General features: G+C 64.9%; 218 protein-coding genes, 3 tRNA genes and 2 riboswitches (2 of these 223 cut by a window edge). Of the genes, 135 read left to right on the top strand and 86 right to left on the bottom strand.

What is annotated here, in order from left to right; translation table 11 throughout:
- Positions 1 to 205: the 3' portion of a nuclear transport factor 2 family protein gene (locus DT603_RS06370; RefSeq protein WP_162349020.1), read on the top strand. 191 nt of this gene lie to the left of the window's left edge; the window shows 205 of its 396 coding nt (coding positions 192-396); its start codon lies off the left edge, out of view; the stop codon is at positions 203 to 205.
- A gap of 256 nt (positions 206 to 461) precedes the next feature.
- Here DT603_RS06370 and DT603_RS06365 read toward each other — a convergent pair whose 3' ends face one another.
- The 15 genes from DT603_RS06365 to DT603_RS06300 all read right to left on the bottom strand — a co-directional run bounded on the left by DT603_RS06365 (position 462) and on the right by DT603_RS06300 (position 7,838).
- On the bottom strand, positions 462 to 776 hold the full coding sequence (locus DT603_RS06365) for a hypothetical protein (protein ID WP_162349019.1): 315 nt from the start codon (positions 774 to 776) through the stop codon (positions 462 to 464).
- A 142-nt stretch (positions 777 to 918) separates the two neighbouring features.
- Positions 919 to 1,299 (bottom strand): YkvA family protein, encoded by a 381-nt coding sequence (locus DT603_RS06360; protein ID WP_162349018.1) that lies wholly within the window; start codon positions 1,297 to 1,299, stop codon positions 919 to 921.
- A 73-nt stretch (positions 1,300 to 1,372) separates the two neighbouring features.
- The gene (locus tag DT603_RS06355) at positions 1,373 to 1,774 is read right to left on the bottom strand and encodes a VOC family protein (RefSeq protein ID WP_162349017.1); all 402 of its coding nucleotides are present in this window, start codon (positions 1,772 to 1,774) and stop codon (positions 1,373 to 1,375) included.
- Between the two features lie 218 nt (positions 1,775 to 1,992).
- The gene (locus DT603_RS15965) at positions 1,993 to 2,145 is read right to left on the bottom strand and encodes a hypothetical protein (RefSeq protein WP_211368308.1); all 153 of its coding nucleotides are present in this window, start codon (positions 2,143 to 2,145) and stop codon (positions 1,993 to 1,995) included.
- Positions 2,123 to 2,320 carry a hypothetical protein gene (locus DT603_RS15960; protein ID WP_211368307.1) on the bottom strand — a complete coding sequence of 66 codons (198 nt, stop codon included), beginning with the start codon at positions 2,318 to 2,320 and terminating at the stop codon, positions 2,123 to 2,125. The genes DT603_RS15965 and DT603_RS15960 overlap by 23 nt, the downstream gene beginning before the upstream one ends.
- Positions 2,321 to 2,384: 64 nt before the next feature.
- Positions 2,385 to 2,750 (bottom strand): hypothetical protein, encoded by a 366-nt coding sequence (locus DT603_RS06345; RefSeq protein WP_162349016.1) that lies wholly within the window; start codon positions 2,748 to 2,750, stop codon positions 2,385 to 2,387.
- Between the two features lie 783 nt (positions 2,751 to 3,533).
- Complete coding sequence (locus DT603_RS06340) at positions 3,534 to 3,905, bottom strand: cupin domain-containing protein (protein ID WP_162349015.1); 372 nt, start codon at positions 3,903 to 3,905, stop codon at positions 3,534 to 3,536.
- A 135-nt stretch (positions 3,906 to 4,040) separates the two neighbouring features.
- Positions 4,041 to 4,418 carry a nuclear transport factor 2 family protein gene (locus DT603_RS06335; RefSeq protein WP_162349014.1) on the bottom strand — a complete coding sequence of 126 codons (378 nt, stop codon included), beginning with the start codon at positions 4,416 to 4,418 and terminating at the stop codon, positions 4,041 to 4,043.
- Positions 4,419 to 4,603: 185 nt separating this feature from the next.
- Entirely contained in the window at positions 4,604 to 4,936 is a 333-nt protein-coding gene (locus DT603_RS06330; RefSeq protein WP_162349013.1) for a YegP family protein, read from the bottom strand.
- 92 nt (positions 4,937 to 5,028) lie between these two features.
- Entirely contained in the window at positions 5,029 to 5,418 is a 390-nt protein-coding gene (locus DT603_RS06325; RefSeq protein WP_162349012.1) for a ribonuclease E inhibitor RraB, read from the bottom strand.
- A 68-nt stretch (positions 5,419 to 5,486) separates the two neighbouring features.
- Positions 5,487 to 5,915, bottom strand: a complete 429-nt coding sequence (locus DT603_RS06320; protein WP_162349011.1) for a GFA family protein — start codon at positions 5,913 to 5,915, stop codon at positions 5,487 to 5,489.
- A 48-nt stretch (positions 5,916 to 5,963) separates the two neighbouring features.
- Positions 5,964 to 6,293: a hypothetical protein gene (locus DT603_RS06315; RefSeq protein ID WP_211368306.1), complete on the bottom strand. Its 330-nt coding sequence runs from the start codon at positions 6,291 to 6,293 to the stop codon at positions 5,964 to 5,966.
- Positions 6,294 to 6,328: 35 nt separating this feature from the next.
- Positions 6,329 to 6,586, bottom strand: a complete 258-nt coding sequence (locus tag DT603_RS06310) for a hypothetical protein (protein ID WP_162349009.1) — start codon at positions 6,584 to 6,586, stop codon at positions 6,329 to 6,331.
- An 89-nt stretch (positions 6,587 to 6,675) separates the two neighbouring features.
- Positions 6,676 to 6,897, bottom strand: a complete 222-nt coding sequence (locus tag DT603_RS06305) for a hypothetical protein (protein ID WP_162349008.1) — start codon at positions 6,895 to 6,897, stop codon at positions 6,676 to 6,678.
- Positions 6,898 to 7,124: 227 nt separating this feature from the next.
- Positions 7,125 to 7,838, bottom strand: coding sequence for a hypothetical protein (locus tag DT603_RS06300; protein WP_162349007.1), 714 nt, complete (start codon positions 7,836 to 7,838; stop codon positions 7,125 to 7,127).
- 1,034 nt (positions 7,839 to 8,872) lie between these two features.
- On the opposite strand from DT603_RS06300, the gene DT603_RS06295 reads away from it, so the two are divergent.
- The 21 genes from DT603_RS06295 to DT603_RS06195 all read left to right on the top strand — a co-directional run bounded on the left by DT603_RS06295 (position 8,873) and on the right by DT603_RS06195 (position 30,396).
- The gene (locus DT603_RS06295) at positions 8,873 to 9,118 is read left to right on the top strand and encodes a hypothetical protein (protein ID WP_162349006.1); all 246 of its coding nucleotides are present in this window, start codon (positions 8,873 to 8,875) and stop codon (positions 9,116 to 9,118) included.
- Positions 9,119 to 9,159: 41 nt separating this feature from the next.
- On the top strand, positions 9,160 to 10,836 hold the full coding sequence (locus DT603_RS06290) for a type IV secretory system conjugative DNA transfer family protein (RefSeq protein ID WP_162349005.1): 1,677 nt from the start codon (positions 9,160 to 9,162) through the stop codon (positions 10,834 to 10,836).
- A 452-nt stretch (positions 10,837 to 11,288) separates the two neighbouring features.
- Entirely contained in the window at positions 11,289 to 11,711 is a 423-nt protein-coding gene (locus DT603_RS06285) for a TcpQ domain-containing protein (RefSeq protein ID WP_343037726.1), read from the top strand.
- 40 nt (positions 11,712 to 11,751) lie between these two features.
- A complete protein-coding gene (locus tag DT603_RS06280; RefSeq protein WP_162349004.1) occupies positions 11,752 to 12,678 on the top strand; it encodes a VirB8 family type IV secretion system protein in 927 nt (308 codons plus the stop codon).
- Entirely contained in the window at positions 12,675 to 13,439 is a 765-nt protein-coding gene (locus tag DT603_RS06275; protein ID WP_162349003.1) for a TrbG/VirB9 family P-type conjugative transfer protein, read from the top strand. Before DT603_RS06280 ends, DT603_RS06275 begins: the two co-directional genes overlap by 4 nt.
- A complete protein-coding gene (virB10, locus tag DT603_RS06270) occupies positions 13,436 to 14,692 on the top strand; it encodes a type IV secretion system protein VirB10 (protein WP_162349002.1) in 1,257 nt (418 codons plus the stop codon). The genes DT603_RS06275 and virB10 overlap by 4 nt, the downstream gene beginning before the upstream one ends.
- Positions 14,693 to 14,705: 13 nt before the next feature.
- Positions 14,706 to 15,743: a P-type DNA transfer ATPase VirB11 gene (gene virB11 / locus DT603_RS06265; protein WP_162349001.1), complete on the top strand. Its 1,038-nt coding sequence runs from the start codon at positions 14,706 to 14,708 to the stop codon at positions 15,741 to 15,743.
- Positions 15,744 to 16,030: 287 nt separating this feature from the next.
- Entirely contained in the window at positions 16,031 to 16,810 is a 780-nt protein-coding gene (locus DT603_RS16245; protein WP_211368328.1) for a lytic transglycosylase domain-containing protein, read from the top strand.
- A 71-nt stretch (positions 16,811 to 16,881) separates the two neighbouring features.
- Positions 16,882 to 17,265, top strand: coding sequence for a TrbC/VirB2 family protein (locus tag DT603_RS06255; RefSeq protein ID WP_162349126.1), 384 nt, complete (start codon positions 16,882 to 16,884; stop codon positions 17,263 to 17,265).
- Positions 17,265 to 17,573, top strand: coding sequence for a VirB3 family type IV secretion system protein (locus DT603_RS06250; protein WP_162348999.1), 309 nt, complete (start codon positions 17,265 to 17,267; stop codon positions 17,571 to 17,573). The genes DT603_RS06255 and DT603_RS06250 overlap by 1 nt, the downstream gene beginning before the upstream one ends.
- Before the next feature lie 56 nt (positions 17,574 to 17,629).
- Positions 17,630 to 20,101: a VirB4 family type IV secretion/conjugal transfer ATPase gene (locus DT603_RS06245; RefSeq protein ID WP_162348998.1), complete on the top strand. Its 2,472-nt coding sequence runs from the start codon at positions 17,630 to 17,632 to the stop codon at positions 20,099 to 20,101.
- A gap of 72 nt (positions 20,102 to 20,173) precedes the next feature.
- A complete protein-coding gene (locus DT603_RS06240; protein WP_162348997.1) occupies positions 20,174 to 20,923 on the top strand; it encodes a hypothetical protein in 750 nt (249 codons plus the stop codon).
- A 128-nt stretch (positions 20,924 to 21,051) separates the two neighbouring features.
- Entirely contained in the window at positions 21,052 to 22,233 is a 1,182-nt protein-coding gene (locus DT603_RS06235; protein ID WP_246191610.1) for a TrbL/VirB6 family protein, read from the top strand.
- A gap of 179 nt (positions 22,234 to 22,412) precedes the next feature.
- On the top strand, positions 22,413 to 22,736 hold the full coding sequence (locus tag DT603_RS06230; protein ID WP_162348996.1) for a DUF4189 domain-containing protein: 324 nt from the start codon (positions 22,413 to 22,415) through the stop codon (positions 22,734 to 22,736).
- Between the two features lie 296 nt (positions 22,737 to 23,032).
- Positions 23,033 to 23,419, top strand: coding sequence for a DUF4189 domain-containing protein (locus DT603_RS06225; RefSeq protein ID WP_162348995.1), 387 nt, complete (start codon positions 23,033 to 23,035; stop codon positions 23,417 to 23,419).
- 127 nt (positions 23,420 to 23,546) lie between these two features.
- Positions 23,547 to 24,548, top strand: coding sequence for a hypothetical protein (locus tag DT603_RS06220; protein WP_162348994.1), 1,002 nt, complete (start codon positions 23,547 to 23,549; stop codon positions 24,546 to 24,548).
- 101 nt (positions 24,549 to 24,649) lie between these two features.
- Entirely contained in the window at positions 24,650 to 26,548 is a 1,899-nt protein-coding gene (locus DT603_RS06215) for a peptidoglycan-binding protein (RefSeq protein ID WP_162348993.1), read from the top strand.
- A gap of 125 nt (positions 26,549 to 26,673) precedes the next feature.
- On the top strand, positions 26,674 to 27,582 hold the full coding sequence (locus DT603_RS06210) for an arginine deiminase-related protein (protein ID WP_162348992.1): 909 nt from the start codon (positions 26,674 to 26,676) through the stop codon (positions 27,580 to 27,582).
- Between the two features lie 144 nt (positions 27,583 to 27,726).
- Positions 27,727 to 28,119 (top strand): hypothetical protein, encoded by a 393-nt coding sequence (locus tag DT603_RS06205; protein WP_162348991.1) that lies wholly within the window; start codon positions 27,727 to 27,729, stop codon positions 28,117 to 28,119.
- A gap of 145 nt (positions 28,120 to 28,264) precedes the next feature.
- Positions 28,265 to 28,951 carry a response regulator transcription factor gene (locus tag DT603_RS06200; protein WP_093286361.1) on the top strand — a complete coding sequence of 229 codons (687 nt, stop codon included), beginning with the start codon at positions 28,265 to 28,267 and terminating at the stop codon, positions 28,949 to 28,951.
- Complete coding sequence (locus tag DT603_RS06195) at positions 28,951 to 30,396, top strand: ATP-binding protein (RefSeq protein WP_162348990.1); 1,446 nt, start codon at positions 28,951 to 28,953, stop codon at positions 30,394 to 30,396. The genes DT603_RS06200 and DT603_RS06195 overlap by 1 nt, the downstream gene beginning before the upstream one ends.
- 103 nt (positions 30,397 to 30,499) lie before the next feature.
- Here the strand turns inward: DT603_RS06195 and DT603_RS06190 are convergent, their stop codons facing one another.
- Positions 30,500 to 31,291: a zinc-dependent peptidase gene (locus tag DT603_RS06190; protein ID WP_162348989.1), complete on the bottom strand. Its 792-nt coding sequence runs from the start codon at positions 31,289 to 31,291 to the stop codon at positions 30,500 to 30,502.
- Positions 31,258 to 31,545: a hypothetical protein gene (locus DT603_RS06185; RefSeq protein WP_162348779.1), complete on the bottom strand. Its 288-nt coding sequence runs from the start codon at positions 31,543 to 31,545 to the stop codon at positions 31,258 to 31,260. The genes DT603_RS06190 and DT603_RS06185 overlap by 34 nt, the downstream gene beginning before the upstream one ends.
- Positions 31,546 to 31,686: 141 nt before the next feature.
- Between DT603_RS06185 and DT603_RS06180 the strand changes: the two genes are divergently transcribed.
- The 9 genes from DT603_RS06180 to DT603_RS06140 all read left to right on the top strand — a co-directional run bounded on the left by DT603_RS06180 (position 31,687) and on the right by DT603_RS06140 (position 41,997).
- Positions 31,687 to 33,504, top strand: a complete 1,818-nt coding sequence (locus DT603_RS06180) for a DegV family protein (RefSeq protein ID WP_162348988.1) — start codon at positions 31,687 to 31,689, stop codon at positions 33,502 to 33,504.
- Positions 33,505 to 33,535: 31 nt separating this feature from the next.
- The gene (gene plsY / locus DT603_RS06175; protein WP_162348987.1) at positions 33,536 to 34,174 is read left to right on the top strand and encodes a glycerol-3-phosphate 1-O-acyltransferase PlsY; all 639 of its coding nucleotides are present in this window, start codon (positions 33,536 to 33,538) and stop codon (positions 34,172 to 34,174) included.
- Positions 34,171 to 35,139, top strand: coding sequence for a bifunctional biotin--[acetyl-CoA-carboxylase] ligase/biotin operon repressor BirA (birA, locus tag DT603_RS06170; protein WP_162348986.1), 969 nt, complete (start codon positions 34,171 to 34,173; stop codon positions 35,137 to 35,139). The genes plsY and birA overlap by 4 nt, the downstream gene beginning before the upstream one ends.
- Entirely contained in the window at positions 35,136 to 35,882 is a 747-nt protein-coding gene (locus tag DT603_RS06165) for a type III pantothenate kinase (RefSeq protein WP_162348985.1), read from the top strand. The genes birA and DT603_RS06165 overlap by 4 nt, the downstream gene beginning before the upstream one ends.
- Before the next feature lie 37 nt (positions 35,883 to 35,919).
- Positions 35,920 to 36,633 (top strand): SPOR domain-containing protein, encoded by a 714-nt coding sequence (locus DT603_RS06160; protein ID WP_162348984.1) that lies wholly within the window; start codon positions 35,920 to 35,922, stop codon positions 36,631 to 36,633.
- Between the two features lie 67 nt (positions 36,634 to 36,700).
- Positions 36,701 to 36,776: transfer RNA gene (locus DT603_RS06155), tRNA-Thr, on the top strand.
- A 165-nt stretch (positions 36,777 to 36,941) separates the two neighbouring features.
- The gene (locus tag DT603_RS06150; RefSeq protein WP_162348983.1) at positions 36,942 to 39,722 is read left to right on the top strand and encodes a M16 family metallopeptidase; all 2,781 of its coding nucleotides are present in this window, start codon (positions 36,942 to 36,944) and stop codon (positions 39,720 to 39,722) included.
- Positions 39,723 to 39,908: 186 nt separating this feature from the next.
- The gene (locus DT603_RS06145) at positions 39,909 to 40,247 is read left to right on the top strand and encodes a hypothetical protein (protein ID WP_162348982.1); all 339 of its coding nucleotides are present in this window, start codon (positions 39,909 to 39,911) and stop codon (positions 40,245 to 40,247) included.
- 82 nt (positions 40,248 to 40,329) lie between these two features.
- On the top strand, positions 40,330 to 41,997 hold the full coding sequence (locus tag DT603_RS06140; RefSeq protein ID WP_343037725.1) for an ABC1 kinase family protein: 1,668 nt from the start codon (positions 40,330 to 40,332) through the stop codon (positions 41,995 to 41,997).
- Between the two features lie 156 nt (positions 41,998 to 42,153).
- Here DT603_RS06140 and DT603_RS06135 read toward each other — a convergent pair whose 3' ends face one another.
- Positions 42,154 to 42,828, bottom strand: a complete 675-nt coding sequence (locus tag DT603_RS06135; RefSeq protein WP_162348980.1) for a DUF6766 family protein — start codon at positions 42,826 to 42,828, stop codon at positions 42,154 to 42,156.
- Between the two features lie 128 nt (positions 42,829 to 42,956).
- Between DT603_RS06135 and DT603_RS06130 the strand changes: the two genes are divergently transcribed.
- Together DT603_RS06130 and DT603_RS06125 are read left to right on the top strand one after the other, a co-directional pair.
- Positions 42,957 to 43,565 carry a spore coat protein gene (locus DT603_RS06130; protein ID WP_162348979.1) on the top strand — a complete coding sequence of 203 codons (609 nt, stop codon included), beginning with the start codon at positions 42,957 to 42,959 and terminating at the stop codon, positions 43,563 to 43,565.
- Positions 43,566 to 43,616: 51 nt separating this feature from the next.
- The gene (locus DT603_RS06125) at positions 43,617 to 43,865 is read left to right on the top strand and encodes a hypothetical protein (RefSeq protein ID WP_162348978.1); all 249 of its coding nucleotides are present in this window, start codon (positions 43,617 to 43,619) and stop codon (positions 43,863 to 43,865) included.
- A 26-nt stretch (positions 43,866 to 43,891) separates the two neighbouring features.
- Here DT603_RS06125 and DT603_RS06120 read toward each other — a convergent pair whose 3' ends face one another.
- Both DT603_RS06120 and DT603_RS06115 read right to left on the bottom strand, forming a co-directional pair.
- On the bottom strand, positions 43,892 to 44,620 hold the full coding sequence (locus DT603_RS06120; RefSeq protein ID WP_162348977.1) for a DNA-formamidopyrimidine glycosylase family protein: 729 nt from the start codon (positions 44,618 to 44,620) through the stop codon (positions 43,892 to 43,894).
- Positions 44,613 to 45,386 carry a DUF72 domain-containing protein gene (locus tag DT603_RS06115; RefSeq protein WP_162348976.1) on the bottom strand — a complete coding sequence of 258 codons (774 nt, stop codon included), beginning with the start codon at positions 45,384 to 45,386 and terminating at the stop codon, positions 44,613 to 44,615. Before DT603_RS06115 ends, DT603_RS06120 begins: the two co-directional genes overlap by 8 nt.
- A gap of 322 nt (positions 45,387 to 45,708) precedes the next feature.
- Between DT603_RS06115 and DT603_RS06110 the strand changes: the two genes are divergently transcribed.
- On the top strand, positions 45,709 to 47,943 hold the full coding sequence (locus DT603_RS06110) for a catalase (protein ID WP_211368325.1): 2,235 nt from the start codon (positions 45,709 to 45,711) through the stop codon (positions 47,941 to 47,943).
- A 206-nt stretch (positions 47,944 to 48,149) separates the two neighbouring features.
- On the opposite strand, the gene DT603_RS06105 is transcribed toward DT603_RS06110, so the two are convergent.
- Positions 48,150 to 49,313: a zinc-dependent alcohol dehydrogenase gene (locus tag DT603_RS06105; RefSeq protein WP_162348974.1), complete on the bottom strand. Its 1,164-nt coding sequence runs from the start codon at positions 49,311 to 49,313 to the stop codon at positions 48,150 to 48,152.
- Positions 49,314 to 49,642: 329 nt separating this feature from the next.
- On the opposite strand from DT603_RS06105, the gene ligD reads away from it, so the two are divergent.
- From ligD to DT603_RS16200, 3 genes are all read left to right on the top strand, one after another.
- Positions 49,643 to 52,342, top strand: a complete 2,700-nt coding sequence (gene ligD / locus DT603_RS06100) for a DNA ligase D (RefSeq protein WP_162348973.1) — start codon at positions 49,643 to 49,645, stop codon at positions 52,340 to 52,342.
- A gap of 81 nt (positions 52,343 to 52,423) precedes the next feature.
- A complete protein-coding gene (gene ku, locus DT603_RS06095) occupies positions 52,424 to 53,308 on the top strand; it encodes a non-homologous end joining protein Ku (RefSeq protein WP_162348972.1) in 885 nt (294 codons plus the stop codon).
- Between the two features lie 83 nt (positions 53,309 to 53,391).
- Positions 53,392 to 53,520 (top strand): hypothetical protein, encoded by a 129-nt coding sequence (locus DT603_RS16200; RefSeq protein ID WP_281350901.1) that lies wholly within the window; start codon positions 53,392 to 53,394, stop codon positions 53,518 to 53,520.
- Between the two features lie 47 nt (positions 53,521 to 53,567).
- On the opposite strand, the gene DT603_RS06090 is transcribed toward DT603_RS16200, so the two are convergent.
- A complete protein-coding gene (locus DT603_RS06090; protein ID WP_162349124.1) occupies positions 53,568 to 54,161 on the bottom strand; it encodes a DNA-3-methyladenine glycosylase in 594 nt (197 codons plus the stop codon).
- Positions 54,162 to 54,424: 263 nt separating this feature from the next.
- Between DT603_RS06090 and DT603_RS06085 the strand changes: the two genes are divergently transcribed.
- Complete coding sequence (locus DT603_RS06085; protein WP_162348971.1) at positions 54,425 to 55,510, top strand: CorA family divalent cation transporter; 1,086 nt, start codon at positions 54,425 to 54,427, stop codon at positions 55,508 to 55,510.
- A gap of 93 nt (positions 55,511 to 55,603) precedes the next feature.
- Here the strand turns inward: DT603_RS06085 and DT603_RS06080 are convergent, their stop codons facing one another.
- Entirely contained in the window at positions 55,604 to 55,972 is a 369-nt protein-coding gene (locus tag DT603_RS06080; RefSeq protein ID WP_162348970.1) for a hypothetical protein, read from the bottom strand.
- A gap of 211 nt (positions 55,973 to 56,183) precedes the next feature.
- Here DT603_RS06080 and rocF point away from each other — a divergent pair, with 211 nt between their 5' ends.
- Both rocF and DT603_RS06070 read left to right on the top strand, forming a co-directional pair.
- Positions 56,184 to 57,107 (top strand): arginase, encoded by a 924-nt coding sequence (gene rocF / locus DT603_RS06075; RefSeq protein WP_162348969.1) that lies wholly within the window; start codon positions 56,184 to 56,186, stop codon positions 57,105 to 57,107.
- Positions 57,108 to 57,245: 138 nt separating this feature from the next.
- A complete protein-coding gene (locus DT603_RS06070; protein ID WP_162348968.1) occupies positions 57,246 to 57,398 on the top strand; it encodes an entericidin A/B family lipoprotein in 153 nt (50 codons plus the stop codon).
- A 100-nt stretch (positions 57,399 to 57,498) separates the two neighbouring features.
- Here DT603_RS06070 and DT603_RS06065 read toward each other — a convergent pair whose 3' ends face one another.
- A complete protein-coding gene (locus DT603_RS06065) occupies positions 57,499 to 58,335 on the bottom strand; it encodes a hypothetical protein (protein ID WP_162348967.1) in 837 nt (278 codons plus the stop codon).
- 106 nt (positions 58,336 to 58,441) lie between these two features.
- Between DT603_RS06065 and DT603_RS06060 the strand changes: the two genes are divergently transcribed.
- The 4 genes from DT603_RS06060 to DT603_RS06045 all read left to right on the top strand — a co-directional run bounded on the left by DT603_RS06060 (position 58,442) and on the right by DT603_RS06045 (position 62,779).
- The gene (locus DT603_RS06060) at positions 58,442 to 59,731 is read left to right on the top strand and encodes a tryptophan--tRNA ligase (protein WP_162348966.1); all 1,290 of its coding nucleotides are present in this window, start codon (positions 58,442 to 58,444) and stop codon (positions 59,729 to 59,731) included.
- Positions 59,731 to 60,045 carry a hypothetical protein gene (locus DT603_RS06055; protein WP_162348965.1) on the top strand — a complete coding sequence of 105 codons (315 nt, stop codon included), beginning with the start codon at positions 59,731 to 59,733 and terminating at the stop codon, positions 60,043 to 60,045. The genes DT603_RS06060 and DT603_RS06055 overlap by 1 nt, the downstream gene beginning before the upstream one ends.
- A gap of 73 nt (positions 60,046 to 60,118) precedes the next feature.
- Positions 60,119 to 61,048, top strand: coding sequence for an MBL fold metallo-hydrolase (locus tag DT603_RS06050; RefSeq protein ID WP_162348964.1), 930 nt, complete (start codon positions 60,119 to 60,121; stop codon positions 61,046 to 61,048).
- A gap of 69 nt (positions 61,049 to 61,117) precedes the next feature.
- The gene (locus DT603_RS06045) at positions 61,118 to 62,779 is read left to right on the top strand and encodes a M28 family metallopeptidase (RefSeq protein ID WP_246191608.1); all 1,662 of its coding nucleotides are present in this window, start codon (positions 61,118 to 61,120) and stop codon (positions 62,777 to 62,779) included.
- A 10-nt stretch (positions 62,780 to 62,789) separates the two neighbouring features.
- On the opposite strand, the gene DT603_RS06040 is transcribed toward DT603_RS06045, so the two are convergent.
- The 6 genes from DT603_RS06040 to DT603_RS06015 all read right to left on the bottom strand — a co-directional run bounded on the left by DT603_RS06040 (position 62,790) and on the right by DT603_RS06015 (position 71,089).
- Positions 62,790 to 63,176, bottom strand: coding sequence for a VOC family protein (locus DT603_RS06040; RefSeq protein ID WP_162348963.1), 387 nt, complete (start codon positions 63,174 to 63,176; stop codon positions 62,790 to 62,792).
- A gap of 79 nt (positions 63,177 to 63,255) precedes the next feature.
- The gene (locus tag DT603_RS06035) at positions 63,256 to 64,722 is read right to left on the bottom strand and encodes a dihydrolipoamide acetyltransferase family protein (protein WP_162348962.1); all 1,467 of its coding nucleotides are present in this window, start codon (positions 64,720 to 64,722) and stop codon (positions 63,256 to 63,258) included.
- A 115-nt stretch (positions 64,723 to 64,837) separates the two neighbouring features.
- Positions 64,838 to 65,197, bottom strand: coding sequence for an SH3 domain-containing protein (locus DT603_RS06030; protein WP_162348961.1), 360 nt, complete (start codon positions 65,195 to 65,197; stop codon positions 64,838 to 64,840).
- On the bottom strand, positions 65,197 to 66,180 hold the full coding sequence (locus DT603_RS06025) for a transketolase C-terminal domain-containing protein (RefSeq protein ID WP_162349122.1): 984 nt from the start codon (positions 66,178 to 66,180) through the stop codon (positions 65,197 to 65,199). The genes DT603_RS06030 and DT603_RS06025 overlap by 1 nt, the downstream gene beginning before the upstream one ends.
- Positions 66,181 to 66,263: 83 nt before the next feature.
- On the bottom strand, positions 66,264 to 67,355 hold the full coding sequence (pdhA, locus tag DT603_RS06020; RefSeq protein WP_162348960.1) for a pyruvate dehydrogenase (acetyl-transferring) E1 component subunit alpha: 1,092 nt from the start codon (positions 67,353 to 67,355) through the stop codon (positions 66,264 to 66,266).
- A 164-nt stretch (positions 67,356 to 67,519) separates the two neighbouring features.
- On the bottom strand, positions 67,520 to 71,089 hold the full coding sequence (locus DT603_RS06015; RefSeq protein WP_162348959.1) for a Calx-beta domain-containing protein: 3,570 nt from the start codon (positions 71,087 to 71,089) through the stop codon (positions 67,520 to 67,522).
- A gap of 131 nt (positions 71,090 to 71,220) precedes the next feature.
- Here DT603_RS06015 and DT603_RS06010 point away from each other — a divergent pair, with 131 nt between their 5' ends.
- Both DT603_RS06010 and DT603_RS06005 read left to right on the top strand, forming a co-directional pair.
- On the top strand, positions 71,221 to 72,102 hold the full coding sequence (locus DT603_RS06010) for a tryptophan 2,3-dioxygenase (RefSeq protein ID WP_162348958.1): 882 nt from the start codon (positions 71,221 to 71,223) through the stop codon (positions 72,100 to 72,102).
- 122 nt (positions 72,103 to 72,224) lie between these two features.
- Positions 72,225 to 73,769, top strand: coding sequence for a peptide MFS transporter (locus DT603_RS06005; RefSeq protein ID WP_162348957.1), 1,545 nt, complete (start codon positions 72,225 to 72,227; stop codon positions 73,767 to 73,769).
- A gap of 91 nt (positions 73,770 to 73,860) precedes the next feature.
- Here the strand turns inward: DT603_RS06005 and DT603_RS06000 are convergent, their stop codons facing one another.
- Both DT603_RS06000 and DT603_RS05995 read right to left on the bottom strand, forming a co-directional pair.
- Positions 73,861 to 74,019: a hypothetical protein gene (locus DT603_RS06000; RefSeq protein ID WP_162348956.1), complete on the bottom strand. Its 159-nt coding sequence runs from the start codon at positions 74,017 to 74,019 to the stop codon at positions 73,861 to 73,863.
- A gap of 24 nt (positions 74,020 to 74,043) precedes the next feature.
- Positions 74,044 to 74,541 carry a MarR family winged helix-turn-helix transcriptional regulator gene (locus DT603_RS05995; RefSeq protein WP_162348955.1) on the bottom strand — a complete coding sequence of 166 codons (498 nt, stop codon included), beginning with the start codon at positions 74,539 to 74,541 and terminating at the stop codon, positions 74,044 to 74,046.
- A 97-nt stretch (positions 74,542 to 74,638) separates the two neighbouring features.
- Here DT603_RS05995 and hppD point away from each other — a divergent pair, with 97 nt between their 5' ends.
- The 7 genes from hppD (at position 74,639) to DT603_RS05960 (ending at position 81,361) form a co-directional block, all read left to right on the top strand.
- Positions 74,639 to 75,730, top strand: a complete 1,092-nt coding sequence (gene hppD / locus DT603_RS05990) for a 4-hydroxyphenylpyruvate dioxygenase (RefSeq protein WP_162348954.1) — start codon at positions 74,639 to 74,641, stop codon at positions 75,728 to 75,730.
- A 58-nt stretch (positions 75,731 to 75,788) separates the two neighbouring features.
- On the top strand, positions 75,789 to 76,211 hold the full coding sequence (locus DT603_RS05985) for an endonuclease domain-containing protein (protein WP_162348953.1): 423 nt from the start codon (positions 75,789 to 75,791) through the stop codon (positions 76,209 to 76,211).
- Positions 76,201 to 77,496 carry a homogentisate 1,2-dioxygenase gene (gene hmgA / locus DT603_RS05980; RefSeq protein ID WP_246191605.1) on the top strand — a complete coding sequence of 432 codons (1,296 nt, stop codon included), beginning with the start codon at positions 76,201 to 76,203 and terminating at the stop codon, positions 77,494 to 77,496. Before DT603_RS05985 ends, hmgA begins: the two co-directional genes overlap by 11 nt.
- A 67-nt stretch (positions 77,497 to 77,563) precedes the next feature.
- Complete coding sequence (locus DT603_RS05975; RefSeq protein WP_162348951.1) at positions 77,564 to 78,220, top strand: lectin; 657 nt, start codon at positions 77,564 to 77,566, stop codon at positions 78,218 to 78,220.
- Positions 78,221 to 78,312: 92 nt separating this feature from the next.
- Positions 78,313 to 79,266 carry a calcium/sodium antiporter gene (locus DT603_RS05970; protein WP_162348950.1) on the top strand — a complete coding sequence of 318 codons (954 nt, stop codon included), beginning with the start codon at positions 78,313 to 78,315 and terminating at the stop codon, positions 79,264 to 79,266.
- Between the two features lie 37 nt (positions 79,267 to 79,303).
- Positions 79,304 to 80,506 carry a Na+/H+ antiporter NhaA gene (gene nhaA / locus DT603_RS05965; RefSeq protein ID WP_162348949.1) on the top strand — a complete coding sequence of 401 codons (1,203 nt, stop codon included), beginning with the start codon at positions 79,304 to 79,306 and terminating at the stop codon, positions 80,504 to 80,506.
- Positions 80,507 to 81,361, top strand: coding sequence for an SDR family oxidoreductase (locus tag DT603_RS05960; RefSeq protein WP_162348948.1), 855 nt, complete (start codon positions 80,507 to 80,509; stop codon positions 81,359 to 81,361).
- Positions 81,362 to 81,400: 39 nt separating this feature from the next.
- On the opposite strand, the gene DT603_RS05955 is transcribed toward DT603_RS05960, so the two are convergent.
- The 3 genes from DT603_RS05955 to DT603_RS05945 form a co-directional block, all read right to left on the bottom strand.
- A complete protein-coding gene (locus tag DT603_RS05955; RefSeq protein WP_162348947.1) occupies positions 81,401 to 81,880 on the bottom strand; it encodes an Mpo1 family 2-hydroxy fatty acid dioxygenase in 480 nt (159 codons plus the stop codon).
- A 76-nt stretch (positions 81,881 to 81,956) separates the two neighbouring features.
- Entirely contained in the window at positions 81,957 to 82,292 is a 336-nt protein-coding gene (locus DT603_RS05950) for a DMT family transporter (RefSeq protein WP_162348946.1), read from the bottom strand.
- A gap of 129 nt (positions 82,293 to 82,421) precedes the next feature.
- Positions 82,422 to 83,378, bottom strand: coding sequence for a phosphoribosylaminoimidazolesuccinocarboxamide synthase (locus DT603_RS05945; RefSeq protein WP_162348945.1), 957 nt, complete (start codon positions 83,376 to 83,378; stop codon positions 82,422 to 82,424).
- Positions 83,379 to 83,477: 99 nt separating this feature from the next.
- Between DT603_RS05945 and DT603_RS05940 the strand changes: the two genes are divergently transcribed.
- The 3 genes from DT603_RS05940 to yegS all read left to right on the top strand — a co-directional run bounded on the left by DT603_RS05940 (position 83,478) and on the right by yegS (position 85,757).
- The gene (locus tag DT603_RS05940; protein ID WP_162348944.1) at positions 83,478 to 83,810 is read left to right on the top strand and encodes a J domain-containing protein; all 333 of its coding nucleotides are present in this window, start codon (positions 83,478 to 83,480) and stop codon (positions 83,808 to 83,810) included.
- Positions 83,811 to 83,878: 68 nt separating this feature from the next.
- Complete coding sequence (gene rpe, locus DT603_RS05935) at positions 83,879 to 84,553, top strand: ribulose-phosphate 3-epimerase (protein ID WP_162348943.1); 675 nt, start codon at positions 83,879 to 83,881, stop codon at positions 84,551 to 84,553.
- Between the two features lie 274 nt (positions 84,554 to 84,827).
- Entirely contained in the window at positions 84,828 to 85,757 is a 930-nt protein-coding gene (gene yegS, locus DT603_RS05930; RefSeq protein ID WP_162348942.1) for a lipid kinase YegS, read from the top strand.
- Here yegS and DT603_RS05925 read toward each other — a convergent pair.
- Positions 85,754 to 87,460 (bottom strand): hypothetical protein, encoded by a 1,707-nt coding sequence (locus DT603_RS05925; protein ID WP_162348941.1) that lies wholly within the window; start codon positions 87,458 to 87,460, stop codon positions 85,754 to 85,756. The two genes, yegS and DT603_RS05925, sit on opposite strands and share 4 nt — an antisense overlap.
- A gap of 213 nt (positions 87,461 to 87,673) precedes the next feature.
- Between DT603_RS05925 and trpE the strand changes: the two genes are divergently transcribed.
- The 7 genes from trpE (at position 87,674) to DT603_RS05890 (ending at position 93,974) form a co-directional block, all read left to right on the top strand.
- Entirely contained in the window at positions 87,674 to 89,146 is a 1,473-nt protein-coding gene (gene trpE / locus DT603_RS05920) for an anthranilate synthase component I (protein WP_162348940.1), read from the top strand.
- The gene (locus DT603_RS05915) at positions 89,146 to 90,183 is read left to right on the top strand and encodes an SIMPL domain-containing protein (protein ID WP_162348939.1); all 1,038 of its coding nucleotides are present in this window, start codon (positions 89,146 to 89,148) and stop codon (positions 90,181 to 90,183) included. The genes trpE and DT603_RS05915 overlap by 1 nt, the downstream gene beginning before the upstream one ends.
- Positions 90,184 to 90,186: 3 nt before the next feature.
- Positions 90,187 to 90,765 carry an anthranilate synthase component II gene (locus tag DT603_RS05910; RefSeq protein WP_162348938.1) on the top strand — a complete coding sequence of 193 codons (579 nt, stop codon included), beginning with the start codon at positions 90,187 to 90,189 and terminating at the stop codon, positions 90,763 to 90,765.
- Positions 90,766 to 90,909: 144 nt separating this feature from the next.
- Entirely contained in the window at positions 90,910 to 91,962 is a 1,053-nt protein-coding gene (gene trpD / locus DT603_RS05905) for an anthranilate phosphoribosyltransferase (protein ID WP_162348937.1), read from the top strand.
- Between the two features lie 64 nt (positions 91,963 to 92,026).
- On the top strand, positions 92,027 to 92,371 hold the full coding sequence (locus DT603_RS05900) for an antibiotic biosynthesis monooxygenase family protein (RefSeq protein WP_162348936.1): 345 nt from the start codon (positions 92,027 to 92,029) through the stop codon (positions 92,369 to 92,371).
- Between the two features lie 78 nt (positions 92,372 to 92,449).
- Complete coding sequence (gene trpC, locus DT603_RS05895; protein WP_162348935.1) at positions 92,450 to 93,247, top strand: indole-3-glycerol phosphate synthase TrpC; 798 nt, start codon at positions 92,450 to 92,452, stop codon at positions 93,245 to 93,247.
- Between the two features lie 4 nt (positions 93,248 to 93,251).
- On the top strand, positions 93,252 to 93,974 hold the full coding sequence (locus DT603_RS05890) for a haloacid dehalogenase-like hydrolase (RefSeq protein ID WP_162348934.1): 723 nt from the start codon (positions 93,252 to 93,254) through the stop codon (positions 93,972 to 93,974).
- 129 nt (positions 93,975 to 94,103) lie between these two features.
- On the opposite strand, the gene crp is transcribed toward DT603_RS05890, so the two are convergent.
- Complete coding sequence (gene crp / locus DT603_RS05885; RefSeq protein ID WP_162348933.1) at positions 94,104 to 94,790, bottom strand: cAMP-activated global transcriptional regulator CRP; 687 nt, start codon at positions 94,788 to 94,790, stop codon at positions 94,104 to 94,106.
- 161 nt (positions 94,791 to 94,951) lie between these two features.
- Between crp and speD the strand changes: the two genes are divergently transcribed.
- Both speD and sugE read left to right on the top strand, forming a co-directional pair.
- On the top strand, positions 94,952 to 95,746 hold the full coding sequence (gene speD, locus DT603_RS05880) for an adenosylmethionine decarboxylase (protein WP_162348932.1): 795 nt from the start codon (positions 94,952 to 94,954) through the stop codon (positions 95,744 to 95,746).
- Positions 95,747 to 95,924: 178 nt separating this feature from the next.
- A complete protein-coding gene (sugE, locus tag DT603_RS05875) occupies positions 95,925 to 96,242 on the top strand; it encodes a quaternary ammonium compound efflux SMR transporter SugE (RefSeq protein ID WP_162348931.1) in 318 nt (105 codons plus the stop codon).
- 41 nt (positions 96,243 to 96,283) lie between these two features.
- On the opposite strand, the gene coq7 is transcribed toward sugE, so the two are convergent.
- Positions 96,284 to 96,925 (bottom strand): 2-polyprenyl-3-methyl-6-methoxy-1,4-benzoquinone monooxygenase, encoded by a 642-nt coding sequence (gene coq7 / locus DT603_RS05870; RefSeq protein WP_162348930.1) that lies wholly within the window; start codon positions 96,923 to 96,925, stop codon positions 96,284 to 96,286.
- A gap of 201 nt (positions 96,926 to 97,126) precedes the next feature.
- On the opposite strand from coq7, the gene rplM reads away from it, so the two are divergent.
- From rplM to maiA, 6 genes are all read left to right on the top strand, one after another.
- A complete protein-coding gene (gene rplM, locus DT603_RS05865) occupies positions 97,127 to 97,555 on the top strand; it encodes a 50S ribosomal protein L13 (protein WP_162348929.1) in 429 nt (142 codons plus the stop codon).
- A gap of 2 nt (positions 97,556 to 97,557) precedes the next feature.
- Positions 97,558 to 97,950, top strand: coding sequence for a 30S ribosomal protein S9 (gene rpsI, locus DT603_RS05860; RefSeq protein WP_162348928.1), 393 nt, complete (start codon positions 97,558 to 97,560; stop codon positions 97,948 to 97,950).
- A gap of 112 nt (positions 97,951 to 98,062) precedes the next feature.
- Positions 98,063 to 98,137, top strand: a tRNA-Gln gene (locus DT603_RS05855).
- A gap of 287 nt (positions 98,138 to 98,424) precedes the next feature.
- Positions 98,425 to 99,162, top strand: a complete 738-nt coding sequence (locus DT603_RS05850; protein WP_162348927.1) for a 2OG-Fe dioxygenase family protein — start codon at positions 98,425 to 98,427, stop codon at positions 99,160 to 99,162.
- A gap of 146 nt (positions 99,163 to 99,308) precedes the next feature.
- Positions 99,309 to 100,298, top strand: coding sequence for a fumarylacetoacetate hydrolase family protein (locus DT603_RS05845; RefSeq protein WP_162348926.1), 990 nt, complete (start codon positions 99,309 to 99,311; stop codon positions 100,296 to 100,298).
- Positions 100,299 to 100,395: 97 nt separating this feature from the next.
- Positions 100,396 to 101,061: a maleylacetoacetate isomerase gene (maiA, locus tag DT603_RS05840; RefSeq protein ID WP_162348925.1), complete on the top strand. Its 666-nt coding sequence runs from the start codon at positions 100,396 to 100,398 to the stop codon at positions 101,059 to 101,061.
- A gap of 109 nt (positions 101,062 to 101,170) precedes the next feature.
- Here the strand turns inward: maiA and DT603_RS05835 are convergent, their stop codons facing one another.
- Positions 101,171 to 102,313, bottom strand: a complete 1,143-nt coding sequence (locus tag DT603_RS05835) for a PilT/PilU family type 4a pilus ATPase (RefSeq protein WP_162348924.1) — start codon at positions 102,311 to 102,313, stop codon at positions 101,171 to 101,173.
- 95 nt (positions 102,314 to 102,408) lie between these two features.
- On the opposite strand from DT603_RS05835, the gene DT603_RS05830 reads away from it, so the two are divergent.
- The 17 genes from DT603_RS05830 to DT603_RS05750 all read left to right on the top strand — a co-directional run bounded on the left by DT603_RS05830 (position 102,409) and on the right by DT603_RS05750 (position 124,282).
- Entirely contained in the window at positions 102,409 to 102,807 is a 399-nt protein-coding gene (locus DT603_RS05830; RefSeq protein ID WP_162348923.1) for a DUF4398 domain-containing protein, read from the top strand.
- The gene (locus tag DT603_RS05825) at positions 102,804 to 103,679 is read left to right on the top strand and encodes an OmpA family protein (protein WP_162348922.1); all 876 of its coding nucleotides are present in this window, start codon (positions 102,804 to 102,806) and stop codon (positions 103,677 to 103,679) included. The genes DT603_RS05830 and DT603_RS05825 overlap by 4 nt, the downstream gene beginning before the upstream one ends.
- Before the next feature lie 353 nt (positions 103,680 to 104,032).
- Positions 104,033 to 104,251 carry an HP1242/YdcH family protein gene (locus DT603_RS05820; protein WP_093286560.1) on the top strand — a complete coding sequence of 73 codons (219 nt, stop codon included), beginning with the start codon at positions 104,033 to 104,035 and terminating at the stop codon, positions 104,249 to 104,251.
- Between the two features lie 183 nt (positions 104,252 to 104,434).
- On the top strand, positions 104,435 to 105,805 hold the full coding sequence (locus tag DT603_RS05815; RefSeq protein ID WP_162348921.1) for a pyridoxal-phosphate dependent enzyme: 1,371 nt from the start codon (positions 104,435 to 104,437) through the stop codon (positions 105,803 to 105,805).
- 31 nt (positions 105,806 to 105,836) lie between these two features.
- The gene (locus DT603_RS05810; RefSeq protein ID WP_162348920.1) at positions 105,837 to 106,739 is read left to right on the top strand and encodes a class I SAM-dependent methyltransferase; all 903 of its coding nucleotides are present in this window, start codon (positions 105,837 to 105,839) and stop codon (positions 106,737 to 106,739) included.
- An 89-nt stretch (positions 106,740 to 106,828) separates the two neighbouring features.
- On the top strand, positions 106,829 to 108,016 hold the full coding sequence (locus DT603_RS05805) for a cystathionine gamma-synthase (protein WP_162348919.1): 1,188 nt from the start codon (positions 106,829 to 106,831) through the stop codon (positions 108,014 to 108,016).
- 24 nt (positions 108,017 to 108,040) lie between these two features.
- On the top strand, positions 108,041 to 109,543 hold the full coding sequence (locus DT603_RS05800; RefSeq protein ID WP_162348918.1) for a glycosyltransferase family 4 protein: 1,503 nt from the start codon (positions 108,041 to 108,043) through the stop codon (positions 109,541 to 109,543).
- A gap of 2 nt (positions 109,544 to 109,545) precedes the next feature.
- A complete protein-coding gene (locus tag DT603_RS05795; protein ID WP_162348917.1) occupies positions 109,546 to 110,583 on the top strand; it encodes a DUF4214 domain-containing protein in 1,038 nt (345 codons plus the stop codon).
- Positions 110,580 to 111,515, top strand: coding sequence for a GDP-mannose 4,6-dehydratase (locus DT603_RS05790; RefSeq protein WP_343037724.1), 936 nt, complete (start codon positions 110,580 to 110,582; stop codon positions 111,513 to 111,515). The genes DT603_RS05795 and DT603_RS05790 overlap by 4 nt, the downstream gene beginning before the upstream one ends.
- Entirely contained in the window at positions 111,512 to 112,486 is a 975-nt protein-coding gene (locus DT603_RS05785; protein WP_162348916.1) for a GDP-mannose 4,6-dehydratase, read from the top strand. The genes DT603_RS05790 and DT603_RS05785 overlap by 4 nt, the downstream gene beginning before the upstream one ends.
- A 36-nt stretch (positions 112,487 to 112,522) precedes the next feature.
- Positions 112,523 to 115,012, top strand: a complete 2,490-nt coding sequence (locus DT603_RS05780; protein ID WP_246191603.1) for a glycosyltransferase family 4 protein — start codon at positions 112,523 to 112,525, stop codon at positions 115,010 to 115,012.
- A gap of 26 nt (positions 115,013 to 115,038) precedes the next feature.
- Positions 115,039 to 117,477: a glycosyltransferase gene (locus DT603_RS05775; protein WP_162348915.1), complete on the top strand. Its 2,439-nt coding sequence runs from the start codon at positions 115,039 to 115,041 to the stop codon at positions 117,475 to 117,477.
- A gap of 273 nt (positions 117,478 to 117,750) precedes the next feature.
- The gene (locus tag DT603_RS05770; protein ID WP_162348914.1) at positions 117,751 to 120,498 is read left to right on the top strand and encodes a YfhO family protein; all 2,748 of its coding nucleotides are present in this window, start codon (positions 117,751 to 117,753) and stop codon (positions 120,496 to 120,498) included.
- Positions 120,495 to 121,205: a sugar phosphate nucleotidyltransferase gene (locus DT603_RS05765; protein ID WP_162348913.1), complete on the top strand. Its 711-nt coding sequence runs from the start codon at positions 120,495 to 120,497 to the stop codon at positions 121,203 to 121,205. Before DT603_RS05770 ends, DT603_RS05765 begins: the two co-directional genes overlap by 4 nt.
- Positions 121,202 to 122,074: an NAD-dependent epimerase/dehydratase family protein gene (locus DT603_RS05760; RefSeq protein ID WP_162348912.1), complete on the top strand. Its 873-nt coding sequence runs from the start codon at positions 121,202 to 121,204 to the stop codon at positions 122,072 to 122,074. Before DT603_RS05765 ends, DT603_RS05760 begins: the two co-directional genes overlap by 4 nt.
- The gene (locus tag DT603_RS05755) at positions 122,071 to 123,060 is read left to right on the top strand and encodes a glycosyltransferase family 2 protein (protein WP_162348911.1); all 990 of its coding nucleotides are present in this window, start codon (positions 122,071 to 122,073) and stop codon (positions 123,058 to 123,060) included. Before DT603_RS05760 ends, DT603_RS05755 begins: the two co-directional genes overlap by 4 nt.
- Positions 123,053 to 124,282, top strand: a complete 1,230-nt coding sequence (locus tag DT603_RS05750; RefSeq protein ID WP_162348910.1) for a polysaccharide biosynthesis protein — start codon at positions 123,053 to 123,055, stop codon at positions 124,280 to 124,282. Before DT603_RS05755 ends, DT603_RS05750 begins: the two co-directional genes overlap by 8 nt.
- Before the next feature lie 39 nt (positions 124,283 to 124,321).
- On the opposite strand, the gene DT603_RS05745 is transcribed toward DT603_RS05750, so the two are convergent.
- The 8 genes from DT603_RS05745 to DT603_RS05710 form a co-directional block, all read right to left on the bottom strand.
- On the bottom strand, positions 124,322 to 124,696 hold the full coding sequence (locus DT603_RS05745; protein ID WP_162348909.1) for a GtrA family protein: 375 nt from the start codon (positions 124,694 to 124,696) through the stop codon (positions 124,322 to 124,324).
- Positions 124,696 to 125,376, bottom strand: coding sequence for a class I SAM-dependent methyltransferase (locus DT603_RS05740; protein WP_162348908.1), 681 nt, complete (start codon positions 125,374 to 125,376; stop codon positions 124,696 to 124,698). The genes DT603_RS05745 and DT603_RS05740 overlap by 1 nt, the downstream gene beginning before the upstream one ends.
- Positions 125,373 to 125,942, bottom strand: coding sequence for an NUDIX domain-containing protein (locus tag DT603_RS05735; RefSeq protein WP_162348907.1), 570 nt, complete (start codon positions 125,940 to 125,942; stop codon positions 125,373 to 125,375). Before DT603_RS05735 ends, DT603_RS05740 begins: the two co-directional genes overlap by 4 nt.
- A complete protein-coding gene (locus DT603_RS05730; protein WP_162348906.1) occupies positions 125,939 to 127,348 on the bottom strand; it encodes a mannose-1-phosphate guanylyltransferase/mannose-6-phosphate isomerase in 1,410 nt (469 codons plus the stop codon). The genes DT603_RS05735 and DT603_RS05730 overlap by 4 nt, the downstream gene beginning before the upstream one ends.
- A 382-nt stretch (positions 127,349 to 127,730) precedes the next feature.
- The gene (locus tag DT603_RS05725) at positions 127,731 to 128,318 is read right to left on the bottom strand and encodes a hypothetical protein (RefSeq protein WP_162348905.1); all 588 of its coding nucleotides are present in this window, start codon (positions 128,316 to 128,318) and stop codon (positions 127,731 to 127,733) included.
- Between the two features lie 45 nt (positions 128,319 to 128,363).
- Positions 128,364 to 129,305 (bottom strand): electron transfer flavoprotein subunit alpha/FixB family protein, encoded by a 942-nt coding sequence (locus tag DT603_RS05720; protein ID WP_162348904.1) that lies wholly within the window; start codon positions 129,303 to 129,305, stop codon positions 128,364 to 128,366.
- A complete protein-coding gene (locus DT603_RS05715; protein WP_162348903.1) occupies positions 129,305 to 130,051 on the bottom strand; it encodes an electron transfer flavoprotein subunit beta/FixA family protein in 747 nt (248 codons plus the stop codon). The genes DT603_RS05720 and DT603_RS05715 overlap by 1 nt, the downstream gene beginning before the upstream one ends.
- Positions 130,052 to 130,160: 109 nt before the next feature.
- Positions 130,161 to 131,063, bottom strand: coding sequence for an ATP-grasp domain-containing protein (locus DT603_RS05710; protein ID WP_162348902.1), 903 nt, complete (start codon positions 131,061 to 131,063; stop codon positions 130,161 to 130,163).
- Positions 131,064 to 131,176: 113 nt separating this feature from the next.
- On the opposite strand from DT603_RS05710, the gene DT603_RS05705 reads away from it, so the two are divergent.
- From DT603_RS05705 to DT603_RS05695, 3 genes are all read left to right on the top strand, one after another.
- Positions 131,177 to 131,923, top strand: coding sequence for a CoA transferase subunit A (locus DT603_RS05705; RefSeq protein WP_162348901.1), 747 nt, complete (start codon positions 131,177 to 131,179; stop codon positions 131,921 to 131,923).
- Positions 131,923 to 132,558 (top strand): CoA transferase subunit B, encoded by a 636-nt coding sequence (locus DT603_RS05700; RefSeq protein ID WP_162348900.1) that lies wholly within the window; start codon positions 131,923 to 131,925, stop codon positions 132,556 to 132,558. Before DT603_RS05705 ends, DT603_RS05700 begins: the two co-directional genes overlap by 1 nt.
- A 124-nt stretch (positions 132,559 to 132,682) precedes the next feature.
- On the top strand, positions 132,683 to 135,034 hold the full coding sequence (locus tag DT603_RS05695) for a reprolysin-like metallopeptidase (RefSeq protein WP_162348899.1): 2,352 nt from the start codon (positions 132,683 to 132,685) through the stop codon (positions 135,032 to 135,034).
- Positions 135,035 to 135,213: 179 nt separating this feature from the next.
- Here the strand turns inward: DT603_RS05695 and DT603_RS05690 are convergent, their stop codons facing one another.
- The gene (locus DT603_RS05690) at positions 135,214 to 136,851 is read right to left on the bottom strand and encodes an electron transfer flavoprotein-ubiquinone oxidoreductase (protein WP_162348898.1); all 1,638 of its coding nucleotides are present in this window, start codon (positions 136,849 to 136,851) and stop codon (positions 135,214 to 135,216) included.
- An 80-nt stretch (positions 136,852 to 136,931) separates the two neighbouring features.
- On the opposite strand from DT603_RS05690, the gene DT603_RS05685 reads away from it, so the two are divergent.
- The gene (locus DT603_RS05685; RefSeq protein WP_162348897.1) at positions 136,932 to 137,543 is read left to right on the top strand and encodes an alpha-ketoglutarate-dependent dioxygenase AlkB family protein; all 612 of its coding nucleotides are present in this window, start codon (positions 136,932 to 136,934) and stop codon (positions 137,541 to 137,543) included.
- An 18-nt stretch (positions 137,544 to 137,561) separates the two neighbouring features.
- Here DT603_RS05685 and DT603_RS05680 read toward each other — a convergent pair whose 3' ends face one another.
- From DT603_RS05680 to DT603_RS05665, 4 genes are all read right to left on the bottom strand, one after another.
- On the bottom strand, positions 137,562 to 138,203 hold the full coding sequence (locus DT603_RS05680; RefSeq protein ID WP_162348896.1) for an ABC-type transport auxiliary lipoprotein family protein: 642 nt from the start codon (positions 138,201 to 138,203) through the stop codon (positions 137,562 to 137,564).
- Positions 138,200 to 139,126 carry an MlaD family protein gene (locus DT603_RS05675; RefSeq protein ID WP_162348895.1) on the bottom strand — a complete coding sequence of 309 codons (927 nt, stop codon included), beginning with the start codon at positions 139,124 to 139,126 and terminating at the stop codon, positions 138,200 to 138,202. The genes DT603_RS05680 and DT603_RS05675 overlap by 4 nt, the downstream gene beginning before the upstream one ends.
- A 5-nt stretch (positions 139,127 to 139,131) precedes the next feature.
- Positions 139,132 to 139,950, bottom strand: coding sequence for an ABC transporter ATP-binding protein (locus DT603_RS05670; RefSeq protein ID WP_162348894.1), 819 nt, complete (start codon positions 139,948 to 139,950; stop codon positions 139,132 to 139,134).
- Between the two features lie 138 nt (positions 139,951 to 140,088).
- Positions 140,089 to 141,297: an ABC transporter permease gene (locus DT603_RS05665; protein WP_425500938.1), complete on the bottom strand. Its 1,209-nt coding sequence runs from the start codon at positions 141,295 to 141,297 to the stop codon at positions 140,089 to 140,091.
- A 16-nt stretch (positions 141,298 to 141,313) separates the two neighbouring features.
- Here DT603_RS05665 and DT603_RS05660 point away from each other — a divergent pair, with 16 nt between their 5' ends.
- Positions 141,314 to 142,561: a threonine/serine exporter family protein gene (locus DT603_RS05660; protein ID WP_162348892.1), complete on the top strand. Its 1,248-nt coding sequence runs from the start codon at positions 141,314 to 141,316 to the stop codon at positions 142,559 to 142,561.
- Between the two features lie 487 nt (positions 142,562 to 143,048).
- Here DT603_RS05660 and DT603_RS05655 read toward each other — a convergent pair whose 3' ends face one another.
- The 3 genes from DT603_RS05655 to DT603_RS05645 all read right to left on the bottom strand — a co-directional run bounded on the left by DT603_RS05655 (position 143,049) and on the right by DT603_RS05645 (position 145,502).
- The gene (locus DT603_RS05655) at positions 143,049 to 144,743 is read right to left on the bottom strand and encodes a proline--tRNA ligase (RefSeq protein WP_162348891.1); all 1,695 of its coding nucleotides are present in this window, start codon (positions 144,741 to 144,743) and stop codon (positions 143,049 to 143,051) included.
- Between the two features lie 66 nt (positions 144,744 to 144,809).
- Positions 144,810 to 145,088, bottom strand: coding sequence for a DUF4124 domain-containing protein (locus DT603_RS16195; protein ID WP_162348890.1), 279 nt, complete (start codon positions 145,086 to 145,088; stop codon positions 144,810 to 144,812).
- Positions 145,089 to 145,502 carry a DUF4124 domain-containing protein gene (locus tag DT603_RS05645; protein WP_162348889.1) on the bottom strand — a complete coding sequence of 138 codons (414 nt, stop codon included), beginning with the start codon at positions 145,500 to 145,502 and terminating at the stop codon, positions 145,089 to 145,091.
- 94 nt (positions 145,503 to 145,596) lie between these two features.
- On the opposite strand from DT603_RS05645, the gene pssA reads away from it, so the two are divergent.
- The 11 genes from pssA to DT603_RS16040 all read left to right on the top strand — a co-directional run bounded on the left by pssA (position 145,597) and on the right by DT603_RS16040 (position 157,408).
- Positions 145,597 to 146,376 carry a CDP-diacylglycerol--serine O-phosphatidyltransferase gene (pssA, locus tag DT603_RS05640; RefSeq protein WP_162348888.1) on the top strand — a complete coding sequence of 260 codons (780 nt, stop codon included), beginning with the start codon at positions 145,597 to 145,599 and terminating at the stop codon, positions 146,374 to 146,376.
- On the top strand, positions 146,373 to 146,795 hold the full coding sequence (locus DT603_RS05635; RefSeq protein ID WP_162348887.1) for an alanine acetyltransferase: 423 nt from the start codon (positions 146,373 to 146,375) through the stop codon (positions 146,793 to 146,795). Before pssA ends, DT603_RS05635 begins: the two co-directional genes overlap by 4 nt.
- Positions 146,792 to 147,298: a ribosomal protein S18-alanine N-acetyltransferase gene (rimI, locus tag DT603_RS05630; protein WP_162348886.1), complete on the top strand. Its 507-nt coding sequence runs from the start codon at positions 146,792 to 146,794 to the stop codon at positions 147,296 to 147,298. Before DT603_RS05635 ends, rimI begins: the two co-directional genes overlap by 4 nt.
- An 89-nt stretch (positions 147,299 to 147,387) precedes the next feature.
- Positions 147,388 to 148,578, top strand: a complete 1,191-nt coding sequence (locus tag DT603_RS05625; protein WP_162348885.1) for a phosphoglycerate kinase — start codon at positions 147,388 to 147,390, stop codon at positions 148,576 to 148,578.
- A gap of 83 nt (positions 148,579 to 148,661) precedes the next feature.
- Positions 148,662 to 150,692: a DUF3857 domain-containing transglutaminase family protein gene (locus tag DT603_RS05620; RefSeq protein ID WP_162348884.1), complete on the top strand. Its 2,031-nt coding sequence runs from the start codon at positions 148,662 to 148,664 to the stop codon at positions 150,690 to 150,692.
- Complete coding sequence (locus tag DT603_RS05615; RefSeq protein WP_162348883.1) at positions 150,689 to 152,950, top strand: tetratricopeptide repeat protein; 2,262 nt, start codon at positions 150,689 to 150,691, stop codon at positions 152,948 to 152,950. Before DT603_RS05620 ends, DT603_RS05615 begins: the two co-directional genes overlap by 4 nt.
- A gap of 182 nt (positions 152,951 to 153,132) precedes the next feature.
- A complete protein-coding gene (gene pyk / locus DT603_RS05610) occupies positions 153,133 to 154,599 on the top strand; it encodes a pyruvate kinase (protein WP_162348882.1) in 1,467 nt (488 codons plus the stop codon).
- Between the two features lie 32 nt (positions 154,600 to 154,631).
- Positions 154,632 to 155,132, top strand: a complete 501-nt coding sequence (locus tag DT603_RS05605) for an energy transducer TonB (RefSeq protein ID WP_162348881.1) — start codon at positions 154,632 to 154,634, stop codon at positions 155,130 to 155,132.
- A gap of 110 nt (positions 155,133 to 155,242) precedes the next feature.
- Positions 155,243 to 156,247 (top strand): class I fructose-bisphosphate aldolase, encoded by a 1,005-nt coding sequence (locus tag DT603_RS05600; protein ID WP_162348880.1) that lies wholly within the window; start codon positions 155,243 to 155,245, stop codon positions 156,245 to 156,247.
- Positions 156,248 to 156,344: 97 nt separating this feature from the next.
- Positions 156,345 to 156,731 carry an SMU1112c/YaeR family gloxylase I-like metalloprotein gene (gloA2, locus tag DT603_RS05595; RefSeq protein WP_162348879.1) on the top strand — a complete coding sequence of 129 codons (387 nt, stop codon included), beginning with the start codon at positions 156,345 to 156,347 and terminating at the stop codon, positions 156,729 to 156,731.
- Positions 156,732 to 156,781: 50 nt separating this feature from the next.
- Positions 156,782 to 157,408, top strand: coding sequence for a ribosomal protein L7/L12 (locus DT603_RS16040; RefSeq protein WP_211368304.1), 627 nt, complete (start codon positions 156,782 to 156,784; stop codon positions 157,406 to 157,408).
- Positions 157,409 to 157,490: 82 nt separating this feature from the next.
- Here DT603_RS16040 and cysK read toward each other — a convergent pair whose 3' ends face one another.
- Entirely contained in the window at positions 157,491 to 158,465 is a 975-nt protein-coding gene (gene cysK / locus DT603_RS05585; protein WP_162348878.1) for a cysteine synthase A, read from the bottom strand.
- Positions 158,414 to 159,952: a siroheme synthase CysG gene (gene cysG / locus DT603_RS05580; RefSeq protein WP_162348877.1), complete on the bottom strand. Its 1,539-nt coding sequence runs from the start codon at positions 159,950 to 159,952 to the stop codon at positions 158,414 to 158,416. Before cysG ends, cysK begins: the two co-directional genes overlap by 52 nt.
- Positions 159,953 to 160,181: 229 nt before the next feature.
- On the opposite strand from cysG, the gene DT603_RS05575 reads away from it, so the two are divergent.
- The 4 genes from DT603_RS05575 to DT603_RS05560 all read left to right on the top strand — a co-directional run bounded on the left by DT603_RS05575 (position 160,182) and on the right by DT603_RS05560 (position 163,106).
- Positions 160,182 to 161,165 (top strand): LysR family transcriptional regulator, encoded by a 984-nt coding sequence (locus DT603_RS05575; RefSeq protein WP_162348876.1) that lies wholly within the window; start codon positions 160,182 to 160,184, stop codon positions 161,163 to 161,165.
- 3 nt (positions 161,166 to 161,168) lie between these two features.
- Positions 161,169 to 161,618: a type II toxin-antitoxin system VapC family toxin gene (locus DT603_RS16285; RefSeq protein WP_162348875.1), complete on the top strand. Its 450-nt coding sequence runs from the start codon at positions 161,169 to 161,171 to the stop codon at positions 161,616 to 161,618.
- Between the two features lie 88 nt (positions 161,619 to 161,706).
- Positions 161,707 to 162,561 carry a hypothetical protein gene (locus tag DT603_RS05565; RefSeq protein WP_162348874.1) on the top strand — a complete coding sequence of 285 codons (855 nt, stop codon included), beginning with the start codon at positions 161,707 to 161,709 and terminating at the stop codon, positions 162,559 to 162,561.
- Positions 162,562 to 162,707: 146 nt separating this feature from the next.
- Entirely contained in the window at positions 162,708 to 163,106 is a 399-nt protein-coding gene (locus DT603_RS05560) for a nuclear transport factor 2 family protein (RefSeq protein WP_162348873.1), read from the top strand.
- 190 nt (positions 163,107 to 163,296) lie between these two features.
- On the opposite strand, the gene DT603_RS05555 is transcribed toward DT603_RS05560, so the two are convergent.
- Positions 163,297 to 164,727, bottom strand: a complete 1,431-nt coding sequence (locus tag DT603_RS05555) for an MFS transporter (RefSeq protein WP_162348872.1) — start codon at positions 164,725 to 164,727, stop codon at positions 163,297 to 163,299.
- A gap of 529 nt (positions 164,728 to 165,256) precedes the next feature.
- Here DT603_RS05555 and DT603_RS05550 point away from each other — a divergent pair.
- Together DT603_RS05550 and DT603_RS05545 are read left to right on the top strand one after the other, a co-directional pair.
- The gene (locus DT603_RS05550) at positions 165,257 to 165,715 is read left to right on the top strand and encodes a hypothetical protein (protein ID WP_162348871.1); all 459 of its coding nucleotides are present in this window, start codon (positions 165,257 to 165,259) and stop codon (positions 165,713 to 165,715) included.
- 90 nt (positions 165,716 to 165,805) lie between these two features.
- On the top strand, positions 165,806 to 167,488 hold the full coding sequence (locus tag DT603_RS05545) for an ABC1 kinase family protein (protein WP_162349118.1): 1,683 nt from the start codon (positions 165,806 to 165,808) through the stop codon (positions 167,486 to 167,488).
- A 60-nt stretch (positions 167,489 to 167,548) separates the two neighbouring features.
- Here the strand turns inward: DT603_RS05545 and DT603_RS05540 are convergent, their stop codons facing one another.
- The 3 genes from DT603_RS05540 to DT603_RS05530 are packed head-to-tail and all read right to left on the bottom strand — an operon-like array spanning position 167,549 to position 171,874.
- Complete coding sequence (locus DT603_RS05540) at positions 167,549 to 168,283, bottom strand: phosphoadenylyl-sulfate reductase (protein WP_162348870.1); 735 nt, start codon at positions 168,281 to 168,283, stop codon at positions 167,549 to 167,551.
- Positions 168,280 to 170,037 carry an assimilatory sulfite reductase (NADPH) hemoprotein subunit gene (gene cysI, locus DT603_RS05535; RefSeq protein WP_343037728.1) on the bottom strand — a complete coding sequence of 586 codons (1,758 nt, stop codon included), beginning with the start codon at positions 170,035 to 170,037 and terminating at the stop codon, positions 168,280 to 168,282. Before cysI ends, DT603_RS05540 begins: the two co-directional genes overlap by 4 nt.
- Entirely contained in the window at positions 170,033 to 171,874 is a 1,842-nt protein-coding gene (locus DT603_RS05530) for an assimilatory sulfite reductase (NADPH) flavoprotein subunit (protein ID WP_162348868.1), read from the bottom strand. Before DT603_RS05530 ends, cysI begins: the two co-directional genes overlap by 5 nt.
- Positions 171,875 to 172,071: 197 nt before the next feature.
- Here DT603_RS05530 and cysD point away from each other — a divergent pair, with 197 nt between their 5' ends.
- The 6 genes from cysD to DT603_RS05500 all read left to right on the top strand — a co-directional run bounded on the left by cysD (position 172,072) and on the right by DT603_RS05500 (position 180,928).
- Positions 172,072 to 172,983: a sulfate adenylyltransferase subunit CysD gene (gene cysD / locus DT603_RS05525; protein ID WP_162348867.1), complete on the top strand. Its 912-nt coding sequence runs from the start codon at positions 172,072 to 172,074 to the stop codon at positions 172,981 to 172,983.
- Between the two features lie 150 nt (positions 172,984 to 173,133).
- Complete coding sequence (gene cysN / locus DT603_RS05520; protein WP_162348866.1) at positions 173,134 to 174,999, top strand: sulfate adenylyltransferase subunit CysN; 1,866 nt, start codon at positions 173,134 to 173,136, stop codon at positions 174,997 to 174,999.
- A gap of 311 nt (positions 175,000 to 175,310) precedes the next feature.
- The gene (locus tag DT603_RS05515) at positions 175,311 to 176,393 is read left to right on the top strand and encodes an efflux RND transporter periplasmic adaptor subunit (RefSeq protein WP_162348865.1); all 1,083 of its coding nucleotides are present in this window, start codon (positions 175,311 to 175,313) and stop codon (positions 176,391 to 176,393) included.
- Positions 176,394 to 176,399: 6 nt separating this feature from the next.
- Positions 176,400 to 179,540, top strand: a complete 3,141-nt coding sequence (locus DT603_RS05510; RefSeq protein WP_162348864.1) for an efflux RND transporter permease subunit — start codon at positions 176,400 to 176,402, stop codon at positions 179,538 to 179,540.
- Entirely contained in the window at positions 179,533 to 180,075 is a 543-nt protein-coding gene (locus tag DT603_RS05505; RefSeq protein ID WP_162348863.1) for a GNAT family N-acetyltransferase, read from the top strand. Before DT603_RS05510 ends, DT603_RS05505 begins: the two co-directional genes overlap by 8 nt.
- Positions 180,065 to 180,928 carry a TrmH family RNA methyltransferase gene (locus DT603_RS05500; protein WP_162348862.1) on the top strand — a complete coding sequence of 288 codons (864 nt, stop codon included), beginning with the start codon at positions 180,065 to 180,067 and terminating at the stop codon, positions 180,926 to 180,928. Before DT603_RS05505 ends, DT603_RS05500 begins: the two co-directional genes overlap by 11 nt.
- 81 nt (positions 180,929 to 181,009) lie before the next feature.
- Here DT603_RS05500 and DT603_RS05495 read toward each other — a convergent pair whose 3' ends face one another.
- The 4 genes from DT603_RS05495 to DT603_RS05480 form a co-directional block, all read right to left on the bottom strand.
- The gene (locus DT603_RS05495) at positions 181,010 to 182,425 is read right to left on the bottom strand and encodes a M28 family peptidase (protein WP_162348861.1); all 1,416 of its coding nucleotides are present in this window, start codon (positions 182,423 to 182,425) and stop codon (positions 181,010 to 181,012) included.
- A 74-nt stretch (positions 182,426 to 182,499) separates the two neighbouring features.
- Positions 182,500 to 182,904 (bottom strand): large-conductance mechanosensitive channel protein MscL, encoded by a 405-nt coding sequence (gene mscL / locus DT603_RS05490; protein ID WP_162348860.1) that lies wholly within the window; start codon positions 182,902 to 182,904, stop codon positions 182,500 to 182,502.
- A gap of 61 nt (positions 182,905 to 182,965) precedes the next feature.
- Positions 182,966 to 183,673 (bottom strand): fumarylacetoacetate hydrolase family protein, encoded by a 708-nt coding sequence (locus DT603_RS05485; RefSeq protein WP_162348859.1) that lies wholly within the window; start codon positions 183,671 to 183,673, stop codon positions 182,966 to 182,968.
- A gap of 124 nt (positions 183,674 to 183,797) precedes the next feature.
- On the bottom strand, positions 183,798 to 184,076 hold the full coding sequence (locus tag DT603_RS05480) for a hypothetical protein (RefSeq protein ID WP_162348858.1): 279 nt from the start codon (positions 184,074 to 184,076) through the stop codon (positions 183,798 to 183,800).
- 88 nt (positions 184,077 to 184,164) lie between these two features.
- Here DT603_RS05480 and DT603_RS05475 point away from each other — a divergent pair, with 88 nt between their 5' ends.
- Positions 184,165 to 184,491 carry a Rieske (2Fe-2S) protein gene (locus DT603_RS05475; RefSeq protein WP_162348857.1) on the top strand — a complete coding sequence of 109 codons (327 nt, stop codon included), beginning with the start codon at positions 184,165 to 184,167 and terminating at the stop codon, positions 184,489 to 184,491.
- Between the two features lie 40 nt (positions 184,492 to 184,531).
- On the opposite strand, the gene DT603_RS05470 is transcribed toward DT603_RS05475, so the two are convergent.
- The 5 genes from DT603_RS05470 to thiS all read right to left on the bottom strand — a co-directional run bounded on the left by DT603_RS05470 (position 184,532) and on the right by thiS (position 188,754).
- Positions 184,532 to 184,927, bottom strand: coding sequence for an ACT domain-containing protein (locus DT603_RS05470; protein ID WP_343037723.1), 396 nt, complete (start codon positions 184,925 to 184,927; stop codon positions 184,532 to 184,534).
- On the bottom strand, positions 184,920 to 186,776 hold the full coding sequence (locus DT603_RS05465; protein WP_162348856.1) for an SLC13 family permease: 1,857 nt from the start codon (positions 186,774 to 186,776) through the stop codon (positions 184,920 to 184,922). The genes DT603_RS05470 and DT603_RS05465 overlap by 8 nt, the downstream gene beginning before the upstream one ends.
- Before the next feature lie 147 nt (positions 186,777 to 186,923).
- Entirely contained in the window at positions 186,924 to 187,688 is a 765-nt protein-coding gene (gene trmB, locus DT603_RS05460; RefSeq protein ID WP_162348855.1) for a tRNA (guanosine(46)-N7)-methyltransferase TrmB, read from the bottom strand.
- Position 187,689: 1 nt separating this feature from the next.
- Entirely contained in the window at positions 187,690 to 188,496 is an 807-nt protein-coding gene (locus DT603_RS05455; protein WP_211368302.1) for a thiazole synthase, read from the bottom strand.
- Positions 188,497 to 188,553: 57 nt separating this feature from the next.
- The gene (gene thiS, locus DT603_RS05450; protein WP_162348853.1) at positions 188,554 to 188,754 is read right to left on the bottom strand and encodes a sulfur carrier protein ThiS; all 201 of its coding nucleotides are present in this window, start codon (positions 188,752 to 188,754) and stop codon (positions 188,554 to 188,556) included.
- Between the two features lie 144 nt (positions 188,755 to 188,898).
- Between thiS and DT603_RS05445 the strand changes: the two genes are divergently transcribed.
- From DT603_RS05445 to DT603_RS05425, 5 genes are all read left to right on the top strand, one after another.
- Positions 188,899 to 190,665, top strand: a complete 1,767-nt coding sequence (locus DT603_RS05445; protein WP_162348852.1) for an autotransporter outer membrane beta-barrel domain-containing protein — start codon at positions 188,899 to 188,901, stop codon at positions 190,663 to 190,665.
- Between the two features lie 133 nt (positions 190,666 to 190,798).
- Positions 190,799 to 190,872: transfer RNA gene (locus DT603_RS05440), tRNA-Gly, on the top strand.
- 40 nt (positions 190,873 to 190,912) lie between these two features.
- Positions 190,913 to 191,809, top strand: coding sequence for a 30S ribosomal protein S6--L-glutamate ligase (gene rimK, locus DT603_RS05435; protein WP_162348851.1), 897 nt, complete (start codon positions 190,913 to 190,915; stop codon positions 191,807 to 191,809).
- Between the two features lie 333 nt (positions 191,810 to 192,142).
- A complete protein-coding gene (locus DT603_RS05430) occupies positions 192,143 to 192,820 on the top strand; it encodes a response regulator transcription factor (RefSeq protein ID WP_162348850.1) in 678 nt (225 codons plus the stop codon).
- On the top strand, positions 192,813 to 194,159 hold the full coding sequence (locus DT603_RS05425; protein ID WP_162348849.1) for a sensor histidine kinase: 1,347 nt from the start codon (positions 192,813 to 192,815) through the stop codon (positions 194,157 to 194,159). The genes DT603_RS05430 and DT603_RS05425 overlap by 8 nt, the downstream gene beginning before the upstream one ends.
- 114 nt (positions 194,160 to 194,273) lie before the next feature.
- Here DT603_RS05425 and DT603_RS05420 read toward each other — a convergent pair whose 3' ends face one another.
- The 5 genes from DT603_RS05420 to ahcY form a co-directional block, all read right to left on the bottom strand.
- Entirely contained in the window at positions 194,274 to 195,185 is a 912-nt protein-coding gene (locus tag DT603_RS05420; protein ID WP_162348848.1) for a branched-chain amino acid transaminase, read from the bottom strand.
- 63 nt (positions 195,186 to 195,248) lie between these two features.
- Positions 195,249 to 195,737 (bottom strand): hypothetical protein, encoded by a 489-nt coding sequence (locus tag DT603_RS05415; RefSeq protein ID WP_246191594.1) that lies wholly within the window; start codon positions 195,735 to 195,737, stop codon positions 195,249 to 195,251.
- A 195-nt stretch (positions 195,738 to 195,932) separates the two neighbouring features.
- Positions 195,933 to 196,601, bottom strand: a complete 669-nt coding sequence (locus DT603_RS05410; protein ID WP_162348847.1) for a hypothetical protein — start codon at positions 196,599 to 196,601, stop codon at positions 195,933 to 195,935.
- A gap of 124 nt (positions 196,602 to 196,725) precedes the next feature.
- Positions 196,726 to 197,556, bottom strand: a complete 831-nt coding sequence (gene metF / locus DT603_RS05405) for a methylenetetrahydrofolate reductase [NAD(P)H] (RefSeq protein ID WP_162348846.1) — start codon at positions 197,554 to 197,556, stop codon at positions 196,726 to 196,728.
- 59 nt (positions 197,557 to 197,615) lie between these two features.
- A complete protein-coding gene (gene ahcY, locus DT603_RS05400) occupies positions 197,616 to 199,046 on the bottom strand; it encodes an adenosylhomocysteinase (protein ID WP_162348845.1) in 1,431 nt (476 codons plus the stop codon).
- Positions 199,047 to 199,083: 37 nt separating this feature from the next.
- A riboswitch (S-adenosyl-L-homocysteine riboswitch) is annotated at positions 199,084 to 199,208 on the bottom strand.
- A gap of 110 nt (positions 199,209 to 199,318) precedes the next feature.
- On the opposite strand from ahcY, the gene ppc reads away from it, so the two are divergent.
- Positions 199,319 to 202,027, top strand: a complete 2,709-nt coding sequence (gene ppc, locus DT603_RS05395; RefSeq protein ID WP_162348844.1) for a phosphoenolpyruvate carboxylase — start codon at positions 199,319 to 199,321, stop codon at positions 202,025 to 202,027.
- Positions 202,028 to 202,125: 98 nt separating this feature from the next.
- On the opposite strand, the gene DT603_RS05390 is transcribed toward ppc, so the two are convergent.
- The 4 genes from DT603_RS05390 to metK form a co-directional block, all read right to left on the bottom strand.
- Positions 202,126 to 202,956, bottom strand: a complete 831-nt coding sequence (locus DT603_RS05390; protein WP_162348843.1) for an alpha/beta hydrolase — start codon at positions 202,954 to 202,956, stop codon at positions 202,126 to 202,128.
- A gap of 102 nt (positions 202,957 to 203,058) precedes the next feature.
- A complete protein-coding gene (locus DT603_RS05385) occupies positions 203,059 to 204,933 on the bottom strand; it encodes an ATP-binding cassette domain-containing protein (RefSeq protein ID WP_162348842.1) in 1,875 nt (624 codons plus the stop codon).
- A gap of 73 nt (positions 204,934 to 205,006) precedes the next feature.
- Complete coding sequence (locus DT603_RS05380) at positions 205,007 to 206,548, bottom strand: SDR family NAD(P)-dependent oxidoreductase (RefSeq protein WP_162349115.1); 1,542 nt, start codon at positions 206,546 to 206,548, stop codon at positions 205,007 to 205,009.
- Positions 206,549 to 206,694: 146 nt separating this feature from the next.
- Positions 206,695 to 207,906, bottom strand: a complete 1,212-nt coding sequence (gene metK / locus DT603_RS05375; protein ID WP_162348841.1) for a methionine adenosyltransferase — start codon at positions 207,904 to 207,906, stop codon at positions 206,695 to 206,697.
- A 200-nt stretch (positions 207,907 to 208,106) separates the two neighbouring features.
- Between metK and DT603_RS05370 the strand changes: the two genes are divergently transcribed.
- On the top strand, positions 208,107 to 209,174 hold the full coding sequence (locus DT603_RS05370) for a metal-dependent hydrolase (RefSeq protein WP_162348840.1): 1,068 nt from the start codon (positions 208,107 to 208,109) through the stop codon (positions 209,172 to 209,174).
- A gap of 40 nt (positions 209,175 to 209,214) precedes the next feature.
- On the opposite strand, the gene DT603_RS05365 is transcribed toward DT603_RS05370, so the two are convergent.
- The 6 genes from DT603_RS05365 to DT603_RS05340 form a co-directional block, all read right to left on the bottom strand.
- Positions 209,215 to 209,517: a hypothetical protein gene (locus DT603_RS05365; RefSeq protein WP_162348839.1), complete on the bottom strand. Its 303-nt coding sequence runs from the start codon at positions 209,515 to 209,517 to the stop codon at positions 209,215 to 209,217.
- Positions 209,518 to 209,733: 216 nt separating this feature from the next.
- Entirely contained in the window at positions 209,734 to 210,747 is a 1,014-nt protein-coding gene (gene dusB, locus DT603_RS05360) for a tRNA dihydrouridine synthase DusB (protein ID WP_162349114.1), read from the bottom strand.
- 1 nt (position 210,748) lies between these two features.
- Complete coding sequence (locus DT603_RS05355; protein WP_162348838.1) at positions 210,749 to 211,297, bottom strand: DUF1569 domain-containing protein; 549 nt, start codon at positions 211,295 to 211,297, stop codon at positions 210,749 to 210,751.
- A gap of 186 nt (positions 211,298 to 211,483) precedes the next feature.
- Complete coding sequence (locus DT603_RS05350) at positions 211,484 to 212,458, bottom strand: PfkB family carbohydrate kinase (protein ID WP_162348837.1); 975 nt, start codon at positions 212,456 to 212,458, stop codon at positions 211,484 to 211,486.
- On the bottom strand, positions 212,455 to 213,780 hold the full coding sequence (locus DT603_RS05345; RefSeq protein WP_162348836.1) for a NupC/NupG family nucleoside CNT transporter: 1,326 nt from the start codon (positions 213,778 to 213,780) through the stop codon (positions 212,455 to 212,457). Before DT603_RS05345 ends, DT603_RS05350 begins: the two co-directional genes overlap by 4 nt.
- 83 nt (positions 213,781 to 213,863) lie before the next feature.
- On the bottom strand, positions 213,864 to 214,433 hold the full coding sequence (locus DT603_RS05340) for a TMEM165/GDT1 family protein (RefSeq protein WP_211368301.1): 570 nt from the start codon (positions 214,431 to 214,433) through the stop codon (positions 213,864 to 213,866).
- Positions 214,434 to 214,459: 26 nt separating this feature from the next.
- A riboswitch (yybP-ykoY riboswitch) is annotated at positions 214,460 to 214,634 on the bottom strand.
- Positions 214,635 to 214,708: 74 nt separating this feature from the next.
- Here DT603_RS05340 and DT603_RS05335 point away from each other — a divergent pair.
- The 9 genes from DT603_RS05335 (at position 214,709) to DT603_RS05295 (ending at position 222,003) form a co-directional block, all read left to right on the top strand.
- Positions 214,709 to 215,683 carry an aldo/keto reductase gene (locus DT603_RS05335; protein WP_162348835.1) on the top strand — a complete coding sequence of 325 codons (975 nt, stop codon included), beginning with the start codon at positions 214,709 to 214,711 and terminating at the stop codon, positions 215,681 to 215,683.
- A 67-nt stretch (positions 215,684 to 215,750) separates the two neighbouring features.
- Positions 215,751 to 215,951: a hemin uptake protein HemP gene (hemP, locus tag DT603_RS05330; RefSeq protein WP_162348834.1), complete on the top strand. Its 201-nt coding sequence runs from the start codon at positions 215,751 to 215,753 to the stop codon at positions 215,949 to 215,951.
- Between the two features lie 142 nt (positions 215,952 to 216,093).
- Positions 216,094 to 216,753 (top strand): Hemin transport protein, encoded by a 660-nt coding sequence (locus DT603_RS05325; RefSeq protein WP_162348833.1) that lies wholly within the window; start codon positions 216,094 to 216,096, stop codon positions 216,751 to 216,753.
- Positions 216,754 to 216,939: 186 nt separating this feature from the next.
- Positions 216,940 to 217,893 (top strand): SPFH domain-containing protein, encoded by a 954-nt coding sequence (locus tag DT603_RS05320; RefSeq protein ID WP_162348832.1) that lies wholly within the window; start codon positions 216,940 to 216,942, stop codon positions 217,891 to 217,893.
- A 20-nt stretch (positions 217,894 to 217,913) separates the two neighbouring features.
- Positions 217,914 to 218,345, top strand: coding sequence for an NfeD family protein (locus DT603_RS05315; protein ID WP_162348831.1), 432 nt, complete (start codon positions 217,914 to 217,916; stop codon positions 218,343 to 218,345).
- Positions 218,346 to 218,348: 3 nt separating this feature from the next.
- Entirely contained in the window at positions 218,349 to 218,858 is a 510-nt protein-coding gene (locus DT603_RS05310) for a hypothetical protein (RefSeq protein ID WP_162348830.1), read from the top strand.
- Positions 218,859 to 218,947: 89 nt separating this feature from the next.
- Positions 218,948 to 220,054, top strand: coding sequence for a glycine cleavage system aminomethyltransferase GcvT (gcvT, locus tag DT603_RS05305; RefSeq protein ID WP_162348829.1), 1,107 nt, complete (start codon positions 218,948 to 218,950; stop codon positions 220,052 to 220,054).
- A 91-nt stretch (positions 220,055 to 220,145) separates the two neighbouring features.
- Complete coding sequence (gene gcvH, locus DT603_RS05300; RefSeq protein ID WP_162348828.1) at positions 220,146 to 220,541, top strand: glycine cleavage system protein GcvH; 396 nt, start codon at positions 220,146 to 220,148, stop codon at positions 220,539 to 220,541.
- Positions 220,542 to 221,547: 1,006 nt separating this feature from the next.
- Positions 221,548 to 222,003, top strand: a complete 456-nt coding sequence (locus tag DT603_RS05295; RefSeq protein WP_162348827.1) for a hypothetical protein — start codon at positions 221,548 to 221,550, stop codon at positions 222,001 to 222,003.
- 584 nt (positions 222,004 to 222,587) lie between these two features.
- On the opposite strand, the gene DT603_RS05290 is transcribed toward DT603_RS05295, so the two are convergent.
- Positions 222,588 to 223,973 (bottom strand): serine hydrolase domain-containing protein, encoded by a 1,386-nt coding sequence (locus DT603_RS05290; RefSeq protein ID WP_162348826.1) that lies wholly within the window; start codon positions 223,971 to 223,973, stop codon positions 222,588 to 222,590.
- A gap of 81 nt (positions 223,974 to 224,054) precedes the next feature.
- Between DT603_RS05290 and DT603_RS05285 the strand changes: the two genes are divergently transcribed.
- A complete protein-coding gene (locus DT603_RS05285; RefSeq protein WP_162348825.1) occupies positions 224,055 to 224,660 on the top strand; it encodes a LemA family protein in 606 nt (201 codons plus the stop codon).
- A gap of 396 nt (positions 224,661 to 225,056) precedes the next feature.
- On the top strand, positions 225,057 to 225,527 hold the 5' end (the start) of the coding sequence (locus tag DT603_RS05280) for a M48 family metallopeptidase (RefSeq protein ID WP_162348824.1). Its footprint extends 1,440 nt past the window's final position; only the first 471 of its 1,911 coding nucleotides appear in the window; it begins with the start codon at positions 225,057 to 225,059; its stop codon lies beyond the right edge, outside the window.

Genomic DNA, 225,527 nt, shown 5'->3' with positions numbered 1-225,527 from the left:
GACCAACTACAAGATCTCCGACCTGGACGTGATCTTCCCCAGGGAAGACGTGGCCGTGGCCACCTATTACGTGGACCAGCAGATGGAGATGCAGGGCAAGCCCACCAAGCAGAACGTGTATGACACCTCCACCTGGGTCAAGGTGGACGGCAACTGGCTGTGCGTGCTGCACACGGAAAGCCCTGCGGAACAGAAGAGGCACTAGTTTCGAAGAGGCACCAGCACCGTAGAGGCACCAGCTCCGTAAAGACCGGTTCCGCTGCCGCCAGCCATTGATCCGAAGCACCTGAGCCGAAGCACGCCCACGCTGGCGGCCATGCGCCACCACGCGGAATCCCCACCCCTTGCGGCATGAGCACGGCGCCAATGCTCATGCCGCCCGCGTTTTGCAACCTCGACCGCGACGTTCGCGCCCCTGGGCATGCGGTTCGCTTGCGCCCCGCCGGCGCGACGCCGCTTCGCTACGGACGTGCGTCCAGGGGAGCCTTGGGGGCATCGGGCCGCGGCTGCCGCGGAATCCTGGTGCGTGCCGCCGCCTTGCAATAGTCATAGGACTCCGATCCCTTGCTGTAGACCGTCTTGTCCTTGCACACCGTGGCGCACTGGCCGGTCACGTCGGTCGCGGCCCCGGTGGTCGGGTTCTTGCCGCAGCCCTTGCAGGTGCATTTGGTGCTGGGGAAGTCCTGGCCCTTCTGTTCGGCATAGGCATGCGACCAGCAGAGCGAGAGGCAGGCGATCATTGCTGCCTTGATGACAAGGGGGGGTGTTGATTTCATTGCAGTCTCCTACTGGACAGGGGCCAGGAGCAGCCTTGAGGCAGGCCGGAAAAGTGGTTCCCGGTTGCCCTCTACAACGAAGCGGGCGGACGTCGCCGGACAGCGGCGCAGGACGCACGAGCCCGCTGGCCCGGATGAATGCTCAGCTGCGCACTGCGGCCAGCGCCCATCGGCCCAGCCACCACATGACCAGCAGCCACGCGGCGATGACCGCGGCCGCCGCCGGATAGCTGACCGGCCGGGCCGCTGCCTGTTCGGCCTGCAGGCGCGCCGAACGGATGACCTCGGGCGGGGTCAGCCGCACCACCAGCGCCAGGCCCAGCGGAACCAGGACCAGGTCGTCCAGGTAACCCAGCACGGGAATGAAATCGGGGATCAGGTCGATGGGGCTGAGCGCATAGGCGGCCACCAGCGCGGCCAGCACCCGCACCCACATCGGCGTGCGCGGGTCACGCGCCGCGAAATAAACGGTGAGCGTGTGCTGCCTGAGTTGGCGGGCGCGTGTCTTGAGTGAGTCGAACATGGGGTGTGCGCGCTACGTCGGCATCAGGCCGAACGGTTCCGGCCTGCATGCCGCGTTGGCCGCGCCAGCAAGGTCAGGCCTTGTTCTTCGCGTCCCACGGCATCGGTTCCCACAGTTCCACCTTGTTGCCATCGGGATCCATGATCCAGGCGAACTTGCCGTTCTCGTGCGACTCCGGCCCGCTCACCGCGGCCACGCCCGCTTCGCCCAGCTGCGCCAGCATTTCATCCAGGTTGTCGACGCGGTAATTGATCATGAAGGCGGACTCGCTGGGACTGAACCACTCGCTGTCCCTGTCGGCCAGGTTCCACACGGTCAGGCCCAGGTCTTCGGCCTTGTCATCGGGCCAGCGCAACACGGCGCCGCCCCACGGCTCCAGCTGCATGCCCAGGTGCTTCTGGTACCACGCCGCCAGCGCCTTGCTGTCGCCCTTGCACTTGAGGAACACGCCGCCGATTCCGGTGATCTTTGCCATCGCAGTCTCCAATGAAGTGAGCCGCCTGCCGCCCGCATCAGGCCGACCGGGCAGGGCGCCAACCGGTGGGAATATAGCCGAAGCACGCCAACTTCCTTGTAGCGCCGAACTTGCCCGGCTGCCCTTCGCCGGAGTACCGAATCATCAGCGGGGCAACAAGGGCAGCCGGGCGAGCTCGGCGCTACAAGGAGTGGGCGACTGCATGAAGTGCGCGCGCCTCAGTCCCCGGCCACCTTCTCCAGCCACGGCCCGTCCTGCCCGTCCCGGTACCAGTGTCGCCAGCCATGACGATAGGCGGCCTGCAGATAGGGGCCGCGCAGCAGTCGGGCGGAGGTTTCGGTGCCCGCGTCATTGCCCCAGGTAGACGGCATGCGTCCACGGCACGACGTACCTGTGCGTGATGGCCGCCAGGTCGCGGTCTGCCAGCAGTGCCGCTTCTTCGACCGAAGCGGCGCGGACCAGGAAGCAGGTGTCCGACCCATCGGGACCACCGGTCACTGGATCTTCCGAGTCATTGCCCCAGCGGATTACCTCGAACAACGGCATGTCGATCCCTGGAAATGGAGGCCTGGATCAAGCCGCCCGGAGGCACGTCTGCCGGAATGGATCGTCAGGGCGCAGCCGTCGCACACGATGCAACCGGAAGCGGCCCGAACACCGTTTGCGTGCCGGCGATGCCGCCTTGCTGCACGACATAGGCAGAGCGGGTGTCCAGGTTGACGTGCAGGCGATGCGTATAGCCGTCCATGACCTGCCCGGCATCGGACAGCAATACGCCCAGGTCGGGGAGTGACAGGCCCTGCAGACCCGGCAGCTGCGGGGCCACCGGCCAGGCCTGCCTGACCCCATAGGGCCCCACGAACGGAGCGAGCCTTTTCGCCGTGCAGGACACCGTCGAGTCCGGCGCCGTGGCCGCCAGCGACGAAGCCAACGGACACAACAGCAGGAGAACCGATGCAGCCACGAGAATCTTCACTGGTGCCCCTTGGCGCCGAGCGCCTGTTCGATCGATCCGCAGCGGGTCGACAACGATTGCGAATATAGCCGACGGTAGCGCTGGCCGCAGGCATCACCCGCATCCAGGCACACATTGCCTTGCAGGAGCGACGCAAGTCGCGAAGCCCTCAGCGTTTCACCACTACGAGTTTCGCGACTCGCGTCGCTCCTACAAAAAGCCGACAACCGCCGCAGCCGACCCTGCCCTGCAGGAGCGACGCAAGTCGCGGAGCCCTCAACCTTTCAGCACTACGAGTTTCGCGACTCGCGTCGCTCCTACAAAAAGCCGACAACCGCCGCAGCCGACCCTGCCCCGTAGGAGCGACGCAAGTCGCGAAGCCCTCAACCTTTCAGCACTACGAGTTTCGCGACTCGCGTCGCTTCTACAAAAAGCCGACAGCCGCCGCAGCCGAGCCTGCCCTGTAGGAGCGACGCAAGTCGCGAAGCCCTCAACCTTTCAGCGCCAAAAGTTTCGCGACTCGCGTCGCTCCTACAAAAAAAATCGACAGCCGCCGCAGCCGATCCCGCCCCTGTAGGAGCGACTCAAGTCGCGAAGCCCTCAACCATTCAGCGCTAAGAGTTTCGCGACTCGCGTCGCTCCTACAAGAAACCGACCGCCGCCGCATCCGGGCCCCGTGCTTCGACAGAAGCAGCAGCAACGACCTGCATCACTTCCCCCAGCGCCACCGCGGCGGCTCGCCCTTGATCCAGCACAACGCTTATTGGCAAGGTGGCCTCCTCGGCAATGACTGGTTCGCGCGGATCAATGGCATTCGCCGCCCGGCTTCAGCTCGACCACCAGGTTGTGGATGGGTGTGTCGCCGATGTTCTCGACCACATGCCGGGAGGCCTCGTTCCAGAACGCATCGCCCGCCTTGTGTTCGCTGATGCGTTGCGAGCCGTCGGCCAGGGTGATCCGCGCCCGGTAGGTGTTGAAGACATACACCGCGTACTTGGGATGCGAATGCAGGGGCGTGCGCGCGCCGACCGCCACGTCGTGGAACTGCATGCGCACGCAGGGGTTGTCGAGCAGCACCTTCATGTCCGGATCGACCAGGGCGCGGTCCTGGGCCAGGCCCGCCAATGGCATGGCAAGGAAGGCGGCAAGCACGGTGCGGGAAAGGGGATTGGACATGCTCGGACTCCTGGCAGCAACAGGGACGGCGGTGCATGGACTGGTGCCGCAGCATACAACCGGACTGGCACCGATCCATCCTGATGCGGGTGCCGGCGTGAAGGGTCTATCCAGTGGCGAGCGAAAGCCCTGCCATCACCGGGCCGGCGTCAGGTGCGTGAGCATGCACAGCCAGGTGTCGCCTACGCGGCGGTAGACGTCGGTAATGTATTCATCGGCCTGGATCGGGGCGCCATCGAAGGTGCCGGTGTTCTGTCCGCGTCCGGTGACCCATGCCATGTCACCCACCACGGCGGCATGGGTGGCCAGCTTGGTCATGGTGGCATGGGTCAGGCGGCCCGAGCCCACGACTTCGAGTATGCGGCTGCGCGGCACCGGCCCGGCCTCGGGCGTGACCAGCAGCCAGTCCTCGGTGGTGCATGCGGCAATGCGCGCCACGTCATTGGAGATCATCGCTTCGTTGAAGCGGGCCTCCAGATCCGCCAGAAACGCGGGGATCTGTGTGGTGATCATCGCCTTGCCTCACTGGTCTGCGTTGATGCCGATCCTGCTATCCATGTAGGAGCGACGCGAGTCGCGAAGCCCTCGAGGTTTCAGCCTTCAGTGCTTCGCGACTCGCGTCGCTCCTACAAGAGCCAACGCATCAGCGCTCATTTATGGCCCTATTCCGCCGCCAAGCATTTCAGCCTGAAAAATGCTCAGGTGCCGTCCTTGACCACGGTGCTGGGACCATTGGCTTGCACGGACGCGATGCCCGCGTCCCGCGCGCTGGCCGGTGAGTACAGCTCACTGGTGCCAATGACCTGGTGATTGGCGGCTTTCAGCGTGAAGTAGGGCTTGCCGCTTGAGGAATCCTTCTTCTCGTAGCGTGAAGCATCCGGCGAGTTCGCCTGGACGGAGGCGATGCCGTTCCTTGCCGAGTCAAGCGACTTGTACAGCTCGCTGGACAGGATTGTCTCTGCATTGCCCGCCTTGAGCACGAAACGGAACTGGCCGTCCGCGCTTTTCTTGAGTTCATACCAGCCTGCCATACGACTCTCCTTTGCTGTTGGGGGAAAGCGTGGATGTTCCAGGCGTCCGTCGCCTGGCTGAAGCCGTGTCGTGACTCCGGCTCGGCGTGAAACTACTTGACCACGCCCGTGCCCCATCCATCGTAGTCGCCGCCATATTTGAGCGCCAGCGCTTCCAGCGTGCGTGTAGTCGAAGTCATTGCCTCGAGCTGCGGGGCCATGCGGCGGGTCGCGTGTAGCTGCCATTGTGATTGATTGGCTGGTGGCTCATCTATGGAAGCCACCACATACCCGAGTTGCTCGATATCGGCGGCGGCCAGTCTGGCCTGGGAGCGACTGGGGAAGAATATGAAGAAATCGATGTCGTGCGGTTTTGAGGTGTCCGAGCCCGCAGCCACGAGATTTGCAATGACCCGGGCATCCGCTTGCTCGGCTGCCGACTGAGCCGCGCAGACGCTGGACAACAGCAGCAGTAGAACCCCCAGACAAGCTTTTGTTCCCATGGCGGCGTAGCCCCTTGATTAGGCCGACCCTGAGGCGGGTCCGGCTTGAATGAATTGTCTGGTTCGCCTCACGGCTCGTCGGGCTCCCCAGGAAACGCCGCGACCCCCTGCGGCAGCAGGATGCCCGGAAGCATGCGGGACGTCCAAATGTGGGCGGCGTTGCCAAGATCGACGGGCTGGTCCAGCGAACCGCCCTTGATGCTCAAGGTGTCGGTCGCGCCGCGACGCTGGTGCCAGAGCCTGGAGCCGCAATCGGGGCAAAACGCGCAGTCAAGGGTGCTGCCGGTATCGGTGGGGCGCGACCAGAACTTCGGCACTCCCCGGGTGAGGTGCAGTGCGGCCTGGCGGACGATGAAGGAGATGCCGAAAGCCGACGCCGACTGCTTGCGGCACTCGGTGCAATGGCACACGTACAGCTGCAGTGGGCCGTCCGAGAGTTCATAGCGGATTGCGCCGCACTGGCAGCCGCCGGAAAGAGCATCACCTGGGCTGGACATGGTTCGCGCGCCTCCTGGGCGGCGGCCCGCACGGCGGGCCGCCGGGGTTCACTCTGTCACGAAGAATTCGACCTTGCCACAGCCGGTGCAGGCGTAGGTGTCGAAGGCCTGCCGGTTTACGAGCAGTTCGCCCAGCTCGCCCAGCAGGAAGGGCCAGGCACGCGTGCCTTCGTGGAAGCGCATCCTGCTGACCGCCTGCATGAGGGTCTGGCAGCGCAGGCAGGCCAGCTCGCGCGGCTTGACCAGGTCGGCCGGCGGGGCAGGCAGGTCGTCCGGCACGAAGTCCTTGTCGGGCGGCGCGCCATCCAGGTGCGTGCCGCACCGCCAGCAGACCGCATAGTCGGTCTCCATCGTTTCGCCGCAGCTTTTGCATTTCATGCTTGCCATGTCACTTCCTGTAGAGGCTTGGGATTTCAACGGTCACGTTTGAACCGACTGAAGAAGGCCTTGTGCGCAAGCCAGCCGATCAGCGGCGCGCAGAAAAGCAGCACGGCCGTAGCGTAGTTTCCAGCATTGGCGGTGCAGGCAAACACAGAATGCCTGTCGTTGCCGCAGCGTATGGCGCCAGGGTTGGACAGGCTTGCCTGCCAAAGCCACCAGAGCAACGAGGCGGCAAGGATCGTCACCACGACCAGGGCGACCAGCGAAGGCAAATGGACGCTACGCTTCATGCAGGCCACCGTCCGGATCGGGCCGGCCACGGCGCAAGCCGGGCCTAGGCGAATGGGCAGGATCCCGCATTGCCGAGCCGTGCATGGATTCACGGGCTCCAGAGCGCATGCTTCAACTCCGCCCACAACTGGCACAGCCGCTTGGGCCGCTTGCCAAGTACTGCAACGTGCACCGCCTCGAGCAGCACTGCTGCCACACACACCAGCAGGACCAGGCCGTACAGGTCGTGATTGAACAGGTACGCGCCAGTACCCAACACCAGCGCCGCGGCCAGCAGCGCCGCCACATACCTCGGTTCACCCTCCATCATGGACATGTCCTTGCGCCGGGCGCTTGAGAGTCAATCGGTGTGGAGCTGGTCAAGCCTGGGAACAAACCCAGTGGGACTTGCTCGGCGGCGCAACTGAAGGGTTTTGCGCTGCGCTGCTTCATTGGTGCCAACAGCTCCAAGGGAGACCGCAACGCAGATGAATGATTGCCGGTATTGACTCGTTTGTCCGTGGCGCAAGGCCCCTGGGTTGCGGCCCACGTGCTGAATCAAGCCGGCCCGGCCACGCCAACTCTCGGATTGATGTCGTAGCGATTCGGTCTCGGCGTGAATGAATTGCCAGGCCTGCCACCTTGTGCCCGCGAGATCCAGTGGCCACACTGCTTGTCACTCTCGACCCAGCCGGCTGGTGTGAGCTTATAGATGACCGTGCGGCCACTACCGCACAGCCTGCCGCATACAAATGAAAATGTGAATGCGGCTGTTGTGTGCGATGCGTCGAACACGATCGCAGAAAACGTGGCCAGGCCATTGTCAAAGCCACTATCAACTGCCGATTCAATTGTTGCGCCCTTCGCAATCAGCTCTGCGGGATCTCGTGAACGCCACGTGCCTGGGTCTACAAGGCGTACATAGGCCAGCTTTCCGATCAGTCCGGTAAGGTCATCAATCGGTTCAACTGGCATCCAGTGAGGCTTGTCGGCGCAATCAGAGAACTCGTTGAGTGCTTCTGCATTGGGCGCATCCGCAACGATCGCGACATTGATCGGGTTCTTCTCTTCGCCCGTCCAGCCGTCAAGAAACGCAGCATAGATCTTGGCCGCATCACCAGCGCCTGTCGTCTCGCTTGGGCCCGCGGCAGCTTGATCCGCGAACAAGGTCAGTGCTGCGATGGCAATAAACGCGAGAGGACGAAACATTTCAGCTCCGGTGATCTGTCGTGCAAGGCCTGAATCAGTATGGACCTCGGTGTTGAGGCGCATTGGAGCTGCAGCTTAACCAGTTGCGCCCAACTGCCTACCAAGAACTATTCTTGGGTCACGCCCCTGCCTGGGGCAGACAAGAAATGACCCTGGGGCGCAATCCCGCAAGGGGACGTGCGTGGCGGCGTAGCCGGACGACACTGCGCCGCGCTGGTTTATTGGTGCGAAGAGCTCCGGGGACAACCGACACCGCAAACGAATGCTTGCCGGTGCCGCCTCGTTCGTCCGTTGCGCAATGCCCTTCGGTTATCGTGCCGTGCGTGCCTGTCGGCACGCGTTGATGCCGATCCTGCTGGCGTTGTAGGAGCGACGCGAGTCGCGAAGCCCTCAACCTTTCAGCACTACGGGTTTCACGACTCGCGTCGCTCTACAACAGCCAACGCGACCTATCGCCATATTCCTGGATTCCGTCGGGAAAATTTCCGCTCGGATAAATGGTCAGGTCATTCAAATCGAATCACTCCTGCCGGGAAGGAGGCGCTCGAATCGGTCAAGCGAACCTGATATTCGAGTAAGGGAACGCAGTTGCTTGCGGGGGACGGGGGCATTCAAGGCCATCGAGGTGCCGCTTGCTGCCGGCCCCCGGGGTTGTGGCGGCAGGGCGCAAGGCCCCGAATTCCACGCGCGACCCCTTTTGCCTTGCGGCCGGGGTTGCAGAGCCTTTCGCACAAGCCTTTCAGCCTTGTGCGTGGCTCTCTGAGCCTTGCGGGTGAGCTTCGGAAGGTTGCGAACTGCCAGGCATAGGCGGTCGTGCGGGGATCGGTGGGGGAGGGAGGGACGCGTGGTTCCGGTGCTGAGCGCTTCGCGACTTGCGTCGCTCCTGCGGGGAGCGTGCGGGGTGGCTGCTGGCGCGTTAGACGGGTTGACGCATGCCTGCTACCGCGCAAGCCGCGCAAACTGGGGGAGTGGCAGGTGACCTGCGGGGTCGGCTACCGGCGCATCACCGGATTGCGGAAGCGCCGCGGTCGGCGCCCGGCTTCTAATCATCGAGGCGGCCGTACTATCATCGGTCCTTGCCATGGAGGCTTAGCGCAATGACGGAGTATTGCCATCCGGTGCAGTTCAGGGACCGATACCAGATTGTCGCCCTGTCGCCCGAGCCCGACTTCGACCCCGCCGACATCACCGGCTACGCCGTGCTGTCACCCAGCGGTGCCAGGCTTCGCCATGAACTGACCCTGGAGCAGGCGCGCCTTTGGGTGGACGGGCTGCTGCAGGAAGAAAACCAGCGGCCTGCCGAACCCCTGCCACCAGGAAGAGCGGCCCGGCGGCGGCCCTGACGCAGCCGACAGGTACACCAGGACATGACACGGAGGTCGGAATGAAAAGCAGCAAGCTGGTCTTCGCAGTGGGCACCACGCTGGCCCTTCTGGTCGCAGGCCTGTATCTGTCCGGCTACATCGCCCTGCTACTACTCAAGCTGGACCCCGGCCTGCTGAGTTGGCACACCTATCCCGATTACCTGAAAGCCCTCGACCTGGCGCAAGTCCGCCCGTATGTGGGCAAGATCAAGGCGGCCGGTTGCATCGGCTTCGGCATTCCGGCGGTGCTGTGGCTGGGGCTGCTGTTCCTGATGTTCAAGCCGGCGCGGCAATCCATGCATGGCGATGCTCGCTTCGCCCATGGAGGCGACCTGGCCAGGCACGGCATGTTCAAGCAGACCGACAACGGCATTATCGTCGGCAAGTACAACGGCAAGCTGGTGCGCTTGAGCGGCCAGCAGTTCGTGATCCTGGCCGCGCCCACCCGCTCGGGCAAGGGCGTGGGCATCGTCATTCCCAATCTGCTGGACTACCAGGAATCGATGGTGGTGCTGGACATCAAACAGGAGAACTTCGAACTGACCAGCGGCTGGCGTGCCAGCCAAGGCCAGGAAATCTTCCTCTTCAATCCGTTTGCCGAAGACCGCCGCACCCACCGCTGGAACCCGTTGAGCTACGTATCCGAGGATCCGGATTTCCGCATCTCCGACCTGCAGAGCATCGCCGCCATGCTGTATCCCGATGGCGCAGACGACCAGAAATTCTGGGTCAGCCAGGCGCGCAATGCCTTCACCGCATTCGCGCTCTACCTGTTCGAGAATTTCGACGAACAGTACCGCCAGGGGTATCCGAAGGAATTCCTGGCGTTCCCCACGCTGGGCGCCATCTACCGCCTGTCCTCGGGGGATGGCAGCGAGCTCAAGGCCTACCTGAAGGCGCTGGCCGGCAAGGCTTTCCTCAGCAACCACGCCAGGACCGCATTCGCCAACCTGCTGTCGCAGGCCGAGGAGACCTTTGCCTCGATCATGGGCACTTTCAAGGAGCCGCTGAACGCCTTCATCAATCCGGTGCTGGATGCCGCCACCAGCGCCAACGACTTCCTGCTCACCGACGTGCGCAGGAAGAAGATGACCATCTACATCGGCATCCAGCCCAACAAGCTTGCCGAGAGCCGGCTGATCGTCAACCTGTTCTTCAACCAGGTCATCAACCTCAACACCAAGGAACTGCCGTCCAGCAACCCGGCGCTGAAGCACCAGTGCCTGCTGCTGATGGACGAGTTCACCGCCATCGGCAAGGTCGAGATCATCGCCTCGGCGGTGTCGTACATGGCCGGCTACAACTTGCGCCTGCTTCCCATCATCCAGAGCATGTCGCAGCTCGATGCCACCTATGGCAAGGACGTCTCGCGCACCATCATCACCAACCACGCCCTGCAGATCATCTTCGCCCCGCGCGAGCAGCAGGACGCCAACGACTATTCGGACATGCTGGGCTACACCACCGTGCGCAAGCAGAACATCACGCGCGGCCGCGAGGTTTCGAGCAGCGAGTCGGAGGAAAAGCGCGCGCTTATGCTGCCGCAGGAGCTGAAGGCGATGGGGTTCGACAAGGAAGTATTCCTGTACGAAGGCATTCCGCACCCGGTGAAATGCGACAAGATCAAGTATTACCAGGACCGATACTTCACTTCGCGGCTGCTCCCGAAGGTCGACGTGCCAACGCTGAAGCTTTGATGCAGGTCGACCGGCGCAACGCATTCGTGACGTGATGCACGTATCGATGAATTGACTAGGGTGAGTATTGGTAACGTAATCTGTCTGTGTGAAGGTTGCTTGACTCGCTTCAACGTATCAGGCTAGTTTCGAATCACATCAAGGCAGCACTTTGATGCAACAGGACATTGACCATCCTGTAATCCACGCCACGACGGACGAGGCGTGCAAAGGGATTTCATTCACTGCAAGGAGGCAGTTCAAGGCATGGCGCATTCCCCTAGTTTTTCCCCGCTGAAGCGGCACTTGCTGGCGCCTTGCACGAGCTTGGCCCACCGCCGTCGCAGTGCCGGCCGCATGTGCAGATCATTCGCGAACCCCTGTCGCAGTAGTCCTGCAGACACCGACGCATCGGTCGCGCCCCGCGCACTTTCCAACTCCTCCCCCGACCCGAACTCCGTCACCGGTGACGCGTGAAATACAGTCCTGCGGCCCTCTTCTTCTGCCTGTTGATCCCCTTGCTGAGCGCTTGCGCCACGCGCCCGGCACCCGATATCAAGGGCCGATGGAAGCCAGTCAATCGCTATGCGGCCACCGCCGAGGAAATCCCGCTGTACCAGTCCTACGTCTTCCATGCCTCACCCATGGACGGCACGCTCAAGACCATGCTCACCCGCTGGGCCAGGGACTCGAAGATGACGCTGTCCTACCTGCACCCTTCGGATTTCACCCTGTATGGGCCGGTGGCGCAGATCCAGACCAACGACTTGCAGCGCGCCGTGTCCGAATTGTCTATGGCGTATGCCGGACAGCATGTCTCGGTGACCGCGGCCGGCAACCAGATCGTGGTGCGCGTCGCGCAGCTCGAAGAGCACGCGCCGGCCACGACCCCATGAGCCGCTACGAGACTCTCACGCACCGCAATGGACGGCACTGATGTTCGCCAGCAAATCCCCATCGCCGCAGATCGACAAGGCCGTGTCCAGGTCGGTCAATTTCGAGATCAGCCTGGCCGACATGGCAAAGCGCAGCGAACGCCGCGCCTGGCTTGTGGCTTCCGGCGCCATGGTGTTGTCTTTGGTGCTGGCAGCCGGCTATTTCTACATGCTGCCGCTTAAGGAAAAAGTGCCCTACCTGGTGATGGCCGATGCCTATACCGGCACCAGCAGCGTGGCGCGGCTCAGGGAAGATGCCGAGAACCAGAACATCACCACCATGGAGGCGGTCAACCGCAGCAACGTCGCCCACTTCCTGCTGGCGCGCGAGTCCTACGACATCGCGCTGATGAACCTGCGTGATTGGACCACCGTCTACACCATGTCCTCGCCCGACGTGGCCGCCGCCTACACCAGCCTGCACAACGCCAAGAGTCCGGCCAGCCCGTTCAACGTCTACGGCAAGGGCAAGGCGATACGGGTCAGGATCCTGAGCATTTCCTTCATTGGCGGCGTGCCCGGCAAGACCAGGCCGAAGGGCGCCACGGTGCGCTTCCAGCGCAGCCTCTACGACAAGGCCACGGGCGCGACCAAGCCGTTGGACAGCAACATCGCCACCATCGAGTTCACCTACAAGCCGAACCTGAAGATGGACGAGAAGTACCGCATAGAGAATCCGCTGGGTTTCCAGGTCACCAACTACCGGGTCGACCGTGACTACGACGATGGCGGCTTCATGGCCTCGCCACCACCGGATGCCGAGGTGCCCGCCATGCAACGCGCGCCAGAGCCGGCACCCGCGTACGCGGAGCCGGGCATCCAGCAGATGGAAGGGGGAGACATGGCCGACCCGTCGAGCTTGAGCGGCGTCCCCGCGCCAGCAAGCACCCCTCCGAACAGCAACGCCAACGGGACGACTCCCCAATGAACTATGTGAGCACCCGCGGCCTCGCCATCCTGCTGCATGCCCTGGCGGCCGGCGCCATTGGGCCGGCCGGCGCACAGGTCGTGCAGCAGTACGAATACCAGACCGACCGCATCTATGAAGTGCGTACCGGCCTGGGCATCACCACCCAGATCGAGCTGAGTCCCAACGAGAAGATCCTGGATTTCAGCACCGGCTTCAGTGCGGGCTGGGACCTGACGCGGCGCGAGAACGTCTTCTACCTGAAACCGAAGAACGTGGACGTGGACACCAACATGGTGATCCGCACGGCCACCCACTCCTACATCTTCGAGTTGAAAGTGGTGGCCACCAACTGGACCGCCCTCAGCCAGGCCAAGCAGGCGGGGGTCCAGTACAAGATCACCTTCGCCTACCCCAACGACAGCGAGTTCTCGGCCGAGACTGAAAAGGTGGAAGCCGTTCCGCAGTTGAGCACCCAGCTCGACAAAGACAGGCGCTACAACTTCAGCTACGACTATTCGACGCGCACCAGGCAGGCCTGGCTGATTCCGACCAACGTGTATGACGACGGCCAGTTCACCTACGTAAGGATGAGCGACCTGAAGTCGTTTCCGACCGGGAATTTTCCCGCTGTGTTCGGCCGCGAGCGCGAAGGCGGCGACGACTTCGTGGTCAACACGACGGTCGAGAACAACACGCTGGTGGTACACGGCACCTATCCCTACTTGGTGATACGCCACGGCAAGAACGTCGTCGGCCTGCGCAGGAACAAATCACTATGAGCCAGAACCTGCCGCCAGATCCGCCCGCCCGTTCCCAAGCCGGCGACGACCCCAGGTCCGCCACTTACGCCAGCGACCCGCACGCCGATGCAGCCAATCCCTACTACGCCAACCAGCAACGCGAACAGGCCCCCGACCTGGACGCCAACGCCCCGCAGCTGAAGTCCAGCGAGCTGCAGCGGCTCAATCGCAAGGCGTTGTTCTTCCTCTGCGGCATCGTGCTGCTGCTGATCATTGCGGCGGTATGGATGTTCAACAGCGCCACCGCGGGCAACAAGGACGCGGTCAGGACCAAGGAAGAGAAGGTCGTCATCCCCGACCTTCCTGCCAGTGCCGGGCCGCTGTTGCCCATGCCCCCGCCGGTCGAACCGATCGAAGTAGAGAGCTACGCCGCCGAAACGCGCATGCCGCCCTTGCCACCTGAAACCGCACCTGCCTATGCGTCCACCAGTTACGAGCCTGCCGCGCAGGCCACGCGTGAGCCCACGCTGATGGAGCGCCGGATGATGAACTCCGCTGCAGGTGGCAACGGGGAGGGCAGCGGGCCTGGCAGCCAGCAGGACCCGTATGTGCAGGCCATGCTGGCCACGTTGCCCGGCACCCAGCCACCGGCACCGGTGCAGGCACCGGAGTCCGACGCCAGCAGCGCGCAGTACCTCAGCCGACCCGATGCCCTGCTGGTCCGCGGCACCTACATCCGCTGCGTGCTGGAGACGCGGATCGTCACCGACATTCCCGGCTTTTCGTCCTGCGTGGTCACCGAACCCATCTACTCGATCAACGGTCGCAGCCTGTTGCTGCCGAAAGGCTCGAAGATCTCCGGCAAGTACAACAATGCCGGTGCGACCGGCGAGCGCGTCGCCGTGATCTGGGATCGCATCACCACGCCCAATGGCATCGACGTCAACATGGCCAGTCCTGGCGTGGACAACCTGGGCAGCTCCGGGCACCCCGGCAAATACAACGCCCACTGGGGCAGCCGCATAGCCTCGGCTCTGATGATCAGCCTGATCAGCGATGCCTTCAGCTATGCGGCCGCCGAGAACGGCCCGCGCACCACGACCATTGCCAATGGCAATGTCATCGAGACCCCCTTCGAGAGCAGCACCGCGCGCACCATGGAACGGCTGGCCAACCAGGCGCTCGACAAGAGCATCAACCGACCGCCAACGGTAACGATCAACCAGGGCACGGTGGTCAACGTCTATGTCGCCAGGGACGTCGACTTCTCCGGAGTGCTGGCCCGCAACTGAGGCCGCCAACGCAATGGACATCGACAATTCCCCAGTCGCGCGCGTCTCCAGCGAGTTCCTGGATTACCAGTACCAGGTGCTGGGCATCCTGGATTACATGGGTTCGCCTGACGTCACCGAGATCTGCATCAACAAGCCCGGCGAGATCTACCTGGAGACCCGGCAGGGATGGAACCGCATAGAGGTGCCGGGCCTCAATTTCGAACGGGCCCGCCAGTTCTGCACGGCCGTGGTCAACGAGAGCAACACCGGCCAGCGCATCACCGACTCGGATCCCGTGGTGTCGCTGACCTTTCCCACCGGGCAGCGCGCGCAGTTCGTGATCCCGCCCGCCTGCGATGCCGGCAAGGTCTCCATCACCATCCGCCTGCCATCCAAGCACAACAAATCACTTCAGCAATACCAGGAAGACGGCTTCTTCGACCAGATCGTCGAACAGGGCCATGCGTTGGGCGAGCACGACCGCGAACTGCTCGAGCTGAAATATTCGCGCAACTATGCCGAATTCTTCAAGAAGGCGGTGCTGTACAAGAAGAACATCGTGGTCTCAGGCGCGACCGGCAGCGGCAAGACCACCTTCATGAAGTCACTAGTCAACCATATCCCCGATGACGAACGCCTGGTCACCATCGAGGATGCACGCGAGCTGTTCATCAGCCAGCCCAATACGGTGCATCTGCTCTATTCGAAGGGTGGCCAGAGCACCAGCAATGTCACTGCCAAGAGCTGCATGGAGGCTTGCCTTCGCATGAAACCGGATCGCATCATCCTGGCCGAGCTGCGTGGGGACGAATCCTTCTACTTCATCCGCAACTGCGCCTCGGGCCATCCAGGTTCCATCACCAGCTGTCATGCGGGCAGCACGACGCAGACCTGGGACCAGCTCGCGTTGATGGTCAAGGCCTCGGCGGAGGGCGCCGGACTGGAGTTCGCGATCATCAAGCGGCTGCTGATGATGACCATCGACGTGCTGGTGCACATCAAGGCGCATGCGGGACAGCGGCACATCACCGGGATAGATTTCAATCCGGAGCGCAGCTTTGCCGAATAGGGACGCGGTCGAGCAGCCAGGTCAGAGCAAAAGGTTACTTACGGTGGCATCTATCAGGCTGGAAAAGTGACAAGACGCACAAACAGGTAGCGCTGGCGCAAGACGTTTCAATTGTGACAATTCAAATACCGGAAGTCCGCGCTGCATGCTCGTTGACATCCGCAGGATGCTCATGAAGTATGCAGGCAAGGATGAAAGTGACGGATGGTATTTCCGTTGAAGAAGGCCTGCCCGGCTTAGCCGGGTAGTGCAGCGTGAACAAGGAGAGGTGCGCGGTGTTATCTGGCATGGAGCTGATGAGTTGCCCCGACCTGGCGGTTCCGCTGGCGGTGATGCAGCACGTCGTGCGGGTGGAGTCCTCGCACAATCCCTTCGCCATCGGCGTAGTCGGCGGCCATCTGGTCCGACAGCCGAAGAATCTGCCCGAAGCCCTTTCCACGGTTCGCATGCTGGAGAGTCGCGGCTTCAACTTCTCGCTGGGCATCGCCCAGGTGAACCGTTACAACCTCGGCAAGTTCGGCCTGGACTCCTACGAGAAGGCCTTCCAGCTGTGTCCCAACCTGCAGGCCGGTTCGCGGATCCTTGCCGAGTGCTATGGCCGTTCGGGACGCGACTGGGGCAAATCCTTCAGCTGCTACTACTCGGGGAATTTCGTAACCGGGTATCGCCATGGTTATGTGCAGAAGATCTATGCCTCCATGCGCCAAGTCGCGCCCGGAGCCGCCAGCGCGCCGCAGGGCGATGCGATTGCAGTGGTCAGCCGGCCATCGCGTCGCACGGTCGGCATCAGCCGCTATCCCGTGTATGCGCCGCCACGACAGGACGCCACCCAGGTTTCCACGCAGCCAGCCCCACCTTCCGGGCTCCAACTCGCCGCGCCGCAATCGTTGGGCAACGCGCCGGGCTCAGCTCCTGATTCCATGTCAGCGGGTCCGACGCCTGCGCTGTTGCAGCCCACAGTACTGACGCAACAGTACCCGCCGGGTACCGCCTCCGTTGCGGGGCAAAGTCCTACGCCGGCGCCGGCATTGCCTGAAACATCAATCGATTCAGCCTTTGTATTCTAGGAACGCACCCCAGCTGCAACAACGCAAGACCATGCTTGTCGAGTTATCAAATCAACCAAGGAGCAACAAGAATGAAACCAGCCCTCAACGCTTCCAGCGAAGCCAGCACGCTGTTGTCCTCACTGTTCATGGCCGTCGTTTTCGTCGGTGCCATCGCCGCCCCGGAGCTTGCAATGGCTGAGGACAGCTTCGGTGACGCAGAAAACAAGGTAACCGGATTCTTCAGCAGCCTCAATTCGCTGCTCAATGTCGCCTCCATCGCGGTGGTGACCATTGCAGTGATCTTTGCGGGCTATCAGATCGCCTTTGCGCACAAGCGCATTTCAGACGTTGCGCCGGTATTGATTGGCGGCTTCCTGATCGGCGCAGCGGCCCAGATCGCAAAGATGCTGATGGGCGACGACAGCACGCTGCCCGGGGCCGCCATCATCATGCAAGTGCTGCCACTTTTCTGATGCAGAAGAATGTCCTGTTCAGGGGGTGCACGCGTCCGGCCATGTTCATGGGCGTGCCTTACATGCCGTTCTTCCTCGCAGCTGGAACGTGCATCCTCCTGACCTTCTACATCAACATGTTCTGCCTGCTTCTGCTCCCACCCGTCGTCTTCGTGATGCGGCAGATGGCGCGGCGGGACGAGATGATCTTCCGCATGCTCGGCCTGCGCCTGCAGTTCAAGTTCAAGGCCCGGAACCTGAAGCATCACTCCGGCATGTGGGTGTTCTCGCCAAACAGCTATAGATCCAGGCCTGCGGAAAACACTTAAGCAGCACGCGCCGCTCCTCCACTCACCATCACGCAATCCCCGGATATCCAGCATCCATGTTTACGCCCGACACCTCCATCAGCGAATTCATCCCGCTGTCCACCCATGTTTCGCCGTCGGTGATCAAGACCACCGGCGGCGACTACCTGCTGGTGTGGCATCTGGGTGGTTTGCCGTTCGTGGGTCGGGACGAATGGGAGATCGAGCACCGCCACAACACGTTCAACCGCATGCTGCAGACCCTGCGGGCCCCCGATTTCGCCAACCTGGCGTTCTGGGTGCACGATGTGCGTCGCAAACGGCGCATCAACAACCAGAGCAAGTTCGGGCAGCCCTTCAACCAGGACATGTCCGATGCCTACTTTGAATCGCTGTCTTCCCAGAAAATCATGCAGAACGAGCTCTATCTGACGATGCTTTACCGCCCGGTAGTGACCGGCAAGCGTATGGTGGAAAAATCAACCAACATCACCCAGTTGCAATCCGAGCAGGATCAGGCGATCGCCAAGATCCAGGAGCTGGCGGGCAACCTGGAGGCGGTGCTGAAGGACTATTCCCCCTACCGGCTCGGCATGTACGAGGCAAAGAACGGGGTGGTTTTTTCAGAAACGCTCGAGTTCTTTGGTTACCTGATCAACCGGATAGATGAGCCCGTTCCGGTGCTAGCGGCTCCCGTCAGCGGCTATCTGCCGGTAAGCCGGCACATGTTCTCGGACAAGACCGGGGATTTCATCATCAATACGCCCAATGGCGTCAATCATTTCGGCGCCATCCTCAATATCAAGGAATACACCGACGGTACATACCCGGGCATCCTCAATGGCCTGAAGTATCTGGACTTCGATTATGTGATCACTCATTCGTTCAGTCCGATTGGACGCCAGGACGCGCTCAAGGTGCTCGACCGCACCAAGGGCATGATGATCTCGTCCGGAGACAAGGCCGTGAGCCAGATCGTCGAACTAGACCATGCCATGGACCAGTTGGCGTCGGGCAATTTCGTGCTGGGCGAGTATCACTTCACCATGGCGCTATATGCCGATTCGCAGGAGAAGCTTTCGCAGAACACCGCCACTGCACGCGCGGAACTTTCGAATGCCGGCTTCGTTTCCACCAAGGAAGACCTCGCAGTAGTTTCATCGTTCTACTCGCAACTCCCGGGCAACTGGAAAAACCGCACGCGCCTTGCCAATATCAGTTCGCTAAACTTCCTGGGGCTGTCCCCACTGCACAACTTCGCCTCGGGCAAGAAGGAGAACAATCCGTGGGGCGAATGCGTCACCACGCTGCAGACCACCAACGGGCAGCCGTATTACTTCAATTTTCACGCCACCCATCCGGCGGAGAATTCGTTGGGCGAGAAGGCAATCGCCAATACCATGGTCATTGGCAAGTCTGGCACCGGCAAGACTGCGTTGATCAACTTCCTGTTGAGCCAGGTCCAGAAGTTGGATCCGTCGCCCACCATCTTCTTTTTCGACAAGGATCGGGGCGCCGAGATCTTCGTGCGTGCATGCGGGGGCAACTACCTGGCTCTGGAGAATGGCCAGCCGACTGGCTTCAACCCTTTCCAGTGTGAACGGAACGAGGCCAATACCCAGTTTGTGTCAGATCTGATGAAGGTGCTGGCTGGCAAGGCTGCCTACACGTCGCGTGAAGAAGAGGACATCTTCCGCGGCGTGGAGAACATGCTCGACACGCCGATGCACCTGCGCAACATGACCAATTTCCAGAAGAGCCTGCCCAACATGGGCGATGATGGCCTGTTCGCCCGCATGCGCAAGTGGACCCATGGCAACTCGCACGGCTGGGTGTTCGACAATCCCGTCGATACCATCGACTTGCAGAAAGCCAACATCATCGGCTTCGACTACACCGACATCATCGACAACCCCGAAGTGCGGGCGCCGGTGATCAACTACCTGCTGCACCGCCTGGAAGGCCTGATCGACGGCCGCCGCCTGATATACGTGATGGACGAGTTCTGGAAAATTCTGGATGGCAAGGGTGGCCTCAAGGAATTCGCCAAGAACAAGCAGAAGACCATCCGTAAGCAGAACGGACTGGGCATCTTCGCCACCCAGAGTCCGGAAGACGCATTGGCCAGCGACATAGCCGCGGCGCTGATCGAGCAGACCGCGACCATGATCCTGCTACCCAACCCCAATGCCAGCCGCGACGACTACATCAACGGCCTGAAGCTGACCGAAGCCGAATACCAGGTAGTGGTCAGCCTGGACGAACGCTCCCGATGTTTCCTGGTCAAACAGGGCCACGCCTCCAGCGTCTGCCAGCTCAACCTGCGAGGCATGGATGACGCCCTGGCGGTCATCTCGGCATCCACTGACAACATCGAGATCATGCATGAGGTGCTGGAGAGACGGGGCCGGGAAGAGGGCATCGACCCGGCCGAACTCCGCCCGGAGCAATGGCTAGAGCATTTCTACGAAAGCAGGAACGGATCGGGCAAGACCTCAGTACCCCGTGACGCGGCTAAAGGTGCCCGTGTGGTGCAGGCAGTCGGATAGGAATTAGTTGTAAAAGCAAGACGAGCGGCAGCTGCAGGAACTGCTCGATTCTTTCACCAAGGAGATACGGACATGCAGAATATGAAAGCAATGAAGAAGGCATCGTTCACCAGCCGTCCGCTTGCGCTGGCCCTTGCCACCTCTATGGTGCTGTTAATCGGTACCGCGCAGGCCACCGGCATGCCAGTCGTGGATGCCGCACACGTCATCAAGACGTCCCTGGGTTGGGTGCAGCAGTACCAGCAGCAGATCCAGCAGTACACCAAGCAGGTCCAGCAATATCAGACGCAGATAAGGCAGCTGGAACAGCAGTACGTAAAAGGAAAGGCATTCCGCAGCAACATGATGCCCACCGACGAATTCGTGCCCCGGGGCTTGAACGAGGGTGTGGCAGAACGCTGCCCATCGGGCATGAAAAGCCTGCTCTCATCATCGTCTAGTGCTGCTAAATGTGCCCAGATCGTGCAGACCGAGAACGCAAGGTACAACGCAATGCTAGAGGTACTCAAGCTGTCTAAGACTCGTAACACTGAGTTGCAGGAAATCTATGCGGAACGAGCCGGCATTCCCGAGCAGAACACGGGTGAGATGGTCGCCAACACAAACAGGCTCGCTTCTTTTGGCGAGATGCTGCAACTGGATATGCAGCGTGCCACGAACCAGACCGACGCTTATGACAGGTGGCTATACGTCCTCAAGGAAGACATGAAGGCGTCTACGCAAGAAACGCTTGATGGTGCCAGTGGCGGAATAGTAAGCGGTGTCATTCGCGGTGCGGCGCTGAAAGCGGCTCTTAGTGGCGCGCGGAGAGATGATCGCTAGGGTGATCATCCAAGTGGGACCACATGACGACCAAGAATCCACTGTGGCCTGCACAAAAAAAGTTGTGACCCCCCTCGGTCGTACTGCTACTTGCAAGCGTTGAATCATCTCGGAAGAGTAAAGATGTTATGGAAAATATCGTTGGTATGGTCGGTCATATCATGTTTCTAGAAGGAAATCTGCCGGACTTTGGGCTGTTTGGACTTCAGAAGGCCGGCCCCATTTCTGACCTTCTTTTCTTCCGGGAAATAAACAGTTTCCTTACTGGCGAAATCGATGTCTTTCGAGACAATCTCCTCGGGCGCACTGCAAGTCTGCTGGGAGTGGCCGTATTTTCTCTGTTGACTTTGTGGATCATCATCCAAGGCTATCGGATAGTCACAGGGCAGTCGCGCGATTCAATGATGGCTCTGGTCACAAATTCGCTGCGTGCTGTTTTGATTGTGAGTGTAGCTACCGCTGCGGCAGTGGCAGGCGGATCGGTATACCGGTCTACGACCGACGGGCTCAGTACGGTTATAAGTCAAACCATAACGGGTAATGACGACAACGTGTATGACCAGATCGACCGTTCACTGGCTTACATGCAAGTCGCGCTCAGCAGCATCGACGCGTTGGATGTATCGGGGGATGAGGTGCTGGACGGAAAGAAATCCCGCGCCCTATGGTTTGCTGGAATCGGAACGGGGGGGCCGGCAGTGACAGCAGGCACTATGCTTCTTTTGAACAAGGTTGCCATGGCCCTGTTCATAGGCTTGGGGCCATTCTTCATCCTGTGCCTTCTTTTCGAGCAGACAAAGGGCCTGTTCGGCAGATGGCTTTATTACGGCCTCGGCACCATGTTTTCTCTGGCCCTGCTTAGCGTGATGGTAACCCTGGCAATGGACATGGTAATCGCGGTCGCCAAGGCATTCTGGGTCAGCAGCCTGTTGGGGGCAGGCCCTGAAGGCGTAAGCAGCATGGCTATGCAGCAGGGCGGTATGGGAGTGGTGCTGACAATGCTGATAATCAGCGCCCCGCCGATGGCCGCTGCGTTCTTTCAAGGAACGCTAGGCAACTTCATGGCGTTCTCACAGTTTGGTACTCCGGGTGGAGCACCGGCGGGGCAACGCCCCGGCGAGCCTGGCTACCGCGGTGCCGATAGTTACGCGCCAGCCAGCAATCATGTAGGCAAAGATGGAAACCACTCAAATGCTGCGAATTCGCAACGTGTTGGCAATGAAACGCCAGGGACCGCTGCGTATAACGGCACTCATCGAGTTCAGGAAGATCTCGTTAAAACGAGCTCAAACCTACCTCCTAGGGGCTAAGTGTGTCGAATAAATATCTGTTGTTTTTGGGAACATTTCTGCTTCTAGGTTCGCAGTTGGCCCGCGCGGAAGGCGGTTCGTGTCCCGCCGGCTATTACCCTATAGGTGGCCAAGCTGCCTCTGGATGCGCACCCATGCCGGGTAATAGTTCTAGTCCTTCGCCAGCGAGATCACGGCCTGTGCTTTGGGAAGATCGCTGGGGCTCGATTGCAGTGGATTTTCCAGGCGGGCTCTTCGGCGTAGCCAGTTCTATGCAAAACAAGGAAGCGGCTGAGGCTGCGGCCATGGCGGACTGCCAGATCGCCGGGGGAAAAGACTGCAATGTCGATCTCAGCTATTACAACCAGTGCGGGGTAGTGGCTTGGGGTGAAAATTACGCGGCAACTGCAAGTGCCGGTACAAAAGAGAAGGCCGCAAGCAGAGCACTATTCCTGTGCGGAGAGAAGACAGGCAAATGCAAGATCTACTATGCAGATTGCAGTCTTCCGGAGAGAGTGGAGTGAGCCATTTTGTTTCTTACAAGGCCTTCATCGACCTAAGTATTGCGTGGACGTACTTGGACGAAATGTCCATAGAACGCCTTACATAGCGAAGGTTCTTCTCGCATAACGTCCGGTCTTGGCCTGGCAAATGGAGGCGAAAACCGTGATGGCTCTGGCAGGTAATGGAGGACAAAGTGCAGATTCGTATATGGATGCTTCTAGGCCTTTTGTTCAGTGGTGACACAATGGCGGAAGGCGGATCTTGCCCCAACGGATATTATCCAATTGGTGGAAACGGAGCGTCCGGGTGTGCGCCGATGGCGGGCACAGACATCATGCCGGAGGAGCAAATTACGCAAATGCCGGCCGGCGCGTGGAAAACTAAATGGTCAGCCATCGCAGTTGATCCTGTCGTTGGAGACGTTGGGCTATCCACGGGTCACGGCCTCGAGGAAGACGCAAAAGCCGAAGCCATGCGGCGCTGCGCACGTCACGGCGCCCAAGACTGCAAAGCCTCTTCTTATTTCAATCAATGCTCTGCGTTGGCCTGGCCCGCCCTTGTTGGAGGAAGCGCGGCAAGTGCCGGTGCTGGATCTCTAGAAGCTGCGAAAGCGTTGGCATTATCTTCGTGTGCTGCTAATGGCGGTGGAAAATGCAGCATTGTTGCCGAGCAGTGTGCAAATCCGGTTTTCGAAAAATATTGACTTCGAAGGATCTCCGAAACAAAACGAGGTGTGTGAACATACTTAGGTATCTTCATCCTCTCTGGTTAATGGCGGGCCTGCAGCAGATGAGCAGGCATATGCAGGAAGAATCGGCTGCGGTTGCAGCTTGAGCAGCCAACAATTCATGCCAAGCAGTGAAGCAAGGTCTTCGGTGAATGGCTTCGGAAACGGGACGCGGTTTAGAACCATTGCGCATCAAGGAAGCTACTGTGGGATCGGCTCAGCTTGTGCTCCATTTGGTTTGTTTGCGTACGCGTGCGTCACCGCAGAAAACCACCTTTTTTGCCCGAGCCACATTCGGCTGTTTGTTGCTTACCAAGACAAGGAAGTCCCTATCGTGCCTAGTGATTCTCTAAACACCATCCACCCTCCTTCACCCAGCAGCCTGCTGTACCTCGTCTACCAGAAGGATGGTGATGGCGCTTCGTCCTATGAGATGGAGAGTGGAAGCTGGGTTAGCTACTGGTATGGATACTCGTTCGAGTTGGGAGGAGAGCAATATTTCACGGGTTTTACCGCGCAGACCCCAGACGAATATGCAGCTTCGCCACATCAGGCTGGTGCGGCTCCAGATCCGAAGGTCACGATTGGGCAGGCGACCGTTGTCATTGCCCACCCGCCGAACAGGCTGAAGCCGTGGCTGTTCCAGGGGTCAGACCAATTCGTAGGCGAGCTTGGTGGTTTTGCAAAGCCCAACGAAATCGACGAAGGCCGCGCGCCGCAAAGCCACGTAACCGTGGATGGCAAGCTTCTGCTGGCGGTACCCACCTGGTATCTGGCTACAGGCACGCGTATCAGTACGTTCGATCTATTCCTGTTCAACCCGCACGAATTGAATGGCGCGGATGAGAGGCGGTGGACTTACCTCGGGAATCTGGTAGCCGGTGCCCACAACGGGGCGGCTTGTGAAGGCGAGGAGGAGGTGACAATCCCCTGCGCAACGAGCACTGGCTCTTTGGAGTTCCTCGGCCAGGAAACCAGCGGGCTGCCAGTCATCCGGGTAATCATGAGTGGAACCCAGGTCAGGGCAGCGGGCGAGACCCGGGCGCTGGGCCCGGGTGACACGGTGGAATATCGCTACGATACTTCCAGCAAACAATATTTGTAGGGCGCTCGAACGGTTGACCGGGAACACAGGACTCAAGGACGAGTCCGGTTGACGCATCACGGCCGACATGGCCGTAACTCAACCAGGCAAGGAAGAAGAACATGGAACGTGACTACAGCAGACAGGAAGTTCTGGACATCATCGAGCGCGAAGCGCAGCAGAGAAACATTCCGCGCGACGACTTCATGCGCTTCGCGTACATAGAGACGGGCGGTACATTCAACGAGCAGGCATCGCGTGGCGAGCGCGGCGCCAAGGGGCTGTTCCAGTTTGTGCCCGATACTGCCGTGGCTTATGGCATCCGGGGCCGTGAGCTTGATGCAGTAGCCAATACCGACGCGGCCGCGCGTCTCTATCTGGATAACAGGCAGGCATTGGTCAACCGGCATGGACGTGACGGCCGACCCTATCTTTCGGGAAATGCCGAGCCGGATGGCCTGGATATGTACATGGCGCACCAGCAGGGTGGCGCTGGCTATCGTTCCATTCAGACGGCAATGGCCACTGGCCAATTCGGGCGGGATGATACGCGTGCGAACATTCTCAACAACGTCAGCTCCAGGGATTTCGAAAGCGTAACCGGCGGCAAGTACTCTGATTTCAGGAGCATGTCCGACCGCGACATGGCCACTACGTTTACCCAGTACTGGGACACCAAGTTCGACCGCGTCAGGATTCCGGAGAAGGGAATCGAGCCGGTCGGCGCCGCCCAAGTATCTCTGCACACCCAGTTGCCCGCGCCCTCCCTGGCACCTGGACCCGGCCAGCCGATTGCACTTGTTGCCGCACATGATTTGAGCGTCAGGTACGACCATGTGAGATACGCGATGAGCGGACGTATCCCGGGCGTCGATGGCAAGCATCCGGATCAGGGCTATGTGGATTGCTCGGGCTGGGTAGCGACCCTGCAGAATGCGAGCATGAAGGAAGTCAACGCCAAGGCGGGCCGCGAAGTATTCAGCAGGGATGAGCTGTTCTCCCTGGGCAACGATGGCGCCGCGATGATCGTCGACAAGGCGCGGCAACGGTCCGGGGTGTTGATCGAGGGAGGTGCGCTCACCCGCGCGGCGCTGAAGGAAGGCATGATCATTGGCGAAGACAATGGGCCAACCAGCTGGGATCGCGGTCGCTATATGGGCATTGACCACATCACCATGGTGGTGCGGGATCCGAAAAGTGGCGAGCTGATGATCAGCCAGTCGCGTGGTGGCGAAGGCGTGGAACTGGGTTCTCTGGACGCCTATTTGCAGCGCAAGCAAGCCGGCGGGGTGAAGTTGTACGTCACCGACCCGTTGGCCGAAGCGCGTGGCTTGCTTCGGGACGACCATCTCCAGACCCGGGACTTGCAGACGCAAGCGCAAGGCAGTTCCGCGATCCCAGAGCCGAAACAGGTCGATGCTGCTGTCATGCGAGTTGGAGGAAGTGGCGACAACGTCCGTCAGCTGCAAGACGCCTTGAACAACTTCGGCTATCGCGACAAGGATGGGCGCGCACTGCGAGAGGATGGCGGTTTCGGCGACCGCACCAGGGAGGCCGTACACGCCTACCAGCAGGCACATGGGCTGAAGGCTGATGGGGTGGTGGGCGCGCAGACGATGGCGGCGTTGTCGAAGTCGAAAGACTCACCGCTGCTTTCCGATACGCGCCATCCCGACAATGGCTTGTACCAGCAGGCGTTGAAAGGGCTGGAGCAATTAGGCCCTAATGTTTTCAAAAACAGGCAAGAGCTTCAGAATGCAGCCGGTGCCACGGTATTCGACGCCAAGGCCAGTGGCCTGACGCGGATCGATCATGTCGTCCAGAGCAGTAATGGCACGGGTCTGTTTGCGGTGCAGGGTTCTCCCAGTGATCCGGCGCATCAGCGCGTGCATCTGGACAAAGGTCAGGCAGCCTCGGAGCCGATCGAGAAAAGCACGGTGCAAGTGCAACAGGAAATGCGAAGCCAGGTCCAGGTGCACGGTCAGCCGGAGCATGAACGTGAAGCGCGTCGTTCGGTCTAGGTCAAAAAATCTGCTTTCGGTGGGAGGGCACCAGGTCAATAACGCAGATGCGGGTGACCTTGTTGATGAAGGCGATTCCGCCTTGCGGTAGCCTTCGTCCCCCTGGCTCGCTGCAAAGCATCTACATGATTACGCGTAGTAGCTCCGATTTTTTCCAATACGCTGGTCGGACCCCTGCTGATTTCGGCCCGGCTACCGCCAAGTCGGCCTTCCTGGTTTCCCCCGAAGGCTTCGCCCGGGCCGAGCAATCGGCCAGCGACAACGTCTATATGGCGGAGGCGTCGGCTTTCGATGGTGCGGCCGCCACTGCCCAGCACCTGGCCCTGCAGCAAGCATTGGCAACGGAGCTACCTGTGGTCACCTTTCCCGGTGACCCGGCCGCCCCTGACGGCCTGTTTCCCAACAACGCCTTCGCCACCGTGCCCGGGCGCTTGATCGTGGGCCGCATGCGCCATGCCGTGCGCCAGCGCGAGGCGGCGCGCAGCGATATTCGCGACTACTTCCACCAGGCCGGTTACACCCTCGTCGACCTGTCCACCCAGCCCCACCCCTGCGAACTCACCGGCGCCCTGGTCATCGACCGCGCCCGCGGCCTGGGCTACTGCGGCCTGTCCGAGCGCTGCGACGAAGCCGGCGCCGCCCTCATGCACCAGGCCTTTGGCCTGCGCGCCACCCTGATGTTCGACCTGGCCCCCGGCGAATACCACACCAACGTCGTCCTGGCCGTGCTGGCCGGGCGGGCCGCCCTGATTGCCCCGGAGGGCTTCGCCGACCCCGGCGTGCCGGCCGCCATTGCCGCCGTGTACGGCCCCGGCGGCATCACCCTGTCGCCGTTGGAACATGCCGCCTTCGCCGGCAACGCCATTTCCCTGACCGACCACAGCGTCTGGATGAGCGCCGACGCCGAGGCCGCCCTGGCCCCGGCCACCCGCGCCGCCCTGGCCCGCAACGGATTTGCCGTGCGCAGCGTTCCCCTGCACGCCATAGAAGCGGCCGGCGGCTCCCTGCGCTGCTGCGTCGCCGAGATTTTCTGAGCGTACAGCTAGCTGAACCGCTGTGGATAAGTTCAGATCGGATTCACCGCTGCGGGCCAGAATCCCAGTCCTGTCCTCCACTTAGGCCTGCGCCTGTCGTGCTCCCGTTCATTCAGGGAAGCCCGGATCCGTTACGATTCCGTTATGAAGATTACGCGCCACCGACTGCTCCCGTTCCTGCTGCTGACCGCCCTGGGCGGCCTGGCCGCCAGTGCCTGGGCACAGCCAGCGCCGCGTGAGCGCCCCGCGCCGGTCCAGGCGCCGGACGTGCTGCCGCCGCGCAATCCCGCCTCGCTGTCGGACTCGGTGCGCCGGGCCCAGCGCGAAACCGGCGGCCAGGTGCTGGGTGCCGAACGCGTGCAGTACGACGGCCGCGAGATCAACCGCGTCAAGGTGATGGATGACCGCGGCCGCGTGCGCTACATGGATGACGACCCGCAGCGTTCACGCGACGCAACTGAACGGGCACGTACCCTGTCTCCCCGTGATGACGCGTCCCGTCCACGCCAGCGTGGCGAGCGTCCGCCGAAGCCCTGAGCCGCAGCGCCCCGGCGGGCCTGGAGTACCGGAACGTGTCAGCCGACACGTCTCAGCGTCTTCCGCCATTGCGTTCCATACCCGCTTACATATTGGTTCCACCACCGCGGCCCATCGGCCGCACTAGCAAGTTCAGGGAGAGTCCATGCGTATTTTGCTGGTCGAAGATGAAGCCCCCCTTCGCGAGACCCTGGCCGCGCGCCTGAAGCGTGAGGGTTTTGCCGTGGATGCCGCGCAGGATGGCGAAGAGGGCCTGTACATGGGCCGCGAGGTTCCGTTCGACGTGGGCATCATCGACTTGGGCCTGCCCAAGATGTCGGGCATGGAACTGATCAAGGCCCTGCGCGACGAAGGCAAGAAATTCCCGGTGCTGATCCTGACCGCGCGTTCCAGCTGGCAGGACAAGGTCGAAGGCCTGAAGCAGGGCGCCGACGACTACCTGGTCAAGCCCTTCCACGTCGAGGAACTGCTGGCGCGCGTCAATGCGCTGCTGCGCCGCGCCGCCGGCTGGTCCAAGCCGACCCTGGAATGCGGCCCGGTGGCCCTGGACCTGGCCGCGCAGACGGTCAGCGTCAATGGCGGCAACATCGACCTGACCAGCTACGAATACAAGGTGCTGGAATACCTGATGATGCATGCCGGCGAACTGGTCTCCAAGGCCGACCTGACCGAGCACATCTACCAGCAGGATTTCGACCGTGACTCCAACGTGCTGGAGGTCTTCATCGGCCGCCTGCGCAAGAAGCTGGACCCGGAAGGCGAGCTCAAGCCGATCGAAACCGTGCGTGGCCGCGGTTACCGTTTCGCCATTCCGCGCAACCACGAGGGCTGATGCCCCCGCGCGCGGCAGACGCTGACGACAGCAAACGCGGGCGCGATCCTTTCACGGGATGGCGCCCGCGTTCTTTGCGCGCGCGCCAGCTGCTCGCCGCCAGCCTGGGCCTGGTCGCCTTCCTGGCCCTGGCCGGTTACGCGCTGGACCGCGCCTTCGTCAGCACCGCCGAGCAGAACCTGCGCCACCGCCTCAAGGGCTACGCCCTGTCGTATGCCAACAAGGTGGAGTTCGCGCGCGACGGCAGCCTGATCCCGCCGGAACTGCCGGTGGACCCGCGCTTCACCCAGCCCGGCAGCGGCCTGTACGCCGAAGTCGTGCTGCCCAACGCGCGCTGGGGTTCCGATTCCACCCTGGGCCCGGTGCTGCCCAATCCGGCCATGCTGCGGCCCTTGCAGGAAGCCTTCCACGGCCCCGTGGCGATGACCCAGATCGACGGCAGGCAGGGCGAGGTCTACCAGTTCGGGCTGGGCACCATCTACGCCAACCGCGGGCCTAACGCCGAGTTCCCGTATTCCATCTACATCTCCGAGGACGCCAGCGTGCTCGGCTCGCAACTGCGCACCTTCCGTGGCGCGCTGTGGGCCTACCTGGGCCTGGCGGGCCTGTTCATGCTGCTGCTGCAGGTGCTGGTGCTCAACTGGAGCCTGCGGCCGCTGCAGCGGGTGATCAGTGAACTGACCCGCGTGCAGCGCGGCCAGGCCAGCCGCATGACCGAACGCCAGCCGCGCGAGCTGGAACCGCTGACCGAAAGCATCAATGCCTTCATTGAAAGCGAGCGCGAGAACCTGGATCGCCAGCGCAACACCCTGGCCGACCTGGCCCACAGCCTGAAGACGCCGCTGGCGGTGCTGCGTTCGCAACTGGACGAAGGCGTGCATGCCATCGCCCTGCGCGACGAACTGGATACCCAGCTCAAGCGCATGAACAACCTGGTGTCCTACCAGCTGGCGCGCGCGGCTTCCAGCGGCCATGCCCTGTTCGCCGCCCCGGTGCCGATCGAATCCAATGCCGAGGAGATCGTGCGTGGCCTGGAGAAGGTCTATGCGGGCAAGGGCGTGATCTGCGAATTCGAGATCGACCCGGCCGCGCGCTTCCATGGCGAACCGGGCGACCTGCAGGAACTGATGGGCAACCTGCTGGAGAACGCATTCAAGTGGGCGCGTTCGCGCGTGTTGCTGACCGCCACGCCGACCCAGACCGTGGGCAACCGCCGCGCCGGCCTGCAGCTGGCGGTGGACGACGACGGTCCCGGCATCGAAGAGGAGGACGTGGCCCACATCCTGCAGCGCGGCGTGCGCGGCGACGAGCGCGTGCAGGGCCATGGCATCGGCCTGGCCATCGTGCAGGACCTGGTGCGCGGCTACCGCGGCGAGCTGCATGTGCGGCGCTCCACGGAACTGGGCGGGGCGCGCTTCGAAGTGACCTTGCCGCAGGGTCTGTAGGCAGTCGCAGGCCCTTGCAGGAGCTGCGCAAGCTGCGACCCGAAATCATGGGCCCAGGAAGATCCGGTGCGGCCGCTATGCACGGTCGCAGCTTGCGCAGCTCCTACAACGGCAACGGCAATGGCGGGGTGCCGTAGAAGCGCTGCAGGTGGGCCGCGACTTCGGGCAGCTCGGCCTGCAGCAGGGCGGGCGCGGAAAAATGCAGCTCGCTGGCCACGGCGAAGAATTCCTCGGGCGATTCGGAGGCGTAGGGATCCACCGCCGTGTCTTCACCGCGATCGACGCGCACGCAGAAGGCATCGAAGCTGCGCTGGAAATCGGTGGCCCATAGCCGCTGCCAGGCGCGCGGCAGCGGCGGGGTGCCGTCCATCGCGCCATCCAGCGCATCCAGCTTGTGCGCCATTTCATGCACGGCCACGCAGAAGCCCGCATCGGGTTCGGCCAGGTCGGCCTGCACGTCGGCCCACGACAGGATCAGCGGCCCGGCATCCCAGGATTCGCCGCTCAGCTCGTCCTCGTATTCGTGCAGCACGCCGGCCGGATCGACGTGGCTGCGCTGCACCCGGAAGGCATCGGGATAGACCAGCAGCTGCGACCAGCCTTGCAGTCCGGTGGCCCCGAATTCGATCAGCGGCAGGCAACACAGCGCCGCCAGTTGCAGGCGCGCGTGGGCATCCAGTGACAGGCCGCCCAGCGGGGTGATGGTCTTCTCGTGCAGGAACCGGGCGGCCAGCGTTTGCAGGCGGGCGGCGCGCACCTCGTCCAGGGCCAGCAGCCACGGCGTGCCCTGGCGGACGGCCGTCCACAGGGCGTCATCGACGAGGGGAGGCGGGCGCCTGGCCCAGCCGAACCAGCCTGCGATCAGCGAAACATCCCGGGCAGGAAGCTGTGCCACCTGGCGTTGCGCGCGCGGGGCAGGGCGTCGTCGCCGCCGCCGCCGACCGTGGTGCCGGACGCGGCGGGCCGGGCGTACTTGCTGCGCGTGGCGCTGGCTTTGGAATGGAGGTTGGCGGCCGGCTCGGCGCTCTCGCGGGCCGCGATTTCGGTTTCCTGGCAGGCGCCCGGATTGGCGGGCGCATCCCGCCCGTTCTGGGCCATGGCGTGCGCGCTGGCGCAGAGCAGCAGCAGGGCGAGGCTTGGACGCAGCATGGGAGACTCCTGTCCGGACGGATCGGCGCGATGGAACGCGCGGACTATAACGCGCCGGGGCGGGCGGCGCCTGTGCCGGTTCGGGCCATCGCTGCTGCGACGCATCATGGGCCCGGCGGCAGTTGATGCAGACTTGGATTGATGGAATCCCACCCCGAGCTTTCCCTGACCGCGCCGGCCCTGCGCCGTGCGCTGATCGCCGGCGCGCGCCGGGTCATCGCCGGCCGTGACGGCCTCAATCGCATCAACGTGTTCCCGGTCGCCGACGGTGATACCGGCAACAACCTGGCCTCGACCCTGGGCAGCGTGCTCAACGGCGCGCTCAGCCGGCGCAGCCGCCATGCCGGCGAGCTGCTGACGCGGGTCGGCGACGACGCCATCGACGGCGCGCGTGGCAATTCCGGCGCCATCCTCGCCCAGTTCCTGCATGGCGTGGCCGGGCAGGTGAAGCTGCTGCCGTCGCTGGACGCGGCCTCGCTGGCGGCGGCGGTCCGCCATGGCGCGGCCTCGGCACGGCTGGCCCTGGCCAAGCCGGTGGAAGGCACCATCGTCAGCGTCATCTCGGCCTTCGCCGAGGAGCTCGAAAAACACAGCGCCGGCGGTAGCGGCCGCAGCTCGCGCGAGGGCTTCGCCCGCGCCCTGATCCGCGCCCGCCGCGCCCTGGCCGAGACACCCAGCCAGCTGGCCGTGCTGCAGAAGGCCGGCGTGGTGGATGCCGGGGCCAAGGGCTTCGTCGACCTGCTGGAAGGCATCGCCGAATTCGTCGAGGGTGGCCCGCGCGCGATCCGCGTGCGCGGCCACCAGGCGGCTGCGGCCAACGAGACAGTGGAACCGGTGGCCCACGCGCATGAGGTCGATCCGCAGCGCCGCTGGTGCAGCGAATGCCTGGTGCTGGGCGGCGACCTGGATCGCGAACGCCTGCGCCAGGCGCTGGAAGCCACCGGCGCCGACTCCATCGTCATAGCCGGTGGCAGCAGCCGCATGCGCGTGCATGCGCATGCGGCCAGCCCGCAGCTGGTGTTCGACGCCTGCGCCGGCCTGGGCCTGGTCGAGGCGATGAAGGCCGATGACATGCTGCGCCAGCAGCGCAGCGCGGCGTCGGGCCTGCGCGTGGCCATCGTCACCGACAGCGCCGCCGACCTGCCGCACGAGATCGCCGAGCGCCACGCCATTGCGGTGGTGCCGGCGCGCGTGGACCTGGATGGCCGCGACTACCTGGACAAGTCGGGGCTGTCGACGCAGGAGTTCTACCGGCGCATGGCCCAGTCGCGGCAACTGCCGCGTACCAGCCAGCCGCCACCGGGCGACTTCATCCGCCAGTTCGAGCTGGCCCTGGCCCATCACCCGCAGGTGGTCTACGTGGGCCTGTCGCGCGCGGTCTCCGGCACCCTGCAGTCGGGCGAACACGCCGCCACCCGCACCAGCAGCGAGCGCGTGCGGGTGTTCGACACTTTCAACGCGGCCAGCGGGCAGGCGCTGCTGGTCTGGCGGGCCGCGGAAATGGCCCAGGCCGGCGCCGACGAACACCAGATCCTGGCCGAACTGGAACGGCTGCGCCCGCAGACCCGGCTGTGGGCCATCACCCGCGACATCCGCCACGTGGTGCGCGGCGGGCGCATTCCCGCCTGGGCCGCGCCGCTGGCCAGGCTCACCGCGTTGACGCCGATGGCCCGGGTGGGCGCGGACGGCAAGCTCGGCATCTGCGGGGTGCTGTTCGCACGCGAACGCGCGCCGGAAGTGTTCGCCCGGCGCGTTGCCCGGCAGCTGCCCGAACACACGCGCTGGCGCGTCATCGTCGGCCATTGCGACGCGCCCGCCGAAGGTGCGCGCCTGCTGGCCGCGCTGGGCAATCGCATCGACATGGCCGAATCGTTCCTGGTCGAAACCGGCGCGGCTATCGGCGCGCATGCGGGCCGCGGTGCCCTGATCGTGGCGTTGCAACCGGCGCCCGCGTCCTGAAGCCGGCGCGGCCTGCCGCATAATCACCGGCATGCCCGCACCCGCCGTGTCCCTGCTGCTGATCCTCGCCGCCTACCTGCTCGGCTCGCTGTCGGGCAGCCTGTTGCTGGGAAAACTGCGCGGCGGGGTCGATATCCGCACGCAGGGCAGTGGCAATGCCGGCGGCACCAATGCACTGCGCACCCAGGGCTGGAAATTCGCGCTGGGCGTGGTCCTGGTCGACGTGGGCAAGGGCGCGCTGGCCGCGTGGCTGGGACTGCGCTTCGGTCCCGCCGGGGGCCCGCTGCCCGCTGCCGCGCTGGGTTACCTCACTGCCTTCGCCGCGACCGTGGGCCACGTGTGGCCGCTGTGGCATGGCTTCCGTGGCGGCAAGGGCGTGGGCACGTTGCTCGGCGGCCTGCTGGTGCTGTGGCCGCTGGCGGTGCCGTGGCTGCTGGGTGCGTGGCTGCTGGTGCTGGTGGCCAGCGGCTATGTGGGACTGGCGTCGGTACTGGCGGTCGCCTGCCTGGTGCCGCTGGCCTGGCTGACGCAAACCGATGGCGCGTGCCGGGCGTTCGCAGCGGCCGCTGCCCTGCTGGTGCTGTTCACCCATCGCGGCAACCTGCAGCGCCTGCGCGCCGGTTCCGAATCGCGCTTCGAACGCGTGCGCCTGTTGCGTCGGCGCGCATGAGCAGCGAACGCGACGTGCTGGTGCGGCTGATGGCCGGGCCGGTGTCCGGCGACGTGCTGGCGCAGGAGGCGGGCCTGACCCGCGCGGCCATGTGGAAGCGGGTGGAAGCCCTGCGCGAGGCCGGCGTGGAAATAGACGCCCAGCCCGGCCGCGGTTACGCCTTGCGCCACGTGCCCGAGCTGCTGGAGGTGGACGCCCTGCTCGATGCCATGCCGGCGCACGTACGCGCCGGGATCGCCTCGCTCGATATTGCCTGGTCGCTGGACTCGACCAACAGCGAGCTGCTGCGTCGCGAATCGCCCGCCCATGGCGTGGCCGTGCTGCTGGCCGAACGCCAGACCGGCGGGCGCGGGCGTCGCGGCAAGAGCTGGGCCTCGCCGCTGGCCGCGCATCTCTATCTTTCGGTGTCGCGCCAGTTCGGCGGCGGCCTCGCGCGCCTGGGGGGGCTGAGCCTGGTGGCCGGCGTCGCCGCGGCCGAGGCGCTGCAGGCCTGCGGTTATGCCGGCGTGCGCCTGAAATGGCCCAATGACCTGCTGCTGGAAGGCCGCAAGCTCGGCGGCCTGCTGGTCGAAGGCGGCGGCGAACATGCGGGGCCGGTGCGCGCGGTGATCGGATTGGGCCTCAACGTGCGCATGCCGGCCAGCACCGCGGTGGCCATCGACCAGCCGTGGATCGACCTGCAGCAGGTGTCCGCCAGCACGCCGTCGCGCAATCGGATCGCCGCGGCGGTGTTGTCGCAACTGGTGCCGGCGCTGGACCAGTTCGACCTGGAAGGCCTTGCGCCGTTCCGCGCGCGCTACGCGGCGCTGGATGCGCTGACCGGGCAGGGCGTGGCGGTGCACCTGGGTGGCGAAACGCTGGAGGGCACCGCCCTGGGCCTGGCCGAAGATGGCGCCCTGCGCGTGCGCATCGACGGCGGTGAGCGCGTGTTCCACGCAGGAGAAGTCAGCGTGAGGGCGCAATGAGCGAGTGGCTGTTCGACCTGGGCAATACCCGGCTGAAGTGCGCGCCGTTGCAGGGCGATGGCAGTGTCGGCACGGTCGTTGCACTGGCGCATGGCGCCCCGGATTTCCTGCAGGCCCTGGACCAGGCGTTGCCCGCACGCGCGACGTCGGCAAGCCTGGCCAGCGTGGCCTCGCCGGCATTGACCCTGGCCGTGGTCGAGGCGCTGACCACGCGTTTCCAGCGCATTTCGCTGGCCCGCAGCGTGTCGCGCCTGGCGGGGGTCGGCATCGCCTATGCGGAACCGGCGCGGCTGGGCGTGGACCGTTTCCTGGCGTTGCTGGCGGCGCATGCGCGTGGACCACGGGCCTGGCTGGTCGTCGGCGTCGGCACCGCCCTGACCCTCGACCTGCTGGCCGCGGACGGGCACCACCACGGCGGACGCATTGCCCCTTCCCCTGCGCTGATGCGTGGCGCGCTGCATGCCGCCGCGGCGCAGTTGCCGGAACACGATGGCAACTACCGTGAATTCGCCACCGACACCACCGATGCATTGGCCTCGGGCTGCGAAGGCGCGGCGCTGGGACTGATCGAACGCAGCCTGCGCGAAGGCGCTGACCTGTTGGCGCAACCGCCCGGCCTGCTCCTGCATGGCGGCGGCGCTGCGGCGCTGCACTGGTATTTCCCCGACGCCGTCGAGGCACCTGCGCTGGTGCTGGAAGGCCTGGGCCTGTGGTCCCGCGCCGGCATCGCGCCGGCTCCCTGACCGTACTTCTCCATAACCGTACTTATAGAATCCGCCGATGCTGATACGCGCCGTGATTGTCCTGTTGCTGGTCCTGAATCTTGGCGTGGCCGCGTGGTGGCTGAGCCGGCCGCCCGCCACCGGGTCACGGCCGGTGCCGGCACACCCCGCAGGCGTGCCGCGCCTGCAATTGCTGGAAGAGAAGGGAAGTGCCGCGGCGCCTGCGACGTTGGCGCCACCCGCTGCCTCCGCCGGAATTGTCGCGGCCGACGTGCCTGCTGCAGTCGCCGCACCCGTGACCGCCGGGCCGGCCCAATGCTTCGCGATCGGCCCCTTCGCCGATGCGGACGCCACCCGCCTGGCCGCGTCCCGCCTGGTCGACCAGAGCGTGCGCAGGCGTCCGCGCGAAACACCCGGCAAGGGCGCCAGCGGTTACAACGTGGTCCTGCCACCCAGCGCCGATCGCGATACCGCCCAGGCACTGGCGCGCCGCATCGGCGCGGCCGGCTTCGACGATTACCTGGTGATCAACAGCGGCGAGCAGGCCAACGGCATCGCCCTGGGTCGCTACCGCAGCCGCGAGGCCGCCGAACGCCGGCAGGCGTCGCTGGGCGCGGCGGGTTTCGCCGCCCAGCTGCAACCCATCGGCCAGGAAGGCGCCATGCAGTGGTGGCTGGAAGTGGAGGCACGCGCCGATGCCAGCGGCCCGCAGCTCAAGGCACTGGCCGCCGCGGCCCAATTGCGTTCGCTCGACTGCGCCACGCTGCGGTAGAATCCGCGTCCGCGCTTTTCCCCTGCCTTGCAGCATTTTTCGGAAGGCGCGCGGCACGCAACGCCATGCCGGCATAGCTCAGTTGGTAGAGCAACCGCCTTGTAAGCGGTAGGTCCCCAGTTCGAATCCGGGTGCCGGCACCACAAGATGGATTCAGCCAGTCTTCGCTGCCCGAACTCACGGCACGAAAGCTTCTCGCGGGCTTCCTGTCGCATACTGACCCGGCATTGTCAGGCACTCGCCGGCGACCAGATTCCGATGGAAGCGGAGATGCTTGCCCAGTGCACTTATCAGACCGGGGAGCGCTGATGAAAAGGAACCGCAAGGATTTTGGGCTGGCCGTGCTCCTGACTCTGGTCCTCGGGAACTCGTTCGGCGCCGCTGCCGAGCCCGCCCTTCCCAAGGGCGTCAGCGCCGGTCCCAGCATCGAGGGCATCAGCCAGTACGACCTGACCAATGGCATGAAGGTGTTGCTGTTTCCCGATAGCACCAAGCCAACCGTCACGGTGAACCTGGTTTACGGCGTAGGTTCGGTACACGAAAACTATGGCGAAACCGGCATGGCCCACCTGTTGGAGCACCTGTTGTTCAAGGGCACGCCCGCCCAGTCCGACATCAGCGGCGAGATGAAAAAGCGTGGCATCGATTTCAACGCCACAACCTCGCTGGACCGCACCAATTACTTTTCCTCGTTCCCGGCCAGCGACGACACACTGGCCTGGGTGTTGGGCATGGAAGCAGACCGCATGCTGCACTCTAACGTGGCCAAAAAGGATCTGGACACCGAGATGACGGTGGTCCGCAACGAATTGGAGATGAACGAAAATACGCCGGTGGCGGTGCTGTTCCAGCGTATCCGTTCCACCGCGTTCCTCTGGCACAACTACGGCAACAGCACCATCGGCGCACGTTCCGACGTGGAAGGTGTGCCGATCGACAAACTGCAAGCGTTCTACCGCCAGTGGTACCAGCCCGATAATGCCGTGTTGATCATTGCCGGGCGCATTGAACCGACCCAGGTACTGGCGCTCGTGAGCGCTGATTTCGGCAAGCTGGACAAGCCAGCGCGCACCTTGCCGCGCTTCTACACTTCCGAACCAGCCCAGGATGGCGAGCGTGAAGTCACCGTGCGCCGCGCCGGGGACATGCGTGTGGTCGCGGCCGCTTATCACATCCCCGCTTCGACCCAGGTTGACAGCGCGCCGCTCAATGTACTGGCCAATGTCCTGGGACATACCCCCAGCGGACGCCTGCACAAGGCGCTGGTGGAAACCAAGCTGGCCGCCGGCGTGGGCGCCGGTGGTGAAGCAATGCGCCAACCCGGCCTGCTCAGCGTGATTGCCGTGCTGCCCAGGGACGGCGATGCGGCCAGGGCGGAGGCCGAACTTCTTGGGCAGGTCGAGGACCTGGGCAAACGCCCGATCACCCAGCAAGAAGTCGATGAAGCCAAGCAACGGATCGCCAATGCTTACGAGTTGTACTTCACCGATGTCAATGCGGTGGGCCTGGGCCTGTCCGAGTTCCAGGCCGCCGGCGACTGGCGCCTTCTTTTCACCAGTCGGGATGCCATCGCGAAGGTAAGCGCTGAGGACGTCAACCGCGTGGCCGGCAGCTATTTGAAATCAAGCAATCGCACGCTGGGACGCTTCGTGCCCACCGACGATTCACAACGGGTCGAAATAGCCCTGGCGCCTGAAGCAGCCAAGGTGGTGGAGGGCTATGTCGGCGGGGCGGGGGTCGCCGCGGGCGAAAATTTCGACCCGTCACCCCGGAACCTGATGGCGCGCACGCAGACCTTGCTGCTGGGTGATGGACTGAAGGTGTCGCTGCTGCCGAAGAAGACCCGGGGTGAAACGGTGGTGGTGGATGCAAGCTTCCGCTTCGGCGACGAAAAATCCATCGCCGGCCGTGTCGATGCCGCGGGCCTTGCAGGAGCGATGCTGATGCGCGGCACCAGGGAACTCAGCCGCCAACAGATCGACCAGCGTTTCGAGGCACTGAAGACCAAGGCGGTCATTGGCGGGGATTCGCAGGCCGCGAGGATGTCGCTCAATACGCGCAAGGCGCACCTGGCGGAGGCGCTGGCCCTGGCAACCGAGGTGTTACGGACTCCAGTCTTCCTGGAAAGCGAATTCGAACAGCTGCGCCTGGAATCGGTCACCGGCATGGAGGCGTCTCGCAAGGAGCCGGAAAGCGTGGCGAGCTGGGCCCTGGCCCGCCACTTCGATCCCTGGCCCGCTGGACATCCGCTGCATGTGAAAACGCTGGATGAATCGCTGGCTGCGTTGAAGGCACTGAAGATCGAGGACCTGCGCAGCTTCCACCGCGATTTCTATGGCACGGCCAACGGCGAGATCGCCATTGTGGGCGACTTTGACCCGGTCGCGGTCAAGGCGCAGCTGGAAAGCCTGTTCGGCACCTGGAAATCGCCGAAGCCGTATGCACCCATCCAGACCCGGTACAACAACGTGACTGCGATTCGCGAAAGCTTCGAAACACCGGACAAGCCCAATGCGATTCTGATGGCACGCAGCAATGTATCGCTCAAGACGACCGATGCCGATTTTCCCGCCTTGCGCGTAGCCAACGACATTTTCGGCGGCGGGGCGCTGAAATCGCGCCTGGCCGATCGCATCCGGCAGAAAGAGGGGCTGAGTTACGAGGTGCAGAGCAGTCTCTATCCCGATGACAGCCGCGACGGCAAGGACGACGACGGGAGCTTCATCATTTTTGCCATTGCGGCGCCGCAGAACATGGCCAAGGTGGAAATTGCCGTGCGAGAGGAGCTGGCACGCCTGGTCAAGGACGGGGTGACGGCCGCAGAGGTGAGAGACATGGTGTCGGGCGTGCTTACACTGCGCCAGCAAGGCCGTGCCGAAGATTCGACCGTGGCCGGAATGCTCACCGATCAGCTCTTCCACGGCCGTACGATGGAATTTACCGCTGCATTGGACGCGCAGTACAAGGCTTTGACTGTCGAACAGGTCAATGCCGCAATTCGCAAGCACCTGAAGCCGGAGGCCCTGAGCGTCTACGTCGCAGGCGACTTTGCCCAGGCGCCCTCGCCAAGCGCAACGCTGGCCAGATAGCACACGCCACCCGTGCTCCTACAACGGCCCGATACGGGCCGTTGTCGTTCAGCGTTACCGCTCTCGCCTGTTGCCGACCCCGCGTGCCGGCTTGGCCTGCCTGCCATGGCCGGCCGGGGCAACACCGGTCACGGCCTGATAACGCCTCCCGCCCTACAAGAGGAAAAAAACGGCAGGTGCATCTACATGGGCGTGATAGCCAACCAGGCACGCTTCAACTCGCTGACCGAGGCCCTTGCCGGGCATGCGGTCGAGTCCTGCCTGCCCTATCCGGGGATGACGGCCATTCCGGCGGGTTACTCGCGCCATGCGCAGCGCGATGCGATGCGGCGGGACATCGACTGGGACGAAGCCTGTCCGGCTTACGCGCTTGCGGCCATCACGGTGGGTTCCTATCGCCTTCCTGATGATGACCAGGCCATGGAAATCCTGTGGGACGAACTGGGCGGCGCTTCGAGCAGGCTGTGGCCCGAGATGCGCCCGCTGGTCCGCGAAGGCTGGCGCTGGCTGGAACAGCAGGTCTGATCTGGCGTGCAAGGCGTGTGCATGAGTGCATGAGTGCAGGCGTACAGGCGCAAACGAAACATTCAATTGACAGGGGTTTGTGGTGACCGAACAGAGTGGATTTGGACTGCGCGCGCAGATTGCGAAACTGGCCTGGCGCTATCGCTCGCTGGGCGTGTTCGGCGGCCAGGCATCGACGCAGGAACTGGAGCAGGCGACGCCTGACGGCGACGATACCGGCCCGCAGGCATTCGCCAGCGACCTGGAGGCACTGGGGCCGACCTTCGTCAAGCTGGGACAGATGATGTCGACGCGTCCGGACATGATCGCGCCCGAATACGCACGCGCGCTGGAGCGCATGCAGGAGCAGGTCGCGCCGGTGCCGCTGGACGAAATCGAAGCGCAGATCGAAGCCGAGTTCGGCGTGCGGATCAACAAGCTGTTCCAGAGCTTCGACTCCCAGCCCATCGGCTCGGCATCGATTGCGCAGGTGCATCGCGCCGTTCTGCACGACGGGCGCGAGGTCGCGGTCAAGGTGCAGCGCCCCGGGATCGGCCCCCGCATGCGCGCCGACCTGGAGGCACTGGCCGGCTTTGCGTCGGCGGCGGACAGCTTCACCGACATGGGTCGACGCGTGCGTTTCAGCGACTGGCTGGAGGAATTCCGCAAGGCGCTGATGGCTGAACTGGACTACGTGGCCGAGGCCGAGAACCTGGCCCGCTTCGCCGAGCACCTGCAGGACTATCCCGAGCTGCGGGTACCGCAACCGGTGTGGGATTACACCAGGCCGCGCGTGCTGACCATGGAGCTGGTCAATGGCGTGCGCGTGGACCAGATTCCCGGCGTGCGCAGGACCGAGCTGGACCTGCAGCCCATCGCCGTTGCCCTGATGAAGGGCTACCTGGACCAGTTCTTCGTGCATGGCGAAATCCACGCCGATCCGCACCCCGGCAACATGCGCCTGACCGATGACGGAAGGCTGGCGATCTTCGACCTGGGAATGATGGCGCACCTGGCGCCGCGGCTGCGCGACCGGCTGCTGAAGCTGGTGTTCGCCGCGGTCGATGGCCGCGGTGAGCAGGTGGCCCAGGAAACCATCGCCATGAGCACGCGGCTGGAGGATTACGACGAGGAGCGCTACACGCGCGAGATCGGCCGCGTCGTCGCCCTCTACGCGGCCCATTCGGAATCGCGTTCGGAAGGCAAGACCATGCTGGACGTGGTGGCCATCGCCACCGACTGCGGCCTGCGTACGCCACCCGAACTGACCCTGCTGGGCAAGACCCTGCTCAACCTCGACGCCGTGTGCCAGGCGTTGTCGCCCGGCATAGACGTCAAGGACGTGATGGAGGGACACCTGCAGGACGTGATGAAGGGACGGCTGCGCAAGTCGCTGTCTTCGGCCAACCTGGCCAGTGAAGCCATCGAGATCCAGGAGCTGGTGCGCGATGCCCCGCGCCGCGTATCGGACACGCTGGCCATCCTGGCCGAGAACAAGCTGCAGATCCGCGTGGCGGGCCTGGAGGACTCGCGTCTGATCGAGAACCTGCAGAAGATCGCCAATCGCATCTCGGCCGGCATCATCACCGCCGCGCTGATCCTGGCATCGGCGTTGATGATGCGGGTGGATACCGCGGCCCGGCTGTTCGGCTATCCCGCCATCGCCCTGGTCCTGTTCATCGCCGCCTTCGTGCTGGGCATGACCCTGGTCATCAGTTCGATGCGTCGCGATCGCACGGCCGCCAGGAAAGAGGAACGCAATCCACTCTGAACAGGCGTCCCTGCGGAGGCTGTCCCGCCGTGGGCCAACAGGATCAGCGACGGATACGTAGTGGCGGAGTGTTTGGGCGTGGTTTGCGGGACCCGCCCAGGACGAGTGCCGACAACGCAAGCAGCAGGAAACGATTCGGCTTCATGGAATTCCTGATCAGCTGCCGGTCTGGGAGTGTGGCGCGCGCAAGGGCTTGGACTGGGGTGAATCCTTCTGCCGCAACCAGATGCTGAGGATGACCAGCGAGCCGACCGCAAGGAATTCGCTTTGCCAGTTCTGGAAGGACTCGAACCAGAACTCCGAACTGCCCAGGAATCCGGCCAGGCTGATCGGTCCCTCGCCCTCGAGCTGGCGCGTGATTGTTTCGCGACGCCAGCTGCCATTGAGGTGGAAGACGAAGGACAGCAGGAACAGCGCGCTGAAAGCCAGCGCCAGCGAGTGCTCGTACAGCCTGAGCCACAAGCCACCGGCCCTGACCGGCCAGGGAACCGGCCCGGGCTGTACCGAATCCTGTTCTTCGGCCGGGTCCAGCGGCCTCGATTCGGCCGAACCCTTCTGGCGCAGCGACACGCTCAGCAGCACGTACATCCCCATCTGCAGGAATTCGCTCTCCCAGTTTTCAAACGTCGCAGCGACAAAATGACCGCTGGTCAGGTAGGCGCCCAGCGACAGGCCGGGCGCGCCCAGTTCGGCAAGCTCGGCGTTGTAGACCAGTCGACCGGAGATGATCTGCCCGACCAGGAACACCGCCATCAGGGCCAGGACCACGATCGACAGACCGTTGCGTTTGAAGAAGCTGTCGCCGGGGGCGTCGCTGGGCTGGCTGGACATGTTCTGCGCTCCGTGGGGGCGCAGAGCTTGGAAGCCTGAAAGTAAGTGTCCGTGAAAAAATCCGCTTCACGCTGCTTTAGCAGCAAAGGTCGATAACTATGCGCCCCACCCCTGAAGAGGATCCACGCATGGCAAGCAAGAATTACGACAGTGCCGGTGTAAAGGAACTGCTGTTGCAGGCCTTGGAGACCGAGCGCGGCGGCATCAAGATCTATACCGCGGCCATCAAGGCTGCTGTCAACCCGGACCTGCGCAAGGAGTTCGAAGGGTACCTGCGGGAGACGGTGCACCATGAGGAAGTGCTGACCCAGGTCTTTGCCGAACTGGGAATGGACACCGAGGAAACCAGTCCCGGCAGGCAAGTGTGCGCGCACAACGGCGCGGCCCTGGTCGAGGCCATCGAGATGGCGATCGCCAACGCAAAACCGGCCGCCGCCGAACTGGTGGCATGCGAGTGCGTGGTGCTGGCCGAAACCAAGGATCACAGCAACTGGGAGCTGATCGGCAAGGTGGCCGAAGCGGCGGATGACAAGCTGGCCACGGTGCTGAAGGCGGCTTACGACGAAGTGGAAGACGACGAAGACCACCACCTCTATCACACCAGGGGCTGGTGCCGGGAACTCTGGATCCAGAGCCTGGGCCTGCCGGCCGTGCTGCCGCCGCCGGAGGAAGTCAAGCAGGTTGAAACCGCCATCGGCGCCGCGCGTGCCGAGCAGACGCGAGAGGACATGCTGTAACTCCATTCCCAGCGGAGGAAAACCTCCGCCGTCCCGATGAGGAGATATTCCATGGCAACCAGCAAGACCAGCAAAGCCGCAACCGCCGGAAAGTCCACTGTCGCCAAGCGCGAACTGATTGCGCCCAATGGCGACAAGCGCCTGATCCGGCGCGACGAGAAAGGGCGTATTGCCGAGAGCGATGACCTCGGTCGATCGCTGTCCCAGGATGTGCGCAAGGCGGCCAAGACAACCGTCAAGGCGGGGCAGGGCGACAAGGGTGACCAGACGCGCGGCTATCAGAAGCGCAAGGCCGGCTGATTCGACCCGGTCGGCAGCCAGCTGCGCTAATAGCGCAGCTGGCAATGCCCGCAGAAGAAGGTGCGGCGGTTCGTAGTCCCCAGGTATTGTTTGGTGATCGCCCCGCCACACTCCGGGCAGGTGCGCTTGGTGTGCACCAGCCAATGCTTCTTGAGCACGAACTGCTTCTTCCATTCCAGGAAATCAAAGCTGTATTGCCGGGCCTGGGCTATCAGCTCACCGAGTTTGCGCGGCGGCAGGTCGCCGATCTTCGATTCGGGATGGAGACGGATGCGGAACAGCACCTCGTTCTTGATGATGTTGCCCACCCCGGCAAACACATCCTGGTCCAGCAGCGCATCGCAGACCAGCAGCGACGGTCGCAGCTTGAGCTTCCTGCGGGCAAGCTTCGGGTCCCAGCCTGGATCCAGCACGTCCCCGCGCCAGTCATAGGTGTCGTCCAGCGCTCCTTCGATGTATTTCAAGGAGGACGAATAGAAATTGAGCTCGCCATTGTCGAACTTGAGCGACATGCGCGGCGGCACCGGCTTGCGCTCGTCGATACGGTAGGTTCCGAACATCAGCATGTGCACGCGAAGGCTGAAGCCGCGGAACTCGATCAGGAAATGCTTGCCCCAGCTGCGCAGGGCCACCACCCGCCTGCCTTTCATACGTCCCAGGTCCAGGCTGCTGTTGCCGATCACTTCGCGCACGGTCCGGCCACGGAACTTCGTCGTGGCCTCGCGCAGGATGACGATCGATGGACCCTCAGGCATGCGTACGCTTCTTCGCAGCGGGCTTGGCGGCACCTGGTCTGAAAAGGTCCTGCAATGCGGCCGCGTTGGCCGCGGCGAAGCCATGGGTGGTGTTGTCGAAGATTACCCAGGGCGAAGTAGGGCGCTTCCGGTAGAGATCGACCTGTGATGCCAGCTCGGCCAGTGCCGGCTGCGTATAGTCGCTGTAGTACATGCGCGGGGAGCCATGCCAGCGCCAGTACGGCCAGCCCGGCTCCGCGCCTGGAAGCGCGGCTTCCGGCACGCGTGCCGGGTCGGCCGCTATCCGGCTGACACCGAAGCGCTTGAACAGCTCATCCGCCCTGGCCGTGAACCAGCTTGCGTGGCGCGGCTCGCAGACCAGTCCGGCCTCGCTGCGGCTGCGGAAACTCCTGAAGAAAGTGGAGGCCACGCGTGCATCCAGGGTCAGGCTGGGCGGAAGTTGCAGCAGGAAGCCGCCAAGTTTCTGGCCCAGCCCTTCGGCCTGGGGCAGGAAGCGATCCAGGACCGGTCCGGCACCACGCAATGCCAGCTCGTGGGAAATCGTTTGCGGCACCTTGACGGAAAAGCGGAAGCCGCGTGACACGGCTGCGGCCCAGCGCTCGTAGGTCTTGGTCTGGTGCGGCCGGTAGAACGAGGAATTGATTTCAACTATGGAAAACCGGGTGGCATAGCGCGCCAGCATGCTGTCGCCCGGACCGAACAGGTGCGCATGCGCGGCCGGTATCGACCAGCCGGCGCATCCCACTTTCACTTGGCGCTTCTGCATTGCAGAACCCTGTTCAGAGGCATGGAGTATTGCCAGCCAATCGTTACCTTGCGGCGAAGAGGCGTCCGTAAAAAAAGCCTCGCCATCGCACTAGCTGGCTCCACATGAACCTAACGACCAATGGTTAGGGTGTGCAACTCCCACCTTCCCTCAGGATCCGACCATGGCCAGCTCCCGCAAGACCGGCGCACCGGCAAAGAAGAAAGTCGCGGGCGCCTCTGCTGCCCGCAACAGCGACAGCGCCTCATCCAAAGCACCTCCGGCCGGCAGCGGTGACCTGCCAGCGGAGCGTTCGGCTGACGTGGACGCCACTGCCGCGGCAATGCCATTCAACGAGAACAAGGCTGCCGAGTACGGCCGCGCCAACGCCACCCAGCCGCCGGAAGGCGCGCAGGTCATTCCGCCGTCTGCGCTGGTCACTGGCAGCACGCTGGCCGAAACGAATACCTCTGAGAAAACCGGTACCCAGGCACCCGAGGGCACCAACACCACCGTGGGCTCGCTGGATCGCGTGCGCGTGGACAGCAGCGGCCAGCGCCTGACCACCAACCAGGGCGTGCCGGTTGCCGACAACCAGAACTCGCTGAAGGCCGGCTTGCGCGGACCGGCGCTGCTGAAGGACTTCATCCTTCGCGAAAAGATCACCCACTTCGACCATGAGCGCATTCCCGAGCGCATCGTGCATGCGCGCGGTTCGGGTGCGCACGGGTTCTTCGAGTCCTACAAGCCACAGAGCAAGCTGACCCGCGCGGCGCCGTTCCAGGAGGCAGGCAAGATCACGCCCGTGTTCGTGCGCTTCTCCACGGTGGCCGGCGAGCGTGGCAGCAAGGACACCGCACGTGACGTGCGCGGCTTCGCGGTGAAGTTCTACACCGATGAAGGCAACTGGGACCTGGTCGGCAACAACATGCCGGTGTTCTTCATCCAGGACGCGATGAAATTCCCCGACCTGGTGCATGCGGTCAAGCCCGAGCCGCACCATGCCATGCCGCAGGCTGCTTCGGCGCACGACACCTTCTGGGACTTCGTGTCGTTGATGCCCGAATCCACCCACATGCTGATGTGGCAGATGTCCGACCGCGCCATCCCCCGCAGCTACCGGATGATGCAGGGCTTCGGCGTGCACACCTTCCGCTTCGTCAACGAGGCCGGGCAATCGTCTTTCGTGAAATTCCACTGGACGCCGCTGCTGGGCACCCATGCCCTGCTATGGGACGAGGCGGTCAAGATCTCCGGCTGCGATCCCGATTACCACCGTCGCGACCTGTGGGAAGCGATCGAAGCCGGCGCCTATCCCGAGTGGGAGCTGGGCGTGCAGGTGTTCTCGGAAGAAGATGCCGAGCGCTTCTCGTTCGATGTGCTGGACGCGACCAAGCTGATCCCTGAGGAACTGGTGCCGGTGCAGCCGCTGGGCCGCATGGTGTTGAACCGCAATCCGGACAACTTCTTCGCCGAGACCGAGCAGGTGGCCTTCTGCACCGCACATGTCATTCCCGGCATCGATTTCACCAATGATCCGCTGCTGGCTGGGCGCATCCACTCCTACGTCGACACCCAGATCTCGCGACTGGGCGGGCCCAATTTCCACGAGCTCCCGATCAATGCGCCCGTGGCGCAGGTGCACAACAACCAGCGCGATGGCATGCATCGCCAGGCCATCCACCGCGGCCGCGTGTCCTATGAACCCAACTCACTGGGCGGCGGCTGCCCGTTCCAGGCCGGCGGTGCCGGGTTCGTTTCGTTCCCCGAGCCGGTCGAGCAGGACGAGGTGCGCGGCAAGCCGGAGAAGTTCGCCGAGCATTTCAACCAGGCGGCCCTGTTCTTCAACAGCCAGACGCCGGTGGAACAGGCGCATATCGCCGCCGCTTTCCGTTTCGAACTTTCGAAACTGACGGTGCCGGCGATCCGCGAGCGCGTGGTGTCGATGCTGCGCAATGCATCGGAGGATCTGGCCGCGCAGGTGGCCGAGGGCCTGGGCATGGCGTTGCCCGAGGCCATGCCGCGCGTGCTGGCCAAGCCGCCCAAGGCCGAAGTGGACAAGTCTCCGACCCTGTCGATGACCGCGCGTCCCGGCGCGGGCGGTATCGCCACCCGCAAGGTCGCGATTTTCGTTGGCGATGGCGTCGACGGCGACCAGGTGGCCGCCCTGCAGAAAGCCCTGTTCGACGGCGGCGCAGTGGGCAGGCTGGTCGGCCCGCGGGTCGGCCCGTTCACCGCGTCCGATGGCAGCACGGTGGATGCCGATGCGTCATTCGAGAACGAGCCCTCGGTGCTGTTCGATGCCGTGGCCATTCCCGATGGCGAGGGCACCGCGAAACTGTGGGCGCGCGACGGGCGCGCGGGTGAATTCGTCAAGGACCAGTTCCGTCATTGCAAGACGATCCTGGCACTGGGCGAGGCGGTGGCCTTCGTGGAAGGCGCCGGGGTGCTGCACGATGACAAGGATCCCGGACTGCTGCTGCAGAGCGAGCCGAAGAAGTCTTTCGTCGCCGATTTCACCGCGGCCCTGGCGATGCACAAGCATTTCGTCCGCGAAAGCGACCCGCCGCTGCTGTAAATCGTACGTCGAAGCAAGAACGTGAACTGGCGACCGGCCTGAACACCCGGTCGCCTTTTTTTGAAGCGGACCCTGATGCCATGTGGGAGGGCCTTCAGCCCCGACGCTTTAACACCCGCGAAGCTCTTGCTTCCCCCGGACAGTCGAAGAGCGTCGGGGCTGAAGCCCCTCCCACAAGATCTTTTACGCCACCGCCTGCCAGGCCCCTACGGTGTCAGCACCACCTTGCGGCAATCGTCCTCGGCCTTGTCGAAGGTGGCATACCCTTCGGCTGCATCAGCCAGGCTCATGCGATGGGAAATGATGATTTCCGGCTGGATGAGGCCGTTGCCGACATGCTCGAGCAATTCAGGCATCAGCGCCTGGGCATGGGTCTGTCCCATCTTGAAGGTCAGACCCTTGTCGAAGGCATCGCCAAACAGGAAACCGTGGATGAAGCCGGCATACACGCCGGGCACGCTGACCGTGCCACATCTGCGGGTTGCTGCGATGCATTGCCGCAATGCCGCGCCGCTGCTGCCTTCCAGTTTCAGATTGGTGAGCACTGTTTCGGTGGTGCTGCCCTTGGCTTCGAAGCCCACTGCGTCAATGCTGGCGTCCACGCCACGCCCGTTGGTCTGGGTCATGATCAGCTCCGCCGGGTCGTCCACTTCCTTCATGTTGATGGGGATGATTCCGTAGGCGCCCCTGGCGAAGTCCAGGCGGTACTGCAGCTCATCGATCATGTAGATCTGCTCGGCACCCAGCATGCGCGCGCATGCCGCGGACATCAGCCCGACCGGGCCGGCACCGAAGATCGCTACCGATGATCCCTTGCTGATGCCGGCGTTGATGACCGCCTGGTAGCCGGTAGGCAGGATGTCGGAAAGGAACAGGACCTGCTCGTCGCTCAATGCGTCGGGCACCTTCAACGGGCCAACATTGGCCTTGGGTACGCGTACATATTCGGCCTGACCGCCGGGCACGCCGCCATAGAGGTGGGTGTAGCCGAACAACGCGGCGGGCGGCTTGATGCCTTTCTGGTTCAGCGCAGCGCCCTTGCCGGTATTGGTGGTCTCGCATGCGGAATATTCGTCGAGCAGGCAATGGAAGCACTGGCCGCAGGCGATGACGAAGGGGATCACGACGCGATCTCCTTTCTTCACTGCCTTGACACCGGAACCGGCCTCCTCGACCACGCCCATGAACTCGTGTCCCAGGATGTCGCCGTGCTTGAGGGCCGGCATCTTGCCGCGATACAGATGCAGGTCCGAGCCGCAGATGGCCGTGGCCGTGACCCGGATAATGATGTCGTCATCCTGGACCAGGACCGGGTCCGGTACCTGCTCTACGCGGACGTCCTTGGCACCGTGATAGGTGAGGGCTTTCATGGGAACTCCTTGAATGGGGAACTTGCGGGCGATGGAATGTCGAGCGAGTCTTGCCAAGGCTGGAGCGCTGCCTGTTGGGTCAGCAGCAGGAACCTTCCACGCCGTGTATCAACTTGTCCAAGCCGATCAAGAAAACCTGCATCGTTTTTGACATGGGCGGCGTAAAGCGAAAGTGATCGGAGTGTGTGGAAAACTCCTGTTTCACGATGTTGTGCAGCACCACTGGAATACGGATTTGCAATGTGATCGGCTGCGCGCGAGTGGGGACATTGGCTTGAACACCGATTTCACAACGTCAGCATGACTATGCAGCGTCCAGGAGTACCGCCATGAGCCTCACCGAGTACCGTCGCAAACGTGCCTTCGACAAGACACGCGAGCCCGAGCCGGGCAAGGCCCTGCCGCGCGGCAAACGCGCCATCTTCGTCGTGCAGCTGCACCATGCCAGCCGGCGCCATTACGACTTCCGCCTGCAGATTGGCGATGCCCTGAAAAGCTGGGCGGTGCCCAAGGGCCCGAGTTACGACCCCGCGGTCAAACGCATGGCCGTGGAAGTCGAGGATCATCCGGTCGACTACGCCAGCTTCCAGGGTGAGATACCCAAGGATCAATATGGCGGAGGCCACGTTGCGACCTTCGACACCGGCGTATGGGCCAGCGACGGCGACCCGGAAGCCGGCCTGGCCAAGGGGCACCTGCGCTTCGAACTGTTCGGCAAGAAACTGAAAGGCGGCTGGCACCTGGTGCGTTCCGGCAAGCCGGCGCGCCAGCCGCAGTGGTTGCTGTTCAAGGACAAGGACGAGTACGCGGGCAGCCTGGAAGCCGATGACCTGCTGGCCGATGTGGCGCCGGCACCGGCCGAGGACCTCAAGCGCGCAGGTGCGGGCAAGACTGCGCGGAAGAAACTCGCCGAGGTTGCCGTATCTCGCAGCAGTGCAAGGAAGGACTGGGCGGCCTTGGCTGGCAAGCTCAGTGGTGCCAGGAAAAAGGTGCTGTCTCCAGATGCCTTCGAGCCGCAGCTGGCCAGGCTTGGCGATGCTCCGCCACAGGGCGAGCAGTGGCTGCATGAGATCAAGTGGGACGGCTACCGGATCGTTTCGACAGTGGTGAAGGGAAAGGCCCGGCTGTATTCACGCAACGCGATCGAATGGACCGGCAAGGTGCCGGAAATAACCACCGCCCTGGAAGCATTGGGGCTGGATCAGGCCGCGCTGGATGGCGAGCTGATTGCCGGGCAGGGCACCAAGCAGGATTTCAACCTGTTGCAGGGCACGCTGTCGGGGGAGAAGCAGGGCTCGCTCACCCTGGTGCTGTTCGACCTGTTGTATCTGCAGGGCTGGGACCTGCGCGCCGCGCCGCTGGCCGAGCGCAAGGCGCTGCTGGCCAAGGTGCTGGCCAAGCCGCCGGCGCACCTTTCCTTCAGTTCCCACATTCCGGGCAACGGTGATGATGCCTACCGTCTCGCGGCCGAACGGCACTTCGAAGGCATCATCTCCAAGCGTGCCGACCGCGCCTATCATCCGGGCCGCAGCGACGACTGGCGCAAGACCAAGAGCCTGGCCAGCGACGAGTTCGCGGTGGTCGGCTATACCGCGCCGAAGGGCAGCCGCAGCGGTTTCGGATCACTGCTGCTGGCGCGTCCGGACCCCGTGCATGGCTGGTCGTATGCAGGCCGGGTGGGCTCGGGTTTTTCCGACGAACTGCTGCGACAGGTCACCGCCGCCTTGCCTGCAGACGCGCAGGCCAAACCGAGCGTTCACGTGCCGCCACACGACACCGACTTGCGCAGCGCCAAATGGTTCGCGCCCGCGGCGGTGGTGGAAGTGTTCTATCGGGGCATAGGCGGGCACGGCCTGCTGCGCCAGCCCAGCCTCAAAGGTCTGCGCCCGGACAAATCCCCTGCCGACCTTGCCGACTCCGACCGGGACACGCCCATGACCCAAGCCAAACCTGCGCCGACAAAGAAAGCTGCAACGAAGAAGGTCGCCGCCAAAAGCACCGCTGCAACGAAAGCTGCCGTGCAGATAGCCGTCGCGACCCAAGCGGCTGCCAGGCCAGCCGCCGCGAAGAAAGCCGCGAGCGGGTCTGCCAGGCAGCGCCCGGCATCAGTGGTGGATACGGAGGAAACGCAGTTCAAGCTGACCAGCCCCGGCCGGGTGGTATTCCCCGACCGTGGCACCACCAAGCAGCAGGTGGCGGACTATTACCAGGCGATCATGCCGTGGCTGTTGCCGGAGATCATCGACCGGCCCTTGTCGATCATCCGCTGCACGCAGGGGGCCGATCGCCCGTGCTTTTTCCAGAAGCACCACACGGCCGGCCTGGAGCATGTCGATGCCGTCAAGCTCAAGGAGGAAGCCGGCAACCAGGCCGATTACCTGGTCGCACGCGACGCCCGTGCGGTGATGGAAATGGTCCAGTTCAATGCGCTGGAGTTCCATCCCTGGGGCTCGCATGCCGAGGACCCTGATCGCGCCGATCGCATCGTCTTCGACCTGGATCCCGGCCCGGGCGTGCCGTGGGCCGAGGTGGTCGCGGCCGCACGCCAGATCCGGAAACTGCTGGAAGACCTAGAGCTGGTTTCTTATGTGCGCACTTCCGGAGGCAAGGGCCTGCACGTGGTCATGCCCCTGAACCCGGGCTGCGACTGGGACGTGGTGAAGCCGTTTGCGCATGGCTTCGCCGAGACCATGGCGGCAATGGAGCCACTGAAGTTCGTGGCCACGGCCACCAAGAAATTCCGCGACGGCAAGATCTTCGTCGATTACCTGCGCAATGGCCGGGGCGCGACCAGCGTCGCCTCGTTTTCGCTGCGTGCACGGGAAGGGGCGCCGGTGGCCATGCCCCTGCGCTGGGAAGAGCTGGCCAAGGTCAAGAGCGGTGCTGCCTTCGACATCGACACGGCGCTCAAGCGCATGAAGCGGCTCAAGGCCCATCCCTGGGTCGGTATCGAGGACGTGCAGCAGGACCTGGACAAGGTCGGCAAGCTGCTGGGCGCCCGTAAGAAGGCGCGCACAGGCAAGCAATGACGTGATCGTAACGGCGCCGGCTCTAGTTTTGATTTCCACACGCGCCGCTGCACGGCGCCGCTTCGCTACCCGGACACCGACATGGCACGACCCATCTGGACTGGATCCCTTTCCTTCGGACTGCTGAACATCCCGGTATCGCTGATGTCGGGCGAACGCAGGACCGACCTCAGCTTCCGCATGCTCGATTCGCGCGACAAGAAACCGATCAAGTTCGAGCGCGTCAACGCCGATACCGGCGAGGAAGTGCCCTGGAAGGACATCATCAAGGCCTTCGAATACGACAAGGGCAGTTACGTCGTCGTCGAAAAGGAAGACATCCAGGCCGCGGCGCCGGAGTCGCATGAATCGGTCGACGTCGAGGCCTTCGTCGATGCCGACAGCATCGGCAAGCGCTTCTACGAGAAGCCCTACATCCTGGTGCCGGGCAAGAAGGCCGAGAAAGGCTATGTGCTGTTCCGCGAAACCCTCAAGGCCACCAACAAGGTGGGCATCGCCCGGGTGGTGATCCGCACCCGTGAATACATGTGCGCGGTGATGCCGGAGGGCGACGCGTTGATCCTGATGCTGCTGCGCTATCCACAGGAACTGGTGGATCCGGCCGATTACAAGATTCCCGAAGGCAAGACCGCCGACTACCGCATCTCCCCCAAGGAGATGGAAATGGCCAAGCAGCTCATCGGCTCGATGGCGGCCGAGTGGCAACCGGAGGAATACCACGACGAGTTCCGCGCGCGGCTGTCCGACATCATCAAGAAGCGGATCAAGTCCAAGGGCGCCACCACCAAGTTCGAAGAGCCGCCGGAGCGCGAGGACGCCGCCACCAACGTGGTCGACTTCATGTCCCTGCTGGAGCAGAGCCTGCAAAGCAAGAAGCGCACGCCTGCGGCCAAGTCCGTTGCCTCGGTGGTGAAGAAGAAACCTGCCGCCAAGAAGGCGGCCAAGAAGGCCACCAAGGCGTCCTAGCGCCAGCGCAGTGCTGGCCAACCGAGGTAGGGATGATGTCCGGAAAAAAACAACCAGGTTCCAAGGCGCAGCGCGATTCGGAGATGAGTTCTCCGACCGCATTGCGGAATGAAACCGCACCGCGCAAGGCGCGCGACATGCCTGAAGACGAGGGCTACAAGCAACGCGACCCGGAGAAGGACTACGCGGGGCCTGCGCGCAAGGATCATTGAAGCGTGTGGGTGAGCCGGGTGTCGCGCGTCAGGACTTGCGGGAAGGCTCATCTGCGGGTGCCGGGCTTCCTCGACAGGTGCGGGCTGCCTGCGACGAACCACCGCCAGGCATGCTCGGTTGCCCGGCTGATCCCGATGCGTTCCGAGGAGGCGGGTTCGGCAGGCGGTTCCGCCCCGTCGTCGTACAGGCCGATACCGTGCGTGCCCGAGACAAGGTCGGCGCCATCCAGTTTTCGGTCGATGCCGAGTGCCTGGCACAGGCGGCCCGGGCCACTGCAAAGCAACGACAACGAAGCGATATCCCCGCGCGCCTCGCGCATCCGCTCGATGCCCGCCACAGGCTCCAGCGCCCTGATCAGCACACCCATTCCGGGCTCGTCGTCCCAGCACACCGCATTGGCGCAGAAATGCATGCCGTAGGTGAAATAGACGTAGAGATGGCCAGGGGCGCCGAACATGGTGGCATTGCGGCGAGTTTTGCCACGGAACGAGTGCGCCGCCGGATCGCGCGAACCGCAGTAGGCTTCCACCTCGACGATACGGCCCATCCTGCCGTCCGCGCTGGCTAGCACCTTGTTGAGCAGTTGCGGGGCCACGTCGACCGGGTCACGTTCGAAGAAGGCCCTGTCGAGCCTGTGCATCAACTCCGGAGTGACGGGCGTGCCGGCCTTGTTTTCGGGTGAGACGGAAGCAGGCATGGGAAGCATCGTTGGGCTTGTGCTCCAGATAGTCCGGAGCGCGCCATTGCCCCGGCGTGAAGCATCAGCCTGGGGTGGGTCCACGCGTAGTGCGCGTGCAGCGGGAACGGCCGAGGCATTCACGGCCACTTAGCGCCGGCTGCCTTTTGATGCTGCATCGGCCGGCGGCGAATCGATATTCGCCCTTCAATCTGGAGTTTAGTCCCGTGCATTCCGGCCCCAACGCCCGCATCAGCGCCGCAGAGAACCCTATGGATGCAGATGCCGAAACCCGGGAGCAGGGCGCAGCGCAAGCAGCGGCCGCTGCCGAGGATCCGGTGGCCCATGTCAGCGCGCTGTTGTTCGACGCGGACCGCGAGGACCGCGAGGTCGATCTGGCCAGCGCATCCCTGGGCAAGGATCCGGGTGACCGCCAGCTCCTCTGGATCGACGCGCTGAACCCGGGCGAGCGGGAGCTGCGGGACCTGGCCCAACGCCTGGCACTGCCCGCCGCCGCCATCGATGGATACCTTGGGACCGAGACCAACCCGGTACTGGACAACTGTGGCAAGTGCTTCTGGCTGCGGGTCGTGGCGGTGGACGGCAAGCCGGGTTATGAGTTTGCCGGCAAGGTGCTGACGATGATCGCGGCTGGCAACGTGGTCGTCACCCTGCATCGGTATCCGGTGGAATTCCTGGAATCAGTGCGAGCGCGCCAGTCTTCGCGCGGCGGAATCGGGGAGCTCGGCGCGGGCAGTTTCGTGTCCGCGCTGCTCGACTGGCAGCTGGGCACCTACTTCGAAGCCGTCTCGCGGTTCGAAGCAGGCGTGGAGCGACTGGAGGTGGATGTCCTCTCCAGCAACCCCAGGGACTGCCTGGTGGAGCTTCGGGCGTTGCGCAAGGCCGCCTCCAGGCTGCGGCGGATGCTGGCCCCCCACCGGGTAGTGTTCGGCGCCTTGCCCAGGGCCGACTTCCGGCCTGAAGAGGACGAGCGCACCGACCGCCATTTCCGCGCACTCGACACTCATTACGAGCGGGCCATGGACATGGTAGAAAATGCCCGCGACCTGGTGGTGGGCAGCTTCGAGCTGTTCAGCAGCCAGACCGCGCTTGCGGCCAACGAAACAATGAAAGTGCTGACCTTTGCCACGGTGGTGATCGGCATTCTTGCCGTCATCGGTGGAATCTTGGGCATGAACTTCGAGGCGCCCCTGTTCAAGACCGGCGTGGTCGGCTTCACCGTGGCGGTGGTGCTGATGGCCGCGTTGGCGGTGGGTTCGATCTTCTTTGGCCGCTGGCGAGGATGGTTGTAGCTTGCTCGCACCCTGCGACCCTGGTCACGCGGCTACAGGCACGCGGGCATAAGGTCACGCCCGGTTATATGGTTGGACACGCGTGGACGCTGCTCAGGCGCTGGCGAGGGCCCGTGTTGTGGCAGGTAAGTGGGTGACCGGCTGCCAGCAGTCGCCGCTGCGCATGCGCTTCCAGGTTTCGCGGACGATGGCCTCGCTGAGCGGCCAGTCGAGCCGCTGCCATTCCGGCACTGTGCGCTCATAGCGCTGGCGCAGGTTGGACATCAGAGTGTCCAGGTCATGGCGGTAGTTCAGCAGGTAGACGTCGTAGCCGAATTTCAGGGTGGGAATGTAGTCGTCGAACTCACGCGTGCTGCGATGGAATGCGCTCTGGCGGTAGGAAGCGCGCCAGTGGCGCAGCTCGGCGTCGATGTCCAGCATGACATCCTGGGGGGTGGAGCGAATGTCACGAATGCTACCCATGGCAATCTCCGGCGAATGGCGGCGCTTTTTCCCTGCAGTTCCAGTGTTCTGAAGTCGCCGTGATATGGGCGTGATCAATACGTGAGCGAGGCATGAAATGCTGCCATCGACTTGCAGGAGCAGTCCGCAAGCCCTTGTTGTTGCAGCGCCACAGGCCCGCGCACCGATCACGGCTAGACTTGCGCCCCCCGGAAGTCAATGAAGAGTGCACATGAGTCGAGCTTTCCCGCCGGTTTCCCTGATCGGGGTTCCCACCGACATCGGTGCCGGCCACCGTGGCGCGCGCATGGGTCCCGATGCGCTGCGCATTGCCGGACTTTGCGAGGCCCTGGCCGCGCGTGGCGTGGACGTCGCAGACCGCGGCAACCTGACCGGGCCGGTCAATCCCTGGCTGGCGCCGGTCGACGGTTATCGCCATCTGGAAGAAGTAGTGGCCTGGAACCGCGAGCTGATGCACGCCACTGCGGCGGAACTGGCGGCAGGGCGCATGCCGGTCATGCTGGGCGGCGACCACTGCCTTGGAATGGGTGCCATCACTGCGGTAGCCCAGCATTGCCGCGACACCGGCAAGCAGCTGCGGGTGATCTGGCTGGATGCGCATTCCGATTTCAATACCAGCGCGGTGACGCCTTCGGGAAATATCCACGGCATGCCGGTCGCCTGCCTGTGCGGGATAGGCCCGGACGCATTGACCCGGCTGGGACGTGATTATCCGGCCATGGATCCGGGTGACATCCGACAGATCGGCATCCGCTCGGTGGATGCGGAAGAGAAGCGCCTGATCAAGGACAACGGCATCGACGTCTATGACATGCGCTACATCGACGAGAACGGCATGAAGCGGACCATGGAAGCAGCGCTGGAGGGCGTGGACGAAAACACCCACCTGCACGTCAGCTTCGACGTCGATTTCCTCGACCCCAGCATTGCGCCGGGCGTGGGCACCACCGTACCCGGCGGCCCCAATTACCGCGAGGCGCAACTGGTGATGGAGATGATTGCCGACACCGGGCGCCTGCTGTCGCTGGACATCGTCGAGCTCAACCCGGTCATTGACACGCGCAACCTGACTGCCGAGCTGGTGGTCGACCTGGTGGAAAGCCTGTTTGGCAAGTCGACCCTGATGCGGGACTGAGCGACAGGGCTGACCGAAAACTGAACACGGCGCCTCTTGTTCACACGGGATGAATGCCCGGCACGTCAGTTTGTGTCCCAAGGTTTACCGACTCAAGGCGGAAAGCCGGCGCGACCCCATACACCCAGGAGGAATCACATGAAGCGTTTATTGGCATTGATGGTAGTGGCTATGTTCTCGATGGGCACGCTGACCGCGTGCAACACCATGGCTGGTGCAGGCAAGGATGTGCAGAAGGTCGGCGAGAAGGTCGAAGACAAGGCTGAAGACTGCAAGGACGCCAAGTGCTGATCTGAGATCTCCGGATCCAGCAGTCAGCGCAGTCAATGCGTGAAAAGGGCCGGTCTATCCGGCCCTTTTTTGTGGGCGGCGCAGTGGCTGGCGGGATGTGCTAGCGGTATGGGTCCGCCACGAACCCATTCGGGAAAGACCGTGGACGGTCTTCACCGCGATCCCGGTACGGGGCGGGGTAGTGCTGCGGCATCGCGCCGATGGCCATCAGCCGGCGCGGTTCGTCGTAGCGCAGTTCGCTGACCTGGACGGGGCTGCGCGTGGCGCGGACGAAACTGGTCTGGCCGACTGGCGCCCATTCCCGCTGCCCATGGCCGGTACCCAGGCTTTGCCGCGCGCCGCTGACGGCATCGGCCGCGCTGGAAGCTTCAGCCGACTGTCGCTCCGCGGCCATGCCGTTGGCCGACGCCGCGGGCGCGCCAGGGGCCCTGGCTTCAACGCGCTCGTAATCCCCGCCGCGCGACAGTGACGGTGCCGGGTAATAGCGGGGACGAGACTCCTGGAACACGGCCACGCCGATCACGCCGACATCGCGCGGGCGGCCGGTGCGGGCCGCATAGCTGTCGCCCAGGTCGGTGAACACGAATTGGGCGATGTCATCCAGCGACTTGCGCCAGCCTGCGATCTCGGCGCTTTCCCAGGGCTCGAGCACGTAACCGGCCTGCGACGGACTGGCCGTCTGCCCGGTGACGGCATTGACGCCATCCACTGACAGGACCACCAGCACCCGCTCGCCGGTGGTGTTGGTCAGGCGTACGCCATAGCGGTTGCCGGGGGTGCCGGCTACCCAGACGTCGCCGCCATGCGGGTATTCGCGCAGCCATTCGCCGGTGTCGCGATCGACCACCGACACGTCGACGAGCGCCCTGGCAGCGACGGGCGAGCAGGCTGCGGTCATCAGCAGGGTCATTGCTATCAGCACGATCTTCTGGAACATGGCGCTTCTCCGGTGGGGACCTGGCGTCGAACGCGCCGCCCCCCGGATCGGGGTTGGCGATGCCACCGGTTAAACTTGGGGTCGTTCAGGCCAGGTACCCCCACGAATGACCCGCGTCCTTACCGGCATCACCACTTCCGGCACCCCGCACCTCGGCAATTACGTCGGCGCGGTACGCCCGGCCATTGCGGCGAGCCGCGCCCCCGATGCGGAAAGTTTCTATTTCCTGGCCGACCTGCACAGCCTGGTCAAGGTGCAGGACGCCGCCCGGGTGCAGCGCTCGACCCTGGAAATCGCGGCGACCTGGCTGGCCGCCGGCCTGGATCCGGACAAGGTCTGGTTCTACCGCCAGTCCGACATTCCCGAAATCAGCGAGCTCAACTGGTTCCTGACCTGCGTGGCCGGCAAGGGTGCGCTGAATCGTGCGCATGCCTACAAGGCGTCGGTGGACCGCAACCGCGCCGAGGGCGAGGACGATGATTCCGGCATCACCGCCGGCCTCTTCATGTATCCGGTGCTGATGTCCGCCGACATCCTTCTGTTCAACGCGCACAAGGTGCCGGTGGGCCGCGACCAGGTCCAGCACATCGAGATGGCGCGCGATTTCGGCCAGCGCTTCAACCATCTTTTCGGCAGGGACTACTTCACCCTGCCCGAGGCGGTGATCGAGGAAAACGTGGCGACACTGCCCGGCCTGGATGGCCGCAAGATGAGCAAGAGCTACGACAACACCATTCCGCTGTTCGCGCCGCGCCAGGAGATGCGCAAGCTGATCGCCTCCATCGTCACCGATTCGCGTGCGCCGGGCGAAGCCAAGGAGGCCGAAGGCTCGCATGTGTTCCAGCTGTACCAGGCTTTCGCCAGCAGCGAGGAAACGGCCGGGATGCGCCAGGCCTTCGCCGACGGCATTGGCTGGGGCGATGCGAAACAGCAGCTGTTCGAACGCATCGATGCCGAGGTCGCACCGATGCGCGAGCGCTACGAGTCGCTGATGGCGCGGCCGGCAGAGGTCGAGGCGATGCTGCGTGACGGCGCCAGGCGCCTGCGGGCGAAGTACGCCACGCCGTTCCTGGCCGAGCTGCGCCAGGCGGTCGGTTTGCGTGACCTGTCGTTCCAGGCCGCGGCGGGGGGCGAGGCCGTGGACAAGGTCACGCTGCCTTCCTTCAAGCAATACCGAGACACCGACAAGCGCTTCTACTTCAAGCTCCTGGACGGCGAGGGCGAGTTGTTGCTGCAAAGTGCGGGCTTCGATTCGCCCAAGGAAGCGGGCCAGCTGATCGGGGTGTTGAAACTGGCCGAAAGCGCCAATGCCCTGGAAACGCCGGCGATCAACGTACTGGTGCCAGTGGAGAAGGTGCTGGTCGCGCTGGGCCACCTGCGCCAGGCCGAAGGCTGATGCCGTTCCTTGCGGTGGTGCTGTTCCTGCCGTGGTTCCTGCTGCTGGGCGCGCTGTTCTGGCTGTTCCGGCGCGAACCGCGCACGGCGGCGCGCAAGCGCTTCGATGTGATTGCCTTGCTGCTGGCCTTTGCACTCAGCATTGCCGGCATGCGGTGGGGATACGCGCTGGGCCTGGCCGACATCGGCACCGGCGCCATCTGGAAGCAGGTACTGGCCACGCTGGTCGCCTATGGCGCCTTCCTGATGGCGATGTTCATCGCCATGGTGCTGCGCAGCTGGCTGCTGTCACGCCGGCCGGCTCCTGCGGGCTGAGACCAAAGCGGCATCGCAGGTTGCCCGTCCATTCCCTACTATCGATGTTCCGCAGCAGGCGCGCATGCTCCCGATGAACCAGTTCGGCATCCACACCATCGACACCGCTTTCCAGCGCGATCATTTCGACGCGGCGTACCTGATGGTGGAGAAGGGCCGCGGCGCTTTCATCGATTGCGGCACCAACCATTCCGTTCCCAACCTGCTGGCCGTACTCAAAGCGCAGGGCCTGCGGCCCGCGGACGTGGACTGGCTGCTGGTCACCCACGTGCACCTGGACCACGCCGGCGGCGCGGGTGCGCTGATGGCGCGGTTGCCGAATGCGCGCCTGGTCGTGCATCCGCGCGGTGCGCGCCACATGATCGATCCCTCCAAGCTCATTGCTGGCGCGACTGCCGTCTATGGAGCGGAAGAGATGATGCGCAGCTACGGCGAGATCCTGGCGGTTGCCGAGGATCGCGTGGTCATCGCCGAGGACGGACACACCGTGGACTTCAATGGCCGCGAACTCCTGTGCCTCGACACGCCGGGCCATGCACGCCATCACTATTGCGTGTGGGATGCGCGCAGCCGCAGCTGGTTCACCGGCGACACCTTCGGCCTGTCCTATCGCGAACTGGATGGCGCGAAGGGACCGTTCGTGATTCCCACTTCCTCACCCGTCCAGTTCGAGCCCGAGGCGTTGAAGCATTCCATTTCCCGGCTGATGTCCTGGCAGCCCGAATCGATGTACCTGACCCACTACGGACGCGTTGGCGACCTGCAGCGGCTGGCCCGCGATCTGCACGAGCAGATCGATGCCATGGTGGCGATCGGGCGCAATTGCGACGAGCGCGCGGACCGCCACCGCTGCCTGGCGGCCGCGCTGCGCGCGTTGTACCTGGAGCGCGCGCAGGCCCATGGATGTCCGCTGGATGATGCGGGGGTGGAGAAGGTGCTGGCGATGGACATCGAACTCAACGCGCAGGGCCTGGCCTCGTGGCTGGACCGCGACAAGCGCTGAGCCGGGATCGGAGTTCGGCAGGAAATCCCGTCCCGTAGACTGGACGTGCCGATCATCTGGAGCGTTGCCTTGAAGCCTGCCCTGCTGCTTGCCGTCGCCATCCAGTTCTCTGCCAGCGCACATGCGGCGCAGGCCGTGCCCGGCGGCGGCATCAGCGCCGCCAACCTGTCGCGGCACGTCAGCACCCTGGCCTCGGATGCATTCGAGGGGCGCGCACCGGCAACGCCAGGCGAAGACCGGACCATCGCCTACCTGCAGCAACAATTCGCCGCCTCCGGGCTGGAGCCGGCGGGCGACAACGGCGGCTGGACGCAGGCCGTGCCGTTGCTGCGCGCGCAGATGGATGGGCCGGTGAACGCGGCGCTGGACATCGCGGGCCAACACCAGGTTCTGGTGAACGGCACCGACCTCGTGCTGCAGACCCTGCAGCCGGTTTCGCAGGTGGAGATCGAGCAGGCGCCGCTGGTGTTCGTCGGCTATGGCATCGATGCGCCGGAGCGCGGCTGGGACGACTTCAAGCAGGTCGACCTGAAGGGCAGGATCGCCGTGGTGCTGGTCAATGATCCGGATTTCGAAACCGCGCAGCCCGGCAGTTTCGACGGTCGCGCAGTGACCTATTACGGGCGCTGGACCTACAAATACGAGGAAGCCGCGCGCCAGGGCGCGCTGGGCGTGCTGATCGTGCACGAGACCGCGCCGGCAGCCTATGGCTGGGCCACGGTGAAGAGCTCAGGCCTGTCGCCGGTGTTCGATATCGAGCGTGCCGACGCCGCGACCTACCACACCCTGCTGCGCGGCTGGATGCAGCGCGACCTGGCGGTGTCGTTGTTCAAGCGCGCCGGCCTGGATTTCGAAACCGCCAAGCGCCAGGCGCAGGCTGCCGATTTCAAACCGGTGCCATTGGGCGACGCGCGCCTGTCGGTGGACTTCAAGGTCAAGCGCGACCGCGTGGTCACGCGCAACGTGGTGGGCAGGCTGACCGGCGCCTTGAAACCTGGAGAGACCGTGATCTATTCGGCGCACTGGGACGCCTTCGGCATCGGCGAGCCGGATGCTGGCGGAGACCGCATCCGCCATGGCGCGATCGACAACGCCACTGGCGTGGCCACGGTGCTGGAGCTGGCGCGGGTGTTTGCCGCCGGCCCGCGTCCCGCGCGCACGCTGCTGTTCCTGGCCCTGACCGCGGAGGAGAAAGGCCTGCTGGGCGCGAATTATTTCGCCGCCCATCCGCTGGTGCCGCTCGACACCACGGTGGCGGTGTTGAACATCGAAATGTTGAGCCCGGACGGACTCACCCACGACATCGCTTCCTGGGGCAAGGGGAAAGTGTCGCTGGAAACCGAACTGCAACGCGTCGCCCAGGCGCGCGGTCGCCGCTATTCGCCCGATCCCAACCTGGAAGCGGGCTTCTTCTATCGCGCCGATCATTTCGCCTTCGCACGCGCCGGTGTGCCGGCGATCACCGTGGGGGCGGGACTGGATCGGGTGGAAGGCGGCGTGGCAGCGGGGCGCAAGCTGCGCGAGGCGTATTTCGCCAGGTGCTACCACCAGCCCTGCGATGCCTGGACGGCGCAATGGGACCTGCGTGGCCAGGTCGCGGACGTGACACTGCTTTACGACCTGGGTGCGGGCCTGGCCAACAGTGGTCAATGGCCGCAGTGGCAGGAAGGATCGGAGTTCAAGGCGATCCGCGCCGAAAGTGATAAATCAAGGGTAGCCAGCAAACCGTAGAGGCCCGGGCCTACTTCCAGACGTTGGGTCTGGCGCGCGCGGACTGCTTCGGCATCGGCACCACGCAGAACCGATGGCCGCTGGGGGCTTCCATCACCCACCAGCGCTCGCGCACGAACTCGATGCGTTTGGCGCCGAGTTTTTCAAGCCGGGTGACCTCGGCCTCGATGTCGTCGGTCTCGATATCCAGGTGCACGCGCGAGGGATGCGCGACCTTCTGTACCTCGATGTGCAGGCCACCGGGGCCATCGGCAAGGGGCGCGTAACGGCCTTCGCCGCCCTCGTCGTAGTCCTGCACTTCCAGGCCCAGAGCCTGGCTCCAGAAATCGGCGGACGAGGCAAGCGAGCCGCGCTTGCAATCGATGATGAAACCAGCGAGCCGGCTGCGGTGGGCCATCACGTTCTCCAGAATGGCGGGAATCCTGATTGTAGGAGAGGCCTGGCCCGCGCTGCTGTTCCGGAATGCCGGCCCGCTTCTACGAAGACAGGGCCAGGTCGTCGATCATCGCCTTCAGGAAGCGCGCCGCCTCGCCGCCGGTGGCGGCGCGGTGGTCGAAGGTCACCGACAGGGGAATGAGCTTGTGCGATTCGAAGCCGCCCATGACCGGCATGACCTGGTGGCGCGCGCGCCCGGCGGCCACGATCGCCACGCAGGGCGGCACCACCACCGGCGTGGCATAGCGACCGGCGAACATGCCGAAGTTGGACAGCGAGATGGTGTACCCGCTGAGTTCGGAGGCGGCGATGCTGCGGTCTTCCACCTGCACGCGCAGGCGGTTGACGCCTTCGCGCACGCCCTGCGCATCCAGGATGTCGGCATTGCGCAACGCCGGCACGAACAGGCCGTCGTCGGTATCCACCGCGATGCCGATATCGACGTGCGGATGCAGCGTGCGGTTGAGCTTGTCACCGTCGAACCATGCGTTCAGGGCCGGCACCGCCTTGCAGGCACGCACGATGGCGCGGATCAGACGCACGGTGACGTCGTTGCCCGGCACCCAGGCATGGATGTCGGCATCGTCATTGAGGGTGGTCGGCACGACCTTGGCATGCGCATCGGCCATGACCCGCGCCATGTTGCGACGCACGCCCTTGAGCGGTTCGGGTTGGCCGCTGACCGTGACACCGGGTGGTTGCGTGCGCATGGGCTTGCCGGTGGCGGAAAGCGCGGTGCGCTGATCTTCCCTTCTCCCGTCGGGAGAAGAGGCTGCCCCCGCAGCGCTTTTGGGCGGGGGTGCCCGAAGGGCGGATGAGGGTACGGGCCCGGACGAATGAGTCCGCGCCTGCGCCGTACCCTCACCCCCGACCCCTCTCCCGTCGGGAGAGGGGAGCAGGGCGGCCGTGCCGTTGGCAGCCGCCTGCTTCACGTCGGCCATGGTCACCGCGCCGTCGGCGCCGGTCGCACGCACGCGCGACAGGTCCACGCCGAGTTTTTTGGCGGTGGCGCGCACCGCGGGCATCGCCTTGACGCCGCCGACCGCGAAGGCCTGCTCCTGGTGCACGGTATTGGAACTCTGCATGGCGCCGACCACGGTGCCGGCGTCATCGCGTTCGGCGCTGGCGGGAGCGGCTTCGGTTGCGACCGGTACTGCTGCGGAAGGCATCGGGACTGAAGCCCCTCCTGCAACGGCAGGCTGCTGCCTGGGTGGCGCATGCGCATGGCCGGTGTCCTGGCTGTCGGCACGCTGCGGCAGGTTGGGGTCGGGCTGGAACTCGGCCAGCATCGCGCCGGTGACGACGATGTCGCCCGCGTTGCCCGCCAGCTTCAGCACCTTGCCCGATACCGGCGACGGCACCTCGACCACGGCCTTGGCCGTTTCCATCGACACCAGCGGCTCGTCCAGGCGGATCACGTCACCTTCCTTTACGAACCACTCGACGATGGTCGCGTCGGGCAGGCCTTCGCCAAGGTCGGGAAGATGGAAGGTCTTGCTGTCGGTCATGGCAGATCCAGGTGGAATTATTGGTTGTCCCCCAAGGCGACTTCCCTCGGGGCATTGAGTCGGACTTGCTCGGCAGCCTTTGGATCAATGCCAAGCCAGCCGGGCCAGCCCGGCCCTACATGGAATCAGGCTTGTCTTCTATCAATTCGATGGCGCGGGCGGGAATCCAGCCGCTTTCGCCGCGGGCGTTCTCGGCCCACCACCAGCCTTCCTGCTCGTGGTGCAGGGTGACCAGCTCGCCTATCTCGGTGTGCAGTTCGCGGGTGTCGTAATCGCCCAGTGCGGTGGCTTCGCCGATTTCGCGATCGAACAACACTGCCGGGATCCAGCCGCCCAGTCCCTGCGCCAGCGTGGTCCACACGAACTGCGGCCAGTCGCTGTCGCGTTCGCCCAGGGTGACCGGGTCACCGGCCGCGACCTGGATCGATGGACGATCCGGTGCGCGATGCGCGGAGATGACCCGGGCCTGGCGCATCAGCCGGCCGCCATCACGCGCCTGGCCGCGGCGACGATCTTCTCGACGCTGGGCAGATATTTCATTTCCAGCCGGAACAGCGGGATGTGCGTGTCCGGGCCGGTGACCCGTTCCACCGGCGCGACCAGGTCGTACATGGACTGTTCGGCCAGGCGCGCGGCGATCTCGGCGCCGAAGCCCGCCGTGCGCGGCGCCTCGTGCACGATCACGCAGCGACCGGTCTTGCATACCGACTCGGCGATGGTGTCGAAATCCAGCGGCTTCAGCGTGGCCACGTCGATCACTTCGGCACTGATGCCTTCGGCCTCCAGCGCCTCGGCCGCTTCCAGGGTTTCCTTCACTTGCGCCCCCCAGGTGACCAGGGTGACGTCGCTGCCATCGCGCAGCACGAAGCACACGTCCAGCGGCAGCGCTTCGCCGTCGTCGATCACCAGCTCCTTGTACTGGCGGTAGATGCGCTTGGGCTCCATGTAGATCACCGGATCGGGGTCGCGGATCGCCGCCAGCAGCAGGCCGTAGGCGCGCTGCGGCGAGGACGGCATGACCACGCGCAGGCCGGGCACGTTGGTGAAGATGGATTCGTTGGCTTCTGAATGATGCTCGGGCGCGCGAATGCCGCCGCCCCAGGGCACGCGCAGCACCATCGGGCAATGCAGGCGGCCGCGGGTGCGGTTGCGCATGCGCGCGGCGTGGCAGATCAGGTGATCGACCATCGGGTAGACGAAGCCGTCGAACTGCGCCTCGGCCACCGGCTTCATGCCCATCGCGGCCATGCCGACGCTGAGGCCGGCGATGGTGGTTTCGTCCAGTGGCGTATCGAGGATGCGTTCGGAACCGAAGCGCTGCTGCAGGCCGGCGGTGGCACGGAACACGCCGCCGTTGACGCCCACGTCTTCGCCCAGCACCACCACCGAAGGATCGTGCGCGATTTCCCACGCCAGGGCCTGGGTGATGGCTTCGATCAGGGTGATGGGCAGCGTCACCTTCGTGGAAGGGGCTTCAGTGCCGACGCCGGCGGAAACGGTCGGGGCTGAAGCGCCTCCGACCACCTTGGCTATTTCCACGTTCATGCGTGTGGCTCCCGTGCGGCATGCTCGGCGGCGATAGCCGCAGCGCGCTGGGCCAGCAGTTCCGGCGGCGGATCGGCATAGAGGAAATCGAACATCGCCTCCACCGGCTGCACCGGGGTTCCAAGGTAGGCGTCGACCTCGATGTCGACCAGGCGTCCGCACTCCTCTTTCCAGGCGGCTTCCTCGGCTTCATTCCACAGGCCCTGCGCGGTCAGCCAGGTGCGCAGCCGGGTCATCGGATCGCGCTCCCAGGCCGATTTCACTTCCGCATCGTCGCGATAGCGGCGTGCATCATCGGCGGTGGTGTGGTCGCCCAGGCGATAGGTGACGAATTCGATCACGCTGGTGCCCTGGCCGCTGCGCGCGCGTTCGCTGGCGATGCGCATGGCCTCCAGCACGGCGATAAGGTCGTTGCCATCGACCTGCAGGCAGAACGCGCCGCCGGCCAGGCCCTTCTGCGCCAGGGTCTGCGCGCCGGTCTGGGCCGAACGCGGCACCGAGATCGCCCAGCCGTTGTTGATCACGCACAGCACCAGCGGCAGCGCATAGGCGCCGCCGGAATTGAGCGCGGCATAGAAATCGGTCTTGGACGAGCCGCCATCGCCACAGGTGCTGACCCCGATGCGCTTCTCGCCGCGCAGCTTGAAGGCCAGCGCGGCGCCCGCGGCATGCAGGCACTGGGTGGAGATGGGCACGCACCAGGCGAAGTCATGGCGCGGCACCGCGAAATCGTTGCCGCGCTCGTCGCCACCCCAGTACAGCAGCACTTCGCGCGGACGCACGCCGCGCATGAACTGCGCGCCGTACTCGCGGTAGCTGGGGGCGAAGGTGTCTTCGGGCCGCATGGAGGCGCCGATGCCGATGTGGGTGGCCTCGTGACCCAGGCACGAGGCATAGGTGCCGAGCTTGCCGGTGCGCTGCAGGGCGACGGCCTTGGTGTCGAAGGTGCGCACGTACAGCATCTGCTTGAACAGCTCCTTCAGCCGCGCGGTGTCGCGCGCCGCCTCGGGCAGCTCGTCGCGGACCAGGGTGCCGTCCGGGCCCAGGTATTGCAGGTATTCGATCTCGAATTTCGCGGCGAGGGTCATCGCTTGTCGGCTTCCCGTTTCATATGAAACCAATGATAGGTGGCGCCATGTTAAGGAAGCGGAGCCGCGCGGCCTTCCTGCATTGCAGCAATACGCAGGGCAATGGTGCAAAAAAAAAGACGCGGCCGAAGCCGCGTCCCGGGTCACGCCTGTACAGGTGCGCGTTACAGCACGCGGGTAGTCGCGATTGCGCTGTTGTTGACCGTAGTGGTCTCAGGGCTGGGCGTGGTCGCCGCGCCTTCGACTTCAATCATGCCGTTGCCAGGCGTCGGCTTGGCATTGACCTTGATGACGAAGCTCGCGCTGGCGCCGATTGCCAGGCTGGCGGCACTGCAGCGGAACATGGCCACGCGGCTGCTGCCGAGCCTGGTGCATTGCCAGCCCGCCGGCACGGTGAGGGTGCTGGTGGCGGCCATGGTGTTGCCGCTGAACTCCACCACCGGCTGCAGCGCGATCGCGTTGCCCAGGTTGCGCAGGGTTGCCGTGTAGCTGAGCGAGAACGTGCTGGCCGGCACCGTGGCCGGACCGGTGATCTGCAGGCCCAGGTCGGCGGCCGGCGCGGCGTTCACGACAACACTTGCAGTGGCCTGGTCGTTGCCGGCCACAGGATCCAGCGACTGGCTGGTGGCGGCCACCGCAAGCTTCAGGGTGGTGCCTGCCTGGGCAGCGGTGCTCGCTGCGTTGATCGTGAAGGCAGCCGTGGCGCCATTGGCCAGCCCGCCGTGGAAGCAGGCGATCGACGTGGTCCCGCTGGCCACCTGCGGAGCGTCGCAGGTCCAGCCTGCGGGCGCTGTCACGGTCATGCCGGGCAGTGCCGCATCAAGCGCGAAGCCCACGCCGGTGGCCTGCGCGGTGTCCGGACCCAGGTTGCTGACCGTCGCGCTGTAGCTGGCCACCTGGCCGGCGGTGATCGGCGAGGCATTGGCGGCCACCGTGACCGACAGGTCGGCGCGGTGGCGCACTTCGAAATACGCCACCACCGGATCGTGGTCGGACAGGCGCGACGGTGAGTTGACGTCGTTGCGCGCGATTTCCGGGAAGTCGGCGTTGATGCGCGCATGGTCGAGGGCGAACGCCGAGCTGGCCAGGATCAGTTCCTCGTTCGCCAGGACATGGTCCAGGGTCTGCGCATTGCCGCCGAACACGAAGGAATAGCGTTCCTCCGCCGGTTCCAGCACGCCCAGGTTGACCAGGTCGGGATTGACCAGGTCGATGCCATCGCCCGGCACTGCAGTCTGGTCGTCCGGGGTCGGCGTGCCGGTGACCACGTTCATGGTGTCGGCCAGGCCGTCGTTGAAGGCGAAGGCATTGAAGTCGCCGAGGGTGACGATGCGACGTGCAGGCTCGTCGACCTGCATCTGCTGGATCACCCCGGCCAGGTATTCGGCCTGGCGCTGGCGCTTCTGGCGCACGCGGTCACCCAGCGTGGTCGGGCCGGACGGTTCGATGCTGTCGACGTCGTTGAGCGAGCGCTGGTGCACGGCAATTGCGGTGACCGGGAAGCTGCGGCCGTCGGCGTAATGGACCACCGCGCGCAAGGCCAGCGGCGGGCGGTCGTTGAGCAGGCTGGCCGTGCCGCTGGGCTCGGTCCAGGTCGCGCCCTTGCCGTACTGGGTGACGTCCAAGACCTGCACGCGCGCGATGCCGGTGCCCACTTCGCCGGCCTTGACCAGGAAACCGACATCGATGCCGCCCACGTCGTTGCCTTCCTGCAGGTAGGCCGCGTACTGCGGATTGGCCTGGCCGGCGGCCACCGCATCGGCGTTGACGCGGTCGGCCAGGGTCTGCAGCGTGCTCTGGTTTTCCACTTCCACCGTGGCCAGGATGTCGGGCGTATTGAGGAAGTTGCGGATCGCCAGCGAGGCCTTGGACAGGCGGTTGCTGAAGGCGGTGGCGGTCAGCACGGGTTCGCCGATGGCCGGGTCGTTGACCGTGTCGAAGAAGCGTTCCAGGTTGTAGGCGGCCACGGTGAACTCGTCACCGCTGGCCGCACGCGCGGCCGTGGGCGTGGCGCCGCCGGAGGTGGTGATGGGTACACCCGGATCGCGCAGCAGGGTGTAGCGGCGGAAGCCGTAGTCCAGCGGTCCGGTCAGGCCTTCGATCAGCGCGCCTGCGGGCAGGTCGAGGATGAAGCCGGGGCCACCCAGCGAGTCGCTGTCCAGGGTCAGCAGTTCGGGATTGAAATCCCAGCGCGGGATCGGCGGGATGCTGCCGCCGGCCGGTGCGGGATCGGGCGCCTGGATACCGGGTTCGCGGAACGGCCGCGGCACGCCGGTGACCACGATATTGAGGAGGCCGTTGCTGCTGCCGGTGGCATTGGGTTCGCTGGTATTGCCCTGGGTGGGCGCCACCACGGTCGCGCTGGGCACGCTGACACGCATGCCTTCCAGGCGCTCCAGCTGGTCCAGGGCGCCATTCGGGGACGGGAACGTGGTCGTCAGTGGCACTGGCGCGGGCAAGGGATTGCCGGTGGACAGCAGGGCCACGGTCGGGCTGCCGGTGATCTCGGTCAGCGGCAACTGGTTGGGATCGGCCGTGGGCACGTACTCGATGACCGTGCCGCTGACCCGCACCTCGTTGCCGACCGCCGCCGCCGCGGGCGGGGCGACGCTGGTGAACACGTAGACGCCCTGCGAACTCGCCGGATCGGCGTCCGCGTCCACATCACGGGTCTGCAGGAAGAAGCCGTTGCTCTTGCGGCCGGTGACGATGCCGGTGGTGCTGACCAGCTGGTTGGCGAGCGGAGAGGTGGCGCCGCTGCCCTGGATCTGGTGGATGGGCACCAGGGTGACATCGTCGTTGACGATGGTGGCTTGTGCCTGGGCATCGCCCAGCAGCGCGCCGCTGACGTTGCCCAGTCCCAGGAAGAAGGTTTCGTCGGCTTCCTGCACGTTGTCGTCGCTGACTGCGATGACGACCTGGGTGGAAACCGCGCCTGCGGAGATGGTCGCCGTGCCGCTGGCGGCGGTGTAGTCGCTGCCCGCCTGTGCGGTGCCGTCGGCCGTGGCGTAGTCCACGCTGACGCCGCCCGGGCCGGCGGCCTGGGTCAGGGTCAGGGTGAAGGCGAAATTGCCGCTGGCTTCATCCTGGCTCAGGTCGGACACCGACAGGATGGGCAGGCCACCGCCGCCGCAGACCAGCGCGGCGGACGCGCTGTTGCGCGGGGCCGGCGCGCCGACCGCGAAATCGGCGCCGTTGTTATTGCTGTCGGTGCAACCGTTGCCTGCGCGCAGCGCCGCGGTGGTCGCGGTGAGCGTCGCGGTAGGCGCGGCGCCTTCCGAGCAATTGGCCGCGGTGCCGAAACCGACGAAGTCGATATTGCCGGTGGGGCAGACTCCGGAAAGGGCGGCGGCGCCGTTGGACAGCGCGACCTTGCCCGCTCCTGCGGCCATGGCAATGGTGCCGGTGGCATCAGGGGTGGGCAGGGCCGGTGCGGACGTGTTGGCGCCGTCGGCCTGCTTGACCAGGTAATACCCGCCTGCCGCGATGGTTCCCGCCAGCGGCGTGACCTGCCACGAGGTGCCGGTGCTGGAGGCGTACTGCACCGACCATCCGGTCAGGCTCACGCTGGAAGCGGAGTTGTTGTGCAGTTCGATGTAGTCGCTGCGCAGTGGCGCACCGGTGTTGCCGCCGCCGCCGTAGACCTGGCTTATGACGACCTGCGCATGCGCGGCCCCCGCCATGCCCAACCCCATTGCCACCAGCGCCAGATCGCGCAGGAACCCCTTCCGCATGTGTCTCTCCTTGGTGTGGGCGCGGCTCCCCGGCCGGCGCCGCCCGATTGTGCCGCAATCCCGCGACCGTCGCATGACACCCCCGCGGCGCCAGCCGTTACCATGCCGGTCCCGCATTCCCCAGGTTCCGCATGAGCATCCAGGACAACCAGCGACCGCTGGAATCAGGCATCCACACCGACCTGGCCGGGCGCCTGACCTACGGCGGCTACCTGCGCCTGGACCTGCTGCTCAGCGCCCAGCGCCTGGCGTCCGATCCGCCGCATCACGACGAGATGCTGTTCATCGTCCAGCACCAGGTCTCCGAGCTGTGGATGAAGCTGATGATCCACGAGCTGCGCGCGGCCACCGCCTGCCTGCAGCGCGACGAGATCGATCCGTGCCAGAAGATCTTCGCGCGCTGCAAGCAGGTGCTGCGGCAGCTGACCGAGCAGTGGTCGGTGCTGGAAACGCTGACGCCTTCGGAATACATGGAGTTCCGGCCGGTGCTGGGGCCGTCGTCCGGATTCCAGTCGCTGCAGTACCGCACCATGGAGTTCCTGCTGGGCAACAAGAACGCCGACATGCTGCGCGTGTTCGCCTACGACGCCGATGGCTCCGAAGGCCTGCGCGCGGTGCTGGAAGCGCCCAGCCTGTACGACGAGTTCCTGTGCTACCTCGCCCGCAAGGGCCACGCCGTGCCCAAGGCCAACCTCGAGCGCGACTGGAGCAAGCCGCACAGCTCCGACCCGGGCCTGTTGCCGGTGTTCGAGAAGATCTACGAAGACACCGACGCGTACTGGCAGGAGTACGCGCTGTGCGAGGACCTGGTGGACCTGGAAACGCAGTTCCAGCTCTGGCGCTTCCGCCACATGCGCACGGTGATGCGCATCATCGGCTTCAAGCGCGGCACCGGCGGTTCCAGCGGCGTCGGCTTCCTGCGCCAGGCGCTGGAGCTGACCTTCTTCCCGGAGCTGTTCGAAGTGCGCACGCTGATCGACGGCAAGCCAGGATCGCCTGTTCAGGGCTATTGAATCGCTCTAAGTCCTTGATCGGCGAGCCTTGTTTGACGTCAATGGCGCCGGTCTGTGATCCTCCCCCGTCACGTGCCGCCAGGCACGGCCGTCATTCCTGAATAAAAACAAGGGGAAACCGCATGAGCGGTGCCGTCGAATCGCAAGCTCCGGTGAAGATCCCGGAATTCAAGCAGGTGCTGGGCCATCCGGCCCCGTTGTGGATGCTGTTCATGACCGAATTCTGGGAACGCTTCGCGTTCTACGGCATTCGCTGGGCACTGGTGCTGTACATCGTGGCGCAGTTCCACGATGGATCTGGTACGGGCGAAGCGCCCGCCAATCGCATCTACGGCGCGTACTTGGCGCTGGTCTATGCCGCGGCAATCTTCGGTGGCTATGTCGCGGATCGCGTTCTCGGTTATCAGCGGTCGATCCTGCTCGGAGCAGCGGTGATGGCTGCCGGTCTCTTCATGATTTCACTTCCTAGCGAACAGGTATTCAAGTTCGGTCTGGCGACAATCATCTGCGGCAACGGCCTGTTCAAGCCCAACATCTCGACCATGGTCGGCAAGCTCTATTCGACCGAAGACGGGCGACGGGACAGCGGCTTCACCATTTTCTACATGGGCATCAACCTTGGCGCCATGCTGGCGCCATTGCTGACACAGTATTTGGCGAAGAAGATCTTCGGCACCGAAGCGATGCCGGCTTTCAAAGTGGTGTTTATCGCTGCTGGCGTTGGCATGCTGATCAGCCTGGTTTGGTTCTGGTTCGGGCGCAAGCAGCTGCAGGGCATCGGCCGGCCGGCGGAAGGCGAGGGCCACAAGGGCAAAGTGCTGCTGGTATTCGCTGGCGTGCTGGCGTCTATCCCGGTGGTTTATTTCCTGCTGGCGATGGGTGCCGGGGCGCTGCAGCTGGTGCTGAGTGCCATGTTCGTCGGGCTGTGCGGGTTGCTGTTGGTCGAAGGCTTTCGCAATGGTGCGATCGCCCGCGACAAAGTGATCGCGATGTTGATCATCTTCACGTTCAACATCCTGTTCTGGATGTTCTTCGAGCAGGCCGGTAGCAGCTTCACGTTCCTGGCAGAAAAAATCGTCGACCGCGACATCTTTGGCCCATCCGGCACGCTGTCAGACATTGTTTATGCGCTCAGCGGAGAGCGCTCGTTCCCGGTGTCCTGGTTCCAGTCGGTTAACTCCATCGCGATCATTGCACTGGCGCCTGTGTTGGCTTGGCTATGGGTGGCGCTCGGTCGTGCCAATCCGTCGATTCCACGTAAGTTTGGCCTCGGCCTCATCTTCAATGGCATGGCCTTCCTGTTGCTGATGTTCGCACTGTCCAAATTGGTCACCGCCGCCGGCCTGATTCCGTTCTGGACCTTGTTCATGGTCTACGTGATCCAGTCAGTGGGCGAGTTGTGCCTGTCGCCTATCGGTCTCTCTATGGTGACCAAGCTGGCGCCCCTCCGCCTGGTTGGTTTCGGCATGGGTGGCTGGTTCCTGTCCACGGGTATTGGCAACAATCTCTCGGGCATCTTTGCCGGCCACGTCAGCGGAGAAGGCGGTATGACAACCGGGTCGGCGCTGAGCGGCTACACGTTCGGTTTCTGGGCGCTGCTTGGCGCCGGCGTGCTGCTGTTCCTGATTGCCCCACTGATCCAGAAGCTGATGCACGGCGTGAAGTAAGCGCCACGCGCCTGCAAACGCTGCCACGCACGGCAGCGCCCTGGCTGCAAGACAACGGCGACCTCGGTCGCCGTTGTCGTTCCCGGGTGGATCAATCGGCGCGGGTGATCAGATCCACGCCCTGTCCCAGCTTGGCCACCAGCGCATCCAGCTGGTCGCGTTCGTTCTGGTCCAGCGGGGCCAGCAGCTTTTTGCGGCCCTGCAGGTCCGAGCTTGCTCGGATGCTCTTTTTGTTTGAGGCGGGAAGCATCCGAGCAAGCTCGGACCTACAAGGCTATTTGCCGGTGAGGTTGTTTACGCCGTCAGCCAGCTTGGCCAGCAGGACGTCGAGCTGCGCGCGGTCGGTTTCGTCCAGGTTTGCCAGCAGCTGGCGTTCGCATTCCAGCGCCATCGGCGCGACTTCGTCGTAGACCGTGTAGCCGACCGGCGACAGCTCCAGCACCGAGCGTCTCCGATCCGCGCCATGGGTGTCACGCTGCACCAGCCCGCGTTCCAGCAGGCGCGCCAGCGCGCGGCTGACCGCGACCTTGTCCATGGCCGTACGCTCGGCCACTTCGCCTGCCGACAGATCCGGGTAGCGGCCCAGGATCGCCATGATCCGCCACTCGGTGACCGCCAGGCCGAAGCGTTGCCCGTACAGCCCCGAGATGGTCTGGCTGATGCGATTGGACAGGATGCTGAGCCGGTAGGGCAGGAAATGTTCCAGCTCAAGCACGGCATGCTCCGGCGACGGAGCCGAGGCCGGGGGAAGGCTGTCTGTGGGATCGTTCATCAAACTTTTCCTTGGTGATGGCGCAGCGCCGCTTGCAATTGGTTACACATGAAACTATAAAGTTCGCCTCCCCGATACAAGCCGCGAGGCCAGCACCATGAGCGCACAGCCCAATCTTGGCATGCAGGTCACCACCTTCGAGAACCCGATGGGCATCGATGGCTTCGAATTCGTCGAATTCGCCGCGCCGGAAGGCCAGGGCGAGCTGCTCCACGGCTACTTCCGCAAGATGGGCTTCACCGCCGTCATGCACCACAAGAGCCGCCCGATCACGCTGTATCGCCAGGGCGGAGTCAATTTCCTGGTCAACGAGGACCCGGACTCGTTCGCTGCCGACTTCGCCAACGCACACGGGCCCAGCGCCTGTGGGTTCGCGATCCGCTTCAAGAAGCCCGGTGCCGAAGTGCTGGCCACGGTGCTGGGCAATGGCGGCGAAGAGATCACCGACAAGGCCGCCAGCAAGTCGGTCGACGCGCCGGTGGTAAAGGGCATCGGCGACTGCATGCTCTATCTGGTCGACCGCTACGGCGACAAGGGCTCGATGTACGAGGACTTCCTGCCCGTGCAGGGCGCCGAGCAGGATCCGAAGGGGTTCGGCCTGACCTTCATCGACCACCTGACCCACAACCTGTACTTCGGCAACATGCAGAAGTGGTCGGACTACTACGAGCGCCTGTTCAACTTCCGCGAGATCCGCTACTTCGACATCAAGGGCGCCAAGACCGGCCTGGTGTCCAAGGCCATGACCGCGCCCGACGGCGTGGTGCGCATCCCGCTCAACGAATCCAACGACCCCAAGTCGCAGATCAACGAATACCTGGACGCCTACAAGGGCGAGGGCATCCAGCACATCGCCTGCTTCACCGACGACATCTATGCAACGGTGGAAGCGATGCGCGAGCAGGGAGTCGAGTTCCTGGACACGCCTGATGCCTACTTTGAAGTGATCGACCAGCGCGTGCCAAACCATGGCGAAGACGTGGCGCGGCTGGCCCGCAACAAGATCCTGATCGACGCCGACCTGGAAACCAAGCAGCGCAAGCTGCTGCAGATCTTCACCCAGAACGCGATCGGCCCGATCTTCTTCGAGATCATCCAGCGCAAGGGCAACGAAGGCTTCGGCGAAGGCAACTTCCAGGCGCTGTTCGAGAGCATCGAGCGCGACCAGATGAAGCGCGGGGTTCTCTGACCGGTTGAAAACCCCTCTCCCGATGGGAGAGGGGTTGGGGTGAGGGTACGGTGGAGCCATGCGAATCAAACCGCCATTGCCTACCACCACGCTCCAGAGCTCCCGCCGTCTGCGCAAGGAAATGACGGATTCCGAGCGCAAGCTATGGCAGCACCTGCGGGGTGGTCTGCTGGATGGATTGAAGTTTCGCCGACAACACCCAATCCCTCCCTACATCGCCGACTTCTGCTGCATCGAGAAAAAGCTAATCGTCGAACTGGACGGATCGCAGCATACAAAGGCAAGGGACGCACTTAGAACGCGCGTGCTTCAATCTCAGGGATGGCAAATCGTCCGTTTCTGGGGCCATGATGTTCTGCTGGCGACGGAAGCAGTAGCCGAGGCGATCTGGGAGATGGCTGGTAAACCGTACCCTCACCCCAACCCCTCTCCCGATGGGAGAGGGGCTCAAGCATCAAGCGAGCCTGATCATGAGCAGTGAAAATTACCAATCCGGCTTCGCCAACGAATTCGCCACCGAGGCACTGGAAGGCACGCTGCCTATCGGCCGCAACTCCCCGCAGCAGGTCGCCCACGGCCTGTATGCCGAACAGCTCACCGGCACCGCGTTCACCGCGCCGCGCTCGGAGAACCGGCGCAGCTGGCTCTACCGGATCCGGCCTGCGGCCATGCACGGACATTTCGAGCCGTTCCTGCATTCGTATTTCCACAATGATTTCAGCGCCGGTCCAGTGACGCCCGAACAGTTGCGCTGGGACCCGTTGCCGATCGGCGATGCGCCGGTCGATTTCGTCGACGGGCTTTTCACCATGGCCGGCAACGGCTCGGCCGAAGCACAGCATGGCGTGGGCATCCATCTGTACGCGGCCAACCGCTCCATGCAGGGTCGCTATTTCTACGATGCCGACGGCGAACTGCTGATCGTGCCGCAGCAGGGCGCCCTGCGGATCGCCACCGAGCTGGGCGTGCTGGACGTCGAGCCGCAGCAGATCGCAGTGATTCCGCGCGGCATCCGCTTCCGCGTCGAACTGCTGGAGGGTGCGTCGCGCGGTTATGTCTGCGAGAACTTCGGCGCGCTGATGCGCCTGCCTGACCTGGGCCCGATCGGTTCCAACGGCCTGGCCAATCCGCGCGATTTCGAAACGCCGGTGGCGGCCTACGAAGACAGCGAAGGCGAGTTCGAACTGATCGCCAAGTTCCAGGGCCACCTGTGGCGCGCCGACATCGGCCACTCGCCGCTGGACGTGGTCGGCTGGCATGGCAACTACGCGCCGTATCGCTATGACCTGCGCCGGTTCAATGCCATCGGCTCGATCAGCTTCGATCACCCCGATCCGTCGATCTTCACCGTGCTCACCTCGCCCAGCGATACGCCGGGCACGGCGAACCTGGACTTCGCGATCTTCCCGCCGCGCTGGCTGGTGGCCCAGGATACGTTCCGGCCGCCGTGGTTCCACCGCAACGTGGCCAGCGAATTCATGGGTCTTGTGCACGGCGCCTACGATGCCAAGGCCGAGGGCTTCGCGCCTGGTGGGGCCTCGTTGCACAACTGCATGAGCGGGCACGGGCCGGATGCGGCCACGTTCGAGAAGGCCAGCCGTGCCGATCTCTCCCGGCCCGACGTGATAGCCGACACCATGGCCTTCATGTTCGAGACCCGCGCGGTGATCCGTCCCACCCGGCAGGCGATCGAGTCGCCACACCGGCAGCGCGACTACCAGCATTGCTGGGCCGGGCTGCAGAAACATTTCAAGCCCGCAACCTGAGGGGCTTTGCGGCGCATTAACGCGCCAGTGCTAGCGTGCTGGCCTGCGTCCCGCCACGGAGTCCTGCATGCGCCGCTCATCTGCACTGTTGTTGCTTGCCCTTGCCACCACGTCGCTGGTGGCCTGCAAACCCGCCACACCAGCGGCCGACGCCGCGGCTGCGCCCGAGGCTGCCGACAGCCCGGCGCCGACCGCTCCTGCCGTCGCCAAGCCAGCTCCGGTCGCGACTGATCCAGTTGCCAGTGAGCCGGCTCCCGCCGATACACCTGCCGCTGACACGCAAGCCAGCTTCAGCGGCTATGGCGACATGAAGCTCGGCAGCACGGTGGAGGAAGCCAAGGCCGCCTGGGCCGGCGAACTCAACGGCAAGCCCATGGAAGGCACCACCTGTTATTACCTCAGCCCGAAATGGGTGAAGAAACCTTCCGACTTCGGTTTCATGATGGAAGAGGGCAAGTTCGTACGTTATGACGTGGGCACCGACAAGGAGGCCGCGCCGGGCGGCGGCAAGGTCGGCATGACGGTCGAGGCGCTGCAGAAGCTCTACAACAATGCGCTCGAGTCGAGCCCGCACAAATACGTGCAGGGCGGCAGCAACCTGTCCATCGCCGCAAGTGGCGTGGCGCCCAGCAAGCTCGTCTTCGAAACCGATGCCGCCGGCAAGGTCACGGCGTGGCGCGTGGGCCTGACGCCGCAGGTCGATTATGTGGAAGGTTGTTCCTGATCAACCCGGTTCTGCCGGAGCTTCCGTGCCACGGCCGGTGCAGGCCGTTGGCTTTGATCCTAGAATCACCGCAACGATAGGGGAGTACGACGATGCTTGAAGTCTGGGGATTTTTCGCGCTGGGCCTGGTGCTGCTGGCGCTTGGCGGTGATTCCATCGTCAAGGGCGCTTCGGGGCTGGCGCAGAAACTGGGGGCCTCGCCCTTCGTCGCCGGCCTGCTGCTGGTGGCCTTCGGCACCTCGCTGCCCGAACTCTTCGTCAACGCGCGTGCCTACTTCGTTGGCGCCCAGGACCTGGCACTCGGCAACGCGGTAGGCAGCAACATCGTCAACGTCGGCCTGACCCTGGCACTGGCGGCCATCGCCGCGCCGCTGCTGGTGCGCACGCGGTTGCTGTCACACCTGCTGGTGCTGCTGACGCTGTCCACGCTGGCGGTGATCCTGTTCGGCCTGGATGGGGTGATCAGCCGCGTCGAGGGCATCGTGCTGTTGCTGGCCTTCGTGGCGATCCTGGCCTACCTGCTGGCACGCAGCGGCCGTGAACTGCCGGAGGTGCGCGAGAGCATGGCTTCGTATGCGGTCACCCGCAGCGTGTTGTGGATGAACGTGCTGCGTTTCCTGGTGGCCTCGGCATTGTTGTATTTCGGTGCCAGGTTCGTGGTCCAGAGCGCACCGATGATCGGGGCCTCGTGGGGCTGGTCGCCACTGCTGGTCGGCCTGCTGCCGGTGGCCATCGGCACGGCATTGCCCGAGGTCGCCGCCGCCATTGCCGCAGCACGACGCGGGCAGGGCGACATGGTGGTCGGGCACGTGATCGGTTCCAGCCTGTTCAACCTGCTGGTGGTGGTGGGTGGCATGGCCGCGCTGCGCCCGATGCCGTTGCCGGCTTCCTTCGTCAAGCTGGAACTGCCGGCCGCCATCGCCTTCGTGCTGGTGCTGTACCCGATGCTGCGTGGAGACCTGCGCATCAGCAGGAACGAAGGCATCATCCTGCTGCTGGCATTCGCCGGATGGGTCGCGCTGGAACTGCTGCTGATTTCCAACTGAGCAAAGTCGCGCCGGGAACGGCCGATATACTCGGTGCATGAGCCGAGTCCGTCCCGTCACCCGCGCGCTGCAACTGCTGCGCGATTTCTTTCGATTGCAGGCGGCCGCCGGCATCGTGCTGATGGCCGCCGCGGCGCTGGCGATGATCGTCGCCAACTCGCCCTGGCAGCATGCGTATGAAGCGTTCAAGCACCTGCCGCTGGGCTTCAGCCTGGGCGGTCTGGAGCTGGTCAAGGACGCCGAACACTGGATCAACGACGGCCTCATGGCCGTGTTCTTCCTGCTGGTTGCACTTGAGATAAAGCGCGAAAGCCTCAGCGGCCAGTTGTCCAGCCGCGAGCAGATGCTGCTGCCCGTTCTATGCGCCATCGGCGGAGTGGCCGTGCCGGCGGTGCTGTACTGGGCCGTGAACCAGGGCGACCCTGTCGCCTTGCGCGGCTGGGCGATTCCCACCGCCACCGACATCGCCTTCGCGCTGGGCATGCTGGCACTGCTGGGTTCACGCGTGCCGCTGGGGATGAAGCTGCTGCTGTCGACGATCGCGGTGGTCGACGACCTGGTCGCGATCCTGATCATCGCCATCTTCTACACCCACGAGCTGGCTGCGCACGAACTGGCCTGGGCAGGCGCAGGCATCGGCCTGATGCTGCTGCTCAACTGGCGTGGGGTGACACGCCTGTGGCCTTACCTGCTGCTGGGCACGCTGGTCTGGTATTTCGTGATGAAGTCGGGCGTGCATGCGACGCTGGCCGGCGTGGTCACCGGCCTGCTCATCCCGTTGCGCGGCAAGACGGCGCAGGCGGCCTCGCCGCTGGAATCGCTGGAGCACACGTTGCATCCCTGGGTCGCCTACCTGGTGTTGCCGCTGTTCGCCTTCACCAATGCCGGACTCGCGCTGTCGGGCTTGCAGGCGGGCGATGTGCTGGCGCCGGTGCCGCTGGGCATCGTGCTGGGACTGGTGCTGGGCAAGCCCGTCGGCATCATCGGGGTTGCGGTGATTGCGCGCGCCGCAGGGGTGGCCCGCTTTCCGGACGGGATGGATATCAAGGCGATGGTGGGCCTGGGCATGCTGTGCGGCGTCGGCTTCACCATGAGCCTGTTCATTGCCAACCTGGCCTTCGCCAGCGTTGGCGGCCACTTTGGCGAAGCCTCGGTGCTGGGTGTGTTGTGCGCCTCGGTGGTGTCGGCAACGTTGGGCTGGGTGTGGTTGCGTTGCACGCTCAAGCCCGGAACTGCATGAATGCGTGACGCACTGGTATTCGGCGGCAGTGGACAGATCGGAGTGCCGGTGATCGAAAGGTTGCGGGCGGCGGGATGGAACGTGATCGCGGTATCGCGCACGGCGCAGGTGGATGGCGAGCAGCTGCGCTGGCTGCGTGGCGACCTGCTGCAGGTGGCGGCACTGCCGCCGCAAGTCGACGCGATCTTGAGTCTGGGGCCGCTGGATCATTTCGCGCGCTGGTATGCCGAAACGGCGGTAGCAACATCGCGCGTGGTCGCCTTTGGTTCCACCAGCCTGGAAACCAAGCAGGCATCGGGCGACGCGACCGAGCGTGACCTGGCCGCAAGACTGCACGCTGCCGAGCAGCAGCTCTTCAATACCGCAGCACGTCGACACGCGGGCGCTACCGTATTGCGGCCGACGCTGGTGTACGGCGCGGCCCGCGACAAGACCCTGAGCCAGATCGGGGCACTGGCGCGACGCACCGGCTTCTTCATCCTGCCGCGCGGCGCCGATGGGTTGCGGCAGCCCGTGCACGTGCAGGACCTGGCCGATGCCGCGGTGGCGGTGATCGATGTCGATGCCACCCATGGGCGCAGCTATGCGCTGCCTGGCGGGGAAACCCTGGCCTATGCGCAGATGGTGGAACGCACGCTGGCTTCGTTGCAGCCACCGGCACGGTTGATCCAGGTGCCCGGCGGTCTGTTCAAGCTGGCCCTGGGCGCGGCGCATGCCGTGGGGCGTATGCCCGGGCTGGGCAACGCAGCGTTGGCGCGGATGGGCGAGGACCTGGTATTCGATGCGGAACCGGCGCGGCGTGATTTCGGCTACGCGCCGCGCAGGTTCGAACCGCAGGCGGCGATGTTCGGATAATGGGGTTTGTGGAGCCGAGCTTGCTCGGCCCTGAAAGACTCAGTACTTCCAGTCCATCTTCCGGTAGAACTTGGACAGCACCCAGATAGGCCCGATCAGCAGGTAGACCAGGTCGGTGAGGAAGCTCGGTTTCTTGCCTTCGATCTTGTGGCCGATGAACTGCGCGATCCAGGCCACCACGAACACGGTGATGGCCGAATACAGCAAGGTCTGCAAGCCGTAGGTCTGTTCTATCAGCCGGCAGCTGCAGCCGATGGTGAAGAAGGCCACCAGCATGCCGTAGCCGATCGGGCGCGAGAGCCGGTTGTAGAACATCCAGGTGGCGAACATCGCCAGTCCCGCCCAGATCCCGCTCTGGAACATGGTCCCGAATACGGGGATACACCAGACCAGCGCGACCACCGACCACAGGATGGCCGGCACGGCGAAGATGTGGATCAGCTGGTTGGTGTCGTTGCGATGGTCGCCGGAATAGTTGTGGAACCAGCGGTCGATGGGACGTTCCAGAGTCGCATTCATGCATCCCTCCCGAGGATCAGTGCGCCAAGGTACGGAGCATAGCCCATCGGCGCCTGCGTTTCCGCGATGCCGCGCGTCAGTGGGCCGCCGAGCGCGAGAACAGCTGGATGACCGCTACGCCCGCCACGATCAGGGCCATGCCGACCAGGGCAGGCGTATCGAGGGCCTGCTTCAGCACCACCCAGCCGACCAGCGCGATCAGCACGATGCCCGCGCCCGACCAGATCGCGTAGGCAACGCCCACCGGCACGGTCCTGAGCACCAGCGACAGGAAATAGAAGGCAATGCCATAGCCCACCAGCACCACTGTGGACGGCAGCGCATTGGTGAAACCATTTGAGGCTTTCAACGCGCTGGTGGCGATCACCTCGGCCACGATGGCGATCGACAGGTACAGGTATCCAGGGTTCATGCTGGCCATCCTTCCGCGCGTGCGCCGGGCACGGGAGGGCCATGCTAGTTCATCCCGCAGTGAATGCCCGCTGCCTCGCGACGTGGCCGCATGCGTTACTAATCAGAACGCGAGCTGCATTCCCGCGCGTCAGTCGATGCGCAGGTCCGCCAGCTTCTGCAGCGCCTCGGCGTACTTGGCGCGGGTGCGTTCAATCACCTCGGCCGGCAGCGCCGGGCCCGGCGCGGTCTTGTCCCAGTCCAGCGTTTCCAGGTAGTCGCGCACGAACTGCTTGTCGTAGCTCGGCGGACTGGTGCCCACTTCGTACTGGTCGGCGGGCCAGTAGCGCGAGGAGTCCGGAGTCAGCATTTCATCCATCACGTACAGGCGGCCGTCGGCGTCGGTGCCGAACTCGAACTTGGTATCGGCCAGCAGGATGCCGCGCTGGGCGGCGTATTCGGCGGCGAAGCTGTAGATGCGCAGCGTGGCATCGCGCACGCGCTCGGCCAGTTCGGGGCCCACCAGCTTGACCATGGTGTCGAAGTCGATGTTCTCGTCATGGTCGCCCACGGCGGCCTTGGTCGAAGGCGTGAAGATCGGCTCGGGCAGTTTCTCGGCCTGGCGCAGGCCGGCGGGCAGGGTGATGCCACTGACCGCGCCGGTGCGCTGGTAGTCCTTCCAGCCGCTGCCGATCAGGTAGCCGCGGGCAATCGCTTCGACCGGCACAGGCTTCAGGCGCTTGGTGACCACGCTGCGCTGCGCATACAGCGCCGGGTCGACGCCTGCGGGCAGGACCGAGGCCACGTCGATGCCGGTCAGGTGGTTGGGCAGCAGGTGGGCGGTCTTCTCGAACCAGAAATTCGAGATCTGGCACAGCATCTCGCCCTTGCCCGGGATGGGGTCGGGGAGGACCACGTCGAACGCGCTGAGGCGATCGGTGGCCACCATCAACAGGTAATCTCCGTTGAAGCCCGCCCCATTGAAGCCGGCTGCGGAAGGCGCATCGGCAGGCAGGCGGTCGCGTGGCAGGTCGAAGACATCCCTGACCTTGCCGCGATGGCGCAGCGACAGGCCGGGCAGATCGGATTGGAGCAGGGTGGTCGACATGGAGCCTGGGATCCGGTGAAAGAGAGCAGGCCGCGCAGTTTACGACGCACTGGCAGGGCTGTGCCGTAAAATGCGGGCCTGCATGCCACAGGGGCGACGATGAACCGCTGGTACGGAAAACTGCTGGGCCTGATCGCCGGCGCATTGCTGTTCCGCCCCAATCCCGTGTTTGGTGCGCTGATCGGACTGATCCTGGGCCATGCCTTCGACCAGGACTGGTTCAAGCTGTCGCGCGACAACCCGTATCGCATCTTCAACCTGACCAGCGAAGCCAGCGACGCCGAAGTGGACCAGGCCTATCGCCGCATGATTTCCCAGTACCACCCCGACAAGATGGCCGGCGCGGCCGAAGACCTGCGCCGCCAGGCCGAAAAGAAAGCCGGTGAGATCAACACCGCCTACGACCGCATCAAGAAGCTGCGCAAGCGCTGAGCCAGCGCTCCCGTAACATCCTGCCGCGGGGCAGCCCGCAGGCGCTAACCCTCCAGGAACCTGCCGCCATGTCCGATTGCGTCATCGCACCTTCCATCCTCTCCGCCGATTTCGCCCGCCTGGGCGAGGAAGTGGACAACGTGCTGAAGGCTGGCGCTGACTGGGTCCACTTCGACGTGATGGACAACCACTACGTGCCCAATCTGACGATCGGGCCGCTGGTGTGCAGCGCGCTGCGCAAGCATGGCGTCACCGCGCCGATCGACGTGCACCTGATGGTGCAGCCGGTGGATCGCATCGTTCCTGATTTCGCCGAGGCCGGCGCAACCTTGATCAGCTTCCATCCGGAAGCCAGCAGCCACGTGCACCGCACCATCCAGCTGATCAAGTCGCACGGCTGCAAGGCCGGGCTGGTGCTGAATCCGGCTACCCCCATCGACGTGCTGGACTGGGTGCTGGACGAGCTGGACATGGTCCTGCTGATGTCGGTCAATCCGGGCTTCGGCGGGCAGGCTTTCATTCCCTCGACCCTGGACAAGCTGCGTGCGGTGCGCAGCAAGATCGACGCCAGCGGCAGGTCGATCCGCCTCGAGATCGATGGCGGGGTCAAGGCCGACAACATCGGCGAGATCGCCGCTGCCGGCGCCGATACCTTCGTCGCCGGTTCGGCCATATTCAACGCGCCCGACTACGCCGAGGTGATGGCGGCGATGCGCCGCGCGGTGGCCGGCGCGCGCAGCTAGCGGAGCTCCGCCTGCGGGCAAAGCGCATGTGTGTGATGCCCTTCCGCGCCGGCGCGCCATGGGCGCGCAGCCGGCAGTGGAGATCCCGGTGGTGGAAAAAGGACGGTCGCTTGCGCGGCCGTCCCCGGGGAAATAATTGGAGGCTTATCCTGCCTCCGCCAGTCGTCCCTGCTATGGCCTTCCATGCTGCGGACCGAACATGACAGGCGCATGAAATTCACCCGGGCGTCTTTCCTCGCTGCTAGCCTTCGGCATCCCCCATGAGAAAACGTCCATGACGTCCCCACGCTGGCGCCTGATCCTCAACGGAAAATCCGCGGGCGATGATGCCTTGCGGGACGCAGTGGCGACCTTGCGCGCGCGCGGCGTCATGCTGGATGTGCGGGTGACCTGGGAAGCAGGCGATGCCGAGCGCTATGTCTCCGAAGCCATCGAGGAAGGCGCCGACACCATCATCGCGGCCGGTGGCGACGGTACCCTGAGCGAAGTCGCCACTACGCTGGCGCGCCGCGACGAACCCGCGGGGCGATTGCCCGCATTGGGACTGGTGCCGCTCGGAACCGCCAATGATTTCGCCGCCGCCGCGCAGTTGCCAATGGAGGCACTGCCCGCAATGGAATCGATCGCCACTTGGTCGGTGGTGCCTGTCGACCTGATCAGGGTGGTGACCGCAGAGGGAGGAACCCACTGGTGCGCCAACCTTGCCAGCGGCGGCTTTGGCACCCAGGTCACCGTGGAAACGGACGACGGCTTGAAGAAGATGCTCGGCGGCCTGGCTTACCTCATTACCGGCATCTCCAGGCTGGGTCGCATCGAACCCATCCATGCCCGCCTGCACGGGCCGGACTTCGACTGGGAAGGCGAGCTGATTGCCCTCGGTATCGGCAACGGGCGCCAGGCCGGCGGCGGCCAGGTTTTGTGTCCCGAGGCGCTGGTCAACGATGGCCTGCTGGATCTGACGATCGTGCCAGAACTGTCGGGCGAGGTCGCCGCCACCGTTGGCACCCTGGTCACCAGTGGCCGGGGCGCTGCGCTAGAGCGCGTGGCCGTACGCACGCGGCTGGAATGGATAGAGATCGAGTGTCCGCAGCCGCTGTCCCTGAACCTGGATGGCGAGCCGGTGGAGTCGATGCGCTTCCGCATCGACTGCGTGCCAGGGCGCGTGCGCATGTACCTGCCGCCGGGTTGCCCGCTGCTCGGCTAGTTCACAGGTATTGCGGCAAGAGGTCGATTGCAGAATGCAACGACCCGGGCTTGCCACCCTGCCGATGCCAACGCCCATCCCTGCCAGTGACCATGGCGGTCCTTGCGGATCGCCATGCCGGAAGCCACGCCTTGCGCGTCCACCAGCAACAGCCTGGCGCAAGGCGATGCCTCAAGATCGAAGCTGACCGCGTATCCAGGCGGCCCCAGCGCGTTATCTACTGGCCGCAGTTGCAAGTGCTGGACCGGAACAGGCTGGCTGGACTTGACCGGCTTGCCCATGGCCTGGGTTTCCGGCCATGCGAATACCGATTTTTGTGCGCGCTGCAGCAGCGGCCGCGTCTCCGTTACTTCACCCAACACGCTTTCCCCCAGCACCATCGCGGGGTCCAGCACGCCCACGGCAACGCCCAGGCCAGTCATCCCGGCGGTGGACCTGGTGTGGTCTGCCAGATGCGCCATCCACAACTGGCTGGGAACCAGCACCACGCCGATCAGCAGGATCGCCAAGGAACGCCGGTACAGGCGTCGGGGCTCGCTGCGGATCGCTGCCGACATCGCCAGCCCTGCCCAGAACAGGCTGGACCAGGGCAGGTAACGTGGGGCGACGACCTGGGAAGGGTGCTGGATGAAATAACCGGCGCGGGATACTGCAACCAGCAATCCCACTGTGAGTCCAAACCACGCCATTGCCAGGCCAACCTGTTCAACGCGCTGCCGCTGCGGCCTGCGATGGCAGGCGTGGCTGGCAAGTGCCAGCCAGAGGCAGCCGGCCAGCCCGATCACCAGGTGCGGCCAGCGTGCCAGCATCACTGGCCCGAATGCATGCTCGTAAGCCTGGGCGACGACCAGGGACGGAGCGCGCACCATTTCGACTGGTATCGCTGCGGCAAGCTTGGGGTCCAGCAATGGCCAGCCTGCATAGACGAAGGCGGCGGAGAGCCAGCGCAGCAGGGTGGAAAGCTGTTCCACTGGCGAAAAACGCATTGCCGGATCCACCCCGCTGTTTCCCAGCGCCAGGTGCAGAAGGACTGCGGCCAGGGCCGCGGCCGCAATGACCGCCACCGGCCTCCACGGCGCGCGGCGCAACAGCAGCATGGCCAGAAAGGCGGCAAAACAGGCAATGCCGCTGCCAAAGGAATAGGTGGCCACGGTGCCCAGCGCCACCACCGCTGCCAGCAAGCCGGGCGAGCGGTCCGCATCGGCGCCGGACAGCAGCCAGCTGGCACTCACCAGGCACAGCATCACCAGATAGGCATGCACCGATTCACTGCCATGGGCCAGGCTGCGTTCGTTGCCTAGCCAGAAAATCCCGAGCACGGCGACCAACAGTGCGGCCGCCTTTGCCAAAGGCGGGACCGGTTCGCGCCGGATCGCATTGGCCAGTACCGCGATCGTGGCGCATGCCAGCAGGGCGCCCACCACGATCTGCAGCCACTGGTTGCCATCCAGCCAGTGCAGCTCGGCGACCCGCACCAGGTTGGGCAGGATTTCACGATGGCCGTTGTCGGCGTCCAGCACTTTCCAGGGCCATGCGGTGGAAAGGAAATGGCCGGTGAATCGCCACGGATCCGCGTACAGCACCTTGGGCGAGAGCGCGAACATGGCGGCCAGGCCGGTGGTGGCGAAGCCTGCCGACGCCAGCCACAGCAGCTTCAGCAGCCAACCTTGTCGTTGCGGCAAACGGTCAGGCGGAATGCTCATACCAGTGCGGTGGCGGTCTGCGGCAGATCGGCAATGGTAGGGCAGATTGCAGGCGCGTCCTGCAGGGTGATGCGATGCACAAGGCTTCAGGCTAAAGTACCGGCGTGACCAAGCAGACGCCCTGCCACCTCCTTTCCTCCGCTTGCGCCGGTTGGCGACGGTGGCCTGATGCCGTCGTCTGCCCTGCCACCGCGCCCCGGAAGGAATGCCTCCTTGATCACGCAAGTCCAGTTCCAGCAACACGCCGCTAACGGCCACACCCGCATCCCCGTCGTCCGCGAAGTGCTGTCCGACCTGGATACGCCGCTTTCGGTCTACCTGAAACTCGCCGACGCCCCACACACCTACCTGCTGGAATCGGTGGAAGGCGGCGAGCGTTTCGGCCGGTATTCGATCATCGGCCTGCCTGCCAAACGAGTGGTCACCTTTCGCGGTCATGCGATGGAAATCCGCGACGATGGCTTGGTGACGGAGCAGCGCCAGGTCGCAGATCCGTTTGCCGAAGTGGAAGCGTTGCGCGCTTCCTATTCGGTTCCGGAACTCGAAGGCCTGCCTGGCTTCACCGGCGGGCTGGTGGGCTGGTTCGGATTCGAGTGCATCGGCTACATCGAGCCTCGCCTGGCTGGCGGCGACAAGCCTGACGAACTCGACACGCCCGACATCCTGCTGATGCTTTCCGAAGAGCTGGCGGTGTTCGACAACCTCAAGGGCCGCCTGTACCTGATCGTGCATGCCGATCCAGGCGAGGAGAACGCCTGGGACAACGCGCAGTCGCGACTGGATGAGCTCACCGGCAAGCTGCGCCAGCCCGGCTCCTACCCCGCGCCGATAACCCGCGACGTGCTGGATGAAAGCCACTTCGTTTCCGGCTTCACCCACGACGGCTTCATCGCGGCGGTGGAGAAATCCAAGGAATACATACGCGCCGGCGACATCTTCCAGGTGGTGCTGTCGCAACGGCTCAGCGTGCCGTTCAGCGCGCGGCCAGTGGACGTCTACCGGGCACTGCGCGCGCTGAACCCCTCGCCCTACATGTACTTCGTGGATGTGGGCGACGTGCAGGTGGTCGGTTCCTCGCCGGAAATCCTGGTGCGCCTCGAGGACGGCGAAGTCACCGTGCGGCCGATTGCCGGCACCCGGCCGCGCGGTAAAAATCAGGAGGAAGACCTCGCCCTGGAGGCCGAGCTGCTGGCCGATCCCAAGGAGCGCGCCGAGCACCTGATGCTGATCGATCTGGGCCGCAACGATGCGGGCCGGGTCTCCGCCGCCGGCACCGTGCAGGTGGGCGAGCAGTTCGTGATCGAACGTTACAGCCATGTCATGCACATCGTCAGCGAGGTGACCGGCAAGCTGCTGCCCGGCCTGAGCTACGCCGACGTGCTGCGTGCCACCTTCCCCGCAGGCACCGTCAGCGGCGCGCCCAAGATCCGCGCGCTGGAAGTGATCCGCGAGCTGGAACCGATCAAGCGCAACGTCTACGCCGGCAGCATCGGCTACATCGGCTGGCACGGCGATGCAGACACCGCCATCGCCATCCGCACCGCGGTGATCAAGGACGGCCGGCTGCACGTGCAGGCCGGCGCCGGCATCGTCTACGACTCCGATCCCGAGAAGGAATGGGACGAGACCATGAACAAGGGCAGGGCCTTGTTCCGGGCGGTGGCGGAAGCGGCGAAGGGGTTGTGATGGAAAATGCAGCGATCGCAATCCCACGTATCGAGGAGAGGACTTGGACAAGGCTGGCGGCTGCAGGTCGCCCAGGCAAAGGTCACATCCGAATCGTCATCCCCGCGAAGGCGGGGATCCAGCGACTTCAGCCGTGGAAGCAAAGTCGCTGGGTTGACCAGCTGGCGCTGTTGAAAAAGCACTTCCGCCTTCGCGGGAATGACATTCGGCTTTTTATTCAGCCTGTCAGGCATATCCCGAAGCAGTCATCCAAAAAAAAGGAACATCGCGTGAATCTTAGGACCACAGTGCTCATGCTCCTGTCGCTGATTGCGGCAGATGCATCCGCGCAAGTCAACGCCTTGCCGCCGACTCGTCATATCCTGGTTTACGGAGATGCGCAGGCGCGCGCGATACCGGATCGATTCAAAATCACGATCGAGTTCGAGGAAATTGATGCGAGTGCGCAAGTTGCAAGGGATAGATTGCAGAGAAGCTACGAAGGCGTGCTGGAATTATTGAGTAATTCTCGTGTTCCGGACGGCGAGATTGTTGCCACATCGCTTGAGATCGGCCCGTACGAGCGCTACGACAACAAGAAGGAAGAGGAAGTCTACGCAGGCGTGTCTGCCTCAAGGAAACTGACTGTCCGGTTTTCGGATACGGCAAGCCTGGAGAAATTCCTGGCGGGAATTAAGGCCAGCGAACAGGTGCAGGTATCGGGCATATCAACGGAGCTTTCCACGGAACAGGCGTTGAAGGATCAGCTTCGTTTAAAAGCGATTGAAAGTACGCGTAAAAAGGCAGAGGAGATTGCCAAGGCTTATGGTGCACGCGTTGGCGGCCTGTACAGCGTTTCCGACGTGGCACCGCAGTTTAATTATGGTGTTAGGGAAGGGAGTTGGCAGGGGGGATACGGTTGGGATGGCGATAGCAGAACCCTCGACAGGGTGGAAGTGACGGGAGCAAGAATCAATCGAATGCAAACAGAGTCGTTCAAGGTTGGGTACGTGAATTTCACCGACAAGATCTACGCAGTATTCCTGCTCGCGGACTGACCTATGCTCCTGATGCTCGACAACTACGACAGCTTCACCTACAACCTCGTGCAGTACCTGCAGACCCTGGGGGCCGAGGTCAAGGTGGTGCGCAATGATGCGTTGACGGTGGACGAGATACAGAAGCTCGCGCCGGAGCGCATCGTGATCTCGCCGGGTCCCTGCACGCCCAACGAAGCGGGGGTCTCGCTGGAGATCATCGAGCGCATGGGCGCCACCACGCCCATCCTCGGGGTGTGTCTGGGTCACCAGAGCATAGGCCAGGCCTATGGCGGCGACGTGATCCGGGCCAAGACCATCATGCATGGCAAGACCTCGCGCATCCGCCATGAAGGCAAGGGCGTGTTTGCCGACCTGCCTGATGCCTACGAAGCCACCCGTTACCATTCGCTGGTGGTGGATCGCGGCACCTTGCCCGATGTGCTGGAGGTCACCGCCTGGACCGAACTGGAAGATGGTTCGTTCGAAGAGATCATGGGCCTGCGCCACAGGGAATTCCCGGTGCAGGGCGTGCAGTTCCATCCGGAGTCGATCCTGACCGAGCATGGGCATGCGCTGTTGAAGAATTTCCTGGAACAGTAACGACCGTCGCTCCCGCGGAGCCGGGAACCGCTCTGGCTTCTCGCCGAGAGCGATTCCCGCCTCCGCGGGAATGACGAACAGGAATGTTTAGCCTTTCCCGATTCCCGATTCCCGATTCCCGATTCCCGATTATTGGCCTCCCTCATGCCCATCACCCCGCAAGAAGCCCTGCAACGCACCATCGAGCATCGCGAGATATTCCATGACGAAATGGTGGACCTGATGCGACAGGTCATGCGTGGCGAAGTCTCGCCGACCATGACCGCCGCCATCCTGTCCGGCCTGCGGGTCAAGAAGGAGACCATTGGCGAGATCGCCGGCGCCGCCACGGTGATGCGCGAGTTCTCGCGCACGGTGGACGTGCCGGACAAGCGGCATCTGGTCGACATCGTCGGCACCGGTGGCGACGGCTCGCATACCTTCAACATTTCCACCGCTTCCATGTTCGTGGCCGCGGCCGCCGGTGCGCGCATCGCCAAGCACGGCAACCGCAGCGTGTCCTCCAAATCCGGCAGCGCCGATGTGTTGGAAGCGCTGGGCGCAAACATCGAACTGCAGCCCGCACAGGTTGCCGAATCGATCGAAGCAACCGGCATCGGCTTCATGTTCGCCCCGGTGCACCACCCGGCGATGAAGGTGGTGGCGCCGGTGCGCCGCGAAATGGGCGTGCGCACCATCTTCAACATCCTGGGGCCGCTGACCAATCCGGCCGGCGCGCCCAACATCCTGATGGGCGTGTTCCATCCGGACCTGGTCGGTATCCAGGCACGCGTGCTGCAGGAGCTCGGCGCCGAGCGCGCACTGGTGGTATGGGGCCGCGATGGCATGGACGAGCTTTCGCTGGGCGCGGCGACCCTGGTCGGCGAGCTGCGCGATGGCGTGGTCACCGAATACGAATTGCATCCGGAGGACTTCGGTATCGCCATGTCCGCCAGCCGCAACCTCCGGGTGTCCGATGCGGCCGAGTCCAGGGCCATGCTGCTCGGCGTGCTGGACAACCGCCCCGGGCCGGCGCGCGAGATCGTGGTGCTGAACGCCGGTGCGGCACTTTACGTGGCCGGCGTGTCCGCCAGCATCGAGGAAGGCATCGCCTTGTCGCGCGAAGTCATCACCACGGGTGCGGCGCTGGCCAGGCTGGAGGAGTTCGTGGCAACGACAAGTAAACTGGGGCTCAAGACGCTACAGCCGGAAATCTAGGGTCGGCATGATCACCGAGTGAGGCCGATGGTCGATGCAGCAATGGCGCCCGAGGGACAAGCACATGAATGACGGATTTGCCCTGTTACCCAAGCCGCCGTACTACGCCGTCATATTTTCCTCGCAGCGTAACGCGTCGGATGAGGAGGGTTATGGCGCCACCGCCCAACGGATGGTCGAGCTTGCGCGCGAGCAGCCGGGTTTCCTTGGCGTGGAATCCACCCGTGGAGCCGACGGGTTCGGCATCACCGTTGCCTATTGGGAAAACGAGGAATCCATCCTCGCCTGGCGTCGCCACGCCGAGCACACCGCTGCCCGGGAACGCGGACGCAGCGACTGGTATGACCACTTCGAACTGAGGATTGCAAGAGTAGAGCGGGCCTACGGTTGGGATAGAGATAGTCGGTGACTGCCTTGCCGGCCTGTTTGAGCCGCAATGGCCTAGAATTCCGCATGTCCGTGCTGCATCGTCACCCATAAGGCCGCAATGAGCGACATCCTCAACACCATCCTCGCCCGCAAGGCCGGGGAGATTGCCGAACGCAGCGTGCGCGTGCCCTTGCCTGAACTGATGGCGCGCGTGGACGATGCCTCGCCGGTACGCGGCTTCGCCGACGCCCTGCACGAGCGCATCGCCACCGGCGACGCTGCGGTGATCGCGGAAATCAAGAAGGCCAGCCCGTCCAAGGGCGTGATCCGCACCGATTTCCGCCCGGCGGAACTCGCCATGAGCTATGAATTCGGGGGCGCGGCCTGCCTGTCGGTGCTGACCGACGTGGATTTCTTCCAGGGCGCCGACGCCTACCTGCAGCAGGCCCGCGAGGCCTGCACGCTGCCGGTGCTGCGCAAGGACTTCACCATCGATCCCTACCAGGTGTACGAGGCGCGCGTGCTGGGCGCCGATTGCATCCTGCTGATCGTCGCGGCCCTGGACGATGGGCAACTGGTCGACCTGTCGGGCCTGGCCATGCAGCTGGAAATGGACGTGCTGGTTGAAGTGCACGACATCGACGAGCTGGAACGCGCGCTGCAGGTACCGGTGCCATTGATAGGTATCAACAACCGCAACCTGCGGACCTTCGAGGTCTCGCTGCAGAACACCTTGTCGATGAAGGATGCGGTGCCGCGGGACCGCCTGCTGGTCACCGAGAGCGGCATCGTGGTGGCCGAGGACGTCGCCCTCATGCGCGCGGCCGGGGTCAATGCCTTCCTGGTCGGCGAGACCTTCATGCGCGCGGATGAACCGGGCGACGCGCTGCGTCAGTTATTCTTTCCCTATGAGTGAAGCCATGTCCCCGCAGGCCTATCCCGTGCCGCGCGACGATGCGCCGGTAGTCGTGTTCGACTTCGACCACACGCTGTACGACGGCGACTCCTTTGGCCATGTGCTGGGCTGGATGCTGAAACGCAATCCGTTGCGGGCGCTGGTCGCGCTGGCAGCGACGCCCGTGCTGGGACCGATGGTGGCCTTGCTGCCGACGCGCCGCCGTGGCATCACCGGCTATGTGTGGATAGGTACGTTCGGCCTGCACGGGCGCCGCAGTTTCGATGCCCTGCTCGACCTTTACGTGGCCACCCACCAGGACCAGATCCGCCAGCGCCTGCTGCCGATCGCACTGGAGGTGCTGCGTGGGCACCGCGCTTCGGGCGACCGCGTGGTCATTGCCACGGGCGCACCGCCCGAGCTGGCGCGCGCCATCCTTGCGTTCGTGACCCACCAGGACGTGCCGGTCATCGGCACCGCGGTAGGGCCGCGCTTCGGCGCGATGGGCGCACGGCGGCACTGCCACAACGAAGAGAAGGTGCGCATGCTGGAAGAACGTGGCTACGGCGAAATCGCCGTCGCCTATTCCGACAGCAGCGCCGACCTGCCGCTACTGCACGCCGCGCACGCGCCGGTGGTGGTGAACCCCAAGGCCAAGCGGGTGGAGATGTTCCGCAAGGTGTTGCCGGCCGGAACGCCGATCCTCAACTGGGGCTGCAAGGACCGCGCAGGCCAGGCCGTGGCATAGGGTGGGGCCCGACCCACCATTGCCATCCCGCAGCCCGCATGGGCAATCATCGAGGCGCCTGCCAACGAAATCACAGGCAAGAAGAAGGCGGGCCGAAGCCCGCCTTCTTCGATCCCCAAACCGGTGCGTTCAGCGCGTGCCGTACAGCACGACGGTCTTGCCGCGGGCGTGCAGCACGCCATCGGCCTGCTGCTTCTTGAGCACGCGGCCGGCCATTTCGCGCGAACAGCCGACCAGGCGTGCCAGCTCCTGCCGCGACACACGCAACTGCGTGCCCTGCGGGTGGCTCATGGCCTCCGGCTCGCGAGCCAGGTCGTGCAGGGTGCGGACGATGCGGTCGGTCACGTCCAGGAAGGCCAGGCGGCTGGCTTTCCTGCTGGTGTCCAGCAGCCGGCGTGAGAGCTGCGAGCCAATCGAGTACAGCAGGCGTGGCGCGTCGGCGACCAGCGTCCCTGTGAACAGCTGGTGCAGGCGCTCATAGCCGATCTCGGCCAGTTCGCACTGGGTGCGGGTGCGCAGGATCACTTCGCGGCGGTCGGATTCGATGAACAGTCCCATCTCGCCGACGAACTCGCCGGTGCCGAAATAACCCAGCACCAGCTCGCGGTCATCCTCTTCCTCGGTGATGATGCTCACCGAACCACTGACCACGTAATACATGGTGCCGGCCGGATCGCCGGGGCGGAATACGTCGGCGCGCGCCGGATAGCGGCGACGGTGGCAATGGGCCAGGAAGCGTTCGATGGTGGCGGCATCGGGCGTCAGCGGGCTGGGCGCAATGCGGGCAGGATTTGAAATCGGGGTACCTAGGCTCATCGGGGGATATCAAGCTACGGTTAAGCAAGCTTAGTCTGAATACGGGCGCGACGGCAAACCCATACCGGTAGCGCAGGGCCCGGAGCGCACCGACATTCCGCTGTCACCCCGTTTGCCCCATAATCCCGCCCCTTGTCGTCTCCCCCAGAGGGATTACCGCCGTGGTCAAACCGCTTCCGCGTCTCAGGCTCCAGGGTTTCAACAACCTCACCAAGGCGCTGAGCTTCAACATCTACGACGTCTGCTACGCCGTTTCGGAAGAAGAGCGCCAGCGCTACATCGCCTACATCGACGAGGAATACAACGCCGACCGGCTGACCCAGATCCTGACCGATGTGGCCCAGATCATCGGCGCCAACATCCTCAATGTCGCCCGCCAGGACTACGATCCGCAGGGCGCCTCGGTGACCATCCTGATCTCCGAAGAGCCGGTGATCGACAAGAAGATGGCCGGCAAGGAGATCATTTCCGATGCCGTGGTCGCGCACCTGGACAAGAGCCACATCACCGTCCACACCTATCCCGAAACCCATCCGCAGCATGGCATCGCTACCTTCCGCGCCGACATCGACGTGGCCACCTGCGGGGTGATTTCGCCGCTGAAGGCGTTGAACTACCTGATCGAGAGCTTCGAGTCGGACATCGTGGTGGCCGATTACCGCGTGCGTGGCTTCACCCGCGACGTGAAAGGCAAGAAGCACTACATCGACCACAAGATCAACTCGATCCAGGACTTCCTGGCCAAGAACATCAAGTCCCGCTACGAGATGTTCGACGTCAACGTCTACCAGGAAAACATCTTCCACACCAAGCTGCATCTGAAGGACTTCGACCTGGACCAGTACCTGTTCGAGGAAAAGGCCAAGAATCTTTCGTTCAAGGAGCGCATGAAGATCGAAGCGCTGTTGAAGCGCGAGATCGAGGAGCTTTTCCACGGGCGCAACCTGGTCGAATAATCGGCCATCGGCCGGGGTTACCCAGGCTTGGGCAAACGTCCGTTATCGTGTGACCAGCAAGAAACAAGCGGGACGACCCGCGCGCAGGCATCGCCTGCGCTACCAAGACCGACGGCGGTCCGTGGCGAAAGCCCCGGGCCGTTTTCGTTTCATGCAACTGCTTTCGAGGAAAACACCAATGCCCTGGATCTATCTGCTGCTGGCCGGAATCTTCGAGATCGGCTTCGCAATCGGCCTGAAGTACACCGAAGGGTTCACCCGCCTGTGGCCCAGCATCGGCACCGTGGCCGCAGCGGCGATCAGCCTGTGGTTGCTGACCCAGGCGTTGCGCACCATTCCGGTGGGCACCGCCTACGCGATCTGGACCGGCATCGGTGCGGTCGGCGTGGCCACCCTGGGACTGGTGCTGTTTTCGGAAAGCGCCTCGCCGGCGCGACTGCTGTGTATCGCCCTGATCGTCAGCGGCGCGATCGGCCTGAAGCTCACCTCGGCTTAGCCCGGGCGTAGTGGGTCGTCGCTCCTGCAGTCGTGCGGCTTTCAGAGCCGGTAGGCCACGGCTTTCATGAGATTCGAAGCGGCCGTCATCAACGCCGGAATCGGCTGCGGCAGGATGCGCGCACCTGCTTTTTCGGCATGGTCGGCATGGCGGGCCTCGTCGGCCTTCATCACCTTGATGATTTCCCGACTGCGCAGGTCGGCTTCAGGCAGCGTCTGCAGGTGTTCGTCGAGGTGGGCCTCGACCTGGTGTTCGGTTTCCACCACGAAGCCCAGGTTCCAGCCGTCGCCGCGCAGGCCGGCCAGCGCTCCCAGCGCGTAACTGCCGGCGTACCAGAGCGGGTTGAACAGGCTGGGGCGGCTGCCCAGCTCGGCCAGGCGGTCGCCGCACCAGGCCAGGTGGTCGGTCTCTTCCTGGGCCGCTTCCAGCAGGTGCTCGCGGGTCTGCGGGTCGCGCGCCACCGCGGCCTGACCAACGTACAGGCCCTGGGCGCAGACCTCGCCCACGTGGTTTATCCGCATCAGGCCGGCGGCGTGGCGGCGTTCGGCCTCGTCCAGCTCCACATCGGCCGTGTCTGCGGCTGGATTGGGGCGTCGGGCGAGGGGTTTCCCGGCCACGGTATCCAGTGCGTTCTGGGCATCCACCAGCAGGCGGTCGAGGGCGGAAAGGGCTCGGGCAGTCATGGCTGCCATTGTGCCGGGTCCCGGCCGTGAGGTCTCCGTTCGGCCCGGTAACGGGCTCGAGGGGCCTGGTTTGCTTGCAATGCAGCACGACGATACGTACAATCCGGCCTCTTTCGTTCCACCCTTACAACGCGTGGCAAAGTTCCGGCGGGTGTTTCCACCCGGCGCAATCCGCCCGACCAAACAACATCGAGCTCCTTCATGAATACGTTTAGCGCCAAGTCCGAGACCGTCCAGCGTGACTGGTACGTCGTCGACGCAGCAGGCAAGACCCTCGGTCGCCTGTCCACCGAGCTGGCCCGCCGCCTCCGCGGCAAGCACAAGCCGGTCTATACCCCGCACGTCGATACCGGCGATTACCTGGTGGTGATCAATGCCGAGAAGATCCACGTGACCGGCAACAAGCTGGCCGACAAGATGTATTACCGGTTCACCGGTTACATCGGCAACCTCAAGAGCGAAACCCTGGGCCAGGCGCTGGAGCGCCACCCCGAGCGCGTCATCGAGATCGCCGTCAAGGGCATGCTGCCGAAGAACACCCTGGGCCGTGCGATGTACCGCAAGCTCAAGGTCTACGCAGGCCCCAATCACCCGCATGCCGCCCAGCAGCCGCAAGTCCTGGATATCTGATCATGGCAATTACCCAGAATTACGGCACCGGCCGTCGCAAGTCCTCCATCGCCCGCGTGTTCCTGCGCAAGGGTACCGGCGCCATCAGCGTCAACGGCCGTCCGCTCGACGAATTCTTCGGGCGCGAAACCGCCCGCATGATCGTGCGCCAGCCGCTTGAGCTGACCAAGAACACCGAGTCGTTCGACATCATGGCCACCACTTCCGGCGGCGGCACCACCGGCCAGGCCGGCGCCATCCGTCTGGGCATCGCCCGCGCGCTGGTGGAATACGACGAAACCCTGAAGACCGAACTGCGCAAGGCCGGTTTCATGACCCGCGACGCCCGCGAAGTCGAGCGCAAGAAGGTCGGCCTGCACAAGGCTCGCCGCGCCACCCAGTTCTCGAAGCGTTAATCGGTAAAGCAGTAAACGGTAAAGTCGCCCGCCAAGCGGGCTGGAAAGTGGTTTTTGCATCCACCATTGACAGACGGCGCAGCCGTCGACTTTACTATCAACCAGTCAACACAGCCCCGTCGCCAAGCGGTAAGGCATCTGCCTCTGACGCAGACATTCGGTGGTTCGAATCCATCCGGGGCTGCCATACAAGTCGTACGTACCATCGCAGGGGCAGGCGCCACGCCCCCGCAGCAGAAACCCGCCTTGTGCGGGTTTTTGCGTTTCAGGCGCGGGCGGGCAGGGCTGAGCAGTTGCGCAGGGCTTCATCCCGGAGCCGCCGCCGATCCCGTTTGAATCGATGCCTTGCCGTGTCGAAGGCAAAGCAGGCGACAATCTGCATCTTTGCAGTTCCTGGCAATTGCGTGGTTCGAGCGGCTCGCCACTCACGGCTTCGATTTCGCCAGACCTGCTCAAACTTGCATCGGGGCTTCCATGGTCACCAGCTTTCCACCTCCTTTCGTCGGCATCACCGAGCTCACCGCGTGCCTGCGCGAACGTGGCTATGCCGTCCTGGCTCCCGCCGACGTAGCCCAGCTGTGTGGTGTTGAGCTGCAGGCGCTGGAGGCATTGACCCCCGCCTGGGACGACCTGCAACCGGACCATTACCTCAAGGACGGGGGAAGTTACCGCAAGCGTCGGCATTCGTGTTTCGTGGTCGATCAGGACGCCCTGACCCTCGCGCCGCATCGGGCCCATTGGCAGTCGGAGGAATACAACGCCTTGCATGGCGGCATGCGCCGCTGGTTCGAGCCGATCGGGCCCGGCACGCTCGTGCAGCCGGCGTGGGATGCGCTGCTCAAGGCCATAGCCCGGATCTGCGATGTGCTGAAGGGCCAGCAGGCCTGGTACCTGGAAGCACACCAGTTCCGCATCGATACCGCCGATGGCATTGGCAGGCCCACGCCCGAAGGCGCCCATCGCGATGGCGTCGACGTGGTCGCCGTGCTGCTGGTAGGGCGGCATGGCATCAGTGGCGGCGAGACGCGGGTGTTCGATGCCAACGGTCCCGACGGCCAGCGCTTTACCCTGACCGAGCCCTGGAGCCTGATGCTGCTGGACGATGCGCGGATGATTCACGAATCCACGCCTATCCAGCCGACCGCGGACTACGGCTACCGCGATACGCTGGTGCTGACCTACCGGGCGGGCAACTTCCAGGGCGACGAATGACCCTGTGTCCATTTGCTTGTGGGGCCTGCCCGGCTGCTCCTTGACGAGAAGGGCTGGGCAGCCGGTCCGGCTCGGCAAGGTGCTCTCGGCGGGCTAGCTAGTTACAATTGAAACAATAGGCCGCTACGCAGCCAACGGAGATTCGGATGAAACTGGGTTCACTGAAGGAAGGCGGCCGCGACGGCACCCTCATCGTCGTCTCGCGAGACCTCACCCGCGCGGTGCGGGCCACCGGCATCGCGCCGACCCTGCAGGTCGCGCTGGAAGACTGGTCCAACCTGGCCCCCCGCTTGAATGCCCTGTCCGAATCGCTGGACCGTGGCGATTCCGATGGAATCTTCGCCCTTGATTTCCAGGCGTTGGCCGCACCGCTGCCGCGCGCTTACGAGTTCGTCGATGGCAGCGCCTATCTTCCCCACGTCGAACGCGTGCGCCGTGCGCGCGGCGCCGAAGTGCCGGAGAGCTTCTACACCGACCCCCTGATGTACCAGGCCACCAGCGCCGGCTTCCATGGCCCGCGTGACGCAGTGCGCGTGGTCAGCGAGGACTACGGCATCGACCTGGAAGCCGAGATCGTGGTCATCACCGATGACGTGCCCATGGCGGTGACGCCGGCCCAGGCTGCCGCGCACATCCAGCTGATCGGCCTGGTCAACGACGTATCGCTGCGCAACCTGATCCCGGGTGAATTGAACAAGGGCTTCGGCTTCCTGCAATCCAAGCCGCGATCGGCGTTGTCGCCGGTCTTCGTCACACCCGATGAGCTGGGCGAACATTGGCGCGACAACAAGCTGCACCTGCCGCTGCTCACCCATGTCAATGGGGAGTGGTTCGGCGCGCCGGAAGCCGGCGTGGACATGCAGTTCGACTTCTCGCAACTGGTGGCCCATGCCGCCAGGACCCGGCCGCTGTCTGCCGGCACGATCGTCGGCTCCGGGACCATCGCCAACGTGGACACCTCGAAAGGCGCGTCGTGTTTCGCCGAAAAGCGCACGGTGGAAACCCTGCGCGACGGCAAGCCAACGACGCCTTTCATGAAATTTGGCGACACGGTGCGCATCGAGATGGTAAATAGTGATGGCACTTCCATTTTTGGCGCGATCGAACAACGGATCGAGATCCAGCCCTTGCCCTGAACCACTGCATGGGCGCAAATGCGAGAACGGTGATGCGCAGGCCTGATTCCATGCACCACAGCGTCATCCGCCAGTTTTCCACAGGCCAGGATCGCCGATGAGTGAGCAACTACGCCTTTACTCCTACTGGCGCTCCAGTGCGGCCTATCGCGTGCGCATCGGCCTGAACCTCAAGGGGCTTGCCTACGAGACCCTGCCGGTGCACCTGGTCCGCGACGGGGGCGAACAGCACCAGCCCGGCTACGTGGCCGTGAACCCGCAACACATGGTGCCCACGCTGATGCACGGCGTGCGCGTGATCCGGCAGTCGGTGGCCATCCTGGAATACCTGGACGAGGCCTGGCCTTCGCCGCGCCTGCTGCCGATGACGGCGCGTGACCGCGCCCGGGTGCGCGGCCTGGCGCAACTGGTTGCCAGCGACATCCATCCCCTCAACAACCTGCGCGTGCTGCGCTACTTCGAACAGACCTGGCGGGTACCCCAGGCCGAGCGCGACGAGTGGATCAAGCACTGGATCGTGGAAGGCTTCGAGGCCATGGAAGCCTTGCTGGAAAGCGACCCGGCGACGGGCGCCTTCTGCCATGGACAAGTGCCGGGACTGGCCGATTGCTGCCTGATTCCGCAGGTGTTCAACGCCCGCCGTTTCGGCGTGGACCTGGCGGCGTTTCCCACCATCCGGCGGATCGAGCAGGCCTGCCTGGAATTGCCCGCGTTCATCGAGGCCATGCCGGACAAGCAGCCGGATGCGCAGCAGCTGGCGTAGCGGCCGCGGTTAGGCCAGGTGTTTGAAAGATTGCGGTTCCCGGTCACTTCCGCAATGGCGGAAGTGACCGGGACCTTGCATGCGATTCGGGCAGGCGCGCTACCCGTGATCAGCCAAATCCCTGGGTGATGCGCGGCGGGCCCGACGAAGCGCTGGTGTCGTAATCGGCATACGGGTCGTGTTCGCCGCTGCTGCCTTCGGACAGGCGGAACTTCAGGGCCAGGCCATCGCGTGAGTCGGCGGCGCGCAGCGCCTCCTCCTGCTCGATGCGGCCTTCCTTGACCATGCGGAACAGGCACTGGTCGAAGGATTCCATGCCGTCTTCCAGCGAAGCCTCCATGGCGGCCTTGATCTCGTGCACCTGGCCGCGGCGCAGCAGGTCGCGGATCATCGGCGTGTTGATCAGGACCTCGGCCGCGGGCATGCGGCGGCCGTCCTTGCCCTTGACCAGGCGCTGCGACACCACGGCGCGCAGGTTCAGCGCCAGGTTCATCAGCACGTTCTTGTGCGCAGTCTCGGGGAAGAAGTTGAGGATGCGCTCGATGGTCTGGTCGGCGTTGTTGGAATGCAGCGTGGCCAGGCAAAGGTGGCCGGTTTCGGCGAAGGCGATCGCCGCTTCCATGGTCGTGGCGTCCAGGATCTCGCCGATCAGGATCACGTCCGGCGCCTCGCGCATCGCGTTCTTCAACGCGTTGTGGAAAGCGTGCGTATCCAGGCCGACTTCGCGCTGGTTGACGATGGACTGCTTGTGCTTGTGCAGGTACTCGATCGGATCCTCGATGGTGAGGATATGACCGGTGGTGGTGCTGTTGCGGTGGTCGATCATCGAGGCCAGCGAGGTGGACTTGCCCGAGCCAGTGGAGCCGACCAGCAGCACCAGCCCGCGCGGGGTCATGATGATGTCCTTCAGCACTTCGGGCAGGCTCAGCTCCTCGATGCTGGGGATCACGCTGCGGATCGCGCGGATAACCATGCCCACTTCACCGCGCTGCTTGAACACGTTGATGCGGAAGCGGCCTGCGTCCTGCACGGCCAGGGCCATGTTGAGTTCCAGGTCGCGTTCGAACTGCGGCACCTGGCCTTCGTCCATCAGCGAATAGGCGATCTTCTTGACCATGCCGGCAGGCAGGCCGGTGTTGCCCAGCGGATAGAGCTTGCCTTCGATCTTGATGTAAACGGGTGCCCCGGTGGTCAGGAACATGTCCGAGGCGTTCTTTTCCGTCATCAGCTTCAGGAAGTAGCCGATATCCATGTGCGATGTTCCCCAACATTGGCATCGCACCGTTGCATGTGCGACGCAGGCTTCCGACAATGGCCGCGCATTCCCCTAACGCCACGGCACTCCCAATGAATCGTAGCTTCGCACAATTCCGCCGATCCCTGTGTGTGATGGTTGGCGCAATGGCATTGGGAGCCGCGTTGTCGGCGCCTGCCTACTCCCAGGTTGCAGCGGTGCCGGAACTGGCGGTTGCGCAGCAGGCAGTGAACCGCGCCGACCAGGCCGACGCCGACCAGTACGCGCCCGACCTGCTGGCCTCGGCCCGCAGCGCGCTGGCCCAGGCGCAGGCGGCCGCCGCCGACCGCCGCGAGCGCAGGCAGGCTCCCGAATTGGCCCTGCGTGCGACGGTGGATGCGGAACTCGCGCGGGCCCGCAGCAATGAAGCGATCGCCCAGGCCCAGGTGCAGCAGCGTCGCCAGGAAATCAGCGAACTGCAGCGGACCCTCGACCTGGAGCCGGCCCGATGAGGGCTCCCCTGTTGGCCTGCGCCTTGTTGCTGGCCGCGCTGCCGGCACTGTCGGCCGAGCGGCCCGAGGTGGTCGCCCTGAACCAGCGCCTGGTCATGCTGCAGTCGGATCCGGAGCGGGCAGAGCTCGCCGCGTTCGAGCGCTTGCAGGCGCAACAGGCCGTGGCTGCCCTGGCCAAGGCGCGTGGCAAGCAGCGCGACAGTGCGCTTTACATTGCCGACCGCCGCGTCGAAATCGCAGAAACCGCCGCCCGCGCTGAAGCGGCGCGCCGCGAAGCGGACCGGCTGGAGCGCACCCGCAGCGAACTGCTGGTGGAAGCCAGCCGCCGCGAAGCGGCCCGCGCCCGCCAGGAAAACGAGCGCCTGCGCATCCAGGCCCAGATCCAGACCGAGGAGGCCGAGCGCTTGCGGGTCGCCGCCGAAGCCGAGACCCTGGCCCGGCAGGACGCCGAGGACATGCTGACCTCGGTGGCCGGCCAGCAGACCGCCAAACTCGGCGCCGCACGCCAGAAGGAAGCCCAGCTGGCGCGGCAGGAGGCCGAACTGATGTCGGGCAGCAAGCTGCCCGCCTCGCGCTTCGAGGACCGGGGCGAAGTCTTCACCCTGGGCGCGGCAGCCTTCGGCAGCGGCCAGGCCAAGCTGTCCGCTGCCGGTTCGGCCAGCGTTTCGGCACTTGCCGCCTACCTGCAGGCCAACCCGAAGGCCAAGGCCCGGATCGAGGGCTTCGGCGACAAGCAGACGCCCGGCCAGCGCAAGGCCGACGCGGTCCGTGACGCGCTGGTGGCGGCCGGAATTCCCAAGGCCCGTCTGCAGTCCGCCGCGAAGGGCGAGGGAACCAGGGCGCGGGCGGTGGACGTGGTGGTTGCGCAATAGTTTTTGCTTGGAAAACAAATACTTGTACCGTATACCCTTGATCTGGGTGGGTTTACGGGAATGGCCGGTGAGGCTGTATTTCCCAATCCAATCAATCACTTGCAAGCAGGGTTGCCGGGGTGGAAATCAGGGAGTAGGGTCATAACCCCAGGTGGCCCCCGTCGCCTGGCTCACCGGAGATTCGAGCCGATGACGCCCAAGCACCAACCAGAGGACACCGCAGTCGGCCATCGGGCCAATGCGGGTGATTTTGGGGAATGCACCCGTCAATGCCCGACGTTCCGCTCCCAAGCCAACGCCCTGTGCCTGCAAAGGCCGGGGCGTTCGTATTTCTGCTGAAGGAGGTTCACGCCATGTTCGAAGGACAGCCGCAAACCGAAATAGACGCATTGATGAAAGCCGACCCGGAGTTCAAGCAGCTCTACCAGCGACACCGCGAACTCAACAAGAAAGTCACCGATGCCGAACTCGGTGTCCTTCCGATAGACGACACCACCCTGGGCCAGATGAAGCGCGAGAAGCTCGCAGCGAAAGAACGGCTCATACGAATCTACGACGCCAAACCCCACTGACGTCGCCCCGCGTTCCATTGTCGCGGGCGGCGACAGCCTCCTCGTCGGCTGTCGCCGTCCGCGTCACTCACAATCGCAAGGCCCGCTTCGGCGGGTTTCTGCTTTTCGGCGCCCGGCAAGTCGCGGCACGCCGGCGATGCGATAATCCCGGACCCACAAGCTGCACGCGAGCGCACCTCCGGCATGGCCATCCATTCTTCCGTCCTCGAACTCATCGGCGAAACGCCCATCGTCAGGGCCCAGCACCTCGATACCGGCCTGTGCGAGGTCTACCTGAAGCTGGAAAGTGCCAACCCGGGCGGCTCCATCAAGGACCGCATCGGCATGTCGATGATCGAAGCGGCGGAACAGCGCGGCGACCTGAAGCCCGGCGCGACGCTGGTGGAAGGCACTGCCGGCAACACCGGCATAGGCCTGGCCCTGGTGGCGCAACAGAAGGGCTACAAGCTGGTGCTGGTGGTGCCGGACAAGATGAGCCGGGAAAAGATCTTCAACCTCAAGGCCATGGGCGCCGAGGTCATCCTGACCCGTTCGGACGTGGCCAAGGGCCATCCGGAGTATTACCAGGACCTGGCCGCACGCGTCGCCAGCGAAACACCGGGTGCGTTCTTCATCAACCAGTTCGGCAACCCGGACAATCCCGCTGCGCACGAGTTCGGCACCGGCCCGGAGATCCTGCGGCAGATGGACGGCCAGCTGGATGCCATCGTGTTCGGATGCGGCAGTTCCGGCACCATGACCGGCCTGTCGCGCTCCTTCGCCCAGCATGCGCCGCAGGTGGAACTGATCCTGGCTGATCCGGTCGGCTCGATCCTCACCGAGTACATCAACGAAGGCACGTTGAGCGAAAAGTCCGGCAGCTGGATGGTGGAAGGCATCGGCGAGGATTTCCTGCCGCAGATCTCCGACTTCACCCGGGTCAAGAAAGCCTACGCGATCAGCGACAAGGAAAGCTTCCTGACCGCGCGCGAGCTGCTGGCCAAGGAGGGCATCCTGGGCGGTTCCTCCACCGGCACCCTGCTGGCGGCGGCGCTGAAATACTGCAAGGAACAGACCACGCCGAAGAAGGTGCTGGTGTTCGTCTGTGATACCGGCAACAAGTACCTGTCGAAGATGTACAACGACTACTGGATGCTGGACAACGGCTTCATCGAACGGGCCCAGCATGGCGACCTGCGCGACCTGATCCTGCGGCCCTACAGCCAGAAGGACACCGTGGTGGTCAGCCCGACCGACCTGCTGACCACCGCCTACCAGCGCATGAAGCTGTACGACGTCTCGCAACTGCCGGTGATGGAAGGCGAGAAGCTGGTCGGCATCGTCGATGAAAGCGACGTGCTGCTGCATGTGTATGGCGACGAGGACCGTTTCCGCGATCCCGTCTCCACCGCGATGGTGAGCAAGCTGGACCGCTTGGACGTCAAGTCGCCGATCGAGGCCTTGCTGCCGGTCTTCGACCGGGGCCAGGTTGCAATCATCACCGACGGCGATGCTTTCCTGGGACTGATCACGCGGATCGATTTGCTCAACTACCTGCGCCGCCGGGTACAGTAGGGGCCGGTTGCCGCCGTCCGGGACGTGCCGAATGTTCCAGAGCAGGAAGCTGATCAACCCCCGCAGTTACCAGCCGTCCTTGCCGGTGCCGAAGGGCTACAGCAAGGCCGGCATCCTCGACTCGCTGGTGTCGGTTTCGATAAGTGGCAGTGCCACCGGCGAATTGAGGGACTACGCCACCGCGGACTGCGAGCGCTTCCTGCATACGCTCGACCTGGTGCCCCAGGACGCGGAAGGCCGCATGCTCGAGATCGGCGCCAATCCATACTTCACCACGTTGCTGATGCGTCGTTTCAGGCCAGCCCTTGCGCTGGACCTGGTCAACTTCTTCGGCCCGGAGGCTGTCGACAGGGCGCAGGAAGTGGTGTTCCGAAATTTCGAAGGCGTTGAAGAGCGGACCACCTTCGATTTTCTCAACTTGAACATCGAAGCCGACGCCCTTCCGTATCCTGACGACCACTTCGACCACATAATTTTTTGCGAAGTGCTGGAACACCTCACAATCGATCCGCTGCGCGCGGTGATGGAACTCAAGCGCGTCCTCAAGCCAGACGGTTGCATGGTGCTGACGACTCCCAATGCGGTGCGACTGGAGAACGTCATCGCGTTTATCGAAGGCCGCAACATCTACGACCCGTATTCGGCCTACGGACCGCATGGCCGCCATAACCGTGAATACACCCGTCATGAGTTGCACCAGCTCATGGAGCATGCTGGCTTCAGGATAGAGGTCAGCTACACCGGCAATGTCCACGACGACATCGGGTCGGCGCAGGCGTCAGCGAGGATAGTCAACGCAGCCATCCAAGCCCAGAAGTCGCGTGAGCATGACTTGGGCCAGTATCTCTTCACGCGTTGGCGAAACACGCCGGCGGGCAATGCAAAGCTGCCGCGCTGGTTGTACCGCAGTTATTCTGAAGACCGGATGGCCTAGGCTCGCAGCCATCGCCAGTCAGCGATGGCCTTGCCACTGCAGGCCGGATGATAGAATCGAATACTGGTTCAAACGGTATGGAATACGACATGGGTGATGCAGAGCACACCGGATTGACGGGATCGCAAGGGTTCGCAATGGCCACGCTCGCCATCCACGGCGGCCAGTCGCCGGATCCCAGCACCGGGGCGGTAATGCCGCCTATCTACGCCACCAGCACTTATGCGCAGGCCAGTCCCGGCGTGCATCAGGGCTTTGAGTACTCGCGAACCCACAACCCGACCCGCTTTGCCTACGAGCGCTGCGTGGCTGCGCTGGAAGGCGGAACCCGGGGCTTCGCCTTCGCCTCCGGCATGGCCGCCAGTTCCACCATCCTGGAGCTGCTGGACAGCGGTTCCCACGTGGTGGCGATGGATGACCTCTATGGTGGCAGCTACCGTCTGTTCGAGCGCGTGCGCCGGCGCACCGCGGCCCTGGACTTCAGCTACGTCGACATGACCGACATCGCGGCGCTGGAGGCCGCGATGAAGCCCCAGACAAAACTGGTGTGGATCGAAACCCCCACCAACCCCATGCTCAAGATCGTCGATATCCGCGCGGCCGTCGCGGTCGCGCGCAGGCATGGCGCGCGCGTGGTGGTGGACAACACCTTTGCCTCGCCGGTCCTGCAGCGGCCGCTGGAGCTTGGCGCCGACATCGTCATGCATTCGGCGACCAAGTACCTCAACGGCCATTCCGACATGGTCGGTGGCATGGTGGTGGTCGGCGCCGATGAAGAACTTGCCGAGCAGATGGCGTTCCTGCAGAACTCCACGGGCGCGGTGCAGGGGCCGTTCGACAGCTTCCTGGCCTTGCGCGGCCTCAAGACCCTGCCACTGCGCATGCACGCGCATTGCAGCAATGCGCTGGCGCTGGCGCAGTGGCTGGACACGCATGCGGCGGTGGAACGCGTCATCTATCCCGGCCTGCCATCGCATCCGCAGCACGCACTCGCCGCCCGGCAGATGCAAGGCTTCGGCGGCATCATCTCGGTGGTGGTGAAGGGCGGGCTGGCCGCGGCGACCCGGTTCTGCGAGACCACGCGCCTGTTCACGCTGGCCGAGTCGCTGGGCGGCGTCGAAAGCCTGGTCAATCATCCGGCGGTGATGACGCACGCCTCGATTCCATTGGACCGTCGTGAAGCCCTGGGCATCAGCGATGGACTGGTCAGGCTCAGCGTCGGCATCGAAGACCTGGCCGATCTGCAAAGTGACCTTGCCGCCGCGCTTGCGGCCTGAGTTCCGCTGCGCATGGCTGCGGCGATGACGGGTAACCCGGCAATGGATCCCGGCCCGGGCGAAACGGCCGCCCTCCATCGCCTCTGGCTGCAGATGGCCGCGAAGGAAGCCAGGTGCCGCTCGCTTGAGGCCAGGCTGGCGCAGATGGAGCAAAGCAGGAGCTGGCGAATTACCGCGCCCTTGCGCGCCCTGGCGGGCCGCTTCCGCGGACCTGCATCAGTCCGGCCCGAAGACGGGTCTGCCGGACTGGCCGACAGCGGCTCCAAGACGCATGCGCCGGCTTGGCAGGAAGTGTTCGAGGAAACCACCCGAAGCGCGGGCCTGCCGGCAGGCTTGGGCGGCGTTGCGGGCGCGCCCCGTTGTCTGGTCGACGTGACCGAGCTTGCTGCAGAGGATCTGGGTGCCGGTGTGCAGCGGCTGACCCGGCGCTGGCTGAACGAATTGCTGGTGGCACCGGCAGGATATGCCATCGAGCCGGTGCGCCTTGGCGAGCGGGGCGGCTATGTGCTGGCACGCCAGTTCCTGGCCGAATTGCTTGGGCTTGCCCCCGGAGCGCTGGGAGCCGACACGGAACTTGAACCGGTCCTTGGGGACTACCTGCTGGGACTGGACTTCTGCCGTGATCGCGCGGCGGCGCTGGATCTTGCCCTGGATCGGCTGCAACAGGCCCGGGTTCCGATCGCACTGGTACTCCCCGACATGTTGCCTGCCCAGCATCCGGACTGGTTTCCTCCATCCATCGCCCCGGCCTTTGCCTCCTGGCTGCAGGTCTGCGCGCGCCGGGCTGACACGGTTCTGTGCATTTCCAGGGACGTGGCCGAGGTCCTGCGCAAGCGGCTGCCGGAAGGCTGCTGTCCGCGGATCGTGGTATTGCCCATGGGTGCGGACCTGGCCGCGGGCGCGCCGGTTCCGCTTCCGGCCAGACAGCCTGGCGCCCTGCGCCTGCTGATGGTCGGCACCATCGAACCCCGCAAGCGCTACGCGCAGGCGCTGGATGCATTCGAACTGCTGGAACGGCGCGGGGTAGCGGTCGACTTGCTCATCGTCGGCCGCCCGGGTTGGGAAACCGCGGCCCTGCTCGCACGGATCAGGCGCCTCGCGTCGAGCAAGCCCAACCTGCACTGGCTGGACGATGCCGACGATGCCACGCTGCAGGCCGCCTACCGGCAATCGGAGCTGCTGGTGATGGCGTCGGCGGGAGAAGGCTATGGCTTGCCCATAGGCGAGGCCGCGCTGCTTGGTTGCGAGCTGTTGCTCAGGGATATTCCGGTCTTCCGCGAAGTCGCCGGCGCCTCGGCAAGTTATTTCGATGGCAACGACGGGGCATCGCTTGCCGATGCGATCACGCGCTGGATTGCGGCATACGGAACACGGCCGGATCCCAACGCACGCGACTGGCTGAGCTGGCAACACAGCGCGTTCAGCCTGAAAAATGAGACAATTCAATGGGTCAGCGAGGCCGACGCCCAGCCTGTTCAACGCGTCACGGTTGCCGGATCGGACCCCATTCCCCCAGCTGAGACTTGAGCATGTCACCTCCCCCGCAAGTCAATCCCGCCGCCCCCGTCCAGGCGCTCAGCGTGGATGAGATCATGGCGCAAGTCCGTGGCGAGGTGATCCGGCGGGGTGGATCGCTTCCGGAAGCTGTGGCGGCTGCGGCGCCACAAGCGCACGCGGCGGGCCTGGCCCGCTGGCAGCCATCGGCGCCGCGCATTGCCATGAAGCGCGAGTACGCACTTCCCGAGCTGTTGTCTTTTTCAGACCGGGATTTCATCGAGAACGCCTATCGGGCAGTGCTGAGGCGCGCTCCTGACGACACCGGGGTTGTTCATTACCTTGAGCGTTTGCGCGATGGCCGCCTGAGCAAGGTGGAAGTGCTGGCGGCCTTGCGCTGGTCGCCGGAGGGGGAAAAGGAAGGCGTCCATGTCGATGGCCTGCTGGCGCCCTTCCTGTTGCAGAAATGGCGCCGCAAACCCTTGCTGGGACCGGTACTGGGCTGGGTTCATTCCCTGGCGAGGCTTGCGCGCGTTTCGGACCGGCAATCCATCCTTGATGCCGCCCAGGCCCGTGAGACCCACGAGCTCGGTCGTGTCGTCAATCTGCAGGCGCAACAACTGGAGCAGCGGTTTGCGAGGTTGGAAGCGACCCTGGCCACGCATGATGTTTCCTTGCAGGCCGAGCGCGAGCGGTCGCACGCTGCCGCAGAGGCACTTGCATCCCAGTTGCAGCAATTGCGTACCCAGGCTTCCGCCCAGGAAATGGCACTGGCCCAGGCCCGGGCCAGGCTGGACGAAATTTCCGGCGTGTTCACCAAGCAGTTGATGGCGCTGTCTGCGCGCCTAGACGACCTGAGCGCCGTCCGGCCGCAGGTGGAAGCGCTGGGTCACGACCTCGACGCGTTGGCCGCGCGGGTCGAAGCGGCGCCGGATGTGGTCCCGGTGATCCGCCTGCTCGCCGAGCGCCTGGAGCGGCTGTCCGGACAGGGTGCCAGCCTCGGCGGGCGTGTGAGCGAGAACTCCCAGGTTCCCAGCGAAAAAAGCGCCGTCGCGGCCCGGAAGGTGTCGTGATTCCGGGGGCAGTGGCTACGGCCGGCGGCACGCTCCTGCTGACCGGAGCCAATGGCTTCGTTGGCAAGCATGTGGAAAGGTCGCTCCGCAACGGCGGCTTCTCCGGCATGGCACTGGCCACCACGCCGGCGGGATGGGACATCCGCGATGCAGCGGCGGTGCGCAGGCTGGTCGATGAAGTGCGACCCACTGCAGTCCTGCATCTGGCTGCCCAGAGTTTCGTGCCGCGCTCTTTCGAAGACCCGCGCGAGACCCTGGACATCAACCTGATCGGCACCTTGAACCTGCTGCAGGCCCTGAGCGCTTGCGGTTTCAACGGTCGCCTGGTGTATGCCAGCTCAGGCGACGTATATGGCCGCGTGCCCGAAGACGCGTTGCCGGTGAACGAATCGCGCACGCCCGAGCCTCGCAGCCCCTATGCGGTCAGCAAGCTCGCGGCCGAACAGCTTTGCCTGCAATGGGGTCGCACCGAAGGCCTGCAGGCCATCATTGCCCGCCCGTTCAATCATGTCGGCCCCGACCAGGATCCGCGCTTCGTACTGCCGGCACTGGCCGCGCAGGTGGCGTTGATCGAAGCGGGCCGCCAGGCCCCGGTCATCGAGGCCGGTGATATCGACACCACCCGGGACTTTACCGACGTGCGCGACATCGTGGCTGCCTACGATGCGATGTTCCGCACAGGCCAGGCCGGGCGTATCTACCTGGTCGCGTCGGGCATCGAGCGCAAGGTCCGCGACCTGCTCGGCGATATGTGCCGGCTGGCGGGTATCGCGCCGCAGATCCATCAGGATCCGGCCAAGCTCCGGCCCGCCGAACAGCGGCGCATGGTCGCCGACGCGGGCCTGCTGACCCAAGACACCGGATGGCGACCGCAGGTGCCGTTCGAAACCACCCTTTCAGACATCCTGGATACCGCAAGGAAAGCAATATGAGCAACAACAAGAACGCACTGATCACCGGCGTCACCGGACAGGACGGCGCCTACCTGTCCAAGCTGCTGCTCGAAAAGGGCTACAGCGTCCACGGCGTGCTGGCCAGGCGCAGCACCGACACGCTGTGGCGCCTGCGCGAACTGGGCATCGAGAACGAAGTGAAACTGGTCGATGGCGACCTCACCGACCTGTCGTCGCTGATCCGGGCCATGGAGATTTCCAAGGCAGACGAGGTCTACAACCTCGGTGCGCAGAGCTTCGTCGGTACCTCGTGGCAGCAGCCCATCCTGACCGCACAGGTTGACGGCGTAGGCGTGATCAACGTCCTGGAAGCGGTTCGCATCGTCAATCCCAAGGCGCACTTCTACCAGGCATCGACCAGCGAGATGTTCGGCCTGATCCAGGCGGACATGCAGGACGAGACCACCCCGTTCTATCCGCGCAGTCCCTATGGCGTGGCCAAGCTGATGGGCCACTGGGCCACCGTGAACTACCGCGAAAGCTTCGGCCTGCACGCTTCCAGTGGCATCCTGTTCAACCACGAGTCGCCGCTGCGGGGCATCGAGTTCGTCACCCGCAAGGTCACCGACGCGGTGGCGCGCATCAAGCTGGGCCGGCAGAAGGAATTGCGCCTGGGCAACATCGATTCCAAGCGCGACTGGGGTTTCGCGGGCGACTACGTGGAAGCAATGTGGTTGATGACCCAGCAGCCGGAGGCCGACGACTATGTCGTCGCCACCGGACTGACCACCACGGTGCGCGACATGGTCGAGATCGCCTTCGGCCACGTCGGCCTGAATACCGGGGACCACCTGGTGATCGACCCCCAGTTCTTCCGTCCGGCGGAAGTGGACGTGTTGCTGGGCAATCCGGCCAAGGCCATCGCCAGGCTGGGTTGGAAGCCAAGGACGTCGCTGCAACAGCTGATCACCATGATGGTGGATGCCGACCTTCGTCGCCTGCAGGGCTGAGCTGGCGAACACCGGCAATCGGCGAGGAACGACACTATGCGCATCGCCTACGACCTGCAGGCTTGCATGACCGATTCGCGCGATCGCGGGATCGGCCGTTATTCTGAGAACCTGGTCGGTGCCATGGTGCGGATGGCAGGCAGCCGTGGCAGCGAATCGCAGATCGCGCTGGACGGCACCGATCCCTCGCGTCTGCAGGATGCGCGTAGCCGTCTGCGCCGCCAACGGATTGCAGCGCCCACCGTGGTCTACACGTATCCGAGCTCGGCGGTCACCGATCTGGAGCCTGCACGGGTGGCGGCGGCGGCCACGCTGCGTGGACGCTTTTTTGAGGCGCTTGGCCCCGACGTGGTGGTGCAGACGACGCATTTCGAAGCCGGCACCAACTATGCGACCGACCTGCGCTGGAGCCGGCCTTCGGCGATGCCCTCCGCAGTCATCGCCTATGACCTGATACCGCTGGTATTTCCCGAGCGCTATATGCCGGCGGGAAGTTTTGTCAGCCAGTGGTATCCGCGCAAGTGCGACTCCTTCCGCAAGTTCGACCTGTTCCTGGCCATCTCCCAGGCAACGCGTGACGACCTGATGCATTACCTGGATATTCCCTCCGAGCGCATCCATGTCATCGGCGCAGGGCTAGACGAATCGTTGCTGGCCGCCTCGGTCAGCGGCGTGCGCTTCCATTACGAGATCCTGGCGCGGCTGGAGATCAGGGAGCCCTTCGTGCTGATGGTGGGAAACGGAGACTGGCGGAAAAATACCCTCGGCACGCTGGAGGCCTTTGCCGCCCTGCCACGGCACCTGCGCGACCACCATCTCCTCGTGCTGACCCAGGTGGGCGATGATGTCAATCAGGCACTGGCCGGCCGCTTGCGTCACATCGCCACCCGTGTACGCATCCTGGGCAAGGTCGACGACGACACGCTGGCCACCCTGTATCACCGGTGCGCGGTCTTCTTCTTTCCATCGCTGTACGAAGGCTTCGGCCTGCCGGTACTCGAAGCGATGGCGTTCGGCGCCCCGGTGATTTCGTCGAACCTGGGAAGCCTGCCGGAGGTCGTTCACGATCCCCGCTGCCTTTTCGATCCGCGCGATGAAGAAGCCACCGTTGCGATCCTTGCCGCATCCCTGGACCAGCCCGCGTTCCGTGAGGTACTGACCCATGGCGCGATTGAGCATGCACGCACGTTCACCTGGGACCGCTGCGCCGGTGAGGCATTCGATGCGTTGTCCGACCTTGCCGGATCGGCGACCACAACGCCAGTCGCGTGCGGTCCGCAAAAGCTTCCAGTCACGCAGACGGACATCGACACCTGGTCTGATCTGCTATGGGCGTCGCCTGCGGACCTGGGTGCCCTTGAATCCAGTCTTCGCACCTCCGCCGCCAAGGGCCGGCGGCGCATCCTGGTGGATATCAGCGAGGTCATCCGCATGGATGCACGCAGCGGCATCCAGCGCGTAGTCCGCAACTTCTGCACCGGCCTGCAGGCGCTTGCCGCGGAGCAGGATTTCGAACTGCACCCGTTCTGCTGGAGCGAAGGCGGCGGCATCCACCATGCCGATGCCTTTGCGCACGCGCGCCTGGGATTGCCGGAGCGCGCATCAGGCGATGCGCCGGTCGTCGCCCAGGCCAACGACCTGGTCTTCATGCTGGATTCTTCGTGGTGGAGCCCGGAGCGATTCGATGCGCTCCACGCCGACGTCCACAGGCAGGGCGGCGAGGTGGTGTGGATGGTGTATGACCTGATCCCGATGCTGTTTCCGGAGACCTGTCATCCCGGGATGCCGCCCTCGTACGCGCATTGGTTGGCGCACGCGATCGCCAGCGCGGACGGCTTCGTCTGCATCTCCGAGGCCACCCGCGCGGACCTGGAAGCGTTCATGGACCGCCACGGGGGCTTCGAGCGGCGGCCATGGACCCGCAGCGTGCACCTGGGCAGCGACCTGGAATCCGGGCAGGTCGGCGCAGCTGCCGAGGACACGGTCCGGATTACCCAATCACTGGCGGGCGTTCCCACGCTGCTTTGCATAGGCACCATGGAACCCCGCAAGGATTACGCATCGGTGCTGGCGTCGTTCGAGCAGCTGTGGAAGGCTGGCATCGACTGCGCGCTGGTCATAGTCGGCAAACAGGGCTGGAACGTCGATGCACTGGCTGTGCGCCTGCGCCAGCATCCGCAAGCCGGACGCCGGCTGTTCTGGCTGGAGGGACTGGAAGATGGCGACATCGACCACCTGCTGCAGCACGCCGCCGCGCTGGTCCAGGCTTCCATTTCCGAAGGTTATGGCCTGCCGATCGTCGAGGCCGGTTCCAAGGGCGTGCCCCTGCTGCTCAGCGACATTGCCGTTTTCAGGGAAATCGCGGGCGACGCGGCATCGTATTTCCCCGTCGGCGATCACCAGGCGCTGGCCGGGCTGATACGCGATGGACTCAAGGACGGGTTTCTCCGCCCCGGGCAGGGCAGCATCGTCACCAGGACCTGGCGCGAAGTGAGCATCGACCTCGTCGCACGGTTGCTGGCTTGAGCCTCGAAGGCGCCGGCCTGAATCCAATGGCCAACGAACCGAACAGGCCGAACAAGCCGCGCATCGCCATGGTGACCCCGCTGCCGCCGGAAATGACCGGGATCGCGGAGTACGTTGCCATCCTGCTGCCGGCACTGGCACGGCATTTCGACATCGACCTCTATACGAGCGCCGACCTGGGCGACCTGGATTCGCTGAAGGCGCGCTACGGCGTCCATCATTTCAGCGAACTCGAAGCCAACCGCGATCGATACGACGAAGTCATCTACCAGTTCGGGAATTCGCCATTCCATAGCCACATGGTCGATTTGCTGGACCGGGTGCCGGGCATCGTGGTCCTGCACGACTTCTATCTCAGCTCGATGCTGGCGCACATGGACCTGCACGAGGACCATCCGGGTCTGTTCGGCCAGGAACTGGTCCGCTCGCACGGCGATGAAGCGCACGACGAGCTGTTGCTGAAAGGGCACTGGGAAGCAGCCAGGCATTACCCCGCATCGCGCCGCATCATCGAGCGTGCCACCGGCGTGCTGGTGCATTCCGAGCACGCGGCAGACCTGCGGGATGCGTTCTACCAGGACCTGCAACAAAGGAACTGGCAAACCGTCCCCATGCCACAGCCCGCGGTGGGCAACATCAGCCCGGAGGAAAGGCAGGCGATCAGGAGCAGGCTAGGTTTCTCGGCGGAAGACTTCGTGGTGATCTCGCTCGGATTCATGGCCGACACCAAGTTGAACCACGTGTTGCTGGAAGCATTGTCCGAGCCGCACCTGTCCGCTGACCCGTTGCTGCACGTGGTATTCGTGGGCCAGAACGACGGGGCCGAATACGGCCTCATGCTTACCCGCAAGATCGCGGACATACCCGACAACGCACGCATCTCGATCACCGGATTCGTTTCCGGCGAGGCTTACCGTGATTACCTGGTAGCGGCTGATTGCGCCGTGCAACTGCGGACCCGGAGCAGGGGTGAAACCTCCAAGGCAGTCCACGATTGCATGTCCCATGGCCTGCCTATGGTGGTCAACGACTATGGGTCATTCCATGAACTGCCCGCCGAAACCGTGCTCAGGATCGCGGCCGATCCCACCCCGGCAGAGCTGGCGCAGGCGCTGTTGTCGCTGCGCACCGATCCATTGAAGAGGGCAGTGCTGGGCATGTCGGCCAAGCACCATATGGCCACCGTGCATCTGGCGCAGCATGTTGCCGCGGCGTACGCGGACGCGGTACGCGAATTCGCCCGCAGGAATGAAGTGGCTACCAGTACTGGGCACGGCCCAGGCCTTGCCAACGCGGTCAGCACGCCAGTCGCCGCGTTGCGACGACTGATGGTCGATCTCAGCGAGGTGGTCCGGGTCGACCATGGCACCGGTATCCACCGGGTGGTGCGCAACCTGACCCGCTCCCTGCTCAGCGGTGGTGCCGGCCATGGCTGGGATTGCGTTCCGGTGGCGCATGCCCCGGACGGGCGATTCAGCGAGGCATGGGACTATGCAGTCCAGCAGCTCGGCATGGCGCCCCCGTCGCATGCCGAGCATCTCGGGTTCAACAGCAGCGACCATCTGCTGTTGCTGGATTCGGCCTGGGAACATCCCGAGAGGTTTGCCGGCACGATCGAGTCCATGCACCTGGCGGGCGCCAAGGTGGGCGCGGTGCTCTACGACCTGATCCCGCTGCGCTTCCCGCATTACTGCGTGGACTTCATGCAGGCCGTGTTCGAGAAGTGGCTGCGCTTCGTGATCCTGCACTGCGATTACATCGTCTGCATTTCGCGTGCGGTCGCCGATGACCTGCGGGCATGGATCGGCGAAACCGGCGCCGCCACCTCGCCCGCGCTGCACATAGGCCATGTGCTGCTGGGATCGGACATCGGCGAGGGTGGAATGACCGGCACGGTGTCGGATGCAATGCAGCAGGCGATGCAAGGCGACAACGCGGTCCTGATGGTGGGTACGGTCGAGCCACGCAAACGCCATGACCTGGCGCTTGCCGCGTTCGAGCAACGCTGGCAGGCCGGGGAAACCAGCAGGCTGGTGATCATCGGCAAGCAGGGATGGCATGTGGAGGAACTGGCCGGGCGCCTGAGGCGGCACGCCCAGCTGGGCCACGACCTGTTCTGGTTTGAAAGCGCATCCAATGCCGACCTCGACCACGCCTACCGGCATTGTTCGGCGTTGTTGCAGGCTTCCGATGCGGAAGGCTTCGGCCTTCCCATCGTGGAGGCCGCGCGCTACGACAAGCCACTGCTGCTGTCCGATATTGCGGTCTTCAGGGAGATCGCGGGAAATGCCGCGTCCTATTTCACCGGCGGAAGCGTCGAATCCCTGCTGGCCTGCCTGCGACAGGAACACAGAGGGACGGCCGGCGCCCTGTCCTCCATCAGTTGGGAGCAATGTTCGCTCCAGCTGCTTGGCCTGCTGCAGGATGGGGGTTGGGACTACACGGCCGAAACAGCGAGTGATTGACACTGGCTGTTCCCGTGTGCCGGAGTCGATGCAGCACCGTCGGCGTGAATCAATGGGTCCGCCGATCGTGGCACTGCATCGTCCGATCAGCGTTGACGCCAATTACAAGGCAGCGCAGGCGGACCATGCCGGTTCGCGCGGCTGGTTTCGGGGTCCTGCCCTATGTGATCATGCGCCCTGCCATGAAGAGTGCATGATTTGATGGAACCCATTGGAAAAGAGCGTATTTCCACGCGTGACCAGGCGCGGACCCGGCCTGCAAATCCATCCGTCATGGGCTGGTTGGTCCTTGCGCTTCTGTTCGCCGGTTTCTACGCGCTTTATTTTTCGCCGGTGCTTATCCAGAACGGATTGCTTGCGCCCGGCGATGGCACCATCTACTACTGGCCGACGTTCGGGTTGCCGGCCACCGACCTGTGGAACGACCTGCTGCTCTCCGGATACTCGGCATTGTCGGATATCCAGGCACAGACCCTGTATCCGCTGCGGTGGCTCAGCCCGACCTACAACAGTCTGGTGATCTCGGCGTACGTGGTTGCGGCAGTCGGCTCGTTCGGACTTGCATTGTCACTGACCGGCTCGCGCATCGCGGCGTTGGCCGCGGCGCTTGTCGTGTCGGGTAGCGGCTTCATGCTGGCGCATCTGGGCCATCTGAGCATTGTCCACGCCGCTGCCTGGGTCCCGGGCATCCTGTGGGCGCTGTCGCGTTTCCGGACCAGTGAGGGAAGCCTGCCCGTCGCAGCGGGCGCGTTGGCCGTGGCGATGTGCATTTACGGCGGCCACCCGCAACTGTCGGTGATCGGGATGCTTTTCGCAGGCACTTATGCGCTGAGCGAAATCTGCCTGGAGGCCGCCCGGTCGGGCTGGCGCGCCGGCGCCCGGATGCTGGCGAAGGTCGTTGCCATGTTCCTGCTGGGGCTGCTGATTGCCAGCCCCGCGCTGGACAGCGTGCTGAGCGCGGCCAGCTCCAGTGTCCGCTCGGCGTGGTCACTGACCGATTTCAATTCCTTCAGCCACGATGTGGCCTCGTTGCGGATGGTCGCGTTCCCCAATCTCTACGGTGGCGCTCCGCCCGGTCCCTATGGCGCCTATGGCGGTCCGTTCAACCTCACCGAATTGACGATCTACGTGGGCATCGCGCCGTGGCTGCTGTGCATGCTGGCGGTGGTGCGGTGGAAGCAGGATCCCGATGCGATTTTCTGGGCGGCCGCCGCGGTGGTGTCACTGCTCCTGTGCCTGGGCGCAGCCACCCCGCTGGGTGAGCTGGTCTACAGGATCCCGCTGCTCGGCAAGTTCAGGGCGCAGGCGCGATTCGGCTGGATCCTGACCCTGTGCATGGGTGTGCTCACGGCATACGGTTTATCGGCGGCGCTTCGCAATGCGGTCTCGCGCCGCCAGGCTCTGGCCGCGCTTTGCATGGGTCTGGTGCTGGCCGGGACGATGCTGGCCTCGGTTGCATTGGCCCCGCCTGGCAACGTGCTGGCGCAGGGACCGGAATGGGTTCTGCATCCCGCGGTGCTGGTGCCCCTGGTGTTCATGGTGGTCGCGTTCCTGCTGGTCGGGTTGCTGCTCCTCAAGCCCGGCCGTCCCGCCGCAGCGATGCTGCTGGTACTGCTGGTCGTCGACCTGGGGAGCTTCGGCTGGTTCCACGACTGGAAATATGTCGGGCCGCAGGCGCCGGCAGCGCCCAAGCAAGCGCGCAGCGACGCATTGCTGAGCAAGCTCGCGCTCGGCAATGGCCGGGTGATGCCGATCGGCGCGCCACACTGGCCCGCTGGCCCCATGCGGCCCAATACGAACATGACCTACGGAATTCCGGTGGTGGTGGGCTATGGCCCGTTGCTGTCGTCACGCTATGCAACCGTGACCGGCGCCGATACGTTGGGCGGGTTTCCAATCCTGCCCCCGGATGCACCACTGCTGGATGTGCTGGGTATACGTTGGGTCGCGGGCAAGTCCACCGGCGTCAACCCCGTGCTGATCGGCAGCGGATGCGGCGCCGACAGCGGAATAACCAGGCTGCAGGCCAAGGTGCCGCCTGGACTCAAGCCCGACGCCATTCGCATCGTGAGCCACCTGAGCTGTTCGACGGAGCTCGCCACCAGCCATGACATTGCAGACGCTACCGTCATTGACGGATCGGGCAAGCCGGTCGGATCGTTTGTCGTCGAGGCGGGCGTCAATACCGCCGAATGGGCCTATGACCGCGCCGATGTGCGGCCCACCGTTGCCCATGCGCGACCGCATGTATTCGAGAGCTTCGACGCCGGTGGCTTCAATGGCCTCTGGTTCGACGCGACCTGGGCCATCCAGCCGGCTACCGCGGACGGCGGGTCGGTGACCCTGGCAATGCGCCAGGACGCGGGCGCGCCGGTCATGACCCGTTCGATAGAAGCAAAGGATTCGCGGACCGGCGCCTGGGTTCCCCTGGAGTTCGGCCCGTTGTCGGAAAACGCCGCCCCGTTGAATTCGCCGTCGACCGATGTGCAGGGGGTTCCGGTCAGCGAGCGTCTCGGTTATCGGGGCATGGCATGGGTTGCGTGCACGGCAAGGGTAGTGCCACTGGAACAGCAGGGCGCCATCCTGCGCGCAAGCCGGGCCAGTGCCAGGATGGATGCCCGCAGCACGGTATTGCTTGAAGAAAAATCGCCAGGTGCATCGCTGGCCTGCAAGTCGCCTGCACCTGTATCCGTCATGGAGCGACGGCCGGGCTACTGGAAACTCCGCACCCGTTCCGATGGCGCGGGCATGCTCATCGTCAGCACCAGCTTCAATCCTGGCTGGAATGCACTGGTGGATGGCGTCGCGGCGAAGGTATTGCCTGCATACGGAGTGGTCGTGGGCATCCCGGTTGCCGCGGGCGAGCATGAAGTCGAGCTGCATTTCCTGCCGCGCTCGCTGTTGTGGACGTTGCTCCTTGCGGGCCTGGCTATAATCGCCACCGTCATCCTGTTGTGGAAAGGCGTGCTCCGCACCTTCCAGCCGGGCCATCCTGCAGGACAGAAAGGATCCAGAGAATGAAACGAGCAGTCGTGCTTGCAGGGGGCAAGGGAACGCGCCTTCGTCCCTATACCGTGACCCTGCCCAAGCCCTTGATGCCGATAGGCGAATATCCGATCCTCGAGGTCATCGTTCGCCAGTTGCGCAAGGAAGGATTCGAATGGATCACCCTTGCGGTCAACCATCAGGCCGACCTGTTTCGCGCCTTCTTCGGCGATGGAAGCAAGTGGGACCTGAAGATCGACTACTCGCTGGAAAGCAAGCCGCTCAGCACCATGGGCCCGCTGAAGCTGATCGCCGATCTGCCCGAGCATTTCCTGGTCATGAATGGCGACATCCTCACCGACGTGCACTATGGCGCGTTCCTCGATGCGCATATCGCCGAGGATCGTCTGTTCACCATCTCGGCCGCTGCCCGCAACCAGCGCATCGACTATGGCGTGCTGAAGACCACCGACTCCAACACGCTGTGCGGATTCGAGGAAAAACCCAGCATCCCGTTCCTGGTGAGCATGGGTGTGTACGCGGTATCCCGCCGGGTTCTTGACGTCATCCCCGCCGACCAGGCATTCGGTTTCGACGACCTGGTGCTGGGTTTCCTGGCCGACGGAAAAAGTGTCACGGCCGTTCCCCATGATGGTTACTGGCTCGACATAGGGCGCCCGGACGACTACGAGCGCGCCATCGATGACTGGCCGGAATTGTCCAAGAGGCTGGCGCTGGGATGAGTGCCGACGATTTCCGTGGTCAGCGGGTGGTGGTCACGGGTGCGGGCGGGTTTCTGGGTAAGCGCCTGGTGGCCAGGCTGCACGGCCTGGGATGCGAAGTAGTGGAGCTGGGCCGCGCCTCGGGTTTCGACCTGCTGAATGATGAAATGCCGCTTTCCGGAATCGACCATGTATTCCACCTGGCCGCCGAGACCGGGGTTCCCGCCTCCTGGGAAGACCCGGCGCGCTTTCACCTGGTCAATGCGCATGGAACAGTGCGCGTGCTCGACCAGTGCCGCAGGGCCGGATGCAGCGTCACCTACGTGGGCGCCTATATCTACGGCATCCCGCAGTCATTGCCCATATCGGAGGAGCATCCGCTTGATCCGAACAATCCGTACGCGTTTTCGAAATGGATGGGCGAGCAGGCATGCGAGTGGTTCGCAGGAACCTACGCGCTTCCGGTGACCGCGGTACGCCTGTTCAACGTATACGGACCGGGACAGAGCGATCGCTTCCTGGTGTCGAGCCTCGTCGCCCAGGCCCTGGACCCGGCGGTGGCTTCGATCAAGCTGATGGATATATCGCCCAGGCGCGATTATCTGTACGTCGACGATGCGATCGACGCCCTGCTGTCGTCGCGATCGCCTGGCGGATACCGCCTCTACAACGTGGGCAGCGGGGTTTCGCACAGCGTCGGCGAGGTGGTCGAGGTGGTCCTTGCGGCGGCCGGCTCCAGCAAGCCCGTGATCGACGCCAACGAACCGCGGCGCAATGAGATCCCGGATGTCCGGGCCGACTGCACCAGGATTTTCACTGACTGCGGCTGGAGTCCCAGGTACACGCTCGCCGCAGGCGTGGGCGAGATGGTCAGGGAGGCACTGCATTGAAGAGCATCCAGATCGTTTGCCCCGTGTTCCGCGAGGAAGAGGTGATTCTTTCCTTCCACGAACGGCTGCGCGAGGCGGTCATTCCGTTGCGCGCCCGCTATACGGTTTCCTTCCTGTACGTGATGGATCCTTCGCCGGACCTGACCGAAAGCATCCTCCAGCAGCTGGCCGCCGCCGATCCCGAGGTCGAGGTGATGGTCATGTCGCGTCGATTCGGCCACCAGGCCGCGCTGATCGCGGGCATCGATGCCTGCCGCGCCGATGCGATCGTCATGCTGGACAGCGATGGCCAGCACCCGCCGGAACTGATCCCGTCGCTGGTGGAGCGCTGGGAGGGCGGCGCGCAGATCGTGCAGACCCTGCGCAAGGATGGCAACGAGACCGGCCTGCTGAAGCGAACCTCTTCGGCGATGTTCTACCGGCTGCTTTCCCGGATCGGGTCGATAGAACTGCGCGGCGGCGCCGCCGATTACCGTCTCCTCGACAGGAAGGTCATCGACGTCCTGCGCGACGAGCTGAAGGAGAGGAACGTATTCCTGCGGGGGCTGGTGGCCTGGATGGGATTCAACATCACCTTCGTCGAGTTCGAGCCGCTGCGCCGGCTGCATGGTGCGTCCAAGTACCGTCCTTCCATCCTTTTCAATTTCGCGCTGCAGGGCGTGAGTTCGTTCTCGAAAACGCCGCTGCGCATGTGCACCATGGCGGGCCTGCTGCTTTCCGTACTCAGCGTAATCGCCGGCGTGCTGATGGTTATCGCCTATTTCCTCGGCAACACGGCCATGCCGGGCTGGGCGTCGCTGATTGCCTTCATATCACTGCTGGGTGGCATGCAGTTGTTCTTCATGGGCATCATCGGTGAGTACCTCGGGCAGGTATTCGATGAAGTGAAGGGACGCCCGCGCTACCTGGTGGCGAAGCGCTACGGGTCCGGAGCGGCGAATATTCCGATCAACGCTGTGCCTGGACGGGTTTCTTCCAATGATTGACGCAGTGAGCTACGACCAGCAGAAGATCGATGCGGCGGTACTGGGCCGCAATTACTCCCATTTCACCCGCGACCTGCTTGAGCAGGATGAGGCGTTGCGCGCCGCGGTCGGGGCCAAGCGGGTGCTGGTCGTGGGCGGCGGCGGATCGATTGGATCGGCGACGACGATGTTGCTGGCCGACCTGCGGCCCGGCTGCCTGCACGTGGTGGATCAAAGCGAGAACTATCTCGCCGAACTCGTGCGTGACCTGCGTGGCCGCCCCGGCGGCCTGGACGTGTCCGATTTCAGGACCCTGCCGATCGACTACGGCTCGCCCGTCATGGGGCGCTTCCTGGGCGAGGCCGCCCCCTACGACCTGGTCCTCAACTTCGCCGCGCTCAAGCATGTCCGCTCCGAGAAGGACATCTATTCCCTGCTGCAGATGATCGACACCAACGTGGTTCGCCATGTGCGCTTCCGGCGTTGGCTCAAGGCAGGTGGACACGGGCGCCGCTACTTCGCCGTATCCACGGACAAGGCGGCCAATCCGACCAGCCTGATGGGCGCGAGCAAGCGGCTGATGGAAGACGTGGTCTTCGCCTCCGACCTTTCCACCAGCGGGATCGACACGACCGCCAGGTTCGCCAACGTGGCATTTTCAAATGGCAGCCTGCTGCAGGGATTCCTGATGCGGCTTGCCAAGGGACAGCCGCTGGCCGCCCCGCGCGACACCCGGCGCTACTTCGTCTCGCAGCGGGAATCAGGCGAAATATGCCTGCTGTCGGCCTTGCTGGGCCGGGCCGGAAGCGTGCTGTTTCCCAGGCTCGATCCGGTCAGCGAGTTGCAGTTGCTCGAGGACATCGCGGTCCGCGTCCTCGATGCGGCGGGTTTCCAGGCCGTGCTGTTCGACGACGAGCGCGAGGCACGCGAGGCGGTGGCCGCGCTGGCGCGCGAAGGCCGATGGCCTTTGCTGCTTACCGCCCTGGATACGAGTGGCGAGAAACCCTACGAGGAATTCGTGGGTGCCGGCGAAGCAAGGACCGAAAGCGGGCTGCATACCCTGGACGCGGTGAAGCACGTGGCCACCCAGGCGCTCACCGATGACGTGCTGGCGATGCTGGAAGATGCAGTCAGCCGCGTGGATGGTGCGGTGGACAAGCAGGGCATCGTGGATGCGATCCAGCGCGTGATCCCGGGTTTCACCCACCGGGAAACCGGAAAGTCCCTGGACGACCGTCTCTGAGGCGGGCGGCGGGCCTGGACTCCAGGCCGCGCATCGCCGCTAGACCGGATGCCTGAACACGTAATACTTGTTCAGGAAATAGGAGGCGCCCACGTAGATCGCGCCTGCCACCAGTTGCGACAGCCCCTCATGCAGGTGCAATACGTCGATGCACAGCAGGAGCATGCCGACGTTGGCCAGGTAGGCAGCGGCGAACACCACCAGGAAGCGCAGCATCTCCGAGTGCGAGCGGGCCGTGGTCTTGAAGGTAAAGAACTTGTTGAGGAAATACGACACCACCAGCCCGCACAGATAGCCGGTGATATTGCTGGCCAACGGGCTCATGTCCAGCAGGTACATGCAGCTGAAGATGATGGCGAACCCCAGGGCGGTGTTGAACAGCCCGACCAGCAGGTAACGGAAGAGTTGGGCCATCAGGAAAGTCCGGCGCGCACCCAGTATTGCCCGCCCAGGGGCAGCCAGCCCAGGTGCTTCTCGACCGGTGAGAGCCAGGAAAGGCGCGGCGGCACGAACAGGCAGTACGCCGAGCTCCTGACCGCGAGCCCTGCCTGGCCGAACAGTCCGCGCAGCTCCGACGGCTTCAGCAGCACCGCGTCCGCATCGTAGGGACAGGTATCCACGATCCGCCGGGTCACGGGATTGAAAGGGTTGTGTTCGAACACGCAGGCCGAGCCCTGGCTCTGCAGGCGCGTGGCCAGCAGCTCGGTGGCGGGCAGGCGTTCGGCCCGCGGTATGTGGTGATAGACGCCGGCAACGAAGATCAGGTCGAACTTGCCAAGATCCAGTCCCGGCGCCTCGACCTCGAAGCGCACGCCCTTGTTCTCGGTAGCGGCCGTGGCAAGGCTGGCCTCGGAAATATCGGTGCCGATGATTTCCGCTGCGGGGAACGCAGCCTGCAGGTAGGGGATGTTGCGGCCGATCCCGCAACCGTACTCGAGTATGCGGTTCACCGGCTGCGAGCCAAGCGCCTCGCGCACCAGCTCGACCTTGTACCTGGCGAAGTATTCCTCGCTGGAGGAAAAAAACCCGGTTCCCTCGCGCAGGAGCTCGTTGTAGTTGTCGGTGTACTTGTCGAAATCCACTTTCTCGCTCATGGCCTGTATTCCTCTTGCAGCGGTTGCGCCTGCAATGGCGCGGACCTGGGTGTCGTGACGTGGGGAGCATCCTCCCCGCAAGCGAACGGAACGATGAAATGGCCGTCCTCGAGATAACCGGTGCGGCCGTTCAACACCGTTTCCAGGCGGCGCCTGATCGGCGCGGCCAGCAGTGCCATCGCCTGCCCGGCTTCCAGGAACCGCGCTTCCAGGATTTCGATGCCATCCACCGGAAGGGAACGGTCGCCTTCCGCATGCGTGGGCGCGCACTCGAACAGGAAATGCACCGACTCGCTGAATCCGTCCCGGGCCGGCAGCATGTCCATGCAGAGCATGCGCACGATGGCCGTCGCGATGCCTGTTTCCTCCATGACTTCCCTGCGCAACGCACTGGCCGGGGTTTCGAGTGCTTCCACCAGGCCGCCCGGCAGCAGCCAGCCGGGCCGATAGGACGGCTTCACCACCAGGATGCGCCCGTACTGGTCATGGATGATCCCCGCCGCCGAGCAGCGCCTGCGGGGAAAGCCTGCATCAAGCTCCGCAACCGATTGCGGCGTTGCATTCATTGCCTGGCGCGGCCATAGACATCCTCGAAGCGCACGATGTCGTCTTCGCCCAGGTAACTGCCCGACTGCACTTCGATCAGCTCCAGCGGCAGCTTGCCCGGGTTTTCAAGGCGGTGCGTGACGCCGAGGGGGATATAGGTGCTCTGGTTCTCGGTGAGCAGGATGACTTCCTCGCCACGCGTCACTTTCGCCGTGCCGCTGACCACGATCCAGTGTTCGGCGCGGTGATGGTGCATCTGCAGGCTGAGCGTTGCGCCTGGCTTCACGGTGATGCGTTTGACCTGGAAGCGCGCGCCGTTGTCGATGGAGTCATAGGCGCCCCATGGCCGGTAGACCTTGCGATGCGCTGCGGCCTCGCTGCGGCCGTCCTGCTTGATCCGGCGCACCACTTCCTTCACTTCCTGGATGCGGTGGCGATTGCCCACCAGCACCGCGTCATCGGTTTCCACGACCACCACGTCTTCCAGCCCGACCATGGCGATCAGGCGCGTGCCATGGGCATAGGTGTTCTTGCAGTCGATCTCGATAACGTCGCCGTGGTGGGCGTTGCCGTTCGAGTCCTGGGGCGAGACTTCCCACAACGCGCTCCACGAACCGACGTCGCTCCAGCCGGCATCCAGGGGTATCACCACGGAGTCGGCCGTTTTCTCCATCACCGCGTAGTCGATGGAATCGCTGGGACACGCCTCGAACGATTCGGCGTGCAGGCGGATGAAATCGTTGTCGCGCGTTGCCTTGGCCAGCGCTTGTTCGCAGGCCTCCAGCATGGCCGGGTTAAGGCTGCGCAGCTCGTCCAGGTAGCGCGTGGCCTTGAACAGGAACATGCCGCTGTTCCAGAAATATTCGCCGGAAGCCACGTAGGAGCGCGCCGTTTCGGCATCGGGTTTTTCCACGAAGCGTTCCACCGCGCGCACGCCGGTGCCCGGCCCGGCCTTGATGTAGCCATAGCCGGTTTCGGGGCCGGCCGGCACGATGCCGAAGGTGACCAGCTTGCCCGCCTCGGCTGCGATCGCGGCTTCCCTGACCGCCGCATGGAAGGCCTTGTCATCACGGATGACATGGTCGGAAGGCAGCACCAGGAGCAAGGCATCGACGCCATTGCTGGTGGCCTGCAATGCCGCGATGGCAATGGCCGGGGCGGTATTGCGGCCGACCGGTTCCAGGATCACCGCGCCCGGTTCAGTGCCGATTTCACGCAACTGCTCGGCCACCATGAACCTGTGCTCATGGTTTGCCACGATGATCGGGCTGCGCGCCGAGATCGGCGCAACGCGCCGCCAGGTCGCCTGCAGCATGGTGTCGTCCCCGACCAGGGGCAGGAACTGCTTCGGATAGGCCTCACGCGACAGCGGCCACAAACGGGTGCCGGACCCGCCCGAGAGGATTACTGGAAGAATTTCGTTCATGCGTATGACCCTTGTCCGCGCTTCAGGCGCCAGTGGGAGATGGATGGACTGATTGCATTCTGGCCCGACGCGGGGACCCTGCATGCGCAGGCGGCGTTCGAGCCAGGTGAAGTCCCTGGCCGGCGGCCAGGGGCGACAAGCGAAACGGTGTGATCGGACCCGGGAGGTGCATCACTTCCTGGGTCGGGTCTTTGCGCACGTGCCTGCACAGGCAGCTCAAGCGGGAATGCCATTCGCCGGTTTGCGCGGCCCCCCAGATCCGGCTTGAGATCCGGGTTGGCACGAACTGGATTGCCGCCAGCGGCCGCCAGGTTGCCGTCAAGCCAACACAAGGGTGCCGGACCCTGGAAAGGGTCCGGCAGGACGCGTGGCCGGGACGAGGTCAAGGCGCTGCGGGAACCGCTTCACCGTTGTTGCCGCAAAGCGACTCCTGCTTGTCGCCACAGCGGGTAAAGGTGTCCAGGCGCAGGGTAGGTTGGCCATAGCTCGAGAACCAGGCCACGCCTTCCTGCACGCCATCGACCTGGGCGGTACCGCCCAGCGTTGCAGCGACCGGGAAGCTGATCGGGAGCTGCACCTTCTCGCCCTTGGCAAGAGGGGCGGGCAGGGGGTAGCGCTGGAATTCAAGCGCGGCCGGTGGGGTATTCATGGTGCCGTCCTTGCCCAGGATGACCAGCCCGATATTGACCGGGTGCGTGCCGGCACTGGCCAGGGTGTCCTTGCCGTTGTTCTGGACTTCGATGGTGTAGCTGGCGGCGTCGTTTGCCTTGTCGTAGGTCGGGCCACTGACGACGGTGTAGGACAGGTCAATCGCATCGCTGCTGATGGGGGCATTGACCGAGAACGCGGGCACCGCTGCCGGGGCGGCTTCCTCTCCAGCGGCGGGCGTGGTGGCCGGTTGCTTGCATGCGGCCAGCGCCAGTGCGGACAGCACCAGCCCGCCAACGAATAAGTTCCTGTGCTTGATCATGTTGTTTCCTTCGTGCGTAGGGAAAAGAGCGGAAGTGGCGGCCAGTCAGGCCAGTTCGGTCTGCAATTCGGGCAGGATCTTGAACAGATCCCCGACCAGGCCGATATCGGCGATCTCGAAGATCGGGGCTTCGGCATCCTTGTTGATGGCCACTATGGTGCCGGCATCCTTGATGCCGGTGAGGTGCTGGATGGCGCCGCTGATGCCGATGGCGACATAGAGCTCGGGCGCGATGATCTTGCCGGTCTGGCCGACCTGCATTTCATTGGGGCAATAGCCCGCATCGACCGCGGCACGCGAAGCGCCCACGGCGGCGCCGAGCTTGTCGGCGAAGGCGTAGATGACCTGGAAGTTCTCTTCCGAACCCACGCCGCGGCCACCGGAGACCACGCGCCTGGCGCTCTGCAGGTCGGGACGGTCGGACTTGCCGGCGGCCAGGCTGACGAAGCGGGTATGGCTGGGCAGGGTGGCTTCGACCGCTACGGCTTCGATTGCCGCGCTGCCACCTTGCGCGGCTTCCGGCCACGAGGCGCTGCGAATCGTGGCGACCACGACGTGATCGGCCGGCGCTTCCACGGTGATGATGGCGTTGCCGGCGTAGATGGGACGCTTGAAGGTATGGCTGCCTTCCACCGACATCACATCCGACACCTGGGCGGTGCCAAGCAGGGCCGCCACGCATGGCATCAGGTCCTTGCCGAAGGTGGTGGAGGGGCCGAACACGTGCGTGTAGCCGGCCGCCAGCTTCGCGATCTGCGGCGCGAGCACCTGGCCGATGGCATGGGCGTTGGCTGCATTGGAAACGGTCAGCACCCTGGCGACGCCGGCAATCTGCGCGGCCTGGGCGGCGACTGCGGCCGGCTCGGACGCCAGCACGGTGATGTCGATGGAATCGGGCTTGAGGGCCAATGCGGCGCTGACGGCCTTGGCGGTGGCGGCGTTGAGCTTGCCGTCCAGGTGTTCGGCGATGACCAGTACCTTGCTCATTACAGCAACCCCTTCTGCTTGAGTGCGGCGACCAGTTCGGCCGCGTCCTTGACCATCACGCCCTTGCCGCGCTTGGCTGGGGCTGCGTAATGGGTGGTCTTCAACGTGTCGCCGCTGTCCACGCCCAGATCGGCGAAGGCGATGCTTTCCAGCGGCTTGCTCTTGGCCTTCATGATGTCGGGCAGCTTGATGAAACGCGGTTCGTTCAGGCGCAGGTCGGTGGTGACCACCGCCGGCAGGTCGACTTCCAGGGTTTCCAGGCCGGCGTCCACTTCGCGGGTCACTGTGGCCTTGCCGTCGGCAATCTGGACCTTGCTGGCGAAAGTCGCCTGCGGGCGGCCCCACAGCGTGGCCAGCATCTGCCCGGTCTGGCTGGAATCGTCATCGATGGCCTGCTTGCCCAGGATCACCAGGTCGGGTTGTTCCTTTTCCACCAGCTTGAGCAGGGTGCGGGCCGCAGTCAGCGGCTGGATGGGGCCGTCGACCACCACGTGGATGGCGCGGTTGGCGCCCATGGCCAGGCCATTGCGCAGGTGGGCCTGGGCATCGGCCGGAGCGATGGTGGCCACGATGACTTCGGTGGCGATGCCCTGGTCGCGCAGGCGCAGGGCTTCTTCCAGGGCGATTTCGTCGAAAGGGTTGGCGGAAAGCTTGACGCCTTCGGTGACCACGCCGGAACCATCCGGTTTGACCTGAACGCGGACGTTGTAGTCCACCACGCGCTTGTAGGCGACGAGAATCTTCATCCTGCGGGAATTCCTGGAAATGGAGGGAGTGGCCCCGGCATGAAGGCAGCTGGCCGAGGGCAGGAGCGGATTTTACCGTCCAGGGGCAGGCCGTGCGAGTGCGTACGGATCAGGCATTCACGTGACGGGCCAGGTTGGCCACGAATCGCTCGGCACTGCCGGGAGCGTGGGCGAAGAACAGCGAAGGCTCGATCAATTCCAGTTCCAGCAGTCGCGGCTGGCCGGCGTCGTCGCGGAGCAGGTCGATGCGCGCATAGGCGGGCGGTGCCTGCAGTTGCAGCAGGCTGGCCAATGCCGACAGTACGGTTTCAGCGAGCTGGCGCTCGGCTGGGTCGGCCTGGCGCGGGCTGATGTCGCCACTGGCGTGGGGCGTGGCCGTGGCGGGCTGGTCGGGATGCAGCAGTGCGCCCTTGTTGATGGCGTGGCTGAACTGACCGTCGAAATAGACCAGCGCCACTTCGCCCAGGCTGTCCACCGAGCGCAGGTAGGGCTGCAGCATCACGCTGCGGCCCTGTTCCAGCAGCCGGGCAATATGGTTGCCAGCGGCAAAATCCTGCGCGCGCGAGTAGCGCTGGGTATCGCGGGCGCCGGCACTGACGGCCGGCTTGACCACGAACTCCGCCGCCGCCTCGCTGCCCAGGAACGCCTGCAGGGCTTCCAGCGGCTCGGCGTCGGGCTCGACGAATGCGGTGGCGACGACGGGCACGCCTGCCGCCCGCAGTTCAGCCAGGTAATGCTTGTCGGTATTCCAGCCCACGATGTCGAGTGGATTCAACAACCGGGTCACTTGCTGCACGTGCCCGCACCAGCCCAGGAATTCGGCCAGGCGCTCGGTGTAGTCCCAGGGCGAGCGCAACAAGGCCATGTCGAAGCGGCCCCAGCTGATCGTCGCATCGTCCCAGGCCACGATGCGGGCGCGGAGTCCGGCGGCATTGCAGGCGGCCAGCAGCGGTGCAAGGTCTTCATCGTGGCCGGTCGCGGCAACGGCAGTGACAAGGGCGATCGTCTTCATGGCCCGAGTTTAAGGGGGCAGGCGGCCGTGGCGGGGCTATTGGCCGAAAGTACCTGTGTGGTCCCAGGGCAGCTGGTTAAAATGACGATCAATTTCCGGATGGATGAAAGGTCATGGCCGAAGCGATCGCCTCCCCGCCTGCGCGCAACGGAGCCCGGAGCAAGCTCTTTCCCAGCGCCGATGCAGCATTGAAGGGCGTGGTCGCCGACGACCAGGTGGTTGCAGTCGGCGGCTTCGGACTCTGCGGCATTCCCGAGGCCCTGATCCTGGCACTGCGCGACAGCGGGGTGAAGGGCCTGACCGCCATTTCCAACAATGCCGGCGTCGATGGCTTCGGCCTGGGGCAGCTGCTGTCCACGCGCCAGATCCGCAAGATGATTTCCTCGTATGTCGGCGAAAACAAGGAGTTCGAGCGGCAGTACCTGTCAGGCGAACTGGAACTCGAATTCAATCCGCAGGGCACCCTGGCCGAGCGCCTGCGCGCGGGCGGGGCGGGGATTCCCGCGTTCTTCACCCGCACCGGCTACGGCACCATCGTGGCCGAGGGCAAGGAAACGCGCGAATTCGATGGCCACCATTATGTGATGGAGACCGCGCTGAAGGCCGACGTGGCGCTGGTCAAGGCCTGGAAGGCCGACACCGCCGGCAACCTGGTCTACCGCAAGACCGCGCGCAATTTCAATCCTGCCGCCGCCACCGCCGGGGCGGTCTGCATCGCCGAAGCGGAAATCATCGTCGAGGTAGGCGAACTGGATCCCGACCACATCCACACGCCGGGCATCTACGTCGACCGCCTGGTGCACAACCCGCATCCTGAAAAACGCATAGAAAACCGTACCGTGACCGGAGGAGCCCGCTGATGGCCTGGACCCGCGATGAAATGGCCCAGCGCGCCGCGCAGGAATTGACCGATGGCGCCTATGTGAACCTGGGCATCGGCCTGCCTACGCTGGTGGCCAACTACATTCCCGAAGGCATGGATGTGTGGCTGCAGTCCGAGAACGGGCTGCTGGGTATCGGTCCGTTCCCGACCGAAGAGGAACTGGACCCGGACCTGATCAACGCCGGCAAGCAGACCGTCACGGCCCGCAAGGGCGCCAGCTATTTCGGCAGCCACGATTCCTTCGCCATGATCCGCGGCGGCCATATCGACCTGGCCGTGCTGGGCGCCATGCAGGTCACCGACCAGGGCGACCTGGCCAACTGGATGGTCCCGGGCAAGATGGTCAAGGGCATGGGCGGGGCGATGGATCTGGTGGCCGGGGTCAAGCGCATCGTGGTGCTGATGGAACACGTGGCCAAGGACGGAAGCCACAAGATCCTGCCGCAATGCGACCTGCCACTGACCGGCGTGGGCGTGGTCAACCGCATCATCACCGACCTGGCCGTGTTCGATGTCACCCCGGAGGGGTTGCTGTTGCTTGAAGCGGCGGCCGGCGTATCGCACGAGGAATTGCAGGCCCGGACCGGGGTACCGTTCAGGACCTCGCCTTAACAGGGGCAATGGCTGAACGCAGAAAGGGGCGGACGGGGGAAATGTGGCCTGGGTCTGGGGCTTGTAAAGGCAAGCTGCGATAACGTGTGTCCTCCTCCCCACTTCCGTTTCTGGAAGGTATGCAATGAAGACCCGATTGGGCGCACTGGCCATTGCGGCCTTGTTGGCCGCATGCTCCGGACAGGGCGGCGACACAAAACCAGGCGTCACCCAGCAAACGGGCCCGGCGGCGAACAGCCCGGGCGCAGTCAGGAATCCCGGCGGGCTGGCGCCGCTGGCGCGAAGCAAGCCGGGCCTGCTGGGGGACGCGCCTGACAAGGGCGCGCTTTTCACCTTCGACAGCCAGGCAGGCATCAAGCACCAGGGCGCCTACACCCTGCGCCCGGTGCGACTGAGCGAAGAACACGCCTTCCGCGCGATGGCCGCGGGGGTAATGACCGTGCCTGCCCCTGACGGCAGCCAGATCAGGATCCGCTACGAGCGGCATGAAGAAAGTACTGACGGCAACTGGTCGTGGATCGGCAGGGTCATCGGCGGTGATGCGGCCCAGGAGGCGATCTTCACGTTCGGCGAAGAGGCCGTGTTCGGTTCGATTCCGCAAGCCGGCGGCCCGGCCTTGCGGCTGAGTACCCAAGGCGGACAGGTCTACCTGATGCAGGCCGATCCGGCCCTGCTGATAAGAGGGGGCGGCACAGGAAGCGATGTCATGACGCACACGCGTTCGGCTGCCGACCTGCAGCAGGCCGATGCCTCGCTGGTGGGAATGGCGCAGGCGAGGGCAGCAGCGCTCGCACCGGCAGGCGCATCGACGAACGCGTTCGACGCCACCAATACCCTGGACCTTGTGCTGGGTTACACCAACGGCTTCGTTGCAGCCAACGGCGGCCCCAGCGTCGCTCTCACGCGCGTGAATTTCCTGGTGGCCGTTGCCAACCAGGCGCTGTTGAACAGCAACGTCAACGCACGTGTTCGCCTGGTCCAGGCGTTGCAGGTCGATTACACCGATGGAACCGAAAACGGCGATGCGCTCCACCAGTTGACCGGCAACGACGGCACCAGGGCGATCACGCCTGCCCCATCGCTCCTGCCCTTGCGGACGGCGCGAGATCAATACGGCGCCGATCTCGTGACCCTGGTCCGGGATTTCCAGCCGCAGAACGGCGGCTGCGGGATCGCCTGGCAAAATGGTTCGAATGGCGCGAACATCACCGCCGCCGGTGACGCGCGATTCGGCTATTCGGTAGTCAGCGATGGAGATTATCCGCAGTCAGGCAGCACCTATTACTGCGAGGACGTCAGCCTGGTGCACGAGTTGGCCCACAACATGGGCTCCGCGCACGACGTTGCCAACGCAGGCGGCCAGGGCCGCTATCCCTACTCCTATGGTTACAAGACCGCCGCCACAGCCGGCAACTTCTATACCGTCATGGCTTACGGCGACAAACAACAGCAGTTGTACCGCCTGTTCTCCAATCCGCGCGTCACGATCTGCGGCGGCCTGCCGTGTGGCGTGGCCAACCAGGCCGACAATGCGCTCAGCCTGAGCCAGACGATCCCGATCGTTGCCAGTTTCCGCGCCGTGGTCGTGCCGATGGCCACTACCTTGATCACTCTCTATGACTCAAGGAGCTACGACGTAAACGGCGATGGAAAGTCCGATCTGCTGTGGAATCTCGATGCCGGCGGGCAATGGGTTTACTGGACCATGGATGGGCCCAACAGACTCGGCGGTAATGGATACGGCGTGGGTAGCGGGTGGTACATCGTTGCTACCGGTGATTTCCGTGGGGATGACCGCCTGGATGTGATCTGGTCCGATGGCACCAACATGCAGTTGTGGGATGGATCAGGCACCAGCTACGCCGGCCTGGCGATGCAGGGTTATCCGCGTGACTACCAGGTTGTAGCCGTTGGGGACCTCAATGCAGATGGAAGGGATGACCTGGTCTGGAGGAATGCAGCGGGCATGGTCGGCACCTGGCTCATGAATGGCCCTTCGGTGATCGGAAGCGCGTCGTACAGCGTCGCGCCCGCCTGGAGAGTCGTCGGCAGTGGCGATATGAACGGTGACAATCGCCTGGACATCGTGTGGACCGACAACAGCTCGATGCAGTTGTGGACAGGATCAGCCGGCGGCTTTACCGGAGCGATGATGCCCGCCTACCCCACCGGCTGGAATCTGGTCGGCATCGGCGATGTGAATGGTGACAACTTCGATGACCTTCTCTGGAGATATCCGGCGACAGGTGAAATCGCATACTGGCGCATGTCGGGAGCCAATCGTGTTTCCGGCAGCGGGTTTGCGGCATCCACAGCCTGGAGGCCGGTACAGGTGGCGGACTTCACGGGAGATGGCAGGGTCGACATCATCTGGACCAACGGGCAGCAGATGCAGATGTGGATTTCCCAGGGCGGCACTTTCTCCGGCGCCGTCATGCAGGGCTACCCGGTGGACTGGACCGCGATACGTCGCTAGGCAACAGGAGCCGACATCAGGTTCCGCTTGCGCTCCCCGTCAACTGCGGCTTGGCCATGCCGCCTGAAGAAAACGGGCTTGCGGAGAGACAAGCCCGTTCTGCCTGCGAAGCTTGGATACCCAGGCCGCAACCAAATACCCCGCGCGGCCCTGGACTGGACGCGGTGCGGGGATTGACCTCACAGGTTCTGGTAGTTCGGCCCCGATCCGCCTTCCGGCGTGACCCAGGTGATGATTTCGTACGGGTCCTTGATGTCGCAGGTCTTGCAGTGCACGCAGTTGGCGGCGTTGATCTGCAGGCGCTTGCCGGCGGCGTCCTCGACGATCTCGTAGACGTTGGCCGGGCAGAAGCGGGTGCAGGGGTTGTCGTATTCCTCGCTGCAGCGGGTGATGCAGATGGAGGTGTCGGCGACCTTCAGGTGCACCGGCTGGTCTTCGTCGTGCTCGGTGGCTGCGTAGTACACACCCTGCAGGCGATCGCGCGGGGCCAGGGTGCGTTGCACGTAGTCGCGTTTGGGTTCCTCGTGCGCGCCGACCCTGTCCAGCGAGGACCAGTCCGGCTTCACCTTGAGCGTCCACGGCGACAGCCCGCGGGTCATCGTTTCCCAACCCGCGTTCAACATGCCCAGCCACAGGCCCTTCTTGAAACCGGGCTTGATATTGCGAACCTCGTGCAGTTCCTTCATCGCATCGGAGGCGCGCAGCTTCGCATCGAAACCCGCCGGATCCATCGACTGCGCCAGGTGTTCGGCAGCCAGCATGCCGCTGCGGATCGCCTGGTGGGTGCCCTTGATCTTGGGCACGTTGAGCAGGCCGGCGGTGTCGCCGATCAGCAAGGCGCCCGGCATCTCCACCTTGGGCAGCGACTGCCAGCCGCCGGTGACGATCGCACGCGCGCCAGCCGACAGGATCGTGCCGCCTTCCAGCAGCGGTGCGATCAGTGGATGGTTCTTCCATTGCTGGAAGGCTTCCCACGGCTTGTACTGGGGATCCTTGTAATCCAGTCCGCTCACATAACCCAATGCGATCTGGTTGTTGTCCAGGTGGTAGAGGAAGCTGCCGCCATAGGTGCGATTGTCGGCGGGCCAGCCCAGCGTATGCACGATCTTGCCAGGCAATACGCGGCCTTCCGGCACCTGCCACAGCTCCTTGATGCCGATCGAATAAGCCTGCGGGTCGCTGTCCTGGTCCAGTGCGAACTGCTTGACCAGGCGCTTGGTGAGGTGCCCGCGCGCGCCCTCGGCCAGCACGGTGACCTTGGCATGGATATCGATGCCGGCGGTGTAGCCAGGCTTGTGCGAACCATCGCGGGCCACGCCCATGTCACCGATGCGCACGCCGATGACTTTCCCTTGCGCATCGTGCAGCGTTTCGGAGGCGGCGAAGCCGGGGTAGATCTCCACGCCCAGTGCTTCGGCCTGCGGCGCCAGCCACGCGCACATCGCGCCGAGGCTGACGATGAAGTTGCCATGGTTGTTCATGCCGGGCGGCACGAACGGGAACTTGCGGCCGCCGGTCTTGCCGAGGTGCCAGAACTCGTCTTCCGTCGCCGCCACGCATACGGGGGGCGGCGCATCGCGCCAACCGGGCAGCAACGCGTCCAGCGGGCCGGGCTCGATCACCGCGCCTGACAGGATGTGGGCGCCGATGGTGCTGGCTTTCTCGATGACGCAGACGCTGATGGCGGGATTGAGCTGCTTGAGCCGAATGGCGAAAGACAGGCCTGCGGGACCCGCGCCGACGGTCACGACGTCGTATTCCATCACGTCGCGTTCGATCGCGTCAGGTGGGATCACGCCGGCTTCGACATCGCTCATCACTTGCTCCGTGGCTGGTTCTTGGCTGTGGTCATTTTCAGTGTTTGCGCCGGAAGGGGCAAATCCGCGAGCATGTCGGCATGACCGTACTGCGTCCCTTGACCGCGAATGGTGGCGAGCCGGCGCTGCCAGGTTCGGAACTCTGGTATGCGGCCCAGTGGCTGCCTTCCGCGCCGGCCGATGCGCTTTTCAAGGTATTGCGCGACACCATTGAATGGGAAACCCATCGCATCCGCCTGTTCGGCCGTGAAGTGGGCTCGCCGCGCCTCAGCAGCTGGATAGGCGATGCGGGCACGGCCTACACCTATTCGGGCGTGCGCTTCCAGCCGCATCCGTGGCCTGCGGCGCTTGCGGACCTCCGCCAGCGGCTGGCGGAGGAACTGGGTTGCGAATTCAACAGCGTGCTGGCCAATCTCTATCGCGACGGCGCCGACTGCATGGGCTGGCATGCCGACAACGAGCGCGAGCTGGGCACGCGGCCGGTCATCGCCTCGTTGAGCCTGGGTGGGACGCGGCGCTTCGTGTTGAAGCATCGCCAAGAGCCTTTGCGCAAGCTGGAGCTGGCCTTGCCGCACGGCAGCCTGCTGGTGATGCGTGGCGACACCCAGCAGAACTGCCGGCATGCACTGCCGCGCACGACCCGGGCGGTCGGCGAACGCATCAACCTGACCTTTCGCCGGATCGCCAGCTAGGAGCAGACAGACTGCGGGTCAGCGTTTTGCGCGTGCGTCGGCCTCGCCGGTGGTAAGCACCCAGCCGACAAGCTGGCTTCCCACCTTCTCCAGGGCGCGGTCGAACGCGGCCGCAACCTGTACGACCTCGGTGCCGGCGGCAGGCTCGGCCTGCAGGAAAGTGCGTGAGGCCACGATGCGCTGGTCAGTGGCGTGCAGCAGCTTGGCCGTCAGTTCGATGGTGGCCGCGGGAACCGCGTTGCCGGCGTAATCGGCTTCATAGCGGCGCAGGTCCATGACCAGTTTGTAGTCGGCACGGACGCCACTGCCGGCGCGGGCGACGGCGGGGATTTTCCCGGAATCCTCCAGCGCACGCAGTACGGTGGTTTCAACCAGGTCGGTGGAAGGTTGCGACCAGCTCACGCCCTTGTAGACCTGCAACTCGCCGGGTACCGGTCGCACCGAAATACGGGCACTGTCGACGATGCGCGCTGCAGTGGGCTTGGAAACCGACAACTGCCAGGCCACCGAAGGCCAGGCCGGGTCGGCGGCAACCTTTACTTCCGGCGCGTAGATCGTCACCGGGTCACGTTGCTTGCTGCCCAGCACCGAGCAGCCGGCGAGCAGCGTCACTGAAAGGGACGCGGCTAGGAACAGCGTGGCGGATCGCATGGGTTTCATTTCGGCTCGAACTCCTTGGGTGCGTCGCGGCCCAGCAGGTAGCGCGTCGGGTTGCCTTCCAGGCGGTCGCTGACCTGGCGCAGGTCGCGGATCAGGCTGCGCAGTTCCGACAGGGTGGGGCCTAGCTGGCCCAGCCCGTCGCTGGCGAAGCTGTTGATGGCGGCGCGGTTCTCGCCGAGGATCGCATCCGCATTGCCGGCCGCCTTGTCCAGCTTGGACAGCGTGCTTTCCAGCTTGCTCAATATCGGCGGCAACTGCTTGACCAGGTTCTGGTCCAGCCGCTGGATGGTGCCGTTGGTGGTATCCAGTGTGCGGTCCAGGTTGGTGGCCGCATCGCGCGCGCTGGCGATCAGCGACTGCAGGCCTTCGTCGCGGCTGGCCAGCGAGCCGCTGATGGTTTCAAGGTTCGCCAGGGTGGCCCCGATGCGCGCGACGTTCTGGTCGCTCAGCACCTGGTCAAGGCGTTCGACGATGCGGTTGGCGGTGTCGGTGATGTTCTGCAGGGCCGAAGGCGCCGTCTGTATGACGGGCACTTCGCGCTTGTCCACTGAGGTCAACGCCTGCGCCTGCGGGGTGCCGCCACTGAGCTGGATGATGGACGGCCCGGTGAGGCTGGTGATGGCCAGCTTGGCGCGGGTATCGGTCTTGACCGGAGTGCTGGCTTCCAGGCGGATCCGCGCGATCACCTGGCGCGGGTCGTTGGGCGCGAGCGAGAGCTTGGTGATGGAACCCACGGCGATACCGTTGTACTGCACCGGGCTGCCAACCGAGAGCCCGGTCACGGCCTCGCGGAACACCACGTCGTATTGCTGCCAGCTGCGCTCGGACGAATACTTCGCCGCCCACAGCCCGAACAGCAGCAGTGCCGCGGCGATGATGATGGTGAACGCCCCTATGAGGACGTAATTGGCTTTGGTTTCCATGGTTCTCAGGGCGCCTCTGCTCTGGTTCTTTCTAGGTAGGCATCGCGGCCGTCGCGCGCGGCGCGCGCACGTGGGCCGTGGAAATATTCCTGCACCCACGGGTGGTCAAGCTTCTCGACCTCGGCTATCGGCGCATTGACCACCACCTTGCGGTCGGCCAGCACCGCAACGCGGTCGCAGATAGCGTACAGGGTGTCCAGGTCGTGGGTGATGAGGAACACGGTCAGCCCCAGCGCCTGTTGCAGCGTGCGGATCAGGCGGTCGAAGGCGGCCGCGCCAATCGGATCCAGCCCTGCGGTGGGCTCGTCCAGGAAAAGCAGCGGTGGATCCAGCGCCAGCGCCCGTGCCAGTCCGGCGCGCTTGCGCATGCCGCCGGACAGCTGCGAAGGCAGTTTGTTGAGCGCATCGGCAGGCAGTCCGGCCAGCTTCACCTTCAGCAGGGCCAGCTCATAGCGCCAACTGTCCGGCAGCTCGCCATGGTGCTCCTTCAGCGGCACCTGCACGTTCTCGCCGACCGTCAGTGACGAAAACAGCGCGCCATCCTGGAACAGCACGCCGGTATTGCGCTGGATGTGCTGTCGATGCTCCAGGCGGGAGGAACGCGCATCGGTGCCCAGCACCTCCATTTCGCCTGCATCGGGTATGCGCAGCCCCAGGATGGAGCGCATCAGCACGGACTTGCCGGTGCCCGAGCCGCCGACCACGCCCAGGATTTCGCCCCGCTGCACGTCCAGGTCCAGGCCTTCGTGCACGACCTGCTCGCCGAAACGATTGGTCAGCCCGCGAACCGAGATGATGGGGGAAGGGGATGCGTTATCGGGCATGTCGGTCGAAGGCGGTCAATGGTGAAGTCGGCGGCTGCGCCGCCTGCGAATGGCCAATGAAAAGCGAAAGCCGCGCGCTTTCACTTTCCCATTGGCAGAGCGCGCGGCGGGCGACTTTACTCTTCACTCTTCACCTCGCTACCAATCCATCTTCATGAACCACAACGCGGCCAGCGCATCGAGGATGATCACCAGCGAAATGGTCTGCACCACGCTGGAGGTGGTGCGTTCGCCGACCGATTGCGCGGTGCCTTCCACCTGCAGTCCTTCCAGGCAGCCGATCAGTCCGATGATCAGCGCGAACACCGGCGCCTTGGACATGCCGACGAAGAAATGCCGTACTTCCAGGGTCTCGTGCATGCGCGCCAGGTACATCTGCGGCGGGATGCCGAGGTCGAACGCACCGACGGTGATGCCGCCGGCCAGGCCCGCCATCATCGCGATGAAGGTCAGCAGGGGCAGGGTGATCAACAGAGCCAGCACGCGAGGGATCACCAGCAGGTCGATCGGGTCCAGGCCCAGGGTGCGGATCGCGTCGATTTCCTCGCGGCTCTGCATGGCGCCGATCTGCGCGGTAAATGCGCTGGCGGTGCGCCCGGCCAGCACGATGGCAGTCAGCAGCACTGCGAACTCCCGCAGGAAGGCGATGCTGACCAGTTCGACCACGTAGATCTCGGCACCGAAGTCGCGCAGGATGGTCGAGCCGAGGAAGGCGATCACCGCGCCGACCAGGTAGGACAGCAGGATCACCAGCGGCACGGCGTCCAGGCCCACCTGTTCCATGTGGAAGACGGTGGCGGTGACGCGCAGGCGCCGCGGCTCCTTCAGGGTGCGGAACATCTTCACCAGGTTCTCGCCGGTGAAGCTGACCAGCGACATCATTTCCTTGGCGTTGTCCTGCACCTGGTAGCCCAGGCGCCCCAGCGCGGCGATGAAGCCGTAGTCGCGTTTTTTCTTCGGACGGTCGTCGGCCACGTCTTCGATGGTCGACACCAGGGCCTGGTGTTCCTCGCGGAACTGCAGGTCGTCCATTGCGATCTCATTGCGCGCGGCATGCCGCAGCAACTGCAGCACGCCGGCCGAATCAATGCGGGAAATGCCGGTCGCATCGATGACCCTGGCAGCGGCCGGGATTTCGCGCAGTCGCTCTGCGACCTGCAGTGCGGTGGCCAGCGTCCATTGCCCCGCGAGCCGTACCCGCGAGGGATCGGCGTCGTCTGTTTCAAAGCGGGGGCGGGCGTCGGTCGGGGTCATATTGGCGCGAGGGCGAGCATACAGGCAGGCGGTTGCCTCAGGGTGAGCATACCGATCCGCATGCAGGCCGCCCGGTCCACCACGCCGTGGCAAGCTCTAGACTACCTGCATGTCGCACGCCACCACGCCTACCGCCACCTATGCACAGCGGATCGCCTTCGTCTGCGAAACCGCCAGCCGCCTGCACACCTATGGCACCACCGCGCAACGGCTGGAAGGCGCGGTGGTCGCGCTGTCGACCCGGCTCGGCCTTGACTGCGAACCCTGGTCCAATCCCACCGGCTTGATCCTCAGCTTCAGCGATCCCTCGCGCCCGCTCGGTGCCAGCGACACCACCCGGGTCATCCGCCTGGCGCCGGGCGAGAACGACCTCTACAAGCTGGGCGAATCGGATCGTATTGCCGAGGCCGTGGCCGGTGGCGCCATGAGCATCGCCCAGGGCCACACCGCGCTGCGCTCGCTGGACAGCAAGCCCAGCCTGCGCTGGCGCGCGACCCAGTTGCTGGCGTTCGCGCTGGCCTCCGGCGCCGTGGCCGGGCTGTGGCGCCTGCCGTGGATCGACATCGCCACCGCCACCGTGATCGGCCTGCTGATCGGCGTGCAGTCGGTATTGAACGAGCACCGGCCGCGCCTGCGCGAAGCCAGCGACGCGGTCTCGGCGCTGGTGGCCGGCATCGTCGCGGTGCTGGTGTCCACCTTCATCCAGCCACTCAACCTCAACAGCGTGATCATCGCTTCGCTGGTGGTGCTGCTGCCCGGCATGACCCTGACCAATGCGGTCAACGAATTGACCAGCGGGCATCTGGTTTCAGGCACGGCGCGATTCGCCGGCGCCATCGCCACCATCCTCAAACTGACGGTGGGAACGCTGATCGCGCTGACCCTGGCCCAGCTGTGCGGGCTGTATCCGGAAGTGCGCGCGCTGCGGCCGCAGCCGGACTGGGTGGAATGGACTTCGCTGGTGCTGGCAGCCTATGCGTTCGCGGTATTGTTCAAGGCCCACCGGCGCGATTACGGCTGGGTGATGGCGGCGGCGATCTGCGGTTACCTGATCTCGCGCTTCGCGGGCGAGGCCTGGGGCAGCCCGGTCGGCATCTTCCTGTCGGCGCTGGCGATCACCGCGGCTGGCAACCTGTTCGCACGCTGGGCCAACAAGCCCGGCGCGATCATCCGGGTGCCGGGCATCATCATGCTGGTGCCCGGCAGCAATTCACTGCGCGGGGTGATCAGCCTGATGCAGCAGCAGGACGTGGTGGTGGGCAACACGGCGCTGATGGCGGTGGTGAACATCGTCATGGCGCTGGTAGCGGGGCTGCTGTTCGGCAACCTGCTGTTGCCGGCGCGGAAGAATCTCTGAACCTCGATGCGTCGGGGTGAGTGTTTTTTCAGTCGTCATCCCCGCGAAGGCGGGGACCCAGGGACTTAGCTTGTCTTTGAGATGCAAAAGCGTTGACCAGCTTCGCTGTTGAGAGCCGCGCTTTGCGCGAGTCACTTTTCTTTGAACGGCAAAGAAAAGTAACCAAAAGAAAGCCGCCCCCGTATCAAGTACGGGGCAGGCTCTGACGGCGCGCCCGGCGATGAAGCTGCCGGGTCCGCAAGCCGGTCGGGAATTTCCGTAAGACATATCCTGTGTCTACGGAAACGGCGCACATCCATGTGCGCCGCCCCTTCGGGGTTGACCCGACCGGCTTGCCGCTCCTCACGGGGTCGGAAGTCAAAAGCCAGAAGCTAAGAGCCAGGAGCTAAGAGCCAGGAGCTAAGAGCCAGGAGCTGATTGGCGCGTGGCCATACGAAGAAACGCCGGCATTGCCGGCGTTTCGGGCGTCGAGGTGAGCTCTCGTCAACTAACGGATCAACTTCGCCAGCAACTCCTCACGCCCCAGATTCTCCGCCTCGCTCGCCCGCCGCGCGCGGTACTCGAAGGTCCCCGCAGCCAGGCCGCGTTCGGAGATCACCACGCGGTGCGGGATGCCGATCAGTTCGATGTCGGCGAACATCTGGCCCGGGCGCAGGCCACGGTCGTCGAGCACGGCGTCGATGCCGGCCGCCTGCAGCGTGTCGAACAGCTGTTGCGCCGCCTCGTTCACCGCCGCGTCGCCCTTGGGATTGATGGTGCAGATGGCCACCGTCCACGGCGCCATCGGCTCGGGCCAGATGATGCCGGCAGCGTCGTGGTTCTGCTCGATCGCCGCGGCCACGATCCGCGATACGCCGATGCCGTAGCAGCCCATGCTGAGCACGGTGGCCTTGCCGTTTTCATCCAGCACGGTGGCGCCCATCGCCTCGGCGTACTTGCGGCCCAGCTGGAACACGTGGCCGACCTCGATGCCGCGCACGATGCGCAGCTCGCCGCCGTCCTGGGCGCGGTCGCCGGCGACCACGTTGCGGAGGTCGGCAACGGTTTCCGGTTCGGGCAGGTCGCGGCCCCAGTTGACGCCGGCGATATGGAAGCCGGCTTCGTTGGCGCCGACCACGAAGTCGGCCAGCGCCGCCACCTCACGGTCCGCCACGACGCGGATGGTCTTCTTCGCGTTGATCGGGCCCAGGAAACCGGGCTCGCTGCCCAGGTGTTCCAGGATTTCGGCTTCAGTGGCCATGCGGTAGTCAGCCAGCCCTTCCACCTTGCCCAGCTTGATCTCGTTGACCGTGTGGTCGCCGCGTACCAGCGCCAGCACGAAGCCGGCGCCGGTCATCACCGCGATCGACTTGGCGGTGCGTGCCAGTTCGATGCCGAGCAATGCCGCGACTTCCTCGCAGGTCTTCTGGGTCGGCGTATCGACCTTGCGCATGGCCTCGCTGGCGGCAATGCGCGCGGCGGGCAGCGCGGCCTGCGCGGTTTCCAGATTGGCTGCGTAGTCCGAGCCGGTGGAGAACGCGATGGCGTCCTCGCCCGAATCGGCCAGCACGTGGAACTCCTGCGAAGCGTCGCCGCCGATGGCGCCCGAATCGGCCAGCACCGCACGGAAATCCAGGCCCAGGCGGGTGAAGATGCGGGTGTAGGCGGCATGCATGTTGTTGTATTCGGCGACCAGGCCCTCATCGCCCAGGTGGAACGAGTACGCATCCTTCATCAGGAATTCGCGCGCGCGCATCACTCCGAAGCGCGGACGGATCTCGTCGCGGAACTTGGTCTGGATCTGGTAGAAGTTGACCGGCAACTGCTTGTAGCTGGCCAGTTCCTGGCGGGCGAAGTCGGTGATCGCCTCCTCGGCCGTGGGGCTGTAGCAGAACTCGGCTTCCTTGCGGTCCCGTATCTTCAGCAACTGGGGGCCGAATTTCTGCCAGCGCCCGGTTTCCTCCCACAACTCGCGCGGCTGGATGGTGGGCATCAGCAACTCGATGGCGCCGGCGCGGTTCATTTCCTCGCGGACCACCGCCTCGACCTTGCGCAGCACGCGCAGGCCCAGCGGCGACCACGTGTACAGGCCGGACGCGAGCTTGCGGACCATGCCGGCACGCAGCATCAGCTGGTGGCTGACGATTTCGGCGTCGGCGGGAGTTTCCTTGGTGGTGCGGAGATGGAATCGCGACAGGCGCATCGGAGGTATTCACGGCGAGGGGCCGGGCATTTTGCCAGCTGTGGCGCCGGCCTGCGGGTTTTGCGCTCAGTCGGAGCGCCCACCTTTAACCGTGATGCCCCGGTCGGGGTCGCGATCGATGCGCTCGTAGCGCCCGTGAGCGGGTGGTTTGTCGCTGATCTGCAGTACGCCGGCGTCGTCGCGCCAGCGATAGAGCGAGGGTCGTGCGTCACGTGCATTCGCCGCGGCGGCCCGTTCGGCGCGCCGCTCCCTGGCCTGGCGCTTATCGGGCGCCTCGCGTGCCAGCCACCAGGCGACCCCGGCGCCCAGCAGCAGGCCGGCCACGATCGCCCAGAACGGACGCACTCAGCCGCCTGCGGTAGTGGCCGGTGTGCAGTAGGCCTTGGCCGCGGCGGTCGCCAGCTCGCGCTGGTTGAGGCGATCCTCATCGCTCAATGCCTTGTCCGGCTTGCCGTCGCCATCGGTGTCCTGCTGCACGGCGCCGGCACCGGCCAACAGCTTCAGGTTTTGCCTGGCCGTGGCGCATTGCGGGCTCTCCACGGATTTGCCGGCCGCCACTTCTGCCACCGGCTCACCACGGTTATCGATGCGGCGGTCCTTCACTGTCTGCCCCGGGGGCGGGCTGTCGGAATAGTGGGTGACGCCGCGGGCGTCCTTCCACTGGTACACCTTCTGGGCGAACGCGGGTGCGCAGGCGCCGGCCAGCAGCAGCAAGGCAATGGCCGGGGTCAGGAGTGTTGGTTTGGACAGGGCACGCATGGCGGCCTCCAGGGTGGGTAGGCGGGGAATGGTCCTGATTGCAGCATTGCCGGGCCGGACTGGCAAGCAGCCCGGGTGGGCTAAACTGGGACGCATGGACGAAAACAAGCAAGCACCGCGCTCGCGCAGCATCTACCTGTTGCCCAACCTGTTCACCACGGCGGGCCTGTTCTCGGGGTTCTACGCGATCATCGCCGCGTCCAACGGCGAGTTCGTGCATGCCTCGATCGCGGTATTCATCGCCGCGATCATGGATGGGATCGATGGCCGGGTGGCGCGCCTGACCGGCACCAGCAGCGACTTCGGCGTGCAATACGACTCGCTGGCCGACCTGGTGAGCTTCGGCATGGCGCCGTCGCTGGTGATGTACCACTGGGCGCTGTCTTCGCTGAAGTTCGATGGCAATGTGATGGGCCGGGTCGGCTGGGCGGTGGCGTTTCTGTACGCAGCCTGCGCCGCGCTGCGGCTGGCCCGCTTCAACACCCAGGTCGGCAGCGTCGACAAGCGCTGGTTCATCGGCCTGGCCAGTCCTGCGGCGGCGGGCCTGATGATGTCCTTCGTCTGGGCCTTCGCCGACGGCGACCTGGGCTGGAGCGGTGAGCAACTGCGTTACGTGGCCCTGGGTGTCACGCTGATTTCGGCCCTGCTGATGGTCAGCCGCATCCGTTTCTGGAGCTTCAAGGGCACCGGCAAGGGCGGAGCCAAGGCTGACCGCATTCCTTTCTACGCACTGTTCCTGGTGCCGGTGGTGATCGCGGTGCTGGCCATGGACCTGCCGCGCGCGTTGCTGGCCATTGGCGTGGTCTATGCCCTCTCGGGCCCGGGTTACTGGCTGTGGCGGCGCTGGCGCAAGACACCGGAGGCCGTGGCGTGAGCGAGTTGTGGTCATCGCAGCAGCATGAATGGCTGACCGCGCTGGGCCACACCGTGTACGTCCCCGGTTCTGCGGAGGCGCCGGCTGTGGCTGCCAGGCCAGCGCCGGAGGAAGCCACCCGCGCGCCGTCGCGGACGCAGGCCGCGCCACCCCCCCCAACCGCGCCACGCAAGCTTGCCCCGCAAGCCGACGCCGGCGCCCCGGCCGGCACGGCTTCGGCGCCACGCCGCGCGGCCTCGCGGCTGCCGGACAAGCTGCATTTCGCGCTGATCCGTGCCTCGGGCTGCGACCCCAATACGCCTGAAGCCGCGGCCGCCATCGCCTTGTGGCCGGCTTCGTCCGAACTGCGCGGCAATCCCGCGGCCAAGCGCGCCTTGTGGCCGCAGCTGCGCGCGCTGCGCAGGCGGCAACCGGGATGAGCGCGGTCAAGGTCGGCGAGGAAAACGCGGGCGCCGCGATGCGCGCCATGCGCGAATCCGACCTTGAGGTGATCCTGGCAATCGAACAGCGCGCCTATCCGTTCCCCTGGACGCGCGGCATTTTCCGCGACTGCCTGGCGGCCGGTTACCCGGCCTGGGTGCTGCAGGAGCGCGGCCTGGCCATCGGCTATGCGGTGATCAGCGTGGCCGCCGACGAGGCCCACATCCTCAACATCTGCATAGCCCCCGAACGACAGGGACGCGGCCACGGTCGCCAGTTGCTGCGTTCGCTGGTCCAGCTGGCCCGGGACCTGGGCGCGGCGCGCATTTTCCTGGAAGTGCGCCCTTCCAATCCCAACGCCATCGCCCTGTACCACGACGAAGGCTTCAACGAAATCGGGCGCCGTCCGCGCTACTACCCCGCGCGCGATGGCCGCGAGGACGCGCTGGTCATGGCCATGGAACTGGTCGGCGGCGAGATCGACAGGATGCCCGACCTGTAGTGCAGCGTAAGCCGGCGCGCGTCGCTGCGGGTTTGCCGCATCGGTTGCGAGCCGGGACAATGGCGGCCCGACCCATCACGGAACACGCCATGTCCATCCTCCGCATGACCGATCTCGACCTCGCCGGCAAGCGCGTCCTGATCCGCCAGGACCTCAACGTGCCGATCGAGCACGCGGACGGGCAGCCGGCGCGCATCACTTCCGAGCAACGCATCACCGCCTCGCTGCCGACGTTGCAGCTGGCACTGCAGAAAGGCGCCGCGGTCATGGTCACCTCGCACCTGGGCCGGCCGAAGGAAGGCGTGTGGAGCGAAGCCGATTCGCTGGCGCCGGTCGCCGCGCGCCTGTCCGAACTGCTGGGCGTGGAAGTGCCGCTGGTCAGGGATTGGGTTGACGGCGTGGATGTCGCCCCCGGCAGCGTGGTGCTGCTGGAAAACTGCCGCATGAACGTGGGCGAGGGCAAGGACGACGAGGCCCTGGCCCGCAAATATGCAGCGCTCTGCGACGTGTTCGTCATGGATGCCTTCGGCACCGCGCACCGCGCGCAGGCCTCCACCCATGGCGTCATCCGGTTCGCGAAACAGGCCGCGGGCGGTCCGCTGCTGATGGGCGAGCTGGACGCGCTGGCCAAGGCCCTGGACCAGCCGTCGCGCCCGTTGCTGGCCATCGTCGCCGGCAGCAAGGTGTCGACCAAGCTGGAACTGTTGTCCAGCCTGGTCGACAAAGTCGACCAGCTGATCGTCGGCGGCGGCATCGCCAATACCTTCATCGCCGCAGAAGGCCACGGCGTGGGCAAGTCACTGGTGGAAATGGACCTGCTGGACACCGCGCGCCAGATCATCGCCGACGCGCGCGCCCGGGGCGCCGACATCCCGGTGCCCACCGACGTGGTGGTGGCAGCTGAATTCAAGGCCGACGCCGTGGCCACGGTGAAGCAGGTGGCCGAGGTGGGCGCCGACGACATGATCCTGGACATCGGCCCGGACACCGCCGCGCGCTATGCAAGGCTTATCGAAGCGGCCGGCACGGTGGTCTGGAACGGGCCGGTGGGCGTGTTCGAATTCGACGCCTTCGGCAAGGGCACCGAGACCCTGGCCCGCGCGATTGCCGCGTCGAAGGCCTTCTCCATTGCCGGTGGCGGCGACACCCTGGCCGCGGTCGACAAGTACGGCATTGCCGGCGACATCGGCTACATCTCCACCGGCGGCGGGGCCTTCCTGGAATTCCTGGAAGGCAAGGAACTGCCGGCGGTGGTCGCGTTGCAGGCACGCGGGAGCTGATCTAATAGAGGCGGCGGTCCTGGTTACGGTGCTTGGGGAAGCATCGGGGAACGTCGAACATCACGGCATACGGGGAGTAGGGGATGCGGGCAATCGTAATGGCGGCGCTGCTATGGGCGGCAGCGTCCGCGCACGCGGGTGAAATCCACCGGCGCGGTGATTTCCAGTTCGAAGTCGGGCCCGTGCCGGAGTTCGTGTCCAGCACGCCCATGGCCGAACAGTGGGATCCCAAGGCACCTGGCGCCGCGGATGCGCGCTGGCGGTTCTGGCGCAACGAGGTACAGGTGGACCGGCGCGCCGGGCGCGACCAGCGCTACGTCGACTATGCATTCGAAGCGCTGTCCGAGACCTTTGTCAGCGAAGCGGGCCGGTTCAAGATTTCGTTCAACCCGCAGTACCAGCGCCTGGTCCTGCATCGCGCCGACCTGCGCCGCGACGGCAAGTGGAGTCCGCGCCTGGCGGTGGACAAGGTGTCGCTTGCCAGGCGCGAAGCGGGCTTCGAGAACGACCTCGCCGATGGACTGGTCACTGCATTGATCGTGCTCGAGGACGTGCGTGTCGGCGACGTGGTGCGGATCTCCTACTCGGTGATCGGCAGCAATCCGGTGATGGCCGGGCAGATGTCAGACTGGATGGGGTTCGCATGGACCAGTCCCACCCTCGAAGCCGGCTTCCGGGTGCTGCTTGAGCCGCGGACCTCGCCCGGCATCTATCGAACGGACGACTCGCCGCAGGCGGTCATTCGCCAGCTGCCCGATGCGGTCGAGGTGACGATGCGCGGCAAAGGCATCGACGCGGTGGTCGACGAAGGCGGCTATCCAGCCTGGTACCAGCCCTATTCGCAGGCGCAGGTGGCTGTGGGCCAGACCTGGGCGGACGTCGTGGCGTGGGGATTGCCGCTGTATCCGGAAGTAAAGGCGTTGCCTGCCGGGCTGGAGTCCAGACTGCAGGCCTGGCGATCGCTGGCCAGCGATCGCGAGCGCCTTGCGGCCGCCCTGCGCGCGGTGCAGGACGAGGTCCGCTACTTCGGGGTGGAAATGGGCGAGAACACGCATCGTCCCGCACCACCTTCCGAAACCTGGCAGCGTCGTTTCGGCGACTGCAAGGACAAGGCCTACCTGTTGGCGACCCTGTTGCAGCGCATGGGCATCGACGCGGTACCCGCGCTCGTGTCCATCGATCGCGGGCGCGCCATCGTCGACTTCGTGCCCTCGGCCTCCAACTTCGACCATGTCATCGTGCGCGCGCAACTGGATGGCAGGACGGTATGGATGGATCCAACCATTTCCCAGCAGGGCGGCGATCCGGAGACCGTGGACCTGAGCCGGTATGGCATGGTGCTGCCGCTGGTGAGGGGCGGCTCCGCCCTGCAGGAGGTCGCGGCACCCGCCAGCCTGGCCAGGGCTACGACGGTCGACGAGCGCTACGAGGTCAGCAAGAGCGGCAACGACGTGAAGCTGACGGTCGACACCGTCTACGAAGGCCAGGACGCCGACTATGCGCGCCGTTCGGTCGGGTCGCAGCGTTCCGACGAACTCACCCGGCGTTATTCCGACCATTACCGGAAGCGCTTCGGTGAGTTGTCGGTGGTGGCTGCCGCGGTCCTCCACGACGATCGCCAGGCCAACCGCATCAGCGTCAACGAAACCTACGTGTTGAAGGCGCCGTTCCAAAGCGAGGGTACGGTCAGGTCGCTGGATCTGTATGCGGACTCGTTGCAGGCTCTTTCCACCCTGCCATCGACGATCTCGCGCAAGGGTCCGCTCGAATTCGCAGACCCGGGAACCTATTCGCACAGGATCAGGGTGGCGTATCCCGCCAACTGGAAGCCGGGGTTTGTCGCAGAGGAGGCAGCGCACGCCTCGAGCGCTTTCGATTACAGGCGCAATGTCACCGTCGAGCCGGATTTCGTGGACCTGCGCTACGACCTCAAGGTGAAGCAGCGCTATCTCGCGGCCGGCGAGACCACTACGCACATCGAGCAGTTGCGTAGCGTTCGCGAGGACATCTCCGCGCATCTGGGCTTCCAGCTGGTCGCTCCGACCACCGGCAAGGAACGGGAGCAGCGCATCCGCGCGCTGCTGCGCGACATGCAACAGGAGGACGCGAAATGAGAAGACGGCTGGCAGCGCGTCTGTGCCTGGGCCTGGTGGTGTCCTTTCCGCTGCACGCGATGGCAGCGGTGGTGGATATCGACTCCGTCGCCACCGACGCCGGCAAGGCCTGGCAGGAGTTCATGCAGTCGGCCGAATTCGAGCGCGCCTATTCGGCCTATGAGGTGCTCGACAAAGTCGAATACTCGGCCGAAGGCGTCGACGCCGAAGCCTGCCGCTTGCATGCGGCCGAGGTTGACGATGCGTTGGTGAAGGCCCCGGTCAGCATCGTGGTCGTGCGCACCGCGTTGCTGTGCGCCGAAGCCACTGGCCAGGCGGAGCGGGCAACCAGGCTGGAAGGTGCGCTGGTGTCGCTTTCCAGGGAAGCACTGAAGGATGGACGCCAGTTGCCGTGGCCGATGCCCATCCGTGTATTGGGTCCCAGTGATGTCTACGCGCTGCTGCAGGTCGCCGGCCTCGAAGCGCGCTACGAGTATTTCGTCCAGACCAGGCCGGCGCGCTACTTCCCTCTGGCGGTCGCGGCATGGGACGCGGAAGCCGGCAAGGAAACCACCTACCTGTTCGACTACGTGGACGTCACTTCGCGCCTCAAGGGGAGCAACGAATACGCCGGCTATCCGTTCTACAAGGACCTGCTCGCGGATTTCTTCGAAGCGGCGCAAGTGAAGGGCAACGAGCTGGCTGCCGTCGACCTGAAGGCGGTGCGGACGGCCATGCAGCTGGCAGAGCCGGCGGCCAAGGTCAAAGCGCTGCGCGTCAGCTCAGGCTACGGCGGCATCCAGTCGCTGCGGTTGTGGATCACGTTGTGCGCGCGCAGACCATTCTCGGGCTGTGGGGAGGGACTGGAGGACATACTGCTGGAACAGGCGGAGGCCAAGCATGTCGTTCCGATGGTCATGCTCGCCTTCCTGCATGGCGAGGGCCTGGTAGCCAGGCGCGATGACGAAGTCGCCGACGGATTGCTGGCGGCCGCGTTGCGCCGGGCCAGCGCCGAGGAAGTCGCCCTTGAGTACATGTCGCTGGCCACGCTTGCCGACCGCCCCAAGGCCATTGGGCGCAAGTCCCTCGCCGACGCGATGGAGCGGCCTGCGGTGCGGGCCGCGCTGGCGGCGTGGAAACTGCAGCGGGACGAGCACGACCTGCAGGAAAGCGACCTGCAGGTACTGGCCGCGCCGGCCAGCAACGCCATCGGCGTAGGACACTGGTGGCTGTCGCAGTATTGGCGGGAAAAGGACCGGAAGGACCTGCGACTGGAGTCGCTGCGCCTGGCGGCAGAGGCGGGCGATCCGGGCGCGCTGCAGATGCAGGCCTTCAACCTGATGACCGACAGTCCCGAGGCTGCGCCCGGGCTGGTCCTGGATCGAATGCGTTCGGCCGCACTGGGCGGCGAAGTGCCGGCGATGAAGTACCTGTCCGACCGCGCGGCGATGCTCCATGAGTGGAAGGCTGCCGAACGCTGGTTGATGGCGTCGGTTCGGGCAGGAGACAGCGAAGCCATGCTCGATCTCGCGGCTCTTTACGCGAAAGACCACGCCGCCCTCGGTCAGAGCGCCAGGCAAGCCATGGACTGGTACGTCGAGCTGGGCGAGGCCCCGGCGATGGGCGAAGCACGCCGGCGCGCCGCGTACATGGCGATGAAGGGAACGGGCATCGCCAAGGACCCCCTACGGGCCGAGCGGTGGTTGCTTCGGGATGCCGAGACCGGTGATGGCACATCGCAGTTGCTGCTGGCCATCGGATACCTGGAAGGAGACCTCGGCCCAGACGGTGCCGTAAAGGCGCAGCCCTGGATCGACCGCATCCTGGCGGCCAAGGAACTGGGTCCCAAGGTCGGCTACGCCGACTGGCTGTATCGCAACCGCACCGGGGTCGAGGATCGCGCGCTGGCCGTGCGCCTGTGGACCGAGGCGCAGGATGACGACGAATCCTGGGCGCTCAACAACATGGCGTGGGCCTACTGCACCGCCGTTGATCCGGCCGCGCGCAACGTGGCGGCGGGCATGAAGTACTCGGAAAAGATGCTCAAGCAGCCCGACCTGGCCTGGGGACGGCTGGATACCGTCGCCGCGTGCCAGGCAGCGAGCGGAGACCATGCGGGCGCGGCCCGCAGCCAGCAGGCTGTCATCACGCGCTTCACCCGCTACTGGAGCCTCGACTCGCTGGCTGAGGAGCACGACCAGAACGGATACCTGCGCCGGCTCAGGCTTTACCAGCAGAACAAGCCCTATCTGGACGACAGCCCGGCAACCGCCGACTGACAGGCGGTGTGCTCGCAGACCCGCAAATGTGCCCAATGCAAAGACCAGTTAAATACCATTTGACGGAATTAAGGTCATGATTAGCTGGGGTTTTGTTGCCATGCAATAAAACCCGGCGCTAATGGCATCGAAGTGGTCCCATGGATGTGCTAGTTTCCGGGCATCGAATGGGAGAAAACTGCGTGACCGACCGCCAGCGCCGTACCAAGATCCTCGCCACCCTGGGTCCCGCCACCGACCCGCCCGGCGTGCTCGACGAGTTGTTCCGCGCCGGGGTGAACGTGGTGAGGCTGAATTTCTCGCACGGCGATCCCTCGGCGCAGGCCAAGCGCGCCGCTGCCGTGCGCGCGGCCGCCCAGCGTGCCGGTGCCGAGGTCGGCATCCTGGCCGATCTTCCCGGCCCCAAGATCCGCATCGAGAAATTCGCCGAAGGCAAGGTCCGGCTGAAGGCGGGCGACCGCTTCGACCTGGTCGCCAGCGCGGACGCCCCTCCCGGCGACGCCAGCCAGGTCGGCGTCAGTTATCTGGGCCTGCCCGCCGACGTGGTGCCCGGCGACGTGCTGCTGCTCGACGACGGCCTGATGCAGCTGCGCGTGGAGTCGGTGGAAGGCGAGCGCATCGTCAACACCGTGCTCAACGACGGCATGCTGTCCGACCGCAAGGGCCTGAACAAGCAGGGCGGCGGCCTGTCGCTGGGCGCGCTGACCGAGCGCGACAAGGAGCTGATCGGCATCGTCGCCAAAATCGGCGTCGACTTCATCGCCGTCTCGTTCTGCCGCAATGCCGAGGACATGAACGAGGCGCGCCGCATTGCGCTGTCGCATGGCTGCGACGCGGCCCTGGTGTCGAAGATCGAGCGCACCGAAGCGATCGAGAACCTGGCCGAGATCATCGATGCCAGCGACGTGGTGATGGTGGCCCGCGGCGACCTGGGCGTGGAGATCGGCGACGCCGAACTGCCGGGCCTGCAGAAAAAGATCATCCGCGAGTCGCTGGCCCGCAACAAGGTGGTGATCACCGCCACGCAGATGCTGCAGTCGATGGTGGAAAGCCCCATTCCCACCCGCGCCGAAGTGCTGGACGTGGCCAACTCGGTCATCGACGGCACCGATGCGGTGATGCTGTCGGCCGAAACCGCCGCCGGCGCCTACCCGGTCAAGGCAGTCGAGGCAATGGCGCGCATCTGCCTGGGCGCCGAGAAACAGTTCGAGACCGACACCGATTTCGAGAAGGCGCCGCGCAACCTGGAGCGCGCCGACCAGGCCATCGCCATGGCCACCATGTTCCTGTCCGAACACATCGGCGTGCGCGCGATCGTGGCGATGACCGAGTCCGGCGGCACCGCGCGCTTCCTGTCGCGCTTCCGCTCCAGCGCCCCGATCTACGCGTTCTCGCGCCACGATGGCGCGCGCCGGCGCATGGCGATGATCCGCGACGTGTTCCCCATTGCCTTCGACAGCCGCGGGCTGGCCCCGCGCGAGGCCGCGCGCGATTCGCTGCGCATCCTGCGCGACCTCAACCGGCTGGTCCCGGGCGACCGCGTCATCTTCACCAGCGGCGACCACATGGAACAGCACGGGGCGACCAACACGCTGCGGCTGCTGCAGCTGGGCGCCGACGGCAAGGCCGAGGGGCTGGGCGAGCTTTGATAGGGATGGGACAGGCCAGGCGGTGGGCCGCAGTGGCGGGCCTGCTGCTGGCTTGTTCGATCGTCCCGGTCGCCGCGCAGGAGCATGCCGGCATCGCGGAAAACGAAGTGCTGGTCGTGGAAGAAGAGGAGGGAGGTCGTTACTGGAGCAGGGACTTCAACGTGGCTTCCTCTCCGGCCCCCCAATACCCGCGTGCGGCGCTCATCGCTGGATTGACCGGTTGCGTCAACATCGGATTCGTCATCCAGCCGGATGGTTCTACCAGTGGGCACCGACTGCTGATTGGCAAGGCTTCATTTACGGGTGGGCGCCGGCAATCGGCAGTCATCGGCCAGTTCGCCCAGGCCACCGTCGACATGCTCAAGACTTTCCGTTACCAGCCTGGCCCGGAGAATCCCCGGCGGTTGCGGGGATTCGCGTCGGTCTTCACCGATTTCACCCTCGACACCGGCAACGATTCTGGCAGCCAATGCAAGATCGACGATCTCAAGGCTTTCATGCAGGCCGCTGCCAATAAGCCGCTGCCGCACTGAAAGCGGCGCAGGCAGCTCCTTGTGAAACCGCTTGCATTCGACCGTGCGGGGGAGTTGTACGGCCGTCCGGGCTATAATTCGGCCCCTTTCCCGCGCCGCACAGGATCCTCATGAGCATCGAACAGCTTGCCGAAACCGCCCAGGCCATGGTGGCCGCCGGCAAGGGCATCATCGCGATCGACGAATCGACCGCCACCATCGCCAAGCGTTTCGAAGGCGTCGGCATTCCCAATACCGAGGAAAACCGCCGCGCCTACCGCGAGATGCTGCTGACCACGCCGAAGCTGGGCGACCACATTTCCGGCGCCATCCTGTACGACGAAACCCTGCGCCAGTCGACCAAGGACGGCGTGCCGTTCGCCAAGGTCATGGCTGCCAACGGCATCATCCCCGGCATCAAGGTCGACCGCGGCACCCATCCGCTCGCCGGCTGCCCCGGTGAAGTGGTCACCGAAGGCCTCGACGGCCTGCGCGACCGCCTCAAGGAGTACTACTCGCTGGGCGCGCGTTTCGCCAAGTGGCGCGCGGTCATCAACATCGGCGATGACATCCCGTCCGGCACTTGCATCGAAGCCAACGCACACGCGCTGGCCCGTTATGCGGCGCTGTGCCAGGAAGCCGGCATCGTGCCGATGGTGGAGCCCGAAGTGCTGATGGACGGCGACCACGACATCGAGACCTGCTACGAAGTCACCGAAGCCACGCTGCGTGCGCTGTTCGGCGCGCTGTACGAGCAGAACGTGATGCTGGAAGGCACCATCCTCAAGGCCTCGATGGTCATCGCCGGCAAGGGCTGCGAAGAGCAGGCCAGCATCGATGAAGTCGCCGAAGCCACGGTCATGTGCCTGAAGAGCACCGTGCCGGCGATCCTGCCGGGCATCGTGTTCCTGTCCGGCGGCCAGAACGACGAAGACGCCACCGCCCACCTGGATGCGATGAACCGCCTGGGCAACCTGCCGTGGCCGCTGTCGTTCTCCTACGGCCGCGCCATGCAGTCGGCGGCCCTGAAGCTGTGGTCGCAGGACCTGGTCGGCAACTTCGCCAAGGCCCAGTCCATTGTCCACGCCCGCGCCCGCGACAACGGCCTGGCCGCATTGGGCAAGTGGGAAGGCTGAGCCGCCGCGACTGAGCCCCACGGGGCAGGCTCTTCTCCCGTTGGGAGAAGGTTCAAGACGCCGGCCTCGCGCCGGCGTTTTCATGAGGATCGCAACGATGCGGATATCAGGCATCCACCACGTCGCCATCATCGCGTCCGACTACGCCCGGTCGAAAGCCTTCTACGCCCAGGTGCTGGGCCTTGAGATTCTTGCCGAGGCCTATCGGAGTGAACGCGATTCTTGGAAGCTCGACATGCGCGTTTGCGATGGCGTGCAGATCGAGCTGTTCTCGTTTCCCTCGCCGCCGCCGCGCGTCTCCAGGCCTGAAGCCTGCGGCTTGCGGCATCTCGCTTTCGAAGTGCCGGATATCGAACAGGCCGTCGCGCACCTGCGTGGGCATTCCATCGAAGTGGAGCCGGTCCGCATGGACGAATACACCGGAAAGCGCTTCAGCTTCTTCGCCGACCCGGACGGATTGCCGCTGGAGTTGTACGAGATCTAGCCGCCCTGCGATGCGCTATGGTGGCGGCACCTTTGCTGCTGGTGCCGCCTGTGTCCCGTGACATCCGCATTCCCGCCGAAGCGGCGGCCGCGCTGGCCAGAGGACTGCGCATCGAGGCGATCAGGCTGGTGCGCGAAGCCAACCATGGCGTCGATCTGCGTGGCGCGATGGAAGCGCTTGATGCCCATGCTTCCGGCAGACACGGCCATGCGCCGCAAACGTCTTCGATGGGCGCGAGCGCGCCGCCAGATGGCCTTCCCGTCGAAGCAATGACCGCGCTTTCGCGCGGACAGCCGATCGAGGCGATCAAGATCGTCCGCGAAATGACCGGGCTGGGATTGAAGGAAGCCAAGGACATGGTCGAGCGCTACCGCAGCGACGCAAGTCCCGAACTCGATGAAGCCATGCGCGCCAAGCTGGAAGGCATCGCCGGCAAGCATGGATTCAAGCTTCCCGAAGCGGCAATGGTCGCGATGGAGCGTGGCGATCTGAAGGCTGCGATGAACGCGTTGCGCCAGGCCAGGCACACCAGTCCTGGATCGGTGCCCACCGGCGCCACGCCATTGGGCACGGTGCGCGGCACCCACACCGTGAGTCGTGAAACCAACCAGCATGGTTGGTTATGGGCGCTGGCGTTGCTGGCGGCTATCGCGGCCGGCTATTCCTGGGTCGCGTAAACGCAGGCCGCGGCGGCATCACCGTTTCGGTGGATGCCATCGCGGTGCAACGGGGAAGGACATGGTGGGCCTGCCGATGCGCCTACGGAATCGCCGCAGCCCCTATCGAAGCCAGCCACTCGTCGTCGGAGCCTTCGTTGACACCTTCGAACAACGGCGTGGAGAAATAGCGCTCGCCGGTATCGGGCAGCATCGCCAGGATCACCGATCCCTCGGTGGCCTTTTCCGCGACCTGCAGGGCAGCGGCCACGGTGGCACCGGCGGAGATGCCGACGAAGATGCCTTCCTCTGCTGCCAGACGGCGGGCGACGGCGATTGATTCCACGTCGGTCACCGGCAGCACCTCGTCGGCCACTTCCCGATTCAGCACCTTGGGCACGAAGTCCGGGGTCCACCCCTGGATCTTGTGCGGGGCCCATTCCTTGCCGAGCAGCAGCGAGGCGCCGGCGGGCTCGGAAGCGGTGATGCGCACTTCAGGGCGTGCGACCTTCAATACTTCCCCCACCCCGGTCAGGGTGCCGCCGGTGCCCCAGCCGGTGACGAAATGATCGAGCCGCTGGCCGGCGAAATCGCGCAGGATTTCCGCCGCCGTGGTCTGCCGGTGGTAGGCCGGATTGGCCGGGTTGTCGAACTGGCTGGCCAGGAACCAGCCATGCTGGTCGGCCAGTTCCTTGGCCCTGCGCACCATGCCGCTGCCGCGTTCGGCGGCGGGCGTCAGGATGACTTTCGCGCCGTAGGCGCGCATCAGCTTGCGGCGCTCGATGGAAAAGGTCTCGACCATGGTCGCGACGAACTTGTAGCCACGTGCCGCCGCGACCATGGCAAGTGAAACGCCCGTATTGCCCGAAGTCGCTTCGACGATGGTGTCACCGGGCTTGAGCAGTCCGCGGGCTTCGGCATCCAGCACGATCGCCAGGGCCAGGCGGTCCTTGACCGATCCGCCCGGGTTGAACGATTCGACCTTGGCGTACAGCGTCACGTGCGCGGGTGCGATGCGATGCAGTTTCACCACTGGCGTGCGGCCGATGGTGTCGAGGATGCTGTCGTAGATGGCCATGCGGTTCTCCGTGGGAAGGGGTCAGGCGGCCTGCGGGAGTTTAGGTGCGCGCAGGTTGTCGAAATGTTGTGCGGTCGGGACCGCGCCAGCGGCGCGCTGCCGAACCAGTGAAGTGCGTCGGCCAGGCGCGCCACCTCGCCCAGGATCAGCAGCGCCGGCGATTGCACCTGATGGTGGCGGGCGACCTCCGGCAGCGTCGCCAGCATGCCGGTGATCACGCGCTGCTGCGGGCGCGACCCGTTCTCCACCAAGGCAAACGGCAAGTCGGGTGCCGCACCGGCCAGCAGCAGGTGCTCGCGCAGCCTGTCCAGGCTGGCCACGCCCATGTACACCGCCAGTGTCTGCCGCGGCTGGGCCAGCGATTGCCAGTCGATCGTGTCCAGCGAATCCTGGCAGTGCGCGGTGACCAGGCGCAGCGATTGCGCGTGTTCGCGATGGGTCAGTGGAATGCCCGCGTAGGCGGCGCAGGCGACGGCTGCGGTGATGCCCGGGATGACTTCGAAGGCGATGCCGTGCGCGCGCAGGAACTCCAGTTCTTCGCCACCGCGTCCGAACACGAAGGGGTCGCCGCCCTTCAGCCGCACCACGCGCTTGCCCTGGCGGGCGTGCTCCAGCATCAACGCGTGGATCTGGTCCTGCGACATGCTGTGGCGGCCGGCCGACTTGCCCACTTCGATGCGGCTGGCATCGCGCCGCGCCAGCCGCAGCACCTCGGCACTGACCAGGCGGTCGTGCAGGATCACGTCGGCCTCGTTCAATGCGCGCAATGCGTTCAAGGTCACCAGACCGGGATCACCCGGGCCTGCGCCGACCAGCACCACCGAACCGGCCGGTGCGGCGACAGGGGCGTGGTTGGCAAGCAAGTCTTGCAGCCAGGCATCGGCTTGGCTGGCATCCAGTTGCTGGCGCAGCAGGCGCGGCAGCGGGCCCGCCAGCAGCTTCTCGAAGAAGCGGCGGCGCAGGCCCAGGTCCGGGAAACGCGCGCGGATCGCCTCGCGCTGGCGGGTCAGCAGTGCAGCCAACGTGCCCAGTGAATCGTCGAGCAGGGTTTCCAGTTGCCGGCGGACATGCCGCGCCAGCATCGGCGCGCCGCCGCCGCTGGAGATTGCGATCTGCAACAGCCCGCGCTGGACCACCGCCGGGGAATGGAAGCTGCACAACTCCGCCTGGTCGACCACGTTGGCCAGGATCCGCCGCGCGGTCGCGGCCTCGTACACGCTGCGATTGACCGTGGCGTCGTCAGTGGCGGCGATGACCAGCCAGGCCTCGTCCAGCCAGCCGGTGTGGAAGGTGCCGGCCAGCCAGCGGATGCGGCCGCTTTCCAGCCAGTCCTGCAGCGTCTCGGTCAGCTCGGGCGAGCCGACCATGGGCAGGGCGCCGGCGTGGAGCAGGGCCTCGACCTTGCGCTCGGCCACCGCGCCGCCGCCGACCACCAGCACGGTGCGGTCACGCAGGTCGGCAAACAGGGGAAAAAGGGGCGCGGTCACGGTGGTTGCATGGTCATGGGCCGTTGACCCTAGCTTCCGGTTATATGCGCCCGGAAATGACTAGCTGCGCATGTCATATTACGGGTGGTTATAAGTAAGCGGGACGGGCTGGACATTAAATCCCGTACATTCGGATGGCGTCCCGCCTCACGCTCCGCCCCGCCCGTTTCGATCGTCATTCCCGCTCCTGCTTTCGCGCTGCTGACGGCTCTCTTCCCAAGATCCCCCGATGACCCTGACCCAACTCCGCTACCTGGTCGCCATTGCCGACGCCGACCTCAACATCACCCTGGCGGCCGCACGCGTGCACGCCACCCAGCCGGGGCTGTCCAAGCAGCTCAAGCAGCTGGAGGACGAGCTGGGCTTCCTGTTGTTCGTGCGCAAGGGCCGCAGCCTGGAATCGGTGACGCCTGCGGGCGGGGAAGTCATCGCCCGCGCCCGCGCGGTGCTGGCCGAAGCCAACAACATCCGTACCTATTCGGCCAACCAGCGCCGCGAGAGCCAGGGCCAGCTGATCCTGGCCACCACCCACACCCAGGCGCGCTTCGTGCTGCCGCCGGCCATCAGCCAGATCAAGCGCGCCTATCCGCAGGTCAGCGTGCACCTGCAGCAGGCAGGCGAGAGCGCCGCGCTGGACCTGCTCAGCGAAGGCGACGCCGACATCGCCATCATCAGCACTGCAGGCGAACAGCCGCAGGCGGGCATCGCCGTGCCCTTGTACCGCTGGCGCCGCCTGGTGCTGGTGCCGCGCGGGCACGCGCTGGACCGCGGCGACGCGGTGCCCAGCATGGGCGACCTGTCCACCCAGCCACTGATCAGCTATGAATCGTCGACGCGCGCGGAGAGTTCGCTGCAGCGTGCCTTCGCCGGCGTCGGCCTGCAGCCGAGCATTGCATTGACCGCGCTGGACGCCGACCTGATCAAGACCTACGTGCGCGCCGGCATGGGCGTGGGCCTGCTGGCGGAAATGGCGGTCACCGCCGCCGATACCGACCTGCGCGCCTGGGCCGCACCGGCGGCCATCAACGAATGCATCGCCTGGGCGGTGCTGCCACGCGAGCGCGTGCTGCGCGACTACGCACTGGAACTGGTGCACGTGCTGGCCCCGCAACTGGATCGCCGCGACCTGCGCCGCGTGCTCGACGGCAACCAGGTCGCCGACTGGCCGCCGCCGCCGACCTGGGAATCGTTGACCCAGACGATTACGAGCTGAGATATGAGATCGGAATTAAAAATACTTGTTGATTCGTGCGTTTTCGTTGATGCGTTTGCGCCGTCATCTTCTGGACACGCTGCCGCATACAGATTACTAAACCGTCTTGTTGAAAAGAATGTAAGAGTAGCTATGCCCGCTCATGGATGGTTCGAGGTTCGCTGCTCTTGGCAGCGACTCAAGATCGAAGGAAAATTTGTAGCGCCTGAATTTAATGGAGAGACGCGGTACCCGGTGGATCTAATTCCTATCGACGATGAGTTCATTGACAAATATACAAGCGCAGATATTCCCTTTATTAAGTCGGGTGATCATATCTGGCTTGCGGTGGCGAAGGTTGAGGGCTATCCGTTAGTCACTAGCGACGTCAAAATGACAAAGATCGCGCATCGGATAGGAGTAATCGTGTTCAAGCCAGAGGACCTACGGGACGCATCTGAATTCATTGCCTAAATTCGCAGGTAATTTCATTGCAGAATTGGTGCGCTGGCGTCTGTCACAGATTTTTTTCAAATATATGGAAAATAGATAAGCTAAAAAAATGGCCAAACATATGGAAAGGCTTACCGTTCTACGCGCCCGAAGAATTGTTGGACATGCCGAGACGATCTTCTCATTAAGGGATGAAATTCTTGATGCGTTCGATCCTTTTGCATCGGGGGGAGCAATCGATCGCCAAGAAGCATGCACCGCACTTCTGTTAGTAATCTCTGACTACTACTTAGCGGTGTCAGCAAGCCCTGAAAAGCGTAAGGGCTATGAGGAGTACGTAAAATGGTCTCGAGTAATCGCTAGAAGAGTTTCGAGCGACGGGATTAATGATGTTGGCGCTGCGTTAAAGCTGGCATTAGATGCCGAAATAATTTTCGATAAATACATTCAATGGCTTTCACTTCAGCGGCCGAGCGATGAAAAATTCTGGCCTCTCGTCTATAAGCGCCTAGACATAAATAATGCGAGCGCACCACTACTTAGCTTGAATAAAATCCAGTCTCTTAATATGGATCAGCTAACAGAGCTCATAGGCTGTGAATATCAAGTGCCTTCCTCAGAGTCGGAATTGCGCGAGCATGGATTTGATGTCAAGTGGTTTGGTACATCCCACTATATTGGGAGCAAGCAAGAAGGTATTTCAATACTTATTGAAGATTCTACTGTGGCTGCCATTTTTCTTTATGGATTTAACAAGGATGGGTACAAGTCATTCCCACGTTCATTGAGTGGAGGGTTGGAGTTTGGAAGGCGACGTTCTCATGTAAGAGCTGTCTTTGGGCAGCCAGATACCTCTAACGGAATTTCAGATAAATACGACCTTAAAAAATACAGCGTCACATTTGAATTTAGAGAATGGATTGGAACGCTTAGGTTGATTGTCATTTGCAAAAGAATGCCGTAGCACCCGTAGACCCGCCTTTCGGCAGATGACGGGATTCTGGAAGAAAACCGGTAAGGCGAGGCTTGCCTTCAGGCAGTGCAGGTGATTCCGGAAGGCGGGTCGAGACCCGCCCTGAAACTGTTGTTGGCCACAAAAGGCTTTCTATCATGTCCGATCCCATCGACGCCTGGCACAGGATTGTCAAAGAGCGCAGCGTGCAGGAGCTGGATGCACTGCTTGCCGACGACGTCGTCTTCCACTCGCCGGTCGTGCATACGCCGCAGCTGGGCAAGGCCATTACGAAGATGTATCTGGCGGCTGCGATCGCCGTATTCGGCAACGACACGTTCCGCTATGTCCGCGAACTCAGATCCGCACGCGATGCGGTGCTCGAGTTCGAGCTGGAACTGGAGGGCATCGCCGTCAACGGCGTGGACATGATCAAGTGGAATGACGAAGGACTGATCACCGAGTTCAAGGTGATGCTGCGCCCGCTGAAGGCGGTCAACCTGATCCACCAGAAGATGGGCGCGATGCTGCAGTCGAAAGCCATCGTGAATTCGTAGCGTAGGCCCGGCCGCGGGTTGAGTGTTCCGATTGACCATGTGGCGGGCCTGACGGACGTAGCCTGGGTAGAGCGCAGCGAAACCCGGGGCTTGGAAATGATCCGCCAACAGCCCCGGGTTGACCAGCTTCGCTGTTGCAGACCGCTGCGCTCTACCCGGGCTACCTGACTCTCCCCGGGGAAAAACACGATCACGTTCCCGGGTTGTGGATCGGCTTGGGTTCGCTGATTTCCTGGCCGGGCTGGGCCTTGCCGGACATCTCCGCGCCCGCGCCGGGCACCAGCTTCCACATCATCAGCACCGAGCTTGCCGAGATCAGGCCCACGGTAAGGAAGGCGAAGCCGAAGTTGATCACCGCATCCAGCGGCTGCTGCGTGGCTACGCTCGCGATCGTCAGCGCATAACCGCCCAGGGTGACCCCGACCGCCAGTGACACCTGCTGCACCACGGCCGCCAGGCTGCTGGCCTGGCCCATGCGCGCCTGCTCGATGTCGGCATAGGCGATCGCATTGAGGCTGGTGAACTGCAGCGAGCGGAAGCAGCCGCTGACCAGCAGCACGCCGATCATCAGCGGGTAGGGCGTGTCGGCGCGGAACAGGCCGAAACCGCACAGCAGCAGCGAGGCCACCAGCGCATTGGTGATCAGCACCGGACGGAAGCCGAAGCGCTTGAGGATGCGTGCGGCCACCGTCTTCATGAACATGGCGCCGGCGGCCGAGGTGAAGGTGATCAAGCCGGACTGCAGCGGATCCAGGCCGAAGCCCAGTTGCAGCATCAGCGGCAGCAGGAACGGGGTGGCGCCGATGCCGATGCGGAACAGCGAGCCGCCCAGCACGCTGATGCGGAAGGTCGGCACCTTGAACAGGTCCAGGTCGATCAGCGGATGCGGATGGCGGCGCGAATGCAGCACGTACAGGCCCAGCACCGAAAAACCCGCCAGCATGCAGGCGACCGCCAGCGGCGTGCTGACCAGGTGCCGGCCGATGCTGGCGAAACCGAAGATGGCCAGTGCCAGTCCCAGCCCGGACAGGAGGAAGCCACGCCAGTCCAGCGGGCGCACTTCGCCCTTCAGCACCGGAATGTATTTCCACGCCAGGAAGATGCCCAGCAGGCCCATCGGGAGGTTGATGAGGAAGATGTAACGCCAGTGGCTGTAGGTGGTGATCAGGCCGCCCAGCGGCGGCCCCAGCATCGGCCCCAGCAGCGCGGGAATGGTCAGCCAGCTGAGCGCCTGCACCAGTTTCGCCTTGGGCACGGTGCGCAACAGCACCAGGCGGCCCACGGGCACCATCATCGCGCCGCCCATGCCCTGCAGGAAGCGCGCGGCCACCAGCATGGCCAGCGAATCGGAAGCGGCGCAGCCCAGCGAGCCGAGCAGGAACACGCCGATAGCGGCCATGAAGGTGCGTTGCGCGCCGAAGCGGTCGGCGACCCAGGCGCTGATCGGAATGAAGACCGCCAGCGCCAGCATGTAGGTGGTCAGGGCCAGCTTCAGCGCCACCGGCTCCACGCCCAGGTCCGCTGCGATCATCGGCAGCGAGGTGGTGATCGCGGTGGAATCCATGTTCTCGATGAACAATGCGGTCGCGATGATCAGGGGGAGCAGACGTTCCTTTCTCACGAAGGACGAGGTGACCGGCAGCGGGGGCCGTCATTGTGGCCCCGCCGGCGGTGGATGAGGCGTGATGCAGGCGGAAGGAAAGGGGACACGTACGGATTTCCGCGCCGAGTCCCGACGGCTCATGCATGAGTGGATTTGCCTCGACGCTGAGCCCCGACGCCTCATGCATGAGCCGATTTGCCTCATCGCTGAGTCGCGGCGGCTCATGCATGAGTCAATTTGCCTCGTCGCTGAGTCCCGGCGGCTCATGCGTGAGTGGATTTGCCTCATCGCTGAGTCCCGGCGGCTCATGCATGAGCCGATTTGCCTCATCGCTGAGTCCCGACGGCTCATGCACGAGCAGATTTGCCTCACCCGTGAGCCGGCGCGACTCATGCGCAGGCCTTTCCTGCAGCGTATGGAGACTGGCGGTAGCGCTAGGCAGCAGCACTAACCCATGTCCAGCAACCGGGCGGGCTCGCTCCTGCTTCACGACCAGGCCCCACCACCGGCGGTAGGCTCGCCCGGATTGCCATCCACTGGAGCCACGATGAGCCGCTTGACTGTCTTTTTCCGCCGCCATGCGTCCAGGCTGCCAGCCCTGGCGGTGCTGGTCATCGCCCTGGCCGGCTGTACCACCACGCCCATCGGCAACGGCGGCGGCGCACCGCCACCGGCCGACGCCCGCGTCCACACCGTCATCCTTGCCCGCGGACAGCAGGCGGTGATCGCCGACGGATCGCTCGCCGTCAAGCTCGTCGAAATCAACGACAGCCGCTGCCCGGCCACCGTCACCTGCGTCTGGGCCGGCCATGCGGCGGTCACCCTGCAGGTCAGCAAGCCGGGACTGGCGCCCGCGACCCTGGTGATCGGCTCACAGGCGCCTGCCGCCATGGGCCTGCCCTACGAGGCCAGTTATGCCGGCCACCTGTTCCATCTGCTTGCCCTGGAAACCGGCGGCGACACCGTGCCTGCACCGCGCGCAACCATCCGCATATCGCGTCCCTGACCGGCTGCGGTGCGCCCTGGCGCATGCAGGCGCGTGGCGCGGCATGCGAGGATCATGCAGGCAGGCTTCCCTGGGAGACAGCACGCGATGATCTGGGACAACCTGGCCGTCACCCGCGACCTGGCGCGGCTGCAGGAAATCGCCGCGATCCTGGTCCGTTACGGTTTCGGAGACATGGTCCGGCGCATGGGCCTGGAAGGGGCGCTGGGCCGCGCCGGCAAGCTGCTGCCGCTCGAGCGCCTGACCGAACTGGTGGCCCTGCCGGCGCCGGTACGGGTGCGGCGCGCGCTGGAGGAAATGGGCCCGGCTTTCGTCAAGCTGGGCCAGCTCCTGGCCACCCGCGTGGACCTGTTCGCGCCGGAATGGATCGCCGAATTCGGCAAGTTGCAGAACCAGGTGCCGGCGGTGCCGTTCGCGTCCATCCACGCACAGATGGCCGAGGACCTGGGCGCGGTGCCGGAGGAAGAGTTCCAGTGGCTGGACCCGGAGCCGCTGGCGGCCGCTTCCATCGCCCAGGTCCATCGCGCGCGCCTGCATGACGGCACCGAAGTGGTGGTCAAGGTGCGGCGCCCCGGCATCGGGCCGGTGGTCGAGGCCGACCTGCGCCTGCTGCAGCGCGCCGCGCAGGTGCTGGAGAAGAAATTCCCCGAGCTGCGCCAGTTCCACCCGCTCGGCATGGTCCAGCAGTTCCGGGATTCGCTGACCCGCGAACTGGACCTGGCCGCCGAATGCCGCAATGCCGAGCGCATTGCCGACAGCTTCGCCGGCCATGACGAGCTGGTGGTGCCGGCCGTGTACTGGCACTACACCAGCGAACGCATGAACGTGCAGGACTTCGTCGATGGCCTGCCGGTGGCCGACCTGGCCGCGCTGGACGCCGCCGGCATCGACCGGCGCGCCATTGCGCGCGACGGGGCCCAGGCGATCCTGAAGATGATGCTGGAGGACGGCTTCTTCCACGCCGACCCGCATCCGGGCAATGTCTTCGTGCTGCCCGGCAACCGCATCGCGCTGATCGACTACGGCATGGTCGGGCGGCTGTCGCGGGCGCGGCGCGCGCAGGTGGTGTCGCTGCTGTTCGGGCTGGTCGAACACGATGCGCAACGGGTCACCGACGTGCTGCTGGACTGGACCGAGGGCGAAGCAGCCGGCAATGAAGAACGCATCGGCGAGGACGTCGATGCCTTCGTCGACCGTTACCACGGGGTGCCGCTGGGCCAGCTCGACCTGGCCGCGATGCTGCTGCAGATCGCCACCCTGCTGCGGACCCATCACCTGGCCCTGCCGGCCGACCTGGCGCTGCTGATCAAGGTCTGCATCACCCTGGAAGGCATGGGACGCAGCCTGGATCCCGACTTCGACATGGCCCGCCAGGCGGCGCCGTTCCTGCATCGCGCAATGCGTGCGCTGTACGCGCCGCGGATGCTGGCCCGGCAGGGAATGCGCTCGCTCGGCGACACCGTGGGCATGCTGGCGGCGGTGCCGCGCGACCTGCGCCGGCTGCTGCGCTCGGCACGCAGCGACAAACTGAAACTGCACCTGGACCTGGAATACCTGCAGCAGTTCAGTACCCAGATCGGCCACTCGGCCAACCGGCTCACGGTGGGCGTGGTGCTGGCCGCGCTGATCGTGGGTTCGGCCATCACCCTGACGGTCGAAGGCGGTCCGACGCTGCTGGGCCTGCCGTTGTTCGGACTGCTGGGTTTCGTGGGCGCGGCGATTGCCGGGGCCTGGCTGGTGCTCTCGATCTGGCGCAGCGGCGGCGGCAAGTAGGCGGGTTGTCGGCGCCGCGCTGGACGGCGGGCTCCGGGCCTCGATGCCCGAAGTCGATGCTCAGACCTCGACGTGGATCCCGCACTCGCGCTTGAGCCCGAAGTAGCGCGTGTCCTCGGCGCTCATGCCCGGTTCCCAGCGCGCAGTGGTGTGGAAGTCGCCGATGGAAACATAGCCTTCGTCCCACAGCGGGTGGTAAGGCAGCTCGTGCTTCTTCATATAGACCCAGATGTCGCGGTCGGTCCAGTCGACGATCGGGTTCACCTTCAGCCGCTGCTCGCGTTGCTGCAATACCGGGGTCTGGCTGCGGCTGCTGGACTGGCTGCGGCGCAGGCCGGTGAACCAGGTGCCCACGTCCAGTTCCTGCAAGGCGCGCTTCATCGGTTCCACCTTGCGCAGGCCGTTGTACTGGTCGATGCCCACCACCCCCTGTTCCCACAGGCGTCCGTGGCGGGCTTCCATCCAGGCGCGGCTGACGAGGGGACGGAACACCTGCAGGTTGAGCTTCAGGCGCTCGTGCAGCTGGTCGGCGAAACGGTACGTCTCGGGGAACAGGTAGCCGGTGTCGATCAGGATCACCGGGATGTCGGGTTGCTGGCGGGTCAGCATGTGCAGCATCACCGCGGCCTGCGCACCGAAGCTGGAGGAAAGCCCGGCGCGGGCCGGCCCGTGCTCCAGTGCCCACGCCACCCGTTCTTCGGCGGTGCGGCTTTCCAGCAGCGTGTTGAGCTCGGCCAGCGAGGCCGGCTCGTTGGCGGCGATGTCCAGGGACGGATGGAGATTGGGTGCGCTCATGCGTGCAGCTCCAGCGGGATCTGTCGGTGTGTCGGGTAGGGGGGCAGGGCGACCACGCCGCTGCGGTGCAGGAAATCGCCGAAGCCTTCGCCGGCCGCGCGTTCGCCCGCGTAGCGTGCGAACAGCGGATCGAGCGCGTCGAGGATGTCGTTCTCGGCGATGTTCTCGCGGTACAGCGTGTTGAGCCGCTGGCCGCGATGGTCGGCGCCCAGCATCAGGTTGTAGCGGCCGGGCGCCTTGCCGACCAGGGCGATCTCGCCCAGGTACGGGCGAGAGCAGCCGTTGGGGCAGCCGGAGATGCGCAGCAGGATCGGCGCGTCACGCAGGCCATGCTTTTCCAGCAGCGGCTCGAGCCTGGCGCTGAAGTCGGGCAGGTAGCGCTCGGCCTCGGCCATGGCCAGGCCGCAGGTCGGCAACGCGACGCAGGCGATGGCGGCGCGTGCCAGCGCCGTGCCCAGGCGCAAGCCCGCATCCAGCCCATGCGCATGAACCAGGGCGTCGATGCGTTTGCGTTCGCCTTCCGGCACGCCGGCAATCACCAGGTTCTGGTTGCCGGTCATGCGGAACTCCCCGCGGTGCACGTTGGCGATCTCGCGCAGCCCGGTCAGATGTGGTGCACCCGGGCGGTCGGCGATGCGGCCGGCGGAAAGATTGAGGGTCAGGTGCCAGCGACCGTCTTCGCCCTGTACCCAGCCGAGGCGGTCGCCGTTGTGGTCGAACACGAAGGCGCGGGCGGGCGCGAAGGACAGCCCGGCGCGTTGTTCGATTTCGGCCACCACCGTGTCCAGCCCGTGGTCGTCGATGGTGTACTTGAAGCGCGCGCGCTTGCGCACGTCGCGGTTGCCCAGGTCGCGCTGGGTGGTGACCACGGCCGTGGCCACCGCGATCAGCTGGTCGGGAGTGATGAAGCCGACCACGTTGGCCACGCGCGGGTAGGTCTCCGCGTCGCCATGGCTGGCGCCCATGCCGCCGCCGATGCTGACATTGAAGCCGGCCAGCTCGCCGTGCTCGATCACCGCGATGAAACCCAGGTCGTTGGCGAACACGTCCACGTCGTTGGTGGGCGGCACCGCGAAGGCGATCTTGAACTTGCGCGGCAGGTAGGTGCTGCCGTAGATCGGCTCGTCCTCGTCGCCGCTGCCGGCTACACGCTCCTCGTCCAGCCAGATCTCGTAGTAGGCGCGCGAGTTCGGCAGGAAGTGCCGGGACACTTTCGCGGCCCAGTCCTGCACTTGCGCGTGCACCGCCGACTGCAGCGGGTTGGCCGCCACCATCACGTTGCGGTTGACGTCGCCGCAGGCGGCCAGGGTGTCGATCAGGGTCGCGTTGATGGCCTGCATGGTGGCCTTCAGTTCGCGCTTGATCACGCCGTGGAACTGGAAGGCCTGGCGCGTGGTGATGCGCAGCGAATGGTTGGCATGGCGGGTGGCGATGGAATCCAGCAGCAGCCATTGCCGCGGCGTCACCACGCCGCCAGGCGTGCGCGTGCGGATCATGAACTGGTAGGCGGGTTCGAGCTTCTGCCGGCGGCGCTCGTCGCGCACGTCGCGGTCGTCCTGCTGGTAGCTGCCGTGGTACTTGATCAGGGTCTGGTCCGATTCGCGCAGCGAACCGGTGACCGGATCGGCCAGGCTGTCGAGCAGGCTGCCGCGCAGGCGCCTGCTTTCGGATTTGATGTCTTCGACGGAATGGGTGCTCATGGGTGTGCGTAGCCGTTGGCGTTTTTTCGTAGAAGCGGGCTTCGGCGGTTCAATACACGTCGCGGCTGTAGCGGCCCTCCGCCTGCAGTCTGCCGAGGTACTCGGCGGCGCCTTCGGCATCCACGCCGGATTGCTCGGCCACGATCTGCAGCAGCGTCGCGTGCACGTCCTTGCCCATGCCGATGGCGCCGCACACGTAGAAGTGCGCGCCGCCCTGCAGCCAGTCGAAGACCTCGCGGCCGCGTTCGCGCAGGCGCTGCTGCACGTAGACCTTCTGCGCCTGATCGCGCGAGAACGCCAGGTCCAGGCGATGCAGCTCGCCCGTGCGCAGCGCGTCCTGCCATTCGCTCTGGTAAAGGAAATCGGTGTTGAAGTGGCGCGCGCCGAACAGCAGCCAGTTGCGCCCCGAAGCGCCGGTCTCGGCGCGTTCCTGCACGAAGGCGCGGAACGGCGCCACCCCGGTGCCGGGCCCGACCATGATCATGTCGCGGCTGCCATCGGCCGGTACGCGGAAGCGGTCGTTGGCTTCGATATAGACCGGCGCGTGGTCGCCCTCTGCCAGCGAGGACAGGAAACCGCTGGCCGCGCCCACATGCGCGTGGCCGAAGGCCTGGTAATCCAGTACGTCGACGGTCAGGTGCACTTCCTCGCCCACCCGCTTGCGGCTGGAGGCGATGGAGTACAGGCGCGGGGCCAGCGGGCGCAGTGCGGCCACCAGCGCCTGCGGCTCCCACTGCGCGGGCCAGCGCCGCAATACGTCGACCAGCTGGTGGCTGCCCAGCAGTTCGGTGAAGTCGGCGTTGCGCGCCGGACCCAGCAGGTCATTGAGTTGTTCCGAACGCGACTGCGCCGCGTGGCTGGCCAGGAAGGGACGGCTCAGCCTGGTCAGTTCCCTGCGTGTGGCCAGCCATTCGCGCAGCGGAAGCGCTTCGTTCTTTTCCTGCACGGACGCATCGCCGTCCAGCTCCAGCGCCTGCAGCACGCCCTCCACCAGCAGGCCGGGGTTGCGATGGCGCACGCCCAGCGCATCGCCGGGCTCGTAATGCAGCCCGGAGCCCTGCAGCGAGAGTTCCAGATGACGCACGTCCTTGCCGATGCCACCGTACTTGAGGAAACCCACGCCCTTGAACTCCCGGCCGCTGATGCGCTGGTTGAGCAGCAGTTCGGCGGCGAACGGCTTGTCGTGCGAATACAGCGACACCGCATGCGGACGCAGCGCCGTGACCGTGGCCGAAGGCGTCGCAGACGCCTTCAGCAGGGTCCTCGCCTGGACCAGCGCCTGTTCACGCCAGGGCAGGGCGACCGTGTCGATGTCCAGGTCGGCTTCGCCGGCGGCGAACAGGCGACTGGCGCCGAGTTCCGCCAGCCGTGCATCCAGGCGGCGGCCGATGCCGCAGAAATCGGCATAGCTGGAATCGCCCAGGCCCAGCACCGCGTATTTCAGTTCGGGCAGCTTGGGCGCGCGCTTGCCCGCAATGAATTCGACCAGGCCGATGGCGTCGTCCGGCGGATCGCCTTCGCCCTGGGTGCTGATGACCAGGTAGAGCAGGCGCTCGCCGGCCAGTTCGCGCTGCGGATAGGCGTCGGCGCGCAGCAGGCGCACGTTGAGGCCGGCGGCTTCGGCTTCGGCCGCGATCTTTTCCGCTTCCCGGCGCGCGTTGCCGGTCTGGCTGCCATAGACCACGGTGAGGCGCTGGCTGGCCTGGGCGGCGCCGCCCGGCAGGACCGCGAGTCCCGGCTGCGGGGCCGGGCTGGCGTGGGCCAGGCCGGCGGCATAGCCGGACAGCCACCACAGGCTGGGGCCGTCCAGGCCTTCCACCACGCGTGCCAGCAACGCCTTGCGCTCTTCGGGCAAGGGACTGGGGGCCAACGCCGGCGGTGCAGCGGTCATGGGTTTGACTCGCGAGGGTCATCTGGGGACGGTCGATGTTAGGCAGCCGTTAAAGCGTGCAGAAACGACATCTGGTTATGCCTTCATGCCCTGCGCTTATTTCAACCAGGGCCTCCGCAGGCCGAATACTCGGCGGCCTTCGGGGACCGGCTGCTAATCTTCGTCACCGTCCCGCGCCTCCTTCGACCCGGTCCTTGATGAGTTCCCTGCCTTCCCTGTCCCACCTCGACCGCCTCGAAGCCGAGAGCCTCCATATCCTCAGGGAAGTGGCGGCCGAGTTCCGCAACCCGGTGCTGCTGTATTCGGTGGGCAAGGACAGCTCGGTGCTGTTGCACCTGCTGCTGAAGGCCTTCGCACCGGCGCCTCCGCCGATCCCGCTGCTGCACGTGGACACGCGCTGGAAGTTCGGCGAGATGATCGCCTTCCGCGACCGCCGCGTGGCAGAGACCGGCACCGAACTGCACGTGCACATCAATCCCGACGGCATCGCCCGCGATATCGGGCCGATCAGCCACGGCGCCACCGTGCACACCGACGTGATGAAGACCCAGGGCCTGAAACAGGCGCTGGACCAGCACGGCTTCGACGCGGCTATCGGGGGGGCACGCCGCGACGAGGAAAAGTCGCGGGCCAAGGAGCGGGTGTTCTCGTTCCGCAATGAAAAGCATCGCTGGGACCCCAAGCAGCAGCGTCCCGAGTTATGGAACGTGTACAACGCGCGCATCGACAAGGGCCAGAGCGTGCGCGCCTTCCCGCTGTCGAACTGGACCGAACTGGACATCTGGCTGTACATCTATCGCGAAGGCATTCCGGTGGTGCCGCTGTATTTCGCTGCCGAACGCCCGGTGGTGGAGCGTGATGGCGCCCTGATCCTGGTCGACGACGCACGCCTGCCGCTGTACGAGGGCGAAGTGCCGCAGTTGAGGAAGGTGCGCTTCCGCACGCTGGGCTGCTACCCGCTGACCGGCGCGATCGAATCCGATGCCGAAACCCTGGAGCAGATCATCGCCGAGATGCTGGTGACCACCAGCTCCGAACGCCAGGGCAGGGTGATCGACCAGGATCCGACCGCATCGATGGAGAAGAAGAAGCTGGAGGGGTATTTCTGATGGCCGGGATCCACGCGAGCACCCGCTTTGGCCTCCCCCTTTGCAAAATGGGGACTGAGGGGGATTTGCTCTTCGCGATACCCCTTGGAAACATCGAGATCAAGATCAAGAGCAAATCCGCCCTTGCCCCCCTTTTCCAAAGGGGATCCCATGTCTGACATCGCCAGCTACCTCAAGCAGCACGAAGAAAAGCCGCTGCTGCGCTTCATCACCTGCGGCAGCGTCGACGATGGCAAGAGCACGCTGATCGGGCGGCTGCTGTACGACAGCAAGCGCCTGTTCGACGACCAGCTGGCCGCGCTCAGCGCCGACAGCAAGCGCCATGGCACCCGTGGTGGCGAGATCGACTACGCGCTGTTGCTGGATGGCCTGGCCGCCGAGCGCGAGCAGGGCATCACCATCGACGTCGCCTACCGCTATTTCGACACCGAACGCCGCAAGTTCATCGTCGCCGACTGCCCGGGACACGAGCAGTACACGCGCAACATGGCCACCGGTGCGTCCACCGCCGATGTTGCGGTGGTGCTGGTGGATGCAAGAAAAGGCCTGCTGACCCAGACCCGCCGGCACAGCTACATCGTGTCGCTGCTGGGCATTCGCCACGTGGTGCTGGCGGTGAACAAGATGGACCTGGTCGACTACGACCAGGCCGTCTACGAAGAGATCGTCAGCGGCTACCAGGCGCTGGCCGCGCAACTCGGCCTCGCCCAGGTCACCTGCATCCCGCTGTCGGCCTTGAACGGCGACAACCTGTCGCAGCATTCGGACGCCATGCCGTGGTACCCGGGGCCCAGCCTGCTCGAGCATCTGGAGACCGTGGAACTTTCTGCCCGGGAAGCCAGTGATGGCCTGCGCCTGCCGGTGCAGTACGTCAGCCGCCCGAACCAGAATTTCCGCGGCTTCGCCGGCACCATTGCCGCAGGCAGCACCCGGCCGGGCGATGACGTGGTGGCGCTGCCCTCGGGCCGCCGTTCGCGCGTGGCCAGGGTCTTTGTCGGCGACCGCGAAGCGCAGGTCGCGCGCGCCGGACAGGCAGTGACGCTGACCCTGGCCGACGAGATCGATATCAGTCGTGGCGACGTGATCGCCGCGGCGGGCGATCCGCCGCAGGTGGCCGACCAATTCGCCGCGCACCTGCTGTGGATGGACGATGCGGCGCTGCTGCCGGGCCGGCCGTACTGGCTCAAGATCGGGGCGCGCACGGTCGCGGCCACGGTCAGCGAGATCAAGCACCGCATCGACGTCAACACCCAGGAACACCTGGCCGCCAAGCGCCTGGAGTTGAACGAGGTCGCCTACGTCAACCTGAGCCTGGACGAGTCTATCGCCTTCGCGCCCTATGCGGAAAACCGCGCGCTGGGCGGCTTCATCCTCATCGACCGGCACAGCAACAACACCGTCGCCGCCGGCACCCTCGACTTCGCCCTGCGTCGCGCCGGCAACGTGCACTGGCAGCATCTCGAAGTCGACAAGGCCGCGCGCGCGCGCATCAAGGGCCAGGCGCCGCGGGTGCTGTGGTTCACCGGCCTGTCCGGCGCGGGCAAGTCCACCATCGCCAACCTGGTCGACAAGCGCCTGCACGCGCTGGGTTACCACACCTTCCTGCTGGACGGCGACAACGTGCGCCACGGGCTCAACCGCGACCTCGGCTTCACCGACGAGGACCGCGTGGAGAACATCCGCCGCGTCGCCGAAGTCGCGCGGCTGATGGCCGATGCGGGCCTGATCGTGCTGGTCAGTTTCATTTCCCCGTTCCGCGCCGAGCGGCAGATGGCGCGCGCGCGTTTCGAAGAGGGCGAGTTCATGGAAATCTTCGTCGACGTGCCGCTGGCGTTGGCCGAGGAACGCGACGTCAAGGGTCTTTACAGGAAGGCGCGTGCCGGCGAGATTCCCAACTTCACCGGTATCGACTCGGCCTACGAAATTCCGGAACACGCCGAATTGCGGCTTGATGCGGCCAGTGCTTCCCCGGAAAAGCTGGCGGCGCAGGTGCTGGAAAAGCTCGGCCTGTCCTGACGCTGACAAGAACACATTGCCTCATCCCGGCGGCGTTCAACAGCCAAATGGCTGGTCAAGCCAGGACCCACGCTCCACAGCGCTGCCAGCTGGGGCCCGGCGTTCGCCGCGATGACTAATTTCTCTATTGGTCTCTGTTGTTTCGAGCGATCTCCTGCTGCTCGCGGATACAACGGCAGGAGCCATCTGAAGCTGGCACAAGGGCCATTGGTCATGGCTGTGGACCAGGCCTGGCCGTCAACCTGTCCAACACACAGGCGTTAACCCCGGACCGGTAAACTCCGGTGGTAACCAAGATTACGGGACCCTCCATGCTGATCCGATCCGGCGCGCGCGTTGCGTTGCTTGCAATGCTCATTCCCCTGGTCGTTGCGTGCGGCAAGGACAAGGCGGCCACGCGCCCCGATGAAGGGCGCTCCGCGCCGGTTCCGGTCACCATGCTGGTCGTGCAGCCCTCTGCCTGGAGCGACACCCTGCAGGCGATCGGCACGGCCAAGGCGCGCGAATCGGTCACCCTGACTTCCAAGGTCAGTGAAGTCGTGCAGGACGTGCACTTCGAGAGCGGCGACGAGGTTCGCGCCGGCGCGCCGCTGATCACCCTGCGCGGCGATTCGCAACGGGCCTCGCTGGTCGAGGCGCAGGCCACCTTCGCCGAGGCCGACCGGCTGTATCGCCGCCAGGTGACGCTGGCCGACCAGCAACTGGTGGCGCGCGCCTCGCTGGATACGCAGAAGGCGATCCGCGACGCCGCCGCCGCGCGCGTGCAGCAGACCCGTTCGGACATCGGCGACCGCAACGTGCGCGCGCCTTTCGCCGGGGTGCTCGGCATCCGCCAGGTCAGCCCCGGCGCATTGATTACCCCGAGCACGGTGATCGCCACCCTGGATGACATTTCCCGCGTCTACGTCGACTTCCCGGTGCCCGAAAGCCAGCTCGCCAACGTGGCCAATGGCCAGACCCTGCTCGCGCACAGCACCTCCTATCCCGGGCGTGACTTCGAGGGCGTGGTCAGCACCATCGATGCGCGCATCGACGCCGCCACGCGTGCAGTCGTGGTGCGTGGCGATTTCCCCAACCCCGACCGCGCGCTGCGCCCGGGCATGCTGATGGAAGTACAGCTGTCACGACCGGAGCGCCAGGCCCTGATCGTGCCCGAGATCGCGCTGGTGCAGGTCGGGCGCGACACCTTCGTGTACCGGGTCAAGGCCGATGGCAGCGTCGAACAGGCCAAGGTCGAGGTGGGTGCGCGCAGTTCGGGCAAGGCCGAGATCACCCAGGGCATCAAGGCGGGCGAGCGCATCGTGGTCGATGGCACCGGCAAGCTGCGCGCTGGCAGCAAGGTCGTAGACGGCAAGGCGCCGCGTGCGCAGAAGCCCGCCGCGGCGAAGGGCTGATCGCCCATGAAGCTGTCCGACCTGTCGATCAAGCGCCCGGTGTTCGCCGTGGTGATGAGCCTGCTGCTGATCGTGCTGGGCGTGATGTCGTTCAGCCGTCTTACCCTGCGCGAATTGCCGGCCATCGATCCGCCGATCGTCTCGGTGTCGGTCAATTACCGGGGTGCGTCGGCCTCGGTGGTGGAAACCCGCATCACCCAGGTGCTGGAGGATGCGCTGTCCGGCATCGAAGGCGTCAACACCATCGAGTCGCGCAGCGCCAACGGCCGTTCCAACATCAGCATCGAATTCAACCTCTCGCGCGACATCGAGGCCTCGGCGAACGATGTGCGCGATGCCGTCAGCCGGGTCATCGACCGCATGCCCGAGGAAGCGGACGCGCCGGAGATCGCCAAGGTCGAAGCCGATGCCGACCCCATCATCTGGCTCAACATGAGCTCCAGCACGATGGACACGCTGCAGCTCAGCGACTACGCCGAGCGCTACGTGGTCGACCGGCTGTCCAGCATCGATGGCGTCGCCCAGGTCCGCATCGGCGGCCAGCAGCGCTATGCCATGCGCGTGTGGCTGGACCGCGACCAGATGGCGGCGCGGGGGCTGGCGGTCTCCGACGTCGAAAACGCGCTGGCCAGCGAAAACGTGGAGCCGCCGGCCGGACGCATCGAGTCGGCCGATCGCGACTTCACCCTGCGTGTCACCCGCGGCTACCAGAAGCCGGAAGACTTCGCCCGCATCCCGCTCGGCAAGGGCGCCGATGGCTACGTGGTACGCCTGGGCGACGTGGCCAAGGTCGAACTGGCTTCCGAGGAGCGTCGGGCCTACTTCAAGAGCAATGGTGTGCCCAACGTCGGCCTGGGCATCGTCAAGACCTCCACCGCCAACAGCCTGGACGTCGCCCGCGCGGTGCGCGCGCAGGCCGACGTCATCCGCACCTCGCTACCGAAGGGCACCGACATCTTCGTGGCCTTCGACACCACCACGTTCATCGACGCCGCGGTCGACCGTGTCTACGAAACGCTGATCGAAGGCATCGTGCTGGTGCTGCTGGTGATCTGGCTGTTCCTGGGCAGCGTGCGCGCGGCGATGATCCCGGCGGTCACGGTGCCGGTCTGCCTGGTCGCCTCGTTCATCGCCCTGTATGCGTTCGGATTCTCGATCAACCTGCTGACCCTGCTGGCGCTGGTGCTGTGCATCGGCCTGGTGGTGGACGATGCCATCGTGGTGGTGGAAAACATCCAGCGCCGCGTCGACCTGGGCGAGCCGCCGCTGGTCGCGGCCAAGCGCGGCACCGAACAGGTCGCGTTCGCCGTGCTGGCCACCACTGCGGTGCTGGTCGCGGTATTCCTGCCGGTCGGTTTCCTGGAAGGCAACACCGGCCGCCTGTTCCGAGAACTGTCGGTGGCCCTGGCCGCGGCGGTCGCGATTTCCGCCTTCGTCGCGCTGACCCTGACCCCGATGATGTCTTCCAAGCTGCTGAAGGCGCACTCGAAGGACGGCGCGGGCAACAACAGGCCGAACCGGGTCAGTGGATGGGTCAATCGCCAGTTCGACAAGGTCAGCCGTGGCTACCAGCGCACCCTGGAAAAGACCGTGCACCGCAGCTGGCTGTTCGGCGGGCTGATGGTCGTGGCGATGGTGCTGGCGGTGCTGCTGTTCCGGGTCATTCCCTCCGAACTGGCGCCGGCCGAAGACCGCGGCTCGTTCCAGGTGCTGATCGACGGCCCGGAAGGTGCCGGTTACGACTACACCGTGCGGCAGATGCAGCAGGTCGAAGCCATCGTCGCGCCACTCATAGGCGAGGGCCAGCCGATCATGCGCGCCAACCCGCGCGTGCCGGGCGGGTTTGGCGCCAGCGAGGAAATGCATACCGGGCGCATGTCGGTATTCCTGCAGGACTGGGACAAGCGCGAGCAGGACACGGCCGCGGTGGCCGCCGACATGCAGAAGCGGCTGTCGGTGCTGACCGGCGTGCGCGCGCGCACCCAGGTCAGTGGCGGCCTGGTGCGCTCGCGCGGCCAGCCCTTCACCGTGGTGCTGGGTGGGCCGGACTACGCCGAGATCGCGCAGTGGCGCGACAAGCTGCTGGCGCGCATGCAGGACAACCCCGGCATCGTCGGCGCCGATTCCGACTACAAGGAAACCCGCCCGCAGATGCGCGTGGACATCAACCGCGAGCGCGCCGCCGACCTGGGCGTGTCGGTATCGGAAGTCGGCAGTGCGCTGGAAACGATGATGGGTTCGCGCCAGGTCACCACCTTCGTCGACAACGGCGAGGAATACGACGTGCTGGTGCAGGCCGGCCGCGAAGGCCGCGCCAGTCCCGCCGACCTGCAGGCCATCCAGGTGCGTTCCAGCAGCGGCGACCTGGTGCCGCTGTCGAACCTGGTCACCCTGAGCGAAGTCGCCGAGCCGGGTTCGCTCAACCGCTTCAACCGCCTGCGCGCCATTTCCATCTCGGCGGGGCTGGCGCCGGGTTATCCGATGGGCGAGGCGATCGCCTGGACCCGGGAAGTGGTGGCCGAAGAACTGCCGGACTATGCGCAGATCGACTGGAAGGGCGAGTCCCGCGAGTTCCAGCAGGCCGGTGGCGCCGTGCTGTTCACCTTCGCCCTGGCGCTGCTGATCGTGTACCTGGCGCTGGCGGCACAGTTCGAAAGCTTCATCCATCCGCTCGGCATCATGCTGACCGTGCCACTGGGCGTGCTCGGTGCCTTGCTGGGCCTGTGGATCACCGGCGGCACCATGAACCTGTTCAGCCAGATCGGCATCGTGATGCTGGTGGGGCTGGCGGCCAAGAACGGCATCCTGATCGTCGAGTTCGCCAACCAGCTGCGCGACGAAGGCCGCAGCGTGCACCAGGCCATCATCGAGTCCTGCACGGTGCGGCTGCGGCCGATCCTGATGACGTCCATCGCCACCATCATGGGCGCGGTGCCGCTGGTGCTGGCAGGCGGCCCTGGTTCGGCCAGCCGCGCCACCATCGGCGTGGTGATCATCTTCGGCGTGGCCTTCTCCACCCTGCTGTCGCTGCTGGTGGTGCCGGCGGCCTACAGCGTGCTCGCTCCTTTCACCCGGTCACCCGAAGCGGTGGCCCACGAGCTGGAGAAGCTGGAAGCCGAAACGCCGGCGGTAGGCGGACATGGCTGAGATCACGCTGCAGGGCGAGGGTTTCGTGCTGAGGCGCTGGCGCGAGGCCGATCTGGAAAGCCTGCTGCGCCACGCCGACGACTCGCAGGTGGCACGTGGGGTCAGTGACCGCTTCCCCTCACCGTACACGCGCGAGGACGGCGAAGACTTCCTGTCCGGCCGCGTCCTCGACCTGTCCGGCCCGATCTTCGCCGTCGAGATCGATGGCGAAGCCTGCGGGGGCATCGCCGCGAGTCCCGGCCTGGGCGAGCGTGCGCACGCCGCCGAATTCGGCTACTGGCTGGGCCGCGCGCACTGGGGCAAGGGCACCATGACCGGCGCGGTATCGGTGTTCGCGCCCTGGGTCATGCGCGAATTGCAGCTGTACCGGCTGTACGCCACGGTCCTGGGCTTCAACATCGGCTCGGCCCAGGTGCTGCGCCGCAACGGCTTCCTGGAAGAGGGCGTGCAACGCGCGGCAGTATTCAAGCGCGGGGTGCTGCATGATCTGCGCGTGTTCGCCAAAGTACGCAGGAATCTCGACGATGACCAGTAAACCGCCTTCCCCCTGGGAGCAGGCCAGCATCCGCACCGCCGACACCCGCAAGCGCGAGAACGTGGACCGGCGCCAGGAAGTTGCCGGTGCGCGTGACGAGGGTTTCGTCCCCCGCCGCGACGCGGGCAACAAGCCCGAGCTGCGCTATTACGGCCTCAACGCCGTGCAGGCCGTGTTCGCCCATCGCCCCGACGCGATCCGCAAGATCTACCTGCTGGAATCCCGCATTCCGCAGCTGCAGCCGCTGCTGGCCTGGTGCGTGAAACAGCGCATCGGCTATCGGGTGGTGGAGGAAGCGGACCTGGGCAAACTGGCCGCCAGTTCGCATCACGAAGGCGTGGTCGCCGATGTATTGCGGGTGGAGCCGCACTCATTGCCGGCATGGCTGCAGTCGCTGCCGGCCGGGCCGGTGCTGGCACTGTGGCTGGATGGCGTGGGCAATCCGCACAATTTCGGCGCGATCCTGCGTTCGGCCGCGCATTTCGGCGTATCGGCCATCCTGCAGTCGCAGGCATCGACGCTGTCGGTATCAGGCGCAGCCGCCCGCGTGGCCGAGGGTGGCGCCGAGCATGTACCGCTGGTGCGCATGCAGGATCGCGAGGATGCCCTGGCAGGGCTGCGCGCCGCCGGCTTCACCCTCGCGGCGACCGTCGTGCGTGGCGGACAGGACCTGTTTTCCACCGCATTGCCGCAGCGGCTGGTGTACGTGATGGGCGCCGAGGGGGAAGGCATGGACGAGGAACTGGCGCAGGACTGCGACCTGCAATTGTCGATCCCCGGTTCCGGCGCGGTGGAAAGCCTCAACGTCGCCGCCGCCACCGCCGTGTTCCTGGCCCAATGGCGTCACCACTGATGTGGAGAGCCGGGCTTGCCCGGCTGTTCCTGCACTAGGCGTGTTACCGCGGCTTGCTTGCGCAATCCGGACCAACGCCGGTCACTTGCCCGGCGCAGCTTCCACAACCTCTGCTTTCACCACGCTGCCGAAATCCCCGTCCGCTTCCGCCGCCAGGTAGGCGAACACGGTGTAGGCCGCGACGTTCTGGGCCAGCGCCTGGGGATCGATCTTGTCCAAGGTGTCATCGGCGTTGTGGTGCAGGTCGAAGTAGTCGCTGCCGTCCTGTCCCAGCCACGCCCAGGTCGCGCCCTTCCCGGCGATGGGCCCGATATCCGGACCCGCGTCGCCCTTGTCGGCCAGGTACTCGATGCCCAATGGCTTCAATGCTTCGGCGATCTGCAGCGTCGCTGCACGCGCATGCGCGGGTGCGCCGGTGTTGAAACCGTAGATGCGACCGGCACCGAAGTCGCTTTCGGCGCCCAGCTGGTGGCGAGCGGCATCGCTTGCGTGCCGGGCGGCGTAGGCCTTGCCGCCGTACAGGCCCTGTTCCTCGTTGGCGAAGGCGACCACGCGGATCGTGCGTTTGGGTGCCTGCTTCAGCTGGCCGATCAGGTGGCCGGCGGCCATGGTGATACCGACGCCGGCGGCATCGTCGATCGCGCCGGTGCCCAGGTCCCATGAATCCAGGTGACCACCGATCAGCACCACTTCCCGGGGCAGGCTGCGCCCGGTGATCTCGCCGATGACGTTGTAGGAAGTCGCCTCGCCGTTCCAGCCACAATCCAGCGACAGGCGCACGCGCGCCGGTCCGATCGCCAGCACGCGCGCGAGCTGGTCGGCATCGGGAATGGTGAGCGAGGCCGAAGGCACCGGTGTCAGCCCTTCATCGAAACGGGTGATGCCGGTATGCGCGACGCGGTGGTGGTCGGTGCCGGCCGAGCGCATCAGGAAACCGACGGCGCCCTTGCGGATGGCCGCCGACGGCCCCTTGCCCCGGATCGCACTGCCATTGCGATAGTCGCTGCCGTCGCGCGCCGATTGCATCTGGTAGTCGACGAAGGCGATCTTGCCGGCCAGCGATGCTTCCGGCGCCGCTTCCAGCGCGGCCAGGTCGGCGAAGCGAACCACCTCGGCTTCGATCTTCCCGCCCGGGCTTCCACCCAGCGCGGTGATGGTCAATGGCTGGGCGCTGGCGCCGAGGATCGCCGCGGTCTCGCCGCGCCGTTCCCAGCGCGGGAAGGTCACCGGTTCGGTCCAGACCTTGTCGAAGCCCAACGCCTTGAACCTTGCCTGCGCCCAGGCCACGGCACGCGCGTCGGCCTCGCTGCCGGCCAGGCGCGGGCCGACTTCGGTGGTCAGCGCTTCAACGGTTTTCCAACCGGTGACGTCGGCCAGTGCCTGTGCGCGCAACTGCGCGGCAATGGCCAGTGCCGTGTCGGGGATACGTGTTTCGCGCTCTGCTGCCAGCAGGCCTGGTGAAATCGAAAGTGCAAGGACAAGAGGCAGCAAGCGCATGGCATGTTCCGCAGCAAAAAGAAGCCGCGAGCTTATCAGCCCGCGGCTTTGGCGCGATGTGAAGCGGGTCGGTGTCAGCGCTTCAGGGAATCGCGTATCTCGCGCAGCAGCAGCACGTCCTCGGGAGTCGCCACCGCGGGCTCTTCCGCCGGTTTGCGCATGCGGTTGTAAGCCTTCAGCACCAGGAAGATGACAAACGCGATCAACAGGAAATCGATCAAGGTCTGGATGAAGGCGCCGTAGCGGATCGCTACTTCAGCGACTTCCTTGCCGGCCGCGTCCATCGAGGCAGGGCTGAGCACGTACTTCCAGTCACTGACGCTGACCCCGCCGGTCAGGTAACCAATGACCGGCATCACGATGCCGTCCACCAGCGCGGTGACGATCTTGCCGAACGCCGCGCCGATCACCACGGCCGTGGCCAGGTCGATGACGTTGCCCCGCGCAATGAATTCCTTGAATTCGCTGATCATGCCCATTGGGAACCTCCGTTGATGGGCGCTGGCGCGCCCGTGCGGACGGACTATATCGCAATGCCGATCAGGCGGTGATGCGGCCGCGGAGTTCGGCGACGCCTTCCAGCGTGGCGACGAACGCGTCGCCTGGAAGCAGTGGCCCCACGCCGGCGGGCGTGCCCATGAATACCAGGTCGCCGGCCTTCAATGCGAACAGCTTCGACAGCTCATGCAGGATGTCCGGCACGTCCCAGATCAGGTCGTGCAGGCTGCCCTGCTGGCGCACGCTGTCGTTGACCACCAGGGTCAGGCTGCGGTCGGCCAGCGCGTCCACCTCTGCGGCGGGCACCAGCTCGCTGACCGGGGCCGAATGATCGAAGCCCTTGCCCGTATCCCACGGCAATCCCTTGGCCTTGGCTGCACCCTGCAGGTCGCGGCGGGTGAGGTCCAGGCCTACGCCATAGGCGAATATGAGCGCCGGTGCATCCTCCAGCGCGATCACGCCGGGAGCGGCATCGATGCCTATCGCCACCACCAGCTCCACTTCGTGATGCAGGTCGCGGGTACCGGGCGGGTAGGGAACATTTGCATTGCCGGTGACCACCGCGTCGGCCGGCTTGAGGAAGAACACCGGCTGGCCGCGCTCGGCCTTCGAGGCAGGTGCCACCGCACCCATCTCACGTGCATGGTCGGCGAAGTTGCGGCCCACGCAATAGATGCGCCGCACCGGGAAGGTACCGCCGCCACGGACGGGGACGCGCGCCTGCGCGGGGGTCGGAATCAGGTCGGTCATCGGGCAGGCGTCGCTGTGGGGAGACGCGGGAGTTTAAGCCAGGCCGCGCCGAACGGCCGAGAGGCAGCACCGGTGGGGATGGCCTGTGCGCGTAATCGGGTGCGCGCAGCCAGGGTGCGTGCGGTCAGATCGGCAGCGCCGGCTTGCGCACGACGCGGTATTCGCCATCCATTACGCTGGCATCGCGCACTGCGATGGGTTTGCCCCGCTGGCCGAGCAGCTTCCACGCAAGTCCCGCCACGATCATGGCCGCGCCCACGAACACCGAGAAGAACACCAGCAGGCACAGCAATGCCAGTCCCGCCAACCCGAAGCCAAGGCGCAACAAGGGATGGCGTGGCTTGCGCGGCGCGAACGCCGAACGCAGGCGCGAGCTGTCAAAGCGGAAACGGGTACTGGGCATGCGGGCGGGTCGTGACAGAATGTGGCCGAGGCCGGTGCGGCAGTATCGGATGACGAAACAATGACAGTGTGAGAAGTTCGTTAAACCCATGTCGCTGATCACACTCGATTCAATGGAAGACGGCTCCTTCGCGGAAGTCGAGGCCGTCGTGGACGGCACTGCCGAGTCGCTGATCCTGCACCGCAGCGGTTCCAACGTGCACGCCTGGCTGAATGTCTGCCCGCACGCCGGGCGCCGGCTGGACTGGGCGCCGGGCAAGTTCCTGAAAAGCAAGGAAGGCCATCTGGTCTGCGCGGCACATGGCGCCTCGTTCGAGCTGGCCGGCGGCACCTGCATCGCCGGCCCGTGCCGCGGCGACTCGCTGCGCGCCATCTCCGTGGAAGTGCGCGAGGGCGAGGTAGTGCTCAGCGCGTGATGCGCAGTTGCCTCCATGGATCACCGCCGCAGCGCAAGGCCTATTGCAGCACCGTCAGTCCGCTTTCCCGCAGCGCCCGCTTCGCCGGCTCCAGGTCATGCTGCTTGACCAGCACGTAGTCGGTGTCGAAGGTGGACAGGGCGAAGATCCCGATCTTCGCCAGCGCCAGCGGCTGCAGTACCTGCAGCAGCACGCCGGTCATGTGGAAGGCGAACGGGCCCTGCAGCACCAGGCAGCTCCACTCGCGCTCGCATTGCACGTCTTCCGGCACCATGGCCTCGTCGCAGACGATCGACAGTTCTTCGGCCGTCCACGATATCGAGGCGAATCCTCCCGGATGGAACCAGTGCGGGATCTCGCTGCCCGCAGGCAAGCGGCAGACCGCGAACGCGCCGCTGACCTGCCTGAGCACCATCGCGGCAGCCTGCTCAGCCACGCCCGGTCCACCAGAACATCAGGTTGATCACCAGCACCACCACGGCCGTGTAGATCAGTGACAGCGGTCCACCCACGCGCCACAGCTGCCGGCTGGTGTAGTTGGCCGGGCCGGTCACCATCGAGATGACGGGGTTGGAAGCCGTCATCAGGTTGTTGGACGCCGACAGCGCCACGATCAGCGCGAACGCCGTGGGGTTGCCACCCGCCGCCAGCGCCAGGTTGATCGCCAGCGGCACCATCACGATGGTCGCGCCCACATGGCTGATCACCAGCGAGAACGCCGTGGTCAGCAGCGCGATGGCGACTTCCAGCACCCAGACCGGAATGCCTTCCGGCAGTCGCTCGACCGTGTGCCCTGCCACCCAGGCCGCGGTACCGCTGCTGTCCATGGCCCAGCCCAGCGGGATCAGGCCGGCCATCAGGAACACCGTCCTCCAGTTGATCGAGGCATAGGCTTCGTCCATGCGCAGCACGCCGGTCACCAGCATGCCGGCCACGCCGGTCATCAGGGTCAGCGCGACCGGCAGCTTCGAGGTCAGCGCGATCAGGATGGTGATGGCGAAGATGGCCATCGCGATCTTGAACTTGTGCGGGCGTTGCTCACCCTTGGGGTAATCGGTGACCACCACGAAATCGCGGCTCTCCGCAGCCACGGCCAGGTCCTGCCAGATGCTGTGGAACACCAGCAGGTCGCCCGCACGCAGCGCCACCTTGCGCACGTCCTCGCGCATAACCTTCTTGTCGCGGTTGATCGCCAGCAGGCTGATGCCCGATTGCTTGCGCAGGCGCAGGTCGGCGGCGGTCTTGCCGATATATTTCGAAGTGGGCGGGATGACGGCTTCGGAGATACCCGCGCGGCTCGGGTTGAACAGGTCGCCGAAGTGGCGCAGCCGCGACGACAGGCGCAGGAAGTGGTTCTGCGAAAAATCCAGCACCGTTTCGCGCGAACCCATCACCCCCAGCACGCTGCCGACCCAGATGCGCATGTCGGCCGGTGGCGCCAGGCGGGTGTCGTTGCCGGTCTGCAGGGCCAGCATGAGGGGCGCGTCGTGCAGGGCCTCGGCGTCTCCCAGCGACATGCCCACCAGCGGGCTTTCGGCGCTGACCACCAGCTCGAAGACATCGCCCTCGATGCCATAGGTATTGGCGAAATAGCTTTCGGTGCGCGCCGGCGCCACGCTGGTTTCGGTCTCCTCGCGCAGGCGCTTGTCGCCGTGGAAACGGAAATACAGCAGGGAGGCGATGATCAGCGCCAGGCCTACCGGCATCGGCGCGAACATGCGCAGCGGCTCGATGGTGGCCATGCCGGAAGGCAGGTTGTTGTTGGCCGAGACCAGCAGGTCGTTGAGCAGGATCAGCGGTGAATTGCCGACCATGGTCAGCGCGCCGCCCATGACGATGGCAGACGCAACCGGCAACAGCAGGCGTTGCAGCGACAGGCTGCTGCGCGAGGCCAGGCGCGAGGCCACCGGCAGGTACAACGCCATCACCGAAGGGTTCTGCATAAACGAGGAATTGAGTCCGGCAATGGCCGTGGTCATCAGCAGCAGGCGTTGCTCGACGCCGCGGCCACGGCGCAGCAGCCACGACGCCAGCCGGTTGAGTGCGCCGGTGCGGTCCAGCCCCGCGCCCAGGATGGTGGTGGCGATGATGCTCATCACCGCGTTGCCGGAGAAGCCGCCGAACAGTTCTTCGGGCGCCACCAGCCCGGTCAGGCCCAGGATCACCAGCACGATCAGCGCGACCACGTCGGCGCGTATGCGTTCGAACAGGAACATCGCCATGGTGAAGCCGACCAGCCCGAGGACGAGCTTCATGTCGTTGGTCAGCGTCAGGGCGGTGTCCATCAGGGACGGGAGTGGGGAATGGGGAATGGGGAATGGACAACACACATCCCGAATGCTGCATGCATCACCGACACGGCAAGCAGTCCGCTGTTCACGGAGAAAGAGCAAGTGCCTCGTCGTGCCCGGGAGAGTGAGGTGCGCACGCTCTTACGATTCCCCATTCCCCATTTCCCGTTCCCGGTTCTTGTCGTACAGAAGATCCCACACCCCATGGCCGAGCTTCTGGCCGCGGGTCTCGAAATGGGTCTGCGGCCGCCAGTCCGGGCGTGGCACGTGGCCGCGCGGTCCGGCGCGGTTTTCCAGGCCTGGGGTTGCGTCCAGCACGTCCCACATCTGCTCGGCGTAATCCTGCCAGTCGGTAGCCGCATGCAGGCGACCGCCAAGGCGCAGCCGCGAGACCAGCAGCGCGGCGAACTCCGGCTGGATCAGGCGGCGCTTGTTGTGGCGCTTCTTGTGCCAGGGGTCGGGGAAATAGATGCGGACTTCGTCGAGCGAGCCTTCGGCGATGTCATCGCGCAGCACTTCCACCGCGTCGTGGTGGTACAGCCGCACATGCGTGGCGTTGTCTGTTTCCAGCGCATTCAGCAGGCGGCCCACGCCGGGCGCATGCACTTCGATGCCCAGATAGTCGCGTGACGGATCCTGGGCGGCGGCAAAGCGCAGCGCATCGCCATTGCCAAAACCAATCTCCATCACTCTTGGCGCCGCACGCCCGAAAACCTGGTCGAAATCGCGCGGGGTGCCGCTGCCTTCGGGCCGCATGAAGTCCAGCCCGAAACGCGGCCACAGCTCATCGAAGGCGCGCTGCTGCGCGGGCGTGAACCGGCCCTGGCGCAGGACGAAGCTGCGCACGGCGCGGTGGCCGGTGGTAGCCGTGTAGGGTTTGGGCGGATTGGGCGCGGTGCCGGTCATCTCAGCCGATCAATCCGTCCACCGGCGAGGACGCACTGGCGTAGCGCTTGCGGGGAATGCGCCCGGCCAGGAAGGCCTCGCGTCCGGCTTCGACCGCCTTCCGCATCGCACTGGCCATCAGGACCGGGTCGCGTGCGCCCGCGATCGCCGTGTTCATGAGTACGCCATCACAACCCAGCTCCATGGCGATGGCGGCGTCGGATGCGGTGCCCACGCCGGCGTCGACGATGATCGGCACCTTGGCGTTCTCGATGATCTCAAGCAGGTTGTAGCGGTTCTGGATGCCGAGGCCCGAGCCGATCGGCGCGGCCAGCGGCATCACCGCCACGCAGCCGATTTCCTCCAGGCGCTTGGCCAGGATGGGATCGTCGCTGGTATAGACCATGACCTGGAAACCATCGGCGACCAACTGTTCGGCCGCCTTCAGGGTGCCGATCACGTCGGGGAACAAAGTGCGCTGGTCGCCCAGCACTTCCAGTTTCACCAGGGTGTGGCCATCCAGCAGCTCGCGCGCCAGCCGGCAGGTGCGCACGGCGTCTTCGGCGGTATAGCAGCCGGCGGTGTTGGGCAGCAGGGTGTAGCGGTCGGGCGGCAGCACGTCGAGCAGGTTGGGCTCGTTGGGCGACTGGCCCAGGTTGGTGCGGCGGATGGCGACGGTGACGATCTGCGCGCCCGCGGCATCGGTGGCGCGGCGGGTTTCGTCGAAATCCTTGAACTTGCCGGTGCCGGTGAGCAGGCGCGAGTGGTAGGACTTGCCGGCGATGATGAGCGGGTCGGAGTTGCTGGGTGGATTGATCGGCTGATTCATGGGTGGATTATCGCCCATGTGTCCGCGCCCATGTGCCCTGTGGCTGGCGAGCGTGCTTCAGCCGCCTCCCAGCGCATGCACGACCTCGACGCGGTCGCCCGGGCCCAGTGCGTGGGTGGCGTGCTGGCCGCGTGGCACGATCTCGCCGTTGACCTCCACTGCCACGCGCCGTTCGGCCAGGCCCTCGCCGGCAAGCAGTTGCGCCAGCGTAATGGCTTCGGGGATGTGGCGCGGCTGGCCGTTGAGTTCGATCTGCATGCGGGCATTTTGCCGCATCGGCGCCGCGCATGACGCATCGCAGCGTGAGCGGGGGAGGGCGAGATGAAACCATGTCGCTATACGCCGCCGTACGTACCATGCCGGCACAGGCCCATGGCCACACTTTTTTCCTGGAGATGCTGCATGAAGTCCGCCCGTCCCGTTCGCACCCTGCTTGCCCTGGCCCTTGCGGTTGCCGCCGCACCGGCGCTGGCGCAGGACGTTTACTCGCAAACCTACTTCTTCGGCGACAGCCTGACCGACTCCGGCCATTTCCAGAACACGCTGCCTGCCAACATCCGCGCCCAGGCCGGCCGCTTCACCACCAATCCGGGATGGGTCTGGGCGCAATGGGTCGCCGACCACTACGGCACCGACGCGACCACCGACAACCAGGGGGGCACCAACTACGCCATCGGGGGCGCGCGCCTGGATACACCGGTCGCCAATGCCATTCCGGTGACCGCCCAGATCGACCAGTACCTCTCCAGCCATGGCGGGGTCGCCGACCCGGATGCCCTGTACACGGTCTGGGGCGGAGGCAATGACCTGCTGGCCTTCGACATCTTCGCGCCGGTGGGCATGCAGATGGTCGAGGCCGTTGGGCACCTGCACGATGCCGGGGCGCGCTACATCCTGGTGCCCACGATTCCCGACGCGGGACTGACCCCGTTTGCACTGGGCGCCGGCCTGGGCGCGGCCGCCACGGGGGTCGCCAATTCCTTCAACCAGCAGATATTCAACGGGCTGGCCAATGCCGGCCTGCGGGTCATCCCGCTCAATACCTTCCAGCTGCAGCAGGAGATCGTGGCCGACGCCGCGCGCTACGGTTTCACCAACACCACCGGCACGGCCTGCCCGGGCAGCTCGCTGACCTGCACGCCCGCCAACTATGTGGTGCCCGGCGCCGACCAGACCTACGTGTTTGCCGATGGCGTGCACCCCAGCAGCGCCACCCACCGGATCCTGGCCGATTACGCGGTGTCGGTGCTCGAAGGTCCGCGCCAGGTGGCGATGCTGCCGCATTCGGCCGCCACCACCGGCCGTTCGCGCGCTGACCGCGTCGCCCTGCACGTGGGCACTGCGCCCCTGGCCGAAGGCACGCGCTGGTGGGGCGACGTGCGCGGCGACTGGCAAAAGCAGGATCACGGCGACTCCTACGAGGGCACGACCCCTGCGGGCACCTTCGGCATCGACTGGTCGCGCGGGAACATGGTGTTCGGTGGCTTCCTGGGCTACGGCCGGGGCACCCAGGACTACGGCCACGACGCCGGCGAGTTCCGCCAGACCGAATCCACGCTGGGCGCCTTCGCCGGCTGGTATGGCGAGTCGGCATGGATCAACGGCCAGGTCAGTTACTCCAAGCTGGCCTTCGACGTGGAACGCAACCTGCACCTGGGCATCAGCACGCGGCAGCACTCCGGCTCGCCCGACGGCAGCAACCTCAGCGTCGGCCTCAATGCGGGCTTCGAGTTCGTCGACGGCGTGATCACCCACGGACCGGTGCTGGGCGTGCTTTCGCAGAAGATCGAGGTCGACGGCTATGCGGAGGCCGGCACCCTGGCCACCGCCCTTTCCTACCCGCAGCAGGATTACGACTCGCTGGTCGGCAGCCTGGGCTGGCAGGTGCGCTACAACGCCGGGGCAACGCTGGCGCCGTATGCGCGGGTGACCTTCGACCACGAATTCGAGGGCTCGCCCGATGAAGCGTTCGCCAGCCTGAACTCGATTCCGGTCAGCGGCGTGTTCGCGGTCCCCGGGCTGGGGGTCGATCGCAGTTATGGCACCGTGTTGCTGGGCGCGCGCACGCGCTGGGGTGGCTTGAATGCCGATTTCGGCGCCACCGCCCTGGTGGCGCAGCAGGGCGGCAGAAACGCCGGCCTGTTCCTGACCTTGAGTGGTGGATTCTGAAGCGGCGGGTCTTCCGTCCGCATCGCGACCTCGCCGCCCGGCACGCATGCATTGCGCCGCCGGGCGCGCGCCGACTAAACTTTTGCCGCATGCTCTTGCTGCGCGGATTTTCCCGCGTAGCTCTTGGCGCAACGCGGGTGTAGCTCAATGGTAGAGCTGTAGCTTCCCAAGCTACTGACGAGGGTTCGATTCCCTTCACCCGCTCCATGGCTCGCCTTCCGGCGACTTTTCCCAGCAGGCGGCCACGGTGAAACTCGCAATCCTGTCCCGCAACAGCAAGCTGTATTCGACGCGCCGGCTGGTGGAAGCAGCGCGCACGCGCGGCCACACCGTGCGCGTGCTCGATCCGCTGCGTTGCTACATGCGCATCGCCAGCGATGGCTTCAGCATGCATTACAAGGGCAAACCTATTTCCGGGTATGACGCGGTGATCCCGCGCATCGGCGCATCCATCACCCGCTATGGCACGGCCGTGCTGCGCCAGTTCGAACTGATGGGCAGCCATACCCCCAACCCCTCGGACGCCATCCTGCGCGCGCGTGACAAGCTGCGCGCGCACCAGTTGCTGGCCGCGCAGGGCATCGGCATGCCGATCACCGTGTTTGGCGACAACCCGGACGACACGGTCGACCTGCTGTCGATGCTCGGCCCGCCGCCGCACGTGATCAAGCTCAACGAGGGCACGCAGGGCGCCGGGGTGATGCTGACCGAGAAACCCTCGGCCTCCCGCAGCGTGGTCGAGGCCCTGCGCGGCCTGTACGCCAATTTCGTGGTCCAGGAATTCATCGGCGAGGCCCAGGGCGCCGACCTTCGCTGCTTCGTGGTCGGCGACCGGGTGGTGGCGGCGATGCGCCGGCAGGCGCCCGAAGGTGACTTCCGGTCCAACCTGCATCGTGGTGGCGTGGCCGAAAGCGTCCTTGCCAGCACCGACGAGGTCGACGTCGCCCTGCGCGCCGCACGCGTGCTGGGGCTGAGCGTGGCCGGTGTCGACCTGATCCGCTCCAGCCGCGGCCCCCTGGTCCTGGAGGTCAATTCGACCCCGGGACTGGAGGGCATCGAGCAGGCATGTGGCGAGGACGTGGCCGGCGCCATCATTGCCGATATTGCCGGGCATCTCTTGGCTGCAGGCAAATTTAACCAATGAATTCAATCATATAAGCCCGCTGTAGCGGCATTGCGGGGCTGCGGCGGCGGATGTTTAACGGCGCTTTAATCGACGCCGGCGTAGCTTGGCCGGGCCGCAAGCCTGTGCCGTCCCGCTATCGTCAGTGGCGGGGCGAGCAGTACTACGGTAATCGGGTAAACCCTTTGCCCAGGCCGAACTCCGGCCTGGGCTTTTTCTTTGCCCGCGCGCCTTTCGATGAACGGCTGGGACATCAGCCCTCTTGCAAGGACAATTGTTAAGTCCGATTTGTTAAGTTACAGGCCGCGCCTTTTCGGGCGCGCCGCATTCCACTGACGCATTACCGGGACACCCATGCGAATACTCGTCATTGAAGACAACAGCGACATAGCCGCCAACCTTGGCGACTACCTCGAGGATCGCGGCCACACTGTGGACTTCGCCGCCGACGGCGTGACCGGCCTGCACCTGGCGGTCGTCCACGACTTCGACGCGATCGTGCTGGACCTCAACCTGCCCGGCATGGACGGCTTGGAGGTCTGCCGCAAGCTGCGCAACGAAGCGCGCAAGCAGACGCCCGTATTGATGCTCACCGCACGGGACACGCTGGACAACAAGCTGGCCGGTTTTGATTCCGGCGCCGACGACTACCTGATCAAGCCTTTCGCCCTGCAGGAAGTCGAGGTTCGCCTCAATGCGCTGTCCCGTCGCGGCAAGGGCGTGCAGACGCGCGTGCTCGAGGTGGGAGAGCTGGAGTACAACCTGGACACCCTGGAAGTGCGTCGCCAGGGCAAGCTGCTGCAACTCAACCCCACCGCGCTGAAGATCCTGCAGGCGTTGATGGAGGCTTCGCCTGCGGTGGTGACGCGCCAGGAACTGGAAACGCGGGTGTGGGGAGAGGAGTTGCCGGATTCGGATTCCCTGCGCGTGCACATCCATGGATTGCGGGCCGTGGTCGACAAGCCGTTCGACACGCCCTTCATCCAGACCCGCCATGGCATCGGTTACCGGATAGCCGCACCGGATGCCTAAGGCGGGCGACTTGGTCGCTTCGCTGGGGACGACCCACCGGAGCTACCGGCGGAGGCTGCGCAGCCGGATCGTGCTTTCCTTCGTGCTGCTGGGCTTCGGCCTCACCGTCCTGTTCGCCTTCGCCACGGTCTGGGCCAGCAAGTACATCGAGAACCAGCTGGTGGACGATGTGATGACGCGCAACATCGACGTCTACATGCGCTCACACCAGGAAAACCCCGACGCCAAGCCGACCCTGGCAGTCGAGCAGATGTATGGCCGGGTGGTGAACCCGAACGATCCCGCGGCAATGGCCAGGCTGGCGGTGGACTACCCCGAATGGGTCAGGATGCCCGAGGGCATCGCCAGCTATAACGGCACCGACGAAAACAACAAGCCGCTGTCCTACAAGGTGGCGGTCAGGAAGACGCCGGATGCCTGGTACTTCCTTGCCTATGACACCTTGCGGGCGAAGACCGCCCAGGAGCGACTGGTTCGCTGGCTGGTTTTCGCCGTTGCCCTGTTCGTGGGCCTGTCGCTGGTGCTGGGATGGTGGTCGGCGTCGAAGGTGATGCGACCCGTTTCGGACCTGGCTCGTCTGCTGCGGGCGTACCGGGGCACCAGCAATCCAAAGCCCCTGGCTCCCAATTTCCCCGACGACGAAGTCGGTCAACTGGCCGAAGCGCTCGACGACTATTCCGCGCGCCTGACCGAGGTCGTGCAGCGGGACCGTGAATTCAACGCCGACGTAAGCCATGAACTGCGCACGCCGCTGGCGGTGATCCGTGGCGCCACCGAGCTGCTGCTGGCGCGGCCCGCGCTGGACGAGAAGGTGATGCAGCGGCTGTTGCGCATCCAGCGCGCCGAGCAGCAATGCACCGACCTGATCGGTTCGCTGCTGCTGCTGTCGCGCAACGAGCGCGGCCAGGGCAACACCCTGGTGGCGCGCGTGGCCGAACAGCTGCTGGACGTGCACCGGGCGCAACTTGGCAGCAAGCCGCTGACCTTGCGCATGGAAGGGGAAAGCGGCCTCACCGTCGATGCCCCCGAGTCGGCGGTTTCGGTGGCGCTGGGCAACCTGGTCGGCAATGCGGTGAAGTACACGCTGACGGGCGAAGTGGTGGTGAGGTTGCTGGCTGACAGCGTGGAAGTCATCGATTCAGGGCCGGGCCTGAGCCCGGAAGATGCCGCGCGGCTGTTCGAGCGCGGCTATCGCGGAACCCATGCCGGCCACTCGCAGGGCGGCGGCATTGGCCTGTCCATCGTCAGCCGGCTATGCGAACTCTATGGCTGGCAGGTAGGCGTGAGGCCGGGTGAAAAGCACGGGGTGATCGCTACCCTGAAGTTCACCGCCGACTGAGGGCAGGTCTTGCGTAGCGCCGGGCCTGCCCGGCTGCCATGGGCGCCAACTTCAGGAAAGACAGGGCTGGATCAGAAGCAGCCGGGCACGCCCGGCTCCATGGGAACCGGTGGCTCAGAGGTAATCGAGCCAGCCGTGGCGGTCTTCGGTACGCCCTTCGAACAGGCCGAAGAACAGGTCCTGGATCCTGCGCGTGACCGGGCCCGGCTTGCCGTCGCCGACCGGCTTGCCGTCGACCGATCGCAACGGGGTTATTTCAGCAGCGGTGCCGCACATCAGCAGCTCGTCGCAGAGATAGAGGTACTCGCGCGGGATGTCGCGTTCGATCACCTCGATGCCGTGGTCGCGCGCCAGGTGGATGATCGAATTGCGGGTGATGCCGGCCAGCAACGAGGCGCTGGCGGGTGGCGTATGCAACGCGCCCTCGAAGACCAGGAACAGGTTTTCGCCGGCGCCTTCGCTGAGCAGCCCGGTGGACGCCAGCGCGATGCCTTCGCCGTAGCCGTGCCGGCGCGCTTCGCGCGTCACCAGTTGCCCCGAAAGATAGTTTCCGCCGGCCTTGGCGCCCGCGGGCAGGGTATTGGGAGCAAAGCGCTGCCAGCTGGAGACGCAGGCATCTATGCCGTTCTCCATGCCGTCCTCGCCCAGGTAGCGGCCGAACTCCATCGCCGCCACCGCCACGTCGATCGGCGTGTCGGCCGCGATGCCCACGCCGCCATAGCCGCGGAACACGATCGGGCGCAGGTAGGCCTTGCTCAGCCCGTTGACCCGGATGATGTCCCGGCAGGCCGTGTTGATTTCATCCAGGGTGTAGGGAATCTCGATGTCGTAGATCTTGGCCGACTGGAACAGGCGCTTGTTGTGGTCGTTGAGGCGGAACACGGCCGTGCCGCTCGGCGTCTCATAGGCCCGGATGCCTTCGAATACCGAAGAGCCGTAGTGGATGGCATGCGCCATCACATGGGTAGTTGCTTCGGCCCACGGCTTGATCACGCCGTTGTGCCAGATCTTGTCGGGGAATTTCATGTTCGGGCCTCCATGGTTCCAGCCTCATTGTGCCGCAATCAACGATGACCCGGCGCGGCCTGGTCAGAGCGTGATCCAGAAGCATTTGTATGCCCGGCGCAGACCGAATACCGTGCGCGAAGGCGTGCTGCCATTCTTCAGGGTCTGCTCCAGCCGCAGGCCCACCGGCCGCTGCCGCGTGGCCGTCTGGGGATAGTAGCCATCGCTGTTGTCATCCACGACCACCCCATTCTCATCTACAACGGGCGGCGGGGCCGGTCGTACCGGGGCGATGTCCACCAGCGGCCGGTCCACGATCACTTCCAGCTTGTTGAGGATGCGGTTGGCACTGGCATTGGATATGCCATTCCACTGGTACAGGCTGGCCAGCCGGTTCACGTCCTTGTTCTCTATGGCCGCGGTGACCTGGTAGACGAGATCGCTCAGCGTGCGTGCGCAGCCCGCGCGGTAGATGCCTGAGGAGCCGCTGATGCCGGCAGTGACGCGCGGCAGGTGATCCATCGCGCCAACGTCTTCGCAGCGCTTGTCGGTATAGACGGTGTTGCCGTCCATGGTGCTGCATCGCTGCACTTTCTGGGCGAAGGCCGGAAAAGGGATACAGCCAAGCCCCGCGCCGAGCAGGATGATGATCAGGAGAACGGGGTCAATACGCATCGCGAGCCAGACTAACCGTGGCCCGTCATCATGGGAAGCGCTGTCCCCGCAGTTTGTTCACGCCCGCCGCAACCACGCGGCCAGCACCTTGTGTCACAGCTTGGCGAAATAGCAGCCTGCGTAGCGCGTCACGTCCAGGTCCACCACCTGCAGGCTGGCACCCTTGGCCAGGGTCAGCTGCAAGGTCCCTGCGAGTCCACTGGAATCCACAGCACCGGCGTCGACAGCATCCAGGCCACTGCCGATGAAGCCATCGAAGAACCTCGCCTGCTGCAGGGACAACGTGGCCATGCGTTCCAGCTGCAGCATCTGCTGCTGTGCCTGGCGATTGGACTTGCCCACCCAGTGGTAGCTCTCGGCCAGGCGATTGACATTGTGAAGGGCGAAGGAGCCACGCATGTCCGCCACCAACTGCTGCTTGCTGCGCGCACAACCTGACTGCGGGGCACGCCGGCCCACCGCGCCGTTGGCCGCGGGCGCGCCTGCGAAATCAGTGGCCGATGCGTCTGGCTGCAGCCCCAGCGCAAGTGGTGCATTCGAATCGGAATAGCGTGCCTCTTCGGCTGCGATGCGGATCAGCAGTTCGGCCGAAACGGGCAGGGCCTTGCTGCCCAGCGCCGGGCAGGCCTTGTCGGTGTAGATCACCGTGCCGTCGCCTGCTTCACAGCGCTGTATGCCACTGGTTGCAGCCACTGGCTGCGACCAGGGTAGTCCGAGGGCAACGGCGGCGGTGACCAGGGCGGAGAGCATCGCGGGTTTCATGGCAGAGATCCTGCAGATCGGAACGTGTGCGCATGCTGTTGCCATCGATGTCGACGCGGCGTATTGAAACGCGCCTGTAGATGAATCGATTAAAACCGGGAAAACGCGGGCGTTACCGATGCATTCAGCGCACGCGCGCGATCACGTTCATCGTCGGTTTCGAAAGATTCAAAGTATAAAAATGAAGTGAGGGCGCCCCGCCTGCAATCAGCCGGTCGCACAGTGCGGCTACCAGATCGGCGCCGAACTCGCGGACGCTGTCGACATCGTCGCCCAGGGCCTGCATGCGCTTGCCGATCCAGCGTGGAATCTCGGCGCCGCAGGCTTCGGAGAAGCGCTTGAGCTGGGTGTAATTGGAGATGGGCATGATGCCGGGCACGATGGGGATTTCCACCCCCAGCCTGCGCACCGCGTCGACGAAATGGAAATAGGCGTCGGCGTTGTAGAAATACTGGGTGATGGCGCCATTGGCGCCAGCGTCGACCTTGGCCTTGAAGTGTTTCAGGTCGGTCAACGCATCTTCGGACTGCGGATGGGTTTCCGGATATGCGCCCACTTCGATGTGGAACGCGTCGCCGTGCTCGGCACGGATGAACTCGATCAGTTCGGAGGCATAGCGCAGGTCGCCCGGATGACCCATGCCGGAGGGCAGGTCGCCGCGCAGCGCCACGATGCGCCTGCAGCCGATGGCCTTGTAGAGCTTGAGCAGTTCGCGGATCTCTTCCCGGCTGCCACCCACGCAGGACAGGTGGGGCGCGGCATCGAAGCCGTGCGATTGCTTGAGGTGGCGGACAGTCTCGGAGGTGTAGCTCAAGGTCGAACCACCGGCACCAAAAGTGCAGGACACATATTCCGGCGCATGCACCTTTAGCTTTTCAGCGGTGCGGTCCAGCTGCGCGCGCTGCTCGTCGGTCTTGGGCGGGTAGAACTCGAAGGAAAACGGAACGCCGGCCATCGCGGGATCTCGAATGCTGGAAAGAAAGCGGGCGGCCTGAGCCGCCCGCCGGGTCTTGCTCAGTAGCGGTAGTGCTCGGGCTTGTACGGGCCGTCCACGTTGACGTCCAGGTACGCGGCCTGCTCGGCGGTCAGGGTGGTCAGGACCACGCCGATCTTTTCCAGGTGCAGGCGCGCCACTTCCTCGTCCAGCTTCTTGGGCAGGATGTAGACCTTGGCCTCGTAGCTGTCCTTGTTCGCCCACAGGTCGATCTGCGCCAGGGTCTGGTTGGAGAACGAGTTGGACATGACGAAGCTCGGGTGGCCGGTGGCGCAGCCCAGGTTGACCAGGCGGCCTTCGGCCAGCAGGAAGATCGCGCGGCCGTCGGCGAAGGTGTACTTGTCGACCTGCGGCTTGATGTTGAGCTTGACCACGCCCGGGAACGCATTCAGCGCGTCGACCTGGATCTCGTTGTCGAAGTGGCCGATGTTGCAGACGATGGCCTGGTCCTTCATCCGGCTCAGGTGTTCGGTGGTCAGCACGTCCTTGTTGCCGGTGGTGGTGACGTAGATGTCGCCACGGCCCAGGGTCGACTCGACGGTGTTGACCTCGAAGCCTTCCATCGAGGCCTGCAGGGCGTTGATCGGGTCGATCTCGGTGACCACCACGCGGGCGCCGTACGCGCGCAGCGAATGGGCCGAACCCTTGCCGACGTCGCCATAACCGCAGACCACGGCGACCTTGCCGGCCAGCATCACGTCCATCGCGCGCTTCAGGCCGTCGGCCAGCGATTCGCGGCAGCCGTACAGGTTGTCGAACTTGGACTTGGTGACCGAGTCGTTGACGTTGATGGCCGGGACCAGCAGCGACTTGGCCTGGACCATCTGGTACAGGCGGTGCACGCCGGTGGTGGTTTCTTCCGACACACCCTTCCAGTCCTTGACCACGGTGTGCCAGAAGCCGGGACGCTCGACCGCGACGCGCTTGAGCAGGGCCTTGATCACGCCTTCCTCGTGCGAGCTTGCGGGCTCGTCGACCCACTTCGAGCCATTCTCGAGCTCGTAGCCCTTGTGGATCAGCAGGGTGACATCGCCGCCATCGTCCACGACCAGCTCCGGTCCTTTGCCGCCCGGGAAGGTCAGCGCGTCCAGGGTGCAGTCCCAGTACTCTTCCAGCGACTCGCCCTTCCAGGCGAACACCGGCGTGCCGGTGACCGCGATTGCGGCGGCGGCATGGTCCTGGGTCGAGAAGATGTTGCAGGAGGCCCAGCGCACGTCGGCGCCGATGTCCTTCAGCGTCTCGATCAGCACCGCGGTCTGGATGGTCATATGCAGCGAGCCGGTGACGCGCACGCCGTCGAGCGGCTTGCTGGCTGCGTATTTCTTGCGGATCGACATCAGGCCGGGCATCTCGTGCTCGGCGATATCGAGTTCCTTGCGGCCCCAATCGGCCAGGGAGAGATCGGCGACCTTGTAGTCACCGTCGGTTGCGAACTTGCGAACTGCATTCATGGCTATTGCTCCGGATTCTTGCGGTCTGTGCCGCATGATTGACCGGGCGCCGTTACAGGATCGTTCCGCCGAGCCTGGCCGGACTATGTCGAGTCCCGGCACGTGGTGCGGGCTCTTGCGGATGGATCCGCACATGTCTCGGTCGCAGCGCCCCTCGGCGAAGGCGGGGCATTATATCGCTTCTTCCGGATGGAAAGATGTTCAAGTTTCGTAAGCCTGGGTTAGGCTTGGTGCCGAGCCTTCCCATCGCCCGAAATCCAGGCCCCCAGTCCATGAACGACCCCCGCAGCCTCGAGTTCGCCCCGCCTGACGCGCCCCTGCGCGACGACGTACGCCGGCTAGGCGCCCTGGTCGGCGACATGCTGGCCGAGCAGGTTTCGCCCGGATTCCTGGCCGAGGTGGAGAAAGTCCGCACCACCGCCATTGCCCGCCGCCAGGGCACCGAGCCGCCGGCCTCGCTGGCCGGCCTGTTGGCGGGACTCGAACCCCATCATGCCGAAGCCCTGGTCCGGGCCTTCAGCGCCTATTTCCAGGTGGTCAACATTGCCGAGCGGGTGCACCGCATCCGCCGCCGGCGCGATTACCAGCGCGCCGGCGGCGCGCCGCAGCCCGACGGACTGCATGACGCGCTGATCAAGCTGAAGGCCCAGGGCGTGAGCCTGGGGGAGCTGGCCGAATGGCTGCCGCGCATCGACATAGAACCGGTATTCACCGCGCATCCAACTGAAGCCGTGCGTCGCGCATTGCTGGAGAAGGAACAGCTGATGGTCGCCAGCCTGGTCAACGACCTCGATGGCCAGCGCACGCCCGGTGAACGCCGCACCGATATCGCGCGTTTCCGCATGGCGCTGACTGCATCCTGGCAGACCGCCGATTCCTCGCCGGTGCGTCCGGGCGTGGAGGATGAACGCGAGCACGTCGGTTTCTACCTCACCAACGTGCTGTACCGGGTCATGCCGGTGCTCTACGAAACGCTGGAGACCGCGCTGGGCGAGACCTTTGGCAAGACCATTGAGGTGCCGCGCCTGCTGCGCTTTGGTACCTGGGTTGGCGGCGACATGGACGGCAACCCCAACGTCGACGGCGGCACCATCGCCGCGACCTTGCGCGCGCAGCGTCATTCGATCCTGCTGCTTTATACAAAGGAATTGCGCCAGCTCACCACGCTGCTCAGCCAGTCCAAGGACGTGGTCGGCGTGTCGCCCGCGGTCGAAGCGCAGGTCGCCCGCTACCGCACGCTGTTGCCGGAGGTTGCGGCGCGCTCCAAGCCGCGCCATGCCGACCAGCCCTACCGCCTGCTCAACGACCTGATGCGTGGGCGCCTGCATGCCACTCTCGAAGATGCGGAAGCGGGTTACGCGTCGCCCGAGGAGTTCGCCGCCGACGTCGCGCTGATCCTGCACAGCCTGGAACAGAACCGCGGCGTGCATGCCGGCTGGTTCGCGGTGCGCCGGCTGGCCTGGCGGGTGCGCAGTTTCGGTTTTCACCTGGCACGGCTGGACGTGCGCCAGGAATCCAGCGTGCATGCGCGGGCGGTAGCCGCGGCCCTGCAGGATGAGGCCTGGGAAAAACACGACCTGGTCGAACGTGCGCGCCTGCTGGGTCCCTATGCAGGTGGCGAAAAAGCGCTGCCGGGCAGCGACGATGAGACCGGCCTGCGCATGGATGCGGTATTCGCCGCACTGGCCGAGGCGCGCCAGCTGCACGGCACCGATGCGCTGGGCGCCTACATCATCAGCATGGCCCACGATCGCGCCGATGTGCTGGCCGTGCTGGCGCTGGCCCGCCGTGGCGGGCTGCTGGATGAAAACGGCAACGTACCACTCGATATCGCACCCCTGTTCGAAACCGTGGACGACCTGCAGCATGGCCCCGATACCTTGCGCGACCTGCTGGCCGATCCGGTCTATCGCGCCCACCTGCAGGCGCGCGACAACGTGCAGATGGTGATGCTGGGTTATTCGGACAGCGGCAAGGACGGCGGCATCGCCGCCTCGCGCTGGGGCCTGCAGCGCGGCCAGGTGGAACTGCTGCAGGCCGCCAAAGACCTCGGCATCCGCTTGACCTTCTTCCACGGGCGCGGCGGTTCCATCAGTCGCGGTGGCGGCAAGACCACGCGCGCGGTGGAAGCCTCGCCGCGCGGCAGCGTGGACGGCCGCCTGCGCGTCACCGAACAGGGCGAGGTCATCCATCGCAAATACGGGATCCGCGCGCTGGCGCTGCGCTCGCTGGAACAGGCGACCGGCGCGGTGCTGGTGTCCACGCTGCGGCCGCGTCCGCAGGAACCGCGGGAAGCGGGTTGGCGCGAGGTCATGGACACCGTGGCCGGGCAGAGCACGCTGGCCTATCGTGGATTCGTCGGCGCGCCGAAGTTCATGGACTATTTCCGCAATGCGACGCCGATCGACGTGATCGAACGCATGACCCTGGGCTCACGGCCGTCGCGTCGGCTTGGGGAAGATGCGGCATTGACCAACCTGCGCGCGATTCCCTGGGTATTCGCCTGGAGCCAGTCGCGCGCGGTCATTCCGGGCTGGTATGGCGTGGGCAGCGGCCTGCAGGCGGTGGTGGACGAGGGTGGCGAGGAGTCCCTTCGCGAGATGGCCCGTGACTGGCCGTTCTTCAAGACCTTTCTCGACGACATCTCGATGGTGCTGGCCAAGGGCGACCTGAGCATCGCCGAGATGTTCTCGCGCATGGCCGGGCCATTGCATGAACAGTTCTTCCCGCTGATCCAGCGCGAGCATGCGCTTACCCTGAAGTGGGTGTTGCGACTGAACGAGAACGAGTGGCTGCTGCAGAACGACCAGCGGCTGGCGCTGTCCATCCGCCTGCGCAATCCCTATGTGGACCCGATCAGCGTCCTGCAAGTGGATTTATTGAAGCGCTGGCGCGACAGCGGGCGCGAGGACGAGACCCTGCTGCGAGCGCTGGTGGCCAGCGTCAACGGCGTCTCGCAGGGCGTGCAGAACACCGGCTGAGGCGTGTGTGCAGGAGCTGGGCAAGCTGCGACCACGGCAAGCCGATGGTCACGCGCCCCGCCAGTTTCCATGGATTCCGGTCGCCGCTTGCGCAGCGCCTACAACCGGGCTGCGAGCCATTTCGACAGGTCGGCCACTACGCCGGTGCGCGCCGGGTCGGCCTCGTTGTAGATCTCGTGATAGAGGTCTGTGTAGTCGTGGCATTCGACGCTGGCTTTGGGGGCAGCGGCTGCGAAGGCGCGCGCGCCGGCCGGATCCACCAGGAGGTCGCTGCCGGCGATCTGCAGCAAGGTCGGCACGCTCCAGCCGGGCGCGGCCGCAATGACTTCCGGTCCGGCTTCGAAGATGTACTGGGCCACCCGCGCACTGACCCGGTTGTGGTTGTCGGGATCGTCCAGGTAGGCGCGTTCGATACCGGGCGCATGCGAAAGCTTGTCGGCGGGCAGGCCATTGGCGACGGTCAGGTCGGGCGCCAGGCGCAGCAGGACCTTGCTCAGCAGGCGGTCGAACTTGCCCGCATGGGATGCCAGTGCCGGTGAGGAAGCGATCAGGCCGCGCGGTCGCAGCCCAAGCCTGCCCACCGCATGCATGGCGACCAGGCCGCCCATGCTGTGGCCGAACAGGAAGGGCAGGTCGCTGCCCTCGGCCGCATAGGATTCGAACACCTCGAGCGCGTCGCGCGACAGGCAATCGGCATCCCTGCCGTTGACGCCGCGCGTGCCGCCGGATTTGCCGTGGCCGCGATGGTCGAAGGCGCGGACCGAAATCCCCTGCGCATTGAGGTCGCCCGCCAGTGCCGCATAGCGACCACTATGCTCGCCCAGGCCATGGACCAGCAGCATGCGCGCGCGTGGCTGCGCTACCGGCCAGTCATTGAGGTGCAGCGCAAGGCCGTCGCGGGTCTGGAACGTAGCCGGTGATGCCTGCATGTGGGTCCCTGGTTCCTGTAGGAGCGACGCAAGTCGCGAAGCTGGCGCGCATCAATGCTACCGGTTTCGCGACTCGCGTCGCTCCTGCATCAGCCTGCCGGGTCAGGCGTCGAGTTCGTTCCAGCGCTGGTAGGCCTGTTCCAGTTCGCCCTGCAGCTTGGCCGAGGCCTCGTTGAAAGCCAGGATCGTGGCGCTGTCCTGCTGGTAGAACTTCGGCTCGTTCATGGAGGCGGCACGCGTGGCGATTTCGGTTTCCAGCTGCTCGATGCGTGCCGGCAATAATTCCAGCTCGCGCGCATCCTTGTAGCTGAGTTTGCGTTTCGGCTCGGTGGCCACGACCGCGGTCTGCACCGGGCTGGGGGATGCTTTTACCGGCACCGACGATTCGGCATTGAACAGCGCATTCGGTCGTTGGCGCACCCAGTCGCTGTAGCCGCCCACGTAATCGGCCAGGCGGCCCTTGCCTTCCAGCACCAGGGTGCTGGTGACCACGTTGTCGATGAACTCGCGGTCATGGCTGACCAGCAGCAGCGTGCCCTTGTACTCACCCAGCAGTTCTTCCAGCAGCTCCAGCGTTTCCACGTCCAGGTCGTTGGTGGGTTCGTCCATCACCAGCAGGTTGGAAGGCTGGGCGAACAGCTTGGCCAGCAGCAGGCGGTTGCGCTCGCCACCCGACAGGCGGGTGATCGGCGCGCGCGCGCGCTCGGGCGAGAACAGGAAGTCCTGCAGGTAGCCGATGATGTGCTTCCGGGTGCCGTTGATCTCGATGAAATCGCGGCCCTCGGCCACGTTCTCCAGCGCATTCAGGCTGTCGTTGAGCTGGCTGCGGTGCTGGTCGAAATAGGCGACCTGCAGGCCGGTGCCCAGGGTGACTTCGCCGGCCTGCGGCTGCAGTTCGCCCAGCAGGATCTTCAGCAGCGTCGACTTGCCGGCGCCGTTGGGTCCGATGATGCCGACCCGGTCGCCGCGCAGGATCGTTGCCGACACGTTGTCCAGCAGCACGCGGCCGTCGTAGGCCTGGGTGATGCCTTCGATCTCGATGACCTTCTTGCCGGACTTCTGCGCGGCGGAAACGGCCATGTTGACGTTGCCGCTGAGGTCGCGGCGCTGCGAGCGCTCGCGGCGCAGCGCCTTCAGCGCGGTCACCCGGCCTTCGTTGCGGGTGCGGCGGGCCTTGATGCCCTGGCGGATCCAGATTTCTTCCTGGGCCAGCAGCTTGTCGAAGCGCGCGTTTTCCTGGGCCTCGGCGTGCAGGCGCTCCTCACGGCGGCGCAGGTAGTTTTCGTAGTCACCGGGCCAGCTGGTGACCTGGCCGCGGTCGATCTCGACGATGCGCGTGGCCAGCGCACGCAGGAAGCTGCGGTCGTGGGTGACGAAGACGATGCTGCCTTCGAACTGCTTCAGGAATCCTTCCAGCCAGGCGATCGCATCGATGTCCAGGTGGTTGGTGGGCTCGTCCAGCAACAGGATGTCGGGTTTGCGCACCAGCGCCTGGGCCAGCAGTACGCGGCGCTTCATGCCCCCGGAAAGTGCGGAGAAGTCGGCGTCTTCCGGCAGCTCCAGCTTGGTCAGTACCTGCTGCACGCGCAGGTCCAGGTCCCAGCCGTGCTGGGCCTCGATCTTCTCCTGGGCATCGCCCATGGCTTCCATGTCGCCGTCGTGCAGCGCGTGGTGGTACTGCGCCAGCAGATGGCCCAGGTCGCCCAGGCCCTCGGCGACCACGTCGAACACGGTGCCATTGGTGTCCTGCGGGACTTCTTGGGCCATGCGCGCAACCACCACGCCGTTCTGCAGGCGCACCTCGCCGTCATCGGGCAGGATCTCGCCGGCCAGCAGCCGCATCAGGGTGGATTTGCCCGCGCCATTGCGCCCCACGATGCAGACGCGCTCGTTGGGTTCCAGGGTGAGGTCGACGTGTTCCAGGAGGAGCGGACCGCCGATGCTGAAATCGACGCGCTGCAGTTGCATTAATGACATGGGCTTATTGTAACCGGCGTGTTGGGAGGGGCCGAGGTCGCTCGGCGTGAGGAATCGGAAGGCGGCGCTGCTGCTACCAGTCCGTCGGCCGGTAGTCCTTCAGGAACTGGCCCCATACATGGTCGCCGGTGTTGAGGCCGTGGATGATCGGGTCGACGATGCGCGCTGCGCCGTCGACGATATCCAGCGGCGGATGGAAGCGTTCTTCCAACGTCTTGCGTGCGGCCAGCTCGGCCGGATCCTCGTCGGTCACCCAGCCGGTGTCGACGCTGTTCATGTGGATGCCGTCGCCGTGGTAATCGGCCGCGGCGGTGCGGGTCATCATGTTCAGCGCGGCCTTGGCCATATTGGTATGCGGATGGCGGGTGGTCTTGAAGTTGCGGTAGAACTGGCCCTCGACCGCCGACACGTTGACGATGTGCTTGTCCCGGGTCATCTCTGTACCAGCGGGGGTCCGCATCATCAGCGGCTTCAGGCGCGCGTTGATGATGAAGGGGGCGATGGCGTTGACCAGCTGGGTCTCCAGCAGCTCCACCGAGGGCACTTCGGCCATCTGCAGGCGCCAGGAATTGCGCCCGCGCAGATCGACCTGCTGCAGGTCCTGGTCCAGGCGGCCTTCGGGGAACAGGTGCTTCTGGCCCAGCAGTTCCTCGGCCAGCAGCGGCACCTGCGAAAGTTCGGCGGCATGGGTCAGGCCGGCCTGCTTCAAACCGGCAAGCTCAGGCAAGCCCTGCTTTATCGCGACCTGCATCGCCGAGGCTTCGGGCAGCAGGTCGTGGCTGCGCAGGCCTTCGTAGCTGCCCAGCAGCTGGCGCACGTGGTCGGGCGTGTCGCGCAGCGCGGCGGTCTCGGCTTCCATCATGTGCGCGTAGAACTCGGGCGGGCGACGCACGGTCTGGCACGCGTTGTTGATGATGAAGTCCAGACGCGGATACTTGCCCGCCAGTTCACGGCAGAAGGCCTCAACGCTGGGGGTGTGGCGCAGGTCCAGGCCGAAGATCTCCAGGCGGTGCGCCCAGTCCGCGAAGTCGGGTTCGCCCGCGTAGCGCGCCGCCGAGTCGCGGGCGAAGCGCGTGGTCACGATCAGCTGCGCGCCGGCACGCAGCAGCTTCAGCCCGGCCTGGTAGCCGATCTTGACCCGGCCGCCGGTCAGCAGCGCGACCCGGCCCGACAGGTCCGCCAGTTCGGTGCGCTTGAAGAAATTGAACTCCGCGCAGGCCGGGCACATCTGGTCGTAGAAGTGGTGCAGCTGGGTGAACTTCTGCTTGCACACGTAGCAATGGCGTAGCTCGGGTGATTCCAGCGGCTCGGGCGCGTCCTCCACGCGGTCGCGGGCGACGAAGCCGGCGGGCGGGAAATAATTCGGGGTGGTGAACACCGGCGCGCGCCGCAGGGCACGGATGCCGGTCTGGTCGAGCAGGGCATCGGCGCGGCGCAGCTTTTCCTGGTGGCGTTCGCGCTCCAGTTCCTTGGACTTTTTCCGGCGCAGCTTGGGCTCGGGGTGGTAGATCGAAGCAATGGCCTGGTGCAGGCGCACGCGTTCGGCCTCGGGCCACTGGTCGAGCACGGTGCGGTCTGCCGCGATGGACTCAAGCAGTTCCAGCGTCGATGCCATGGGCGCGACGGCGCTGGAATTTTCTTCGGTGGGACTGTTCAAGGCGGGCGATCCGGTCTGAATTGGAAAAGCGCGTTACGGAAAACAGAACGGGCCGCTAGGCGGCCCGTCCGTGAAGCCTTCTCCAGCTAGGGAGAATTACCGCATTACTTCAAGCCCGAAGCCTGGCGCAGTTCGTCGGCCTTGTCGGTCTTCTCCCACGAGAACGCAGTGGCGGTGTGCTTCTTGCCGGCGCTGTCGGTGTAGGTGAATTCCTTGGCCTTGCGGCCGAAGTGGCCGTAAGCGGCGGTCTGCTGGTACATCGGGTGGATCAGGTCGAGCATCTGCAGGATGCCGTACGGGCGCAGGTCGAAATGCTTGCGAATGAGCTTCTCGATCTTCTCGTCGGAGATCTTGCCGGTGCCGAAGGTGGTGACCGAGATGGAGGTCGGGTGGGCCACGCCGATGGCGTAGGACACCTGCACTTCGCAACGGTCGGCCAGGCCGGCGGCGACCACGTTCTTGGCCACGTAGCGCGCCGCATAGGCCGCCGAGCGGTCGACCTTGGACGGATCCTTGCCCGAGAACGCGCCGCCGCCATGACGGGCCCAGCCGCCATAGGTATCGACGATGATCTTGCGCCCGGTCAGGCCGCAGTCGCCCACGGGTCCGCCGATCACGAACTTGCCGGTCGGGTTGATGTGGAACTGGGTGCCCTTGTGCAGCCACTTGGCCGGCAGCACCGGCATCAGGATCTCTTCGCGCACGGCCTCGACCAGGTCCTTCTGCTTGATATCCGGGTCGTGCTGGGTGGAGAGCACCACGGCATCGATGGCGACGGCCTTGCCGTCCTCGTAGCGCAGGGTGACCTGCGACTTGGCGTCCGGGCGCAGCCAGGAAAGCGGGGAGTTCTTCTTCTTGCGGATCTTGGCCTGCTGTTCGACCAAGCGGTGCGACAGGTGGATCGCGGCCGGCATGTAGCTGTCGGTTTCATTGGTGGCATAGCCGAACATCAGGCCCTGGTCGCCCGCGCCCTGTTCTTCCGGCTTCTTGCGGTCCACGCCCTGGTTGATGTCGGGCGACTGCTTGCCGATCAGGTTCAGCACGCCGCAGGTGGCGCCGTCGAAACCGACTTCGCTGCTGTCATAGCCGATGTCCAGGATCACCTTGCGGGTCAGCGCTTCCAGGTCGATCCAGGCGCTGGTGGTGATTTCGCCCGCGACGATCGCCACGCCGGTCTTGACCATGGTCTCGCAGGCCACGCGCGCGCGCTTGTCCTGGGCGAGGATGGCGTCGAGCACGGCATCGGAGATCTGGTCGGCGACCTTGTCCGGATGGCCTTCGGAGACCGATTCGGAGGTGAAGAGGAAGTTCGACATCGCGGCTTATATCCTTTGATCGGGATGAAAAGATGGGCGCGCATGATACACGGCGCGGGGCGGGCGTGCATTGTGCCGCGTTCAGGGTGCGGGCGACGTTAATCAGCGGGGGCTGAGGCGAACACACCGGCAACGCATTGCCGCGAAGCGCAACCGGGACCCCGGCAGGCCTTCCCGGAGCGGCTGCTAGCATCGACGGCATGGATTCCCTTTCCCAGATTGTCCTCGGCGCCGCCCTGGCAGGCGCCATCGCCCCCGCTGCCCATCGTCGAGCCGCCCTGCTGGCCGGCGCCGCACTGGGCACGCTGCCCGACCTGGATTCATTGCCGATCATGCTGTTCACCGACAACCCGGTGTCACTGATGACGATGCATCGCAGCCTCAGCCATTCGCTGTTCGTGCTGCCGCTGGTGGCGTGGCTGGTCTGGTGGGGTTTCCGGCGCCGTGGCAAGCGTGTGGCAGAAGCGCCCGTGCGCTGGTTCTGGGCCATCCTACTGGCACTGGTCACCCATCCCCTGCTGGATGCCTTCACCGTCTACGGCACGCAGTTGCTGTGGCCGCTGCGCACGCCGCCGGTGATGTGGTCGAGCGTGTTCATCATCGATCCGCTGTATACGGTCTGGCTGCTGGTGGCCTGCGTGCTGGCCTGGTTCGCCCAGCAGCGGGCACTGGCGCAACGCGCCCTGGTGGCGGGCTTGCTGCTCAGTACTTCATACCTGGGCTGGTCACTGGCGGCCAAGGCGGTCGTGGATGCGCGCGCCACGCAGGATCTGGCCGCGCTTGGATTGCGCGATGCACCGCGTTTCTCGGTGCCCATGCCATTCAACACGCTGCTGTGGCGGGTGGTGGCGATGACACCGGATGGTTACGTGATCGGTGACCGTTCACTGGCCGCAGACCAGGGTCCCATCTCGTTCACGGGCTACAAGTCGAATGTGCAGGCCTTGTCCGGCGCCCGGAATATCGAGGCCGTGCAGCAGCTGCGCTGGTTCAACCGCGGCTTCATGCGGGCACAGATAACCGATGGGAAACTCGTGCTTAGCGATTTGCGCATGGGCCTGGAGCCGGACTACAGCTTCAACTTCGTTGTTGCCGAACGTGCAGGCCATGGGGAGTGGCAGGCCATTCCGCCTGCCCAGCCACAGAGCGGCTATCGCGCGCCGGTAGCCCATGGGGAATTGAAGAAAGCGCTCAGGACACTCTGGCTACGCATCTGGCGGAGCCCATCCGACGACAGGCTCCCGCTGGCCGAGGCGAACCGGTCCTGATGTCCGGCTTCCCATATCCCAGGCGGGACCAGGACGTGGATCACGGCCTCGCCGGTTCCACGCTCGCGATGGGGCGCGTTTCATCCCGGGCCTTGCGTTGCAGCACGATGGCCTCGCCGTTCATCAGTCTCTGGTAGTTGTCTTCGCCTACCACCTGCTTGAATTGGCGAAGCTTGCGGTTGTAGTCGATGCGGTACTCCGCATACGGCGTACGCGCGCCGAGAATCATGCGTATGTTGCGTTCGCTAAGTCCGGTTTCCCGGGCAAGTTCTGCGGTCGAGGCCGCACTGGCAATCGGCGCTGCCACGAGCAGTCCGACGAAAAGCAGGGTCTTGGTGAACATGATGTCCTCCGATGAAGCATGTTTGCTTCGGTAGCTGCATGTATCGCAGGCCGGAATGGGGGTTGCCGGCGATTGAGAGAATGCGCCCGTGGTCCGGCGCAATCGAGTGCCAAAAAGCACCATGACCAACGTCGCATCCAAGCCGGCAATGTGGGCATAGCGGCGGGTGCGTCGATGCAAACCGCGCCTGGTTCAACTTATTTCAAGTGCAACCATTCAAGTCGTTGCCGCCTCATGCGCCGCCGGCGCACCAAGCGGAATACCGGCAATGAGCGCATCGAAATAATCTGAGGTGAGCCGCACCTGCGCGTCGGCCGTTTCCGCGCGATTCACCACCGCGCGGAACGCCGCGTTTTCGGGCCGGTCTTTCGCGTACCAGCCCAGGTGCTTTCGCGCGATGCGTACGCCCTGGTGCTCACCGTAGAAATCGTGCAAGGCGTGCAAGTGGCCTAGCAGGATTTCACGTACTTCCTCCAGGCCGGGCGCAGGCAACAGCTCTCCGGTGGACAAGTAGTGGGCGATCTCGCGGAAAATCCAGGGGCGGCCCTGGGCCGCGCGGCCTATAAGCAGTGCATCGGCGCCGGTCGCCTGCAATACGTAGGCGGCTTTCTGTGGCGAGTCGATGTCGCCATTGGCCATCACCGGAATACGTAGCGCGGACTTGATCCGGGCAATGCTCCCGTATTCGGCGGCGCCGGTATATTGCTGGTCGCGGGTGCGGCCATGGACGGCCAGCGCGGCGATGCCGGAATCTTCTGCGATGCGCGCAATCTGAAGGCCGTTGCGATTGTCCGCATTCCAGCCCGTGCGGATCTTCAGGGTCACCGGCACGTCCACGGCCTGCACGACCGCCTCCAGGATCCGCGCAACCAGGGCTTCATCGCGCATCAGCGCCGAGCCGGCCCAGGCATTGCACACCTTCTTGGCCGGGCAGCCCATGTTGATGTCGATGATCTGTGCCCCCTGGGCCACGTTGTGACGTGCCGCATCGGCAAGCTGGGCCGGTTCGGTGCCCGCGATCTGCACGCTGATCGGGGCGGGCTCGCCCATGTGGTCCATTCGGTGCAATGACTTCTGCGTGTGCCAGAGCTTCGGATTGCTGATGGTCATTTCCGACACCGCCAGGCCCGCGCCGAGCCGCTTGCACAACTGGCGGAACGGCTTGTCGGTGATGCCGGCCATCGGCGCCAGCACCAGGCGCGGCGCGATGGCATACGCGCCGATGCGCAGCTCAGCCGAGGTCGATGCGCTGGGCATGGTTGGCCAGGTGCAACAGGTGCGCTCGCGCGTACTGCGCCTTGTCCAGTTCGCCGTAGGCGAAATGCGGACGCAGCGTTGACGCATTCGCCTCGAAAGCATCGAAGGCAGCCAGCCGCCGCGTTGCTGCGGCGCCCAGGTCAGTGGCAATCAGAGTCGGCGCGCCGGGGATGGCGTCGGTCAAGCCGTGCTGCATGGAGCCGCGGCGGTTGAATGCGGCGAAGGCGAGCCTGCCGGCAGTGTCCTGGAACAGCGGCGACCGGGGTAGCGGGAAGCCGTCCATTGAGAATTCGACACTCTGCGCGCAGTGCTCAAGCACCTGGGCCAGCGACCAATCGGTCAGCGAACGTGCAGCGGCATTTTCCTGCAAGCCCGACAGCCAACCGCGCGCCTGCGCGAACGAGTCGAAGCCAGGAATGGGCGCTTGTGCGCCGTTGATCCACGACGCACCGCCGGCACCGCCTGCCACGGCCAGCGTGGCGGCGCTCCAGGCGCTGATCTTCAGGAAGTGGCGGCGCTGCATGGGCGGCATTCTATCGGCTGCATCGCGCGCCCGCCGGCCGCCGTGGGTTTCGATGCCGCCACTTGCCCGGCGGGGGCAAGGTGTGGCGTTGGCCGTGGTCAGGGCCAGGATCGGCTTCGGACGGCTGTGGCGTTCGACGAGAGCACAGGCACACTCCAGCGACCAGGCGGTTGCAAGGCGCTCGTTCTAGGCGATTGCATCACCAAAGCGAGCCAGCACATCGGCGTGGCGCGGCATGGACAGTGCCGCCCCTGCGTGCTCTGTCGACAACGCCGCATAGCGGTTGGCGAAGCGCACGTGCTCGATAAACGGCATTGCCACTTGGCTGGCCAGCGATGCGGCGAGCGCGCCGTTGAACGCGTCGCCGGCGCCGGTGGTGTCGATGGCCTCGGCCGCTTCGGCGGCGACGCGGTAATAAGGCTTGGCATCGTCACGCAATGAATTGTCGGCGTGGGAGACATACACGCCTCCCGAACCCAGGGTCACCACCACGGTGCCATGGGCCAGCAACTCGCGACACAGGGCATGCAGGCTGGCGCCGTCGGTGATGCCAACGTCATCAGCCTCGATCTTCTCGCCGATGTGGCGGCCGACCAGGTTGGCGAATTCGGTCTCGTTGGGGGTGAGGATGTCAGCGAGTGCCAGCAGCTCGGTGCTGGTGGGCGCATTGGCGGGGGCCGGGTTGAGCAAGGTGATGACACGGGCGTCGCGGGCCGCCTTCAGCGTGGCGAGCATGCTTTCGATCGGCGATTCCAGCTGCACCAGCACCGCGCCGGCGGCGGCGAGGAGTTCGCCCTGCAAGGCGATGAAATCCGGAGTCAGTGATGCATTGGCGCCCGCACCGATGACAATGGTGTTGCGTCCGCGCGTGTCGACGTAGATGCCGGCGGTGCCGGTGGGCAGGCCCGAAACCAGGTCGCGCAGGTCGATGCCGTCGGCAGCCGCCAGCGAGCGTGCCAGCACGCCGCCCAGGTCGTCGCCCAATGCGCAAATAAAAGCGGTGCCTGCACCCGCACGCGCGGCAGCGATGGCCTGGTTGAAGCCCTTGCCGCCCGGTCCGCTGGCATAGCTGCCTGCGATGGTGGCTCCCGGGGCCGGCAACGCCTCGCATTGCCAGACATGGTCGACGTTGAACGAACCCGCGACTACGACCCGGCTCACATGCCTGCCTGCAAGGCGGCGCCTGGATCGAACGAGGTCAGGACGCCGGCGATGGTCGCGGTCATCAGCGTGGCGATGGTGCCGCCCAGCACCGCACGCAGGCCGAATCGCGCCAGGTCGGAGCGACGTTCCGGCGCCAGGCCCCCGATGCCACCGATCTGGATGGCGATGGAACTGAAATTGGCAAATCCACACAGGGCATAAGTGGCGATGAGCCGGCCCTGGTCGGACAGCACGGTGCCCGGAACCTTGCCGTTGACGATCTCGGCGAGCTGCAGATAGGCGACGAACTCATTGAGCACGATCTTCTGCCCGATCAGCGAACCCACCGTGGTCGCGTCCTGCCACGGCACGCCGATCACCCAGGCGATCGGCGCCAGCACGTAGCCGAAGATCGTGGCCAGGTCGGTCGGCTTGCCCAGCATTGCCTGCAGGCCGGTGACTTCGCCCACCCAGGTCAGCGGCCAGTTGACCAGCGCTATCAACGCGATGAAGGCCAGCAGCATGGCGCCGATGTTCAGCGCGAGTCGCAGGCCGTCGCCGGCACCGGCGGCGGCCGCATCAATGACGTTGCTCGAAGTCTTCTCCACTTCCATCTTCACCGTGCCGCGGGTGAGCGGGGTTCCGGTTTCCGGGATCAGCAGCTTGGCCACCACCAGGGTGGCCGGCGCCGCCATGATGGAAGCGGCGAGCAGGTGCTTGGCGTAGAACGCCTGCTGCGCCGGATCGCCGCCGCCCAGCATGCCCACGTAGGCAGCCAGCACGCCGCCGGCGATGTGGGCCATGCCGCCGATCATCATCGTCAGCAGTTCCGACTCGGTCATCTTCGGAATGTAGGGACGCACCGTCAGCGGTGCCTCGGTCTGGCCGATGAACACGCTGGCGCAGACGCTGGTCGTTTCCGCGCCGGACACGCGCATGACCTTGGTGATCGCCCAGGTCATGGCGCGCACCACGGCCTGCATTACATTCAGGTGGTACAGCACGCCCATCAATGCTGCGAAGAAGATGATGGTGGGCAACACCTGGAAGGCGAAGATGAAGCCGTAGGTCTTGACGTCCATCATGCTGCCGAAGATGAAGCTGGAGCCGGCATTGACGAAACTCAGGATCTTGACGAAAACCTGGCCCAGCCAGTCGAACACTTCACGTCCTCCCGGCACCAGCAGCACCAGTGCGGCAAAACCTATCTGCAGGACCACGCCGGTGGCGACCAGCTTCCAGTCAACGGCCTTCTTGTTGTTGGAAAACAGGAAGACGATGCCAATCAGCACCGCCAGCCCGAACAACCCGAATCCGATTCGCCCCAAACCTTCCAGCATGTGCAGCCCCTGTCGCGCGGTTCTCAGAATCGAAGCAGACTAGAGCAGGGCAGGGGTCGCGGCAAGGCAAATAAAGCCTTGACTCAGCCGATTCCGTACATCGCAACCCATGCGGCCAGCGCCAGGAACACCACCGCCGCCACGGTGCGGGCCAGTTTCAGCGGCAGGCGGTCGGCGAAGCGGTGTCCCAGCCAGACCACCGGCAGGTTGGCGATCAGCATGCCCAGGGTGGTGCCGGTGATGACCTGCCACAGCGGGGTGTACTTGGCGGCCAGCAGCACCGTGGCTACCTGGGTCTTGTCGCCTATTTCGGCCAGGAAGAATGCAATGGTCGTGGCGATGAACGCGCCATGCGCCGGAAGTTTCTCGTTTTCATCCAGGGTGTCCGGCTTCAGGGTCCACAGCGCTACGGCGAGGAAGCTGCCGGCGACCACCCAGCGCAGGACTTCAGGTGAGAGCCATTCCGAGATCTCCGCTCCGAACCAGGCCGAGATGGCGTGATTGACCAGCGTTGCCGTCAGGATGCCCCAGGCAATAGGCCAGGGTTTGCGGAAGCGGGCGGCCAGCAACAAGGCGAGCAACTGGGTCTTGTCGCCGATTTCGGCGAGCGCAACGGTGCCGGTGGAAACCAGCAGGGCATGCAGGGAAATCATCTTCAACTCCGGAGCCGGGCATTCGCAAAGGACGCGAAGGCAAACGCCACGCAGCCCGGCCCGGGTGATGCGCAACGCCTGCCTGCGGTCTTGCCTGACGAAAGCCTGGGCTTCGGTCCTGCGCACCATGGCGTGCTCGCCAAGTATGTTGATGCGCAGATCCCGCGCTGGGCGGGTGGGCTACTCCCCGGAGGTGGGGTGCGGGAATTGTACAGGCCGCGTGCCGGGCATGGGTAAACTCCTCCCATTACGGCAGCATCGCGGGAGCGAAACCCATGCAATATCGACGCCTAGGCTCCTCGGGCCTACAACTTTCCGCACTCTCGTTCGGTGCCTGGGTCACTTTCGGCGGCCAGATCGGCCGCGATGAGGCACGCAACCTGATCGCCGCTGCCTATGACAACGGCATCAACTTCTTCGACAACGCCGAGGTGTACGCAAAAGGGGAGGCCGAGAAGGTCATGGGCGACGTGATCGCAGACCTTCGCCTGCCGCGTGACGGGTACTGCGTGTCCAGCAAGGTTTTTTTTGGCGCGGTGGACAATCCCGGCCCCACCCAGCGCGGGCTTTCCCGCAAGCACGTCGCCGAGGCCTGCCACGCCGCGCTTCGGCGTCTGCGCGTGGACCATCTTGATCTGTACTTCTGCCATCGACCCGACCTGGATACGCCAATAGAGGAAACGGTGGGCGCGATGGATGCCTTGATCCGCCAGGGCAAGGTGCTTTATTGGGGCACCTCCGAATGGTCTGCAACGCAGATCCGGGAAGCGGCGCGCATCGCCCGTGCGCATCACTTGCATGGGCCCAGCATGGAGCAGACGCAATACAACCTGCTGCATCGCCAGCGCGTCGAGCTGGAATACGCGCCGCTGTATTCCGAGCTGGGCCTGGGCACCACCATCTGGTCGCCGCTGGCCTCCGGCCTGCTGACTGGCAAGTACAACGACGGCGTGGCAGCGGAATCGCGACTGGGGCACAAGGACAATGCTTGGCTGCAACGGATGGTGATCGGCGATGAAGCGAGCCGGAGGCTGGATCGCGCACGCCGTTTTACCGCCCTGGCAGTGGAGCTTGGCGAGAAGCCTTCGCAGCTGGCCATTGCCTGGTGCCTGCGCAATCCGCACGTTTCCACGGTGATGCTGGGCGCCAGCCATACTTCGCAACTGCTGGAGAACCTGGGTGCGCTGGAGTTGGTTGATCGTCATGACGAGGCGGTATGGAACCGCCTGGAAGCGATCACCGCGGAATAGAAGGCCGGACTATTGACCGATTAATGAGAATGGTTATCATCTGAGACTCACTCGAGGAGCTATCCAGATGAGCGCCCAGTCAATGGTCAGATCAGGTCCCGAAACGCCGGCCATCCAACCGCGTACCGCCACCCAGCCGGTTCTCATGGAAAAAGCCGTGAGCAGCGAAGAGCTGCTCAATGGGCGGCGCGAAATCCTGATCAGCCACGGAGATCGGGTATATCGCCTGCGCCATACCAGCAACGACAAGCTGATCCTCACCAAATAGCAGCGCCGACGCCCACAGCGGCGGATGGTGTTGCATAGCCGCATGACCATGTTTTTCCCGAGCGCCAGCCGCACGTCGCCAGCTCAACGGGTTTTTTCCCTCGATCAGGCCCGTCGGACCGATGAACCCTCATGACCAGTCGTTGAAAACGCGAACGCAGCTCGCCACCGCGCAGGCTGACGCCAGCGGGCGCTTCGGGACCGGACCAGCGTATTCAGATGTTCCGCGCAACGCGAGCAGCGAACTTCCCCGCGTGCAGCAACTTGCTGCACTGGGGACGGTACTCTGCCTGTACCACCCGCGGCAGGGCAGCGAACTTTCCGGATGGGTGCAGGCGGTGCGCGCTGAATCCCGGGCAGGAATGGACAGCGAAGACTTGCGCGAAAGCGTTGCCTTCTTCGATTCGGAAAGCCGCTGTTGCTGGCGACTTTACCTGTTGCCGGACAGCGACTTCCTCGCGTGGGACCACCTCCTCGAATCGCTGCCTGGCAGCGATGACATGGGCACGGCGCGCAGCGTTGACGAACGCCTTTGGCGACGCCTGACCTTACGTCTGCTTGGCGGACAATGTCACGCCTGCATTCTCAGGCTGCATGCGCTGCCTTCACCGATGATGGCGCCAGTGCTGGCCGCCAGCCTCGCTACGCTGTCGCCGTTTGGCATTGCCACAGCCAGGCGCATCGCCCAGGCAGAGGGCGCCGAGGAAAACTTCCTGCGCGACAATTGCCGGGCGCCGCCTTCGCCTGCTTTTCCCGGTGGCGCTGGCCAATACCGATGGCAGGGGAACGCGTCGCGGCGCTGACGCCTTGCGAATCAAAGGATCAGTAAAACGCCAACCATGTTGGCGACCCGCCATTGATGCCTGTGTACTGGGAAGGCGCGTGACGGGCCGACCATACGAGCGGCCGTGCCTGCGCGGCAAGCGAGGCCTGGTGCGCGCGGGGCTTGTTCTATACTCCCGATCTAATCAGGGCAAGGGGAGAATTACATGTTCGAAACAGGTTTTCTGGCCATCGTACTGCTGGTCGCGGGCGTCATCGTGCTGTTCAAGACGGTGCGCATGGTGCCGCAGGGCTTCGAGTGGACGGTCGAACGTTTCGGCAAGTACACCAGCACCATGTCGCCCGGCCTGCATTTCCTGGTGCCCATCATGTACGGCGTCGGCCGCAAGGTGAACATGATGGAGCAAGTGTTCGAAGTGCCCTCCCAGGACGTGATCACCAAGGACAACGCGGTGGTGCGCGTCGACGGCGTGGTCTTCTTCCAGGTGCTTGACGCGGCCAAGGCCGCCTATGAAGTCTCCAACCTGGACCAGGCGATGATCGCCCTGGTGCAGACCAACATCCGCACCGTGATCGGCTCGATGGACCTGGATGAATCGTTGAGCCAGCGCGAGACCATCAACGCCAAGCTGCTGGGCGTGGTCGACCACGCCACCAGCCCGTGGGGAGTCAAGGTCAACCGCATCGAGATCAAGGACATCCAGCCGCCGCAGAACCTGATCCAGTCCATGCAGCAGCAGAAGATGGCCGAGCAGAACAAGCGCGCCGCCATCCTGGAAGCGGAAGGCGTGCGCCAGTCCGAGATCCTGCGCGCCGAGGGCGAGAAGCAGGGCGCCATCCTGCAGGCCGAGGGCAAGCGCGAAGCCGCCTATCGCGAAGCCGAAGCACGCGAGCGCCTGGCCGAGGCCGAGGCCAAGGCAACCCGCATGGTCAGCGACGCGATCGCCCAGGGTGACGTGCAGGCCATCAACTACTTCGTGGCCCAGAAATACGTCGAGGCCTTCCGTGAGCTGGCCACCGCGCCCAATGCGAAGTTCGTGATGATGCCAATGGAAACCAGCGGCATCATCGGCTCCATTGCCGGCATCGCCGAGCTTGCGAAGGAGTCGCTGGAAAAGCAGCAGGCCAAGATCGCAAGCAAGCCGCCCGCGTTGCGCTGAGCCGGCACAAGGAGAACGCCATGCGTTGGGATGTGGTTTCGTGGGCAGCCGTCGCGCTGCTGTTGTTTGCCGCCGAGGCCATGGCGCCCGGCGCTTTCATGCTGTGGATGGGGTTCGCCGCGGTGGTGGTTTTCGTTGCGGTGTTGCTGGTGCCCGGGATACCGCTGCTTGCCCAGGTCGCTGCGTTCATCCTGCTCAGCTTCGTTTCGATCCAGATCTACCGCCGCTGGTTCCGCAGGAGCGAACCGCAGAGTGATCGCCCCCACCTCAACCAGCGCGCCAACACGCTGGTCGGACATGTGGCCAAGCTGGACCAGGCGATCCTCAATGGACGCGGGCGCGTTCAGATCGCCGATGCGTTCTGGGAGGTGGAAGGCCCCGAGCTGCCTGCCGGCACTCCCGTCCGCGTGGTCGCGGTCAATGGCATGACCTTGAAGGTGCAGGAAGCCTGAGCCGTGCCGTGCCTGGCCGCCCTGATGGCGTTGGCGATGCTGCCCGCGGCCGCGGCGGCAGTCGAGCTCGTTGCCAAGACCGTGCCTCCTTATCCGGCAGGCTTGCGAGACGTCGGCGGTGCCTGCCTCAGCGATTCGACCGATCCGGCGCACGTCTGCGATTTCTCCATCGGCCTGTTGGCCGATGCCGCTGCCGATCCCGGACGGGAGCCGGTATTGCGGTATGTCACGGCGGCTCGACTGGCGGGTCACGACGGACTGCTGGCGCAATGGCACATCACCGATGCGCAGCCCTATCCCACGACCGGCAAGGAGTATTCCTGGCAGGCAGGCAGTTGCCGGGTGGACAGGGTCGACGATGCCAAGGTGATTGCGGTGGTGCGACAGGGTGCTGACGAGCCCTACCTGGCCGATGTCGCCTGGGCCCGCCGCCTGGATCTGAAGACCGGGAAGTTCTTGTTCCTCGACCCGGCGCGCGTCGACTGCATCAACGAAGGGTTTGGCGAACTCTAGTCCTGGCGGCGATACGTGCCGCCGGTAGGGCCGACACATCCACTTCCTTCCTATCTGGGATAATGGCGGTCTTTCCACGAGGCACCGCCATGACCCGGAAGACCATCCTCAACGACACCCATCGCGCGCTCGGCGCCAAGATGGTCGACTTCGGCGGCTGGGACATGCCGATCCACTATGGCTCGCAGCTCGACGAGCATCACCTGGTGCGTCGCGACGCCGGCATGTTCGACGTCAGCCACATGACCGTGGTCGACCTGCGCGGGGCCCGCACGCGAGATTTCCTCCGCCACCTCGTCGCCAACTCGGTAGACAAGCTGAAGAAGCCCGGCAAGGCCTTGTACACGGCCATGCTGGACGAGCAGGGCGGCGTCATCGACGACCTGATCATCTATTTCATGGGCGAGGAATTTTTCCGCCTGGTGGTCAATGCGGCTACCCGCGACAAGGACCTGGCCTGGATCCAGAAGCAGGCCCAGGCATTTGATGTCCAGGTGAGCGAGCGGCCCGAGTTCGCCATGATCGCCGTGCAGGGTCCGACCGCGCGCGCGCGGGTGATCGGCCTGCTTCGGGAATCCGATCGCAGCGCGGCCGACAGGCTGTCCCGCTTCGCTGCAGTGGAGGCGCAGAGTGCCGACGGCGTGCCGCTGTTCCTGGCGCGCACCGGCTACACCGGCGAGGACGGCTACGAAATCGTGCTGCCGCAGGAGCACGCCGTGCCTTTCTGGAATGCGCTGCTGGCCGCCGGGGTCAAGCCCGCGGGACTCGGCGCACGCGACACGCTGCGCCTGGAAGCGGGCATGAACCTCTACGGCCAGGACATGGACGAATCTACTTCGCCCTACGAAGCCGCACTGGCCTGGACAGTAGCGCTGGACGAGGGACGGGATTTCATCGGCCGCGAAGTGATCCAATCGCAGGCGGCTGCCGGCGCGCCGCGCCAGTTGATCGGCCTGGTGATGGACGAGAAGGGCGTGCTGCGGCATGGCCAGAAAGTGCTGACCGACGGCGGCGAGGGCGAGATCCTGTCCGGCACGTTCTCGCCCACGCTGGGCAAGGCGATCGCATTCGCCCGCGTGCCTTCCGGTGATCCGGGCCAGGTTCGCGTCGACATCCGTGGTCGCGAGGTGCCGGTGCGGGTGGTGAAATTTCCGTTCGTCCGGGAAGGCCAGGCGCAACCCGGCGTGCTGGAGTGAAGGCGTGCTGGTCTTGACCGCCACGCAACGGAATCCTTCGCTAAACTAACGCCACACCGCAACCCTCAACCCGATCCACCGGAGCAGCAACATGAGCGAGATCCCAGGCGACCTCAAATTCCTCAAGTCCCACGAGTGGGCACGCGTTGAAGGCAGCGGACGCGTCACCGTCGGCATCTCCGACCATGCACAGGGCCTGCTGGGCGACCTGGTCTACGTCGAGCTCCCGAACGTTGGCGATCGCGTCGAGGCCGGCAACGCCGCCGCGGTGGTCGAGTCGGTGAAGGCCGCGTCCGACGTCTACAGCCCGCTTACCGGGACGGTGGTGGAAGTGAACTCGGACCTGGCCGACAAGCCGGAGACCATCAACGAGGACGCCTATGGCGAGGGCTGGATTTACGTCATGGAAATCGAAGAGCCCGATCAGCTCAACGACCTGCTGGCACCCGATGACTACGCCGAGCTGCTGGAAGAGGATGACAACTGAGCAGGCGTTCGTTCCTTGAACTCCCCGTTCCGGCCGCCCAGTGCGGCCGGAATGCTTTTTGCCGCGGGGAAAGCCGGAACAGGCCATCGCCATCGCCATCGCCTGGTCGTGCGCTATTTGCAAATGTTCCGGGACCGCCTGCGTATCGCGTCTGCTGACTGCGCAGGCATTCCGGTAGCGCGTCGCTGATCACCTTCCTGCCGGACTGGCAGCGCCGTTGCCGAGTGCCGATGGCAGTAGACGGTCCCGTTCGCGCGCCCGTTCGGTTGCGTCGCCGACTTCGAATGCTGGCTCGCAAGGTCAAAAAAGTTTGCGCAAATCCGCGCATTTGGACTTCTGCGACTCCCATTCGCGCCGGCCGTTGCAGTCACTGAAGTGCATCCATTTATTTGTCAGCAGGTGCGATGGCGATGGCGTCACGTCTTGCGTCATGCGTCGCTGTTGTTCGGTTCGAAAATAACGCGCGATAAAAAAACCGCATTAATTGCGGTGTTTTTCAATCGGCCCGGATCGTGGCGCGCGCATGTGCGCACCATGATCGACCGCGCGCGACCAGGTCGCAGGCCGGATATCAGGGATGACGGCGGGGAAGGCCCGAAAAATATTTTTGCAAAAGTGTTGACACATTCAAAAAGCGTGATTAGGTTTCGCCCCAGCAGACATTTCCTGCGGAAGCAAGTGAGCCGAGTCATCGCGACAACAAGCAAAACAAAACGGCCCTCCACCCGCGCCCTCGACACGACGGACGCAGGCTTCGCTTCCTCCAAGAAAACGCAAACCCTATTCAGACACCACACCCGCGCCGTTCGCGACGCGGGTGTTTTTTTATCCGCGCCCGATGGCGCGAACAGGCCGCAGCCGCTCCCGGCATGGCCTGGAAAATCCGGTCCGACGCGCCTGGCGCGACGGCGGCTGCCTGCGGGTCCGACTCCCGCGACGTTCCATTGCAACTGGGCTTTGTAAACGGATTCACCAATCCATAGTTAACTGACGAGGAGCCAATCACATGGCCATGAAGAAAGCCGCCAAGAAGAAACCCGCCAAGAAAGCCGCCAAGAAAACGGCCGCCAAGAAGACGGTGAAGAAGACAGTAAAGAAGGCCGCCAAGAAAGTTGCCAAGAAGGTAGCCGGGGCCAAGAAGGCAGTTAAGAAGGCCGCCAAGAAAGTAGCCAAGAAAGTAGCCAAGAAGCCAGCCAAGAAGGCTGCTAAAAAGGCGACCAAGAAGGCTGCCAAGAAAGTAGCCAAGAAGCCAGCCAAGAAGGCTGCTAAAAAGGCGACCAAGAAAGCTGCCAAGAAAGTAGCCAAGAAGCCAGCCAAAAAGGCTGCAAAAAAGGCTGCCAAGAAAGTAGCCAAGAAGCCGGCCAAGAAGGCCGCCGCTAAAAAAGCCGCCAAGAAGCCCGCCAAGAAGGCGAAGAAAAGGGCTCCGGTAGCGCTGCCGCCTACCCCGGCTCCGCTGATCTAATAAGAAAAAAAGTAATCCCGATTACCTGTAATGCATAGAACTCTCTCCCCGGTGCCCAGCGGGGAGGGAGTTTTTTTATGGCTGGACGGAAAGCCAGCCAGCCTGATCGACATGGCCATTAGCCTGGACTGAGGGCGCATCGTGCCGGGGTCGTCGGCAGTGGCTTGATGCAGGCAATGAGGTCTGCAGTATTGCCGCCCATGCGATGTGCGGCGGGTCGCAAGCGGCGGCATGTCGGCGAAGGCACGGACGCTGGAACATGGCGAGCTCCCGTGGCCGATCGCGGCTCAGGCATCAGGAGGACGCAATGGTGCAGCGGCTGGCTCAAGCGGCGCGCGCATAACGCGGGTCAGGCTTCCGTTGGCGTCGCCGGCAAGAGGCGCGAAGCCAGGTTCATCAATGCACTGGGCGTGGTGCACACCTCACGCCGACGCAAGTGGTCGCCATCGTCGGCTCGATGACGGGTCCGGCCTGTGCGACAGGAATGGCCTGCAGGAATCTCCCGAATGCCCGCCCGAGACTGAAGGCGCGGGGCATATCCCGCGCGGTCGTGGCTGCGATCCGGCGCACCGGATTGCGCCACCCTACTTCGGGGAAGCCGCTGCCTTGCCCGATGAAGCGCCGCTGTCGTTGGCGGGCGCTTCGGAAGAGTCGGCCATCATCAAGTCGTTGCCTATCGTGGAGTCCAGCCAGCGCTGTGCAGGCAGGCCCATGGCGCGGTCAAGGATGGTCGGCAGCAGGCCGGACGGCAGGCTGCTTTCGCTGTTCCACAGGATCGCCACGCCCAGGTCGCGTCCCGGTACCAGTGCGACCAGGCCGCGATAGCCCTGCACCGCACCTGCGTGGAAGACGACCTGTTGCCCGGCATAGTCGAATACCCGCCAGCCCAGGGCGTAGCCGGCCGAGGACACGCGTTCGCGACGCCAGCCTGCGCGCATTTCGCCGGGGGTGTTGACGAGCGGCGCATGCAGCGTCGCCAGCAGTGGCGCAGGCAATACGTCGGTGCGGTGGCCGGTCTGGGCGATCAGCCATTGCGCCATGTCGCTTGCGCTGGCGTTGACGCCGGCCGCCGGCGGCAGGCGGTAGTAATTGGGCTTGGGCATTATCGATACCCAGCCGCCGCGGCCGCGCACGTGCGGGCGCGCCCAGCGCTGGCTGCTTTCAATGCCGGTCAGGCCAACGCTGGCGTCATTCATGCCCAACGGCTTGAAGATCCTGCGGTCGACGGCCTGGTCGTAGAAGCTGCCGGTGGCCGCGAACACGACGTCGCCGATCAGGCTGAAGGCCACGTTCTGGTACGCATAGCACTGGCCCGGCACGCAATCCAGCGGCGCCTTGGCCAGCTTGCGCGACACGCTGTAGTAATCGGCGTTGGCTTCTATGTCGCGGTCATAGGCATTGTGGTCGTGCAGACCGACCCGATGGCTGAGCAGGTCGGCAACGGTCACCTGCTGGGTGGCGACCGGGTCGCTGAGCTCGAAGCTGGGTACGTAGTCGCGGACCTTGCTGTCCCAGCGCAACGAGCCGTCGTTGACCAGCAGGCCGGCCATGGTGCCCGCGAATGCCTTCGACAACGAAGCCAGGCGGAACACGGTGTGCGCGTCAATCAGTTGCGGGGCATTGACGTCGGTCACGCCGTAACCGCGTGCGCTGAGCACGCGGCCGTTCTGGACGATGGCCATGGCCAGGCCGGGAACGCGTTCGCCAGCGGTCAGCGATGTGGCCAGGTTCTCGAACGCGGCGACATCGAAACCCTGCGCGGGTGGCAGCACGTTCTGCTGGGTGAGGTTGGTGCGGTAGGCCTGCGGCTGCGTGGGTGACTGGCGCGACGGAACGGCCGTGGCATGCGCGCTGGCATGTTCCCAGCGCAGTGGTGTCTGCGCGGTGCTTGCAAGCGTGAGCGGCAGCAGCACGCCAAGCAATCCGAAGCGGAGGGATCTTGCCGGGCGCCAGTCGCCGTTAACTTTCATCGTGGAGTGCGCCTGCGTAAGCTGTAACGGTTCCGGATGATAGCGCCGGTTTTTTGTAAAGCACAAACGGGGAGAGGTTCAATGTTCAGTTTGTTGACTTTGTTGGCAATTGTTGTCGTGCTGGCGCTGGTGGCAGGCTTCTGGGGCATTGGTATCTACAACGGCCTGGTGACCGCCCGCAACGCCTTCAGGAACGCGTTTGCGCAGATCGACGTTCAGCTTCAGCGCCGCTTCGACCTGATCCCGAACCTGGTGGAAACCGCCAAGGGCTACCTGAGCCATGAACGCGAAACCCTGGAAACGGTGATCGCGGCGCGTTCGGCGGCGCAGTCCGGACTGGCGGCGGCCAAGGCCAACCCGGGAGATCCGGCGGCTATGGCGCAACTGGGAGCGGCGCAGGGCCAGCTGAACGCGGGGCTGGGGCGCTTGCTGGCCGTGGCCGAGGCCTATCCCGAACTCAAGGCCAACCAGAACATGATGCAGCTGACCGAAGAGCTGACCACCACAGAGAACAAGGTGGCCTTTGCGCGGCAGGCCTACAACGACTCGGTCATGGCCTACAACAACAGGCGCGAAGTGTTCCCGTCCAGCGTGCTGGCGGGAATGTTCAATTTCGCCGCGGCCGCGTTGCTGGATATTCCGGCGGACAAGGCGGAAGTGCGGGAAGCGCCGAAGGTGCAGTTCTGATCCAGCAACCACTCCCCTGTTCGATGGAGTGATCCTTCCCTTGCTTGCAGGGAGCGAAGCCGCGACAAGCGGCTGGGGTGCCGAAGGCGGATGGGGTGCTCTTTGCGCAATCTTTCCGATCAAAGTGAAAGCGTTGACCCGCTTTGCTGTTCAAAACCGCGCTGCGCGAGTCGCTATTCTTTGAAAGGCAAATAAAAGCAGCCGCTACGTAGCGCAAGCGAGCGAACGGAGAGGCCGGCCCGAAGGGCGTAGGGCGCCAAGTCATGTGCGCCTCCCTGCGGGGTTTGTCCCCGCCTGCATGCCGCATCTCGCCAGGCTGGGTCAAAGGCGGGACGGAACGCAAAAGGAAAAAAGCAAACCCTGCAGCAATCATCAACCACAGGGCATCACTCACCCATGAACTTCTTCGAGCACCAGGCCAAGGCGCGTGGCAGTTCCACCCGGATGGTGGTGCTGTTCGCATTGGCGGTCGCGGGCATCGTGCTGGCGGTGGATGTGGCGGTGTTGCTGCTGCTCGGCACCCAGCTGCGCAGCGCCGGCGGGTTGGTCGGTCTGCTGCTGGTCACCACGATCGGCACGCTGGCGGTAATCGGGCTGGGTTCGATGTACCGGATGGCCTCGCTGCGCGGCGGTGGCGAATCGGTGGCCCTGCAGATGGGCGCCACTGCCGTGCCGGAGCACACCAGCGACTTCCAGCTGAAGCGCCTGCGCAACGTGGTCGAGGAAATCGCCATCGCCTCCGGCGTGCCGGTGCCCAGGCTGTACGTCATGGAACACGAGGCGGCGATCAATGCCTTCGCCGCCGGCTATTCGCCTTCCGATGCCGCGGTGGCGGTGACCCGCGGGGCGCTGGAACGGCTCAACCGC

Origin of the sequence: Pseudoxanthomonas gei (assembly GCF_010119615.1) — a bacterium.
GTDB classification, from domain to species: domain Bacteria; phylum Pseudomonadota; class Gammaproteobacteria; order Xanthomonadales; family Xanthomonadaceae; genus Pseudoxanthomonas_A; species Pseudoxanthomonas_A gei.
Note: the sequence above shows the minus strand (reverse complement) of the source record. Positions and strands in the feature narration are given on the sequence as shown.

Bases quoted from the DNA above. Each gene is read 5' to 3' on its own strand.
- DT603_RS06365 (WP_162349019.1), bottom strand. From the start codon at position 776: ATGAAATCAACACCCCCCCTTGTCATCAAGGCAGCAATGATCGCCTGC.
- DT603_RS06360 (WP_162349018.1), bottom strand. From the start codon at position 1,299: ATGTTCGACTCACTCAAGACACGCGCCCGCCAACTCAGGCAGCACACG.
- DT603_RS06355 (WP_162349017.1), bottom strand. From the start codon at position 1,774: ATGGCAAAGATCACCGGAATCGGCGGCGTGTTCCTCAAGTGCAAGGGC.
- DT603_RS15965 (WP_211368308.1), bottom strand. From the start codon at position 2,145: ATGCCGTCTACCTGGGGCAATGACGCGGGCACCGAAACCTCCGCCCGA.
- DT603_RS15960 (WP_211368307.1), bottom strand. From the start codon at position 2,320: ATGCCGTTGTTCGAGGTAATCCGCTGGGGCAATGACTCGGAAGATCCA.
- DT603_RS06340 (WP_162349015.1), bottom strand. From the start codon at position 3,905: ATGTCCAATCCCCTTTCCCGCACCGTGCTTGCCGCCTTCCTTGCCATG.
- DT603_RS06335 (WP_162349014.1), bottom strand. From the start codon at position 4,418: ATGATCACCACACAGATCCCCGCGTTTCTGGCGGATCTGGAGGCCCGC.
- DT603_RS06330 (WP_162349013.1), bottom strand. From the start codon at position 4,936: ATGGCAGGCTGGTATGAACTCAAGAAAAGCGCGGACGGCCAGTTCCGT.
- DT603_RS06325 (WP_162349012.1), bottom strand. From the start codon at position 5,418: ATGGGAACAAAAGCTTGTCTGGGGGTTCTACTGCTGCTGTTGTCCAGC.
- DT603_RS06320 (WP_162349011.1), bottom strand. From the start codon at position 5,915: ATGTCCAGCCCAGGTGATGCTCTTTCCGGCGGCTGCCAGTGCGGCGCA.
- DT603_RS06315 (WP_211368306.1), bottom strand. From the start codon at position 6,293: ATGAAATGCAAAAGCTGCGGCGAAACGATGGAGACCGACTATGCGGTC.
- DT603_RS06310 (WP_162349009.1), bottom strand. From the start codon at position 6,586: ATGAAGCGTAGCGTCCATTTGCCTTCGCTGGTCGCCCTGGTCGTGGTG.
- DT603_RS06305 (WP_162349008.1), bottom strand. From the start codon at position 6,897: ATGATGGAGGGTGAACCGAGGTATGTGGCGGCGCTGCTGGCCGCGGCG.
- DT603_RS06300 (WP_162349007.1), bottom strand. From the start codon at position 7,838: ATGCGCCTCAACACCGAGGTCCATACTGATTCAGGCCTTGCACGACAG.
- DT603_RS06295 (WP_162349006.1), top strand. From the start codon at position 8,873: ATGACGGAGTATTGCCATCCGGTGCAGTTCAGGGACCGATACCAGATT.
- DT603_RS06290 (WP_162349005.1), top strand. From the start codon at position 9,160: ATGAAAAGCAGCAAGCTGGTCTTCGCAGTGGGCACCACGCTGGCCCTT.
- DT603_RS06280 (WP_162349004.1), top strand. From the start codon at position 11,752: ATGTTCGCCAGCAAATCCCCATCGCCGCAGATCGACAAGGCCGTGTCC.
- DT603_RS06275 (WP_162349003.1), top strand. From the start codon at position 12,675: ATGAACTATGTGAGCACCCGCGGCCTCGCCATCCTGCTGCATGCCCTG.
- virB10 (WP_162349002.1), top strand. From the start codon at position 13,436: ATGAGCCAGAACCTGCCGCCAGATCCGCCCGCCCGTTCCCAAGCCGGC.
- virB11 (WP_162349001.1), top strand. From the start codon at position 14,706: ATGGACATCGACAATTCCCCAGTCGCGCGCGTCTCCAGCGAGTTCCTG.
- DT603_RS16245 (WP_211368328.1), top strand. From the start codon at position 16,031: ATGGAGCTGATGAGTTGCCCCGACCTGGCGGTTCCGCTGGCGGTGATG.
- DT603_RS06255 (WP_162349126.1), top strand. From the start codon at position 16,882: ATGAAACCAGCCCTCAACGCTTCCAGCGAAGCCAGCACGCTGTTGTCC.
- DT603_RS06250 (WP_162348999.1), top strand. From the start codon at position 17,265: ATGCAGAAGAATGTCCTGTTCAGGGGGTGCACGCGTCCGGCCATGTTC.
- DT603_RS06245 (WP_162348998.1), top strand. From the start codon at position 17,630: ATGTTTACGCCCGACACCTCCATCAGCGAATTCATCCCGCTGTCCACC.
- DT603_RS06240 (WP_162348997.1), top strand. From the start codon at position 20,174: ATGCAGAATATGAAAGCAATGAAGAAGGCATCGTTCACCAGCCGTCCG.
- DT603_RS06235 (WP_246191610.1), top strand. From the start codon at position 21,052: ATGGAAAATATCGTTGGTATGGTCGGTCATATCATGTTTCTAGAAGGA.
- DT603_RS06225 (WP_162348995.1), top strand. From the start codon at position 23,033: ATGGCGGGCACAGACATCATGCCGGAGGAGCAAATTACGCAAATGCCG.
- DT603_RS06215 (WP_162348993.1), top strand. From the start codon at position 24,650: ATGGAACGTGACTACAGCAGACAGGAAGTTCTGGACATCATCGAGCGC.
- DT603_RS06210 (WP_162348992.1), top strand. From the start codon at position 26,674: ATGATTACGCGTAGTAGCTCCGATTTTTTCCAATACGCTGGTCGGACC.
- DT603_RS06205 (WP_162348991.1), top strand. From the start codon at position 27,727: ATGAAGATTACGCGCCACCGACTGCTCCCGTTCCTGCTGCTGACCGCC.
- DT603_RS06200 (WP_093286361.1), top strand. From the start codon at position 28,265: ATGCGTATTTTGCTGGTCGAAGATGAAGCCCCCCTTCGCGAGACCCTG.
- DT603_RS06195 (WP_162348990.1), top strand. From the start codon at position 28,951: ATGCCCCCGCGCGCGGCAGACGCTGACGACAGCAAACGCGGGCGCGAT.
- DT603_RS06185 (WP_162348779.1), bottom strand. From the start codon at position 31,545: ATGCTGCGTCCAAGCCTCGCCCTGCTGCTGCTCTGCGCCAGCGCGCAC.
- DT603_RS06180 (WP_162348988.1), top strand. From the start codon at position 31,687: ATGGAATCCCACCCCGAGCTTTCCCTGACCGCGCCGGCCCTGCGCCGT.
- plsY (WP_162348987.1), top strand. From the start codon at position 33,536: ATGCCCGCACCCGCCGTGTCCCTGCTGCTGATCCTCGCCGCCTACCTG.
- birA (WP_162348986.1), top strand. From the start codon at position 34,171: ATGAGCAGCGAACGCGACGTGCTGGTGCGGCTGATGGCCGGGCCGGTG.
- DT603_RS06165 (WP_162348985.1), top strand. From the start codon at position 35,136: ATGAGCGAGTGGCTGTTCGACCTGGGCAATACCCGGCTGAAGTGCGCG.
- DT603_RS06160 (WP_162348984.1), top strand. From the start codon at position 35,920: ATGCTGATACGCGCCGTGATTGTCCTGTTGCTGGTCCTGAATCTTGGC.
- DT603_RS06150 (WP_162348983.1), top strand. From the start codon at position 36,942: ATGAAAAGGAACCGCAAGGATTTTGGGCTGGCCGTGCTCCTGACTCTG.
- DT603_RS06145 (WP_162348982.1), top strand. From the start codon at position 39,909: ATGGGCGTGATAGCCAACCAGGCACGCTTCAACTCGCTGACCGAGGCC.
- DT603_RS06135 (WP_162348980.1), bottom strand. From the start codon at position 42,828: ATGTCCAGCCAGCCCAGCGACGCCCCCGGCGACAGCTTCTTCAAACGC.
- DT603_RS06130 (WP_162348979.1), top strand. From the start codon at position 42,957: ATGGCAAGCAAGAATTACGACAGTGCCGGTGTAAAGGAACTGCTGTTG.
- DT603_RS06125 (WP_162348978.1), top strand. From the start codon at position 43,617: ATGGCAACCAGCAAGACCAGCAAAGCCGCAACCGCCGGAAAGTCCACT.
- DT603_RS06120 (WP_162348977.1), bottom strand. From the start codon at position 44,620: ATGCCTGAGGGTCCATCGATCGTCATCCTGCGCGAGGCCACGACGAAG.
- DT603_RS06115 (WP_162348976.1), bottom strand. From the start codon at position 45,386: ATGCAGAAGCGCCAAGTGAAAGTGGGATGCGCCGGCTGGTCGATACCG.
- DT603_RS06110 (WP_211368325.1), top strand. From the start codon at position 45,709: ATGCCATTCAACGAGAACAAGGCTGCCGAGTACGGCCGCGCCAACGCC.
- DT603_RS06105 (WP_162348974.1), bottom strand. From the start codon at position 49,313: ATGAAAGCCCTCACCTATCACGGTGCCAAGGACGTCCGCGTAGAGCAG.
- ligD (WP_162348973.1), top strand. From the start codon at position 49,643: ATGAGCCTCACCGAGTACCGTCGCAAACGTGCCTTCGACAAGACACGC.
- ku (WP_162348972.1), top strand. From the start codon at position 52,424: ATGGCACGACCCATCTGGACTGGATCCCTTTCCTTCGGACTGCTGAAC.
- DT603_RS16200 (WP_281350901.1), top strand. From the start codon at position 53,392: ATGAGTTCTCCGACCGCATTGCGGAATGAAACCGCACCGCGCAAGGCG.
- DT603_RS06090 (WP_162349124.1), bottom strand. From the start codon at position 54,161: ATGCACAGGCTCGACAGGGCCTTCTTCGAACGTGACCCGGTCGACGTG.
- DT603_RS06080 (WP_162348970.1), bottom strand. From the start codon at position 55,972: ATGGGTAGCATTCGTGACATTCGCTCCACCCCCCAGGATGTCATGCTG.
- rocF (WP_162348969.1), top strand. From the start codon at position 56,184: ATGAGTCGAGCTTTCCCGCCGGTTTCCCTGATCGGGGTTCCCACCGAC.
- DT603_RS06070 (WP_162348968.1), top strand. From the start codon at position 57,246: ATGAAGCGTTTATTGGCATTGATGGTAGTGGCTATGTTCTCGATGGGC.
- DT603_RS06065 (WP_162348967.1), bottom strand. From the start codon at position 58,335: ATGTTCCAGAAGATCGTGCTGATAGCAATGACCCTGCTGATGACCGCA.
- DT603_RS06060 (WP_162348966.1), top strand. From the start codon at position 58,442: ATGACCCGCGTCCTTACCGGCATCACCACTTCCGGCACCCCGCACCTC.
- DT603_RS06055 (WP_162348965.1), top strand. From the start codon at position 59,731: ATGCCGTTCCTTGCGGTGGTGCTGTTCCTGCCGTGGTTCCTGCTGCTG.
- DT603_RS06050 (WP_162348964.1), top strand. From the start codon at position 60,119: ATGAACCAGTTCGGCATCCACACCATCGACACCGCTTTCCAGCGCGAT.
- DT603_RS06040 (WP_162348963.1), bottom strand. From the start codon at position 63,176: ATGGCCCACCGCAGCCGGCTCGCTGGTTTCATCATCGATTGCAAGCGC.
- DT603_RS06035 (WP_162348962.1), bottom strand. From the start codon at position 64,722: ATGACCGACAGCAAGACCTTCCATCTTCCCGACCTTGGCGAAGGCCTG.
- DT603_RS06030 (WP_162348961.1), bottom strand. From the start codon at position 65,197: ATGCGCCAGGCCCGGGTCATCTCCGCGCATCGCGCACCGGATCGTCCA.
- pdhA (WP_162348960.1), bottom strand. From the start codon at position 67,355: ATGACCCTCGCCGCGAAATTCGAGATCGAATACCTGCAATACCTGGGC.
- DT603_RS06015 (WP_162348959.1), bottom strand. From the start codon at position 71,089: ATGCGGAAGGGGTTCCTGCGCGATCTGGCGCTGGTGGCAATGGGGTTG.
- DT603_RS06010 (WP_162348958.1), top strand. From the start codon at position 71,221: ATGAGCATCCAGGACAACCAGCGACCGCTGGAATCAGGCATCCACACC.
- DT603_RS06005 (WP_162348957.1), top strand. From the start codon at position 72,225: ATGAGCGGTGCCGTCGAATCGCAAGCTCCGGTGAAGATCCCGGAATTC.
- DT603_RS06000 (WP_162348956.1), bottom strand. From the start codon at position 74,019: ATGCTTCCCGCCTCAAACAAAAAGAGCATCCGAGCAAGCTCGGACCTG.
- DT603_RS05995 (WP_162348955.1), bottom strand. From the start codon at position 74,541: ATGAACGATCCCACAGACAGCCTTCCCCCGGCCTCGGCTCCGTCGCCG.
- hppD (WP_162348954.1), top strand. From the start codon at position 74,639: ATGAGCGCACAGCCCAATCTTGGCATGCAGGTCACCACCTTCGAGAAC.
- DT603_RS05985 (WP_162348953.1), top strand. From the start codon at position 75,789: ATGCGAATCAAACCGCCATTGCCTACCACCACGCTCCAGAGCTCCCGC.
- hmgA (WP_246191605.1), top strand. From the start codon at position 76,201: ATGAGCAGTGAAAATTACCAATCCGGCTTCGCCAACGAATTCGCCACC.
- DT603_RS05975 (WP_162348951.1), top strand. From the start codon at position 77,564: ATGCGCCGCTCATCTGCACTGTTGTTGCTTGCCCTTGCCACCACGTCG.
- DT603_RS05970 (WP_162348950.1), top strand. From the start codon at position 78,313: ATGCTTGAAGTCTGGGGATTTTTCGCGCTGGGCCTGGTGCTGCTGGCG.
- nhaA (WP_162348949.1), top strand. From the start codon at position 79,304: ATGAGCCGAGTCCGTCCCGTCACCCGCGCGCTGCAACTGCTGCGCGAT.
- DT603_RS05960 (WP_162348948.1), top strand. From the start codon at position 80,507: ATGCGTGACGCACTGGTATTCGGCGGCAGTGGACAGATCGGAGTGCCG.
- DT603_RS05955 (WP_162348947.1), bottom strand. From the start codon at position 81,880: ATGAATGCGACTCTGGAACGTCCCATCGACCGCTGGTTCCACAACTAT.
- DT603_RS05950 (WP_162348946.1), bottom strand. From the start codon at position 82,292: ATGAACCCTGGATACCTGTACCTGTCGATCGCCATCGTGGCCGAGGTG.
- DT603_RS05945 (WP_162348945.1), bottom strand. From the start codon at position 83,378: ATGTCGACCACCCTGCTCCAATCCGATCTGCCCGGCCTGTCGCTGCGC.
- DT603_RS05940 (WP_162348944.1), top strand. From the start codon at position 83,478: ATGAACCGCTGGTACGGAAAACTGCTGGGCCTGATCGCCGGCGCATTG.
- rpe (WP_162348943.1), top strand. From the start codon at position 83,879: ATGTCCGATTGCGTCATCGCACCTTCCATCCTCTCCGCCGATTTCGCC.
- yegS (WP_162348942.1), top strand. From the start codon at position 84,828: ATGACGTCCCCACGCTGGCGCCTGATCCTCAACGGAAAATCCGCGGGC.
- DT603_RS05925 (WP_162348941.1), bottom strand. From the start codon at position 87,460: ATGAGCATTCCGCCTGACCGTTTGCCGCAACGACAAGGTTGGCTGCTG.
- DT603_RS05915 (WP_162348939.1), top strand. From the start codon at position 89,146: ATGGAAAATGCAGCGATCGCAATCCCACGTATCGAGGAGAGGACTTGG.
- DT603_RS05910 (WP_162348938.1), top strand. From the start codon at position 90,187: ATGCTCCTGATGCTCGACAACTACGACAGCTTCACCTACAACCTCGTG.
- trpD (WP_162348937.1), top strand. From the start codon at position 90,910: ATGCCCATCACCCCGCAAGAAGCCCTGCAACGCACCATCGAGCATCGC.
- DT603_RS05900 (WP_162348936.1), top strand. From the start codon at position 92,027: ATGAATGACGGATTTGCCCTGTTACCCAAGCCGCCGTACTACGCCGTC.
- trpC (WP_162348935.1), top strand. From the start codon at position 92,450: ATGAGCGACATCCTCAACACCATCCTCGCCCGCAAGGCCGGGGAGATT.
- DT603_RS05890 (WP_162348934.1), top strand. From the start codon at position 93,252: ATGTCCCCGCAGGCCTATCCCGTGCCGCGCGACGATGCGCCGGTAGTC.
- crp (WP_162348933.1), bottom strand. From the start codon at position 94,790: ATGAGCCTAGGTACCCCGATTTCAAATCCTGCCCGCATTGCGCCCAGC.
- sugE (WP_162348931.1), top strand. From the start codon at position 95,925: ATGCCCTGGATCTATCTGCTGCTGGCCGGAATCTTCGAGATCGGCTTC.
- coq7 (WP_162348930.1), bottom strand. From the start codon at position 96,925: ATGACTGCCCGAGCCCTTTCCGCCCTCGACCGCCTGCTGGTGGATGCC.
- rplM (WP_162348929.1), top strand. From the start codon at position 97,127: ATGAATACGTTTAGCGCCAAGTCCGAGACCGTCCAGCGTGACTGGTAC.
- rpsI (WP_162348928.1), top strand. From the start codon at position 97,558: ATGGCAATTACCCAGAATTACGGCACCGGCCGTCGCAAGTCCTCCATC.
- DT603_RS05850 (WP_162348927.1), top strand. From the start codon at position 98,425: ATGGTCACCAGCTTTCCACCTCCTTTCGTCGGCATCACCGAGCTCACC.
- DT603_RS05845 (WP_162348926.1), top strand. From the start codon at position 99,309: ATGAAACTGGGTTCACTGAAGGAAGGCGGCCGCGACGGCACCCTCATC.
- maiA (WP_162348925.1), top strand. From the start codon at position 100,396: ATGAGTGAGCAACTACGCCTTTACTCCTACTGGCGCTCCAGTGCGGCC.
- DT603_RS05835 (WP_162348924.1), bottom strand. From the start codon at position 102,313: ATGGATATCGGCTACTTCCTGAAGCTGATGACGGAAAAGAACGCCTCG.
- DT603_RS05830 (WP_162348923.1), top strand. From the start codon at position 102,409: ATGAATCGTAGCTTCGCACAATTCCGCCGATCCCTGTGTGTGATGGTT.
- DT603_RS05825 (WP_162348922.1), top strand. From the start codon at position 102,804: ATGAGGGCTCCCCTGTTGGCCTGCGCCTTGTTGCTGGCCGCGCTGCCG.
- DT603_RS05820 (WP_093286560.1), top strand. From the start codon at position 104,033: ATGTTCGAAGGACAGCCGCAAACCGAAATAGACGCATTGATGAAAGCC.
- DT603_RS05815 (WP_162348921.1), top strand. From the start codon at position 104,435: ATGGCCATCCATTCTTCCGTCCTCGAACTCATCGGCGAAACGCCCATC.
- DT603_RS05810 (WP_162348920.1), top strand. From the start codon at position 105,837: ATGTTCCAGAGCAGGAAGCTGATCAACCCCCGCAGTTACCAGCCGTCC.
- DT603_RS05805 (WP_162348919.1), top strand. From the start codon at position 106,829: ATGGGTGATGCAGAGCACACCGGATTGACGGGATCGCAAGGGTTCGCA.
- DT603_RS05800 (WP_162348918.1), top strand. From the start codon at position 108,041: ATGACGGGTAACCCGGCAATGGATCCCGGCCCGGGCGAAACGGCCGCC.
- DT603_RS05795 (WP_162348917.1), top strand. From the start codon at position 109,546: ATGTCACCTCCCCCGCAAGTCAATCCCGCCGCCCCCGTCCAGGCGCTC.
- DT603_RS05785 (WP_162348916.1), top strand. From the start codon at position 111,512: ATGAGCAACAACAAGAACGCACTGATCACCGGCGTCACCGGACAGGAC.
- DT603_RS05780 (WP_246191603.1), top strand. From the start codon at position 112,523: ATGCGCATCGCCTACGACCTGCAGGCTTGCATGACCGATTCGCGCGAT.
- DT603_RS05775 (WP_162348915.1), top strand. From the start codon at position 115,039: ATGGCCAACGAACCGAACAGGCCGAACAAGCCGCGCATCGCCATGGTG.
- DT603_RS05770 (WP_162348914.1), top strand. From the start codon at position 117,751: ATGGGCTGGTTGGTCCTTGCGCTTCTGTTCGCCGGTTTCTACGCGCTT.
- DT603_RS05765 (WP_162348913.1), top strand. From the start codon at position 120,495: ATGAAACGAGCAGTCGTGCTTGCAGGGGGCAAGGGAACGCGCCTTCGT.
- DT603_RS05760 (WP_162348912.1), top strand. From the start codon at position 121,202: ATGAGTGCCGACGATTTCCGTGGTCAGCGGGTGGTGGTCACGGGTGCG.
- DT603_RS05750 (WP_162348910.1), top strand. From the start codon at position 123,053: ATGATTGACGCAGTGAGCTACGACCAGCAGAAGATCGATGCGGCGGTA.
- DT603_RS05745 (WP_162348909.1), bottom strand. From the start codon at position 124,696: ATGGCCCAACTCTTCCGTTACCTGCTGGTCGGGCTGTTCAACACCGCC.
- DT603_RS05740 (WP_162348908.1), bottom strand. From the start codon at position 125,376: ATGAGCGAGAAAGTGGATTTCGACAAGTACACCGACAACTACAACGAG.
- DT603_RS05735 (WP_162348907.1), bottom strand. From the start codon at position 125,942: ATGAATGCAACGCCGCAATCGGTTGCGGAGCTTGATGCAGGCTTTCCC.
- DT603_RS05730 (WP_162348906.1), bottom strand. From the start codon at position 127,348: ATGAACGAAATTCTTCCAGTAATCCTCTCGGGCGGGTCCGGCACCCGT.
- DT603_RS05725 (WP_162348905.1), bottom strand. From the start codon at position 128,318: ATGATCAAGCACAGGAACTTATTCGTTGGCGGGCTGGTGCTGTCCGCA.
- DT603_RS05720 (WP_162348904.1), bottom strand. From the start codon at position 129,305: ATGAGCAAGGTACTGGTCATCGCCGAACACCTGGACGGCAAGCTCAAC.
- DT603_RS05715 (WP_162348903.1), bottom strand. From the start codon at position 130,051: ATGAAGATTCTCGTCGCCTACAAGCGCGTGGTGGACTACAACGTCCGC.
- DT603_RS05710 (WP_162348902.1), bottom strand. From the start codon at position 131,063: ATGAAGACGATCGCCCTTGTCACTGCCGTTGCCGCGACCGGCCACGAT.
- DT603_RS05705 (WP_162348901.1), top strand. From the start codon at position 131,177: ATGGCCGAAGCGATCGCCTCCCCGCCTGCGCGCAACGGAGCCCGGAGC.
- DT603_RS05700 (WP_162348900.1), top strand. From the start codon at position 131,923: ATGGCCTGGACCCGCGATGAAATGGCCCAGCGCGCCGCGCAGGAATTG.
- DT603_RS05695 (WP_162348899.1), top strand. From the start codon at position 132,683: ATGAAGACCCGATTGGGCGCACTGGCCATTGCGGCCTTGTTGGCCGCA.
- DT603_RS05690 (WP_162348898.1), bottom strand. From the start codon at position 136,851: ATGAGCGATGTCGAAGCCGGCGTGATCCCACCTGACGCGATCGAACGC.
- DT603_RS05685 (WP_162348897.1), top strand. From the start codon at position 136,932: ATGACCGTACTGCGTCCCTTGACCGCGAATGGTGGCGAGCCGGCGCTG.
- DT603_RS05680 (WP_162348896.1), bottom strand. From the start codon at position 138,203: ATGAAACCCATGCGATCCGCCACGCTGTTCCTAGCCGCGTCCCTTTCA.
- DT603_RS05675 (WP_162348895.1), bottom strand. From the start codon at position 139,126: ATGGAAACCAAAGCCAATTACGTCCTCATAGGGGCGTTCACCATCATC.
- DT603_RS05670 (WP_162348894.1), bottom strand. From the start codon at position 139,950: ATGCCCGATAACGCATCCCCTTCCCCCATCATCTCGGTTCGCGGGCTG.
- DT603_RS05660 (WP_162348892.1), top strand. From the start codon at position 141,314: ATGTCGCACGCCACCACGCCTACCGCCACCTATGCACAGCGGATCGCC.
- DT603_RS05655 (WP_162348891.1), bottom strand. From the start codon at position 144,743: ATGCGCCTGTCGCGATTCCATCTCCGCACCACCAAGGAAACTCCCGCC.
- DT603_RS05645 (WP_162348889.1), bottom strand. From the start codon at position 145,502: ATGCGTGCCCTGTCCAAACCAACACTCCTGACCCCGGCCATTGCCTTG.
- pssA (WP_162348888.1), top strand. From the start codon at position 145,597: ATGGACGAAAACAAGCAAGCACCGCGCTCGCGCAGCATCTACCTGTTG.
- rimI (WP_162348886.1), top strand. From the start codon at position 146,792: ATGAGCGCGGTCAAGGTCGGCGAGGAAAACGCGGGCGCCGCGATGCGC.
- DT603_RS05625 (WP_162348885.1), top strand. From the start codon at position 147,388: ATGTCCATCCTCCGCATGACCGATCTCGACCTCGCCGGCAAGCGCGTC.
- DT603_RS05620 (WP_162348884.1), top strand. From the start codon at position 148,662: ATGCGGGCAATCGTAATGGCGGCGCTGCTATGGGCGGCAGCGTCCGCG.
- DT603_RS05615 (WP_162348883.1), top strand. From the start codon at position 150,689: ATGAGAAGACGGCTGGCAGCGCGTCTGTGCCTGGGCCTGGTGGTGTCC.
- DT603_RS05600 (WP_162348880.1), top strand. From the start codon at position 155,243: ATGAGCATCGAACAGCTTGCCGAAACCGCCCAGGCCATGGTGGCCGCC.
- gloA2 (WP_162348879.1), top strand. From the start codon at position 156,345: ATGCGGATATCAGGCATCCACCACGTCGCCATCATCGCGTCCGACTAC.
- cysK (WP_162348878.1), bottom strand. From the start codon at position 158,465: ATGGCCATCTACGACAGCATCCTCGACACCATCGGCCGCACGCCAGTG.
- DT603_RS05575 (WP_162348876.1), top strand. From the start codon at position 160,182: ATGACCCTGACCCAACTCCGCTACCTGGTCGCCATTGCCGACGCCGAC.
- DT603_RS16285 (WP_162348875.1), top strand. From the start codon at position 161,169: ATGAGATCGGAATTAAAAATACTTGTTGATTCGTGCGTTTTCGTTGAT.
- DT603_RS05565 (WP_162348874.1), top strand. From the start codon at position 161,707: ATGGCCAAACATATGGAAAGGCTTACCGTTCTACGCGCCCGAAGAATT.
- DT603_RS05560 (WP_162348873.1), top strand. From the start codon at position 162,708: ATGTCCGATCCCATCGACGCCTGGCACAGGATTGTCAAAGAGCGCAGC.
- DT603_RS05550 (WP_162348871.1), top strand. From the start codon at position 165,257: ATGAGCCGCTTGACTGTCTTTTTCCGCCGCCATGCGTCCAGGCTGCCA.
- DT603_RS05540 (WP_162348870.1), bottom strand. From the start codon at position 168,283: ATGAGCGCACCCAATCTCCATCCGTCCCTGGACATCGCCGCCAACGAG.
- DT603_RS05530 (WP_162348868.1), bottom strand. From the start codon at position 171,874: ATGACCGCTGCACCGCCGGCGTTGGCCCCCAGTCCCTTGCCCGAAGAG.
- cysD (WP_162348867.1), top strand. From the start codon at position 172,072: ATGAGTTCCCTGCCTTCCCTGTCCCACCTCGACCGCCTCGAAGCCGAG.
- cysN (WP_162348866.1), top strand. From the start codon at position 173,134: ATGTCTGACATCGCCAGCTACCTCAAGCAGCACGAAGAAAAGCCGCTG.
- DT603_RS05515 (WP_162348865.1), top strand. From the start codon at position 175,311: ATGCTGATCCGATCCGGCGCGCGCGTTGCGTTGCTTGCAATGCTCATT.
- DT603_RS05510 (WP_162348864.1), top strand. From the start codon at position 176,400: ATGAAGCTGTCCGACCTGTCGATCAAGCGCCCGGTGTTCGCCGTGGTG.
- DT603_RS05505 (WP_162348863.1), top strand. From the start codon at position 179,533: ATGGCTGAGATCACGCTGCAGGGCGAGGGTTTCGTGCTGAGGCGCTGG.
- DT603_RS05500 (WP_162348862.1), top strand. From the start codon at position 180,065: ATGACCAGTAAACCGCCTTCCCCCTGGGAGCAGGCCAGCATCCGCACC.
- DT603_RS05495 (WP_162348861.1), bottom strand. From the start codon at position 182,425: ATGCGCTTGCTGCCTCTTGTCCTTGCACTTTCGATTTCACCAGGCCTG.
- mscL (WP_162348860.1), bottom strand. From the start codon at position 182,904: ATGGGCATGATCAGCGAATTCAAGGAATTCATTGCGCGGGGCAACGTC.
- DT603_RS05485 (WP_162348859.1), bottom strand. From the start codon at position 183,673: ATGACCGACCTGATTCCGACCCCCGCGCAGGCGCGCGTCCCCGTCCGT.
- DT603_RS05480 (WP_162348858.1), bottom strand. From the start codon at position 184,076: ATGCCCAGTACCCGTTTCCGCTTTGACAGCTCGCGCCTGCGTTCGGCG.
- DT603_RS05475 (WP_162348857.1), top strand. From the start codon at position 184,165: ATGTCGCTGATCACACTCGATTCAATGGAAGACGGCTCCTTCGCGGAA.
- DT603_RS05465 (WP_162348856.1), bottom strand. From the start codon at position 186,776: ATGGACACCGCCCTGACGCTGACCAACGACATGAAGCTCGTCCTCGGG.
- trmB (WP_162348855.1), bottom strand. From the start codon at position 187,688: ATGACCGGCACCGCGCCCAATCCGCCCAAACCCTACACGGCTACCACC.
- DT603_RS05455 (WP_211368302.1), bottom strand. From the start codon at position 188,496: ATGAATCAGCCGATCAATCCACCCAGCAACTCCGACCCGCTCATCATC.
- thiS (WP_162348853.1), bottom strand. From the start codon at position 188,754: ATGCAGATCGAACTCAACGGCCAGCCGCGCCACATCCCCGAAGCCATT.
- DT603_RS05445 (WP_162348852.1), top strand. From the start codon at position 188,899: ATGAAGTCCGCCCGTCCCGTTCGCACCCTGCTTGCCCTGGCCCTTGCG.
- DT603_RS05430 (WP_162348850.1), top strand. From the start codon at position 192,143: ATGCGAATACTCGTCATTGAAGACAACAGCGACATAGCCGCCAACCTT.
- DT603_RS05425 (WP_162348849.1), top strand. From the start codon at position 192,813: ATGCCTAAGGCGGGCGACTTGGTCGCTTCGCTGGGGACGACCCACCGG.
- DT603_RS05420 (WP_162348848.1), bottom strand. From the start codon at position 195,185: ATGAAATTCCCCGACAAGATCTGGCACAACGGCGTGATCAAGCCGTGG.
- DT603_RS05415 (WP_246191594.1), bottom strand. From the start codon at position 195,737: ATGGACGGCAACACCGTCTATACCGACAAGCGCTGCGAAGACGTTGGC.
- DT603_RS05410 (WP_162348847.1), bottom strand. From the start codon at position 196,601: ATGAAACCCGCGATGCTCTCCGCCCTGGTCACCGCCGCCGTTGCCCTC.
- metF (WP_162348846.1), bottom strand. From the start codon at position 197,556: ATGGCCGGCGTTCCGTTTTCCTTCGAGTTCTACCCGCCCAAGACCGAC.
- ahcY (WP_162348845.1), bottom strand. From the start codon at position 199,046: ATGAATGCAGTTCGCAAGTTCGCAACCGACGGTGACTACAAGGTCGCC.
- ppc (WP_162348844.1), top strand. From the start codon at position 199,319: ATGAACGACCCCCGCAGCCTCGAGTTCGCCCCGCCTGACGCGCCCCTG.
- DT603_RS05390 (WP_162348843.1), bottom strand. From the start codon at position 202,956: ATGCAGGCATCACCGGCTACGTTCCAGACCCGCGACGGCCTTGCGCTG.
- DT603_RS05385 (WP_162348842.1), bottom strand. From the start codon at position 204,933: ATGTCATTAATGCAACTGCAGCGCGTCGATTTCAGCATCGGCGGTCCG.
- DT603_RS05380 (WP_162349115.1), bottom strand. From the start codon at position 206,548: ATGGCATCGACGCTGGAACTGCTTGAGTCCATCGCGGCAGACCGCACC.
- metK (WP_162348841.1), bottom strand. From the start codon at position 207,906: ATGTCGAACTTCCTCTTCACCTCCGAATCGGTCTCCGAAGGCCATCCG.
- DT603_RS05370 (WP_162348840.1), top strand. From the start codon at position 208,107: ATGGATTCCCTTTCCCAGATTGTCCTCGGCGCCGCCCTGGCAGGCGCC.
- DT603_RS05365 (WP_162348839.1), bottom strand. From the start codon at position 209,517: ATGTTCACCAAGACCCTGCTTTTCGTCGGACTGCTCGTGGCAGCGCCG.
- DT603_RS05355 (WP_162348838.1), bottom strand. From the start codon at position 211,297: ATGCAGCGCCGCCACTTCCTGAAGATCAGCGCCTGGAGCGCCGCCACG.
- DT603_RS05345 (WP_162348836.1), bottom strand. From the start codon at position 213,780: ATGCTGGAAGGTTTGGGGCGAATCGGATTCGGGTTGTTCGGGCTGGCG.
- DT603_RS05340 (WP_211368301.1), bottom strand. From the start codon at position 214,433: ATGATTTCCCTGCATGCCCTGCTGGTTTCCACCGGCACCGTTGCGCTC.
- DT603_RS05335 (WP_162348835.1), top strand. From the start codon at position 214,709: ATGCAATATCGACGCCTAGGCTCCTCGGGCCTACAACTTTCCGCACTC.
- hemP (WP_162348834.1), top strand. From the start codon at position 215,751: ATGAGCGCCCAGTCAATGGTCAGATCAGGTCCCGAAACGCCGGCCATC.
- DT603_RS05320 (WP_162348832.1), top strand. From the start codon at position 216,940: ATGTTCGAAACAGGTTTTCTGGCCATCGTACTGCTGGTCGCGGGCGTC.
- DT603_RS05315 (WP_162348831.1), top strand. From the start codon at position 217,914: ATGCGTTGGGATGTGGTTTCGTGGGCAGCCGTCGCGCTGCTGTTGTTT.
- gcvT (WP_162348829.1), top strand. From the start codon at position 218,948: ATGACCCGGAAGACCATCCTCAACGACACCCATCGCGCGCTCGGCGCC.
- gcvH (WP_162348828.1), top strand. From the start codon at position 220,146: ATGAGCGAGATCCCAGGCGACCTCAAATTCCTCAAGTCCCACGAGTGG.
- DT603_RS05295 (WP_162348827.1), top strand. From the start codon at position 221,548: ATGGCCATGAAGAAAGCCGCCAAGAAGAAACCCGCCAAGAAAGCCGCC.
- DT603_RS05290 (WP_162348826.1), bottom strand. From the start codon at position 223,973: ATGAAAGTTAACGGCGACTGGCGCCCGGCAAGATCCCTCCGCTTCGGA.
- DT603_RS05285 (WP_162348825.1), top strand. From the start codon at position 224,055: ATGTTCAGTTTGTTGACTTTGTTGGCAATTGTTGTCGTGCTGGCGCTG.